General features: G+C 37.7%; 230 protein-coding genes, 6 tRNA genes, 3 rRNA genes, 2 pseudogenes, 1 riboswitch and 3 other annotated features (2 of these 245 running past the window's edge). Of the genes and pseudogenes, 202 read left to right on the top strand and 39 right to left on the bottom strand.

Annotated features, from left to right (window positions below; all coding sequences use genetic code 11):
• The 62 genes and pseudogenes from rplA to MHH88_RS21335 all read left to right on the top strand — a co-directional run.
• A protein-coding gene (gene rplA, locus MHH88_RS21640; protein WP_024364384.1) for a 50S ribosomal protein L1 crosses the window boundary here: on the top strand, window positions 1-135 show its 3' portion. Its footprint begins 564 nt before the window's first position; the window shows 135 of its 699 coding nt (coding positions 565-699); the start codon falls outside the window, past its left edge; the stop codon is at window positions 133-135.
• Between the two features lie 57 nt (window positions 136-192).
• Window positions 193-339: a sequence feature (ribosomal protein L10 leader region), on the top strand.
• 32 nt (window positions 340-371) lie between these two features.
• Entirely contained in the window at window positions 372-872 is a 501-nt protein-coding gene (gene rplJ / locus MHH88_RS21635) for a 50S ribosomal protein L10 (RefSeq protein ID WP_024364383.1), read from the top strand.
• Between the two features lie 73 nt (window positions 873-945).
• Window positions 946-1,305 carry a 50S ribosomal protein L7/L12 gene (gene rplL / locus MHH88_RS21630; RefSeq protein WP_010860618.1) on the top strand — a complete coding sequence of 120 codons (360 nt, stop codon included), beginning with the start codon at window positions 946-948 and terminating at the stop codon, window positions 1,303-1,305.
• Window positions 1,306-1,379: 74 nt separating this feature from the next.
• Window positions 1,380-1,982, top strand: coding sequence for a class I SAM-dependent methyltransferase (locus tag MHH88_RS21625; protein WP_069514314.1), 603 nt, complete (start codon window positions 1,380-1,382; stop codon window positions 1,980-1,982).
• 241 nt (window positions 1,983-2,223) lie between these two features.
• On the top strand, window positions 2,224-5,799 hold the full coding sequence (gene rpoB / locus MHH88_RS21620) for a DNA-directed RNA polymerase subunit beta (protein ID WP_176723245.1): 3,576 nt from the start codon (window positions 2,224-2,226) through the stop codon (window positions 5,797-5,799).
• Window positions 5,800-5,998: 199 nt separating this feature from the next.
• Complete coding sequence (gene rpoC, locus MHH88_RS21615) at window positions 5,999-9,685, top strand: DNA-directed RNA polymerase subunit beta' (protein ID WP_069514322.1); 3,687 nt, start codon at window positions 5,999-6,001, stop codon at window positions 9,683-9,685.
• 135 nt (window positions 9,686-9,820) lie between these two features.
• Window positions 9,821-10,069, top strand: coding sequence for a ribosomal L7Ae/L30e/S12e/Gadd45 family protein (locus MHH88_RS21610; RefSeq protein ID WP_024364379.1), 249 nt, complete (start codon window positions 9,821-9,823; stop codon window positions 10,067-10,069).
• Between the two features lie 98 nt (window positions 10,070-10,167).
• Window positions 10,168-10,587 carry a 30S ribosomal protein S12 gene (rpsL, locus tag MHH88_RS21605; RefSeq protein WP_010860613.1) on the top strand — a complete coding sequence of 140 codons (420 nt, stop codon included), beginning with the start codon at window positions 10,168-10,170 and terminating at the stop codon, window positions 10,585-10,587.
• A gap of 149 nt (window positions 10,588-10,736) precedes the next feature.
• Window positions 10,737-11,207, top strand: a complete 471-nt coding sequence (gene rpsG, locus MHH88_RS21600) for a 30S ribosomal protein S7 (protein ID WP_024364378.1) — start codon at window positions 10,737-10,739, stop codon at window positions 11,205-11,207.
• 42 nt (window positions 11,208-11,249) lie between these two features.
• The gene (fusA, locus tag MHH88_RS21595) at window positions 11,250-13,328 is read left to right on the top strand and encodes an elongation factor G (protein ID WP_025220845.1); all 2,079 of its coding nucleotides are present in this window, start codon (window positions 11,250-11,252) and stop codon (window positions 13,326-13,328) included.
• Between the two features lie 135 nt (window positions 13,329-13,463).
• A complete protein-coding gene (tuf, locus tag MHH88_RS21590; RefSeq protein WP_024364376.1) occupies window positions 13,464-14,651 on the top strand; it encodes an elongation factor Tu in 1,188 nt (395 codons plus the stop codon).
• Window positions 14,652-14,751: 100 nt separating this feature from the next.
• Window positions 14,752-15,435, top strand: coding sequence for a response regulator transcription factor (locus MHH88_RS21585; RefSeq protein WP_339263153.1), 684 nt, complete (start codon window positions 14,752-14,754; stop codon window positions 15,433-15,435).
• 6 nt (window positions 15,436-15,441) lie between these two features.
• The gene (locus tag MHH88_RS21580) at window positions 15,442-16,458 is read left to right on the top strand and encodes a sensor histidine kinase (RefSeq protein WP_339260605.1); all 1,017 of its coding nucleotides are present in this window, start codon (window positions 15,442-15,444) and stop codon (window positions 16,456-16,458) included.
• Between the two features lie 96 nt (window positions 16,459-16,554).
• Entirely contained in the window at window positions 16,555-17,316 is a 762-nt protein-coding gene (locus tag MHH88_RS21575) for an ABC transporter ATP-binding protein (protein WP_024364373.1), read from the top strand.
• A complete protein-coding gene (locus tag MHH88_RS21570; protein ID WP_339260603.1) occupies window positions 17,306-19,285 on the top strand; it encodes an ABC transporter permease in 1,980 nt (659 codons plus the stop codon). Before MHH88_RS21575 ends, MHH88_RS21570 begins: the two co-directional genes overlap by 11 nt.
• Window positions 19,286-19,451: 166 nt before the next feature.
• On the top strand, window positions 19,452-20,768 hold the full coding sequence (locus MHH88_RS21565; RefSeq protein WP_339260601.1) for a Na+/H+ antiporter NhaC family protein: 1,317 nt from the start codon (window positions 19,452-19,454) through the stop codon (window positions 20,766-20,768).
• 351 nt (window positions 20,769-21,119) lie between these two features.
• Window positions 21,120-21,428 carry a 30S ribosomal protein S10 gene (gene rpsJ / locus MHH88_RS21560; protein ID WP_004233624.1) on the top strand — a complete coding sequence of 103 codons (309 nt, stop codon included), beginning with the start codon at window positions 21,120-21,122 and terminating at the stop codon, window positions 21,426-21,428.
• Between the two features lie 46 nt (window positions 21,429-21,474).
• On the top strand, window positions 21,475-22,104 hold the full coding sequence (rplC, locus tag MHH88_RS21555; RefSeq protein ID WP_069514330.1) for a 50S ribosomal protein L3: 630 nt from the start codon (window positions 21,475-21,477) through the stop codon (window positions 22,102-22,104).
• A 26-nt stretch (window positions 22,105-22,130) separates the two neighbouring features.
• Window positions 22,131-22,754 (top strand): 50S ribosomal protein L4, encoded by a 624-nt coding sequence (rplD, locus tag MHH88_RS21550; RefSeq protein WP_010860604.1) that lies wholly within the window; start codon window positions 22,131-22,133, stop codon window positions 22,752-22,754.
• On the top strand, window positions 22,754-23,038 hold the full coding sequence (rplW, locus tag MHH88_RS21545) for a 50S ribosomal protein L23 (protein ID WP_036205532.1): 285 nt from the start codon (window positions 22,754-22,756) through the stop codon (window positions 23,036-23,038). Before rplD ends, rplW begins: the two co-directional genes overlap by 1 nt.
• Before the next feature lie 47 nt (window positions 23,039-23,085).
• The gene (gene rplB, locus MHH88_RS21540) at window positions 23,086-23,916 is read left to right on the top strand and encodes a 50S ribosomal protein L2 (protein ID WP_024364368.1); all 831 of its coding nucleotides are present in this window, start codon (window positions 23,086-23,088) and stop codon (window positions 23,914-23,916) included.
• 60 nt (window positions 23,917-23,976) lie between these two features.
• Window positions 23,977-24,255, top strand: a complete 279-nt coding sequence (rpsS, locus tag MHH88_RS21535; protein WP_004233637.1) for a 30S ribosomal protein S19 — start codon at window positions 23,977-23,979, stop codon at window positions 24,253-24,255.
• A 22-nt stretch (window positions 24,256-24,277) separates the two neighbouring features.
• Complete coding sequence (gene rplV, locus MHH88_RS21530; RefSeq protein ID WP_004233639.1) at window positions 24,278-24,622, top strand: 50S ribosomal protein L22; 345 nt, start codon at window positions 24,278-24,280, stop codon at window positions 24,620-24,622.
• Between the two features lie 3 nt (window positions 24,623-24,625).
• Window positions 24,626-25,279 (top strand): 30S ribosomal protein S3, encoded by a 654-nt coding sequence (gene rpsC, locus MHH88_RS21525; protein ID WP_069514333.1) that lies wholly within the window; start codon window positions 24,626-24,628, stop codon window positions 25,277-25,279.
• A 1-nt stretch (window position 25,280) separates the two neighbouring features.
• Window positions 25,281-25,715, top strand: coding sequence for a 50S ribosomal protein L16 (gene rplP / locus MHH88_RS21520; protein WP_010860599.1), 435 nt, complete (start codon window positions 25,281-25,283; stop codon window positions 25,713-25,715).
• Window positions 25,705-25,905 carry a 50S ribosomal protein L29 gene (gene rpmC, locus MHH88_RS21515; RefSeq protein WP_004233646.1) on the top strand — a complete coding sequence of 67 codons (201 nt, stop codon included), beginning with the start codon at window positions 25,705-25,707 and terminating at the stop codon, window positions 25,903-25,905. The genes rplP and rpmC overlap by 11 nt, the downstream gene beginning before the upstream one ends.
• A gap of 18 nt (window positions 25,906-25,923) precedes the next feature.
• Window positions 25,924-26,187 carry a 30S ribosomal protein S17 gene (gene rpsQ / locus MHH88_RS21510; protein WP_024364366.1) on the top strand — a complete coding sequence of 88 codons (264 nt, stop codon included), beginning with the start codon at window positions 25,924-25,926 and terminating at the stop codon, window positions 26,185-26,187.
• A gap of 43 nt (window positions 26,188-26,230) precedes the next feature.
• Window positions 26,231-26,599, top strand: coding sequence for a 50S ribosomal protein L14 (gene rplN, locus MHH88_RS21505; protein ID WP_004233650.1), 369 nt, complete (start codon window positions 26,231-26,233; stop codon window positions 26,597-26,599).
• A 35-nt stretch (window positions 26,600-26,634) separates the two neighbouring features.
• On the top strand, window positions 26,635-26,943 hold the full coding sequence (gene rplX, locus MHH88_RS21500; protein ID WP_004233652.1) for a 50S ribosomal protein L24: 309 nt from the start codon (window positions 26,635-26,637) through the stop codon (window positions 26,941-26,943).
• A 29-nt stretch (window positions 26,944-26,972) separates the two neighbouring features.
• The gene (gene rplE, locus MHH88_RS21495) at window positions 26,973-27,512 is read left to right on the top strand and encodes a 50S ribosomal protein L5 (RefSeq protein ID WP_024364365.1); all 540 of its coding nucleotides are present in this window, start codon (window positions 26,973-26,975) and stop codon (window positions 27,510-27,512) included.
• A gap of 21 nt (window positions 27,513-27,533) precedes the next feature.
• Entirely contained in the window at window positions 27,534-27,719 is a 186-nt protein-coding gene (locus tag MHH88_RS21490; RefSeq protein ID WP_004233656.1) for a type Z 30S ribosomal protein S14, read from the top strand.
• Between the two features lie 29 nt (window positions 27,720-27,748).
• Entirely contained in the window at window positions 27,749-28,147 is a 399-nt protein-coding gene (rpsH, locus tag MHH88_RS21485) for a 30S ribosomal protein S8 (protein WP_008181717.1), read from the top strand.
• 30 nt (window positions 28,148-28,177) lie between these two features.
• The gene (rplF, locus tag MHH88_RS21480; protein WP_024364364.1) at window positions 28,178-28,717 is read left to right on the top strand and encodes a 50S ribosomal protein L6; all 540 of its coding nucleotides are present in this window, start codon (window positions 28,178-28,180) and stop codon (window positions 28,715-28,717) included.
• A gap of 32 nt (window positions 28,718-28,749) precedes the next feature.
• The gene (gene rplR / locus MHH88_RS21475; protein WP_069514336.1) at window positions 28,750-29,109 is read left to right on the top strand and encodes a 50S ribosomal protein L18; all 360 of its coding nucleotides are present in this window, start codon (window positions 28,750-28,752) and stop codon (window positions 29,107-29,109) included.
• Between the two features lie 21 nt (window positions 29,110-29,130).
• Window positions 29,131-29,634 (top strand): 30S ribosomal protein S5, encoded by a 504-nt coding sequence (gene rpsE / locus MHH88_RS21470; RefSeq protein WP_024364362.1) that lies wholly within the window; start codon window positions 29,131-29,133, stop codon window positions 29,632-29,634.
• 13 nt (window positions 29,635-29,647) lie between these two features.
• Window positions 29,648-29,830, top strand: coding sequence for a 50S ribosomal protein L30 (gene rpmD, locus MHH88_RS21465; protein WP_024364361.1), 183 nt, complete (start codon window positions 29,648-29,650; stop codon window positions 29,828-29,830).
• 34 nt (window positions 29,831-29,864) lie between these two features.
• Window positions 29,865-30,305, top strand: a complete 441-nt coding sequence (rplO, locus tag MHH88_RS21460; RefSeq protein ID WP_054771430.1) for a 50S ribosomal protein L15 — start codon at window positions 29,865-29,867, stop codon at window positions 30,303-30,305.
• Window positions 30,305-31,600, top strand: a complete 1,296-nt coding sequence (gene secY / locus MHH88_RS21455; RefSeq protein WP_069514339.1) for a preprotein translocase subunit SecY — start codon at window positions 30,305-30,307, stop codon at window positions 31,598-31,600. The genes rplO and secY overlap by 1 nt, the downstream gene beginning before the upstream one ends.
• A 68-nt stretch (window positions 31,601-31,668) precedes the next feature.
• Window positions 31,669-32,322, top strand: coding sequence for an adenylate kinase (locus MHH88_RS21450; RefSeq protein ID WP_339260589.1), 654 nt, complete (start codon window positions 31,669-31,671; stop codon window positions 32,320-32,322).
• Between the two features lie 249 nt (window positions 32,323-32,571).
• A pseudogene (locus MHH88_RS21445) lies at window positions 32,572-32,649 on the top strand (type I methionyl aminopeptidase); the annotation flags it as partial.
• 88 nt (window positions 32,650-32,737) lie between these two features.
• A complete protein-coding gene (gene infA / locus MHH88_RS21440; RefSeq protein ID WP_004233690.1) occupies window positions 32,738-32,956 on the top strand; it encodes a translation initiation factor IF-1 in 219 nt (72 codons plus the stop codon).
• A gap of 37 nt (window positions 32,957-32,993) precedes the next feature.
• Window positions 32,994-33,107 carry a 50S ribosomal protein L36 gene (gene rpmJ / locus MHH88_RS21435; protein WP_000868344.1) on the top strand — a complete coding sequence of 38 codons (114 nt, stop codon included), beginning with the start codon at window positions 32,994-32,996 and terminating at the stop codon, window positions 33,105-33,107.
• A gap of 24 nt (window positions 33,108-33,131) precedes the next feature.
• Window positions 33,132-33,497 (top strand): 30S ribosomal protein S13, encoded by a 366-nt coding sequence (rpsM, locus tag MHH88_RS21430; protein ID WP_024364357.1) that lies wholly within the window; start codon window positions 33,132-33,134, stop codon window positions 33,495-33,497.
• A gap of 25 nt (window positions 33,498-33,522) precedes the next feature.
• Complete coding sequence (rpsK, locus tag MHH88_RS21425; protein ID WP_004233731.1) at window positions 33,523-33,912, top strand: 30S ribosomal protein S11; 390 nt, start codon at window positions 33,523-33,525, stop codon at window positions 33,910-33,912.
• A gap of 139 nt (window positions 33,913-34,051) precedes the next feature.
• Window positions 34,052-34,996, top strand: a complete 945-nt coding sequence (locus MHH88_RS21420) for a DNA-directed RNA polymerase subunit alpha (RefSeq protein ID WP_004233733.1) — start codon at window positions 34,052-34,054, stop codon at window positions 34,994-34,996.
• A gap of 56 nt (window positions 34,997-35,052) precedes the next feature.
• On the top strand, window positions 35,053-35,433 hold the full coding sequence (rplQ, locus tag MHH88_RS21415) for a 50S ribosomal protein L17 (protein WP_010860588.1): 381 nt from the start codon (window positions 35,053-35,055) through the stop codon (window positions 35,431-35,433).
• 401 nt (window positions 35,434-35,834) lie between these two features.
• The gene (locus tag MHH88_RS21410; RefSeq protein WP_339260584.1) at window positions 35,835-36,680 is read left to right on the top strand and encodes an energy-coupling factor ABC transporter ATP-binding protein; all 846 of its coding nucleotides are present in this window, start codon (window positions 35,835-35,837) and stop codon (window positions 36,678-36,680) included.
• Complete coding sequence (locus tag MHH88_RS21405; RefSeq protein WP_024364355.1) at window positions 36,656-37,528, top strand: energy-coupling factor ABC transporter ATP-binding protein; 873 nt, start codon at window positions 36,656-36,658, stop codon at window positions 37,526-37,528. Before MHH88_RS21410 ends, MHH88_RS21405 begins: the two co-directional genes overlap by 25 nt.
• Entirely contained in the window at window positions 37,525-38,322 is a 798-nt protein-coding gene (locus MHH88_RS21400; RefSeq protein ID WP_069514351.1) for an energy-coupling factor transporter transmembrane protein EcfT, read from the top strand. Before MHH88_RS21405 ends, MHH88_RS21400 begins: the two co-directional genes overlap by 4 nt.
• A gap of 12 nt (window positions 38,323-38,334) precedes the next feature.
• Window positions 38,335-39,075, top strand: a complete 741-nt coding sequence (truA, locus tag MHH88_RS21395) for a tRNA pseudouridine(38-40) synthase TruA (RefSeq protein WP_069514354.1) — start codon at window positions 38,335-38,337, stop codon at window positions 39,073-39,075.
• Between the two features lie 268 nt (window positions 39,076-39,343).
• Window positions 39,344-39,781, top strand: coding sequence for a 50S ribosomal protein L13 (rplM, locus tag MHH88_RS21390; RefSeq protein WP_024364352.1), 438 nt, complete (start codon window positions 39,344-39,346; stop codon window positions 39,779-39,781).
• A gap of 25 nt (window positions 39,782-39,806) precedes the next feature.
• Complete coding sequence (gene rpsI / locus MHH88_RS21385) at window positions 39,807-40,199, top strand: 30S ribosomal protein S9 (RefSeq protein WP_004233744.1); 393 nt, start codon at window positions 39,807-39,809, stop codon at window positions 40,197-40,199.
• 927 nt (window positions 40,200-41,126) lie between these two features.
• Complete coding sequence (locus tag MHH88_RS21380) at window positions 41,127-41,381, top strand: MurR/RpiR family transcriptional regulator (protein WP_024364349.1); 255 nt, start codon at window positions 41,127-41,129, stop codon at window positions 41,379-41,381.
• A 140-nt stretch (window positions 41,382-41,521) separates the two neighbouring features.
• Window positions 41,522-42,877 (top strand): sugar ABC transporter substrate-binding protein, encoded by a 1,356-nt coding sequence (locus tag MHH88_RS21375; protein WP_339260579.1) that lies wholly within the window; start codon window positions 41,522-41,524, stop codon window positions 42,875-42,877.
• 216 nt (window positions 42,878-43,093) lie between these two features.
• Window positions 43,094-43,978 (top strand): sugar ABC transporter permease, encoded by an 885-nt coding sequence (locus MHH88_RS21370; protein WP_069514360.1) that lies wholly within the window; start codon window positions 43,094-43,096, stop codon window positions 43,976-43,978.
• Between the two features lies 1 nt (window position 43,979).
• Window positions 43,980-44,816: a carbohydrate ABC transporter permease gene (locus MHH88_RS21365; RefSeq protein WP_339260576.1), complete on the top strand. Its 837-nt coding sequence runs from the start codon at window positions 43,980-43,982 to the stop codon at window positions 44,814-44,816.
• A gap of 21 nt (window positions 44,817-44,837) precedes the next feature.
• On the top strand, window positions 44,838-46,919 hold the full coding sequence (locus MHH88_RS21360; RefSeq protein WP_339260574.1) for an exo-alpha-sialidase: 2,082 nt from the start codon (window positions 44,838-44,840) through the stop codon (window positions 46,917-46,919).
• A 19-nt stretch (window positions 46,920-46,938) separates the two neighbouring features.
• The gene (locus tag MHH88_RS21355) at window positions 46,939-48,042 is read left to right on the top strand and encodes a Gfo/Idh/MocA family oxidoreductase (RefSeq protein WP_339260572.1); all 1,104 of its coding nucleotides are present in this window, start codon (window positions 46,939-46,941) and stop codon (window positions 48,040-48,042) included.
• Window positions 48,043-48,231: 189 nt separating this feature from the next.
• Window positions 48,232-48,678 carry a hypothetical protein gene (locus MHH88_RS21350; protein WP_339260570.1) on the top strand — a complete coding sequence of 149 codons (447 nt, stop codon included), beginning with the start codon at window positions 48,232-48,234 and terminating at the stop codon, window positions 48,676-48,678.
• A gap of 33 nt (window positions 48,679-48,711) precedes the next feature.
• Entirely contained in the window at window positions 48,712-49,188 is a 477-nt protein-coding gene (locus MHH88_RS21345) for a hypothetical protein (protein WP_339260568.1), read from the top strand.
• A gap of 177 nt (window positions 49,189-49,365) precedes the next feature.
• Entirely contained in the window at window positions 49,366-50,079 is a 714-nt protein-coding gene (locus MHH88_RS21340) for an N-acetylmuramoyl-L-alanine amidase (RefSeq protein ID WP_024364341.1), read from the top strand.
• 72 nt (window positions 50,080-50,151) lie between these two features.
• Complete coding sequence (locus MHH88_RS21335) at window positions 50,152-51,207, top strand: P-loop NTPase (protein WP_024364340.1); 1,056 nt, start codon at window positions 50,152-50,154, stop codon at window positions 51,205-51,207.
• Window positions 51,208-51,257: 50 nt separating this feature from the next.
• Here MHH88_RS21335 and gerD read toward each other — a convergent pair whose 3' ends face one another.
• A complete protein-coding gene (gene gerD / locus MHH88_RS21330; protein WP_024364339.1) occupies window positions 51,258-51,869 on the bottom strand; it encodes a spore germination lipoprotein GerD in 612 nt (203 codons plus the stop codon).
• 151 nt (window positions 51,870-52,020) lie between these two features.
• On the opposite strand from gerD, the gene MHH88_RS21325 reads away from it, so the two are divergent.
• Window positions 52,021-52,695, top strand: coding sequence for a KinB-signaling pathway activation protein (locus MHH88_RS21325; protein WP_069514376.1), 675 nt, complete (start codon window positions 52,021-52,023; stop codon window positions 52,693-52,695).
• Window positions 52,696-52,740: 45 nt separating this feature from the next.
• Here MHH88_RS21325 and MHH88_RS21320 read toward each other — a convergent pair whose 3' ends face one another.
• Window positions 52,741-53,397 carry a hypothetical protein gene (locus tag MHH88_RS21320; RefSeq protein WP_339260564.1) on the bottom strand — a complete coding sequence of 219 codons (657 nt, stop codon included), beginning with the start codon at window positions 53,395-53,397 and terminating at the stop codon, window positions 52,741-52,743.
• Between the two features lie 271 nt (window positions 53,398-53,668).
• Between MHH88_RS21320 and MHH88_RS21315 the strand changes: the two genes are divergently transcribed.
• The 3 genes from MHH88_RS21315 (at window position 53,669) to rrf (ending at window position 58,691) form a co-directional block, all read left to right on the top strand.
• Window positions 53,669-55,220 (top strand): 16S ribosomal RNA (locus tag MHH88_RS21315).
• A 242-nt stretch (window positions 55,221-55,462) separates the two neighbouring features.
• A 23S ribosomal RNA gene (locus MHH88_RS21310) occupies window positions 55,463-58,390 on the top strand.
• 185 nt (window positions 58,391-58,575) lie between these two features.
• Window positions 58,576-58,691: ribosomal RNA gene (rrf, locus tag MHH88_RS21305) — 5S ribosomal RNA — on the top strand.
• Together the 16S, 23S and 5S rRNA genes form the textbook arrangement of a ribosomal RNA operon.
• A 126-nt stretch (window positions 58,692-58,817) precedes the next feature.
• On the opposite strand, the gene MHH88_RS21300 is transcribed toward rrf, so the two are convergent.
• Entirely contained in the window at window positions 58,818-60,395 is a 1,578-nt protein-coding gene (locus tag MHH88_RS21300) for an AMP-binding protein (RefSeq protein WP_339260562.1), read from the bottom strand.
• A 269-nt stretch (window positions 60,396-60,664) separates the two neighbouring features.
• Between MHH88_RS21300 and MHH88_RS21295 the strand changes: the two genes are divergently transcribed.
• The 15 genes from MHH88_RS21295 to MHH88_RS21225 all read left to right on the top strand — a co-directional run bounded on the left by MHH88_RS21295 (window position 60,665) and on the right by MHH88_RS21225 (window position 76,139).
• Window positions 60,665-60,741 (top strand) — tRNA-Asn (locus tag MHH88_RS21295).
• A gap of 116 nt (window positions 60,742-60,857) precedes the next feature.
• Window positions 60,858-60,932: transfer RNA gene (locus MHH88_RS21290), tRNA-Glu, on the top strand.
• Between the two features lie 73 nt (window positions 60,933-61,005).
• Window positions 61,006-61,081, top strand: a tRNA-Val gene (locus tag MHH88_RS21285).
• Window positions 61,082-61,097: 16 nt separating this feature from the next.
• A tRNA-Tyr gene (locus tag MHH88_RS21280) sits at window positions 61,098-61,181 on the top strand.
• A gap of 20 nt (window positions 61,182-61,201) precedes the next feature.
• Window positions 61,202-61,276, top strand: a tRNA-Gln gene (locus MHH88_RS21275).
• Between the two features lie 12 nt (window positions 61,277-61,288).
• Window positions 61,289-61,361: transfer RNA gene (locus MHH88_RS21270), tRNA-Lys, on the top strand.
• A 179-nt stretch (window positions 61,362-61,540) separates the two neighbouring features.
• Entirely contained in the window at window positions 61,541-62,446 is a 906-nt protein-coding gene (gene rocF, locus MHH88_RS21265; RefSeq protein WP_339260560.1) for an arginase, read from the top strand.
• A gap of 133 nt (window positions 62,447-62,579) precedes the next feature.
• The gene (gene sigW, locus MHH88_RS21260; RefSeq protein WP_004225410.1) at window positions 62,580-63,143 is read left to right on the top strand and encodes an RNA polymerase sigma factor SigW; all 564 of its coding nucleotides are present in this window, start codon (window positions 62,580-62,582) and stop codon (window positions 63,141-63,143) included.
• A 13-nt stretch (window positions 63,144-63,156) separates the two neighbouring features.
• On the top strand, window positions 63,157-63,780 hold the full coding sequence (locus tag MHH88_RS21255) for an anti-sigma factor (RefSeq protein WP_339260557.1): 624 nt from the start codon (window positions 63,157-63,159) through the stop codon (window positions 63,778-63,780).
• Between the two features lie 149 nt (window positions 63,781-63,929).
• On the top strand, window positions 63,930-64,766 hold the full coding sequence (gene cdaA, locus MHH88_RS21250) for a diadenylate cyclase CdaA (RefSeq protein WP_103977773.1): 837 nt from the start codon (window positions 63,930-63,932) through the stop codon (window positions 64,764-64,766).
• Window positions 64,759-65,802: a CdaR family protein gene (locus tag MHH88_RS21245; protein WP_069508277.1), complete on the top strand. Its 1,044-nt coding sequence runs from the start codon at window positions 64,759-64,761 to the stop codon at window positions 65,800-65,802. Before cdaA ends, MHH88_RS21245 begins: the two co-directional genes overlap by 8 nt.
• A 328-nt stretch (window positions 65,803-66,130) precedes the next feature.
• The gene (gene glmM / locus MHH88_RS21240) at window positions 66,131-67,483 is read left to right on the top strand and encodes a phosphoglucosamine mutase (protein ID WP_339260553.1); all 1,353 of its coding nucleotides are present in this window, start codon (window positions 66,131-66,133) and stop codon (window positions 67,481-67,483) included.
• A 108-nt stretch (window positions 67,484-67,591) separates the two neighbouring features.
• The gene (locus MHH88_RS21235; RefSeq protein ID WP_069508276.1) at window positions 67,592-68,113 is read left to right on the top strand and encodes a type 1 glutamine amidotransferase domain-containing protein; all 522 of its coding nucleotides are present in this window, start codon (window positions 67,592-67,594) and stop codon (window positions 68,111-68,113) included.
• 871 nt (window positions 68,114-68,984) lie between these two features.
• Window positions 68,985-70,787, top strand: a complete 1,803-nt coding sequence (gene glmS / locus MHH88_RS21230; protein ID WP_069508274.1) for a glutamine--fructose-6-phosphate transaminase (isomerizing) — start codon at window positions 68,985-68,987, stop codon at window positions 70,785-70,787.
• 540 nt (window positions 70,788-71,327) lie between these two features.
• Window positions 71,328-76,139, top strand: a complete 4,812-nt coding sequence (locus MHH88_RS21225) for an Ig-like domain-containing protein (protein ID WP_339260550.1) — start codon at window positions 71,328-71,330, stop codon at window positions 76,137-76,139.
• A gap of 107 nt (window positions 76,140-76,246) precedes the next feature.
• Here MHH88_RS21225 and MHH88_RS21220 read toward each other — a convergent pair whose 3' ends face one another.
• On the bottom strand, window positions 76,247-79,321 hold the full coding sequence (locus MHH88_RS21220) for an ATP-binding protein (RefSeq protein WP_339260548.1): 3,075 nt from the start codon (window positions 79,319-79,321) through the stop codon (window positions 76,247-76,249).
• 114 nt (window positions 79,322-79,435) lie between these two features.
• Here MHH88_RS21220 and MHH88_RS21215 point away from each other — a divergent pair, with 114 nt between their 5' ends.
• The 13 genes and pseudogenes from MHH88_RS21215 (at window position 79,436) to MHH88_RS21155 (ending at window position 90,417) form a co-directional block, all read left to right on the top strand.
• Window positions 79,436-80,596, top strand: coding sequence for a response regulator (locus tag MHH88_RS21215; protein WP_339260546.1), 1,161 nt, complete (start codon window positions 79,436-79,438; stop codon window positions 80,594-80,596).
• Window positions 80,597-80,973: 377 nt separating this feature from the next.
• Window positions 80,974-81,273 (top strand): annotated as a pseudogene (locus tag MHH88_RS21210) (TnsA endonuclease N-terminal domain-containing protein); the annotation flags it as partial.
• 48 nt (window positions 81,274-81,321) lie between these two features.
• Window positions 81,322-81,609, top strand: coding sequence for a winged helix-turn-helix transcriptional regulator (locus MHH88_RS21205; RefSeq protein ID WP_339263151.1), 288 nt, complete (start codon window positions 81,322-81,324; stop codon window positions 81,607-81,609).
• A gap of 127 nt (window positions 81,610-81,736) precedes the next feature.
• Window positions 81,737-81,958, top strand: coding sequence for a hypothetical protein (locus MHH88_RS21200; RefSeq protein ID WP_339260544.1), 222 nt, complete (start codon window positions 81,737-81,739; stop codon window positions 81,956-81,958).
• A gap of 414 nt (window positions 81,959-82,372) precedes the next feature.
• Entirely contained in the window at window positions 82,373-82,852 is a 480-nt protein-coding gene (locus MHH88_RS21195) for a hypothetical protein (RefSeq protein WP_339260542.1), read from the top strand.
• Window positions 82,836-84,590 (top strand): ABC transporter ATP-binding protein, encoded by a 1,755-nt coding sequence (locus tag MHH88_RS21190; protein ID WP_339260540.1) that lies wholly within the window; start codon window positions 82,836-82,838, stop codon window positions 84,588-84,590. The genes MHH88_RS21195 and MHH88_RS21190 overlap by 17 nt, the downstream gene beginning before the upstream one ends.
• Window positions 84,577-85,038, top strand: a complete 462-nt coding sequence (locus tag MHH88_RS21185; RefSeq protein ID WP_339260538.1) for a hypothetical protein — start codon at window positions 84,577-84,579, stop codon at window positions 85,036-85,038. Before MHH88_RS21190 ends, MHH88_RS21185 begins: the two co-directional genes overlap by 14 nt.
• Window positions 85,031-85,828: a MauE/DoxX family redox-associated membrane protein gene (locus MHH88_RS21180; RefSeq protein WP_339260536.1), complete on the top strand. Its 798-nt coding sequence runs from the start codon at window positions 85,031-85,033 to the stop codon at window positions 85,826-85,828. The genes MHH88_RS21185 and MHH88_RS21180 overlap by 8 nt, the downstream gene beginning before the upstream one ends.
• A gap of 19 nt (window positions 85,829-85,847) precedes the next feature.
• On the top strand, window positions 85,848-86,258 hold the full coding sequence (locus MHH88_RS21175) for a hypothetical protein (RefSeq protein ID WP_024364049.1): 411 nt from the start codon (window positions 85,848-85,850) through the stop codon (window positions 86,256-86,258).
• 864 nt (window positions 86,259-87,122) lie between these two features.
• Window positions 87,123-87,830 (top strand): LytTR family DNA-binding domain-containing protein, encoded by a 708-nt coding sequence (locus MHH88_RS21170; protein ID WP_339260533.1) that lies wholly within the window; start codon window positions 87,123-87,125, stop codon window positions 87,828-87,830.
• Window positions 87,827-89,179, top strand: a complete 1,353-nt coding sequence (locus MHH88_RS21165; protein ID WP_339260531.1) for a GHKL domain-containing protein — start codon at window positions 87,827-87,829, stop codon at window positions 89,177-89,179. Before MHH88_RS21170 ends, MHH88_RS21165 begins: the two co-directional genes overlap by 4 nt.
• A 410-nt stretch (window positions 89,180-89,589) precedes the next feature.
• Window positions 89,590-90,021, top strand: a complete 432-nt coding sequence (locus MHH88_RS21160; RefSeq protein ID WP_069508238.1) for a hypothetical protein — start codon at window positions 89,590-89,592, stop codon at window positions 90,019-90,021.
• A gap of 126 nt (window positions 90,022-90,147) precedes the next feature.
• On the top strand, window positions 90,148-90,417 hold the full coding sequence (locus MHH88_RS21155; RefSeq protein WP_339260529.1) for a hypothetical protein: 270 nt from the start codon (window positions 90,148-90,150) through the stop codon (window positions 90,415-90,417).
• A 74-nt stretch (window positions 90,418-90,491) separates the two neighbouring features.
• On the opposite strand, the gene MHH88_RS21150 is transcribed toward MHH88_RS21155, so the two are convergent.
• Window positions 90,492-91,934: an MDR family MFS transporter gene (locus MHH88_RS21150; RefSeq protein ID WP_339260527.1), complete on the bottom strand. Its 1,443-nt coding sequence runs from the start codon at window positions 91,932-91,934 to the stop codon at window positions 90,492-90,494.
• A 109-nt stretch (window positions 91,935-92,043) separates the two neighbouring features.
• The gene (locus tag MHH88_RS21145; protein ID WP_339260525.1) at window positions 92,044-92,751 is read right to left on the bottom strand and encodes a DUF421 domain-containing protein; all 708 of its coding nucleotides are present in this window, start codon (window positions 92,749-92,751) and stop codon (window positions 92,044-92,046) included.
• Between the two features lie 198 nt (window positions 92,752-92,949).
• Between MHH88_RS21145 and MHH88_RS21140 the strand changes: the two genes are divergently transcribed.
• The 3 genes from MHH88_RS21140 (at window position 92,950) to MHH88_RS21130 (ending at window position 95,879) form a co-directional block, all read left to right on the top strand.
• A complete protein-coding gene (locus MHH88_RS21140; RefSeq protein WP_339260523.1) occupies window positions 92,950-93,471 on the top strand; it encodes a GNAT family N-acetyltransferase in 522 nt (173 codons plus the stop codon).
• Window positions 93,472-94,076: 605 nt separating this feature from the next.
• On the top strand, window positions 94,077-95,342 hold the full coding sequence (locus tag MHH88_RS21135; protein ID WP_339263150.1) for a histidine--tRNA ligase: 1,266 nt from the start codon (window positions 94,077-94,079) through the stop codon (window positions 95,340-95,342).
• 33 nt (window positions 95,343-95,375) lie between these two features.
• Entirely contained in the window at window positions 95,376-95,879 is a 504-nt protein-coding gene (locus tag MHH88_RS21130; protein ID WP_339260520.1) for an N-acetyltransferase, read from the top strand.
• Window positions 95,880-95,971: 92 nt separating this feature from the next.
• Here the strand turns inward: MHH88_RS21130 and abc-f (MHH88_RS21125) are convergent, their stop codons facing one another.
• From abc-f (MHH88_RS21125) to MHH88_RS21115, 3 genes are all read right to left on the bottom strand, one after another.
• Entirely contained in the window at window positions 95,972-97,447 is a 1,476-nt protein-coding gene (gene abc-f / locus MHH88_RS21125; RefSeq protein WP_339260518.1) for an ABC-F type ribosomal protection protein, read from the bottom strand.
• Between the two features lie 126 nt (window positions 97,448-97,573).
• Window positions 97,574-100,543, bottom strand: coding sequence for a thiopeptide-type bacteriocin biosynthesis protein (locus MHH88_RS21120; protein ID WP_339260516.1), 2,970 nt, complete (start codon window positions 100,541-100,543; stop codon window positions 97,574-97,576).
• A 46-nt stretch (window positions 100,544-100,589) separates the two neighbouring features.
• Window positions 100,590-101,462, bottom strand: coding sequence for a hypothetical protein (locus MHH88_RS21115; protein ID WP_339260514.1), 873 nt, complete (start codon window positions 101,460-101,462; stop codon window positions 100,590-100,592).
• 212 nt (window positions 101,463-101,674) lie between these two features.
• Between MHH88_RS21115 and MHH88_RS21110 the strand changes: the two genes are divergently transcribed.
• From MHH88_RS21110 to MHH88_RS20985, 26 genes are all read left to right on the top strand, one after another.
• Window positions 101,675-103,267 carry an ABC transporter ATP-binding protein gene (locus tag MHH88_RS21110; protein ID WP_339260512.1) on the top strand — a complete coding sequence of 531 codons (1,593 nt, stop codon included), beginning with the start codon at window positions 101,675-101,677 and terminating at the stop codon, window positions 103,265-103,267.
• Window positions 103,260-104,003, top strand: coding sequence for a S41 family peptidase (locus tag MHH88_RS21105; RefSeq protein WP_339260511.1), 744 nt, complete (start codon window positions 103,260-103,262; stop codon window positions 104,001-104,003). Before MHH88_RS21110 ends, MHH88_RS21105 begins: the two co-directional genes overlap by 8 nt.
• A 35-nt stretch (window positions 104,004-104,038) precedes the next feature.
• Complete coding sequence (locus MHH88_RS21100; RefSeq protein WP_255702602.1) at window positions 104,039-104,164, top strand: hypothetical protein; 126 nt, start codon at window positions 104,039-104,041, stop codon at window positions 104,162-104,164.
• A gap of 32 nt (window positions 104,165-104,196) precedes the next feature.
• Window positions 104,197-104,322, top strand: coding sequence for a hypothetical protein (locus MHH88_RS21095; protein WP_255702602.1), 126 nt, complete (start codon window positions 104,197-104,199; stop codon window positions 104,320-104,322).
• A 32-nt stretch (window positions 104,323-104,354) separates the two neighbouring features.
• Entirely contained in the window at window positions 104,355-104,480 is a 126-nt protein-coding gene (locus MHH88_RS21090) for a hypothetical protein (RefSeq protein ID WP_255702602.1), read from the top strand.
• Window positions 104,481-104,512: 32 nt separating this feature from the next.
• A complete protein-coding gene (locus MHH88_RS21085) occupies window positions 104,513-104,638 on the top strand; it encodes a hypothetical protein (protein WP_255702602.1) in 126 nt (41 codons plus the stop codon).
• Window positions 104,639-104,670: 32 nt separating this feature from the next.
• On the top strand, window positions 104,671-104,796 hold the full coding sequence (locus MHH88_RS21080; protein ID WP_255702602.1) for a hypothetical protein: 126 nt from the start codon (window positions 104,671-104,673) through the stop codon (window positions 104,794-104,796).
• A gap of 35 nt (window positions 104,797-104,831) precedes the next feature.
• Window positions 104,832-104,963 (top strand): hypothetical protein, encoded by a 132-nt coding sequence (locus MHH88_RS21075; protein ID WP_339260508.1) that lies wholly within the window; start codon window positions 104,832-104,834, stop codon window positions 104,961-104,963.
• Between the two features lie 120 nt (window positions 104,964-105,083).
• On the top strand, window positions 105,084-105,332 hold the full coding sequence (locus MHH88_RS21070; protein ID WP_069508213.1) for a hypothetical protein: 249 nt from the start codon (window positions 105,084-105,086) through the stop codon (window positions 105,330-105,332).
• Window positions 105,329-106,222, top strand: a complete 894-nt coding sequence (locus tag MHH88_RS21065) for a hypothetical protein (RefSeq protein ID WP_339260505.1) — start codon at window positions 105,329-105,331, stop codon at window positions 106,220-106,222. Before MHH88_RS21070 ends, MHH88_RS21065 begins: the two co-directional genes overlap by 4 nt.
• A gap of 605 nt (window positions 106,223-106,827) precedes the next feature.
• Window positions 106,828-107,817, top strand: coding sequence for an iron-siderophore ABC transporter substrate-binding protein (locus tag MHH88_RS21060; RefSeq protein ID WP_339263148.1), 990 nt, complete (start codon window positions 106,828-106,830; stop codon window positions 107,815-107,817).
• 173 nt (window positions 107,818-107,990) lie between these two features.
• Window positions 107,991-109,007 (top strand): iron ABC transporter permease, encoded by a 1,017-nt coding sequence (locus tag MHH88_RS21055; protein ID WP_103977789.1) that lies wholly within the window; start codon window positions 107,991-107,993, stop codon window positions 109,005-109,007.
• A complete protein-coding gene (locus tag MHH88_RS21050; RefSeq protein ID WP_339260503.1) occupies window positions 109,000-110,040 on the top strand; it encodes an iron ABC transporter permease in 1,041 nt (346 codons plus the stop codon). Before MHH88_RS21055 ends, MHH88_RS21050 begins: the two co-directional genes overlap by 8 nt.
• Before the next feature lie 93 nt (window positions 110,041-110,133).
• Window positions 110,134-110,940, top strand: coding sequence for an ABC transporter ATP-binding protein (locus MHH88_RS21045; RefSeq protein ID WP_069508202.1), 807 nt, complete (start codon window positions 110,134-110,136; stop codon window positions 110,938-110,940).
• Window positions 110,941-110,955: 15 nt separating this feature from the next.
• Window positions 110,956-111,732: an IucA/IucC family C-terminal-domain containing protein gene (locus MHH88_RS21040; protein ID WP_339260501.1), complete on the top strand. Its 777-nt coding sequence runs from the start codon at window positions 110,956-110,958 to the stop codon at window positions 111,730-111,732.
• 298 nt (window positions 111,733-112,030) lie between these two features.
• The gene (locus MHH88_RS21035) at window positions 112,031-113,035 is read left to right on the top strand and encodes a hypothetical protein (RefSeq protein WP_339260499.1); all 1,005 of its coding nucleotides are present in this window, start codon (window positions 112,031-112,033) and stop codon (window positions 113,033-113,035) included.
• A 4-nt stretch (window positions 113,036-113,039) separates the two neighbouring features.
• Window positions 113,040-114,395 carry a diaminobutyrate--2-oxoglutarate transaminase gene (locus MHH88_RS21030; RefSeq protein WP_339260497.1) on the top strand — a complete coding sequence of 452 codons (1,356 nt, stop codon included), beginning with the start codon at window positions 113,040-113,042 and terminating at the stop codon, window positions 114,393-114,395.
• Between the two features lie 11 nt (window positions 114,396-114,406).
• Entirely contained in the window at window positions 114,407-115,801 is a 1,395-nt protein-coding gene (locus tag MHH88_RS21025; RefSeq protein ID WP_339260495.1) for an MFS transporter, read from the top strand.
• Window positions 115,791-117,485 carry an IucA/IucC family protein gene (locus tag MHH88_RS21020; protein WP_339263146.1) on the top strand — a complete coding sequence of 565 codons (1,695 nt, stop codon included), beginning with the start codon at window positions 115,791-115,793 and terminating at the stop codon, window positions 117,483-117,485. Before MHH88_RS21025 ends, MHH88_RS21020 begins: the two co-directional genes overlap by 11 nt.
• Window positions 117,451-119,244, top strand: a complete 1,794-nt coding sequence (locus MHH88_RS21015) for an IucA/IucC family protein (protein ID WP_339260493.1) — start codon at window positions 117,451-117,453, stop codon at window positions 119,242-119,244. The genes MHH88_RS21020 and MHH88_RS21015 overlap by 35 nt, the downstream gene beginning before the upstream one ends.
• On the top strand, window positions 119,231-120,013 hold the full coding sequence (locus MHH88_RS21010) for an aldolase/citrate lyase family protein (protein WP_339260491.1): 783 nt from the start codon (window positions 119,231-119,233) through the stop codon (window positions 120,011-120,013). The genes MHH88_RS21015 and MHH88_RS21010 overlap by 14 nt, the downstream gene beginning before the upstream one ends.
• Window positions 120,006-121,223, top strand: coding sequence for a type III PLP-dependent enzyme (locus MHH88_RS21005; protein WP_339260489.1), 1,218 nt, complete (start codon window positions 120,006-120,008; stop codon window positions 121,221-121,223). Before MHH88_RS21010 ends, MHH88_RS21005 begins: the two co-directional genes overlap by 8 nt.
• A complete protein-coding gene (locus MHH88_RS21000; protein ID WP_339260488.1) occupies window positions 121,220-123,043 on the top strand; it encodes an IucA/IucC family protein in 1,824 nt (607 codons plus the stop codon). The genes MHH88_RS21005 and MHH88_RS21000 overlap by 4 nt, the downstream gene beginning before the upstream one ends.
• Before the next feature lie 114 nt (window positions 123,044-123,157).
• On the top strand, window positions 123,158-123,721 hold the full coding sequence (locus MHH88_RS20995) for a cupin domain-containing protein (RefSeq protein ID WP_025220797.1): 564 nt from the start codon (window positions 123,158-123,160) through the stop codon (window positions 123,719-123,721).
• Window positions 123,722-123,983: 262 nt separating this feature from the next.
• Entirely contained in the window at window positions 123,984-124,925 is a 942-nt protein-coding gene (locus MHH88_RS20990; RefSeq protein WP_069508183.1) for a ring-cleaving dioxygenase, read from the top strand.
• A gap of 18 nt (window positions 124,926-124,943) precedes the next feature.
• The gene (locus tag MHH88_RS20985; RefSeq protein ID WP_339260485.1) at window positions 124,944-125,552 is read left to right on the top strand and encodes a flavin reductase family protein; all 609 of its coding nucleotides are present in this window, start codon (window positions 124,944-124,946) and stop codon (window positions 125,550-125,552) included.
• Between the two features lie 116 nt (window positions 125,553-125,668).
• On the opposite strand, the gene MHH88_RS20980 is transcribed toward MHH88_RS20985, so the two are convergent.
• Window positions 125,669-126,061: a RidA family protein gene (locus MHH88_RS20980; RefSeq protein WP_339260483.1), complete on the bottom strand. Its 393-nt coding sequence runs from the start codon at window positions 126,059-126,061 to the stop codon at window positions 125,669-125,671.
• 446 nt (window positions 126,062-126,507) lie between these two features.
• Here MHH88_RS20980 and MHH88_RS20975 point away from each other — a divergent pair, with 446 nt between their 5' ends.
• Window positions 126,508-127,551, top strand: a complete 1,044-nt coding sequence (locus tag MHH88_RS20975) for an AI-2E family transporter (protein ID WP_069508176.1) — start codon at window positions 126,508-126,510, stop codon at window positions 127,549-127,551.
• Between the two features lie 69 nt (window positions 127,552-127,620).
• On the opposite strand, the gene MHH88_RS20970 is transcribed toward MHH88_RS20975, so the two are convergent.
• Entirely contained in the window at window positions 127,621-128,955 is a 1,335-nt protein-coding gene (locus MHH88_RS20970; protein WP_339260481.1) for an MATE family efflux transporter, read from the bottom strand.
• Window positions 128,942-129,409 (bottom strand): GNAT family N-acetyltransferase, encoded by a 468-nt coding sequence (locus tag MHH88_RS20965; RefSeq protein ID WP_103977801.1) that lies wholly within the window; start codon window positions 129,407-129,409, stop codon window positions 128,942-128,944. Before MHH88_RS20965 ends, MHH88_RS20970 begins: the two co-directional genes overlap by 14 nt.
• 84 nt (window positions 129,410-129,493) lie before the next feature.
• Between MHH88_RS20965 and MHH88_RS20960 the strand changes: the two genes are divergently transcribed.
• Complete coding sequence (locus MHH88_RS20960; protein WP_339260479.1) at window positions 129,494-130,327, top strand: MerR family transcriptional regulator; 834 nt, start codon at window positions 129,494-129,496, stop codon at window positions 130,325-130,327.
• 106 nt (window positions 130,328-130,433) lie between these two features.
• Here the strand turns inward: MHH88_RS20960 and MHH88_RS20955 are convergent, their stop codons facing one another.
• Both MHH88_RS20955 and MHH88_RS20950 read right to left on the bottom strand, forming a co-directional pair.
• Window positions 130,434-130,787: a hypothetical protein gene (locus tag MHH88_RS20955; RefSeq protein WP_024364010.1), complete on the bottom strand. Its 354-nt coding sequence runs from the start codon at window positions 130,785-130,787 to the stop codon at window positions 130,434-130,436.
• A gap of 22 nt (window positions 130,788-130,809) precedes the next feature.
• Window positions 130,810-131,505: a DUF2225 domain-containing protein gene (locus MHH88_RS20950; RefSeq protein ID WP_103977803.1), complete on the bottom strand. Its 696-nt coding sequence runs from the start codon at window positions 131,503-131,505 to the stop codon at window positions 130,810-130,812.
• 473 nt (window positions 131,506-131,978) lie between these two features.
• On the opposite strand from MHH88_RS20950, the gene MHH88_RS20945 reads away from it, so the two are divergent.
• Window positions 131,979-132,752, top strand: coding sequence for a Cof-type HAD-IIB family hydrolase (locus tag MHH88_RS20945; RefSeq protein WP_069508166.1), 774 nt, complete (start codon window positions 131,979-131,981; stop codon window positions 132,750-132,752).
• A 403-nt stretch (window positions 132,753-133,155) separates the two neighbouring features.
• Complete coding sequence (locus MHH88_RS20940; RefSeq protein WP_069508162.1) at window positions 133,156-133,314, top strand: DUF1540 domain-containing protein; 159 nt, start codon at window positions 133,156-133,158, stop codon at window positions 133,312-133,314.
• A 266-nt stretch (window positions 133,315-133,580) separates the two neighbouring features.
• On the opposite strand, the gene MHH88_RS20935 is transcribed toward MHH88_RS20940, so the two are convergent.
• On the bottom strand, window positions 133,581-133,997 hold the full coding sequence (locus tag MHH88_RS20935; protein ID WP_339260475.1) for a hypothetical protein: 417 nt from the start codon (window positions 133,995-133,997) through the stop codon (window positions 133,581-133,583).
• Window positions 133,998-134,160: 163 nt separating this feature from the next.
• Between MHH88_RS20935 and MHH88_RS20930 the strand changes: the two genes are divergently transcribed.
• From MHH88_RS20930 to MHH88_RS20920, 3 genes are all read left to right on the top strand, one after another.
• A complete protein-coding gene (locus MHH88_RS20930) occupies window positions 134,161-134,601 on the top strand; it encodes a VOC family protein (RefSeq protein ID WP_339260473.1) in 441 nt (146 codons plus the stop codon).
• A 45-nt stretch (window positions 134,602-134,646) separates the two neighbouring features.
• A complete protein-coding gene (locus tag MHH88_RS20925; RefSeq protein ID WP_339260471.1) occupies window positions 134,647-135,261 on the top strand; it encodes a methyltransferase domain-containing protein in 615 nt (204 codons plus the stop codon).
• 104 nt (window positions 135,262-135,365) lie between these two features.
• Complete coding sequence (locus MHH88_RS20920; protein WP_069508156.1) at window positions 135,366-135,524, top strand: DUF1540 domain-containing protein; 159 nt, start codon at window positions 135,366-135,368, stop codon at window positions 135,522-135,524.
• Between the two features lie 370 nt (window positions 135,525-135,894).
• Here MHH88_RS20920 and MHH88_RS20915 read toward each other — a convergent pair whose 3' ends face one another.
• The 4 genes from MHH88_RS20915 to MHH88_RS20900 form a co-directional block, all read right to left on the bottom strand.
• Window positions 135,895-136,149: a group-specific protein gene (locus MHH88_RS20915; RefSeq protein ID WP_069508152.1), complete on the bottom strand. Its 255-nt coding sequence runs from the start codon at window positions 136,147-136,149 to the stop codon at window positions 135,895-135,897.
• A gap of 150 nt (window positions 136,150-136,299) precedes the next feature.
• Window positions 136,300-136,950 carry an SIMPL domain-containing protein gene (locus tag MHH88_RS20910; protein WP_339260468.1) on the bottom strand — a complete coding sequence of 217 codons (651 nt, stop codon included), beginning with the start codon at window positions 136,948-136,950 and terminating at the stop codon, window positions 136,300-136,302.
• 35 nt (window positions 136,951-136,985) lie between these two features.
• Window positions 136,986-137,288 carry a DUF1805 domain-containing protein gene (locus MHH88_RS20905; RefSeq protein ID WP_024364002.1) on the bottom strand — a complete coding sequence of 101 codons (303 nt, stop codon included), beginning with the start codon at window positions 137,286-137,288 and terminating at the stop codon, window positions 136,986-136,988.
• 231 nt (window positions 137,289-137,519) lie between these two features.
• Window positions 137,520-137,642 (bottom strand): hypothetical protein, encoded by a 123-nt coding sequence (locus MHH88_RS20900; RefSeq protein ID WP_255313814.1) that lies wholly within the window; start codon window positions 137,640-137,642, stop codon window positions 137,520-137,522.
• Between the two features lie 411 nt (window positions 137,643-138,053).
• Between MHH88_RS20900 and MHH88_RS20895 the strand changes: the two genes are divergently transcribed.
• The gene (locus MHH88_RS20895; protein ID WP_339263144.1) at window positions 138,054-138,746 is read left to right on the top strand and encodes a polysaccharide deacetylase family protein; all 693 of its coding nucleotides are present in this window, start codon (window positions 138,054-138,056) and stop codon (window positions 138,744-138,746) included.
• Between the two features lie 74 nt (window positions 138,747-138,820).
• Here MHH88_RS20895 and MHH88_RS20890 read toward each other — a convergent pair whose 3' ends face one another.
• Entirely contained in the window at window positions 138,821-139,087 is a 267-nt protein-coding gene (locus MHH88_RS20890) for a hypothetical protein (protein WP_339260464.1), read from the bottom strand.
• Window positions 139,088-139,195: 108 nt separating this feature from the next.
• Here MHH88_RS20890 and MHH88_RS20885 point away from each other — a divergent pair, with 108 nt between their 5' ends.
• A complete protein-coding gene (locus MHH88_RS20885) occupies window positions 139,196-139,987 on the top strand; it encodes a DUF2268 domain-containing putative Zn-dependent protease (protein ID WP_339260462.1) in 792 nt (263 codons plus the stop codon).
• A gap of 48 nt (window positions 139,988-140,035) precedes the next feature.
• Here MHH88_RS20885 and MHH88_RS20880 read toward each other — a convergent pair whose 3' ends face one another.
• The 3 genes from MHH88_RS20880 to MHH88_RS20870 all read right to left on the bottom strand — a co-directional run bounded on the left by MHH88_RS20880 (window position 140,036) and on the right by MHH88_RS20870 (window position 143,723).
• Complete coding sequence (locus MHH88_RS20880; RefSeq protein WP_339260460.1) at window positions 140,036-141,358, bottom strand: citrate:proton symporter; 1,323 nt, start codon at window positions 141,356-141,358, stop codon at window positions 140,036-140,038.
• A gap of 98 nt (window positions 141,359-141,456) precedes the next feature.
• On the bottom strand, window positions 141,457-142,167 hold the full coding sequence (locus MHH88_RS20875; RefSeq protein ID WP_339260458.1) for a response regulator: 711 nt from the start codon (window positions 142,165-142,167) through the stop codon (window positions 141,457-141,459).
• Complete coding sequence (locus MHH88_RS20870; protein ID WP_339260456.1) at window positions 142,164-143,723, bottom strand: sensor histidine kinase; 1,560 nt, start codon at window positions 143,721-143,723, stop codon at window positions 142,164-142,166. Before MHH88_RS20870 ends, MHH88_RS20875 begins: the two co-directional genes overlap by 4 nt.
• A 194-nt stretch (window positions 143,724-143,917) precedes the next feature.
• On the opposite strand from MHH88_RS20870, the gene MHH88_RS20865 reads away from it, so the two are divergent.
• The 4 genes from MHH88_RS20865 (at window position 143,918) to MHH88_RS20850 (ending at window position 147,952) form a co-directional block, all read left to right on the top strand.
• A complete protein-coding gene (locus tag MHH88_RS20865) occupies window positions 143,918-144,427 on the top strand; it encodes a DNA-deoxyinosine glycosylase (RefSeq protein WP_339260454.1) in 510 nt (169 codons plus the stop codon).
• A gap of 83 nt (window positions 144,428-144,510) precedes the next feature.
• Window positions 144,511-144,891: a hypothetical protein gene (locus MHH88_RS20860; protein ID WP_339260452.1), complete on the top strand. Its 381-nt coding sequence runs from the start codon at window positions 144,511-144,513 to the stop codon at window positions 144,889-144,891.
• A 482-nt stretch (window positions 144,892-145,373) separates the two neighbouring features.
• Complete coding sequence (gene abc-f / locus MHH88_RS20855; protein WP_339260450.1) at window positions 145,374-147,005, top strand: ABC-F type ribosomal protection protein; 1,632 nt, start codon at window positions 145,374-145,376, stop codon at window positions 147,003-147,005.
• A gap of 161 nt (window positions 147,006-147,166) precedes the next feature.
• Window positions 147,167-147,952, top strand: a complete 786-nt coding sequence (locus MHH88_RS20850; RefSeq protein ID WP_069508132.1) for a hypothetical protein — start codon at window positions 147,167-147,169, stop codon at window positions 147,950-147,952.
• Between the two features lie 132 nt (window positions 147,953-148,084).
• On the opposite strand, the gene MHH88_RS20845 is transcribed toward MHH88_RS20850, so the two are convergent.
• Window positions 148,085-149,476: a PLP-dependent aminotransferase family protein gene (locus tag MHH88_RS20845; protein WP_339260447.1), complete on the bottom strand. Its 1,392-nt coding sequence runs from the start codon at window positions 149,474-149,476 to the stop codon at window positions 148,085-148,087.
• Between the two features lie 114 nt (window positions 149,477-149,590).
• Between MHH88_RS20845 and MHH88_RS20840 the strand changes: the two genes are divergently transcribed.
• Window positions 149,591-150,550 (top strand): proline dehydrogenase family protein, encoded by a 960-nt coding sequence (locus MHH88_RS20840; RefSeq protein WP_339260445.1) that lies wholly within the window; start codon window positions 149,591-149,593, stop codon window positions 150,548-150,550.
• Window positions 150,551-150,735: 185 nt separating this feature from the next.
• Here MHH88_RS20840 and MHH88_RS20835 read toward each other — a convergent pair whose 3' ends face one another.
• The gene (locus MHH88_RS20835) at window positions 150,736-151,119 is read right to left on the bottom strand and encodes a DUF805 domain-containing protein (RefSeq protein WP_024360822.1); all 384 of its coding nucleotides are present in this window, start codon (window positions 151,117-151,119) and stop codon (window positions 150,736-150,738) included.
• A 574-nt stretch (window positions 151,120-151,693) separates the two neighbouring features.
• On the opposite strand from MHH88_RS20835, the gene MHH88_RS20830 reads away from it, so the two are divergent.
• The gene (locus tag MHH88_RS20830) at window positions 151,694-152,053 is read left to right on the top strand and encodes a nuclear transport factor 2 family protein (protein WP_339260442.1); all 360 of its coding nucleotides are present in this window, start codon (window positions 151,694-151,696) and stop codon (window positions 152,051-152,053) included.
• Window positions 152,054-152,107: 54 nt separating this feature from the next.
• On the opposite strand, the gene MHH88_RS20825 is transcribed toward MHH88_RS20830, so the two are convergent.
• A complete protein-coding gene (locus MHH88_RS20825; protein WP_339260440.1) occupies window positions 152,108-152,563 on the bottom strand; it encodes a GNAT family N-acetyltransferase in 456 nt (151 codons plus the stop codon).
• A 94-nt stretch (window positions 152,564-152,657) separates the two neighbouring features.
• Here MHH88_RS20825 and MHH88_RS20820 point away from each other — a divergent pair, with 94 nt between their 5' ends.
• The 12 genes from MHH88_RS20820 (at window position 152,658) to MHH88_RS20765 (ending at window position 162,234) form a co-directional block, all read left to right on the top strand.
• Window positions 152,658-153,476 carry an alpha/beta fold hydrolase gene (locus MHH88_RS20820; RefSeq protein ID WP_339260438.1) on the top strand — a complete coding sequence of 273 codons (819 nt, stop codon included), beginning with the start codon at window positions 152,658-152,660 and terminating at the stop codon, window positions 153,474-153,476.
• A 43-nt stretch (window positions 153,477-153,519) separates the two neighbouring features.
• Window positions 153,520-154,089, top strand: coding sequence for a nucleotidyltransferase family protein (locus MHH88_RS20815; RefSeq protein ID WP_337982948.1), 570 nt, complete (start codon window positions 153,520-153,522; stop codon window positions 154,087-154,089).
• A gap of 20 nt (window positions 154,090-154,109) precedes the next feature.
• On the top strand, window positions 154,110-154,592 hold the full coding sequence (locus MHH88_RS20810) for a DinB family protein (protein ID WP_339260434.1): 483 nt from the start codon (window positions 154,110-154,112) through the stop codon (window positions 154,590-154,592).
• Entirely contained in the window at window positions 154,583-155,416 is an 834-nt protein-coding gene (locus tag MHH88_RS20805; protein ID WP_339260432.1) for an AraC family transcriptional regulator, read from the top strand. Before MHH88_RS20810 ends, MHH88_RS20805 begins: the two co-directional genes overlap by 10 nt.
• Before the next feature lie 306 nt (window positions 155,417-155,722).
• Window positions 155,723-156,703, top strand: a complete 981-nt coding sequence (locus tag MHH88_RS20800) for an ABC transporter substrate-binding protein (protein WP_339260431.1) — start codon at window positions 155,723-155,725, stop codon at window positions 156,701-156,703.
• Window positions 156,704-156,793: 90 nt separating this feature from the next.
• Window positions 156,794-157,801, top strand: coding sequence for an iron ABC transporter permease (locus MHH88_RS20795; RefSeq protein ID WP_339260429.1), 1,008 nt, complete (start codon window positions 156,794-156,796; stop codon window positions 157,799-157,801).
• A complete protein-coding gene (locus MHH88_RS20790) occupies window positions 157,794-158,825 on the top strand; it encodes an iron ABC transporter permease (protein ID WP_339260427.1) in 1,032 nt (343 codons plus the stop codon). Before MHH88_RS20795 ends, MHH88_RS20790 begins: the two co-directional genes overlap by 8 nt.
• Before the next feature lie 29 nt (window positions 158,826-158,854).
• Window positions 158,855-159,637 carry an ABC transporter ATP-binding protein gene (locus MHH88_RS20785; protein ID WP_069508287.1) on the top strand — a complete coding sequence of 261 codons (783 nt, stop codon included), beginning with the start codon at window positions 158,855-158,857 and terminating at the stop codon, window positions 159,635-159,637.
• Window positions 159,634-160,413 carry an alpha/beta hydrolase-fold protein gene (locus MHH88_RS20780; protein ID WP_339260425.1) on the top strand — a complete coding sequence of 260 codons (780 nt, stop codon included), beginning with the start codon at window positions 159,634-159,636 and terminating at the stop codon, window positions 160,411-160,413. Before MHH88_RS20785 ends, MHH88_RS20780 begins: the two co-directional genes overlap by 4 nt.
• Before the next feature lie 89 nt (window positions 160,414-160,502).
• Window positions 160,503-160,970 carry a GNAT family N-acetyltransferase gene (locus MHH88_RS20775; protein WP_339260423.1) on the top strand — a complete coding sequence of 156 codons (468 nt, stop codon included), beginning with the start codon at window positions 160,503-160,505 and terminating at the stop codon, window positions 160,968-160,970.
• Window positions 160,971-160,976: 6 nt separating this feature from the next.
• Complete coding sequence (locus MHH88_RS20770) at window positions 160,977-161,651, top strand: hypothetical protein (protein WP_339260421.1); 675 nt, start codon at window positions 160,977-160,979, stop codon at window positions 161,649-161,651.
• Between the two features lie 70 nt (window positions 161,652-161,721).
• Complete coding sequence (locus tag MHH88_RS20765) at window positions 161,722-162,234, top strand: YfiT family bacillithiol transferase (RefSeq protein ID WP_069508109.1); 513 nt, start codon at window positions 161,722-161,724, stop codon at window positions 162,232-162,234.
• 86 nt (window positions 162,235-162,320) lie between these two features.
• Here MHH88_RS20765 and MHH88_RS20760 read toward each other — a convergent pair whose 3' ends face one another.
• Complete coding sequence (locus MHH88_RS20760; protein WP_339260419.1) at window positions 162,321-162,950, bottom strand: exosporium glycoprotein BclB-related protein; 630 nt, start codon at window positions 162,948-162,950, stop codon at window positions 162,321-162,323.
• Window positions 162,951-163,256: 306 nt separating this feature from the next.
• Window positions 163,257-164,273, bottom strand: a complete 1,017-nt coding sequence (locus MHH88_RS20755; protein WP_339260418.1) for a hypothetical protein — start codon at window positions 164,271-164,273, stop codon at window positions 163,257-163,259.
• A 222-nt stretch (window positions 164,274-164,495) separates the two neighbouring features.
• Between MHH88_RS20755 and MHH88_RS20750 the strand changes: the two genes are divergently transcribed.
• The 4 genes from MHH88_RS20750 to MHH88_RS20735 all read left to right on the top strand — a co-directional run bounded on the left by MHH88_RS20750 (window position 164,496) and on the right by MHH88_RS20735 (window position 166,902).
• Complete coding sequence (locus MHH88_RS20750; protein ID WP_339260416.1) at window positions 164,496-165,134, top strand: hypothetical protein; 639 nt, start codon at window positions 164,496-164,498, stop codon at window positions 165,132-165,134.
• Window positions 165,135-165,231: 97 nt separating this feature from the next.
• Window positions 165,232-165,807, top strand: coding sequence for a hypothetical protein (locus tag MHH88_RS20745; protein ID WP_339260414.1), 576 nt, complete (start codon window positions 165,232-165,234; stop codon window positions 165,805-165,807).
• Window positions 165,800-166,102, top strand: a complete 303-nt coding sequence (locus tag MHH88_RS20740; protein ID WP_339260412.1) for a hypothetical protein — start codon at window positions 165,800-165,802, stop codon at window positions 166,100-166,102. Before MHH88_RS20745 ends, MHH88_RS20740 begins: the two co-directional genes overlap by 8 nt.
• A 14-nt stretch (window positions 166,103-166,116) precedes the next feature.
• Window positions 166,117-166,902, top strand: coding sequence for a hypothetical protein (locus MHH88_RS20735; protein WP_339260410.1), 786 nt, complete (start codon window positions 166,117-166,119; stop codon window positions 166,900-166,902).
• Window positions 166,903-167,163: 261 nt separating this feature from the next.
• Here MHH88_RS20735 and rpmG read toward each other — a convergent pair whose 3' ends face one another.
• Complete coding sequence (rpmG, locus tag MHH88_RS20730) at window positions 167,164-167,313, bottom strand: 50S ribosomal protein L33 (protein WP_004231780.1); 150 nt, start codon at window positions 167,311-167,313, stop codon at window positions 167,164-167,166.
• Between the two features lie 174 nt (window positions 167,314-167,487).
• Between rpmG and MHH88_RS20725 the strand changes: the two genes are divergently transcribed.
• On the top strand, window positions 167,488-168,681 hold the full coding sequence (locus MHH88_RS20725) for a GTP-binding protein (protein ID WP_069508093.1): 1,194 nt from the start codon (window positions 167,488-167,490) through the stop codon (window positions 168,679-168,681).
• Window positions 168,682-168,947: 266 nt separating this feature from the next.
• Here MHH88_RS20725 and MHH88_RS20720 read toward each other — a convergent pair whose 3' ends face one another.
• Both MHH88_RS20720 and MHH88_RS20715 read right to left on the bottom strand, forming a co-directional pair.
• Window positions 168,948-169,490 (bottom strand): isoprenylcysteine carboxylmethyltransferase family protein, encoded by a 543-nt coding sequence (locus tag MHH88_RS20720; RefSeq protein WP_339260407.1) that lies wholly within the window; start codon window positions 169,488-169,490, stop codon window positions 168,948-168,950.
• A gap of 1 nt (window position 169,491) precedes the next feature.
• Window positions 169,492-170,574 carry a 3-oxoacyl-[acyl-carrier-protein] synthase III C-terminal domain-containing protein gene (locus MHH88_RS20715; RefSeq protein WP_339260405.1) on the bottom strand — a complete coding sequence of 361 codons (1,083 nt, stop codon included), beginning with the start codon at window positions 170,572-170,574 and terminating at the stop codon, window positions 169,492-169,494.
• 383 nt (window positions 170,575-170,957) lie between these two features.
• Here MHH88_RS20715 and rsgA point away from each other — a divergent pair, with 383 nt between their 5' ends.
• The 4 genes from rsgA (at window position 170,958) to metG (ending at window position 175,342) form a co-directional block, all read left to right on the top strand.
• The gene (gene rsgA, locus MHH88_RS20710; RefSeq protein WP_339260404.1) at window positions 170,958-172,028 is read left to right on the top strand and encodes a ribosome small subunit-dependent GTPase A; all 1,071 of its coding nucleotides are present in this window, start codon (window positions 170,958-170,960) and stop codon (window positions 172,026-172,028) included.
• Between the two features lie 70 nt (window positions 172,029-172,098).
• A complete protein-coding gene (gene fosB / locus MHH88_RS20705; RefSeq protein ID WP_339260402.1) occupies window positions 172,099-172,524 on the top strand; it encodes a metallothiol transferase FosB in 426 nt (141 codons plus the stop codon).
• Window positions 172,525-172,539: 15 nt separating this feature from the next.
• The gene (locus MHH88_RS20700; RefSeq protein WP_339260400.1) at window positions 172,540-173,193 is read left to right on the top strand and encodes an HAD hydrolase-like protein; all 654 of its coding nucleotides are present in this window, start codon (window positions 172,540-172,542) and stop codon (window positions 173,191-173,193) included.
• A 94-nt stretch (window positions 173,194-173,287) separates the two neighbouring features.
• Window positions 173,288-173,548: a binding site (T-box leader), on the top strand.
• Between the two features lie 159 nt (window positions 173,549-173,707).
• Entirely contained in the window at window positions 173,708-175,342 is a 1,635-nt protein-coding gene (gene metG, locus MHH88_RS20695; protein WP_339260398.1) for a methionine--tRNA ligase, read from the top strand.
• A 191-nt stretch (window positions 175,343-175,533) separates the two neighbouring features.
• On the opposite strand, the gene MHH88_RS20690 is transcribed toward metG, so the two are convergent.
• Window positions 175,534-177,105 (bottom strand): 2-isopropylmalate synthase, encoded by a 1,572-nt coding sequence (locus MHH88_RS20690; RefSeq protein ID WP_339260396.1) that lies wholly within the window; start codon window positions 177,103-177,105, stop codon window positions 175,534-175,536.
• Window positions 177,106-177,168: 63 nt separating this feature from the next.
• Window positions 177,169-177,451, bottom strand: a binding site (T-box leader).
• A gap of 197 nt (window positions 177,452-177,648) precedes the next feature.
• On the opposite strand from MHH88_RS20690, the gene MHH88_RS20685 reads away from it, so the two are divergent.
• A complete protein-coding gene (locus MHH88_RS20685; RefSeq protein WP_339260394.1) occupies window positions 177,649-178,404 on the top strand; it encodes an HAD family hydrolase in 756 nt (251 codons plus the stop codon).
• Between the two features lie 85 nt (window positions 178,405-178,489).
• On the opposite strand, the gene MHH88_RS20680 is transcribed toward MHH88_RS20685, so the two are convergent.
• Entirely contained in the window at window positions 178,490-180,184 is a 1,695-nt protein-coding gene (locus tag MHH88_RS20680; protein WP_339260392.1) for a methyl-accepting chemotaxis protein, read from the bottom strand.
• Between the two features lie 321 nt (window positions 180,185-180,505).
• On the opposite strand from MHH88_RS20680, the gene MHH88_RS20675 reads away from it, so the two are divergent.
• The 6 genes from MHH88_RS20675 (at window position 180,506) to MHH88_RS20650 (ending at window position 184,350) form a co-directional block, all read left to right on the top strand.
• Complete coding sequence (locus tag MHH88_RS20675) at window positions 180,506-181,000, top strand: DUF1648 domain-containing protein (RefSeq protein ID WP_339260391.1); 495 nt, start codon at window positions 180,506-180,508, stop codon at window positions 180,998-181,000.
• Between the two features lie 102 nt (window positions 181,001-181,102).
• Window positions 181,103-181,507 carry a GNAT family N-acetyltransferase gene (locus MHH88_RS20670; protein WP_069508070.1) on the top strand — a complete coding sequence of 135 codons (405 nt, stop codon included), beginning with the start codon at window positions 181,103-181,105 and terminating at the stop codon, window positions 181,505-181,507.
• Between the two features lie 560 nt (window positions 181,508-182,067).
• On the top strand, window positions 182,068-182,502 hold the full coding sequence (locus MHH88_RS20665) for a DUF1801 domain-containing protein (RefSeq protein WP_339260389.1): 435 nt from the start codon (window positions 182,068-182,070) through the stop codon (window positions 182,500-182,502).
• Window positions 182,499-182,876, top strand: coding sequence for a VOC family protein (locus MHH88_RS20660; RefSeq protein ID WP_103977822.1), 378 nt, complete (start codon window positions 182,499-182,501; stop codon window positions 182,874-182,876). The genes MHH88_RS20665 and MHH88_RS20660 overlap by 4 nt, the downstream gene beginning before the upstream one ends.
• An 18-nt stretch (window positions 182,877-182,894) precedes the next feature.
• Window positions 182,895-183,347, top strand: coding sequence for a nucleoside deaminase (locus MHH88_RS20655; protein ID WP_103977823.1), 453 nt, complete (start codon window positions 182,895-182,897; stop codon window positions 183,345-183,347).
• A 22-nt stretch (window positions 183,348-183,369) separates the two neighbouring features.
• Window positions 183,370-184,350, top strand: a complete 981-nt coding sequence (locus tag MHH88_RS20650; protein WP_339260386.1) for a GNAT family N-acetyltransferase — start codon at window positions 183,370-183,372, stop codon at window positions 184,348-184,350.
• Window positions 184,351-184,416: 66 nt separating this feature from the next.
• Here the strand turns inward: MHH88_RS20650 and MHH88_RS20645 are convergent, their stop codons facing one another.
• On the bottom strand, window positions 184,417-184,854 hold the full coding sequence (locus tag MHH88_RS20645; protein ID WP_103977824.1) for an Rrf2 family transcriptional regulator: 438 nt from the start codon (window positions 184,852-184,854) through the stop codon (window positions 184,417-184,419).
• Between the two features lie 193 nt (window positions 184,855-185,047).
• Between MHH88_RS20645 and hmpA the strand changes: the two genes are divergently transcribed.
• The 14 genes from hmpA to MHH88_RS20575 all read left to right on the top strand — a co-directional run bounded on the left by hmpA (window position 185,048) and on the right by MHH88_RS20575 (window position 201,533).
• The gene (gene hmpA, locus MHH88_RS20640) at window positions 185,048-186,214 is read left to right on the top strand and encodes an NO-inducible flavohemoprotein (RefSeq protein ID WP_339260384.1); all 1,167 of its coding nucleotides are present in this window, start codon (window positions 185,048-185,050) and stop codon (window positions 186,212-186,214) included.
• 198 nt (window positions 186,215-186,412) lie between these two features.
• Window positions 186,413-186,673: a metal-sensitive transcriptional regulator gene (locus MHH88_RS20635; protein ID WP_024364589.1), complete on the top strand. Its 261-nt coding sequence runs from the start codon at window positions 186,413-186,415 to the stop codon at window positions 186,671-186,673.
• Between the two features lie 44 nt (window positions 186,674-186,717).
• Window positions 186,718-187,059 (top strand): rhodanese-like domain-containing protein, encoded by a 342-nt coding sequence (locus MHH88_RS20630; protein ID WP_024364588.1) that lies wholly within the window; start codon window positions 186,718-186,720, stop codon window positions 187,057-187,059.
• A gap of 12 nt (window positions 187,060-187,071) precedes the next feature.
• Window positions 187,072-187,368, top strand: a complete 297-nt coding sequence (locus MHH88_RS20625; RefSeq protein WP_339260381.1) for a rhodanese-like domain-containing protein — start codon at window positions 187,072-187,074, stop codon at window positions 187,366-187,368.
• Window positions 187,369-187,445: 77 nt separating this feature from the next.
• On the top strand, window positions 187,446-188,000 hold the full coding sequence (locus MHH88_RS20620; RefSeq protein ID WP_339260379.1) for a sulfurtransferase TusA family protein: 555 nt from the start codon (window positions 187,446-187,448) through the stop codon (window positions 187,998-188,000).
• Window positions 188,001-188,016: 16 nt separating this feature from the next.
• A complete protein-coding gene (locus MHH88_RS20615; RefSeq protein WP_069508050.1) occupies window positions 188,017-188,412 on the top strand; it encodes a DsrE/DsrF/DrsH-like family protein in 396 nt (131 codons plus the stop codon).
• A gap of 160 nt (window positions 188,413-188,572) precedes the next feature.
• Window positions 188,573-189,700, top strand: coding sequence for an MBL fold metallo-hydrolase (locus MHH88_RS20610; RefSeq protein ID WP_339260377.1), 1,128 nt, complete (start codon window positions 188,573-188,575; stop codon window positions 189,698-189,700).
• A 47-nt stretch (window positions 189,701-189,747) separates the two neighbouring features.
• Complete coding sequence (locus MHH88_RS20605) at window positions 189,748-189,975, top strand: sulfurtransferase TusA family protein (RefSeq protein WP_069508046.1); 228 nt, start codon at window positions 189,748-189,750, stop codon at window positions 189,973-189,975.
• A 143-nt stretch (window positions 189,976-190,118) separates the two neighbouring features.
• Complete coding sequence (locus MHH88_RS20600; RefSeq protein ID WP_069508044.1) at window positions 190,119-190,895, top strand: sulfite exporter TauE/SafE family protein; 777 nt, start codon at window positions 190,119-190,121, stop codon at window positions 190,893-190,895.
• A gap of 10 nt (window positions 190,896-190,905) precedes the next feature.
• Window positions 190,906-191,613: a DsbA family oxidoreductase gene (locus MHH88_RS20595; protein WP_339260374.1), complete on the top strand. Its 708-nt coding sequence runs from the start codon at window positions 190,906-190,908 to the stop codon at window positions 191,611-191,613.
• 747 nt (window positions 191,614-192,360) lie between these two features.
• Window positions 192,361-193,311: a c-type cytochrome gene (locus MHH88_RS20590; protein WP_339260372.1), complete on the top strand. Its 951-nt coding sequence runs from the start codon at window positions 192,361-192,363 to the stop codon at window positions 193,309-193,311.
• 281 nt (window positions 193,312-193,592) lie between these two features.
• A complete protein-coding gene (locus MHH88_RS20585) occupies window positions 193,593-195,578 on the top strand; it encodes an AarF/UbiB family protein (RefSeq protein ID WP_339260371.1) in 1,986 nt (661 codons plus the stop codon).
• 323 nt (window positions 195,579-195,901) lie between these two features.
• Entirely contained in the window at window positions 195,902-197,029 is a 1,128-nt protein-coding gene (locus tag MHH88_RS20580) for an NlpC/P60 family protein (RefSeq protein ID WP_069508036.1), read from the top strand.
• Between the two features lie 286 nt (window positions 197,030-197,315).
• A complete protein-coding gene (locus MHH88_RS20575; protein WP_339260368.1) occupies window positions 197,316-201,533 on the top strand; it encodes an S-layer homology domain-containing protein in 4,218 nt (1,405 codons plus the stop codon).
• A gap of 173 nt (window positions 201,534-201,706) precedes the next feature.
• On the opposite strand, the gene ytvI is transcribed toward MHH88_RS20575, so the two are convergent.
• The gene (ytvI, locus tag MHH88_RS20570; RefSeq protein WP_339260366.1) at window positions 201,707-202,741 is read right to left on the bottom strand and encodes a sporulation integral membrane protein YtvI; all 1,035 of its coding nucleotides are present in this window, start codon (window positions 202,739-202,741) and stop codon (window positions 201,707-201,709) included.
• 118 nt (window positions 202,742-202,859) lie between these two features.
• Here ytvI and MHH88_RS20565 point away from each other — a divergent pair, with 118 nt between their 5' ends.
• The 20 genes from MHH88_RS20565 to MHH88_RS20470 all read left to right on the top strand — a co-directional run bounded on the left by MHH88_RS20565 (window position 202,860) and on the right by MHH88_RS20470 (window position 223,719).
• Window positions 202,860-203,408 (top strand): hypothetical protein, encoded by a 549-nt coding sequence (locus MHH88_RS20565; RefSeq protein ID WP_069508032.1) that lies wholly within the window; start codon window positions 202,860-202,862, stop codon window positions 203,406-203,408.
• A gap of 268 nt (window positions 203,409-203,676) precedes the next feature.
• Window positions 203,677-204,222, top strand: a complete 546-nt coding sequence (locus tag MHH88_RS20560; protein ID WP_069508030.1) for a glutathione peroxidase — start codon at window positions 203,677-203,679, stop codon at window positions 204,220-204,222.
• 154 nt (window positions 204,223-204,376) lie between these two features.
• Window positions 204,377-204,580: riboswitch (cobalamin riboswitch) on the top strand.
• Between the two features lie 153 nt (window positions 204,581-204,733).
• Window positions 204,734-205,276 (top strand): hypothetical protein, encoded by a 543-nt coding sequence (locus MHH88_RS20555; protein WP_339260362.1) that lies wholly within the window; start codon window positions 204,734-204,736, stop codon window positions 205,274-205,276.
• Between the two features lies 1 nt (window position 205,277).
• The gene (locus MHH88_RS20550) at window positions 205,278-206,237 is read left to right on the top strand and encodes a cobalamin-binding protein (protein WP_081327827.1); all 960 of its coding nucleotides are present in this window, start codon (window positions 205,278-205,280) and stop codon (window positions 206,235-206,237) included.
• Between the two features lie 568 nt (window positions 206,238-206,805).
• Window positions 206,806-207,573: a tyrosine-protein phosphatase gene (locus MHH88_RS20545; RefSeq protein ID WP_339260359.1), complete on the top strand. Its 768-nt coding sequence runs from the start codon at window positions 206,806-206,808 to the stop codon at window positions 207,571-207,573.
• Between the two features lie 156 nt (window positions 207,574-207,729).
• The gene (locus MHH88_RS20540) at window positions 207,730-209,097 is read left to right on the top strand and encodes an MATE family efflux transporter (RefSeq protein ID WP_339260357.1); all 1,368 of its coding nucleotides are present in this window, start codon (window positions 207,730-207,732) and stop codon (window positions 209,095-209,097) included.
• On the top strand, window positions 209,098-209,928 hold the full coding sequence (locus MHH88_RS20535; protein WP_339260355.1) for a putative RNA methyltransferase: 831 nt from the start codon (window positions 209,098-209,100) through the stop codon (window positions 209,926-209,928). It abuts the gene before it with no gap.
• A gap of 88 nt (window positions 209,929-210,016) precedes the next feature.
• Window positions 210,017-210,625, top strand: a complete 609-nt coding sequence (locus MHH88_RS20530; protein ID WP_069508020.1) for a 1-acyl-sn-glycerol-3-phosphate acyltransferase — start codon at window positions 210,017-210,019, stop codon at window positions 210,623-210,625.
• Window positions 210,626-210,684: 59 nt separating this feature from the next.
• Complete coding sequence (locus tag MHH88_RS20525; RefSeq protein WP_069508018.1) at window positions 210,685-211,149, top strand: low molecular weight protein-tyrosine-phosphatase; 465 nt, start codon at window positions 210,685-210,687, stop codon at window positions 211,147-211,149.
• A gap of 220 nt (window positions 211,150-211,369) precedes the next feature.
• Complete coding sequence (locus MHH88_RS20520) at window positions 211,370-212,089, top strand: YebC/PmpR family DNA-binding transcriptional regulator (RefSeq protein ID WP_069508016.1); 720 nt, start codon at window positions 211,370-211,372, stop codon at window positions 212,087-212,089.
• Window positions 212,090-212,292: 203 nt separating this feature from the next.
• Window positions 212,293-213,591 carry an arsenic transporter gene (locus MHH88_RS20515; protein ID WP_339263142.1) on the top strand — a complete coding sequence of 433 codons (1,299 nt, stop codon included), beginning with the start codon at window positions 212,293-212,295 and terminating at the stop codon, window positions 213,589-213,591.
• Window positions 213,592-213,681: 90 nt separating this feature from the next.
• On the top strand, window positions 213,682-215,430 hold the full coding sequence (locus tag MHH88_RS20510; protein ID WP_339260351.1) for a methyl-accepting chemotaxis protein: 1,749 nt from the start codon (window positions 213,682-213,684) through the stop codon (window positions 215,428-215,430).
• Window positions 215,431-215,645: 215 nt separating this feature from the next.
• The gene (locus MHH88_RS20505) at window positions 215,646-217,388 is read left to right on the top strand and encodes a methyl-accepting chemotaxis protein (RefSeq protein ID WP_339260349.1); all 1,743 of its coding nucleotides are present in this window, start codon (window positions 215,646-215,648) and stop codon (window positions 217,386-217,388) included.
• Between the two features lie 375 nt (window positions 217,389-217,763).
• Window positions 217,764-218,339, top strand: a complete 576-nt coding sequence (locus tag MHH88_RS20500; RefSeq protein WP_339260347.1) for a YdcF family protein — start codon at window positions 217,764-217,766, stop codon at window positions 218,337-218,339.
• 81 nt (window positions 218,340-218,420) lie between these two features.
• Window positions 218,421-220,118, top strand: coding sequence for a M3 family oligoendopeptidase (locus MHH88_RS20495; protein WP_069508005.1), 1,698 nt, complete (start codon window positions 218,421-218,423; stop codon window positions 220,116-220,118).
• A gap of 385 nt (window positions 220,119-220,503) precedes the next feature.
• Window positions 220,504-221,592, top strand: coding sequence for an AI-2E family transporter (locus MHH88_RS20490; RefSeq protein WP_069508003.1), 1,089 nt, complete (start codon window positions 220,504-220,506; stop codon window positions 221,590-221,592).
• Window positions 221,593-221,606: 14 nt separating this feature from the next.
• Window positions 221,607-222,224, top strand: coding sequence for an NUDIX domain-containing protein (locus tag MHH88_RS20485; protein ID WP_339260344.1), 618 nt, complete (start codon window positions 221,607-221,609; stop codon window positions 222,222-222,224).
• A 195-nt stretch (window positions 222,225-222,419) separates the two neighbouring features.
• Complete coding sequence (locus tag MHH88_RS20480; protein ID WP_339260343.1) at window positions 222,420-222,884, top strand: hypothetical protein; 465 nt, start codon at window positions 222,420-222,422, stop codon at window positions 222,882-222,884.
• Between the two features lie 19 nt (window positions 222,885-222,903).
• Entirely contained in the window at window positions 222,904-223,095 is a 192-nt protein-coding gene (locus MHH88_RS20475; RefSeq protein WP_024361385.1) for a hypothetical protein, read from the top strand.
• 18 nt (window positions 223,096-223,113) lie between these two features.
• Complete coding sequence (locus MHH88_RS20470; protein ID WP_069507997.1) at window positions 223,114-223,719, top strand: alpha/beta hydrolase; 606 nt, start codon at window positions 223,114-223,116, stop codon at window positions 223,717-223,719.
• A 55-nt stretch (window positions 223,720-223,774) separates the two neighbouring features.
• Here MHH88_RS20470 and MHH88_RS20465 read toward each other — a convergent pair whose 3' ends face one another.
• The 3 genes from MHH88_RS20465 to MHH88_RS20455 all read right to left on the bottom strand — a co-directional run bounded on the left by MHH88_RS20465 (window position 223,775) and on the right by MHH88_RS20455 (window position 228,204).
• Complete coding sequence (locus MHH88_RS20465) at window positions 223,775-225,883, bottom strand: MMPL family transporter (RefSeq protein WP_339260339.1); 2,109 nt, start codon at window positions 225,881-225,883, stop codon at window positions 223,775-223,777.
• 663 nt (window positions 225,884-226,546) lie between these two features.
• Complete coding sequence (locus tag MHH88_RS20460) at window positions 226,547-227,563, bottom strand: inorganic phosphate transporter (protein WP_024361382.1); 1,017 nt, start codon at window positions 227,561-227,563, stop codon at window positions 226,547-226,549.
• 20 nt (window positions 227,564-227,583) lie between these two features.
• Window positions 227,584-228,204: a DUF47 domain-containing protein gene (locus MHH88_RS20455; protein ID WP_024361381.1), complete on the bottom strand. Its 621-nt coding sequence runs from the start codon at window positions 228,202-228,204 to the stop codon at window positions 227,584-227,586.
• 427 nt (window positions 228,205-228,631) lie between these two features.
• Here MHH88_RS20455 and MHH88_RS20450 point away from each other — a divergent pair, with 427 nt between their 5' ends.
• On the top strand, window positions 228,632-229,318 hold the full coding sequence (locus MHH88_RS20450) for an ABC transporter ATP-binding protein (protein ID WP_339260335.1): 687 nt from the start codon (window positions 228,632-228,634) through the stop codon (window positions 229,316-229,318).
• Window position 229,319: 1 nt separating this feature from the next.
• On the top strand, window positions 229,320-230,639 hold the full coding sequence (locus MHH88_RS20445) for an FtsX-like permease family protein (RefSeq protein ID WP_339260333.1): 1,320 nt from the start codon (window positions 229,320-229,322) through the stop codon (window positions 230,637-230,639).
• Window positions 230,640-230,680: 41 nt separating this feature from the next.
• Here MHH88_RS20445 and MHH88_RS20440 read toward each other — a convergent pair whose 3' ends face one another.
• Window positions 230,681-230,686: the 3' end of an SAM-dependent methyltransferase gene (locus MHH88_RS20440; RefSeq protein WP_339260331.1), read on the bottom strand. 1,155 nt of this gene lie beyond the right edge of the window; only the last 6 of its 1,161 coding nucleotides appear in the window; the start codon falls outside the window, past its right edge; its stop codon occupies window positions 230,681-230,683.

The following is a 230,686-nucleotide window of genomic DNA, read 5'->3' as shown; positions in this document are numbered from 1 at the left end:
TTCTTAACTGTATTTGACGTTGTTCAAAAAGCAAAACCTGCTGCAGCTAAAGGTACTTACATGAAATCTGTAAATGTTACAACTACAATGGGCCCAGCTGTTAAAATTGACGCTGCTAACGTAGTAGTAAAATAATTTATTTATATAAATCGGTTGACAGCTATCCGCATCTTTGGTATGATGGATGCTGTTGTGAATCATCCATTTGTACCGTAGACAGTAGGAGTGACTTGTCACTTAATGTTCCTACCGAGGACATCGGAATTCGGATTCTTATTTTAAAGATGATGACTTTCAGCCTCTGTGTCTATATGACTCAGAGGCTTTTCTTTTGTCGGTATAAATGACCCATTCTAATAGGAGGTGTCATCATGAGCAAAGCAATCGAAAACAAACAATCTCAAGTGCAAGAAATCACTGAAAAATTCCAAAGCGCTGCTTCTGTAGTAGTAGTGGATTACCGTGGTCTTAATGTTGCACAAGTGACTGAACTTCGTAAACAACTTCGTGAAGCTGGTGTTGAGTTTAAAGTTTACAAAAACACTTTAACTCGTCGTGCTGCTGAAGCTGCTGGTGTTGAAGGAATCAATGAAGTATTAACTGGTCCTAACGCAATCGCGTTCTCAACTGAAGATGTTGTAGCTCCTGCTAAAATCATCAACGAGTTCGCTAAGAAAAACGAAGCTTTAGAAATTAAAGCAGGTATTATTGAAGGTGCAATCTCTTCTGTTGAAGATGTTAAAGCACTTGCAGAACTTCCATCACGCGAAGGTCTTCTTTCAATGCTTTTATCTGTACTTCAAGCTCCAGTGCGCAACTTCGCACTTGCAACAAAAGCTGTTGCAGAACAAAAAGAAGAACAAGGCGCGTAATTTCTTACGTAGCATAACTTCCGCGGCTTGACCGCAAAAAAACTAAAACATATCCAATTAGGAGGAAATTATAATGAACAAAGAGCAAATCTTAGAAGCTATCAAAGCTATGACAGTTCTTGAATTAAACGATTTAGTAAAAGCTATCGAAGAAGAATTCGGTGTAACAGCTGCTGCTCCAGTAGCAGTAGTTGCTGGCGGTGCTGCTGCAGCTGAAGAAAAAACAGAATTCGACGTAGTATTAGCATCTGCTGGTGCTGAAAAAATTAAAGTAATCAAAGTGGTTCGCGAAATCACTGGTTTAGGTCTTAAAGAAGCTAAAGAAGTTGTAGATAACGCTCCTAAAGCTCTTAAAGAAGGCGTTTCTAAAGATGAAGCTGAACAAATCAAAGCTAAACTTGAAGAAGTTGGCGCATCTGTAGAAGTTAAGTAATCTCGTATTACTTTTATACAAAAGGAAGCTCGTCATTATGGCGAGCTTTTTCTTCATTCTGAGGAGGCGTAAAAATGTCAGATCACTATTATACAAGTAAGCCTCAAACTGAAAGTAAACCTCGTCACTGGACGTTCAAGTTACTTGGGCATACGTTTTCCTTTGAAACGGATGCAGGTGTATTTAGTAAAAGCGAAGTAGATTTTGGATCCCGTGTATTAATAGATGCGTTTCAAATGCCAGATGTGGATGGTGCTATTTTCGATGTAGGTTGTGGGTATGGACCAATCGGGTTGTCTATTGCCAAAACAAATCCTGAGCGAATAGTATTCATGATGGATATTAATGAGCGGGCAGTTGCGCTTTCACAAAAAAATGCGCAAGTAAACGGTGTTCAAAATGTACGAATATTTGTAAGTGACGGACTATCGAATGTTGATGATGAGGCGAAAGCTGCAGCTATTTTAACCAATCCTCCAATTCGCGCAGGAAAGGAAACGGTTTTCCGCTTTTACGACGGTGCGTATGATAAGTTAGTGACTTCTGGAGAGCTATGGGTAGTGATTCAGAAGAAGCAAGGTGCACCATCAACGGTTAGCTATTTAGAGGAAAAATTTTCTGAAGTCGATATTGTGGAAAAGAAAAAAGGCTACTGGATAGTGCGTGCAAAAAAATAAATGAAATATGTATAAAATATTGACTTGACAAAACGGCTATGATAATATGATACAATGCAAAAATATTATTTTGAGGTCGTGTGCCCTTTTGGTATATGAATGATTTAATATGGGTATACTTGCCAAGATAAGTTTAGTTAACCGAAAATGAGATCTTTTGAAGACTCGTTTTCTTTTTGTCTTTCGAAATCATACACTATTTGGATGATTTTGCAAAGACCTAATATCGCTTTATTGAGGGGTGAATGAGTTGACAGGTCAACTAGTTCAGTACGGACAACACCGCCAGCGTAGAAGCTTTGCGCGTATTAAAGAGGTGCTTGAGCTTCCAAATCTGATTGAGATTCAAACGGCGTCTTACGAGTGGTTCCTTGAAGAAGGTTTACGTGAAATGTTCCGTGACATTTCGCCGATCGAGGACTTTACAGGTAATCTTTCATTAGAATTCATCGATTATTCATTAGGTGATCCTAAGTACGATGTCGATGAGTGTAAAGAGCGAGATGTTACTTACGCAGCTCCATTACGTGTGAAAGTACGTCTTTACAACAAAGAAACAGACGAAGTGAAAGAGCAAGATGTATTTATGGGTGACTTCCCATTAATGACAGAAACAGGTACGTTCATTATCAATGGTGCTGAACGTGTTATTGTTTCGCAATTAGTTCGATCACCAAGTGTGTATTTCCATGATAAAACTGATAAAAACGGTAAAAAAGGCTTCGGTGCAACAGTAATTCCAAACCGTGGTGCTTGGTTAGAATATGAAACTGACGCGAAAGATGTAGTATATGTACGTATTGATCGTACTCGTAAGCTACCAGTAACAGTGTTACTTCGCGCACTAGGCTTCGGTTCAGATCAAGAAATTATCGATATTATCGGTGATAACGAGTATTTACGTAATACGCTAGAAAAAGATAACTCTGAAAGTACAGAAAAAGCACTTTTAGAAATCTACGAGCGTTTACGTCCAGGTGAGCCACCAACAGTAGAAAGTGCGAAAAGTTTATTATACTCTCGTTTCTTCGATGCTAAACGCTATGATTTAGCGAATGTTGGTCGTTACAAAATGAACAAAAAGCTTCACATCAAAAATCGTTTATTCAACCAAACGATTGCTGAAACGCTTGTTGATCCAGAAACAGGCGAAATTTTAGTAGAGAAGGGCACTGTGCTAGATCGTCGTACTTTAGATAAGATTTTACCTTACCTAGAGGATTCTTCTAAAGGCATTGGCTACCGCACTTTATCACAAGTTGGCGGAGTACTTGAAGATGACGTAACAATCCAATCTATTAAAATTTATGCTCCAAAAGATGAAGCTCAAAAAGAAATCAATGTAATTGGCAATGCCTACATTGACGAAGAAGTGAAGAACATTACACCTGCTGACGTGCTATCTTCAGTAAGTTATTTCTTCAACTTACTTTACCAAGTAGGGGCAACAGATGATATTGACCATTTAGGTAACCGTCGTCTACGCTCTGTTGGTGAATTATTACAAAATCAATTCCGTATCGGTTTATCTCGTATGGAACGTGTAGTGCGCGAGCGTATGTCTATCAATGATACAGCCGCTATCGTACCGCAACAATTAATCAATATTCGTCCAGTAATTGCATCTATTAAAGAATTCTTTGGTAGCTCTCAATTATCTCAATTCATGGACCAAACAAACCCACTGGCAGAGTTAACGCACAAACGTCGTCTATCTGCATTAGGACCTGGTGGTTTAACACGTGAACGCGCTGGTTTCGAAGTGCGTGACGTTCACTATTCTCACTATGGTCGTATGTGTCCGATTGAGACACCTGAGGGTCCAAACATTGGTTTAATTAACTCATTATCTTCTTTCGCTAAAGTAAATAAATTTGGTTTCATCGAAACGCCATATCGTCGTATTGACCACGAAACTGGCCAAGTAACAGATCAAATTGATTACTTAACAGCTGACGAAGAAGATAACTACTACGTAGCGCAAGCGAACTCACTATTAAATCCTGATGGTACATTCGTAAACGATGAAGTTGTAGGTCGTTTCCGTGGGGATAATACTGTTTTCAACAAGTCACAAATGGACTATATGGACGTATCGCCTAAACAAGTAGTTTCTGCAGCGACTGCATGTATTCCATTCTTAGAAAACGATGACTCTAACCGTGCGCTTATGGGTGCCAACATGCAACGTCAAGCGGTTCCTCTTTTAAATCCAGAAGCTCCGTTCGTCGGAACTGGTATGGAACACGTAGATGCGCGTGACTCAGGTGCGGCTGTAGTAGCAAAATACGATGGTATTGTTGAGCATGTAGAAGCTCGTTCAATCCACGTACGCCGCATTGAAACAATCGACGGTAAAGAAGTTAAAGGCGATTTAACAAAATATAAATTACAAAAATTCATTCGTTCAAACCAAGGTACTTCATACAACCAACGTCCACTTGTAAAAGTTGGCGAACGTGTGAAACCTCGTGATATCTTAGCAGACGGTCCATCAATGGAAAAAGGTGAACTTGCATTAGGTCGTAACGTACTTGTTGCATTCATGACTTGGAACGGGTTCAACTATGAGGATGCTGTTATCATGAGTGAACGCCTTGTAAAAGACGATGTATATACTTCAGTTCATATTGAAGAATATGAATCAGAATCTCGTGATACAAAATTAGGACCTGAAGAAATTACACGTGACATTCCAAACGTTGGGGAAGATGCACTTCGTAACTTAGACGAACGTGGTATTATCCGTATCGGTGCGGAAGTACGCGATGGTGATATTCTTGTAGGTAAAGTAACGCCTAAAGGGGTTACTGAGTTAACGGCTGAAGAGCGCTTATTACACGCAATCTTTGGTGAAAAGGCACGTGAAGTTCGTGATACTTCATTACGCGTACCACATGGTGCGGGCGGTATCATCCTTGACGTGAAAGTATTTAACCGTGAAGACGGCGACGAGTTACCACCAGGTGTTAACCAATTAGTTCGTGCTTACATTGTTCAAAAACGTAAAATCCGCGTTGGGGACAAAATGGCCGGACGTCATGGTAACAAAGGGGTTATCTCTCGTATCTTACCGGAAGAGGATATGCCATTTATGCCAGATGGAACTCCTGTCGATATCATGTTAAACCCGCTAGGCGTACCTTCTCGTATGAATATCGGACAAGTTTTAGAACTACACTTAGGTATGGCTTCTCGTTACTTGGGTGTTCATATGGCAACGCCAGTATTTGATGGTGCCAACGAAGAAGATGTGTGGGAAACAATGGAAGAAGCAGGGATGAACCGTGACGGTAAAACAATCCTGTATGATGGACGTTCAGGTGAACCATTCGATAACCGTGTATCTGTAGGGATTATGTACATGATCAAACTTGCACACATGGTTGATGATAAACTTCACGCACGTTCAACTGGTCCTTACTCACTTGTTACACAACAACCACTTGGTGGTAAAGCGCAGTTCGGTGGACAACGCTTTGGTGAGATGGAGGTATGGGCACTTGAAGCATATGGTGCTGCATACACACTTCAAGAAATTTTAACTGTTAAATCTGATGACGTTGTTGGTCGTGTGAAAACATACGAAGCTATCGTTAAAGGTGAAAGCGTTCCAGAGCCAGGCGTTCCAGAATCATTTAAAGTATTGATTAAAGAACTTCAGTCTCTTGGTATGGATGTTAAGATGTTAACAATCAATGATGAAGAAGTAGAGCTTCGCGATCTAGACGAAGAAGAAGATCTTCAACCTGCTGACGCACTTAACATTGCGCCACAGCCAGAAACAGAAGAAGAGCCAGTAGAGTCTTTTGAATAATGGATAAGTTCACATTCGTGTGAATATGGTCAAACTTATTTTTCAAATTAGTCGGGCAGGATTTAACGCCCTGCCCGACTTTCTTTACGAATGAAAACAATCTATTTTTAATCTTTTGTCAAAAGTATTTTGGCAAACGATTGTCGAGCTGCGTAAAAGAGTCTTTATAAAGACCTATAACTAGAGGGAGGTAGGCTCCTTGATAGACGTTAATGAATTTGAATATATGAAAATTGGTTTAGCTTCCCCTGACAAGATTCGTTCTTGGTCATATGGTGAAGTAAAAAAACCAGAAACAATTAACTATCGTACATTAAAACCAGAAAAAGATGGTTTATTCTGTGAACGTATTTTCGGTCCTACGAAAGACTGGGAATGTCACTGTGGTAAATACAAACGCGTTCGTTATAAAGGCGTAGTTTGTGACCGTTGTGGTGTTGAAGTAACACGTGCAAAAGTTCGACGTGAACGTATGGGTCATATCGAATTAGCAGCCCCAGTTTCTCATATTTGGTACTTCAAAGGTATTCCAAGCCGTATGGGTCTTATCTTAGATATGTCTCCACGTGCTTTAGAAGAAGTAATTTACTTCGCATCTTACGTTGTTATCGAACCAGGTGCTACAAACTTAGAAAGTAAACAATTACTTTCTGAAAAAGAGTATCGTGCATACCGTGAAAAATTCGGTAACACATTCGAAGCTGCAATGGGTGCAGAAGCAATTAAAAAGCTTCTTGGTAAAATCGATCTTGAAGATGAAACGCATTCTTTAAAAGAAGAGTTAAAATCTGCACAAGGTCAACGCCGTACACGTGCGATTAAACGTCTTGAAGTGGTAGAGTCATTCCGTAACTCAGGTAACTCTCCAGAGTGGATGATTTTAGATGTACTGCCTGTTATTCCACCGGAGCTTCGTCCAATGGTTCAACTAGATGGTGGTCGTTTTGCAACTTCTGACTTAAACGATTTATATCGTCGTGTAATTAACCGTAATAACCGTTTAAAACGTTTATTAGATCTTGGTGCACCAAGCATTATCGTGCAAAACGAAAAACGTATGTTACAAGAAGCAGTTGATGCATTAATCGATAACGGTCGTCGTGGTCGTCCTGTAACTGGACCAGGTAACCGTCCGTTAAAATCACTTTCGCATATGCTGAAAGGGAAACAAGGTCGTTTCCGTCAAAACTTACTTGGTAAACGTGTTGACTACTCTGGTCGTTCCGTTATCGTAGTAGGTCCAAACTTAAAAATGTACCAATGTGGTCTACCGAAGGAAATGGCGATTGAGCTATTTAAACCTTTCGTTATGAAAGAATTAGTAGAACGTGGTCTTGCACATAATATTAAATCTGCTAAACGTAAAATCGAACGTTTAAATAACGACGTATGGGACGTTTTAGAAGATGTTATCCGTGAGCATCCGGTACTATTAAACCGTGCACCGACACTTCACCGTCTTGGTATCCAAGCATTTGAACCAACACTAGTTGAAGGTCGTGCAATTCGTCTTCACCCGTTAGTATGTACAGCTTACAACGCTGACTTCGATGGTGACCAAATGGCGGTTCACGTACCATTATCAGCAGAGGCACAAGCTGAAGCTCGCCTTCTAATGCTTGCTGCACAAAACATCCTAAACCCGAAAGATGGTAAACCAGTTGTTACACCATCTCAAGACATGGTATTAGGTAACTATTATTTAACACTTGAGCGCGAAAATGCTCGTGGTGAAGGTTCAATTTTCTATGGACCAAACGAAGTGCTAATCGCATATGATACTGGCCATGTTCACTTGCATACTCGTATCGCGATCAAAGCAAGTTCACTGCACAATCCAACGTTTACAGAAGAACAAAATAATATGTTCTTACTAACAACGGTTGGTAAAGTAATCTTTAACGAAATCTTGCCTGAATCATTCCCGTTCATTAATGAACCGACTGATTTCAACTTAGAGCAAGTAACACCAGATAAATACTTCGTAAACTTAACAATTGACGAAGAAACTCTAGCAGAGCTTGAAGCAGATGCTGCTTACAATCAATTAGATGAAAAAGGTAAAGTTGACGCACAACGTTCAGCGGTACTTCGCAAATACTTTGCATCTGTACCTGTTGTAAACCCATTCCGCAAGAAATTCTTAGGAAATATCATTGCAGAAGTGTTTAAACGTTTCCACATTACTGAAACATCTAAAATGCTTGACCGTATGAAAAACTTAGGTTTCAAATATTCAACTCGCGCTGGTATCACTGTTGGTGTATCTGACATCGTGGTATTACCAGATAAAGGTGAGATCTTAGCTGAAGCACAAGAGAAAGTAGATAAAGTTCAAGCGCAATTCCGCCGTGGTTTCATCACAGAAGAAGAGCGTTATGACCGTGTTATCTCTAGCTGGAGTGCAGCGAAAGATGAAATTCAATCAAAACTGATGAAGTCGCTTGAGAAAACAAACCCAATCTTCATGATGTCTGACTCAGGTGCCCGTGGTAACGCATCTAACTTTACACAGTTAGCGGGTATGCGTGGTCTGATGGCCAACCCGGCTGGTCGTATTATCGAACTTCCAATCAAGTCTTCATTCCGTGAAGGTTTAACAGTATTGGAATACTTCATCTCAACACATGGTGCGCGTAAAGGTCTTGCCGATACAGCCCTAAAAACTGCCGATTCAGGTTACTTAACACGTCGTCTTGTAGACGTTGCACAAGATGTCATTGTGCGTGAAGATGACTGTGGAACAGACCGTGGCTTAACAATCGGAGCGTTAATGGAAGGTACAGAACTAATCGAAGCGTTAGACGAACGTATTGTTGGTCGTCATACGAAGAAAACGATTTTCCATCCAGAAACAGGCGATGTTATTTTAGAAAAAGACGGCTTAATCGACCAAGATATCGCTCGTATTATTACGGAAGCTGGTATCGAAGAAGTAACAATCCGTTCTGCATTTACATGTAATACAAAACATGGTGTATGTAAAAAATGTTACGGCATGAACTTAGCAACTGGTGAAAAAGTAGAAGTTGGGGAAGCAGTTGGTATTATTGCGGCTCAATCAATCGGTGAACCAGGTACTCAGTTAACAATGCGTACATTCCATACAGGTGGGGTAGCTGGAGACGATATTACACAAGGTCTTCCACGTATCCAAGAGATTTTCGAAGCACGTAATCCAAAAGGTCAATCTGTTATTTCAGAGATTGCTGGTACGGTGTCAGATATCACTGAAATCCGTGAAGGTCTAAAAGAAATTACCGTTCAAGGTGATGTAGAAACTCGTAAATACCAAGCGCCTTATAATGCACGTCTAAAAGTCATCGAAGGTGACGCAATCGAACGTGGTCAAGTATTAACAGAGGGTTCTATCGATCCAAAACAATTATTAAAAGTAAAAGACGTTTCAACAGTTCAAGAATATTTACTAAAAGAAGTACAAAAAGTTTACCGTATGCAAGGGGTAGAAATTGGAGACAAACACATCGAAGTAATGGTACGCCAAATGCTTCGTAAAGTGCGCGTAATTGAAGCTGGTGATACAGAATTATTACCAGGCTCATTATTAGATATCCACCAATTCTCAGAGGCAAATGCAGATGCTGTGCTAAACGGCAAAAATCCTGCAACATGTCGCCCTGTAATTCTAGGTATTACAAAAGCTTCATTAGAAACAGAATCATTCTTATCTGCTGCATCATTCCAAGAAACAACTCGTGTGTTAACGGATGCTGCAATTAAAGGTAAACGTGATGAACTTCTAGGATTAAAAGAGAACGTAATTATCGGTAAACTTGTTCCTGCAGGTACTGGTATGCAACGTTACCGTCAAATCCGCATTGAAAAAGATGAGCTTGACGCAGAAGATCTAGTTTCTGCTGAATAACTAAAAGAAAGCTCCGAAGAGATGACAAAGCGCATCTCTTCGGACTTTTTAAAGATATTAGTTGACAGTAGAAATTGATAATGATAATATATTGAAGGTTGATAGTTAACTGTCTGTACTTCGGAGGATATGAAAATGTCTTATGATAAAGTAAGGGCTAGTCAAACAATCATTGGTACAAAGCAAGCAGTAAAAGCAATGCAAGCTGGTTTAGTGAAAGAGCTTTTTGTGGCACTTGATGCAGACAATTGGGTAACCGATTCGGCCATATCTTTCGCGAGAGAAATCGGTATACCAGTTATTCTTGTCGAGTCCAAAAAGGAACTGGGCAAAGCCTGTGGAATCCATGTTGGAGCTGCGGTAGTTGCTATTGCTGTAGATTAGTTTTTGTGTATAAAACACAAAGACTTTGTTTTTACCCAAAAAATGAACCACCTGGATGTGTGGTATTAATAGTGAATGAATGAAGGGAGGAAAAACCGATGCCTACAATTAACCAATTAGTACGTAAGCCTCGTCAATCTAAAATCACGAAATCAAAATCACCAGCGTTAAACAAAGGATATAACTCATTTAAAAAATCTTTAACTGATGTTAAGTCTCCTCAAAAACGTGGTGTTTGTACTCGTGTAGGTACAATGACACCTCGTAAACCAAACTCAGCGTTACGTAAATACGCTCGTGTGCGTTTAACTAACCAAATTGAGGTTACAGCTTATATCCCAGGTGAAGGCCACAACTTACAAGAGCACAGTGTTGTTCTTATCCGTGGCGGACGCGTAAAAGACTTAGCGGGTGTTCGTTACCATATCGTACGTGGTGCTCTTGATACAGCTGGTGTAAACGGTCGTTTACAATCACGTTCTAAATACGGAACAAAACGCCCTAAAGAAAAAAAATAATTTAACACGCTAAGTGTTAATGAATAACGAGCCTGATGTTGGTATCACCGATTTTCAATCATGCTAGCTGATGTGGAAATGTAGTGATAACGACATTTTAGGCGAAGTTTATAAAAAAAATCGATAATTATTCGAAAGGAGGAAAACACATGCCTCGTAAAGGTCCTGTTTCCAAACGTGACGTGTTACCAGATCCAATTTATAATTCAAAACTAGTAACTCGTTTAATCAATAAAATGATGGTTGATGGTAAAAGAGGTACTTCTCAAAAGATTTTATACGGTGCGTTCGAACTAGTTAAAGAACGTTCTGGTGAAAATCCAATTGAAGTATTCGAAGCTGCTCTAAACAACGTAATGCCAGTTCTTGAAGTACGCGCTCGCCGTGTTGGTGGTTCTAACTACCAAGTGCCAGTTGAAGTACGTCCAGAACGTCGTACAACTTTAGGTCTTCGTTACCTAGTTAACTATTCTCGTCTTCGTGGTGAAAAAACTATGGAAGAGCGTTTAGCTAACGAAATTCTAGATGCTTCTAACAACACTGGTGCATCAGTTAAGAAACGTGAAGATATGCACAAAATGGCAGAAGCGAACAAAGCATTCGCTCACTACCGTTGGTAATCTAAACATAGCATAAGCCCAATATGGAAGGAGAAATACCTAATGAAACGCGAATTCTCTCTAGAGAATACTCGTAATATTGGGATCATGGCTCACATTGATGCTGGTAAAACAACAACAACTGAGCGTATCCTTTATTACACAGGTAAGATTCACAAAATCGGTGAAACTCATGAAGGCGCTTCTCAAATGGACTGGATGGAGCAAGAGCAAGAACGTGGTATTACAATCACTTCTGCTGCAACAACAGCTCAATGGGCAGGCCACCGTGTAAACATCATCGATACTCCTGGACACGTAGACTTCACTGTAGAAGTAGAGCGTTCTTTACGCGTACTTGATGGTGCTGTAACAGTGCTAGATGCTCAATCTGGTGTTGAGCCTCAAACAGAAACTGTATGGCGTCAAGCTACAACTTACGGTGTTCCACGTATCGTATTCATTAACAAAATGGATAAAACAGGTGCAGACTTCTTGTATTCAGTAGGTACTCTACACGAACGTTTACAAGCAAACGCTCACCCAATCCAATTACCTATCGGAGCTGAAGATCAGTTCTCTGCTATCATTGACTTAGTTGAAATGAAAGCAACTTTCTACGGCGATGAAAAAGGTACTGCAGTAACTGAAGGTGAAATTCCTGAAGAGCACCGCGAAATCGCTGAAGAATACCGTGAAAAATTAATCGACGCTGTTGCAAGTGTTGATGAAGAAATCATGGAAAAATATTTAGAAGGCGAAGAAATCACTGTTGCTGAGCTTAAAGCGGCTATCCGTCGTGCTACAATCGCAGTAGAATTCTACCCAGTAATCTGTGGTACAGCATTCAAACATAAAGGCGTACGCCCAATGTTAAATGCAGTTATCGATTACTTACCATCTCCAGTTGATGTACCAGCAATCAAAGGTACTTCAGTTGATGGTGACGAAGAGTTAGAACGTAAATCTTCTGATGAAGAGCCATTCTCAGCTCTTGCATTCAAAGTTATGACTGACCCATTCGTAGGTAAATTAACTTTCTTCCGTGTGTACTCTGGAACATTAGATGCAGGTTCATACGTACAAAACTCTTCTAAAGGTAAACGTGAACGTGTAGGTCGTATCCTACAAATGCACGCTAACTCTCGTGAAGAGATTTCTAAAGTGTTCGCTGGGGACATCGCAGCAGCAGTAGGTCTTAAAGATACTACTACTGGTGACACTCTATGTGACGAGAAAAACCTAGTTATTCTTGAATCAATGGAATTCCCTGAACCAGTAATTTCTCTTTCTGTAGAACCAAAATCAAAAGCTGACCAAGACAAAATGGGTCAAGCTTTACAAAAACTTCAAGAAGAGGATCCAACTTTCCGTGCTCACACTGACACAGAAACTGGCCAAACAATCATCTCAGGTATGGGTGAGCTTCACCTTGATATCTTAGTTGACCGTATGCGCCGTGAATTTAAAGTAGAAGCTAACGTAGGTGCTCCAATGGTATCTTACCGTGAAACATTCCGTAGCTCTGCAAAAGTTCAAGGTAAATTCACTCGCCAATCTGGTGGTCGTGGACAATATGGTGACGTAACGATTGAGTTCTCTCCAAATGAAGAAGGTAAAGGCTTCGAATTCGAAAACGCTATCGTTGGTGGTGTAGTTCCTCGTGAATACATCCCTGCAGTTGAAGCAGGTCTTCGTGACTCTCTTGACCGCGGTGTAGTAGCTGGTTACCCACTAATCGACATCAAAGCGAAATTAGTATTCGGTTCTTACCATGACGTTGACTCGAATGAGATGGCGTTTAAAATCGCAGCTTCTATGGCTCTTAAAGAAGCAGCTAAACAATGTGATGCTGTAATTTTAGAACCAATGATGAAAGTAGAAGTTGTAATTCCAGAAGAGTACCTTGGTGATATCATGGGTAACATCACTTCTCGTCGCGGACGCGTTGAGGGTATGGACGCTCGCGGTAACTCTCAAGTTGTTCGTGCAATGGTTCCACTTTCGGAAATGTTTGGTTACGCAACAACTCTTCGTTCAGCAACTCAAGGTCGCGGTGTATTCTCAATGACATTTGATCATTATGAAGAAGTACCAAAATCAATTGCTGCTGACATCATCAAAAAAAATAAAGGTGAATAATTGAATTTTCATCTTGCATAAAGTATAACTAATTTGTAAGCTATGATTGCAGGATAGAGGATGGGCCCGTTCTCTATCAGCATTCATTCTATAAATTTTCAAATAAAACATACAATTTCGAGGAGGCAATCTCTAATGGCTAAAGAAAAATTTGACCGTTCAAAAACGCATGCTAACATTGGTACAATCGGACACGTTGACCATGGTAAAACAACTTTAACTGCTGCAATCGCTACAGTTCTTTCTAAAAAAATGGGTGGTACAGCTAAATCATACGCTGATATCGATAACGCACCAGAAGAAAAAGAACGTGGTATCACAATCAATACTTCTCACGTAGAATACGAAACAGAATCTCGTCACTATGCACACGTTGACTGCCCAGGACACGCTGACTATGTTAAAAACATGATCACTGGTGCTGCACAAATGGACGGCGGTATCTTAGTAGTATCTGCTGCTGATGGCCCAATGCCACAAACTCGTGAACACATCCTTTTATCTCGTCAAGTAGGTGTTCCATACTTAGTAGTATTCATGAACAAATGTGATATGGTAGACGACGAAGAATTATTAGAATTAGTAGAAATGGAAATCCGTGACCTACTTTCTGAATATGACTTCCCAGGCGACGACATCCCAGTAATCAAAGGTTCTGCTCTTAAAGCTCTTGAAGGTGAACCAGAATGGGAAGAAAAAATCGTTGAATTAATGGACGCTGTAGATTCTTACATCCCAACTCCAGAACGTCAAACTGACAAACCATTCATGATGCCAGTAGAGGACGTATTCTCTATCACTGGTCGTGGTACAGTTGCAACTGGCCGTGTTGAACGTGGTCAAGTTAAAGTTGGTGACGTAGTTGAAATCGTAGGTATCGCTGAAGAAGCTAAATCTACAACTGTAACTGGCGTTGAAATGTTCCGTAAATTATTAGACTACGCTGAAGCTGGTGACAACATCGGTGCTTTACTTCGTGGTGTAGCTCGTGAAGAAATCCAACGTGGTCAAGTATTAGCTAAACCAGGCTCAATCACTCCACACACAAACTTCAAAGCTGAAGTTTACGTTTTATCAAAAGAAGAGGGTGGCCGTCATACTCCATTCTTCTCTAACTACCGTCCTCAGTTCTACTTCCGTACAACTGACGTAACAGGTATCTGTAACTTACCAGAAGGCGTTGAAATGGTAATGCCTGGCGATAACATCGAAATGACAGTAGAACTTATCGCTCCAATCGCTCTTGAAGAAGGTACTAAATTCTCTATCCGTGAGGGTGGCCGTACTGTAGGCGCTGGCGTAGTTGCTTCTATCCAAAAATAATATTTAGCTTAGGCTAATTTCAAAACCAATCTGTAGGGACGCTTACAGATTGGTTTTTTATGTTAAAATATATAAGTGAAAGGAGCGTCAGCGTATGGAAATGAAGGTTTTATTGATAGAAGATGATCCATCAATTTTTGCAATGATCGAAGAGCGCTTTATGCAATGGTCATTACGTGTTGTAGGTCCAACTGATTTTCAAAAGGTGATGGATGATTTTATCGAAGAGAAGCCACAGCTAGTTTTAATAGATATTCAACTACCGGCATATGATGGCTTTCATTGGTGCCGTGAAATACGACATATTTCAAAGGTGCCGATTCTCTTTCTATCTTCACGAGATCATCCAATGGATATGGTAATGGCGATGCAGATGGGTGCCGATGATTTTATACAAAAACCCTTCCATATGGAGGTGTTACTTGCAAAGGTTCAAGCTATTTTACGCCGTACTTATGACTATGTTGAAGAAACAATGGATGTGACGCGTTTCAATGGGGCTGTTTTGGATTACGCGCGTAGTGAGATTATGTTTAATGGGCAGCTTGTTTCCTTAACTAAAAATGAACTGTTTATTTTACGAGTTTTATTGGAAAAGGCTAATCATATCGTTTCTAGAGAGGACTTAATGAGAAAACTATGGGATGATGAGCGCTTTGTGAATGATAATACATTGTCAGTTAATGTTAATCGATTACGTGCTAAGCTAGAGGATATCGGCTTACAGGATGTTATTGTGACAAAAAAGGGGCTCGGCTATATAGCAGTGACGCAGGTGACGTGAGTGAGAATGCTATTTTTATTTATAAGAGAACGGCTAGCATGGATTGGCTTTTTTGTTTTTCTTCTTGTCGTGCTTAACCTATTATTTTCTTTGGACGTTGGTTTAGTTGGCATCTCTATTTGGTATGTCAATATGATTATGGTTGTGGCGTTTTTTATTTTTTTATTATGGCGCTATACAAAGGAAATTGGTCAATTGAAAGATTTCCTGGTAAATGTAGATAGCCGGCTGGATGATGCTCATGCTAGAAGTTTAGCTCTATCACCTTTTCAGGAGGCATACTACCGAAAAATTGAAGACGTCTTCTATGATAAGGATGCAGAGCTGAATCATGCGAAGGTGCAGCTACAGGAGTATTCAGATGAGCTGCTAGCATGGGTACATGAAGTGAAGGCTCCTTTAACAACTATAAATTTAATGTTAGATCGTATTGAGGACTCGACTTTGCGGAGGAAACTAGAGACCGAATGGTTAAGGTTGCATTTGCTTGTCGATCAGCAATTACACCAAACACGTCTTGCAACGATTGAAAAGGATAATTTTTTAAGTGAAATAGAACTGCGGGCGGTTGTTTACAAAGAAATCCGCGCGATGCAAGCATGGTGCTTAGAAAAGGATATCGGCTTTGATGTCGGTGAATTAACAGAAGTGGTTTTAACCGATAGTAAATGGATAGCGTTCATTGTAAGGCAAATTCTATCAAATGCTATTAAATATAGCCCTATCAATACAGAAATCTTTATTTTTACTGAAGTTGAATCATCTGGTGCAACATTGTTACATATTAAGGATAATGGCATTGGGATTAGACCAGATGATATGCCACGGATTTTCCAAAAATCGTATACAGGAACGGCAGGCAGAGAATCTGCACAGTCTACGGGTATGGGCTTGTATTTAGCACATAACATTGCTCAAAAAATTGGCGTTCGTATTAGTGTACAATCAGTAGTAGGGGAAGGGTCAATCTTTACGCTACGATTCCCATTACAAAATGAATATGCCAAACTAACAGGTAGATGACGAAATTGTCACCTACCTTTTTATATTGTCATGTAAAACGCACGAATTGAACGTGTAGACAGGGTACACTTGTAGTATAGAAAGGGGCGTTAACCTGTGGCAGTTTTAATTGGACGTAAAGTAAAAAAAGTATATGGTAAAAAATCGACGGCACAAGAGGTGTTGAAGGGTATAGATTTAGAAGTGAATGAAGGAGAGTTTGTTGGCATTATGGGTCCGTCAGGCTCAGGGAAGACGACATTATTAAATGTGTTGTGTTCGATTGATTTTGCAACGGAAGGTGTCATTGAAATTAATGGTCAAAGCTTACGAGGGATGAAAGAAAAAGCTTTAGCTAATTTCCGTCGCGAACAGCTAGGGTTCATATTCCAAGATTATAATTTATTGGACACTTTGACAGTGAAGGAAAACATCTTGTTGCCATTAGCGATTAGTAAGTTACCGAAAGCTGTAGCAGAAAGTCGTGTCAAAGAGCTTACTTATTTACTCGGTATTGGAGATATATTAAATAAATACCCAAATGAAATATCTGGCGGTCAAAAGCAACGTACATCGGCTGCGCGTGCATTAATTACAAATCCATCAATGGTCTTTGCAGATGAACCTACAGGTGCACTGGATTCGAAATCAGCAACAGCTCTGTTGAAAAATTTGCAAAGTATTAATGAAACCAAGAAAGCGACAATTATGATGGTAACGCATGATGCAGTGGCAGCGAGTTTCTGTACACGTGTTTTGTTTTTAAAAGATGGGCTGATTTACAGTGAACTATACAAAGGTGATAAAACAAGACAGGCGTTTTTCCAAGAAATCATGCATACGCAAAGTGTGCTAGGCGGTGACGGTTATGAGTCTTAGTAAGCTTGTATTCCGAAGTATGAAGAAAAATATGAAACATTATTATTTATACTTCTTTGCACTTATTTTTAGTGTGACACTCTATTTTTCTTTTGTGACATTACAGCATAATGGTGAAGTTTTTAATACCGTTCAAAAGAGTGGCACAGCATCAGCAGGATTTGGAGCTGCAACTTATATTTTGTATTTTATTATTTTATTTTTCGTGTTGTATGCGAACCATCTATTTATGAAACGTCGCAGTAAAGAAATTGGCTTATATCAGCTAATAGGAATGACAAAGGGATTAATTGTGCGCTTATTGGCTTTAGAAAGCATTCTATTATTTGTAGGAGCTGTCGCTGTAGGGATAATTGTTGGTTTCTTTAGCTCCCGCCTAATCGCCATGATTTTATTGCGTATCCTTGAAAAAGAGACGCTTGTCAAAATGACCTTTAGTACTCAAGCATTGCAGCAATCTATTGTTGTTTTCGCTATCTTATTAGTGATCGTTTTGTTGCAAATGACGTGGATGATTCACCGTGTATCGCTTTTATCCTTATTTAGCGCGGCTAAACAAGCAGATGAGCGTGTAAAACGATTTAGCCCATTACAAATGGTTATTGGCTTTTTAGGGCTTGTACTCATTGCATATGGCTACTATGCATCAACGAGATTATTTGATATTAATAATGCAGGCAATCTATTTAATAATATGATTATTATTTTGGCTACAACAATTGGGGGAACATTCCTAGTTTTCCGTTTCTCTGTAGCATTTATAATGAATACTGTTCGTTTAAAGAAAAATGGACATTTGACTGTCCATGATGTTTTAGCGTTAACACCCATTATGCATCGCATGAAAAGTAATGCTAAATCATTGACCCTGATTACGGTTTTAACGGGTGTATCACTTGGGATTACCACATTATCATATATTTCGTATTATTCTTCAGAAGCGGATGCCTATAGCCAAATCCCTGGCGATTACATTTTACATGAAGATCAAGGACAGGATTTTTTAAAGAAACTAGAGGAAAATAATATCGCTTATGATAAGGTTGAATATCGTTTACAAGGGGTTACAGCTACCATCGCTCAGTTAATGGCTAAAGAACAAAAAGATAGTCCATTTTATAACATGGAAGGCACGATTTATACCATTCCACTTTCTGATTATCAACGTAGAAACCCAAATACAACAATTGCGGGTAATGATGTTATTTTAACTAACTATGGTGGCTATATGGCGGAGATGTTCCCATTAGAAAAGGATCGTAATCTAGTCGTATCAGCAGGTAAACTTAAAGAAACACTGCATGTCAAAGCTATTCATGATGAAAGTATTATTGGTGGAACAGTAACGTCTGGTGGCGGAGGTCCAATTTTTGTAGTGTCTGATGCATTGTTTGAAAAATTGTCAACGCAAGCAAAACTATTCCCTTGGCATAAACAAACTTCGATTACATTACAGTCAAAGAAAGACCTTGCACTAGCTGAAAAATTGTATGAAGAATCAGGCGCAGATGCCATTACTATTTTTGATAATGATGGCAATACTCAAAACTTTAAAATCAAGTCATTTGAAGCTGAACGTAAAGGAAATATTGAATCACTTGGGTTAATAATTTTTACGACAGCATTTTTAGGCTTAGCATTTTTAATGACGACTGGTAGCATTCTGTACTTTAAACAAATGTCTGAAGCAGAAGAAGAACGAGGAGCTTATACAATTTTAAGAAAGATTGGCTTCTCAGAACGAGATATCATGAAGGGAATCTTTATGAAACAGGCGTTCAATTTTGGTGTTCCTTTACTGATTGGTCTACTTCATAGTTATTTTGCAGTGAAATCAGGATGGTTTTTATTTGGTTCAGAATTAACAACACCGTTATGGATTGCTATGAGCTGTTACGTCGCTTTATATGCAATTTTTGCAGTCCTTTCGGTTGGTTATTATAAAAAAGTAATAAGAGAATCATTATAACTATTAAATAGGAAGAAACTCCGAAAAACAGTATGATCTAATACAGGTCATACTGTTTTTTGAATTTTACATTTAATGAAATATTTCATAACAGCTTGACTTTCGTTTGTCAGAATATTAAAGTTTAACATATTAATAATCTAGTGTACGAAAGTGAAGTGTCTTTATGAATGCGGTAATTGTGGCAGTAGCTGTCATGTTAATATTAAGTTTGCTTCGAATCAATGTTGTCCTTTCACTTGTTTTAGGAGCCTTTGCAGGGGGCTTAACAAGTGGTATGGGTATTCAAGCAACTGTCGAGTCGTTTACAGAGGGGTTAGGGGCAGGTGCTACTATTGCACTTAGTTATGGTCTACTTGGTGGATTTGCTATAGCTATCTCGAAGACAGGTATACCTGACTTATTGATTGCGGGTATGTTAAACGTGTTAAATAAAAATGGTTCAAGTAATAGGAAGGGCTTAGTAAAAGTATTAATTTTTCTCCTTATTTTTATCATGGCGATTTTTTCTCAAAACTTAATTCCAATTCATATTGCCTTTATCCCTTTACTAATACCACCGATTTTAAAAGTTTTAAATATGCTAGAAGTGGATCGTAGAATAATAGCCACGCTAATTGCGGTTGGCTTAATTGGTACCTATAGTTTTGTACCAGCAGGCTTCGGAGCAATCTTCCAAGAAATTGTGTCAACGCAAGTAACGAATGCTGGAATGGTTGCACAAGCAAGTGATGTGCCTGTAGCAATGGCTATTCCTATCCTAGGTATGTTAGTAGGACTAGGGATTGCATTCTATGTATATCGCAAACCACGTAAATACAAAAATACAGATGTAGAAACAGCGGCTTTAAATGTGAATGTTAGTAAAACAGTTATTATTTCTACGGCACTAGCATTAATTGTTTCACTTATCGCGCAAATCGCAACAGATTCCATGATTGTTGGCGCCTTTGCAGGGATCATGATTATGTATTTTACGGGTGCTCTAAAATGGAGAGAGGCCGATGAAATTCTATCAGAAGGTATGAAGATGATGGCATTCATTGGCTTTGTAATGATTGCCGCCAATGGGTTCGCTTCCGTTATCAATGCAACGGGTGATGTAGATAGTTTAATTACAAGCTCTCTGGCATACCTTGAAGGCAATAGAAGTTTGGCGGTATTTATTATGCTAGTGATTGGATTAGTTGTCACAATGGGCATAGGCTCTTCTTTTGCGACAGTACCGATTATTGCGACTTTATTTGTTCCGTTAGCACAAGGATTAGGAATGAGCCCTTTAGCGATATTGTGCTTAATTGGCACTGCAGGCGCATTAGGTGACGCAGGTTCACCAGCATCAGATTCAACATTAGGACCAACTGCTGGCTTAAATGTTGATGGACAACATAATCATATTTGGGATACATGTGTACCGACGTTTATCTTTATTAATATTCCACTTGTCCTATTTGGATGGATTGCCTGTGTATTCTTTCTATAATGTTGGGAAGCAGTTTCTAAATTTTAGAGACTGCTTTTTTTGTTAATTGTTCGAAATGTTCGAAAACGTAGATAGCACAGGTTAAGTGTTGCAAAATCAATGAAAATTATATATACTAGTAAACGGCTTAAATAAGCGAGAAATATTAGTAGTAAAGAATATCTACAACATTTAAAAGAATTTAGCGAAAAGACTTGCTTATTCTTTTTTTATTGTATATAATGTTGAATGTTGGTCTTTGACTGCGATGAAACGAGAGGTTGCCGACACACCCGGCCGCTTTGCCATGGCGGTGCGTTGGAGAATTTTCGTGGAGAATGTCTAGAAAATAGGCGAGAAGGAGGGAAAATAATGGCAAAACAAAAGATTCGTATTCGTTTAAAAGCGTATGATCACCGTATTTTAGATCAGTCTGCTGAGAAAATTGTGGAGACTGCAAAACGTTCAGGTGCAAGTGTATCAGGTCCGATTCCACTTCCAACTGAGAAGTCTGTGTACACAATTCTACGTGCTGTTCACAAGTACAAAGACTCTCGTGAACAATTCGAGATGCGTACGCATAAACGTCTGATCGATATCGTTAACCCAACACCACAAACTGTTGATGCGTTAATGAAACTTGATTTACCATCTGGCGTTGATATCGAAATCAAACTTTAATGGTAAAAACAATATAACTTTTTAAAACTTACAGGAGGTGTGACAAATGGCTAAAGGAATCTTAGGTAGAAAAATTGGTATGACACAAGTTTTCGCTGAAAACGGCGATTTAATCCCGGTAACAGTTATCGAAGCTACTCCAAACGTAGTTCTTCAAAAGAAAACTGTTGAAACTGACGGCTACGAAGCTATCCAAGTTGGTTTCGAAGATAAGCGCGTTAAGCTTTCTAACAAACCAGAACAAGGTCACGTAGCAAAAGCGAATACTGCTCCTAAGCGCTTCATTCGTGAATTCCGCAACGTGAACGTTGAAGAATACGAAGTTGGTCAAGAAGTCAAAGTAGAAATTTTCGCAGAAGGCGATGTAATTGATGTAACAGGAGTTACTAAAGGTAAAGGTTTCCAAGGTGTTATCAAACGCCACGGACAATCTCGTGGTCCTATGGCCCACGGTTCTCGTTACCACCGTCGTCCTGGTTCAATGGGTCCAGTTGCTCCGAACCGCGTATTTAAACAAAAGAAATTACCTGGTCAAATGGGTGGCACAGTAGTTACAATCCAAAACTTAGAAATCGTAAAAGTTGATGCAGAACGTAACTTACTACTTGTTAAAGGTAATGTTCCTGGTTCTAAAAAAGCTCTAGTTACAGTTAAAACTGCAATTAAAGCTAACTAATCACTTCAAGAAAGGAGGAAACAGGAATGACAAAAGTATCTGTACTTAGTCAAACAGGTGCTTCAGTTGGTGAAATCGAGTTAAACGAAGCGATCTTCGGAATCGAGCCAAATGAAGCAGTATTATTCGACGCAGTAGTTGCACAACGCGCTTCTCTTCGTCAAGGTAATCATAAGGTTAAAAACCGTTCTGAAGTTGCTGGTGGTGGTCGTAAACCATGGCGTCAAAAAGGAACTGGTCGTGCTCGTCAAGGTTCTATCCGTTCTCCACAATGGCGCGGCGGTGGTATCGTATTCGGTCCAACTCCACGTAGCTATTCTTATAAATTACCTAAAAAAGTTCGTCGTTTAGCTCTTAAATCTGCTTTATCAGCTAAAGTAGTAGAACAAAACTTCTTAGTTCTTGATGCTCTTACACTAGCAGCACCAAAAACAAAAGAATTTACTAAAATCCTTAAAGATCTTTCTTTAGAGAAAAAATCTTTATTCGTAACTGCTGACCTAGATGAAAACGTAGCATTATCTGCTCGTAACATCCCTGGTGTAACAGTTTTAACTGCAAACGGAATCAACGTTCTTGATCTTTTAGGTCATGAAAAAGTTGTATTCACTAAAGCTGCAGTAGAAAAAGTTGAGGAGGTGCTTGGATAATGGAAGCACGTGATATTTTAAAACGTCCGGTCATTACTGAGCGTTCTTCAGAACTTATGGCAGAGAAAAAGTATACTTTCGAAGTAGACACTCGCGCTAACAAAACTCAAGTAAAAGACGCTGTAGAAGAAATCTTTGGCGTAAACGTTGAGAAAGTAAACGTTCTTAACTACAAAGGTAAATTCAAACGCGTTGGCCGTTACGGTGGTTACACAAACAAACGTCGTAAAGCGATTGTTAAACTAACTGCGGACAGCAAAGACATCGAATTATTCGAAATGTAATCCTTTAAGGATTTATGATTTGAACAATCAAGAAGGAGGGAAACACAATGGCGATTAAAAAGTATAAACCTACCTCTAATGGTCGTCGTAATATGACGTCTTTAGACTTTGCGGAAATTACAACTAACAAGCCTGAGAAATCATTGCTTGAACCAACTAAACGCAAAGCTGGTCGTAACAACCAAGGTAAAATCACTGTTCGTCATCATGGTGGTGGTCATAAGAAGCAATATCGTGTTATCGATTTCAAACGTGTTAAAGATGGCATTCCAGCGAAAGTTGCTACTATTGAATATGATCCAAACCGTTCTGCGAATATCGCATTAATTAACTACGCTGATGGAGCAAAAGCTTACATCTTAGCACCAAAAGGTCTAGAGGTTGGTCAAACAATCGTATCTGGTCCAGATGCTGATATTAAAGTAGGTAACACATTACCATTAGCAAACATTCCAATGGGTACAACAATCCATAACATCGAGTTAAAACCTGGTAAAGGTGGACAATTAGTACGTTCTGCTGGTACTTCTGCGCAAGTACTTGGTCGTGAAGACAAATACGTAATCGTTCGTCTACAATCTGGTGAAGTACGTTTAGTTCTTGCTACTTGCCGCGCTACAATCGGTCAAGTTGGTAACGAACAACATGAACTTGTGCACATCGGTAAAGCAGGTCGTAGCCGTTGGTTAGGTAAACGCCCAACTGTTCGTGGTTCTGTAATGAACCCTAACGATCACCCACACGGTGGTGGTGAAGGACGTTCTCCAATCGGACGTAAATCACCGATGACACCTTGGGGTAAACCAGCACTTGGTTACAAAACTCGTAATAAGAAAAACAAATCGGATAAATTCATCATCCGTAGTCGTAAAAAATAAAGTGGTTAAACTACGGTTCTATGTGAGAGCCGTGGTGGAATCACGGAGGGAGGTTCCTACATGGGTCGCAGTTTGAAAAAAGGACCTTTTGTTGATGACCACTTAATGAAAAAAGTGGAAGCACAAGAGGCTTCTGAGAAGAAACAAGTTATTAAAACTTGGTCTCGCCGTTCTACAATCTTCCCGAACTTCATCGGACTAACAATTGCTGTATATGATGGACGTAAACATGTTCCTGTATACGTAACAGAAGATATGGTAGGCCACAAACTTGGTGAATTCGCACCGACTCGTACTTACAAAGGTCACGGTGCAGACGACAAGAAAACAAGACGCTAATTTTGAGAGGAGGTAAATCCTAATGACACAAGCTAAAGCTATCGCTCGCACAGTACGTATCGCTCCTCGTAAAGTTCGTCTAGTTGTAGACTTAATCCGAGGTAAGCAAGTAGGTGAGGCAGTTGCAATTTTACGTCATACTCCAAAAGCGGCGTCTCCAGTCGTTGAGAAAGTATTAAAATCTGCAGTTGCTAATGCTGAGCACAACTACGATCTAGATATCAACTCTTTAGTAGTTTCTGAAGTATTCGTTGATGAAGGTCCAACATTAAAACGTTTCCGTCCACGTGCACAAGGACGTGCAAGCGCAATTAACAAACGCACAAGCCACATCACTTTAGTGGTATCTGAGAAGAAGGAGGGTTAATCCGTGGGTCAAAAAGTACATCCAATAGGACTGCGCGTTGGTATTATTCGTGACTGGGAGTCAAAATGGTACGCTGAAAAAGACTATGCAACTCTACTTCACGAAGACATCAAAGTGCGTAAATATATTGAAACGGCTCTTAAAGACGCTTCTGTTTCTAAAGTTGAAATCGAACGTGCTGCAAACCGTGTAAACATTACAATTCACACTGCTAAACCAGGGATGGTAATCGGTAAAGGTGGTACTGAAGTTGAAAACCTTCGTAAATACCTTGGCGAATTAACTGGTAAACGTGTACACATCAACATTATCGAAATTAAACGTGCTGATCTTGACGCTCGTCTAGTAGCTGAAAACATCGCTCGTCAATTAGAAAACCGTGTTTCATTCCGTCGTGCGCAAAAGCAAGCGATCCAACGCACAATGCGTGCTGGTGCAAAAGGAATTAAAACACAAGTATCTGGTCGTTTAGGTGGCGCTGATATCGCGCGTGCTGAACACTATAGTGAAGGAACTGTTCCACTTCATACTCTACGTGCTGACATCGACTATGCACACGCAGAAGCTGACACTACTTACGGTAAATTAGGCGTTAAAGTATGGATCTACCGTGGTGAAGTTCTTCCTACGAAGAAATCTGTGGAAGGAGGCAAATAATATGTTATTGCCTAAACGCGTAAAATACCGTCGTGAACACCGCGGAAACATGCGTGGCGAAGCGAAAGGCGGTAAAGAAGTATCTTTCGGCGAATGGGGCCTACAAGCTCAAACTGCTAGCTGGATTACTAACCGTCAAATCGAATCTGCACGTATCGCGATGACTCGTTACATGAAACGTGGCGGTAAAGTTTGGATTAAAATCTTCCCGCACAAACCTTACACGAAAAAACCTCTAGAAGTCCGCATGGGTTCTGGTAAAGGTTCTCCTGAAGGTTGGGTAGCAGTTGTTAAACCAGGAAAAGTAATGTTCGAAATTGCTGGTGTATCTGAAGAGATCGCACGTGAAGCACTTCGTTTAGCATCACATAAGCTTCCTGTTAAATGTAAGATCGTAAAACGTCAAGAAACTGGTGGTGAATCTAATGAAAGCTAATGAAATCCGTGACCTTGCCACTTCTGAAATTGAATTAAAAGTGAAATCACTGAAAGAAGAGCTTTTCAACCTTCGCTTCCAATTGGCGACTGGTCAATTAGAAAACACAGCTCGTATTCGTGAAGTGCGTAAAGCAATCGCGCGTATGAAAACTGTTATTCGTGAAAGAGAAATCAGTGCAAATAACTGATAAAGGAGGTTTTCAAGTATGACTGAGCGTAATCAACGCAAAGTTTACACGGGCCGTGTCGTTTCAGATAAAATGGACAAAACAATTTCTGTTTTAGTTGAAACTCACAAAAAGCACAAGCTTTATGGTAAACGTGTAAAGTACTCTAAAAAGTTTAAAGCTCATGATGAGCAAAACCAAGCGAAAATCGGTGATATCGTACGTATCATGGAGACTCGCCCGCTATCAGCTACTAAACGTTTCCGTCTAGTTGAAGTTGTAGAAAAAGCGGTTATTATTTAATAACTATTTCGGAACAACCAATTTCCGAAGGGAGGTAACCTAAGTGATCCAACAAGAAAGTCGTATGAAAGTTGCTGACAACTCAGGTGCACGTGAAGTTCTTACAATTAAAGTGCTTGGTGGCTCTGGCCGTAAAACTGCTAACATCGGTGATATCGTTGTTTGTACAGTTAAGAAAGCAACACCAGGTGGCGTTGTCAAGAAGGGTGACGTTGTTAAAGCTGTTATCGTTCGTACTAAATCAGGCGTACGTCGTAAAGACGGTACTTACATCAAATTTGATGAAAATGCTTGTGTAATTATTCGTGATGATAAATCACCACGCGGAACTCGTATTTTCGGACCTGTTGCACGTGAATTACGTGACAGCAACTTCATGAAAATCGTTTCTCTAGCTCCAGAAGTTCTTTAATTTCATGACAGTGCCAATCAAGGAGGTGCGACAGCATGCATGTAAAAAAAGGTGACAAGGTTAAGGTTATCACTGGTAAGGACAAAGGCAAAGAAGGAGTAATCCTAGCTGCTTTCCCTAAACAAGACCGCGTTCTTGTTGAAGGTGTAAACATCGTGAAAAAACACGTTAAACCTAACCAATTGAATCCACAAGGTGGGATTGTAAGCCAAGAGGCTGCAATTCACGTTTCGAACGTAATGCTAATCGATCCTAAATCTGGCGAGCCGACTCGTGTAGGTTATAAAATCGAAAACGGTAAAAAAGTTCGTGTTGCAAAAAAATCAGGTGCAGTAATCGACTAATTAGTAAATAAAAGAAGGGAGGTACACACATGAGCCGCCTAAAAGAAAAATATTTAAATGAAGTTTCTCCTGCTCTAATGAGCAAATTTGGATATAAATCAGTTATGCAACTTCCAAAAGTTGATAAAATCGTTATCAACATGGGTGTTGGCGATGCAGTTCAAAACTCTAAAGCGCTAGATGCAGCTGTAGAAGAATTGACAATTATCACTGGTCAAAAACCAGTAGTAACTAAAGCGAAAAAATCGATCGCAGGTTTCCGTCTACGTGAAGGTATGCCTATCGGTGCTAAAGTTACATTACGCGGTGAGCGTATGTATGAATTCTTGGATAAATTAATCGCAATCGCATTACCTCGTGTACGTGACTTCCGTGGTGTTTCTAAAAAAGCATTCGATGGTCGCGGTAACTACACTCTTGGTGTTAAAGAGCAATTAATTTTCCCAGAAATCGATTACGATAAAGTTTCAAAAGTACGCGGTATGGACATCGTGATCGTAACGACAGCGAACTCTGACGAAGAAGCTCGCGAGTTATTGACACAATTCGGTATGCCGTTCCAAAAGTAATTAAACAAGGAGGGCGAAAACGTGGCTAAAAAATCTATGATCGTTAAACAACAACGTAAGCAAAAGTTTAAAGTGCAAGAATATACACGTTGTGAACGCTGTGGTCGTCCACACTCAGTATATCGCAAATTCAAACTTTGCCGTATTTGTTTCCGAGAACTTGCATATAAGGGACAAATTCCTGGCGTTAAAAAAGCCAGCTGGTAATCCCCTAATTTGGGAAGGAGGTAAATGTAATGACAATGACTGATCCGATTGCAGATATGCTTACTCGCATTCGTAATGCGAACATGGTTCGTCACGAGAAGTTAGAAGTACCAGCTTCCAACGTGAAAAAAGAAATCGCTGAAATTTTAAAGCGTGAAGGTTTCGTACGTGACGTAGAATACGTGGAAGACAACAAACAAGGTATCATCCGTATCTTCTTAAAGTACGGTAAAGATAACGAGCGCGTTATCACTGGCCTAAAACGTATTTCTAAACCTGGTCTACGTGTATATGCTAAAACAAATGAAGTTCCTAAAGTACTGAACGGTCTTGGTATCGCTTTAGTGTCAACTTCACAAGGTTTATTAACAGATAAAGAAGCTCGCGCTAAACAAGTTGGCGGCGAAGTTCTAGCATACGTTTGGTAATTAGCAATAAATGAATGGAGGTGCAACTAAATGTCTCGTGTAGGTAAAAAAATTATCGAGGTACCAGCTAACGTAACTGTTACTGTCGCAGCTGACAACACTGTTACTGTTAAAGGTCCTAAAGGCGAACTTGTTCGTTCTTTCCACCAAGATATGAAAATTGAGCAAGAAGGTAATGTGATCTCTGTATCTCGTCCTTCTGATTCAAAAGAACACCGCACAAACCACGGTACAACTCGTGCGCTTTTAGCGAACATGGTTACTGGTGTTTCTGCAGGTTTCGAAAAATCATTAGAACTTATCGGTGTCGGTTACCGTGCGCAATTACAAGGTAAAAAGCTTGTACTTAACGTAGGTTACTCTCACCCAGTTGAGTTCACACCAGAAGATGGTCTTGAAGTAGAAGTTCCGACTAATACAAAAATCATCGTTAAAGGTATCAGCAAAGAACGCGTTGGCGCTCTTGCATCTAATATCCGTGACGTTCGTCCACCAGAGCCTTATAAAGGTAAAGGTATCCGTTACGAAGGCGAATACGTTCGTCGTAAAGAAGGTAAAACAGGTAAATAATGCTGCTTAAGCATTAGAAAGGAGTGACCCTTGTGATTACGAAACAGGATAAAAATCAAGTTCGTAAAAAACGTCATGCGCGAGTTCGTTCTAAAATCGCGGGTACTGCTGAGCGTCCACGCTTAAACGTATTCCGTTCTAACAAGAACATCTACGCTCAACTTATCGATGACGTAGCAGGCGTAACACTTGTTAGCGCATCATCTCAAGAAAAAGGTTTTGAAGGTGCTGGTAACAACGTAGAAGCTGCATCAAAAATCGGTGAAACAATCGCGAAACGCGCTGCGGAAAAAAACATTACTGCAATTGTATTTGACCGTGGTGGTTACTTATATCATGGACGTGTAAAAGCTTTAGCTGAAGCTGCACGTGAGAACGGTTTAGAATTTTAATAAGAAGGAGGGACACATTTCATGAGTCGAATTGACGCAAACAAACTTGGAGAACTTGAAGAACGCGTAGTTACTATTAACCGTGTTGCTAAAGTTGTTAAAGGTGGACGTCGCTTCCGCTTCACAGCATTAGTTGTAGTTGGCGATAGAAACGGACATGTTGGTTTCGGTACTGGTAAAGCTCAAGAGGTGCCAGATGCTATCCGTAAAGCTGTTGAAGATGCGAAGAAAAACTTAATCGAAGTGCCACGTGTAGGTGGAACAACTCCACACTTAGTGCTTGGTCGCTTCGGTGCAGGAGAAATCCTAATCAAACCTGCTGCTCCTGGTACAGGGGTTATCGCTGGTGGTCCAGTACGTGCCGTACTAGAACTTGCTGGTATTACTGATATTCTTTCAAAATCACTTGGATCTAACACACCAATCAATATGGTGCGTGCTACTGTTCAAGGTTTAACTGAATTAAAACGCGTAGAGGACGTTGCAAAATTACGTGGCAAATCAGTGGAAGAAATATTAGGATAAGGGGGGAATAATAATGGCTAACAAATTAGAAATCACCCTTACAAAATCTGTGATCGGTTCTAAACCGGCACAACGTAAAACTATTGAAGCTCTAGGATTACGTAAATTAAATCAAACTGTTGAGAAAGCTGATAACGCAGCTACTCGCGGTATGCTTGATAAAGTAGCTCACTTAGTTACTGTAAAAGAAAATTAATTTTTAATTAATGAACAAGGAGGTGCCACCCACTATGAAACTGCATGAGTTAAAACCAGCAGAAGGTTCTCGTAAACAACGCAATCGCGTTGGTCGTGGTATCGGTTCTGGTAACGGTAAAACAGCAGGTAAAGGTCATAAAGGTCAAAACGCTCGTTCTGGTGGCGGTGTTCGCCCAGGCTTTGAGGGCGGTCAAAACCCGTTATTCCGTCGTTTACCTAAACGTGGATTTACGAACATTAACCGTAAAGAATACGCTATCGTTAACCTTGACACATTAAACCGTTTCGAAGACGGTGCAGAAGTAACAACTGCATTATTACTTGAAACTGGTCTTGTGAGCAATGAAAAAGCTGGAATTAAAGTTCTTGGTAATGGAACACTTAACAAAAAGCTTACAGTAAAAGCTCATAAATTCTCAGCTTCAGCAAAAGAAGCAATCGAGAATGCCGGCGGAACTACTGAGGTGATTTAATGTTTCAGACAATCTCTAACTTTATGCGTGTTCGAGATATAAGAAATAAAATCATCTTCACTCTTTTAATGTTAATTATTTTCCGTATTGGTACATTCATACCAGTACCGAATGTTGACGCAACTGTATTAAAGGCAACTGATGAGTTTAACCTCGTTGGTTTCCTCAATACTTTTGGCGGTGGTGCGTTGCAAAACTTCTCTATCTTCGCGATGGGAATTATGCCATACATCACAGCCTCAATCATTGTTCAGTTATTGCAAATGGACGTAGTACCGAAATTTGCTGAATGGGCAAAGCAAGGTGAAGTCGGAAGACGTAAACTTGCACAATTTACTCGCTACTTTACAATTATTCTTGCTTTTATCCAATCATTCGCCATGTCATTTGGCTTCAACAAAATGTACGGTGGATCTTTGATTAAAGAAGAGGGAATTCTAACTTATATTACAATTTCAATTGTATTGACAGCAGGTACAGCATTCCTAGTATGGCTTGCTGAACAAATTACCGCACATGGTGTTGGTAATGGTATTTCTGTTGTAATCTTTGCTGGTATCGTGGCAGCATTACCTACAGGAATAAACCAAATCTATGCACAACAAATTGAGGGTGCAGGCGATAAACTGTTTATTAACATTATCATCCTTGCATTACTTGCTTTGATTTTACTTGCAATTGTCGTTGGGGTTATTTACGTGCAACAAGCACTTCGTAAAATTCCAATTCAATATGCAAAACGAGTTACTGGACGCAACCAACAAACTGGTGGTCAGCAAACGCACTTACCGTTAAAAGTAAATGCTGCAGGGGTTATTCCGGTAATCTTCTCAGTAGCGTTCCTTGTCACACCTCGTACGTTAGCAGCGTTCTTTGGTCAAAACGATATCACAGCATTCATTGAAAACACGTTCGATTATCAGAAACCTGTTGGAATGTTGATTTATGTTGCATTGATCGTCGCATTCACATATTTCTATGCATTCGTACAAGTGAATCCAGAAAATGTGGCAGACAACTTGAAAAAACAAGGTGCTTACATTCCAGGTATTCGCCCGGGTGAAAACACTCAAACGTATTTAACAAGCGTGTTATATCGACTAACATTTGTTGGTGCGATATTCTTAACTGTAATTGCAGTAATGCCGATTATATTCATCAACCTTATGAATCTACCTGCCTCAGTGCAAATCGGTGGTACTAGTATTATTATCGTAGTCGGCGTAGCGCTAGAAACGATGAAACAGCTAGAATCACAACTTGTTAAACGTCACTACAAAGGCTTTATGAAATAATGTTGATTTTTAGGGAACGTTCTTCGTTTCCTGAAATCAGCAAACCTTTTGTGGGAGGACTATTTCCGATGAATATCGTTTTAATGGGTCTGCCAGGTGCTGGTAAAGGTACACAGGCAGATAAAATTGTTGAGAAGTACGCAATTCCTCATATTTCTACAGGAGACATGTTCCGTGCCGCTATTAAAGATGGTACAGAGCTAGGCTTACAGGCTAAATCGTTCATGGATCAAGGTGCTCTAGTACCTGATGAAGTAACGATTGGTATTGTTCGTGAGCGACTTGCTAAAGCTGATTGTGATAAAGGTTTCCTATTAGATGGATTCCCACGTACAGTTCCTCAAGCGGAAGCGTTAGACAGCATTTTAGCTGATCTTGGTAAAGCTATTGAACATACGTTAAACATTCAAGTTGAAAAAGATGAGCTAATTGCTCGTTTATCTGGTCGTCGTATTTGTAAAACTTGCGGTACATCTTATCATTTAATTTTCAATCCACCAGCTGTGGAAGGTAAATGTGATAAAGATGGTTGCGAATTATACACACGTGCGGATGATAATCCTGAAACGGTTGCAAACCGTCTTGAAGTAAATATGAATCAAGCACAACCTTTATTGGACTTCTATGAAGCAAAAGGTGTGTTAACAAATATTGATGGACAGCAAGATATTAATAAAGTGTTTGCTGATCTTGATGCTCTTTTACAGGGCAGCCGCAGCTGATACCCGGCTCCGGGCGCAGAATACTGCTTCCGCGGGAGGCATGCGGGAGCAACACCGAAACATAATTTTTTTGAGAGTTGCAAAAGCATATTGTGCCCGGTATATATTTCTTTTAAAAAGTGCAACATGACTTTTGAGAGAGTATAATGGGTTTCGTGGAAGCATCTGTGTAACGGGTATGAATATCTCATCAAAGACATTCCGGTATTCGTGTAAACATGGGAGATTCAGTGCCCATACTGGTCCTGTATATTCCGTGGATTGTGTGAAGCGAAACCAGACGAGCGTCTTTCAAACATCTCTCATACAATCCAAACATATGTTGAAACGAGGTTGCTTCTATAGTTGCAGCAGATATCCGTTTGATGTAACGATGAGAACTTTAATTTGCATATAGAGAGGAGAGACAGAGTAGATGGCGAAAGATGATGTAATTGAAGTCGAAGGGACAGTTGTTGAGACTTTGCCAAACGCGATGTTTAAGGTAGAATTAGAAAATGGACATGTGATTTTAGCACACGTTTCTGGTAAGATTCGTATGCACTTTATCCGTATTCTACCTGGAGATAAGGTTACTATCGAGTTATCTCCTTATGATTTAACTCGCGGTCGTATCACATACCGTTTTAAATAATCTTTTGCGCTCCGGACTACTAAGGAGGTTAGGTTAGATGAAAGTGAGACCATCTGTGAAACCGATCTGCGAAAAATGTAAAGTAATTCGCCGACGCGGTAAAGTAATGGTAATCTGTGAAAATCCTAAACACAAACAAAAACAAGGTTGATTCTAAAGGAGGTGCACAACGTACATGGCACGTATTGCTGGTGTTGACATTCCTCGCGACAAACGCGTGGTAATTTCATTAACTTACATTTACGGTATTGGTAAAACTACAGCTCAGAAAGTATTAGCTGGCGCAGGTATTTCAGAAGATACACGCGTACGCGACTTAACTGAAGATCAGTTAAACTTAATCCGTGAACAATTAGATTCTTACAAACTTGAAGGTGACTTACGTCGCGAAACTTCATTAAACATTAAACGTCTGATGGAAATCGGTTCATTCCGTGGTATCCGTCACCGTCGTGGTTTACCTGTTCGTGGTCAAAATACGAAGAACAATGCGCGTACGCGTAAAGGTCCTCGTAAAACAGTTGCGAACAAGAAAAAATAATACGTAAAGGAGGTTCCTTCTTAACATGGCTCGTAAACAACAAACTCGTAAACGTCGTGTGAAAAAGAATATCGAATCTGGTATTGCACACATTCGTTCTACATTTAACAATACAATTGTAACGATTACAGATATGCAAGGTAACGCTGTATCTTGGTCAAGTGCTGGTGCTCTTGGTTTCCGTGGTTCACGTAAATCTACACCATTCGCTGCTCAAATGGCTGCAGAAACTGCTGCTAAAACATCCCTTGAACATGGTCTGAAAACGTTGGAAGTAACTGTTAAAGGTCCTGGTGCTGGTCGTGAAGCTGCAATTCGTGCACTTCAAGCTGCTGGTTTAGAAGTAACTGCTATTAAAGACGTTACTCCAGTTCCTCACAATGGTTGCCGTCCGCCAAAACGTCGTCGCGTGTAATGGGTGCTTCTCATAGTGTATGAGAACATCATTTTTTGTACAGACTGTCTTGTGCAGATAATAAACGATACGTCAATGACGATCGAATCTATGATGGAAAGAACCTATACATTCGATGTTTTGAAGGAGGGTAAATGAAATGATCGAAATTGAAAAACCAAAGATTGAAACGGTGGAGATCAGCGAAGATTCCAAATATGGAAAGTTTGTTGTAGAACCGCTTGAACGCGGATATGGAAACACTTTGGGTAATTCTTTACGTCGTATCCTTCTGTCTTCATTACCAGGAGCTGCTGTCACTTCAATCCAAATTGATGGCGTTCTTCACGAATTCTCAACTGTAGAAGGCGTTGTGGAAGATGTAGCTTCAATTATTTTGAACGTGAAAAAGCTTGCTCTTAAAATCTACTCTGACGAAGAAAAAGTTATTGAGATTGATGTAAAGGGCGATGGAACAGTTACGGCTGCTGACATTACACATGACAGTGACGTAGAAATTTTAAACCCAGATCTATATATTGCAACAATCGCTAAAAACGGTCATTTACGTATGCGTATGTACGCTCAACGCGGCCGTGGTTACACTCCTGCTGATCAAAACAAACGTGAGGATCTTCCTATCGGCGTGATCCCGATCGACTCTATTTACACTCCAGTATCACGCGTCAATTTCCAAGTGGAAAATACTCGTGTAGGTCAGTCTTCTGACTACGACAAACTTTCTCTTGATGTGTGGACAGATGGTAGCATCGGTCCGAAAGAGGCGATTTCGCTCGGAGCAAAAATTTTAACCGAGCATCTAAACATCTTCGTTGGCATGACAGATGAGGCTCAAACTGCTGAAATCATGGTCGAAAAAGAAGAAGATCAAAAAGAAAAAGTTTTAGAGATGACTATCGAAGAACTTGATCTTTCTGTTCGTTCTTACAACTGCTTAAAACGCGCTGGTATTAATACAGTACTAGAACTTGCGAATAAGTCAGAAGACGACATGATGAAAGTTCGTAACCTTGGACGTAAGTCATTAGAAGAGGTAAAAGCGAAGTTAGAAGAGCTTGGTTTAGGGTTACGCAAAGAAGACTAAGCGATTTAAACAAAACTTATAAGATCAGATATTTTTTATAAAGGAGGGAAACATCCATGGGTTACAGAAAACTTGGTCGTACAAGTTCTCAACGTAAAGCGATGTTACGTGACTTAGCTACTGATTTAATCATCAACGAGCGTATCGAAACTACTGAGGCTCGCGCTAAAGAAGTACGTAAAGCTGTTGAAAAAATGATTACTTTAGGTAAACGCGGAGATTTACACGCACGCCGTCAAGCTGCTGCATTCATCCGTCGTGAACTAGTAACAACTACTGACGAAGAAGGTAACGAAACAACTTCATTTGCGCTACAAAAGCTATTTGATGATGTTGCACCACGTTACGCAGAGCGTCAAGGTGGTTACACTCGTATTCTTAAAGTAGGTCCTCGTCGTGGTGACGGTGCACCTGTTGTTGTGATTGAATTAGTTTAATCATAAGAGAAAACAAGTGGTGAAGAGGGTGGAACCACCACCCTCTTTCTTTATAAACGATTTATACGACAAATAATTAAGCTGAGCGTTATGATGAGCGGACACTGTTGTGTGGCGTCTCGTTTAGCTCTCCGCACCTCATTCAAAAGAGGCAAGGGCTTGAGCACCCGTGTTTCTTGTAAATGTAACGACTAGCGCATTTCTATCGAATGAGGTGCGCGCTTTTTTATTATTATTTTAATGAACAACGAAACAGCGCCAATTGATGGTGCTTTTTTTAATATAAAAGAATAAGCGCGTAGGCACTTTTCTTATACCGACATATTGATTGTAGTAGAATTCATACATAAAAAAGTGTAAGTTAGTTAGTATAGCTGAGCATGTAGAGAGGAGTTCTAGAAATGCCCGAAATTTTATCGTTAAATAATGTGACGTTTTCATATACACCTGAAAATCAAGAGCTGCGAAACGCTGTTGAAAATGTAAGCTTTGCCGTCCAAGAAGGTGAGTGGATTGCCATCGTTGGTCATAATGGTTCAGGGAAATCTACGATCGCCAAATTAATGAATGGTTTATTATTCCCGCAGCAGGGAGATGTTCGTATACTACGTGAAGTCTTAAATGAAGATAACCTATGGGAATGCCGCTCACAAATGGGCATGGTGTTTCAAAATCCAGACAATCAATTTGTAGGGGCAACCGTGCAAGATGATGTTGCCTTTGCACTTGAAAATAACGGCATACCGTTTGAAGAAATGGTAAAACGTGTACATGCCGCGTTGGAACAAGTGAAGATGAGTAACTTTTTAGATCATGAGCCACATCATTTATCGGGTGGACAGAAGCAACGTGTTGCGATTGCAGGGGCATTAGCATTGAAGCCAAAGTTGCTTATATTAGATGAAGCCACATCTATGTTAGACCCACAAGGCCGTGCCGAAGTATTACAAACTGTCCAAACATTACGCGCAGAAACAGGGCTAACGGTGTTATCCATTACCCATGATTTAGAAGAGGCCATGTTGGCTGATCGTATACTATTTATGAACGATGGTAAGAAGTTTGCGGAAGGATCACCTGCTGAAATTTTTTCACTGGGGGACAAATTAACGGAGCTAGGGCTTGATTTACCATTTGCCATGAAGTTATCAAAGTTATTGCAAAAGGAAGGTGTTCCGTTAATGGGACAACATATGACAGAAGAAGAGTTGGTGAATGATCTATGGACATCAAACTTCAACAAGTAAGCTATGCCTATTCTCAAGGTACACCTTTTGAAAAACGGGCATTATTCGATGTGAATTTTGAGATTCCATCCCATACGTACCAAGCAATTATTGGTCATACGGGTTCTGGTAAATCGACCATTCTACAACATTTTAATGCGCTGTTAAAGCCAACAACGGGCATTGTGCAATTAGGCGATCGCACAGTGGAGGCAGGTAAAAAGGCTAAGGATTTAAAAGCAGTTCGCCAACGTGTGGGTATTGTATTTCAATTTCCAGAGCATCAGCTGTTTGAAGAAACGGTATTAAAAGATATTATGTTCGGGCCAATGAACTTTGGTGTATCTGCAACAGAGGCTGAGGCGCGTGCAAGAGAGCTTGTCCGTTTAGTTGGCTTGCCTGAAAACGTACTGGAAAAGTCACCATTTGATTTATCTGGCGGACAAATGCGACGTGTGGCCATAGCGGGTGTTTTAGCAATGGAGCCAGAAGTTATTGTTTTAGATGAACCAACGGCTGGGCTAGATCCCCGTGGTCAAAAGGAAATTATGGATATGTTTTATACATTACATCAAGAGCGTAATTTAACGACAATTCTTGTGACACACAGTATGGAAGATGCAGCACGTTATGCGGACAATCTTATCATTATGCATGAGGGCAAAAATGTATTGAGTGGAACACCGCGTGAGATTTTTAAAGATATTGAGACATTGAAACAATTCCGTTTAGAGCCGCCTCGGATTGTGCGCTTTCAGCAAAAAGTTGAAAAGATGATTAATACATCTTTGGCAAAGGTATGTTTAACTGAAGAGGAGCTAGCGATTGAAATGGCTCGATTATTAAGAGAGGAGCGTGCAGAGTCATGATGGAGAAAATGATATTCGGGCGCTTCTTGCCAGGAGATTCTCCTGTTCATAAGCTTGACCCACGCTCTAAACTCGTTTTCGTATTTGCATTTATCATTATCGTATTTTTAGCGAATAATACGATAACATATGCAATGCTCTTAGCTTTTACGTTACTCATTGTTCTAGTATCTCGTATACGTTTGTATTTTTTAATAAATGGTCTAAAGCCCGTGCTGTTTTTAATGGCGTTTACATTCTTGCTGCATATTTTTATGACCAAGGAAGGCGACCTACTATTTCATTGGAAGTTTATCTCCATCTATGAGGGCGGTGTTCGCCAAGGGATTTATATTTCTACACGTTTCCTTGTATTAGTGTTTATGACATCCATTTTAACGCTGACAACATCACCAATTTCCATTACAGATGGGATTGAAGTATTGCTTAATCCATTGAAAAAAATCAAGGTTCCTGTCCACGAGCTAGCATTAATGATGTCCATTTCACTGCGTTTTATTCCAACGTTGATGGATGAGACAGATAAAATTATGAAGGCGCAAATGGCGCGTGGTTCAGATTTATCTTCTGGCCCAATAAAAGACCGTATTAAAGCCGTTGTTCCATTGTTAGTACCGCTCTTTGTAAGTGCCTTTAAACGTGCAGAGGACTTAGCGACCGCGATGGAGGTGCGAGGATATCGAGGCGGCGAAGGTCGTACGCGTTATCGTCAACTCAAGTGGGATATGGGCGATACATTTGCGCTTGCCTTACTCGCGGCAATGGCTGTTTTATTATTTTTCTATAGAAGTTAAAGGAGTAGCTTGATGCGACGATTAAAAGCAATTATTAGTTATGATGGAACGCAATTTTCTGGTTATCAAGTGCAACCAGGAGAGCGTACAGTACAAGCTGAAGTAGAGCGTGTACTTGCCGTTATGCATAAAGGTAACAAGGTCAAAGTAACGGCAAGTGGTCGCACGGATGCAAGAGTACATGCAACTGGACAAACACTACATTTTGATACGCCGCTTGCAATACCGGTAGAAAAATACATGAAAGCGTTGAATGTACAGCTTCCTAGAGATATTCGTGTCTTATCCATTGAGGAAGTGGCAGCTGACTTTCATGCGCGTTATAGTGTAACAGGAAAACGCTATCGCTATATATGGTCGTGTGAGCCTGTACAAAGCCCGTTTCGTCGATATTACACAGTAGAGACCAATGGGGTTAAACCAGACGTTACAGCGATGCAGGAGGCGGCTAAGGCGATTATTGGGACACATGATTTCTCATGCTTCTGTGCAGCCAATACAAGTGTCCAAGATAAAGTGCGAACTGTTCATAAGCTCGATTTTGAATGGCATGGTGAAGAGCTACATATGGTCATTGAAGGTAGTGGCTTCTTATACAATATGGTACGCATTATTGCCGGAACTTTATGGGAAGTGGGCATAGGACGTCGAGAAGTGCAAAATGTCGAGCTAGTCGTTGCTTCAATGAATCGCGATAAGGCTGGCAAAACGGCGCCACCACAAGGTTTATACCTTGAAAAAGTGTTTTATTAAGGTCGATTGTTTAATAGAATACGGTATGTTTTATAGAAGCGGCAATTCGCTTTAAAGAGAAAAAATATTAGGTGAAAAGGGACAATGCAAATGCCAAACGTTACCCTGTACAACTTCACCAGGTGTTTAATGAAATTACTTGACTTTAAAAGTCATTCATTATATGATAACAGATGGTATTTTCATTACCACCACAAATAAGCCCCGAAACTTATAGTGTAGACTAATGAAAAATAACGGTAATCGAATCGATTAGGAGGATATATACATGCGTACAACATTCATGGCTAAAGGTCACGAAGTAGACCGTAAATGGTTAGTAGTTGATGCAGAAGGCCAAACTCTTGGACGTTTAGCTTCTGAAGTAGCTGCAATCTTACGTGGTAAACATAAACCAACATTCACACCAAACGTTGACACAGGTGATCACGTAATCATCATCAACGCTGACAAAATCCATTTAACTGGTAACAAATTAGAGGGTAAACTTTACCGTCACCACACTCAATTTGCGGGTGGTTTAAAAACTCGTACTGCTGGCGAAATGTTAGAAAAGTACCCAACACGTATGATCGAATTAGCTGTAAAAGGGATGCTTCCTAAAAACTCTTTAGGTCGTAAAATGTTCGGTAAACTTAACGTTTACACTGGAACTGAGCACCCACATGCTGCACAAAAACCAGAAGCGTATGAGCTTCGCGGATAATATAAATTAAGAGGAGGATATTACTTTGGCACAAGTTCAATACATCGGCACTGGTCGCCGTAAAAGCTCTGTAGCTCGCGTACGTTTAGTACCAGGTACAGGTAAAATTGTTATCAACAAACGTGAAATCGAAGAATACGTACCATTCGCTGCATTACGTGAAGTAATTAAACAACCATTAGTAGCTACTGAAACTACAGGAAGCTATGATATCCACGTAAACGTTAACGGTGGTGGATACACTGGTCAAGCTGGAGCTGTACGTCATGGTATCGCTCGTGCTCTACTTCAAGTAGACCCAGATTTCCGTGCTGCACTTAAATCAGCTGGATTACTTACTCGTGATTCACGCATGAAAGAACGTAAAAAACCAGGTCTACGCGGCGCTCGTCGTGCACCTCAGTTCTCAAAACGTTAATCAACCGATTCTATACGTTTTCAAAACCCTTTCCCACTTTTTTGGGGGAGGGTTTTTTGTGTTTAGAAAATTGTATACAAAATTGAATTATTAAAAATATTGAAAAATATTAGCCGCCTTTAGTAAAATCTAAAAAAAGAAGAGTAGATGCTAAGAATTTAGGAATTTAAAAATTACATAGACAAAGGATGTGAAAATGTTCTTATGAATATGGAAAAGAAGCGAGACATTGCTTTTAAGTTTATTCTCGCCTACTTTATCGTTTTCATTATCTTAAAAGAAATATTTACTTTTTCAAGGCTGGTTAATTATTCCGTACCCATCATTGGAGTCCTCATCGCAGCATTTTTACGTTATAAATTGAAAGATAAAAAATCGGAATAACTTATTTAAAATTTAGAACACATCGTTAAAATCTACGTGTTGACCCTCTGTTTGGATTACGTTTATTTCTGCACTTACATTTTTCATGAATAAACAAATAGACAAGGATGTGGAAACATTCTTATGAATATGGAAAAGAAGCGAGACGTTGCTGCAAAGTGTTTACTAGTATGCTTTGTTATTTTTAATTTCTTAACTACTGAAATTTTTGCTACATCAAAACAGTTTAGATATACAGGCTACTTCATTTGTTTCCTCATTGCTTTATTTTTACGTAATAAATTTAAAGATAAAAAATCGGACTAACTTATATAAAAGTACAAAAACCATCTTTCAAAACGTTTCTAGTGTTTAAGGGTGGTTTTTGGTGTTTACATTACTTGTAATAGCGTTCTGACAACTATTATCTGAAATACATTCGAAAATGTATTAATGAAAATTTTTTTCATACAATTCTAATTATTGAAAATTATTTCTTTTTATATTATTTTAATTTTGAAAGCACTTTTATGTAATGAATGTTTAGATAGGGGGTGTATACATATGAATCTTTTGGATAGAATGCGAGATCAATTTCATTCCTTTACGGAAAAAGAACAAGTTATCGCGAGTTACATCATTCAGAGAACAAGCATACAGAATGAAAATATAACTGTATTGGCAAAAGAATTGAATACTTCACCTGCAACTATAACTCGCTTTTGTAAAAAGGTAGGCTGTAAAAGTTTTATTGAGATGAAGATGGAGTTAGAAAGAGGAGCTGCTATACACAAAAGTTTAAACAATCAACGAACATAAAAATGTATCTTAATTTGTATGGAACTTTGGCTTGGGCATTTGTCATCCGCAAATTTATGGGCATATGGTTTGAAAACAATTGTTGATGAAAGCGTTTTAATCGTCTTAAACAATCATACGAAAAAGTGAGGTTAAGCAAAATGAAAAAAATATTATTCTGCTCAATACTACTTATTTCAATTATTATAGCAGCGGGCTGTAAATCTAAAAGTGAAAGTGAAGCGACAGAATCCTCTGAAGAAGCATCAGTAGAATCCTCCGAAGAATTATCAGGAGATATTGTGATGTGGCATTCATTTACACAAGGACCTAGACTAGAAAGCATTCAAAAAACAGCAGATCAATTTATGAAGGATCATCCAAAAGTAAACATAAAAATTGAAACATTTTCATGGAATGATTTTTATACAAAATGGACAACAGGTTTAAACTCAGGAAATGTACCGGACATAAGCACAGCGCTCCCTAATCAAGTTATAGAGATGGTAAATTCAGATGCATTAATCCCGCTCAACGATACGATTGACAAAATAGGTAAAGAAAAATTCAGTAGCAATGCATTAGATGAAGCAAAAGTGCAAGACAACTACTTTTCAATACCACTGTACTCACATGCACAAGTAATGTGGGTTAGAACTGACTTATTGGAAAAATATAATTTAGAAGTGCCCAAAACTTGGGATCAATTATATGAAGCAAGTAAGAAAATGAAGGAAGACGGAGTTTATGGAGTATCTGTTCCGATGGGGACGAATGATTTTATGGCGACAAGATTCCTTAACTTTTATGTAAGAAGTGCTGGCGGAAGCTTACTAACGAAAGATTATAAAGCTGATTTAACAAGTAAGATTGCACAGGACGGTATTAAATACTGGATTAAAATGTATGAAGAAATATCCCCGAAAGACTCCTTAAACTTCAATGTTTTACAACAAGCTACGTTATTTTACCAAGGAAAAACAGCATTTGATTTCAACTCAGGTTTCCATATTGGTGGCGTTCAAGCTAATAGCCCACAATTGTTAAATTCTATTGATGCGTACCCTATTCCAAAAGTAAATGAATCTGATCCTGATTACGGGATTGAAACATCCAACGTACCTTTGGTTATTTGGAAAAACTCAAAGCACGCTGATGTCGCGAAGGCATTTTTAGAAAAGCTATTTGAAGAGGGCAACTATCTTGAGTTTTTAGATGCAACACCTGTCGGCATGTTACCAACGATTGATAATATTACAGATAATCCTGCTTATAAGGAAAATGAAATAAGAAAGCAATTTGAACATGCTGAAGAAGTAATTACTAAAGCTGTAAAAGAAGGAACAGCTATTGGCTATGAGAATGGTCCAAGTATTCAAGCGGGTATTATGACCAACCGACATATTATTGAAGAAATGTTCCAAGATATTATTTCAAATGGCACAGATCCGATGGAAGCAGCAAAAAAAGCGGAAATGAAGCTCAATGATATATTCGAAACAGTAGCTGTAAATTAGAGGGAAGTATAAGAAGGCGACGACTCAAGTGGGACAAGCAAGGAAAGAAAATCTACGGCTAAGTTAGCGAGAAAGCGGCTCTGCTTGCCCACAATCGTCTGCCGATTTCCAATAGACATGTTGGAAAGAAGTATGGAGTTGAATGTTCGTTGGACATAGTAGTCACGCAAAAGTAAAAAGTAGTTTCACTTTTTGCTTTGAAAGAAAGGAGTCAACATGCTAATAAAGAAATTTGATTACGCCCGCTGGCTATTTGTAATGCCAGCAATAATAGTTGTCGGTTTACTATTTGTCTACCCATTTTTATCTAGTATTTATTTCAGCTTTACAACGAAAAATTTATTATCATCGAACTATCAATTTGTCGGTCTTGAGAATTATAGAAAAGTATTAGCTGACCCAGATTTTTGGAACTCATTTTTTAATTCATTAAAATGGACTTTCTTTTCTTTAGTCGGTCAAGTTTTAGTTGGCTTTATTTTAGCTCTAGCTATACATAGAATAAAGCGATTTAAATGGTTATATCGAACACTGCTTATTATACCTTGGGCATTTCCAACGATAGTTATCGCCTTTTCATGGCAATGGATATTAAACGGAGTGTACGGTTATTTGCCAAATCTAATCGTCAAATTAGGATTGATGAATAATCCACCTGCATTTTTTACTGATAGTACGTGGGCGTTTGTTTGTTTAGTAGGAATCAATATTTGGTTTGGTGCACCTTTAATCATGGTGAATGTATTATCGGCATTACAAACCGTTCCGCAAGAACAATTTGAAGCGGCTAGAATTGATGGTGCTTCCTCTTGGCAAGTATTTAGGTTTATCACGTTACCCCATATTCGGGTAGTCATTGGCTTATTAGTCGTATTAAGAACAATATGGATTTTTAACAACTTCGATATTGTGTACTTACTAACAGGAGGGGGACCTTCAAATGCCACAACGACACTCCCTATCTTTGCCTATAACCTTGGTTGGGGAACACAGCTATTAGGACGTTCCTCTGCAGTAACGGTATTGCTATTTTTATTCCTTTTAACAATTTGTTTACTTTATTTCTATATTATAAGGAAATGGGAAAAGGAGTCGAAATAAAATGGTTAAAAATAAAAAAACAATTGTAAGTTCGTTTCTGTCTCATGCTTTGCTTATAATAGCTACTATTCTTGCCGTATTCCCTTTAGTATGGATTTTCCTCTCCTCGGTTAAAGGCAAAGGTGAGTTAACGCAATTCCCAACAAGATTTTTTCCAAAGGACTTTACATTAGAGTATTTTATCCACGTAATTAGAGATTTACATTTTATAGAGAATATCAAAAATAGTGTGTTAATCTCCTTAAGTACAACGGTCATTGCTATTATTATTTCCTCAACTGCAGCGTATGGAATAGTGAGATTTTTTCCGAAATTGGGTTCGATTATGTCGAAATTATTAATCACTACCTATATATTCCCACCTATATTATTAGCCATTCCATACTCTTTAGTAATGGCAACCATTGGTCTAAGTAATAGTCTAATTGGTTTAATTATCGTTTATCTATCATTTAGTGTCCCGTATGCGGTATGGCTATTAGTTGGGTTTTTTCAAACAGTACCCATTGGCATAGAAGAGTCTGCCCAGATTGATGGAGCAAATAAATTTACTATATTTTTTAGAGTTGTGTTACCTATCGTAGCTCCTGGGATTGTCGCTACGGCCATTTATACGTTTATCAATGCATGGAATGAATTTTTGTATGCCTTAATCTTAATTAATGATACTAGCAAAATGACCGTTGCAGTTGCTTTAAGATCATTAAACGGTTCGGAAATTTTGGATTGGGGAGATATGATGGCAGCTTCTGTCATCGTTGTGTTGCCATCGATTATCTTTTTCATTTTTATTCAAAATAAAATTGCAAGTGGGCTTTCGGAAGGTGCCGTTAAATAATTAGATGGAGGTGTTATATTAATGTTTAAAGTCGGAACATTTAAAATAATGATTATCGTATTATTTTTCGTTTTTAGTACTTTAGGAAGTGCTCCAGTATATGCGAAAGATAGTTCAAATCCTGCTAAATTAGTTTATCAGACAGATAATTTGGAATTGAAGAACCAAGGGAAAGATATTACGAATAATGTGAAAGACGTATTGGATAGTGAATCTACGACCATTATCATTAAGTTTAAAACCGATAATCAAAATGCATTACAAGCTTTGTTTAGCTCGTCTAATAATAATCCTTATTTTAGAAATAACTATTTTGATATTTTTATGAGAAATAACGGAGAGTTAGGAATCGAGGTAAGGGATGCGACGGAACATATTAATTATTTATTTGCTAGACCAGCATCACTATGGGGGAAGAGTAAAAATAAAACAGCATTAAATGCGATAGCATTCGTGGCAAATGCAGAAGAGAAATCGTATAAGTTATTTGCAAATGGAGATAAAATTTTAGAGGAAAACGTTTCGAACTATAAATCGTTAACGGACATTTATGGAGTAAATACGTTCTTGATTGGTGGCGTGAATCGTGAAGGGAAATTAGAGTTTGGCTTTGATGGAGAGATTTACACGTTGGCAATATACAACGGTGTACTGACTGACGATGTATTATTACATGAAACAAGCAATGCGTTAAATAAAATGATATTTACATCAGGTGATGCATCCAAGGCAAATTATTTTAGAATTCCTGCTTTGTATACATTAAATTCAGGGAGAGTCTTAGCAAGTGCAGATGCAAGATATGGGGGGACACATGATTCGAGAAGTAAAATTAATATCGTTACGTCATATAGTGATGATAATGGTAGAACGTGGACTTCCCCGAAGTTTGCATTAAAATTTGATGATTATGAAGAACAGACAATCGAATGGCCAAGAGATAATGTTCGTAAAAACATACAGATTAGCGGTAGTGCTTCATTTATAGATTCTGCATTAGTGCAAGATAAGCAGACGAATAAGGTTATTTTAATGGCCGATTTTATGCCTGCGGGGATAGGGAACCATAATGCATTAAAAAATGACTCTGGTTATAAAGAAATAAATGGGACGTATTATTTGAAGTTAAGGAAATCGAATGAATCTACTTATCATTACTCAATTAGAGAAAATGGAGTCATTTTTAATGATACGGTCAATCAGCCTACAGAATATAAAGTTGATGCCTATTACAATTTAATGAAAAATGATGATTATTTATATGTACCACAATATTCAGTGAGGTTTGATAACGATAGGCTAATCGAATATCAAAATGGAAAAAATGTCAAAATGAATATTTTTTATAAGGATTCACTCTTCAAAATCACCCCGACCAATTATCTAGGTTTTACTATAAGCGATGATTTGGGAGAAACTTGGGGCGCTCCTAAATTACTACCACCATTTAATGGTCTAAACAAAAATGCCACATATTTGAGTCCTGGACAAGGTATTGTGCTTAGCAATATGAACCGAATAATTTTTGCCACTTATACAAATAGACAGATGGTGTATTTAATTAGTGATGATCATGGTAACTCGTGGTCGCATCGCACGGCATCATTACCTTTTACTAATGCTACAGCAGAGGCGCAAATGGTAGAGCTAAGCCCAGGGGTTATTCAAACATATTTAAGAACTTCAACAGGGAAAATCGGCTATATGACAAGTACCGATTATGGTGATACATGGAGCGCAGTGCAATATCTTGAGCATGTTCAAAATCCTTTTTATGGTACGCAACTATCGATTATAAAATACTCTCAAAAGGTAAACGGCCACGATATTTTATTGATGAGTACCCCAAATTCAAAAAATGGTAGAAGAAGCGGTCAAATTTGGGTGGGTACTGTAAATGAAACAAATCATTCTGTCAATTGGCAAAAGAAATACGATGTTGATTTTAGCAACTATGGATATTCGTATTCCGCAATAACGGAATTACCGAATCAAGAAATTGGGCTTCTATATGAGAAATATGATTCATGGTCGCGCAATGAGCTGCATTTAAAGAACGTTTTAAAGTTTGAAATATTAACATTGGAAGATATATATCAATAACGATTAGGAGGGAATACTCGTGGTGAATTATGCAATAGTGGGTACTGGATACTTTGGTGCGGAATTAGGAAGGTCTATTCTAAAAAACAAGGATGCTAACATTGTTGCCATTTATGATCCAGAGAATGCTAAAGAGGTAAGTGTAGAATTAAAGGCAGAGGTTTCACCCTCTTTGGATGACTTAGTAACAAGAGAAGATGTGGATTGTGTTGTTGTAGCTTCGCCAAATTATTTGCATAAGGAGCCGGTTATGAAGGCTGCTCAAAATGGCAAACATGTATTTTGTGAAAAACCTATCGCTTTATGCTATGAAGATTGTAAAGACATGGTGGAAGCTTGTAAAAAGAATAATGTGATATTTTTTGCTGGTCATATTATGAATTTCTTCAATGGTGTGCAGTATGCAAAGAAACTAATCAATGATGGTGAAATCGGGGATATTTTGTTTTGTCATGCGGCAAGAAATGGTTGGGAAGAAAAGCAGCCTGAAGTGTCTTGGAAAAAAATAAGAGAGAAATCAGGCGGGCATTTATATCACCATATTCACGAATTAGATTGTATCCAATTTATTATGGGTGGGCACCCTCAAAAAGCAACAATGATTGGCGGAAACGTTGCTCATAAAGGTGAGTTTTTTGGAAATGAAGATGATATGATTTTTGTCAATTTAGAATTTGAGAATAAAAAGTTTGCGCTACTAGAGTGGGGTTCAGCATTTCGATATGGTGAACATTATGTTTTAATCCAAGGAACAAAGGGATACATAAAATTGGATATGTACAATGTAAAAGGAACGTTAAAGGTGGATGGCAAAGAGAAGCATTTTCTTATCCATGAAACGCAAGAAGAAGATGACGATCGGACAAGAATTTATAATAGTTCTGAAATGGACGGTGCTATCCAATATGGGAAACCAGGGAAAAGAACGCCTTTATGGCTTTCTTCTGTAATAGACAAAGAAATGAAGTACTTACATCAAGTGCTACAAGGAGCGGAAGTAAGCGAGGAATTTCAAAAACTTTTAAACGGACAAGCCGCTTTAGAAGCCATTGCAACAGCGGATGCTTGTACACTTTCAATGTTGGAAGATCGAAAAGTAGGGCTTTCGGAAATTGTAAAGTAAACAGATAGCCTCTGTGATGTCCAGCACAGGCTTTTAGTGAAATACTTGGCAGGTGTTTCTTGAAATAGATTTAACAAGGGAAAGGATGTGGAAGTTTCCTATGACTATGAAGAAGAGAAAAATTGCTACAAAGTATTTGCTCGCATGCTTCATTATTTTTTAGAAAAAGGATTATAAAGTAGAGATACTATGACAAGAGAAAAAATATTTAAAGAAATAGAGTCACTTTTATTTACAGAAGCTGAGTTTGGAGCACTTTTTGATATTCAAATCGATTATTTAAAGGAAACCGTAAGATTAGATGTGCTTAGTACAAGCAGAAAACGTATTAAAAAGACAATACTATTATTTGAGCAAGTACTTTCTTTGTACATGTGTAAGTCTGAGGATGCAGAGGGATTTCGGTTAAACGAGCTGAATGATACAGACGAAGCATTATTATCAGAAATCAGCTACCACCCATATGGCTTTGGGAAAATAAATGTGGAAACCATAAATGCCAAATTAAAAGGTATTAAAGAAATTACTTCAAATACTAATTTTTATTTTCAAGTAAACAATAAAGATTATTTCTTTATTGAAGCGAATCGTTTAGTCATCAATAATAAAGTGTTTAATAATTTGTTAGTTCCTTAAAAAACGTGAATTCTTTTAAATGAAGGAGATATTATGGAACAAGAAAAAATAATGGAGGAAACTCAAACACTACTATCGGAAGAAACAGCGTTCGGTGTGGTGACGAAAGTCGATATCGGTTATTTTGGAGAAACCGTTAAATTAGTTGTCGCTAAAAAATACAAACAAGAAGTGTTGAAAAAGGTTGTTTTCTTTGAACAAGTACTTTCCCTATACATGTGTCAGCTTGAAGATATAGAGGGATTCCGTTTAAATGACTACGATTATGGAGATGAGTTATTGCTAACAGGAATCAGTTATCATCCAGATGGCTTTGACAAAATTACAATCGAAAGTTTAGATTCTGAATTAAAAGGCATTGAAGAAATTTCATCTACTACAAATTTTAGCTTCCACATCAACAATAAAGATTATTTCTTTATAGAAGCGAATCGTTTAGTTTTTGAGGGCAAGGTTTTTAAAGATTTAATTGCTCCAGAAAATAAGCTGAGATGGGAAGATGAAAGTTAATTGTCTATAGGAAAATGCAATTGTACGCTGTAATGTAAGAAGCGCATTAGAGGCCTTCATTAATTAAATAAAAAATTTTCAAACTCTCAAGCCAATTGCTTGGGAGTTTTTTGTTTACTTTCTAGCATAGTTCCAACACGAACTTCGTACACTATAACTAAAGGGTGGTGGATATGGGTGAAGCGCTGGCTTGCACTAGGAGTAATTATGCTAATGAGTATAGTGGTCGTGGCATATGAAACGAATGCTTCGGACCGCAACTTCTTCTTACCTGACCCACTTGGTGGCACGAAAATTGTCATTGATGCGGGACATGGTGGTCAGGATGGAGGTGCTTCAAAGGGCGAAGTAATTGAAAAGGACATTACACTTGCAATTGCTCAGCACGTGGAGAAGCAATTAAAGAAGAAGGGCGCAACAGTCGTGATGACGCGTACACAGGATGGAGATGTTATTGATGAACACGCGCCATCAGAAAAATTTGGCACACTAAGGGAACGCAAAAAGCAAGATATCTTTTTAAGGAAGGATATTGTTGCAAAAGAACAGCCGAATATTTTTATTACGATTCATGCCAATGCAATTCCAGAGACAAAATGGCGTGGAGCACAGGTGTTTTATCATAAAGACGGACATGCTGATGGGGAATTGCTCGCCAATAGCATTCAGCAATCGATTCGTACGAAATTACAAAATACAGATCGTGAAGCGTTGGCAATTAAACAAATCTACTTGCTGAAAAAAGCGGAAGTACCTGCCGCATTAGTTGAGACTGGATTTATCAGTAATGATGAGGAACGTGCGCTATTAGTCGATAAAAAATATCAAGAAAAAATGGCAGATGCTATCGTTGAAGGTATTGAAGACTACTTACTTGGGAAAATTGAATAGAGCAACAGTTACTATGTAAATCAAAGCATTATGATATACTAACATTGACAGAAAATAAGGGGAGTGTTCGTCGTGATAACAGAACAACAAGTGCGAGAAATACTGGGACAACTACAAGATCCATTTTTACATAAATCATTAGCAGAAACTGACGGTATTACAAATGTGGCAATTAAAGAAGAAAAAAACCATGTCAGTGTAAAAATTGCGATTGCTAAAACTAATACGCCTGAGCAAATGCAACTTCAAATGAAGATTGTAGATGTATTAAAAGAAGCGGGTGCTAACACGGTTGGTATTCGCTTTGAAGAATTATCGGCAGAAAAATTACAAAGTTTCCGTGGTACAGCAACAGAAGCAGAAGCGCAAGATATTTTATCACCACTAAGCACAGTACAAGTGATTTCAATTGCTTCCGGGAAAGGTGGCGTAGGGAAATCTACAGTATCTGTTAACTTAGCGGTAGCGCTAGCTCGTCTAGGTAAAAAAGTAGGTTTAATTGATGCGGATATTTATGGATTCAGTGTACCGGACATGATGGGTGTTACAGATATGCCGAAGGTAGTAGACAATCGTATTTTCCCAGTTGACCGTTTTGGTGTAAAAGTAATCTCCATGGGATTCTTCGTTGAAAATAACGCACCAATCGTTTGGCGTGGACCAATGTTAGGTAAAGTATTAGATCAATTCTTCCGCGATGTAGAATGGGGCGAGTTGGACTATCTTCTATTAGACTTACCACCAGGAACAGGTGATGTAGCTTTAGACATTCATCAAATGTTACCTTCTTCAAAAGAAATTGTTGTAACTACGCCTCACCCAACAGCAGCATTTGTTGCCGCTCGTGCAGGGGCAATGGCTCTACAAACTGATCATGAAATTCTAGGTGTTATTGAAAATATGGCATGGTTTGAGTCGAAATCAGGGGAACGTGAATTTGTATTTGGTCAAGGTGGCGGTGCAAAGTTAACAGAAGAGCTACGCACAGAGCTACTTGGACAAATTCCACTTGGTCAGCCAGATTGGACAGATGAGGAATTTGCGCCTTCCGTGTATGCAGAAAAGCATCCAACAGGACAAACGTATATTAATATTGCGACGAAAATCATTCAAAAATTAAATAAATAAACAAAAAGATTTCCTCAATTTGCTGAGGAAATCTTTTTTGTTTTGTGAAGCTATTGGCCGCTCTGCTTTTTTTCTTTATCTGAGCTGCCGCCACCGTCAGCGCTAGCCTCTTTTTTGTTGCCGCTCTCAGATGAAGTACTCTCACCACTTTTTTTGATAAGCTCCAGCCATTTCGCCTGCATTAGTGGACTTTCAATCGTTTCCTTGACGACTTCCTCCATTTGCTTGCGAAGAGTAGAGGATTTTAAAATCGTCTCCATTTGCTTTTGCATATCAGGCTGACCAAAGAATGATTCCAAATCCTTTTGGTAAGTAGGATCTTTCATGAGTTCCTTCATAATATCCTGTTGCTGCTTTTGCATACTTTTAGCTACAGTTTCTTTAAATTTTGGATCTTCAAAAGTCTTTTTCCAAAAATCCTCAGCTTCTTTAGAAAGCAATGTTTCCTCTGTCGCCTTTTTTACTTCGTCATGTTCTAATATCAATAATTCACGAAAACTCGGCTCCTCTAAAAGCTGTCGCAACGCCTTTTTACCATCCTCTGTTTGTAGAGAGTCAATCATAATTTTTTTTATCTCATCATAAGACATGGTAGAGGTTTTATCTTGTGAACAGGCAGCAAGAAAAAGCGTTAAAATCAGTAATAAAGTCAATTTTCGCATGTAACATCAGCCCTTTCTATAGATAGACTCTTTCAATTATTGTTCACATTTATGATGACTTTATGTATTGCTTGCGAAGAGAAATAGCTTTTTTAACAATGCATTGTTAAAATGATTACAGATATATGAAGAAATTGGGGGACTTTGAGTTGTGACGATACGAAATTGGGCAAAGTTTTTCTTCTTTGCAATGCTCGTTGGTGGCGTAGTCAACGGAATTTTTAGTTTATTTATTCGATGGAGCTTCTTTCAACCATATGTAGCAAATGGTCAATGGGGTGAATTTTTCGCAGGGCTTTTATGGATGGTATTCCTAGGGTTTACAATGAGTGTTATTGCACAAGCAGGGTTTTTCGCCTATCTAACACTGCATCAAGTAGGTGTTAACATTTTTAGAACGCTAACGTTATGGAATTGGGTACAGCTATTATTGATCGCTGTTACCATCTTTGATATTGTGTTCTTCCGTTTTGTACCGGGTGTTAAAGATGGACAAAGCTGGGTATTCTATATGGGACTTTTAGTCGTTTTAATATTTGCATCAGTAGCAACGGCCATGCAAAAAGTGAAAATGACAGGAAAAAAACATGTTTTAGTGTCTGCATTATTTTTTATGATTGTTATTACAACATTAGAGTGGACAATCGCATTAATGGGACGTGATGAAAATATTAACGAATATGTTGCCTTATTATTATTCCCATTACTAGCTGTAAATGCATATCAATTATTAGTATTACCAAAATACAATGCAAAATCTGACGAAGATCGCCGAAAATTAGAAGAGCGTCGAAAAGCGCGCCTTAATCAAGCCAAAAATGCATAATGAATGAAAAATTGAGTAGCCTCAAAGAAAGTTGAGGCTACTTTTTTATGGGGTTTTTTTAGATTGAACAGAGTAACCGAATATATTTTCTTCTATAGACATAAATTTATTTTGTTGCAATAAAGTATTTAATGCTTTAAAAGAAACATTACTGTCTTGATGCAATGAAGTAAATAAGAAATCTCCTTTCTGTAATTGAGGCGTTTTTTCACCTTGCCAAATGAGGGACGGCGACAGAATGTTTACTTGTTTTTGAAATAAACTCTTTTGCAATTCCTGAGAATATTGATGATTTCTTGTGGCAAACCAAAGCGGAGTTGCCTTTAAATATTTTTCATAAGTATCAACGTCTTTTTGTATTAACGCAATATCTATTGGTTTTTCTACTGAATCTTCAGGACCTAATAATCCTGTAGGTAGTTTTCTCTCTTGTATCACTTTAATATGCTCCGGTGAGCGCTCAATCCATGCAGCATCTAAAAGTAGAAGCGGATAAGGTGCTTTTACGTTTTTTAACCAATCTAACAACGCGTCATCAGAAAAAGAAATTTCGACAATAAGAGAAGTACCATAATGCCCTTTTGTTACAACAGTTGGTGCATTAGCGATATTAAATACAGAAATCATCGTAGAATTTAGCGGTTTGATAAAGACAAATAATATTACTATTAAACCCAGTGATATCAACGTTTTACGAATCATAATAAAGACCCCATTTCTATATTTTTAAAACGACAAAATAACCTCTTTAAAAAAACTTATGATTTTATGTTGACTTTCATGATTAATCGATGTTATTATGTATAAGTCGCCAAGAGATGACGCGACAAACGAAACAAAATGAACCTTGAAAACTGAACAAGCAAAACGTAATCAATATAGTTTTTATTAGCTATCTTATGTTAGTGAACGAAACAAAATTTTGGACATCAAAATTGATGCCAGCAAAACAATTTGAGCTAATCAAATTTCTTTTATGGAGAGTTTGATCCTGGCTCAGGACGAACGCTGGCGGCGTGCCTAATACATGCAAGTCGAGCGAACAGAGAAGGAGCTTGCTCCTTTGACGTTAGCGGCGGACGGGTGAGTAACACGTGGGCAACCTACCCTATAGTTTGGGATAACTCCGGGAAACCGGGGCTAATACCGAATAATCTGTTGTCCCTCATGGGACAATACTGAAAGACGGTTTCGGCTGTCGCTATAGGATGGGCCCGCGGCGCATTAGCTAGTTGGTGAGGTAACGGCTCACCAAGGCGACGATGCGTAGCCGACCTGAGAGGGTGATCGGCCACACTGGGACTGAGACACGGCCCAGACTCCTACGGGAGGCAGCAGTAGGGAATCTTCCACAATGGGCGAAAGCCTGATGGAGCAACGCCGCGTGAGTGAAGAAGGATTTCGGTTCGTAAAACTCTGTTGTAAGGGAAGAACAAGTACAGTAGTAACTGGCTGTACCTTGACGGTACCTTATTAGAAAGCCACGGCTAACTACGTGCCAGCAGCCGCGGTAATACGTAGGTGGCAAGCGTTGTCCGGAATTATTGGGCGTAAAGCGCGCGCAGGTGGTTTCTTAAGTCTGATGTGAAAGCCCACGGCTCAACCGTGGAGGGTCATTGGAAACTGGGAGACTTGAGTGCAGAAGAGGATAGTGGAATTCCAAGTGTAGCGGTGAAATGCGTAGAGATTTGGAGGAACACCAGTGGCGAAGGCGACTATCTGGTCTGTAACTGACACTGAGGCGCGAAAGCGTGGGGAGCAAACAGGATTAGATACCCTGGTAGTCCACGCCGTAAACGATGAGTGCTAAGTGTTAGGGGGTTTCCGCCCCTTAGTGCTGCAGCTAACGCATTAAGCACTCCGCCTGGGGAGTACGGTCGCAAGACTGAAACTCAAAGGAATTGACGGGGGCCCGCACAAGCGGTGGAGCATGTGGTTTAATTCGAAGCAACGCGAAGAACCTTACCAGGTCTTGACATCCCGTTGACCACTGTAGAGATATGGTTTTCCCTTCGGGGACAACGGTGACAGGTGGTGCATGGTTGTCGTCAGCTCGTGTCGTGAGATGTTGGGTTAAGTCCCGCAACGAGCGCAACCCTTGATCTTAGTTGCCATCATTTAGTTGGGCACTCTAAGGTGACTGCCGGTGACAAACCGGAGGAAGGTGGGGATGACGTCAAATCATCATGCCCCTTATGACCTGGGCTACACACGTGCTACAATGGACGATACAAACGGTTGCCAACTCGCGAGAGGGAGCTAATCCGATAAAGTCGTTCTCAGTTCGGATTGTAGGCTGCAACTCGCCTACATGAAGCCGGAATCGCTAGTAATCGCGGATCAGCATGCCGCGGTGAATACGTTCCCGGGCCTTGTACACACCGCCCGTCACACCACGAGAGTTTGTAACACCCGAAGTCGGTGAGGTAACCTTTTGGAGCCAGCCGCCGAAGGTGGGATAGATGATTGGGGTGAAGTCGTAACAAGGTAGCCGTATCGGAAGGTGCGGCTGGATCACCTCCTTTCTAAGGATATTTTCGGAATACAAACCTTGGGTTTGTAAGATTACGTTTTGCGTTCAGTTTTGAAGGTTCATCATTACGATGAAATACTTCAAAACTGTGCTCCTGTCGCTACGCTTTCGTCGCAAATTTGCGAAGAAGTAGAAACAGGTAGTGAATTTGTTCTTTGAAAACTGGATAAAACGACATTGAAATTGTAACAAACACATTTATTTTTTTAAGTTTTTTTATAGGCTTAATAACTAGGTTAAGTTATTAAGGGCGCACGGCGAATGCCTTGGCACTAGGAGCCGAAGAAGGACGGCACTAACACCGATATGCTTCGGGGAGCTGTAAGTGAGCTTTGATCCGGAGATTTCCGAATGGGGGAACCCACTACGTTTAATCGCGTAGTATCTTGACGTGAATACATAGCGTCTTGAAGGCAGACCCAGGGAACTGAAACATCTAAGTACCTGGAGGAAGAGAAAGAAAAATCGATTCCCTGAGTAGCGGCGAGCGAAACGGGAAGAGCCCAAACCAAGAGGCTTGCCTCTTGGGGTTGTAGGACACTCTATACGGAGTTACAAAGGAATGAGTTAGATGAAGCGACTTGGAAAGGTCCGCCAGAGCAGGTAAAAGCCCTGTAGTCGAAAGTTTATTCCCTCCAGAGTGGATCCTGAGTACGGCGGAACACGTGAAATTCCGTCGGAATCCGGGAGGACCATCTCCCAAGGCTAAATACTACCTAGTGACCGATAGTGAACCAGTACCGTGAGGGAAAGGTGAAAAGCACCCCGGGAGGGGAGTGAAAGAGATCCTGAAACCGTGTGCCTACAAGTAGTTAGAGCCCGTTAATGGGTGATAGCGTGCCTTTTGTAGAATGAACCGGCGAGTTACGATTACGTGCGAGGTTAAGCTTTAGAAGGCGGAGCCGCAGCGAAAGCGAGTCTGAATAGGGCGAATTAGTACGTGGTCGTAGACCCGAAACCAGGTGATCTACCCATGTCCAGGGTGAAGGTGAGGTAACACTTACTGGAGGCCCGAACCCACGCACGTTGAAAAGTGCGGGGATGAGGTGTGGGTAGCGGAGAAATTCCAATCGAACTTGGAGATAGCTGGTTCTCTCCGAAATAGCTTTAGGGCTAGCCTCGTGATGAGAATACTGGAGGTAGAGCACTGTTTGGACTAGGGGGCCATCCCGGTTTACCGAATTCAGACAAACTCCGAATGCCAGATATTTATACACGGGAGTCAGACTGCGAGTGATAAGATCCGTAGTCAAAAGGGAAACAGCCCAGACCACCAGCTAAGGTCCCAAAGTAATCGTTAAGTGGAAAAGGATGTGGCGTTGCACAGACAACCAGGATGTTGGCTTAGAAGCAGCCATCATTTAAAGAGTGCGTAATAGCTCACTGGTCGAGTGACGCTGCGCCGAAAATGTATCGGGGCTAAACGATTCACCGAAGCTGTGGATTGACATCTACGATGTCAGTGGTAGGAGAGCGTTCTAAGTGCGTTGAAGTCAGACCGGAAGGACTGGTGGAGCGCTTAGAAGTGAGAATGCCGGTATGAGTAGCGAAAGACGGGTGAGAATCCCGTCCACCGTATGACTAAGGTTTCCTGAGGAAGGCTCGTCCGCTCAGGGTTAGTCGGGACCTAAGCCGAGGCCGATAGGCGTAGGCGATGGACAACAGGTTGATATTCCTGTACCACCTCCTCACCGTTTGAGAAATGGGGGGACGCAGTAGGATAGGGTAAGCGCGCCGTTGGTTGTGCGCGTCCAAGCAGTAAGGCGTGTGTGTAGGCAAATCCGCACACTGTAACGTTGAGCTGTGATGGCGAGTCCGTATGGACGAAGTTCCTGATTTCACACTGCCAAGAAAAGCCTCTATCGAGGTGAGAGGTGCCCGTACCGCAAACCGACACAGGTAGTCGAGGAGAGAATCCTAAGGTGTGCGAGAGAACTCTCGTTAAGGAACTCGGCAAAATGACCCCGTAACTTCGGGAGAAGGGGTGCTCTTGAGCGTGCAAGCGCATGAGAGCCGCAGTGAATAGGCCCAGGCGACTGTTTAGCAAAAACACAGGTCTCTGCAAAACCGTAAGGTGACGTATAGGGGCTGACGCCTGCCCGGTGCTGGAAGGTTAAGAGGAGTGGTTAGCGCAAGCGAAGCTGCGAATTGAAGCCCCAGTAAACGGCGGCCGTAACTATAACGGTCCTAAGGTAGCGAAATTCCTTGTCGGGTAAGTTCCGACCCGCACGAAAGGCGTAACGATCTGGGCACTGTCTCAACGAGAGACTCGGTGAAATTATAGTACCTGTGAAGATGCAGGTTACCCGCGACAGGACGGAAAGACCCCGTGGAGCTTTACTGTAGCCTGATATTGAATTTTGGTACAACTTGTACAGGATAGGTAGGAGCCAGAGATCTCGGAGCGCCAGCTTCGAAGGAGGCGTCGGTGGGATACTACCCTGGTTGTATTGAAATTCTAACCCATGCCCCTTAGCGGGGCAGGAGACAGTGTCAGGCGGACAGTTTGACTGGGGCGGTCGCCTCCTAAAAGGTAACGGAGGCGCCCAAAGGTTCCCTCAGAATGGTTGGAAATCATTCGTAGAGTGTAAAGGCACAAGGGAGCTTGACTGCGAGACCTACAAGTCGAGCAGGGTCGAAAGACGGGCTTAGTGATCCGGTGGTTCCGCATGGAAGGGCCATCGCTCAACGGATAAAAGCTACCCCGGGGATAACAGGCTTATCTCCCCCAAGAGTCCACATCGACGGGGAGGTTTGGCACCTCGATGTCGGCTCATCGCATCCTGGGGCTGTAGTCGGTCCCAAGGGTTGGGCTGTTCGCCCATTAAAGCGGTACGCGAGCTGGGTTCAGAACGTCGTGAGACAGTTCGGTCCCTATCCGTCGTGGGCGTAGGAAATTTGAGAGGAGCTGTCCTTAGTACGAGAGGACCGGGATGGACACACCGCTGGTGTACCAGTTGTCTTGCCAAAGGCATCGCTGGGTAGCTATGTGTGGACGGGATAAGTGCTGAAAGCATCTAAGCATGAAGCCCCCCTCAAGATGAGATTTCCCATTACGCAAGTAAGTAAGATCCCTCAAAGACGATGAGGTAGATAGGTTCGAGGTGGAAGTGTGGTGACACATGGAGCTGACGAATACTAATCGATCGAGGACTTAACCAAAAAGTTTGAAACATTCAATGAACCGTTTATCCAGTTTTGAAAGAACAACCTTTCATAAAAGGGTTTCAAGATACGAGTAGTTCGCGGAAGCGATTGAGAGAAGGAAGGAGCGTACGTCTGTACGTGACTGACTGAACGAATGAAGCTGACAAAGAAATACGATGTATATTGAAAGCCGTAAATAGTCTAGTGATGATGGCAAAGAGGTCACACCCGTTCCCATACCGAACACGGAAGTTAAGCTCTTTAGCGCCGATGGTAGTTGGGGGCTTCCCCCTGTGAGAGTAGGACGTCGCTAGGCGCAAAAAGTCGCTGCTGATACACTCAGTAGTGGCTTTTTTTATTTCTTTAAAATATAAAACTGACTATAGAAAAAGAATTGGAGACATTTCACCATAATGCGTGAAATGTCTCCAAAATTGTTTTTTTAAACAGTAGTCGCACGTAATTCAATACGACGAATTTTGCCCGATGTTGTCTTTGGAAGCTCATCTAAAAAGACAATACTACGAGGGTATTTATAAGGTGCTGTTAGTGCTTTAACGTGCTCCTGAAGCTCTTTTATTAATTCGTCCTCATCACGCCCTCTAAAGCCCTCACGTAAGATTACAAACGCTTTTACAATATGGCCTCTAATTTCATCCGGTGCTGCAACAACTGCACATTCTTGTACAGCCTCGTGTTTATTTAAAGCATCTTCCACTTCGAATGGTCCAATTGTATAGCCTGATGAGATAATAATGTCATCTCCACGTCCTTCAAACCAGAAGTATCCATCCTCATCGCATTTTGCTTGGTCACCTGTAATATACCACTCACCTCTAAAGGCAGCTTGCGTGCGTTCAGGCTCACGGTAATACTCCTTGAATAAGGCAGGTGATGATTTATGAACAGCGATGTCTCCAACTTCTCCTACAGGTGCTTCATTCCCTTCATGGTCTATAATACGTACAATATTTCCAGGTGTAGGAACACCCATCGAACCAGGTCGTAACTCTGTGTTTTCAAGTGTACCTATTAATAATGTATTTTCCGTTTGTCCATAACCATCTCGTACTTTCAGACCGAAATTGTTCATAAATGTTTCGATAACTGGACGATTTAGTGGCTCACCTGCAGAAACAGCACTTCTTAATGCAGCTAAGTTGTAATCTTTAAGATTATCAATCTTTGCCATAATACGATATTCTGTCGGCGTGCAACAAAGCACATTGACTTTTTCGTCCTGCAGGAGCTGAAGATAAGTATGAGGTTCAAAACTACCATGATAGACAAAAGCAGTTGCTCCCAACATTATTGTCGATAAAAACGGACTCCAAATCCATTTTTGCCAGCCAGGTGCTGCTGTAGCCCATACTAAGTCCCCTTCACGTACACAAAGCCATTTGGAAGCAGCTGTTCGAATATGTGCATAGCCCCAGCCATGAGAGTGAACCACCCCTTTAGGTTTACCCGTTGTGCCTGAAGTATAAGAAAGAAATGCCATATCATCCCGTTTTGTCGCAACGGCTGTAAAGCTCGTTGGTTGCTTTTCAGCTAATGCATCTAAAGACACCCAATTGTGCGTAGCGTTGCCAATTATTAATTTATTATCTAAGGCTGCTACGGAAGAAGTAATTTTATCTACTTCACTAGTAAATGCTTCGTAGGCAATAACAGCGGTTGCAGAAGCGTGTTCCATACGATATTCTAAATCACTTGCGCGTAACATCTCTGAACAAGAGATTGGAACGATCCCTGCTTTTAAACAGCCAAGGAAAACAAAATAAGCTTCTGGTAGGCGTGGAATAATGACTAAAACACGATCCCCTTTTTGTAATCCTCTCTCTGTAAAAGCATTCGCGTATTGATTCATTTTTTGAATGAGATCGGCATAAGAAATTGTGCGTCGGTTTTGTTGTGCATCCAACCATCTTATAGCTTGGCGATCACTATCTTGGGAGAATTTCTCTAATTCCTCCGTGATGTTGTAAAGTTCTGGTGCAATTAAATCCTTTGTTACCATATGAACATTCCTCCCCAAAACAAATTTAATAGAAAATTCGTAAAACTATTTATATTTTATCAATTACAATAATATACAGCAAGAATATTTGGTACATTAAATAGAAATATTAGATTTAATAGAGAACTATCGGGGTTAGATTGACGTGAATTCGAAAATTATGCAATAAATTAAAAAATTTTGTTGAAAAAGTATTGCATAATTTAGAATGCTTGCTATAATAATAAATGTACTTAAGAGGTTGTTAAAACCAAATTAAATAGTATTGTTCCGAAGTAGCTCAGTTGGTAGTAGCACCTGACTGTTAATCAGGTTGTCGCAGGTTCGAGTCCTGCCTTCGGAGCCATTTTTTTGCACTTTTTTAACTAATTTATAATTTTGAAAAGAAATTTTTAAAAAATACTTGCATCAAAATGAAAATGATGTTAATATAAATCTTGTCTTGTTTGAGACATAATAAACGGCCCCTTGGTCAAGCGGTTAAGACACCGCCCTTTCACGGCGGTAACACGGGTTCGAATCCCGTAGGGGTCACCATTTTTACAGCATCGTAGTAATGCATAGGCTTAAAAAGATAAATAAACTGTGAAGAAATAACACCTGTTTCTATGGAGGATTAGCTCAGCTGGGAGAGCATCTGCCTTACAAGCAGAGGGTCGGCGGTTCGAGCCCGTCATCCTCCACCATATAGTGTTTTTTTTCGGAGGGGTAGCGAAGTGGCTAAACGCGGCGGACTGTAAATCCGCTCCTTAGGGTTCGGCGGTTCGAATCCGTCCCCCTCCACCAGTTTTATTTATTCAAATGAATGGGGTATAGCCAAGCGGTAAGGCAACGGATTTTGATTCCGTCATGCCTAGGTTCGAATCCTAGTACCCCAGCCATTTTTCTTTTATGAGCCATTAGCTCAGTTGGTAGAGCATCTGACTTTTAATCAGAGGGTCGAAGGTTCGAGTCCTTCATGGCTCACTTTTCTATATATTAAATTCAAAAGTGTAACATTAACTACAGATACTAATCTCTTGCTGAAAACAGCAGGAGATTTTTTTATTTATATTAAATGAATAAATATACGGTTTTTTGTTGGGTTGAGCCAAGTGTATTGTAGGCTTTACAATAGTCTTATCACCAAAAGGGGGTATAAAAACATGAATAAACAACAAGTATCAATTATTGGAGTACCAACCGATTACGGTCAAACACGAAGAGGGGTTGACATGGGACCAAGTGCAATTCGATATGCGGGCGTTGTAGAACGATTAGAGGCAATCGGACACGAAGTACATGATCAGGGAGATATACTTGTTAGTCAAAAGCATGATAGTAAAGAAATTGATAAACAGCTATTAAATTTAGAGGAAGTTATAGATATCAGTACCACATTAGCTAACCAAGTACATGAAGTGTTAGAGCAAAAAAAATTCCCGCTTGTATTTGGTGGCGATCATAGTATTGCAATCGGTACGCTGGCAGGACTGGCTGAGCACTTCCCAAACCTAGGTGTTATTTGGTTTGATGCACATGCTGATTTGAATACACCTGAAACAACACCATCTGGTAATATTCACGGCATGCCACTTGCGGTTAGTATTGGGCTGGGTCATGAACGTCTTGTGAAAATTCGTAATTATGCCCCAAAGGTTAAGCCTGAAAATGTCATTATTATCGGGGCACGTTCAGTAGATCCGGGGGAGCGTGAGTTAATTCGCCAACAAGGTATTAAAGTCTATACAATGCATGAAATTGATCGACTTGGTATGACGCGTGTGATGGAAGATGCAATCGCTTACTTACAAGAACGGAAAGTAGACGGCTTACATTTATCATTAGATTTAGATGGTCTAGACCCGCTTTATACACCAGGAGTGGGAACGCCGGTGCCTGGTGGTATATCGTATCGTGAAAGTCATTTAGCAATGGAAATGCTACAAGAATCAGGGATGCTAACATCTGCTGAATTTGTTGAGGTGAATCCTATACTAGACGAGAAAAATAAAACGGCAGATGTAGCAGTGGCATTAATAGGTTCTTTGTTTGGTGAGACACTAGTTTAATGTAAATTGTGAAAAAATTGTTTATCGTCACATCGTTTAAAAAACTTTTGTTATAATTGAATATAAATTGAAACTTTTCTTATAGTCGGGTCGTATAGTATAAGACAGTTGTAAAGGTGGAGAAGTAAACACAATGGATGCGTTAGTAAATAAGAGAATAAAACAAGTGCTTAAAGGCGATCAAAACGCATTTGCCGATATTGTGAGTCTCTATCAGCACAAACTGTACCAAGTATGCTACCGAATGTTAGGAAACAAGCAAGAATCTGAGGATATTGCACAAGAAGCATTTGTTCGAGCTTATATGAACTTGCATACTTTTGATCAAAAAAGAAAATTTTCGACGTGGCTTTATCGCATTGCGACGAACCTCTGCATAGACCGTATTAGAAAGAAAAAGCCGGATTATTATTTAGATGCGGAGGTAGCTGGTACAGAAGGACTCGATATGTACTCACAGATTGCAGCAGATGACCAACTACCAGAGGAACAGTTAGAGCAGATGGAGCTACAAGATCGTATTCAATATGAGATTGGACGATTGCCGGATAAATATCGTTCAGTTATAGTATTGAAATATATCGAAGAATTATCATTACAGGAAATCAGTGAAATTTTGGATATGCCTCTTGGGACAGTGAAAACGAGAATTCACCGCGGACGCGAAGCATTACGAAAGCAATTAAACAATCTGTAGGAGGGGGAGCGTCATGAATATTTGTCCAGAGCATATTATTGACTATATGCATGATTATTTAGACGGTGACATTAGTCGTGAGCATGAGCAAGAGTTAAAACAACATTTGCAATCATGCGGTGATTGCAAACAATTGATGCAAGAATTGAGTGAAACGATCGCCTTTGTGAAGAGTGCTTCCCATATTACAGCACCTCCGGATTTCGAAGCTGCGGTGATGGCGCGTTTACCGAAACCCAAAAGTCGTGTAGGTATGCAAAAATGGATTCGTCGTCATCCGTTCTTTGTGGCAGCAGCAGTTTTCTGTTTATTTATGAGTGCTACTTTATTAGGTAGTTTCATGGATGATCAAAACTTCTCGGTCTCTAAACAACCAAATCTCGTTGTAGAAGGACAAACGGTTATTGTTCCAGAAGGAGAGGTCGTAAAAGGCGATATCGTCGTCAAAAATGGCGACTTACTTGTTGAGGGTGAAGTAGATGGCAATGTAACGATTATTAACGGTCAGTATATGGCATCTTCAGCAGTCGTTTCAGGCAATATCGAGGAAATTGACGAAGCATTTGAATGGTTATGGTATACCATCAAAAATTCAGTTAAGACTGCAATGACATTTGAGGAAAAAGAAACTAAATAGAACTCTATACGTCCTACATGGTAGTGCACGGTAGAGAATGAAAAGTCTACTCATATGGGTAGACTTTTCATTTGAAAAAAGTTACATTTGAAAAGAATATGCTATACTTAAATGTGTATGGATTCGCAATGAAAAGTGGGGGATGCCACGTGCAAATTATCGAACAATTCACGGATTTAACACCAGTGAATATTGCTATTAACTTCATAGATGTACTGCTCGTTTGGTACGTTGTTTATAAAATTTTAACCCTCATTAAAGGGACGAAAGCTGTCCAACTATTAAAAGGCATTTTCGTCATAATTATTGCACGTATCGCAACAGACTTTTTAGGGTTAGAAACTTTGGGGTGGATGCTAAAGCAAGTAATCGAGTTTGGTTTCTTGGCAATCATTATCATCTTCCAACCAGAAATACGACGAGGTCTAGAACAAATTGGACGAGGAAAGCTTTTCCAACGTTCGACAAGTCAAGAAGAAGAAGAGCAAACAAGACTAATTGAAGCCATGAAGAAGTCGGTTAGCTATATGGCAAAACGCCGGATTGGCGCATTAATTTCTATAGAAAAAGACACAGGCTTGAATGAATATATTGAAACGGGAATAGGTCTAAATGCAGAAGTTTCTTCTGAATTGCTTATTAACATTTTTATACCGAATACACCATTGCATGATGGTGCAGTCATTATGCAGAAAGACAAGGTTACAGCCGCAGCTTGCTATTTACCGCTTTCTGAAAGTCCGTTTATTTCAAAGGAACTTGGTACACGACATCGTGCAGCTCTTGGGCTTAGTGAAGTAACGGATGCGATTACGATTGTCGTATCAGAGGAAACGGGAGCTATAAGTATTACGTTAAATGGAAATCTACATCGCAATCTTTCTCTAGAGGAATTCGAAACACTGTTACGCAAAATGTGGTTCGGATCAGCACAAGAATCGAATGCAGCCTCTAAGTTGACTTGGAGGGGGAAAAAGAATGGATAAAATGATGGATAGCCCATGGGTATTGCGAATCATTGCGCTTTTTCTAGCTTGCTTACTATTTTTCTCTGTTCGGACTGAGTTATCCTCTTCAAATAAATCGACAACGAATGTACAAATGGAAGTGATTCGAGATGTACCCGTTGATGTTTATTATGATGATGATAGTCTGATTGTAACGGGTATACCGAAAACTGTTAATGTCACGATTAAAGGACCAATGCAAATCGTTTTACGGACAAAAGCGGTGAAAGATTTCTCTGTATTTGTAAATTTAAATGATTTATTAATTGGTGAGCATAACGTAGAACTACAATACGAAAATATTTCTGATAAGTTGCAAGTGACGCTAGACCCAGCAAAAGTGAATGTAAATATAGAGGAAAAAGTCACGCAGGAATTCCGTGTAGATCCGGAAATGAATAATCGTTTAATAGATGAAGGATATTACTTAAAAGGAATGTCTGCTAACCCAGCAACAGTGTTTGTAACGGGAGCAAAAAGTGCTATTGAGAGCATTAGCTATGTGAAAGCGACTGTAACAGGTGAACAAGGCTTGAAACAGCCTTTCTCTCAAGAAGCAGCTGTTAAAGTATTAGATCGCGATTTAAATAAATTAGATGTGATAATAGAACCAGAACAGGTTAAGGTACGGGTAGATATTGCTGAATATAGCAAAGAACTTCCTGTTACGATAAAGGAAACGGGCAAACCAGCAGAAGGGGTTACCATTAATCAATTAACCCTTGATACTACTAGCTTAAGGCTATTTGGCAAGAAATCCATAATTGATGTTTTAACCGAAGTACCTGTTGAAGTGGATTTATCAAAAATTACGGAATCCAAAACGTATGAATTTGATGTGAAATTACCGGAGGGTGCGACTAAAGTATCTCAACAGAAAGTTAAAATTAAAGCGAATGTTACAAAGGCAGAGAAAGCAGAAAAGGTAGATCAAGTAGATCAGGTAGAAAAGGAAACTATCGCCAATCCTGAAGAGACAAATCCTGAACCTGTAACAGAAGATATTGATTCTTAAACAATAACTGACTATAATTTTAACTTGATTCATATATGAGATTTCCTGTCTCTACAAATTGTGTGATCCAGCAAAGCGAAATTGCTGACGAACATAAGAGCTCAAGTTAACATTGTTAGCGCTTGTATATTTCAGTTATAGTGAATGTACGACACTTGAGTAGCAACATCTTTTTGCCTTAGAGCCTCTGAAAGTGATTTAAAGAGGCCTAAATACTAGTAGATGAATGAAAATAGACTTTTCCAAAAGTAAGCAGACGAGCCGTCCGATTGTCCGCAGGAAATAAGCATGATGCGGTCGTCTTGCATTGAAGGAGAGAACAATTAGAATGGGTAAATATTTTGGAACAGATGGCGTCCGTGGCGTCGCGAATAGTGAATTAACACCGGAGTTTGCATTTAAACTTGGCCGTGTAGGTGGCTATGTTTTAACAAAGGATGCAACAGGGCGTCCAAAGGTATTAATTGGTCGTGACACACGTATTTCAGGCGAAATGCTTGAAGGTGCACTAGTAGCTGGGCTTTTATCAATCGGCGTAGAGGTAATGCGTCTTGGTGTAATTTCTACACCAGGTGTTGCTTATCTTTCCCGAATTATGAGTGCAGATGCAGGCGTCATGATTTCAGCTTCACATAACCCAGTAGCCGACAATGGCATTAAATTTTTTGGTCCCGATGGTTTCAAGTTAACTGATGCACAAGAAGCAGAAATTGAAGCAATTCTTGATGCACAAGAAGATACATTACCACGTCCAATCGGTGCAGACCTAGGCATTGTAAGTGACTACTTCGAAGGTGGACAAAAGTATATTCAGTACTTAAAGCAAACGGTAGATGAAGAATTTGATGGTATTCATGTAGCGCTAGATTGCGCACATGGTGCAACATCATCATTAGCAACTCATTTATTTGCCGACTTAGAAGCAGACATTTCAACTATGGGTGCTTCCCCAACAGGTCTGAACATTAATGACGGTGTTGGTTCAACACATCCAGAAGGTCTTGCTGCATTTGTAACTGAAAAGGGTGCAGATGTTGGTTTAGCATTCGATGGAGATGGCGATCGCCTTATTGCAGTAGACGAAAAAGGTAAAATTGTTGACGGTGACCAAATTATGTTTATCATTGGTAAACATTTAAATGCGGTTGGTCGTTTGAAAAAGCAAACGATTGTCTCAACAGTGATGAGTAATATGGGCTTCTACAAGGCTGTTGAAGAAAACGGTATGCACAGCGTACAAACGGCTGTAGGCGATCGTTACGTTGTAGAAGAAATGCGTGCCAATGAATACAATCTTGGCGGAGAGCAATCTGGTCATATTGTGTTCTTAGACTTTAATACAACAGGTGATGGCTTGCTAACAGGTATTCAACTTGTTAGTATTATGAAAGCTACTGGCAAAAAGTTATCAGAGCTTGCAGCAGAAATGACTATCTTCCCGCAACGATTAGTCAATGTACGTGTAACAGACAAGCATGCAGTGACGGAAAATGCTAAGGTTGCAGCTGTAATAGCAGAAGTTGAATCAGATATGGCTGGAAACGGTCGTATTTTAGTACGTCCTTCTGGCACTGAGCCGCTTGTGCGTGTAATGGTGGAAGCTGCTACAGAAACGGACTGCGAAATTTATGTAGAACGTATTGCCAATGTAGTACGTACGGAAATGGGTTTAAAAGAATAATTATAAATTACGCGATCTCTCATCATTGGGAGATCGTTTTTTTATGTTTGAAATAGTGGAGGGAGGGAAGTATAAAACATCACAATAAACAAGGGGTGTTTAATTTATATGGCTAAAATTGCAACAGTAATAACAGATATGTTTGAAGACGTGGAGTATACAAGTCCAAAGGCAGCATTAGAAGCTGCTGGGCATCAGGTCATTACAATTGACATTGAAGCAGGAAAAGAAGTTGAAGGTAAACATGGTGAAAAAGTAAAAATTGATAAGGGAATCGAGGAAGTTCATGCTTCAGAGTTTGATGCACTGTTTATTCCAGGTGGCTTTTCACCGGATATTTTACGTGCAGATGATCGCATTGTAGCCTTCGTCAAAACGTTTATGGATGACATGAAGCCAACCTTTGCAATTTGTCACGGGCCACAACTACTGATTACAGCTAAAACATTAAATGGACGTGATGCAACAGGCTATAAATCCATACAAGTAGACTTGGAAAACGCAGGTGCTATTTTCCATGACGAAGAAGTATTTGTTTGCCAAAAGCAATTAGTAACAAGTCGTACGCCAAAAGATTTACCAGCTTTTAACCGAGAAATTGTGAAATTACTTGCAAGCAAAGAGAGCTAGTCGCCGTTCTTTTTTAGAGGCTGGGACATAACCTTAAAATCTTAAATAGTGGTACATTGGTGTTGATAAATTATCGCTAATAAATAAAAAAGAAAAACTAGTTGTTGGTAGCAAAGGCGGTGACTCCTGCTCAGAACGCACACAGCGTAAGACGCGGGCATTCTACAAGTTAGCGATGGTTGTGGCTTACTGTGCTAAGCGGAAAGCACCGCCGAAGCGGATAACAACTGCAGGGCAAAAAGTGTTAGATTGATGGTGGTCAATCTAACACTTTTTCTCTTTTGTCCCAGCCATTTTGCTATTGTTATACAATCATGCTGGCATTTTTCATCTTACACTTTGGTAGTTTGTCACAAAAAGAGTAGCTAAGGGTTATTTTTAATAACGAAAATTTGACGAATAGCATATGATTGAGTATTATGGAGAAGCTGACGGCTTGGGTAACCTTGTCCGCTAAGCAAGTGCTAAAGGAGGAAAGGGAGCACAAAAATCGGAAAACAATTATAGCGCCTGAGCTGAAGAAATTGAACGAAGACATCTTCAGCAGACGAGGTGGAGGTTTATCGAAAATTCGGCGGATGCCTCCCGATCGACATACCCGATTGTCATTTTTCATTTTGAAAGCATTTGAGTGATTGAATGTACAGAAAATGGAGAAGGTATAAGTAGAGCAATAGATAAATAGGAAAACTTCACGTATCGAGCAAAGCACTATTTTAGATAGCTGAAATAGTCTGAGGACGTGCGCGCATAAGTATGTTTATTTTCGATTTGAAAATAAGCGGTACTGTTTACGCCCACCGAAAAAATTCGATAGGCTGAGGTCTAGTTTGTCATTGCGTTAATATGACAATATCGGAGGAAATATAATATGTGTGGAATTGTAGGATATATTGGGGAATCAGATGCTAAGGAAATTTTATTAAAAGGTTTAGAGAAGCTAGAGTACCGTGGCTATGACTCAGCAGGTATTGCTGTACGCAACGAAGAAGGCGTAACAATCTTCAAGGAAAAAGGTCGTATCGCTGATTTACGTGGAGCAGTAGACGAAGATGTAGCGGCTAAGGTTGGAATCGGTCATACACGTTGGGCAACGCACGGAGTACCTAACCGTTTAAACGCGCACCCTCATCAAAGTGCATCAGGTCGTTTTACGATTGTGCATAATGGTGTGATTGAAAACTATCATTTATTACAAAAAACATACTTAAAAGGCATCCCAATGAAATCTGATACGGATACAGAAGTAATCGTGCAATTAGTGGAGCTATTTGTGAAAGATGGACTGCAAACAGCAGAGGCATTCCGCAAAACATTATCTCTACTACACGGCTCTTATGCACTAGCATTATTAGATGCTGAAGCAGCTGATACAATTTTTGTGGCGAAAAACAAATCACCACTTCTTGTAGGTGTAGGCGATGGTTTCAATGTAGTTGCATCGGATGCGATGGCAATGCTACAAGTAACTGATCAATTTGTGGAATTACACGATAAAGAAGTCGTTATCGTGCACAAAGGTAGTGTGCAAATTACAAAATTAGATGGCACAGTAGTAGAGCGTGCACCTTACACAGCAGAGCTTGATATGAGCGATATTGAAAAAGGTACGTACCCTCACTATATGTTAAAAGAGATGGATGAACAGCCAACCGTTATCCGTAAAATTATTCAAGCATACGAAGGCGAAAATGGCGATTTAACAATTGATGCAGCTATTTTACAAGCATTGCAAGCTGCCGATCGATTATACATTATTGCTGCCGGCACAAGTTACCATGCAGGTTTAATCGGTAAACAATATTTCGAGAAAATGGCTGGTATTCCAGTAGAAGTGCATATTTCAAGTGAGTTTGGTTATAATATGCCACTACTTTCAGAAAAACCGCTATTTATCTTTATTACCCAATCAGGTGAAACAGCGGATAGCCGCCAAGTACTTGTGAAAATTAAAGAGCTTGGGTATCCAACATTAACGATTACAAACGTACCAGGTTCAACGCTATCACGTGAAGCAGATTATACACTATTATTACATGCAGGTCCTGAAATCGCAGTAGCTTCAACAAAAGCATATGTAGCACAGGTGGCAGTACTTGCACTAGCAGCATATGTGACAGCAAAAGCAAGCGGTAAAGGCTTAGAATTTGATTTAAAACAAGAGCTTGCAATTGCGGCCAACGGTATTCAAACAATTATTGATGCAAAAGATGTATTAGAAGACATCGCTGAGGACTACTTAAAAATTGCACGCAATGCTTTCTTCATTGGTCGTAATATCGACTTCTGTGTAAGCCTTGAAGGTGCTTTAAAACTAAAAGAAATCTCATATATTCAAGCGGAAGGTTTTGCAGGTGGCGAACTAAAACACGGTACAATTGCTTTAATTGAAGAAGGCACACCCGTTTTCGCCCTTGTTACACAAGAAGCGGTAGCCTTAAATATTCGCGGCAATGTCAAAGAGGTAGCTGCACGTGGAGCATACCCATGCATTATCGCTATGGCTGGCGTAGACGAAGACGGCGACCGTCTAGTTATTCCGCATGTTAACGAATACTTAACACCACTTGTTTCAGTTGTGCCATTACAGTTAATTAGCTACTATGCGGCACTACACCGTCGTTGTGACGTTGATAAACCTCGTAACTTAGCGAAATCAGTGACGGTGGAGTAGGGCTTAGAGCTAAGGTTCTGTGAGTTAAACCAATACTGTCACAATTTAAAAATATAGTTTTCTTAAATATCTAAAATGTTGTGACATCAAAAATAAACCTTGGTACAGTGTAGTCGTTGCTGTATCAAGGTTTTTACTTTTATAAAACCAATTATTGGAAAGAAGAAATTAAATACTGTTGAAGTTTTGAGCTATACATAAATAGCATTAACCTCCAATTAAGTTCTCAGCGCAACTTTGAAAAAGAGAATTTAAAATACAACATGTTTTAAATGCTACTTTACCCCTTTGGAAATTTTTTTGACCAAAGGGGTATTTTTCGTACCTTTCTACAGGGCTTTTTGTTGTGAATCCGATATCTAAGAGTACATTGTGAGAAATTACTGATGTAAATGTTTTGTAGATGTCGATGTTCTATATTTAAATGTGAGGAAATGTCGAAAACCTCAGATTTCTTGGGAAAAATCTAGTCCCAAAAGGAGGATGAGTAGTAATTTACGAAAAAACTATGACACCTTTTCAAAGATTGGAGGAACAAACATGCAAACTAAAAAGCAACAAAAATGGTGGAAACGCTCGCTCAACACATTTCTTGCCACAGCACTAGTCGCAAGTAGTATCTCATTTGTTGGTTTTCCGCAAGAGGTAAAAGCAGCAACCAATGATACACCAATATCTTCCCCAGCAGGTGTAGATGGTGCAGTATTATGGCTTCGTCCCGATAAAGGAATTAGTATTGAAAGTGGACAAACAGTATCTGAATGGCAAGATCAAAGTAATACAGGCAATCATGCTACACAGAATACAACTACTCTGCAACCAATGTACCGTAATGATGCACAGTATAATGTGAATTTTAACCCGATGTTAGAGTTTAATAATAAGTATTTTAATCTTGACGTCAATAAACTTCCTACGGGTAACTCCTCAAGAACAATTGTAGCTGTAGCAGCATCAGAGAACAATACAGGTGATAATCGTTATATCATTTCATGGGGAACTGCTTCTCTGGGTAGTATGATAGGTATGCTCCAACTTAGTGGAACTACAAAAGGTGCTATGTCTATTTTTGGAGGTTCCTTCTCAAGTGAGGAGGGTTTCTGGCAAAAAAATGTGCCAAATGAACTTGTGCCAACATATGATGGTACGAATGGTGCATTATATAGCAAAACTACACAAATAGGTAAAGCAAAACAGAGTTGGAACACCGCTAATACACAGGCACGGGTAGGACGTATTATTGGAGGTGGTCGCGCAGAAGAATGGATAGGGACAATTGGCGACATTATTGTGTATGACCGTGCTCTAGATGAATCAGAGCGCAAACAAATAAGTTCCTATCTTGCTATTAAATACGGCTATACACTTGATGTTGAAGGACTTCCTACGAATAGTAAGAAGGCAGACTATTTAGCTTCTGACACAAGCGTTCTTTGGGACGCAACTGCAAATGCAGCTTATTACCACAGCATCGCTGGTATCGCACGCGATGATAATGGTGGATTACTGCAGAAGCAAAGTAATAGCACTAACCCTGGGAATCAAGTGGTTATTGGTTTAAATGAAATTAATGATAAAAATTCTAGCAATCCAGCACAATTTTCAACTGATATGCAATATTTAATGTGGGGAGATAATAATCTACCATTTGCTTATACACAACCAACAAATGACGGTAGAGCACATACTGAACGTATTTGGAAAGTGCAAAATAGAGGGAATGTTGGACAAGTAGAGTTTGCCATTCCGAAAGATGCATTACCTGAGAAAGGGGCATTACTTGTTGGAAATGAGGATTTTAGCTCAAACACAGAGTATCCGTTAACGTGGAAAACAATCAATGGGAAAGAATACTATACAACAAAATTAACATTCACAGATGGTCAATATTTTACTTTGGTAACAACAAAGCCAGAGTTAGAAAAGGCAACACTGACGCAAACAGTCACAGATAATAATGAAGTGACACTAATTTTTGATCAAAGTGTGACATTAACGGATTTAAATGGCTTTACAATTACAAAGGATGGAATCGAAATCCCTATAGGAAATGTTACATACAAAATAGATGGGAATACAATTGTTTTAACATTACCTACGAATGAAAATGTGACGGGTGAATCAGTTATCAATGTAGAATATAAAAAAGCTACTGGTAACTTAATAGGTAAGACAAATAGTCTTCCAGTAGGAGATTTTAAAATACAGGCAATAAATTCATTTGCAGCCTCTTTAACTATTGAAACACCAACCTCGACAATTGTGACAACACCTCAACCAGAGATTAAAGGTAAAGTAGAAGTTGGTTCAGATGTTGAGGTAGTGATAAAAGATAAACAGGGGAATGTAATACCCAATGTAGGTAGCAAGGCTAGTGTTGATGCCAACGGTAATTGGACATTCACACCGGGTATTGACTTAGTAGACGGTGACTACACAATTGAAGTTAAAGCAACAAAAGATGGCAAGACAGCCAAAGAAACAAAAGATATTACAGTAAACACATCTTTACCTACGATCCAAATCACAGAGCCAGCAGGCACAGTGAGTACGACAAAGCCAGACATCAAAGGTACAGTCGATCCAGACGCAACGGTGAAAGTTGTGATTAAAGATAAAAACGGTAACGTAGTGCCAAATGCAGGTGGTGAAGCAACAGTGGATGTCAACGGTAATTGGACCTTCACACCAGGTATTGACTTAGTAGACGGTGACTACACAATTGAAGTCGAAGCAACAAAAGATGGCAAGACAGCCAAAGAAACAAAAGATATTACAGTAAACACATCTTTACCTACGATCCAAATCACAGAGCCAGCAGGCACAGTGAGTACGACAAAGCCAGACATCAAAGGTACAGTCGATCCAGACGCAACGGTGAAAGTTGTGATTAAAGATAAAAACGGTAACGTAGTGCCAAATGCAGGTGGTGAAGCAACAGTGGATGTCAACGGTAATTGGACCTTCACACCAGGTATTGACTTAGTAGACGGTGACTACACAATTGAAGTCGAAGCAACAAAAGATGGCAAGACAGCCAAAGAAACAAAAGATATTACAGTAAACACATCTTTACCTACGATCCAAATCACAGAGCCAGCAGGCACAGTGAGTACGACAAAGCCAGACATCAAAGGTACAGTCGATCCAGACGCAACGGTGAAAGTTGTGATTAAAGATAAAAACGGTAACGTAGTGCCAAATGCAGGTGGTGAAGCAACAGTGGATGTCAACGGTAATTGGACCTTCACACCAGGTATTGACTTAGTAGACGGTGACTACACAATTGAAGTCGAAGCAATAAAAGATGGCAAGACAGCCAAAGAAACAAAAGGTATTACAGTAAACACAGTAACACCGTCTGCACCGATAGTAGTTATAACTGAGCCAATCGAAGGTAAAGTTGAAACATCAAAACCAGAGTTCAAAGGAATGGGAACACCAGGTTCAACAGTAACCGTAGAAATTAAAGATAAAGCTGGAAATGTAATTGATACACCATTAGTAACGGTGAACCCAGATGGCACATGGAGCTTTGTGCCAACAAACAATTTACTAGATGGCGATTACACAGTTGAAGTAACAGCTAAAAAAGACGGTGAAACAACTTCGATTAACAAGACTATTACAATCAATACAAAAACGCTACCTATATTCACACCGAGTCTAAGCTCGTTAATACCATCCCAAGGCGTATTAAATCCAAGCTTTTCATCAGAAGTGACAAATTATTCAATAAACGTTGATTATCTAACATCACAATTATCGTTCTTAGCAATACCAAGTAACCTAGGTGTTTCAGTGACGACAACTATTAATGGACAGCTAGGTACTCTTGGACAAATTCCACTACAAGTAGGGGAAAATATTATTATCATTACAGTGACAGATACAAATGGCAATGTGAGACACTATACAATTAAAGTATATCGTGAAGCATATACAGGCGGTGGTACATGGACGCCAGATCCAACACCAAATCCAACAACACCAACAACGACTGAACCTAGTACAACAACAACGAAAATCCAAGTGGCATTAGAGATTGATGGTGACAATCCACTGGAAAAAACAACAGTGGAGATTGAGCGCACGAAACATGCCAATGGTGAAACCACAGACTTCGTGGCATTAACAGAAACGAATGCGAAGGAAGCCGTAGAAAAAGCAAAACAAATTGGCAATAACGTCGCACGTATCGTCATTCCGGATGTCAATGATGAAGTAGATAAAGTAACGGTGGAGATACCGAAGCAATCTCTACAATTATTACGTGACAATGGTTTATCATTAGAAATTGCCACAGAGAATGGGCTGATTGCGATTCCACTCAGCTCGATGAACGGCGTAGATGATAACTTTTACTTCCGCTTAGTACCTGTGAAAAAGGAAAGTGAGCGCAAAGCGATTGAAGAACGAGCTAGAGCGGAGAAAGTTGTCCGTGAGACACTGCAAAGTAATGATGTAAATGTCATGGCTCGTCCAATGACGATTGAAACAAATATGCCAAGCCGTCTAGTACAAGTGACACTACCACTAAGAGGCGTGAAGGTACCAACAGTGGCAGCAGAGCGTCAAGTATTCTTAGACCAACTAGCGGTGTTTATTGAACATTCGGATGGCGAGAAAAAAGTCGTATTCCCCGAAGTGGTGACAATGGTGAAGGGAGAACTGGGTTTACGTTTTACAGTGGACAAGTTCAGCACATTTACAGTTATTCAATTCACGAAACCAACAGTAGGTAAGCATGAGGTTTATATTAAAGGATTCCCGAAAGGTTCGTTTGGTCCTGAGGAAAACGTGACTCGTGCGCAAGTAGCGACGATGATTGCACGTCTCTTAGGCTACACAGATGACCAAACAATAGATTATGCACCATTCAAGGATATCCCAAGTAATCATTATGCAGCAGGAGCTATTGCCTTTGTGAAAGATCGAGGCATTATGAACGGGGATATGAATGGTAATTTCCGTGCAAGTGAGAACATTACACGTGCACAAATGGCGACAGTAGTTGCGAACTATAAGCACCTACAAATAGAAGAAGGTGTAGAGATTACCTTCAACGATACAAAAGGTCATTGGGCACAATGGATTATTGAAGCAAACCGTACTGCCGGCATTATTAATGGTCGTCAAGATGGAAGCTTCGCACCAAACGAGCACCTAACACGTGCGCAAGCAGTTGTCATGATGAACCGTATGTTTGAACGCGGTCCTCTAAACGGCGTGACAACACCAAGCTTCCAAGATGTGAAAGCAACACACTGGGCATTTAAAGAAATTGAGGAAGCTGCAAAATCACATTCTTACGTAATCGACGAAGATGATAAAGAACAGCTTTCAAAATAAGACATAGAAGGCAGGCTAGGGTTTACCCCTAGCCTGCTTTTTAATCGAGAAGGATAGAACTTTCAAAGCGACAGATTGATTTTGAATAAGGCCGAGAACGCCTTCCTCTATTTAGGAATTGAGAATGAGATGGTCGTACCTTGCCCAACTACACTTTCTACCGTTAATTTAACGCCGAATAATTGCTTTAGGCGTTGTTCGGTGTTAACTAGACCAACACTTATTTGCTTTTTAGGGCCAGTGTTAACAAAGCCAACACCATTATCGGAGATAGATATTGAAAAGTGCTTTTCGTCTTCTGTAATGCGAATTGTGACAGTTCCTCCTTGTATGCGTGGTAAAATGCCATGTTGGATGGCGTTTTCGACCAGTGTTTGAATCGACAGTGGTGGGACTGACAGCTCTATATTTTCAGGTATATCCCATATTACTTGAACTCTATTACCGAAGCGTATTTGCTCGATGGTTATATAGGAGCGAACAAGCTTTAATTCATAGCTGATAGGCACAGTTAAGTTGGCATTTTGGAAATCAAAGCTCGTCTGTAGATAATCACTGAAGGCTAGCAGTAACTCTTCCATTTGCTCATCATCTACTCCGTGTAAGGATATAATCGAGTTAAGTGTATTAAAGAAAAAGTGAGGCTGAATCTGTGCTTGTAGCCAAGCTGCCTCAATCCTTAGACGTTCTTCACTAGATTGCTTGACACGAACGAGTGCATTGACCCTAGATTTAAGCTCTACATATTCCATTGGTTTCTTAACATAGTCATTTGCACCACTTAAAAATGCAAGCTGGATATCTTCTCTTTGCTGACGAGCTGTTAAGAAAAGTATTGGCAGTTCGGAAATAGAGAATCGCTCGCGAATTCGTTTCGCCAACTCATAGCCGGACATATGCGGCATCATAATATCAGAAATGACTAAATCAAAGCTACCCCCCTGCAATTTTTCTAAAGCCTCAGCACCACTTAATGCAGTTTCAATTTCATAAGGTTCTGTAGACAGCACATTGACAAGCACCTGCAAGTTTAGAGCGTCATCATCAACAATTAAAACGCGTGAATGACTTGTCACAAGAGACCCTTTTTCAGTAGCTGCAGCAATTTCACCTTCAAATTTGGAAAGATTGTTTAGTAATGAAACGTACTTTGAAAGAGAAGCATCGTTTTCAGCGTTTAAGCCGTCTTCGTCTACTGTGAAATCTTCAGCTATCGGTAACGAAAAAGTAAATGTAGACCCTTTACCAACAGTCGATGACAGCGATATCGTGCCTCCGTGTAGGATAACGAGCTCTTTGCAGATACTTAAACCTAGCCCAAGTCCACCACCTATAGATGTCATACTCGAATCAACCTGCTCATATGGCTCAAATATTCTTTCTAGCATATCCTTTTCAATACCAATCCCCGTATCTGTAATAGAAATATATATTTTTTTACCAAGCACTTCAGCATCAAATGTAATAGAACCCTTTTCTGTAAATTTAATAGCGTTATGAATTAAGTTCGTAAAAATTTGAATAAGACGAGTCTCGTCTGCTAATACAGGAGGTAAATCTTTAGGGATGTTTATTATTAGCTCTACTGGTTTTCCTTTTAACATAAAAAGAAAAATATTGCTTACACTGCTTGCTAAATTATAGACATTGATTAACTTTGGCTGAAGGCGAATAGTTTTTTCCTTTAGATTTACTAAATCAAGTAAATCATCTAGCATATGGGACATATGATTACCAATTGTCAGTAAAAGCTTTAAATCATCATTACTTTTTTCAGCGAACTGATGATCCTGCTTAACTAACAGTGTTTGTGCAATACTCATCATGCCATGCAGTGGGTTGCGAAGCTCATGAGAGGTATTCGCAAGAAAATCATCCTTCTTGTTAATCTCTTTTTGCAGCTTTACTGAAAGCTTTTCAGTTTTCAGTGTTGTTTGGAAATATTGCGTAAACCAAAATGCTGATAGGGCAGTTATAGCTATTAATAAATCGAATGGGTAATGACTATAAGGTAATTTCATTTTCTGACCTAATGAGAAAAATAACGAATTACTTGCAACCGCAGCACTTGTTAATAATAAAAATACTACTCCATTTTCTCCTTTAATTACTACAATAAGCATAAAAATAGTTATAATAATAGGTGAAACAATAAAGAGTATAGTAAAAATAATTTTAGTACTAATAAAATAATCGATAGGAGCTATGATAATAAATAGTAAGTATGCAGCCATTAGTATCTGCATAACATTCAATATTTGGGGCTTAGAATATTCCTTGACCAGATCGCGCAAAAATAAAAAGAAAAATAGCATGTTATTAATATAAAAGAAATAATATATCTTATTCGCCCAAATCCAGTTAATGGGCATGTAAATATATAGGATTCTATTGCTCGAAACAAGCACGGTTATACAAGTAGAAATAATAATCATTGTGAAATAAATAAGCAATTTACTTCGAATTCCTATCGCATAAAGTAAAACCGTGAAAAGTAAATAAAATAAAAACACTAGACAAACTGCGATTTGCGTTCCGATTGAAAAAAACTTTGAGCGTTCCATGGAGTGTAAATCGCCAAAAATAATATCTTTAGTAAAACCACCCTGTGTATTGAGATTTGTTTGTATACCTTGTATGATGATCTCACTTTTACTGGAATCTAGCTTAAAATAGTGTGTGATAGGCCTACCGATAGGGGCAGTTTTTTCATTATCTTTTGTGATGTCTCCTAGACCGCCGATAAACTGTCCATCAACATAAAGCTCATATGGTGACAATCCTTCAGGTATGGTAATGCCATACAATTGAGTCTTTTTGTGATCCTTTAAAATAGTTAAGCGATAAGAACCATAGTGAATATCTTTTTCATTGTTAAAGTATTTATCCCATGATTCAGGTAATACGGAATAAATATGATGTCCATTCTGTTTATTTTGTTTTTGGTTTTCTGAAACGAGTAGGGTATTCGGGTAAAACTCCCATTCACCCTGTAGCCTTCTCTGAAAATCTTTACTTGTTTCAATACCACTTAAATCGATAATACCTTGTTTCGCAACGATTCCTTCTTGGACATTAATGAAATCCATCCAGGTAAATCGAAGTAATGCAAGTAAGATAATGAATGCACTAGCAATTAGAAAAATCTTTAAATTTTTGGGAATAATTTTTGTTTTATTCATAAAGGATTGTTTTCGACAAATTTCTCAAAACTCCTTCAAAAGTAATGTTTTTTATCAAATGTTTAAATAATAGAACGATATTAAGGATATAAGTGGTTTTTAAGGGAGGATATTATGAGAATTGTGATAGTTGATGATGAACATTTGCCATTAACAAGACTAAAAACCTTACTTGAAAAAAGTAGTATTCCGGAAATTGAGATAGTTGGAGAATATACAAATTCTTTAGAAGGGATTGCTCAAATACAAAGTTTACAACCCGATGTTGTATTTTTAGATATTGTAATGCCTCGTATGGACGGTCTTATGCTCGGCGAAAAAATTCAAGAAATGTCGCCGAATGTGGAAATTGTTTTTACCACAGGCTTTGACCAATACGCTATAGATGCTTTCAATTTGCATGCTATAGATTATCTTTTAAAGCCAGTGCAAAAGCCACGTTTGCATAAAGCATTGGAACGACTCCAACGGATTATTAAAAAAAATCCGCCAATCACAACTAAGCAAAAATCGATTCGACTATTAGGGGGCCTGAAGGTGGTTGCGCCTGATGGTAATGTACAATCAATGAAATGGCGTACATCAAAAGCAAAAGAATTGTTTGCTTATATGCTCAGCCATCACAATGAGATGATCTATCGAGACACTATTTTGGAGTTATTTTGGCCAGAATCTGATTTGGATAGGGCCTCTAAGCAGCTTTATACAGCTATTTATACAATCCGACAAACTTTAAAAAAATATGGGTTGGACGGTGTCAAAATCTCTAGTCCCTTACTGAATTCAGGTTATAAATTATCGATAGAAGATGTGGTAATTGATGTAGAGCACTGGCTAGCTCAATTAAAATCTTTGTCTCTACTTGAACAAGGGACAATAGAGGAGCATGAGCGTGTATTCCAAGCTTATACAGGCGATTATTTAGGTGATAGTGGCTATATATGGTCAGAAGGTGAAAAAGAGCGATTAAGACGTTTGTGGTTGCACCAAGCTCAGCAATTAAGTGAATTTTATATAAAAAATGAAAACTACCAAGCTGCAGTGAGGGTACAAGAGAAGGTTCAATTATTTTCACCTAATGAGGAAGATAGTTATTTCACTTTAATGAAGCTTTATCATGTACTGAAGAATGCATCTGCAGTGAGGGAACAATATTGGCTGTTAAAGAAAATGCTGCAGGAGCAATTAGCAGAGGAGCCTAATAAAGAAATTGTGAAATGGTATGATAACTGGGAAAGAGAATATAAACAGACTCAAATAGATGTTTTGGGCTAAAACGCCTCTATAATAAGAATGAAAGAGACTATCTCGATAAATCGTATGCCTCTTCCCATACGTAGTGACAGTTTAGACAAGGCAATCAACATTTGTAAGGAAGCCTAACGTGATGGTAGTAAAAAGACATAGTTAATCTAACCTAAAGCAATTAACTTTCTACTTAGAATAATTTTATAATGACGGGAACACCCTGCTTCTTTTATAGACTTAACCAATAGTTATTTATTTGGTTAATGTGGTCATATTTGAAGAGGGGTTTTTTGTTGTGAAAAAATGGAGGGGAATATAGGTGCAATTAATTTTAAATACAGAATTTAAGTTAAATCAAAGTCAAAAAAACACCCATGCACTCGTGATGAATATGAGCATCTTCGGAAATCGCAAGAACTATCAAGATGAAGGACGGGCTTTTAAAGGAGCAAGTTATTGAGAAATTTGAAATAGAACGGGTTTACTGGGAACGCCGACAAATTGATTGGGGCATTGTAACCGAGTTAGAGATTTATAAAGGAATGGCTCGGAATATTAGTTATATTCATGACTGTTTTGATATTCAACAATATGATGCTTTTCAAAATATAAGTTCTCAGCATATTGAAGATTTAGCAATGTCATTGTTACAAAGAATATTAAACGAAAGCCAAAGTATTAGAGAAATTACAAATGTATTTGATAAAAAAGAATCTTATGTGTATATCGTCAATATTGATGCCAATAAATCTATGCCTAAAAAAGAGCTCTATTCATCATTAGTAACGGATATAGAACAAAAAGAATGGCTTATTTTTTCAGATTCTTTTGCACGTGCAGTGGTGGAAGAAGAATTAACGGAGGTGCAAATTCAAAAAAGAAATGCAGATTGGGAAATCATTCAAACATATTGCCTAGAACATATGAATAATTTGCTTCAGAAGAATGGTAGGGAAATAAATATTAAAGAGATAGCTGAAGAAGTGAATTTTACACCAACGAAGGTCAAAAAATTACTTAGTCGCTTATATTCCGAATGATAACGGAATGGATTATGAAACGTGCATTTTATTAAGCCTAGCAAGCAATATAAATTGGACTTTTTAGAAGAAGTTGTTTTCCAGCATTAACCACGAAACGAATTAGAAGAAGGAACGCTCTAAGCAAGTGCAACTGACAATTAATCCAGATACGATGATGGATCAAATTATTAAAGCAGCAGAGCAAAAGAAAAAACAAGCCCTACATCAACCAATAAGTAAAAAAGAAAAACTAACTGCGATTCGAGATAATAAAACGAATGAAAAACAAGCTAATCGCGAGGAAGAAAAAATAATTGAAAATGCTACGAAAACAGCATATATTTGTATGCTGTTTTATTTATTATAAAAATTAACAATTATGGAAAAATAAAATTATTTAAAGTATAGAATTACTAAATTTCCTATAATATTAATATATTTATTTACAGTTTATCCCTTATATGTTATATTCATTATATACCTAAATTATGGGTTTAATTATACATATTAGGAGGTGAAAGCTATGTCATGTCCTCAAGGATGGAATAAAGTTGGTGAATGTTATGGTGATGCATTTTGCAACCATAATGATGGTTGTGGGTTCTTATGGTTAGAAAAGAGTTACCAGCAACATATTTATGCTAAATGTCAAAATGGTAGTAAAACTGATTGTTACTACTCATCAACTACAACGTTAAGATGCTGCTAATAATACTGGCAACTCATTTAAGCTACTTCTATTTGAAGTAGCTTAAATACTTTTGAACAAGGAGGAAAATACATGATTTCTTTTCCAAAGGAACACCACAAATTTTTAAAGCAAATTGTTGACCCTATAGAAAAGGGTGACTATTTAGTTAATGCTGAAGTTAAAAATGGATTGTTTCTAAGTGACTTGGTTTCAAATCATCTATTTATTGTTTTTTTAAGCACTAGCTGTTCCGCATGTGAAGCCGCTTTTGAGGCGATAGATAGTGTTTTACAAACCAATCCGAAATTAAATACTTGTTTCTTAATTGATACAGATCTACAAAACTTAAATGCAATTAAAGAAGCACTACCAAATCAAAATATGGTATTCTCGTTCCCGTATAATAAAATGAATGAAACATTTGGCTTTGCAAGGGCTCCCTGGGGTATAGCAGTTAATAAGGAATTACAAATTATTAGTTCTGGTCCATTTGGGAAAATTGAAACATTAGATAGAATGTTGAAACCATTTAAATATCAAATAGGTGAAATCATTGAGTCACAAAAATAAATTATTAGACAAAAATATTTATAAAAATTCAAAACTAAAATTTATTTCCGTTACTTTACTGATCATCATTACCGCTCTTTTAAATAGCCAACTGGTAACTTTCACTGAAAAATTTATAGATTCATTGGGTATGTCAAACTTTAAACATTCACTAATTTTACTTCTGTTACTCAGTGCATTCTCATTATCAACTAAGGTAGCGGAGCAGGTAATTACATATATTAAATCACTAATCCGATTAACAGTAGAATCCCAGTTAAACCACAAGTTTTTAAGTATACTTAACTTTAATACGATAACCGAACTTGAGACCCCCACTTATCAAAACGAAGTTAATTATTTTAGAGGGACATTGGGAACATTATCTGCTCTCCCCGATTATTATATTGATCTAGGGAAAAATTTAATTTTCGTTGTTGCATACTCATATCTTATTTTCCAATATAACTGGCTAGTTTTATTGATATTAATCCCATTAGCTGTGCCAAATGCTATATTTCAAAATTTTTACGCAAAAAAACTACGTTTTTATTATCGAGATACTGCCGAAATAGGTAGAGGTAAAGAAAGTTTTTTTCAGTTACTTTTAAACCCTCAAACTCAGAAGGAAAATATGGTCTTCTCGAATAAAAATTTCTTATTACAGAAATGGTCAGTCAATAATACTATTGGTATAGAAAAACAAAAAGCACTGATGAACACTGAATTTAAATGGCGATTCCTCATGCATTTACCTAATGTTATTTCAATAATGGCTGTTCAGTTAGTTATTGTGACAGGGATTATGCTTACAAATAAAAATTCAATAGGTGATTATTTTGCAATAATCACAGCAGCTGGTTTTCTGCAATCGGCTTTAATAGGCCTAGCAGAAATTTTAGGTAAGTTAAAAGAGACTAAGCTAGTAATAGAAGACGGAGAAAGTTTCTTTGAAAAGTTTAACGAGAATAAGTTGGATGATACAGCATTCGATATGAATAAAATAGAGAATGTTAGACTTGATAATCTCTCGTTTACTTATCCGAATATGGATAAAAAAGCACTAGAAGATATTAGTCTTTCTTTTAAAATAGGAGAAAATATAGCAATTGTAGGGGAAAATGGTTCTGGTAAATCTACTCTAGCTAAGATAATCTCTGCTCTTCATAATATAGAGGATGGTATGCTCTTTTTTAATGGAATAGACATTAATTTAATAAAAAGAAAAACTCTATTAGAGCAAATATCTATTGTTAGTCAGGATTTTGTTAAATACCCACTTACGGTTAAGGAAAATATTCTCTTTGAAAATGATGATACAAATATTGAGAGATTATCAAATTTAATCAAAAAATATCCTATGCTTATACCAGATAATTTGAAAAATAATTTAAATGCTATGTTAGGATATGAATTTTCAGGAGGGCAGCAGCTATCAGGAGGCCAATGGCAAAAAATTGCAATCGGCAGAGCGCTCGTCAAAGAGGCTGATGTGCTAATCCTAGATGAACCAACCTCGGCATTAGACCCTATGACAACAAATAATGTTATTAACTTAATTCTATTGGAAAGAAATTCATTAACTACAATACTTGTTACACATGATTTAGCATTAGCGAAAAGATTCGATAAGATATTATGTATAAATAGCGGCAAAATAGTGGGATTTGGAACACACTATGAATTGATTCGAGAAAATTCATTTTACAAAGAATTAAACAATGATAAAAAGGAGGAGAGATTAGATGTTACAGTCTAAATTCAAAAAAATATTTCAGTCCAAAACAGGACAGCCTGAAAATCAAAAGATTGTACAAGTACCGTATGAACCAGGTGATGTTATTGAAGGAGACCTTTTTAACAATTCAAGTACAACCATTTCTTTATTATGTTTCATTTCGCTTAGTTGTTTAGACTGTATAGATTTGTTACCCCAGCTACACGAGGTAACAGATCAATTTAATGGTAACTTTTCTCTTTTTGTAGAGGCTTCAAACGAGGAAATAGAAGAAATAAAAAGTCACTTCAAATTCGAATTCCCATTGTATAGCCTAAAACGTGAAGATTTACCTTTAAAATACCGGGTTTTCACAACACCGTATGCATATCTAATTGACTCTAGTAAATGTGTAATTAAGGGTCAAAATGTATATAATAGTAGCGATTTATTAGAATTAGGTCAAGCGAAGGCATTTTCTAATGATTAACTACTCAATAAATATAATTCTTGGATCATTATTCTTACTTGCTTTTTATGCGAAAGTAATAAGTGTTAAAGATTTTAATCTTGAAATTATAGATTATAAGGTAGTCCCCAGGCGCTTGGCTCCTATCGCGGCAGTATGTGTCTTATCATTAGAACTAGGACTATTTTTTTCCTTTACATTAAGTAAATATTATTTTTTAAGTAATTCAGTAGCAATATGTTTACTGACGATATTTACAATTTTTACTTATTTAAAAAACCAAAGTAAAAAAGAAAGTTCATTAAAAACCTGTACGTGTTTTGGGAATGTGAAATTTTTGAATAAATATCCTATACAAAGAAATTTGTTACTCATAACAGTAATTATTGTTAACTATTCTTTTTTTAGTACCGTCCAAATAAAAATTCAAACTAAATTAGTAGTAATGTTAAGCATTCTCTTTATTTTTTTAATTTTTATTTGTATCCACTTAGTTAACAAAAAAAGAACTACAAACATTGTGATAGATTTTTTGGCTAACCAAAAATTGAATAAAGGTTTAGCTATTTTTTTAGATTATAAGTCTGACTCTTTTTCTGAGATTGATTCCATTTTATCAATAAATAAACAAGACTCAATTGTAGTATTTTTAAGTGGTCCAGCATGGTTGGTAAAGGGAAAAGAAAAGAAATGGAACACTAGAGTAGTATTGGTCGATAGTGATTTTATTTCAGAAGATTTTATTAGTATCATAAAAGGAAAAAGCATACAAACATATAACAATGTATCACTATACCTTAAATACAACTAAATTAAGGAGAAAAGTTATCATGAATAAAAAGTTTTATGGGCAAATAATAGTATGTGAAGATATAAATTATGATGATAATGTTCTAAGTACATCATTACATAATATATTAAATGAAACCTCTGTAAATGTTTTACCCAGCATGATAAAGCTTAAAGTATTTATGAAGTTTTTATTTAAGGAAGTCGATTTTTTAGACCATTTATATATCAGTGTAATTAACGAAGAAAATGATATCTTTTATGAAGATAGTTTTGAAATGCGAAATTTCAGAAAAGAGGGAATGAATCCAGGGATGGATATTGGTTTGAACATCATGTTTCCAGTAGTCAAGCAGGGAAATCATAGAATAGTTTTAACTAATGCAGAAGACGAAATAGTTACAGAATACCCTCTTTTTATTAGTGTAAAAGAGAGTCTAGAATCCGTTTAAGAAAGGGCTATACAAAAGTCTTTAGTACAGGAGCATATTTTTTGAAACATTTAGCGAAAAAAGGTTGAGTTGCGCCCTTATGTCGAGACATGTTTAGTTTAAATTAGACTCTTTACCTAATTTAGATAAACCTATAAAAGAAATAACAAATTTAAACTTTTTTAACGACTACGATTACTTCAGAAATTTATAAAATGAACAGATTAAAAGTTTTGAATATATCTGTTAAAAAGCTCAGTAAAATGCCTACTGAAACAGAAACAGGGTTCTTTAGTGAAAGACAAAGTCGATTTCAATAGAGAATCGACTTTTTTATATACAGGAAAATTATAAAGTTTAACAGGGTGTCACAACCTAAAACAGTCCTTTTACAGCAATCGGGTGCAATTGTTGAACAACATTGTTGGAAAATGATCAAACTTTTTTATAAAAATCTCATACTTATCTAAAAAGAGTAACTCCATTTTGATCAAATTTTTTTCAAAATGGAGTTTTTGAAGTTGCTATTGGATAAGGATTGAGGGATATTTTTTAATCAATCCTTATTCCAAGGTTACATATAAGTAACACGCACGCAGTGAAAGTTCTCAATCATTCTTTGAACGTCGTGGTAGCTACAACAGAACGATTGGCAAATATTAAAAAAACTACACATAGACGGTTAGGGCACATGCCGCCGTGTCATGTGTAGTTTTTTATTGGCATTATCCTCTTCTTTGTAGATATATCTCCAAGACATCACACTTATATAAATTCAATTTTTTAGTAGGGGTTTTGTAAGTGGATACATCCTTTTGCTGTGCAATCTTCATTTGACTTTCTCTATTTTAATGATAGACTTTCGACACAAGAGAGGTGATGCTTTTGAATATTTGGATATGCGATGACGAGAAAGCTATAACGAACGCGATTGCATCTAAAATTAAAGTGCGTTACCCTAACGTACAAATTAAGCAATTTCAAAATGGATATGACTTACTAAAGCAAGACGGCTCTTTTGATGTATTATTTTTAGATATTGAAATGCCCGATATAAAAGGTATAGCCGTAGCTGAAAAATTAAGAGCACGCCAACATGTAAATCCGATTATTTTTGTAACAGCCTTCGAACAGTATGTTTTTCAGGCATTTGACGTGCAAGCATTTCATTATTTATTAAAACCTTTTGATACGAAAAAAATGTATGAGGTATTACATACAGCGCTTAAAAATCGTTCTAGTCAGTCGATTGACGCGCCTTATCTTGTTATTAAATCTGGCTTTGACCTGCACAAAGTTTTTTACCACGAAATTCATTACATTGAAGTTTTGGGTCGTAAACTAACAGTACATATAGAAAACGGCTCATACACATTTATAGGGCGACTTAAACAGTACGAAGAAAATCTCGGCAACAGCTTTTACCGAATCAATCGCTCTTATTTAGTCAACCTCAACTATATTGCCAGCTATACTAAGCAACAAATCATACTAGATAATGGAACGATATTAACACTTTCGCAAAAGAAATATACACAATTCCTTCAAGCTTATATGCATTACATCCAGCATAAAGGATACCTACATACATGAGTAATGATAGCTTTGACATAACGAACACAATTTTTAATTGGTTAATGCAAGTTTGTACAGCTTATTTTTTCTATCGTTTTTGTCGTATTTTTATTCAGCATTCGTATTTATCAATTATAGCAATGGGCTATTTTATTGCGGTTATAGTACTAGAATGGTTGATAGGTGATATATCAAATTTTGGTGTCTATTTATTTGCGTCATTAACAGCCTTTTTACTATTATTACCAATAAAAAATATTTCTAGCTATTTAAAGTTTTTTATAGTCATTACTTATTTTTCAATACGTTGGATGGCGCCAACAATTGTTATTATTTTATATCGGCCAATTAGTGACCTATCGTTTTATCTAGTAGAAAAATGGATTATTCCTCATCTGGTTGATGTAACAATCGGTTACCTCGGCTATTCTATTTGGTTGATGTTCTTGTTACTTGCTTTATATACAATTGGCTTATGGTGTGTCATCCATTTCTACGAAAAATATATACGCATGCATCCACGAACGTTTGCAAATCGGGAAATTTTACTACTAATTTTACCGCCCCTTATTGGGATGTCGAGCTATTTTATGATGAATCAATATCACCAAGTCATTGACGAACAGATTGGTCTAGGCGTTATAGATTTGTTTTTAAAATATTGGGGGATTCATAATTGCATCATCATCGCAGCAATGTTTGGCGTGCTTATTTTAGTGCAAAAACTTGATTTACAGCGTGTACAGCAGCAAAAGCAGCTAATGCTTGTCAATCAAACGCATCAGCTACAAGCGCATCTTCAAAGTATTGATAATCTATACAAAGACATGCAACGGTTAAAGCATGATGTGAAAAATCACTCTGCCACGGTTGAGAGGCTTATTGAAACGAAACAATTAACAGAAGCTAGCATGTATTTAAACAGCATGCAACAGCAAATGGATTCAAAAGTGACCTCTTCTATTACAGGACATGCGATTGTAGACATATTAATTCAAGAAAAAATAAAAAAAGCGCATGCACAAAGTGTTGTTATTGAGTCAACATTCTCCTATCCAAGCTATGTACATTGCGATGTATATGATTTTTGTATTATCCTGCATAATGCAATTGATAATGCGCTGACTGCTACCAAGAATCTACCTAATGCTTCGATAAGTATTCAATCGACACAGCATAAATGTGCGTATATCTTAATGATGACAAATCCCCTCGCAGCTTTTGTGAATGAACAAGGTTGCGGAACTGGACTTGGACTTCAAATCATACAAGACATTGCCAATAAATATAACGGGGCTATTCAAATCAACACAAATCATGAAGTGTTTGAATTACATATCTTGCTCCAATTTCAAGCGCAATCATAATCTTGTATGAGGCTGGGACATAACTAAAAAAATTTAAGGAACAGAGGAAAGGTGTTCGTAAATTTTTGCTATTATGGGAACTTGGCTATTTGCAAAAAAATAGAAGTGTTCACTAGTTGTTGGTAGCAAAGGCGGTGACTCCTGCTCAGAACGCACACACCGTAAGACGCTGGCATTCCGCGCGTTAGCGGGTTGCGGCTTACTGTACTGAGCGGAAAGCGCCGCCGAAGCGGACAACAACGGCACAGCAAAAAAGTGTTAGATTGATGGCAGTCAATCTAACACTTTTTCTCTTTTGTCCCAGCCCCATTTTTCGTTCATGACATAAAAAACGTTTTTCATGACATAATGAAACATTTCATATAAGTTGCGTCGAAATGAAAAGTAAGATTTTAATTCGAGGTGATTATATGTCCATCTATACTAATAGTTATTTACCTATACAAAGTTATTTAGCGAATGTCGTAAGCAATCCAAAATTAAATTTGTCTGCACAACAACAAAAGACCTTTCAAGAGGTTCTAAATGAGACAACACAACAATTTACAAAGGAAGCTGCTAAATCAAATACTCAAGCTATGCAAAATAATCAGATGTGGAAATTAATTGGTGCGGCGGGTATGAATAGTGTAGGCTTTAGCGATTTATTAATGTCAGGTATCTACACTAATTTAGGAACTTCCTCTAACCCTTTCGCAACTTTAACAAATGGGTTCAATGCTAGTGCATTTAATGCGTCAAATTTTCTTAGTAACTTTTATTACCCTAAAAGTATGTCTAGTAATAATGCTAATCTCTACAGTTTTTATAACAATTTAAATCAAATAAGAAACAAATTTTAAACTTACTACATCCGAAAGGAATGATTTTTTGTATATAATATCTAACAATCGTCAACTGCTGCTAATTATGCACAATCTGTATTATCAAATCCCAAAATCCAATTAACAGAACAACAAAAGTCTGATGTGGATGCAATCGCAAAAAAGCACAATGCGCAAAAATCAGAAACTTATACTAAAGCAGCCTCGCTTACTTCATTTACTGCTAATCCTTATAATCCATTTTATGGTGTGAAGGAGCCAGCAAATCCGTATAACTACTCAGCAGAAGAAATGCTTCAATCTAATCCTAGAAGCAACTTACGTTCAGTTAATTTCACAAAAATTAATGCGCAATTAGACAATAAACAAAATGTGGCGGTGCGAAAATTTCACTTTCTTCGTTCTCAATTATAGGAATGCTTATAGTAAATAAGCCCAGAAAACTTTACAATTCGTAAAATTTTCTGGGCTTGCTAGCTCTTCATAGTTTATTTATCGCTCACTAGTTGTGGGGCTGGTTTTAAAAAGAACCAAACAATTAATAACGTTATGAGTGCTAGTATAAAAGTACCCATATAAATAAAGTGTACACTGGAAGCCAATGCCTCTTGTGAATTGGTTACTGTGTTTGCAGTCGTTCCAGTATGACCGCCAGAAGATACAAGATCTAGGTTTTGAATACCTTGTGCATGGATCATCGTATTGAACAGCGCCCCGAAAACTGCAGCTCCTAACGTTTGGCTAAATGTATTGATAAATGTATTTAAACCAATGGCTGTTCCGCGCGTTTGATTTGAAACCGCTGTTTGAATCGTTACCATGTAAATCGGCGTCACAAGCCCCATTCCTAATCCAAATAATCCAACCCCAACATAAATAAGGAAAGCGGGTGACTCTGTCGATAATGTAAATAATGAGAAGGCGGCAAAGGATAGCACGCTAACCCCAAGTAGAATGATTTGTTTCGTATTGAAGCGACCTACTAGTTTACTAGAGAATAATGTACCAACTGTCCACATAACAGGTAGGGGCATTAAAATAAGCCCGGCATCTGTTGCGTTTTTCCCTAAGACTCCTTGGCTCCAAATAGGGAGATACATGGTAATGCTTATAAGCATAGCACCAGAGATAAGGGTTAATAGATTGATAGTTGATAATGTACGGTTAGAGAATAAGGCTAACGGAATTAATGGTTCCGGTGATTTTTTCTCTATCAATAAGAAAATAATAAATGAAACAACGGCAAAGATTAAGAGACTTATAATGGACATGTCTCCCCAGTTGTTTTGGCTACTCCCTGTTAATAATGCATAAAGTAGAGCGATTGCACTTAATGAGAACACCGTTGCACCAAGATAGTCGATATGATGTTTGGCAGGTCTAATAGATTCTTTGTAATAAATGACAATCATTAAGCAAGCGATAATGCCAAAAGGAACGTTTAAGAAAAAGATGTAGCGCCAAGAAAGAGAGTCAACTAAAAAACCGCCAACTAATGGTCCGATAACACCCGAGACACCCCAAACGGCACTAATCCATCCTTGCGCTTTTGCGCGGTCTTTCACTTCGCTATATAGGTCACCAATAATTGTCATTGTAATAGGCATAATAGCGCCAGCTCCTAGACCTTGAAGGGCACGAAAGACGATCAGCTGTTCCATTGAGGTCACAACACCACAAAGCGCCGAACCGATTAAAAAAATGGCAGCGCCAATAAGTAATACTTTTTTACGACCAAATAAATCTGCTAGTTTCCCGTAAATTGGGGTCGAAACAGCGGTGGCAAGCATATAAATGGCATATACCCAACTCACAAGTTCAACACCTGACAAATCACTTGTAATACGGGGGATGGCTGTACTAATAATGGTTCCTTCTACAGCAGAAAGGAATGTCATTAACATTAATGACACAATAACTTTTTTTCTCATAGTTTCCCTCTATACTTCCATACAGTTAAATTTATTCAATATATATTACCTTTAAATCTTCCAAATAACAAACCTAGTTTCCCTTTGATAAAAGCCATAGTCTACGATTTTAATTTCCTTTGCGGATACCATCTTTGTTGTTCGTATAGGTTTTGATAAAAAATCCATCTGTCTGTGACCATTCCGCATACAAAATATCCTGAATTGTAGGGAAGCCTTCCTTGCGCAGTTCATCATATAACCATTCTTTGGATTTACCAGTATACTTTAATATTTCTTCGTTAATTTCTCCTTCATCCACAAACAGGAAGTTCATCGTGTCATTTTTCGTTTTTACATTGAGCATAGCTGGTGTAACAGTATCAAATTCAGCATATTTTTTTAAGCTAACTGTACCACCAGGCTCTAAGTATAAATCACAAACTTCCCGAAGAGAGAAGACACCTTGCTGTCGTAGCATAATCCGTAATTGCTCCATTTCTAGGTGATTCGCTTCGAGTTCTTTTAGATTAAATTCACCATTTCTAATTAAAATTGATGTTTCGCCCTTTAGAAGAACTCTAAATTTATTGGAACGTTTCGATAGATTTTCGATGATGAACAGTAGCATTCCCCAAACGGCAACCGCGAACCATACATGAAGAGCTGAAATTTTGTTATCATAGATGCTTTCTTCCAATATACCGCCAAGAACAATGGAATATACAAAGTCAAAGGGGGTAAGCTGTGATATTTCTTTTTTGCCCAACAAACGTGTCACAAGTAATAAAGCAATTAACCCGAAAAATAACTTTAATCCAATATTCATATACGTCATGACATCTACTCCTCTGTTGATTTTCAATTTGTCCAATCTTTCCTCGCCGCTTGTAGTATCCTTTACCCGTTCTAAAAGAAATTTCATCCTCAATTTGGCTATCCTTTCACAACCCGTGGTAGGATGATCATTGTGACCCAATTTAGATTAATCTATAATGAAGTTTAATAATTAACTAACTAGCAAAGGAATGAAACGATGAAGATAGAAAAGGGAACGAATTGTCATATAGAAGAAATAGAGTCTTTATATAATGAGTTAAACGACTACCTTGATACCCATATTAATTATCCTGGATGGAAAAAAGGAATATATCCTATAAAAGAAACGGCAATTAAGGGCATACAGGAAGGTAATTTATATGTGATGAAAGATGGAAATCATATTGCAGGGACGGTTATTTTAAGACGTGAACAGGAAATGGCTTATTCGAAAGTGGATTGGAAAATACATTTAGATGCTGAAGACATCTTGGTTATACATACTTTTGCCGTACATCCGGCTTATCTAAAAAAGGGCATTGGCAAAAAAATAATGGATTTTATTATTGAGCATAGTAAAGCCATGAATATAAAGGCAATTCGCTTGGATGTATATGAAAAAAATCAACCTGCTATCAGCCTCTATAGAAAATATGATTTTGCGTATATTGATACAGTTGATTTAGGTTATAGTGAATATGGTTTAGAGAATTTTGAACTGTATCAAAAGCTACTATAAAGTTTTAACTAGGGGCTGGGACATAACTAAAAAAATTTAAGAAATAGACGAAAGGTGTTCATGATTTTTTGCTATATGGAGAACTTAGCTATTCTTGCTTTTGCAAAAAAAATTAGAAGTGTAATTCATCTTGCTATGCCGTTGTTGTCCGCGGCGGTGCTTTCCGCTCAGCACAGTAAGCCACAACCCTCGCTAACGCACGGATTGCCCGCGTCTTACATTGTGTGCTTTCTGAGCAGGAGTCACCGCCTTCGCTACCAACAACTAGTGAGTCAATCTAACACTTTTTCTCTTTTGTCTCAGCCACTTCTGGGGTGCTATCTCCATTAGGTATTCTTTTTGTTAGAAAATAATGAATTGACAAAATTATTCATTTAGTTTAAAGTTACGAATAATTGAATGGAGGAGATTATATGTCGGTTTTACAACGTCTAATTTCAGCAACTCAACATCATCATATCCACTAGTCTTGCTATCTTTATTAATTTTTTAATATTGAATAGGAAGACTATTTCTCATGAAATCGTATAACTAAGCCGAAGTTGGAGCTTATGTTAGTACGGTTTTTTTATTTTCTAAAAAAAGGAGCAATGAAGATGAAGAAAATGGATTATCAAAATGTTAGAGGAACCCAAGATTATTTACCAGAGCAAGAACGTATTCGTCGTAAAATCCGTCGTACGTTAGAAGATACTTTTATCACATATGGATGTAAACCACTTGAAACACCGATTTTAAACTATACAAGCTTAATGGCATCAAAATACGCAGGAGGTGCTGAAATTCTACAAGAGATGTATGTGCTATCGGATCGAGGAGAACGTGAACTAGCATTACGTTATGATTTAACGATTCCATTCGCAAAGGTCATTGCAATGAACCCTTCATTACCGATGCCATTTAAACGTTATGAAATTGGCAAAGTGTTTCGAGATGGCCCGATTAAAGCGGGGAGATTTCGCGAGTTTACACAATGTGATGTAGATATTGTTGGGGTTGATTCACAAGCAGCTGAGGCCGAATTGATGATGATGGCATTAGATGCTTTTGAAAAGCTAGAGCAAGATGTTGTCATTCAATATAACAATCGTAAGCTATTAGTTGGCTTACTTGGTGTTTTTGGTGTAGATGCTGATGTGCAAAGTCGGGTAATTTTAATACTCGATAAAATTGAAAAAGTAGGTCATGATGCAGTTTTAGCAGAGTTAACAGAGGTAGGTTTGCAACTTGCTGTTGTAAAGCGAATCGCATATTTTTTACAAGACGATAGAAAAAATACACTTGCTTATTTCGGCCAATATGATGAGCCTCTGATTCAAGAAGGTGTAGCCGAAATGGAAGAATTAGAACACTATTTAAATAAGCTTGGCATTACAGAAAATTGTCTATTTAATCCTTTGCTTGCGCGTGGGCTAGAAATTTATACGGGTACAATTTATGAAATGTTCGTACGGGATGGTCGCATAACATCCAGTATAGGAAGCGGGGGTCGTTATGATAATGCGATTGGCGGGCTATTAGGGGGAACAGAAAAGTTTGCTACGGTCGGTATTTCATTCGGGTTAGATGTTATTTATACAGCTATGATGTTAGATGAACAAAAAAAGCAGGAGACATTAATTGATATTTATATCATTCCTATTCATACAACAGTAGAGTCTCTTGTATTAGCAAAAGCATTGCGGAAAGACTATCGCGTTGAAGTAGAGCTTAGTGGTAAAAAATTAAGAAAAGCGATGGATAAAGCAAATCGTGAAAACATTCCTTTTGTTATTGTGTTGGGGCAAGAGGAAGTAACGCAAAATCACTATATGCTAAAAAATATGCAGACAGGGGAGACCGCTACTAAAACTTTTATTTTCAATGTATGAATGGAAAGATAACGAACGGTAAGGAGATAGATTATGGAGATTCGTATTTTAAGTAAATCAGATGCACAAGTATATCAAGAAGTGCGTTTAAGTGCATTAAAAAATAATCCGGAAGCATTTGGTTCCACATATGAGCGTGAAGTAAACCTTTCATTACAAACTGTTGCAGAGCGAATAGAAGCAACAACCGATAAGTTTGTGCTCGGTGCTTTTCATAATAACGGTTCGTTGGTTGGCATCGTAACTTTTGTGCGTGAAGACAGTCCGAAAACGAGTCATAAAGGGAATGTTTTTGGCATGTATGTTGCACCTGAAGGAAGAGGGCGTGGATTAGGGAAATTACTGATGAGCGAACTAATAAAGAGGGCGAAATGTTGTGAAGGTTTGGAGCAAATAAACTTAACAGTTGTTTCTGATAATAGTTCAGCCCAAAAGTTATATAAGTCATTAAGCTTTGAGGTTTACGGCTTAGAACGCAAAGCTCTTCAATTTAATGGGCACTATTATGACGAGGAATTGATGGTGTTATATTTCTAATTTAAAGAACTTATGATTTCACCTCCGTCTTTGACTCAAGCTTAAAACCACCCGTCTCATCGCGGGTGGTTTTAATGTATTAGATGCCCATTTTATTTTTCCTTGATAAGCTGTAACGTTTTATCTTTAATTTCCCAAATTTGGTCAGCTACTCTTTCCACAATAAGCTGATCATGAGTAGTAAAGAGCACTGTTCCTTTATAGCCTAGTAAAAATATTTCCAATGCTTCAATAGTAGCTAAGTCTATAAAATTTGTTGGTTCATCTAAAATAAGGACATTAGAAGGTTTGGCAAAAAGGGCTGCCAAAGAAATTCGAGTTGCTTCTCCACCACTTAACGCATGTAAAGGTTTTCTAATAGCGGCTTCTTCAAAGCCAAGGTTACTGAGAATCGCCCGAATAAAGCTTTCTTTATACTCACTCATCTTCATAAGATACTCTAATATACTTATGTCCCCACTCATTTTATAATCCATTTGCTTGTAAGTGCAAAATACAATTTTTGAGGAAAGCGTGATACCATCTTGATTATTCATTATATAGTGTAAGAAAGTTGATTTACCTACGCCATTGTCTCCTACTATAGCTATCTTCTTGCCAAGTGGGAATTGGAAATCCTGTTCTGCAAGAAGGATATTGTCTCCAGCAGTAACGGTGATATTATGTCCCATTATCGGAAAACGATTATTTATTTCAAGTTCTTTCACTATTGGAAAAGAAATTGGTTTAGGATCTTTTTCAATATGAACCTCCTCCAACATATCCATTCTTTTCTCTATTGATTTCACGGTTTTCAACATACTCTTTTGAACTGTGTCTTTTTGTTTGGTAGAAGCTAAGCGATTCGGTTTAATATTTCTTTGTTTGTTTTTTTCACTAACGATAGAAATTTTCTTTGCCTGACTCTTTTTCACTTCTACAGCTTCTTGTAATCGTCCTTTTTCTTTTGTGACCTTTTGATATTTTCTTTGTAACTCCAACTTCTCTTGTTGTTTCTGTTCCAGATATTGATCGTAATTGCCGTTAAATTCCTTGATTTTCCCATTATCTATTTCCCATATTTTTGTGGCAATTGCATTAATAAAATAGCGATCATGGCTGACAAATATTAAAGTACCGTAATAATAATTTAATTCTTCGATCATTATGTCGATCCCATTTTTATCTACGTGCGTTGTCGGTTCGTCTAACAGCAGACCCATTTTATATTGAGATAGTAACTGAACTAAACGAAATTTGGATTGTTCTCCACCACTAAGTGTTTCAACGCTGTTAGTAGGAACGTTCAAGCGGCTAAGTAATTGGGAATCTAGATAGTCAGCATTCGTTTCTTCCTTTAGCTCACCGATTTGTTGAAAATAATTGAAATCGACAAATCGTTCAATCTTTCCATTATCAGGTGTAATGGTACCTGCAATTATATTCAATAAAGTCGTTTTGCCTTGACCATTTTTCCCTACAATACCAATGCGATCATTTTGATAAACGGTTAATTCCTTAGTATCAAAAATTTCCTTGTCCCCAAAACTAATTTGAACATTGTTTAATTTTAAAGCAAGCTCTTCCATTTTTATCCCCCCCAGTCTCAAAAATGAAGATGGCATGTTTCTCTTCTTTGAATAAAACGTTTAGATCATGCAAACAAAAGAGAAAATTATTTCCATGGAAATATAAATTGTAGAATGATGCTTGTTTTAGTTTGAGTTTAAAATAAGGGTAGCGTTAGTGGCTTTCTTCTTTATAGCAATTTGTTGTTTTAAAACTCTCCAAACCATATTTCCAACTAATTCTTCCTCTTCTGATTTAATACCAAACAGTCTGATACATGTCATATGTATTAAACTTCGAATAATATTAAAATCAAAACGGTTTTCATTTATTAATTTTTTAAAATAGGTAGACAATTGTAGCTCCCAGTCGGTCAGTTGTTCTTTGTTGAAAGCAAAATGATGTGCAGTTAAATCAGTATTTGAAGATGCAGCAATATCACTAAATGCCAAATATTTATGTCTGTTTTCACGGAAATCTTTTGAAAAGTCCTTATTTGAATAACCATCATCCATAATACGGAACTGTTGATGTAGATCTTTGGTATGAAGAGATAGTAGTTTAAACACAAGATAGATAGCGTGATCCACTTTATCTATTTTTTCGTTACCTAAACAGGAAGCTAATAAACTAAGAATAAGAGAACTATCAGCACAGAAAAAATCCTCTGCCTCCGACATGGTAGTCAATCCTCCATATCTTTCGTATTCTGGGTCATACTTTCCTATACTATAATCAATGATATCCCCAGCTATAACGCCTTTTGCTAGATATTCATCTATTCCATTAAATTGAGAAGTAGGAGAAATTCTTAATCTTATATGATGTCTATCATCAAAATAACGAATGTAAAAAGACTTAGTAATTGCACCGTTGGATTTTAGCTCTTTAATAAGCTCATTTAAATAAGTGCCTAAAAAGTCGTCTTGGAGTTCGTGCGGTAAATAAATATTAAAATGTTGCCAGTTAACTTTTCTTTCTAAATTTAATTCTTCCTTTGTTTGAAACAAAGGTAGTTGGACAAGTTTCTTCGGCTTAATCTTTTGTGCTACAAAGTTAAAAACAAACTCAGACATATAATGGTTGCCTTCTGAGTCAAGCGTAATAAAGTTAGCTAAGTTCAATGAATTTTCTTCAAGGTAAATAGTAAAAGAATTATCCGTTTTATAAATATCCCATAAAATATCTAAATCCTCTTTACGATTAGTATCGATTAATATTCTTAGGTCATTACATCTAACAAAAAGTGAATCCGGTATTTCATAAATCGTTTTCATTTCGGTAAACTTGTTGAAAAATTGATTTTGTGAGCGTATATCTCCCATATAATTTTTAATTAGCCAAGATTGAGGGATTAATTCAATGTCTTTAAAAAGAACCTTTGGAAAATGAATAAAGTCTTTTCGTATTTTTTGAATATCGAATAGAAGCGACATAATATTTGCATAGTAATTGCTACTCCAAAATAGTAAGTCATTTAAAATATGTGGGGTAAAATGTTCAATATTAGATACATTATATTGTTCAAACTTTACAATTTTTTCAGTACCATCATCTAATAATGCAGAAAGTGTTAATTTATTATCTTGTATGCTAATAAAGAGTTGCTCTAATGGAACGGATTGTTGATTTTCAGCAGTTCCATATTGAAGATTTAAATTGCCTTCATAGCAATCATTCATAATATTATAGTAGTGTTGATTTTTAGGCATATATTTAACGGTAATGACCTCTGTATTAGCTTCTGTAATTTTTCTTCTTTCAATATTTTTCATTGTTGTAAAATATGCTGGATTTATATATGAAAATCGTCCTTCTAAACGTCCAAGTCCCGCATTTCCAGCATACGGGGTTAGTGAAAAGTTGAGTTGTCCATTTTTACTCTCTAAGTAAAAACAACTTTGTATTGCTGGAGAAATTTCGCTTTCTATTTTTAGGTCTTCAAAATGCAAATTTGCTATGTCGATTTCTTTTAAATGTCTGTTTGCTGCCGTAGATGTTAGTGCTAATAATTGCATTTTTATTTTTTTCTCTAAATCTGACGTTTTGCGTTCTAGCGAACAATTTTTCTCTCGAATCAATTGATAGTTTTTGTAAAAATCTAAAAACTTTACTTTTGAATTTCCGTACTTTTCTTTGAAAAAATGGATATCAGCTTGATATCTATCACTTACAGGTACCCGTATTGCATAAGTCGATAGGAAATTAACGAAAGGTAAGAGTGTTTTTTCTATAAGACCTTTATCTAAATCAAGATTAATAACGTTAGTTTCACTATCAAAGCGAAGGTAATGTTCACAATTATGAATTGAAGCTAATAGTTTTTCCAACTTGTTTACAGTATCTATATTGAACTTGCTTATAGAATTATTTTGATTTTTTATCAAAGTTCTTATTTGCTTGATTGCATCTTTTGGGAAAGAATAATTTTTCTCTTCAACATAGCGAATTAGAAGTTCGAAGTCTTGAATAAATGTTAAATTGTCTAAATCCGTAATCAAATAGCCACCGTGGACCAATTGTTTCACTACATTTAATACAATTTTAAATGGTAAAAGAACACCATTTTGTTCTTCTAGTTTTTTTGCTAACTCTTCAATAGTAACAGCTTTTTTTGCATGGACTTGAATGGCTTCTAATAGAGTATTTAATTGAATTTTATTTGTATTAAACTTCTTTTTATCATCTAATGTCCAGTTATTGTATAAAAAATTCGAATTTTGGTAGACCACATTCGAATTCCACGTAACCTGTAAGCTTGCTAAATTTTCATTTTTTAAGGTTGAAATAAATTTACTTATCCATTCCGAATCAATACTTGTATATACTTTAAAGTCATGATGAATAATCATTTGATTTGTTGAATGATTTACTTCATCTATAGTATTGAAGTAGACAGATGAAAATAAGCCGAAGGGTGTTGCTCTATATCTAGATCTATTTAAATATTTTCTTTTAGCTAGTGTGGCTTTGTTAAAATTCTCGTTCCTTTGCAATTGATGATATAAGCTACGGGAACTAGTAAAAAGTTTTTTATCAAACCAACGATCTTGATTTTCCTCATTAGTTGAGTGATTTGCTGTTCTTACATTGATATAGGGCATCATTTCATACATGTGATTCACCTCAAAATTATTTAATTAAGAGAGGTAATCAATTGAGTTATGTTTTTGAAGAATGGACTTTCTGTAATCCGCTATGCTCAAGTATGAAATCCAGCATTCGATTAAACATAACTTCATGTTCGCGGGCTTCTATATGCCCAACAAACTCAATTGTTTTTATTACTTCTGAAATGGAATTTTGATCTTTGTGTATTGTGATGTTATAAAACCCTTTAAATATTTTGAACAGTGCTTTTTCAAAGAAATCACTATCATTTAGTTGTATGGTGTTTAATAAATCAATCCATTTAGTAGTGTAAAATGAATCTTTTTGTTCAAAGGCTAAAATTAATGCATTGACTACAAGTCGAAAGCCTTCATTTCCATAAGGTCGAGTCTGACTGAATTTATTAAACCTTTGAATACAACGTATAAGAATAGCATCGATTAATTCTAATGAAAAAACATACATACTATTTGTAAATAGTACTAGTTCATAATGAGTCCAAAATTCAGTGCTGATTAAATACTTAAATAAACTGCTTTTTTTGCCATCAATATCTTGCCCCAACAACCTACAAATCCTGAAATTCAGAAGATCGGTCATATGTTCATATTTTAAACCAGTAAAATCCGCCTCTAGTTTCTTCCTTAAAGAGCGCAATTCTTGAATATCCTGCACCCTATATGCTCTAGATAATTCTTTTAAAAAGCAAACTACTTTATCACTCGCATAGTTGCTATGAATTAAGAAAAACTCATTAGGGGAAATATGCAATCTATCCATAAATAAGGATAGATTATGGATACTAGTATCCGTTTGACCGCTGGCAAAACGATGATAAGCAGCTCGGGTCACTATGCCATCACAAAGATCCTTTATTTTAATCTTTTTACCTTCTCTTATCATTTCAATTGTAGGACCAAACATAGTAAAACCTCCTAAAATGTATATATTTGTATACATTTTACCATTCAATCAATTTATTTCTCTATTATCAGACATATAAACAACAGCGTTTATTCGATTTGAGAATACAATTTGGGTTGAAAGGAGGTTTTGTAAAATGGGTGGATGGATTGATATTTTCTACGTAATTACTCTATTTATTTTTTAATGAGTAGGCTAGGAGGGACTTGGGGTTGAAAAAATCTATTATTTTTGGAATAAAAAATAGAAATACTTTCCTTTTGATTTCTATTTTAATTGTTTCAACATTAATGGGGACAATTATCCAATTTATTAAAGGAGATTTATTTCAAGGCGCACTTGATCAAAATTTAGATAAAGTCTCTACGTATATTTTGATTTTCGGGGTTTTAATTTTAATAGAGGTGCTATTTTACTTTTTAGAATGGAAGTACGAAAATCATTTAATTAGAAATACTTTTGCAAAACTTAAAAATTCAATTATTAACAACGTATTAAAGACAAGAGACTTTTCAAATATAAAGGTGAAAAATGAAAATAACTTAAATGCGTTAACGAACGTTGTGGATAGTTTAGAGTATCAATATTATAGAAGTTCTTTTGATGCTATTTACTTAACGCTAAGGATCGTTTTCGTTACAACGTCTTTACTTATTATTAATATCTATATTGGCTTGGTTGTAATTGCTTTTATGTTTCTGCCTTTATTGGTAACTAAATTATTCAAAGATAAACTGGCGAATCTTGAAAAAAGCTTTTTAAACCAAAAAGGGGATAACCTCAGCTTTTTTAAAAATCTATTAGATAATCTAAAGTACGTAAGAATTTTAAATGCTGATGCCCTTTTTCGAAATAGGTCTAGAAATGAAATTAATAAAGAAAGAGATGCGGGGTTAAAAACGGAGAATTATAGAATTACATTAAATACGATGTATTCCTTGCTATCATATTCTTCTCATTTCTTAATTCTAGCGATATCGGTTTTATTAATTATTAAAGGTCATATTACTCCTGGTGTTACGATTACCCTTTTAGGTTTAGTAGAGCAATTAAGTATGCCGATTTTATCGCTATCAAGGAGTATAAATAATATAAACAGCACGAAAAAACTAAGAGAAGATATTAACTCCATTATCTGTGTAGAAACAGATAATCTTGAAACAGCGATTAGCTATAATAACGCAATTACTACTAAAAAATTATCCTTTAAATTTGATAATACGGTTTTCAACTATAATGATGTAACTTTCCAAAAAAACAACACACATATTATTACAGGGCAAAGTGGTTTAGGCAAATCTATATTTTTAGAATCCATACTGGGATTATTAAAGAGCAACCATACTGGGGAAATTTGTTATGACAACAATAGTCTTAAGCTTGATAGTAATCCATTTAAAGATATTATGTACGTCATGACGGACAACAATCTTTTTGATGGTTCACCTATATTTAATATTTTATTGAGAGATGAGTATAGTGAAGAAGAACTTAATTATATGAAGAAGTTCTTGTCAGAAGAGAAACTTTTAAGTGAAGACGTGGCAAAACTCTCTAGTGGTGAAAAGAGAAGATTGCTTATTTTAAGAGGATTAATGTCAGATAAATCGACTTTAATTTTTGATGAACCTACTTCTAATCTTGATAGTTTTAATAGTCAAATATTTTGGGATGAGCTGTTAAATATAAAAGATAAAACAATCATTGTTGTTTCGCACAACACACCCGAGGATATCTACGACAAATTTGATATAAAATACGATTTTACAAGTTATGTCGATAAGGAGTCTGTGGCATATGTCTAAAGTAATCACGATAGAGGAAGAAACTTTGGAAAAAATTTTCGAAAAATTCGGAATTATAATCCAAAAAAGTGATTCTAAAATATCCATAATAGATATTTATCCGCCATTACCGAAAGAGATCCAATCCAATACGATTGTGAAAGCTAACGGTAAAGCATCTGATGTTAGTAGTAATTGGGCAATTGGGGAAAACATAGTGGAGTTTGATAATGGTAGTCAGTGGATTTTAACTTTAGAAGACTTCGATTGGAGCCAGATTGTGTACGAAAATTTTACTAGTAATAATCACTTGTTTTTACAATGTATTAGTTTTGATGTCATTCCAAAATTAGATGAACAAATCTTTAAGAAAAATATAGTGGTCGATTTAAGAGTTAATTTCGGCGGGGAATTGCAGAAGATGATTAATTACTATAATTGGTTTGTTGATACATGTAAGAAATATTCAATTGCTCATATCTATATACTCGTCTCAAATTCAACGTGTAGCTCTGCAGAGTTATTTGCGGATAAATTCAAGGATGACAAAAATACCACAATTATTGGTAGTAAGACTTATGGAAAAGAGTATATCTATAAACAAATTACCGCGCCCAATAAAAAAGTTCTTATACCTATATCGAAAATAGAAACTGATTTTAATATCGATATTCCTTTTGATTTCAATTATTACTATGCCATTAAAAGCATGGCTAACACCCGTAGCTACAAGCCCCCTGAAATAATGATGCTTTAGTTATCAATGAGAACAATTAAAGGAGGTGAACATAGATGAAAAAATGGATTAGCCCAAAAATGGACGCACTACAAATCACAAAATTTGATAATAAAATTTTATCAATCGAATCAGCATTATATGCAAGCAGTGGACACCGTGGGGAGCTTACACGTAACTAATAGCCAGCAAAAATATAAGGAGGTGAAGACAGATGAAAAAATGGATTAGCCCAAAAATGGACGCATTACAAATCACAAAGTTTGATAATAAAATTTTATCAATCGAATCAGCATTATACGCAAGCAGTGGACACCGTGGAGAACTGACACGTAACTAATAGCTCGCAAAATGATAAGGAGGTGAACATAGATGAAAAAATGGATTAGCCCAAAAATGGACGCATTACAAATCACAAAGTTTGATAATAAAATTTTATCAATCGAATCAGCATTATACGCAAGCAGTGGACACCGTGGAGAGCTTACACGTAACTAATAGCCAGCAAAAATATAAGGAGGTGAAGACAGATGAAAAAATGGATTAGCCCAAAAATGGACGCATTACAAATCACAAAATTCGATAATAAAATTTTATCAATCGAATCAGCACTATATGCAAGCAGTGGACATCGTGGGGAGCTGACACGTAACTAATAGTTCGCAAAAATATAAGGAGGTGGAGACAGATGAAAAAATGGATTAGCCCAAAAATGGACGCATTACAAATCACAAAGTTTGATAATAAAATTTTATCAATCGAATCAGCATTATACGCAAGCAGTGGGCACCGTGGGGAGCTTACACGTAACTAATTTTTATAATTTTGTTGATTTGAAGAGGTGATCAGATGAAGAAATGGATTTGTCCTAAAATAAAAGCTTTATCAGTCAAAAAGTTTGATAATAGGATGTCGTCAATTGAATCTTCTCTATATGCAAGCAATAGTAGTGGTCACCATGGGGAGCTTACAAGAAATTAATGTTATTAAGAAGTGGCTGTGTTAAAGGTTATTGATGATTTTAGTCTGGAGAATAAGTATTCAACCAACCTAAATACATACGTTTAACACAGCCTAATATCAAAAAAGTGAGGGATTAAGATGAAAAACTATGAGTATATTGAAACTGGCAATACAGCGGTAGTAGATATTGATGGGAAAGATCCAGTATTTTTAAATGAAACGGCATCATCAATTATTAAAATGCATATTAACGGAACATCACTTGCAGACATAAAAAATAAGCTAATGAAAGAATACTCTATTCCTGAAGGCGATTTAAGTGAGTTTGAACAGCAAGTTGAGGTAACAATTAAGGACTTTGAAAATATGTTAGAAAGTGATGCGTGAGTCGATTGATGTTGGAGCGTTTAAAGATTAATTTTAACTTTTTCGGTGATGTAATAAATATAGAGAGTAATGATTCGTATTTATTGAAACAATTAGCATATATTTATAGAGAGTACGTAGATAATGATACGACAACATCAATTGCTTATTATATTAAAATTGAGAATCGTTCCTCTTATAACATTATGGTCAGTGATATGTTATCAAATGATAAACTAGTCATTCTTCACGGACCAGATGAAAATTCACTTGAAAAGTGGGTTGAAGAGGCTACATTTCTCCCGCCTATTACAGTACCCTTCTTTAGAAATAAGTATTCATTTTTTCATGGTTGTGCAATTAGGGTTAATAATAAAACAATTGCCATTTTTGGTCCTAGTCGCTCTGGTAAGACGACATTAATAATGGAATTATTGGAATATGGTCACAGTTTAATTAGTGATGATTTATTAGTTATTGATAATGAAACAGGAGAGATTCTGCCTTTTAAAAAACCGATAGGCCTTAGAAATACAACAAAAGAGTATTATGAAGATAAGTTTAAACAGATAGTTGAAAAAATTCCTAGTGAAATGCCAACGTTTCATATCGAGGAAACAGGTTTAACGACAGAGTTAATTCATATTAGCGATGTTCCTGGTTGGAAGTATTATGAGAATGTCAGTAAAATTGATTCAATATTTTTTGTAGACACGCATACGGAATTAATAGATAAGCCATATGATTTTTTTGAGTTAATTAGTAATCAGGCTTGTTTAGCTGATAACCCTTTTAAAACAGTATTAAAGATCTTTAAGAACTTAAATACTACCTCTATGAGATTGAATATTCGCGACCTTAATGTGAGCGCTCAAATTTTACGAAGCATTGAGGATAAATGCTTAAGTTAATAGGTTAAATATATAAAGCATTGGATAATAAAAATCCCAATGCTCTTTTTTTATCTAAAATTATAGATGATTCTTTTTTTAGCTATGTAGTCATTAAATAAAATAGAGAGCCTTTTGTAAAACGAAGGGAGAGGAAGAGATGCATCTCTTTATAGAGAATATAAAAGATATCACTTTTTTAATAATCTTACTTTCTAGTTTTATTTACCGACGACAACTTAAATTAACGAAGTGGAAACGAAAGCTTACTAAAGGTGAAATGGTGATGTATTTTCTTTTATCTATCGCACTTCCTATTTATGGGGTTATCTATTGTGTGCAGCTTTTTGCAACATAGCAATGATGTATAGGAAAAGGACAATAAAAGTAGCTGGAGAGAAACATGTCTGTTTTTCTTCGGCTACTTATTTTTATGCCTTTTATTCATTACGGTTTTTCAATAATACATACTAAAGGAAAAAATAAACATCCTAAATATTCTAAAAAATATATTGAAATTCATGCTTTACAAATTTATAATGATAATGATTATCATTATCGGTCATTTAATTATTTGATTGGAGGAAATTATAGTGAACTCTATTAAATTTATAAGCTTTAGAAAGATGGTCATGTTTTTAGTGTTGTTATTTGCATTGGTGTTAGTCGGATGTGGAAATAAGGAATCTGAAGATGCTTCGAATGCAGATGACAATAATACAACGCAAGAAAGTAGTACTGACAATAATAGTACTGAAAATAGCAGTCGAGAAGTGACACATTCCTTAGGTACAACAACAATCGAAGGGACACCTACGAAAATCGTTACGCTTTATCAAGGTGCTACGGATGTTGCTGTAGCGATGGGCATCAAACCTGTAGGAGTTGTAGAATCTTGGGCAGATACACCATATTATGAGTATTTACAAAAGGACTTAGAAGGTATTCCTCTTTTAGGGGAAGAAACACAGCCTAACTTAGAGGAAATTGCAAAACTTCAGCCGGATTTAATTATTGCTTCGAAAAATCGTCATGAGGAAATTTATGAACAATTATCACAAATCGCACCGACAGTTGTGCACCAAGATGTATTTGATTTTAAAGGGACAATCAATTTAATCGGAGAGTCGACTGGTAAAGAAGATAAAGCAAAAGAACTACTTGGAGCATGGGAAAGTCGTGTAGCTGATTTCCAAACAAAAATTAAAGATAAGCTAGGGGATAAATGGCCAATTAGTGCTTCGGTTGTCAATTTTAGAGCTGACCACGCACGTGTTTATCCAGCCGGTTATGCAGGTGAAATTTTAACAGAGCTTGGCTTTAAAGGACCAAAAAATATAACGGAAGATCCGCTACCTATCGTTTTAAGGTTTACAGATAAAGAAAGCATTCCACAAATGGATGCGGATGTCATTTATATGTTTTATATCGAGGATGAAGCAACGAAAAAAACATTAGAAGAATGGACAAGCCATCCATTATGGAAAGAGCTTGAAGCGGTTAAAAATGACCAAGTATATCGTGTGGAAGAGGTGTACTGGAATTTTGCAGGTGGTATTTTAAGTGCAAATATTATGTTGGATGATATTTATAACAGATTTGAGCTAGAAAAGTAAGAAAGTAGATATAGTCGATTAAGGTATTGCAAGGATTTCAATTCTTTGTATCAAAGGGGGCTCTAAAGTGATGAGCCCCTTCATTTCTAAACAATGCTTCATCTATTGTATATGGGAAGATGCAAGAGGTGGCTAGAAGAAGACATAAATAAGGTTAAGAAAGTAGGAGTTCAATGCAAAATTTGCTTACCAGTGCCTCAATGAAAAAAAGTGTTTTTATTATTTGTTGTGTGTTGCTGATAATGGCATTTATGTTAAGTGTAGCTCTTGGTCAAACATCAATACCATTTCGATTAGTGTATGATGCTTTTTTCAACTATGATGCATCAAATGCGGAGCATGTAATCATTCGAACATCTCGTTTCACTAGAGCTGTTGTTGCTACTGTAGTTGGAGCAAGTCTTGCAATAGCAGGGGCTTTAATGCGTGCTTTGACGAGAAATCCTTTAGCCGCACCAGATATTTTAGGTGTTAACGCAGGCGCATTATTTTTTATTGTTTGTGCAATTACATTTTTTTCTATGGACTCGTTAATCCATTATATGTGGGTTGCTTTTTTAGGAGCTGGTGTTGCGGGTGTTCTTGTTTTTTTCTTAGGGTCTTTAGGAAGAGACGGCTTAACGCCAATCAAAATTGTGCTAGCAGGTGCTGCTATTTCGGCATTGTTTGTCTCGTTTACACAGGGATTGTTGGTGATTGATGAGCAGGGTATACAAAGTGTGCTTTTTTGGCTTGCGGGTTCTGTTTCAGGGAGAGATTTGAATATGTTACTACCTGTATTACCATTCATTGTAATAGGTAGTAGTGTGGCCTTTTTAATGGGGCGTTCCATCAATATTTTGCAGTCAGGAGATGATATTGCGAAAGGCTTAGGGCAACGCACGATTTTAACAAAGGTTGTTATGGGTATTATTGTTATCCTGCTTGCTGGGGGATCAGTCGCAGTTGCTGGCTCCATTGGCTTTATCGGCTTAATCGTGCCTCATATGGCGATGGGCTTAGTAGGTACAGATTATCGCTGGATAATTCCGTTTAGTGCAGTTATTGGTTCAACATTGCTACTGTTGGCAGATATTGCAGCTCGCTTTGTGATTATGCCGTTAGAAATGCCCATTGGTGTTATGACAGCATTTATTGGTGCACCCTTCTTCATTTATATAGCACGAAGGGGGTTAGCTAAAAATGCATAATTATATAACGGTAAGAACGAAATCAAATAAAATATCTTTTCAACTATCAAAAAAAGTAGCAATGGTTACTATCATTCTTTGTATATTGCTTTGTGGCATGATCTTGCTTGCGCTTTCGGTAGGGAGTGATTTTATACATCCAGTGACTGTACTAAAGGAATTGTTTGGCTACGGTACAGGTGAATATTTATTTACACTCCAAACGTTACGACTTCCTAGAGTATTGCTTGCCGTGCTAGTTGGTATGGCGCTTGCTGTATCAGGGTTAATATTACAGGGCATTATTCGAAATCCTTTAGCTGCACCGGATATTATTGGTGTAACAAGTGGTGCATCAGTAGGTGCAATGTTATTTCTTACATATGCAACGGTGAGCATACACTACTTACCATTAGCGGCCATTATAGGAGCGGGAGTAGTATCGGCTATTATCTATCTGTTGTCTTGGAATAAGGGTGTCACGCCTATACGAATGGTGTTAATCGGTATTGGGATTTCGGCACTTACGAAAGGGATAGTGACAATGCTGATTGTCATGGGTGAAGAAGTACGCACAACAAGAGCTTATATATGGCTTACAGGTAGTTTGTATGGGGCAAATATGCAGGATGTTTACTTATTACTACCGTGGGTGATTGTTTTAAGTATCTTCACTTTTGTCATGGCAAGAGTCATCAGTGTAAAAGAATTAGGTGATGATGTTGCAGTAGGTGTAGGGGTACAGGTACAAGTTTACCGATTATTGTTCTTGTTGATTAGTGTTATGTTAGCTGGCACTGCCGTTGCCTTTGTAGGAGGAATAGCATTCGTCGGATTAGTAGCACCTCATATTAGTAGAATGCTGGTGGGCCGTTCATTTGCCGCACTTATTCCGATTTCTGCAATGGTCGGAGCCATTATCGTAATTTTTGCAGACATTGTTGGTCGTACACTATTTTTGCCAAAAGATTTACCAGCAGGTGTATTTACTGCTGCAATTGGTGCGCCATTTTTTATTTATTTACTGTTCCGTACAAGAAATCAACATTCATAACACGTTTAGAAATGAACGATACATGATACATAAGGAACATTTTTATATAGATTCTTATGTAGCAGTACAATATGAGAAAGAGGTGTAACGATTTTGAATAATGTACTAGAGGCGAATGCATTAACAGTTACCTATGGGAATGCCAATATACTTGAGGATTTACATTTACAAGTACCAGAGGGGAAAATTACGGTTTTAGTTGGTGCAAATGGCTGTGGCAAGTCGACATTATTACGGACATTTGCACGCCTTATAAAACCGAAAGATGGACATGTATTATTAGACGGTGAAAAAATACGAGATTTATCGACAAAAGCAGTTGCAAAACGATTAGCGATATTGCCACAAGGACCAATAGCGCCTGAAGGTTTAACGGTTTTACAGTTGATTAAACAAGGTAGGTACCCGCATCAAAGCTGGATTAAGCAATGGTCGAAAGAAGATGAGCAGATTGTCAATCAAGCATTGGAAGCAACGCAGATGACACCATTTGCCAATAGCCCTGTTAATGCATTATCTGGAGGTCAACGCCAGCGGGCATGGATTGCGATGACATTGGCACAAAAGACAGACTTGATTTTATTGGATGAGCCAACAACTTATTTAGATATGGCACACCAAGTAGAAATTTTAGATTTATTGTTCGATTTAAATAGCAAAGAAAATCGTACAGTTGTTATGGTTTTGCATGACTTAAATTTAGCCTGTCGTTATGCGCATCATATCGTGGCTGTGCGCGATAAAAAAATTTATGCACAAGGAAGACCAGATGAGATTATAACAATTGATTTAGTAAAGGATGTATTTGGCATGGGTTGCACAATTATGAACGATCCTCTTTTTGGCACACCGTTATGTGTACCGCATGGAAAGGGCATCAAGTGCTGTCTTAGAGCTTAAGCAGGAGGAACTTTTATGTTACATGTACCGAATGATAACCGACTAACGCCGACAGATATTGCTATTCTGACAGAGAACTATCGTTTCACGGAGACAAATTTGCCCGCTTCGTCCTATTCAATCTCATCCAAGGATTTGCTGTGTGGAGAGCAGTGCCGTCAATATCTACAAACCATTTCGCCTATTTTTAATTCTACTTCTTTAATAACAACAGCTTCTTTATTTGGAAAGCGCTATAGCGTATTAGCAATGGCGACACCTCTATTTGCCATGTCAATGCTCCAAAAGGGGATAAATATGTCGATTGACAATGTTCGTGTGGAGTCAAGCTATCAGGAAGATTTATGGCTCCCGAAAATAGCGCTGGTAGATGCACAAGTAATTCTACCAATAAGCAGAGCGGAATGGAGAGACCAAATCCTCCAATCGTTATTTGCTGATAATATGACAAAGGTATGGAAGGCGCTGTCGACTACTGCTAAAGTTTCAAAGGCGGTTTTATGGGAGCATGCGGCTATGTATGTGCACTGGTTTTATGAAACGCAATTTCGCCAAGGGGCAAGTGAAAGGGAAATCGCCTTTTTAGAAGAAGACTATCAGTACATTATGACGGAAGCTCCAGGTGAAATTTTTGGCGAACGTAAAAATCCGTTTACGCGATATAATACGCCAAAAGTTATGACTAGAGGCACCGACAAGCCTATTAGACTACGTAAAACTTGTTGTTATTATTATTTAACCTCTGAAGAAGAACATGATTATTGTATATCATGCCCCAAAATGCCAACGTAAAATAAATGGTTTTCATCTCTATTGTAGAGTGAATGAAACTTTCCTTTCTTTAAAAGCTGATAATTGATGCTAAGGCACAAGAAAATGCCACCTTGTGCCCGTGCATTAATTATAGGAAGTAAGCATTGAAATCCCCACATTACTTGAATTTAAACCACGCATTAGTAGTAAGCGTTTCTTTTTTCTCCTAAATTGTGGATTATTTTTTTAACATTAACTTGTAAATTGAAGCGTACATTGTTATTATATAATTGATAATGATAATCGTTCTCAATTATTTTTCGTGGGAGGAGTAGGTTTGACACAACAGCAAATAAGCAATTTACAAAATCAAATCATTATAAAGAAAGCACAGGAAATGGGCATAGTTTGTACACCATTACTTGCAGATTGTGAGGATTTTTTAGAACTATCTTATAAAGACAAAACAGTTATTATCAATAAATCAAGGTCTCATCAATTGTTGTTGATAAGTGGATTGTTAGCACAAAATAAGGAAGCGACAAACAAATTATTAGCAAGGAATAAACTACCTATTACCGATACGCTTATTGTAGAGGAAGTTGGAGACCCAGCTATTCAATTTTTAACAAAGAATAAAACGGTTGTAGTGAAACCTATTAATGCTAAATGTAGTTTAGGTGTAACCATTGGCATTAAGACGCTAGAGCAATTAGAGCAAGCAGTGATAGTTGCTAAACAATATAGTCAAAAGATTATGCTTCAAAGATATGTAGTTGGACATGATTATCGCGTGTTAGTAATAGATGGTGAGATGATTGGTGTTTTAGAATACCGATCAGCTTTTATAGAAGGTGACGGCTATTCGACTATTCGCCAATTGCTAGAGGATTTAAATGATAAGCAATTGAAAAAAAACACGCTTGAGCCTGAAAATGATCAAGCAATCGAAGCAGAATCGATAGACTTGCAAAATATGTTACATCGGAAGGGGCTTACGCTTGATGATGTTTTAGTAAAGGGTCAACAAGTAGAGTTATTTGTGGATGACAATATGTTAGTAACGGACTTTTATGATGTTATAACAGATCGCACAGCAGATATTTGTCCTGAAAATATTGAGATGGCGATTCGTGCAGCCAAAGCATTGCAAATTGACGTGGCAGGCATCGACATTCGATGTTTACATATTGATAAACCGTTAGATCAAACAAATGGCGTCATTTTAGAAGTAAATGCCTTGCCAGATTTGGTGGACCCCTCGAATTATTTTACAAAAAGCACGAAAAATGCAGCTGAATCATATTTAACCTATCTATTAGATATAGAAAAGGAGCAGTGACAACATGGCAACAGAGAATGTTCAAGAAGAATATTTGATGTTTCAAAAGGAGCGTGAATCCAATGCAAGAGCCTATTCACGACATTTCCCATTTATTTTACAAAAAGCGCAAGGTGTGGTTGTGACAGATGTAGAAGGCAAACAGTATTATGATTGTTTAGCTGGAGCGGGTACATTGGCCTTAGGGCATAATCATGATGTCATCATAGCAGCTATCAGGGAAGTATTGGATCAACAAATACCACTTCATACATTGGATTTAGCAACACCGTTAAAAATAGAATTTATGAAAGAAATCTTCTCTGTATTGCCAGAGGAAATGAAGCATACCGCAAAAATACAATTTTGTGGCCCGACTGGAGCAGATGCGGTCGAAGCAGCTATTAAATTAGTGAAACATGCTACAAAAGGCAAATCTATTTTAGCTTTTCAAGGGGGATATCATGGCTCCACACAAGCAACGATGTCCATGAGCGGTAATTTATCTAAAAAACAGCATTTGCAAAGCTTACTGCCAGATGTACATTTTCTACCATTCCCCTATGAATTTAGATGCCCATTTGGTGTGGGAAATGGTATGACTGCAACGATTAGTGCACAATATATCGAGCATTTATTGGACGATTGTGAAAGTGGTGTAGCTAATCCATGCTGTGTAATTGTAGAAACGGTACAAGGAGAGGGAGGTGTTGTTCCAGCGGATGTAATATGGCTACAGCAATTGCGAAAAATAACTGCAGAACGAAATATCCCGTTAATTATTGACGAAGTACAAGCAGGGATAGGGAGGACTGGAAAGATGTTTTCATTTGAGCATGCAGGCATTATTCCAGATGTAATTATATGCTCAAAAGCGATTGGTGGTAGCTTACCAATGTCTGTCGTCATTTATCAGGAAGCTTTAGATCAATGGCAGGCAGGTGCGCATACAGGCACGTTCCGAGGAAATCAATTAGCAATGGCAACAGGATTAGCAACATTAAAATATGTGCGCGAACAGCGTGTATTGCAAAATGTTGAAGAAAGAGGTGCCCAATTTTTTGAAGGGTTGCATCAATTGCGACGACTATACAGTGAGATTGGTGATGTTCGTGGCAGAGGATTAATGATAGGTGTAGAAATTGTTAATCCTAATAAGCCGTTCGATCGTCTTGGACACTATCCTCCAGATGGCGAATTAGCCGCTATGATTCAAAAAAAATGCTTTGAAAATGGATTAATTATTGAAGTAGGTGGACGTAAGGGGGCAGTACTAAGATTTTTACCACCTCTTATCATCAATAAAACTGAAACAGAAAAAGTATTAGATATTTTTGCTGAATCTGTACAACAAGCGGTTGAGCTGTATGCATTATGTTAAACATTCAAGCTATGAAGAGACATTCAGCCTTACTTGCCGTTTTTATTGCTGCCTTTTCACTCGTACTTACAAATAGTTCCTTTAATATTTTATTACCGAGCTTTATGCAGCTATATGGCATTAGTGCTAGTTCGGCTGGTTGGGTCATTTTAGCATATCTATTATCAATGACTATTACGATGCCTCTAACACCATTTGTCGTAGACCGCTTAGGCAGAAAAAGGGCGTATATTGCTGGTGTTGCAATATACGGACTTTCTTCTATTATAGGTGGACTATTCGATCAATATGTTCAAGTGGTGTTGATTGTCCGCAGTCTTCATGGCATTGCAGGTGGCATCATGATTCCACTATCCCTCAGTTTATTGTTTGATGTTTACGAGAAAGAAGTACATGGACGAGTGGCGGGGATTTGGGGAATACAGCTAACAGTTGCGTCCATTATTGGTCCAACTGTTGGAGGGCTTATTATTCAATTTGGTCAATTACAATATCTATTTTGGCTGAATGTTCCTTTTGCAATTGTATCGTTGTGTTTATGTGCTACTCAAATTGATTCATATCAAGCTATGCGCAAAAAAGAGATGGATTTGTTCGGCATTATTTACATGGTACTAAGTATTTTACTGCTAAGTGTCAGCATTCAACTGCTTCTAAAGCAGGTTCTTCCTACTTGGCTATTAGTCATAATGCTAGTGGGTGGTTTGCTTTTATTGATGCGATTTATTCAGTTAGAAAATAAGAAAATCGAGCCGCTATTAAATTATAAGTTATTACAACGCAAAACAATCTTCGCCATCACGGTGCTAATTGCTGCAATACAAGATGTCGTGATGCTTGGGGCAGTTTTTGTATTACCACTACTATTTCAGGAAGTATATCAACTCCCATCTTCAGCAGTAGGTGCGATGTTCATTCCTACGGCCATTTTTACAAGTTTGTTTATGTGGTTGGGAGGACATTGGATGGATAAAGGGAAATCCAAAAATTTTATAGTAGTCGGCATCGTGATTGTCGCCATATCTATTATCTCCTTTTCCCTTTTACCAAAGTCTGTATCCATATTCGTATTGATTTTGTTGATGATTGGCAGGGGGATAGGCGGAGGTCTTTCGAATATGACTGTCACAACAATTGGTCTTCATACACTTTCGCAAGAGGAGTTACACGAAGGCTCAGCTTTAGCGAGTACGATTGAACGGTTTTCTTCGTCGTTTGCAGTCATGCTATTAACGATTTATTATGACTTCAGATGGAGCATGTTAATAAATGCAGGTCTTTCCGTAGCAGACGCAAAATGGATGGCAATTAAAGAGGAATGTGTGATTTTAGGGAGCATCATGTTGGTTACTGTTCCTTTTGTATTATATATAACAAGAAAGAGAGTTGACATTGGTGTTCATTAAAGAAAGTGCTTTGCAAAGTCATCATGAAAAGCAAGCCGCTATTTATAGTTGTAAAGTGTTGTTAAATTGTTATTTGCGAGAATGCTGTGAGAATCAAAGAAAGCTACTGAAGGTTAATAGACAGGATCATACATTTTCTCTACATTTTCAAGCAAGTCATGAAACGATTATTGGCAAGTTTACTTTTTATTCGCCAAATGGTGAGCATGAATATGCGTATTTTTCCTTGCAAAATGGCCAAGCTTTAAGCTTTACCTTCCTAGCTTCATTAATTGTTCAGGAATACTTGCAACACAATAAAGCCATCACACATGACCATGTACAAGATTTTATAGTTAGAGTGGAAAATAGTTATCGCAACATGGCTGTATTTTTGAAACATGCAACAAGCAACTTTATAAATGACTACTTATCTTCCGAACAATCACTTATATATGGTCATCCTTTCCATCCATATCCCAAAAATACTGTTGGCTTTACATCACGGGAAGTAGCAACCTATTGCCCTGAATTACGTACTTCCTTTCCGCTTTGTTATATTGCTGTTCGATATGACATCTTTCAAGAAACGTGGGTCACTGAAAGTGCAGCGCATGAATTTTTGCAAAAGTTTGAATACGATGTTCGCCAGCAATTAGAATTTGATGATGATAATTATCGCATATTGCCGATGCATCCTTGGCAATATGCTTATGTGCAAACGCTAGAGGCAGTGCAAGAATATGAAAGACAACAAAAAATTAGATTTTTAGGAAGTAGTGGTCCTATTTGTTATCCTACATCATCTGTTCGAACAGTCTATATTCCGCAATTTAAATGTAATTTGAAGCTGTCTCTGTCAATTCAAATTACTAATATGATTAGGATTAATAGCCAAGAGCAAATGACAAGAACATTAGATGCGGCGCATTATTTGTTAGCACATGATTGTTTTATAGAAGAGCAATCTACAAAGGTTCTTTATGAGACAGGTGTCTGCACGTGCCGTTTTGAAGAGGAAGCCTTAACAGCTTTATTTACGATGGCGTATCGACCAATGGTGCTAGATGAAAAATCCACTTATGTTGTTGCTAGTTTAGTAGAAGCGCCCATTCAAGGGAAGCCTTGTCGACTTTATGAATGGTTGAAAGGGCAGAATGTGGAGCAATGGTTTCGACAATATATAACGATTTCTTTATTGCCCATTGTTAGACTCGCTGATAAAAAGGGCATTCACTTTGAAGCCCATTTACAAAATACGCTTATAACGCTTCGGGAAGGGAAACCACATATTTTTTGGATACGGGATTTAGAAGGCGTAAGTATCGAACAAGAAAAAGTAGCTACACAGAGCCAAGCACAAGGACCTTTGTTTTATGAAAAAAAACAGGCGTGGTCAAGGACAAAGTATTATTTCATGGTAAATCATCTAGGGTCATTTATACATGCGCTTGCTAGAGATTTTCAGTTAAGTGAAGCCCATTTTTGGCAAATTGTACGAGAAATGCTACTTGAAGAATGGGAACAAACACAGAATGAGCTAGTAGCCCATCTGTTAACGACATCTGTATTTTATGCTAAGAAAAATTTGTATAGCTGTTTAATTGGCAAAAGTGAAACACCAGAATATGTTGCAGTTAAAAATGCTATGTATAAGGGGAATGAAATGTATGAAATTGATGACAGCTTTCATGCCAGTAAGTGAAGCATCCTATAAGGCAGTACAGGAGCGATTGAAGTGCCAAACGTTAGAGGCATTGCTTTTTGAGGAAATTATTCCAGTAACGAAAAATGGAAAAGAGTATACCTTCCAAGGACTAAACGTTCAAGGAGAGACGATCCTTTATACATGTGAAGTAGTGGAAAAATGGTCATTCGGTCGAGTGAAAGTAAAACCATATTCCATTAAAAGAGACGGAGATGCCAGTGTCAATATTTATACTTTTCTGGAAGAAGTCGTTCAGCAGACATTGGACGGTCAGCATACGAAGACATTTGTTCAGGAGTTATTGGAGACCTTTGTGAAGGATAGTCAGGCAAAGAGCAATCAGCCACCGTCAATACCAGTGGAAGATTTGCACTATGAGGCATTGGAAAGCCACATGATTGATGGTCATCCGTATCATCCAAGCTATAAATCCCGAGTTGGTTTTACTTTGGCAGATAATCATTTGTATGGTCCTGAATTTAATCAGGATATCGCGTTGACTTGGCTTGCTGTTCGTCGGCATTTTGTAGATATTGCCGTATTAGAACCAACTGCAATCAATGAGATGTATCAGCATCATTTACAGCCAGAGGAGTTAGCGCATTTTAAACAACAATTACGAGCGCAAATAGAGGAAGATGAACAAGCTTATGTTTTTCTCCCCGTTCATCCGTGGCAATTCGAACATATTATAGCGACAGTATTTTACCCACAAATAGCTGATAAGACGATTATTATATTAGGGAAATCGGATAGCTCATATCGAGCACAGCAATCCATTCGCTCGTTATCCAATCGCCATAGTGCACAAGCGAGTTATTTAAAATTACCTCTTAGCATTACAAATACATCTACTAGCCGTATTTTAGCGCATCATACGACACAAAATGCGCCTATTATTAGTGCTTGGCTAGATCGAGTCATTAAAAGTGATGAATACTTGAAAAATTGCCAGTTTGAAATTTTAAAAGAGACCATCGGGGTTTCTTTCCGCTATCAAAAATTATCTGTTATGCAATATGCAGTGGCTTATGGAACTTTAGGTGTAATCCATCGAGAAAATATTGCGCAATACTTGCAAGAAGATGAACAAGCTTGGCCTTTAAATGCATTGATGCATAAGCAAAAAAACGGCGAGGCGTTTATTCAGCAGGCGATTGCATTATATGGGGTAGAAAAATGGAGCCGAGCCTTAATCGAAACGGTTGTAACGCCAATTGTTCATTTACTCTATGTCCACGGAATTGCGTTAGAGTCTCATGCGCAAAATATTATTCTTGTTTTAAAAAATAATTTTCCGCATCGAATTATTGTTAAGGATTTACATGATGGCGTGAGGTTTTGTTCTTCAGAGCTCCTTCATCCGGAATGGGAGCCAAAGTTAAATCCAGAGCCTGCCACACATCGGCAATTTAATCGTTATTCGTTTTTAAAAACGGCTAAAGCTTCGGAGGTAAGAGATTATACTTTTGATGCTTTCTTCTTTATCTGTATGACTGAACTTTGTTTTACGCTTGAGGAGTTTGGATTGCGGGAAGAGGATTTCTGGCGCATATGTACGGAAGTTATTTTAACTTATCAACAACAACACCCTCAATATAAAGAACGTTTTCAAACGTTTGATTTATTTGCTGCTGATGCTTTAATCGAGGAAATGACAAAAAGACGTATTTATGGTGATCAAACATTGTATTTTAGAAAGGCTCAAAATCCTTTATTACAGGCATTGGAGTTTTTGAAAAATGAAGAAAAATAAATTGAAGGATAAAATAACACGTCAACAAACGGTGTATGGTTTATTTGTTTCGATTCCTCATCCAAGTGTAATCGAATTAATTGGTCACGCTGAATTTGATTTTGTCATTATTGATTTAGAGCATACGACGATTGATTTAGAAATATTGGAAAATATGATTCGTGCAGCAGAGCTACTCGATATAACCCCACTTGTAAGAATTGCAGAAATTGAACGCACGTCGCTATTAAAAGTATTGGATTGTGGGGCACAGGGTATTGTCATTCCACATGTAAGTTGCAAAGAGCAAGTCGAACAGGTTATTGAGTATAGTTATTATCATCCCATTGGGCACCGGAGTTTAAATAGTGGCCGCCCTGCTGCTTTTGCCAAAGAACCTTTAACTGAGTATATTGCTGTCGCCAATGAAGAAATTATGATTATTCCAATGATTGAAAGTATAGAAGGCATTCGTAATTGTAAGGATATTTTATCACTACCACATGTCGGATTTGTTTTGGAAGGAGCGGCGGATTTATCGCAATCGTTAGCCGTACCTTGGCAAATTGAACATCCCAAAGTGCAGAATGCTATTGAAGCGTTATATGACATTGTAAAAGCGTGTCATATACCGTATGCGACTGTTTCGAGAGAGAAGGATCAGCATCGACGGTGGGCTGACAAAGGTGTCCGCATCTTTGTGCTAGGGGATGACCGAAATACAGCGTTTCGAGCATATCGACAAAAGAAGATGGACTATCAAAATATAACAGGAGGTCTATATGAGTGATTCGTTACTAGCTGTTATTCAATCATTAAATACTAATAAAACAGCGCCTGTTTGTGCTTATATTTACGACCTAGATGGTATTCAAGCACATGTAAAACAACTGCTTCAAACTTTGCCAAAGCAAACATTTTTGTTTTATGCGATTAAAGCAAATCCAGATCAACGAATCATCAAAGCCCTTTTACCATATGTTCGTGGCTTTGAAGTCGCCTCCATCGGAGAATTAGAAAATGTTCGTGCAGTGTCCGAAGATGTACCAATCTTATTTGGCGGACCTGGAAAAAAGGATGCTGAATTGGAGATGGCTATACGTCAAAAGGTCACATATCTTCATGTCGAAAGTTTATTAGAATTGCGACGTATTCAAATGCTCGCACAAAAATTAAATAAAAAAGTCGATATTTTATTGCGCATAAATTTACGTACAAATGCACTTCCTGAAACAAAAATTACGATGGGAGGTACTGCCAGTCCATTTGGCTTGGACGAATCGGATATTCAACAAGCGGTCGCACTTGTACGACAAGACCCATTACAGCTTGTACAAATTAAAGGTTTCCATTTTCACTCATTATCCAATAATGTGCATGCGGCATTACATGTAGAAATGGTACGACTTTATGTGCAAAAAGCACTTGAATGGCAACGTTTGTATCAATTAGATGTGCAAGTACTGAATGCTGGGGGTGGATTTGGTGTTTCCTATAATGAAAATGAAGGACCATCTTTTGACTGGCAACAATTTACGTCCTTATTACAAGCTAGTAATATTTTGCAAGATTTAAATGGCATCCAACTCTTTTTTGAGCCTGGGAGATTTCTCGTTGCTGATTATGGCTTTTATGCTACAGAAATACTAGATATTAAACAGTCCCATCAACAGTTTTTTGCCGTTGTAAGAGGTGGCACACATCATAATAGATTGCCAGCCTCATGGGGACATAATCAACCATTTCGGCTTTATGCTAGTGAGACGTGGACGTATCCATTCCAACGACCTAGCTTGCACAATAAGAAGGTCCATCTTGTTGGGGAATTATGCACGCCAAAGGATCGATTGCATACAGATGCTTTTATGTCTTGCATTCGTGTAGGGGATATTGTCATCTTTGAAAAATCAGGTGCATATTGTTGGACAATTTCACATCATGATTTTCTTGGTCATCCTCATCCAGCATTTTATTATATCGAAGGAGGACATATCCAATGATTGTACAGCAAAGTGTATCAGCAAGTGACAGAGCTACACAAATTATTATGAAGGACTTAATGGATGCATTTTTAGTCGAACAGTTCTTTAACGGGGATACGTATTCAAAGCAATCCCTACAAGATGTAACGAAAGAAATAGGCGCTTTATTTGCACATTATCAATCACATGAGGTAGAGGTCTATATAGGAAACTTTTGTTTTCTTGTTGAAAAAAGCTTTAAGCAGGGTGAGCAATGGGTGCTTCATTCTCCTATTTATCGACAAGTGGCTGGACAGTGGCAGTTAATCGTTTCAATTGAAGAGCTTGCCACATCCATTTTGCAGACTAGTCTCTCTGCCAAAGCCTACCAGCATCCAGCGGTGGCAGATTTCTTAAAGGGGCTACTAGTAGCTGTTGAGCAATTAACATTAAGTATAGAACAAATGAATAATTATGATGCTTCTGCTCCTCAAACAGCCTACCAATGGCATGTCAAAGGAGAGCTGATTGCTTCGTTTCGAGATCGTCCATTTCATCCACTTGCAAAGGCTAAGATAGGATTTTCAGCGCAAGATTATCAACAATATATGGCGGAATTTGATCAACCCATTTCGCTTCGTTGGGTCGCTATTCGTCATGATGTGATCGTAAAAGGTAATGAACAAACACCTATCCAATGTTTTGATTTACTTGAGGACAAGCAAAAGTATGAAATAACGCAAGAATTTGAACGACGAGGTTTACGGCAAAGTGAATACACGATGATGCCTGTGCATCCATGGCAGTTACAAAACATTATTTTAAAAGATTTTCAGCAGGAGCTAGCTGATGGAACGATGGTTATATTAACAGCAAAAGCAGGCGATTTGTGTGCCACTTCATCCTTCCGTTCTTTAGCTTTTAATCAACCGTCAAGCAGGATGCTAAAACTACCAGTAAGTGTACTTTCTTTAGGTGCATCGAGATATTTGCCTGTTGTTAAGTTGTTAAATGGTCTAGCAGGTGAAAAGTTGCTGCGACAAGCCATTTCTTGCGACCCTATATTAACGGAAAAGGTCATTTTATGCGAAGAACAAAATTGGTGGGGGTATATGCCTGAAACAATGGGGCTTTTTGATGACCATCCCCGTCATCTAGCGGCGCAAATACGTATTTATCCAAAGCAGCTTTTAGATGCGAACTATAAAATCATTCCGATGTCATCTTTAGCCGTAAATTTAAAAGGTCATCATTATTTAGATGAACTCTTCGGCCAGCCTTTAACAAAACAGCAAGTAATTGATTTTTATACAGAAATGGTAACGATGTTTTATGAAATTGCCATGCGATTATTCAAAGTAGGGGTTTTGCCTGAAATACATGGTCAAAATTGCTGTCTGGTATTAAAGAATAATCAAATCCATCGTTTATTGTTCAGAGACCATGACTCCGTACGTCTTCATATGCCTTATTTAGAACGCCATCATATTCAAGATCCACAGTATTATATTCGACCAGGTTATTCCAACAGCTTATATAACGAAAGTGTGGAGAAGCTGATTTTCTATATTCAATCATTAGGGACACAAGTAAATTTAGCTTCCATTATGGAGGCACTTGCACAAGTATATTCTATTTCTGAGCGAACTTTATGGTATACGACGAAGCAGGCGTTAATGAAGGCTGTAACAGTTGTTGATATTCCAGCAGCAGATAAAGTAAGGTTATGGAAAGTTTTATTTGAGCAACAACAATGGCCAGTAAAACTGATTATTCGTCCGCTGTTAGAGGCGGATGGTGTGCCAGGGGCGATGCCTTCTGGAAAAGGGCAAGGGTATAATCCATTTTGGAATTTATAATGTGAATTATATTGCTCAAAATTGGTTGGGATTTTGCATATGCTCCTACGATTGGGTACATTCTGACAATAAGTTGCATAGAATAATTTTAGAATCTGTGAGAGGATTGAGAAAATGTACTATGCTCCTTATTATGCCAATATACCAATGTATAGCTATGGAAATCAGTCTGTTCACTGGCCTGTTCCGTATGAAGTAGTACTACCGAATAGTGCCTATCCATATCAAGCTGTCAACGGAAATAACAGTCAAATGAGTACCGATTATGGGCAACAGCCTTTTGTTGTAAATATGGAGGAGGCAACGAAGCGGAACAATACGTACCGTACTGCTCTATGGACAGGAAGCCATTTGCAAATTACGTTAATGAGCCTCAATATTGGTGAGGATGTAGGTTTAGAAATGCATCCACATGTCGATCAGTTTGTCTATATTGAACAAGGGCATGGGACTGTGCAAATGGGGTCGAGTAAAGAAAATTTAAGCTTTACACAAAATGTCCATGATGATTACGCGATCGTAATACCTGCTGGAACTTGGCATAATTTAACCAATATAGGGAATGTGCCATTAAAGCTGTTTTCAATCTATGCTCCTCCTAACCATCCATTCGGAACTGTCCATGCTACAAAGGCGGATGCAATGGCTTCGCATGGAGGCTATGGTCAACACAATTAATCACGAAATAATTTTTCATAGTAGAAGCAGAGTTGTTGATGTATAGTAGCTCTGCTTTTACTATGCCAAGCTTAAAATCAATTATTTGATGATCTATTGACGAAATTAAAATTTACGTGTTATAATTATCTCGAATTCAAGATATATTAATTCGAGATAAAAATCGAATATGCAAATTATTCTTTTATTAGAAGTTTGAAGTAGCATGTAGTTAGAAAACATATACAAAGAGAATATTTATTTATGAAGGGAAGTTGTTACTATGAGCAAACATACAGAAGGAATTCACCATATCACAGCCATTGTAGGGCATCCACAAGAGAATATTGATTTTTATGCGGGGGTTTTAGGTTTAAGGTTAGTAAAACAAACAGTCAACTTTGATGACCCAGGCACGTATCATCTTTATTTTGGTAACAATGCTGGGAAGCCAGGAACAATTATTACGTTCTTTCCTTGGCCAAATGCTTATCAAGGGCGTATCGGCGACGGTCAAGTTGGTGTAACAACATACGTTGTACCAGAAGGAGCACTACCTTTCTGGATTCATCGTCTTGCAAAATTTTCTGTTCCATTTAAAAAAGCCGAACGCTTTGGAGAGCAAGTTGTTCAATTCGATGATCCACATGGGCTTCATATTGAATTAGTCGCACGTGCAGAAGGTGAACGAAATAATTGGACATTTGGTGAAGTTACACCAGAAGTTGCTATTAAAGGTTTTGGTGGTGCAACGCTTTATTCAAGCCATCCACAAGAAACAGAAAAGGTATTACGAGATGTGATGGGGCTTGAAAAAATTGCAACAGAAGGCGATTATGCTCGATTCAAAGCAAGCGCTGATATCGGAAATATTATAGACTTAAAAACGGTATCAGGCGTACGTGGTCACATGGGGGTCGGTACAGTCCATCATATTGCTTGGAGAGCAAAGGATAATGCAGATCATTTAGCGTGGCAAGAGTATGTGATGAATCATGGGCAACATGTGACAGAAATAAAGGATCGTAACTATTTTAACGCTATTTATTTCCGTGAAGCAGGTGAAATTTTATTTGAAATTGCGACAGATCCACCAGGATTCGCGCATGATGAAACATTGGAGACAATGGGTAGTCAATTAATGTTACCGTTGCAATATGAACAACATCGAGAACAGTTAGAAAGCGCGTTAATCCCGATTCAAGTACGTTCATTAGATGAATAAAAGGGGAGGGCAAGTTGTTTGATTTCAATTGATCCGAAGAAAAATACAGAACGTGAAAACTATAAATTATTAGTTGGCAGCATTATTCCTAGACCTGTTGCTTTTGTAACGACTTTGTCCGAGCAGGGCATTATAAATGGCGCACCGTTTAGTTACTTTAATATCGTGTCATCGAATCCACCGATGATTTCCCTAGCAATTCAAAGAGCAACAGGGCGCTTAAAGGATACCGCTCGTCATATTTTGTATCAAGAACAATTTGTAGTGCATATTGTAGATGAGGATAATGTTAACCAGGTAAATGAAACAGCTGCTTCTTTGCCGGTAACAGAGAGTGAAATTGAAAGAGCTAACTTTACAGTAATCGACAGTCAACGTATTAATGTGCCGGGTGTTAAAGAGGCGAAAGTCCGAATGGAATGTCGCTTAGTACAAAGTATTCCTTTAATTAATAAAGAAGAGCAGACGGGCGATTTATTTATTGGCGAAATTGTACAATTCCATTTAGATGATGTGATTTATCAGGAAGGACGAATAGATGCTAGCGCGTTAAAGGCGGTGAGCCGATTAGCTGGAGCGAGTTACGCAAAAATCGGCGATATTTTTGACATAGAACGTCCTCAATAAAGTGAATAAGGAAATTTTTCGGGAAGATATATAGCTCGTGAATGGCTTACTACAGAAAATAGTCGAACCATTCACGAGCATTTCCTGTTTCTTAAATGGATAAATCCTCTTTCATTTTATATCATTTCCTGACATGCCCAAGCATCAATTTCTACTTTTAACACTGGCGAAGCAAGTGCTACTACATATAGCATTGTCATACAAGGACAATGATCTCCAAAAAAGTCACGCATCACGTGCTTTCTTTGAGCTGTGTCAAATTCTCCAACTAAATAAAATACGACCTTAGTTAAATCAGCAACAGTCATGCCAGCACACTCAAGATTTTTTTTAATATTGTTAAGCGCTAGTTGCAATTGAATGATTGGATCTTCGGGCACAGTTCCGTCAAACGCCATTCCGATTTGACCTGAAAATGTGAGCCATCTGTTTGGACCAGTTATTTCAATTTGGTGTACATATGGAGCTACAGGCGGGTGAATTTCTTTTGGATCTCTTGAGATTTTCATCGAATCATTCCTTACCTATTCTAATTTGGAGATACTTCTGAAATTTCGTACTGAAATTAACATAAAACAAAAGAAGTTGCTTTGGATATGATAGTTTATAAGGGTATAATAGAATTATTAAAATTTTGGCTATAACGCTGATGTAGCTTTCAATACACATTAATCGTATTGTCTTTCATTCTAATTCGAAAAGTGTAAAAAATCTATGTACAATGGATTGAACTTCTAGAAATAGGGTTGTTGATGAAGAGAACACCAAACTGGTTTTATTCAATAGAGTAATGGAAACACGCTTCTAAACAGAGGTTTTTATCCCCCTAAACTCAAAGGACCATGAAAATGATACATATTGATAACTAATAATTTTTTCTACTTGCTTAATATATTTCGCGTTCTGTAAGTTGGCAGTAGAGGCAGCGAAGCCGTTTTGTAGAAGGAGTGAATGCATGAGTAATTTTTTTCGAAGTAATGGATTTAAACGTTTTGTTATTCTAGCTGGGATCGCTGTTGCACTTTATTTAATGCGGAGTATGATTAACCTTATTCTTCTGACATTCATTATAACCTACTTAATGAATGAGCTTTCTACTAAGGCGACAAAAGAGTTTAAACGAATCGCACCCATTAATGAAAAAGCGATGATTGTCTCCCTTTACCTCTTACTTGTGGCAGCGATTATTGCAGTTATCTATAAGTATTTGCCGGTTGTGACCCAACAAATTACACAGCTTTTTGATTTGATTGCAGCTTTTAATCTCAATCCGAACGATAATGAGGTTGCGAGATATTTGGCTCCGACATTTGAGAAAATTGAACTGGGAAAATATTTAGAACAAGGTGTTGACCTTACGTTAAAAAATTTAACGAACATTGGGAAAGTCATTTTGCATGTGTTCATCGCACTTATTTTAAGTTTGTTCATCCTTTTGGAGAAGAAACGAATTATTGAATTTACTGCAAAATTTAAAGATAGTAAAATTGGTCCGCTTTACGACGAGTTAACATATTTCTCTAAAATATTTATTCGTTCTTTTGGAAAAGTAATTGAAGCGCAATTTATCATTGCTGCAGTAAACTGTGTTTTATCCGTAATTGCTCTTTCTATCATGGGCTTCCCACACTTAATTGCACTAGGAATAATGCTTTTTATTCTTGGTTTAATTCCTGTAGCAGGGGTAATTATTTCATTAGTCCCGCTTAGCATTATTGCTTATAGCATAGGTGGACCGATGTACATTGCTTACATTCTGATTATTGTCGTGGTGTTGCATGCGATTGAGGCTTATTTCTTAAATCCAAAGCTCATGTCTGCCAAAACAAATCTTCCTATTTTTTATACATTTATCGTCATCCTATTCTCTGAGCAATTCCTCGGGGTATGGGGATTAATTATCGGTATTCCATTGTTTATGTTCCTGCTCGATATTTTAGGTGTAACGTCTTTAGAGGAGGAAACCAAACAATCTATAGCTATCAATGAACATAAGTAAACTAAAAGGAAGCATCGCTTTATGCGCATGCTTCCTTTTTAGGTACCAGGCACGCCAACAATTTACCCACTAGTTTGAATAAACCGCGCGTGGCTTTCTTTTAATAAATAAGAGAATGAGCAATGCTGTAATGCCTTCAGCAACCGGGAAAGTCCACCAAATTGCTTGCGCGCCGAATAATTTAGGTAGCAAGAGGAGTGCTGGAATAAATAGAATAATACTGCGTAGTAACATAATCGTTGTTGCAAGACGAATTTTTTCAATGGATTGGAAAAATTCTGCAAGCACCATATTCATACCTAAGAAAACGTAGCCAATTGCAAAATGGACAAAGCCTTGTGTTGCCATTGTGCGAATTTCAATTTTACTATCCCCAAACAGTTCCATTAATTGAGAAGGAAATAGCATCGCAATAATGGCAATGCTTAAACCGAGTATGAGGGCGGTAGCTAAGCCAATCTTCAAAAGCTCGAGTAAGCGTTTTTTTAATCTGGCGCCGTGATGGTAACTGACTAGAGGTTGGAGTGCCATACCAATGCCTAAGAACACAGTTAATAATACCGTATGAATATAGTTAACCATTGCATAGGCTGTCACACCGTTTGCTCCTAAATAGTGCAGAAACGATACATTATATAAAATCACGATTAACGCCATGGAAGCTTCTACAATAAAGCTAGGTAAACCGATGGCGAATATTTTTTTCAAATCGGATATGTTGAAAAAAGTAGAGACAAATTTTAATTCAGACTGCTTTCGGAAGAAATGGAGACATAGTACCGACATACCGATGATAGTAGAGATTGCTGTTGCTAACGCGCAACCCTTTACACCATAATGGAGTACGAAAATAAATACGTAGTTTAAAAGGATATTTAAAATAGATGTTGTGATTAAACCCATCATGGCAAGCTTTGGGTTTCCATCGTTTCGAATGAAAATGCTTAATAAATTTTCGATTGTGTAAAAGACACCGAATAACAAAATGACATGCAAGTATTCTTGGACATAAGGATAAGTCACATCACTTGCCCCAAAAATATAGGAAATTTCCTTTAAATTTAATAAAAGTAGTAGCACTAAAGTTAAAACTACCGCCAGCATCGTTGTAAACGAAAGTGTAAAAAGTTGATGTGCGCGTTTTTTATTACCTTCTCCAAGTGAAATGGAGTACAATGTTGCACCGCCCATACCAATCCACAGAGATATGGATAATAAGATGGAGAAAATCGGAACGGCAATATTGACGCCTGCTAGAGCAGTTGGGCCAACGCCATGACTGACAAAAATACCATCGACTAAAATATTTACTGACATCAGTAGCATACCAATCATCGCTGGGAACAAATAAGAAAGAAATAATGGTCTTAAGGGTCTTGTTTCAATGGGATTAATGGTCGTCATGAGTACGTACCTCTCTTACCATTACTTTTTCGCCCTTTTCATCGAGTTCCCCATTAAAGACGAACCCAAATAGTTGATAGAGATGAATGGCTACTTTATTGTTGTCATAAACACTTAAAAATATTTTTTCGCAATTGTATGTTGCCTGTAAAAAATCGATTAGCTGTTGCAAAAAGTATTTTCCGAGCCCTTTATGCTGATAACGTTCATCGATTAAAAAACGGTCAAGCCATACTCGTTGTGACCCATCCTCATGAGGAAACAAGCCATACATTGCGAAGCCGACTACGGTATCCTCCCTATATAATCCAACGGGTATAAAGCGTCGGTCAGATGCTGCCTCGTCTAGGCATTGCTGTGTCGTTTCAATAAAGTCCTGCTGATTAGCAGCAATGTGTAATGCTAATACATTTTCTTTGTTTAAAGCTGTGATGTCACGTATTTCCGTGAACATAATGTCAAAACCTTTCTAAATTTATTGTGATAGCTACAATCTAAAGTATATAGTAACTATATAGTCAAGGAAGGAAACTTAAAAATGCTTAATAAAAATGTAAAATATTTTACAACTGGTGAATTTGCCAAACTGTGTAAGGTTAATAAACAAACACTGATTTACTATGATCAAATCGGTCTTTTATCACCGATTATGAAAGACCATAAAGATTATCGTTATTATACAATTGCCCAGTATGATTTTTTTAGCGTAATTGAATTATTAAAGACAGTCGGTATGTCGTTAAAAGATATCCAAAAGTATATGGCAGATAAATCGCCTGAAAATTTTTTAGAGTTAATGCATCAGCAAAAAGCGCTTGTAGCAAAGAAACGCCAAGAGCTCGAAATGATAGAGAGTATTATAGAAGTGAAAATTGAAACAACAGAGGAAGCCTTGCAGACAGATTTTGATAGTATTACCATTGGTCATTTTCCAGAGGAAACATTGTATTTAAGTAAAAATATCGAAGATGCCACTGAAGAACAGTTTGTTAAGGCGGTCTCGGATTTTATTGATGAATTGGATCGCTCGCAGCTTGATACAGGTTATCCGATTGGTGGCATTACTAGAAGAGAGCAAGTTTTAGCAGGTAACTATGATAATTATTGTTACTTGTATATGGAGCAACCACAACCGCAGGAAGGGCATCCTTATTTTAAGGCGATTGAAGGGGACTTTATTATTGGCTATCATCTCGGGCTATCAACAGAACTTGGACAAACGTACGAACGATTATTTAAGGTTATGGATGAAAGAGGCTATGAGCTGGGGCAATACGTATATGAGGAATATATTTATGATGCGGTGATTAAAAATCGAGAAGAAGAGTATGTAACAAAAATTATGATGGAAATAACAAAAAAAGCGAACTAGCATAATGGATGCTTACCTAAAAAGAATCTACGACACTGCGGCCGCTGACCCGCAAAGTGAGTAGATTCTTTTTATTTGTAAAAGCGCTTAGCAGTTGCATGCAAGTTTATTTGTAATGGTAAGCGTTAGCTCTTGGATTGTTGCGTTGAATTTTATTAAACCATGCTTCGTCTTTTTCTTCTTGTTTTAAAGTATTAACGATAGTTGAGGCACAGTTAACACAAATTTTAGCTTGTGTTATTTTACCGCAGCGTTCACATGGTGCACCGAGATTAGGGAAGATAGATGTTTTTAATTTTCCTGTCTTTACCCATTTATAAAGTAAGTCAGATGAAATACCTGTTAATGCAACAATTTCATCATTTGTTAATTGACGATTATTTTTCCGTAGTAAAAAATGATGTAATTCCGAGAAAATATCCTCTTCTCGAGCGTCTATTTTTTTTTCGAAAAGTAGCATTTTATTCCTCTCCCTTATCTAGTTATTTAATGATTTCTTCTTTATTTTCAACGTCATTGTTAGGGTGTTCGTCATATTTGTAGTTTTCCCAACGATTGCGTGCTAATTTTCGATATTTATTTGAAACACTGCGATCCGCAATCAAGCGAGAGAATCCTTTTTTCGCTTCCCCTATATCACCGAGGCGAAGGCTTAATTCTGCATGTAAATATTGAATTCGCTCGCTGCCTTCTTGATTGGATGCAAAAGATTTACTGTAAAAATCTCTTGCAGCATATAAATAGTGAATTTCAGATTCGTTTTCATTTTTTAGACGGTAAAGCCAGGCTATTTTCAGTGCGATATTAGCCATTAATAGTGCCTCTTCCATAGAAGCCTTGGCAACGAGGTAGGCTAATTTATAGCTTATGATAGCATCATCTATAGTCCGTTCTTGACAGATGTTCATAGGCTTTTGTAGTTCTTTAATATACAGTTCATCGATAAGTAGCATGAAAGGTCCGTAAGTTCTCGTCATAGATTTATGGTAGGCATATCCACAATGTGGGCATACGGCAACTTCATACAGCAATGGATTTAAGCCTTCGTAAACGGGCATAAAATCCGTTTGTTCTTCGACTACTTTATAACGATTCGGACGTACTTTATATGTTGTATATTGCTTTTTGCAAAATTTGCAGTCCACATTACTTTCGTAGTAGTAAATATTAAAACCCATATGAATCAACTCCTCTGTGTCGAGTTTTTAACATTTCTTTAGTTCTACTTAAATGGAGGTAACACTCGTTCAATATATTTAATGAATTTTCGACTATTTTAGCAATCCTATGTTTATTGATATAATCCTTTAGCATTATTAAAGTAGTGTCAAATAAATTGTTTTAATTTTATGTAAAATGAATGTTAGTTTAAATACACTAGCAATAGTATTTATCGGTGGTATATGTGTAAAAGTTAAATAGTTACGCCTACATTGTTAAAATTACGTCAGACATACCTAGTGTGCATTTTTTTATTCATCTTTTAGTAGGTTTATTATAATACATATAGGATAATTTTACTATTCAATATTATGCTTAATATAAAGTAACTTTGTGGACATAAAAAAGAATGCGTACGTTACGGTTATCCTATTTTGGCGTAAAATAATGGGAATCATTAATAGTTAATTTAAAAGGAGCGCATACATGTATGGACTGTAAAATCGTATTTTTTGATGTAGATGGTACTTTGATCAATTATGAGGATGGTTGTATTGAAAGTAGTACAAAGAATGCTTTACATATACTAAAAAACAAAGGGATTCGGTTAGTTGCTGCAACCGGTAGACCACTGTCTATGTGTCAGGATTTATATAAATTAGGGATTGATACATTTATTACGGCGAATGGTGCTTATGTTCGGCACGGAGACCAAATAATCTATGCCAGCCCCATCGCTCAAAACATTGTACAAAGTGTTAAGGCTTTTGCAGACGACCATCATAATAGCCTGTCATTTTTCACTGATCAATTATCGATGAATAATGTACAGCACCGTGAAACACTAAAGGCAATGAATGAGACATTGTCTTTAAGACAATATCCGCCCGTCAATGAAAATATTTTAAATGAGCAAGTTTACTTAATGTGTTTATATGTAAATGAACAGGTAGAGAAAAAGTATAGAACACAATTTCCAAATTTGAAGTTTGAAAGATGGCATCCTATGATTACGAATGTTTTACAAGAGGATGTATCAAAAGCAATTGCTGTTGAAGCTGTACTTAGCTATTTTAACTTGCATCCAAAAGAGGCGATTGCTTTTGGGGATGGAGAGAATGATATGGAAATGCTAAAGCAAGTTGGATATGGTATTGCAATGGGCAATGGAAGTGTAGCCTTAAAAAATATTGCGGATGAGGTCACGATGGCATCGAATAAAGGCGGCATTGATTACACCTTGCGCAAACTACAGTTGATTTAAAAAAGAAATGTCATCTTTGCTATTGGTCATGGCGACTCTAGCGGGATGAACATGGAGAGAAAAAAGCCCCGCGGCAAGCACCGCCGAAGCGGACAATAACAGCGTAGCAAAAAAGTGTTAGATTGACTGCCATCAATCTAACGCTTTTTCGCTTTTGTCCCAGCCTCTTTATGCCTTGTGATAAAAAATAATGCATGCTTTAATAGTCAGTTAATATCAAATAATTTGAAATGTCAGCAAATTAATATAAATTTTATATAATAATTAATAATTCAGTAAATATATTTATTTTGAATTATTTTGAAAATTGTAGTTAAATAACCCTGATTTTTAGCTTGATTATTGAAATGTTACCTGTGATTATTTAGAATAATTTTAACTAGATTTGAGGGGGTGTGATACGATGGCACAACAGATTCTATGTGAAGTCAATAACTGCACGTATTGGGGTTCAGGAAACAAATGTACTGCAGAGGCTATTTACGTTGTTAGTCAAAAAGGTCAGCGGGCATCCAATAGTGAAGAAACAGGATGCAAAACATTTACACCTGAAGAGCATTAAGGCTGGTAGAAGCCGGAGCGCAAGAGAAAAAGTGTTAGATTGACGACAATCAATCTAACACTTTTTTGCTTTGCGTTAATGTATGCTACGGAGGATGTTTTCAAATGTCGTAATTGGTCATATCTATTTTGTCTTTCTTGAACAATAGGGTATGTGTATTTTTTACCTTTTTCCATATATTATCCAATGAGGGATACCAACTACTCTAGTATAGTTTACGGGTTCTATAAGAATATATAGATATGAAAATAGCAAGCCTTTCTTCGTCACCAATATAGCACTAACGCTAAACTACAACACCCACCTTCTTTCAAAACGATGCGGATATTATCTGGTGTATATTTCGCTTCAAACTTCGTTGTAATTCCAGCAGAAGAAATAAGTTTTTGGACTTCATCTTGATTGGAAAGCTGTGCAGCGTTTTTAAGATCATGTGCAAATTGATCAGAACCCTCAATTTTCTCTGTCAGTAATTGCACTTGTTGCATAATTGTTTGCATCCCTTTTGCTGATGTCTTTAATTTTATGGTATTAATAGGCGGATAAGGGCTTGTTGTCGGGGTAGGCATGGCAAGTTGTCTAGAGACATGATGGGGTGTAGGTAGGATAGACATTCCCCAATTTGGATAATGGTTATAAACATAATACGGATAAGGATTGTAATACAGCGGATTTCCTCCCATCCATTTGCTAATATCTTATGTATCTTATGTAGTTACATACCGTTTTGTGTGAGGCTGTTCTTCTTTCAAGCCGGAGCATAAGGTATAGATAATGATTTGCATAAAAGGGAATTGAAAGAAAAAATAGAATAAGTAATAGATATTGAGAAAAGGGGGTTATTGCTTGAATCGTTTAAATTTAATTACACTGGGTGTAAAAAGTATGGTTGAGTCGCTTGCATTTTATCGTGATGGGCTTGGTTTTGAGGTGGTTGTCTATGGAGATGAAACAAATCCTGATGTGATTTTTTTCAATAATGGAGGAACAAAAATTTCTCTATTTCCTATAGAACGATTAGCAAAGGATATAAATGAAGAAAACCCACCAAAAATAGGCACCGACTTTACGGGCTTTACGCTTGCCTATAATGGAAAATCTAAAGAAGAAGTCGATGATATCTTTTCACTAGCAAAAAAAGCTGGAGCAAACATTGTGAAAGAGCCTGAAACGGTGTTTTGGGGAGGGTATAGTGGTTATTTCCAAGATCCCAACGGCTATTATTGGGAAGTGGCGTATGGCGATATGTGGGAATTTGATGAAACAGATATGTTAATTATTAAATAATAAATAGCGTGCGTAAAAATTTACCTAGTTTACAGAGGAGTTGATATGGTGCAGCAACCATTTTGGGAAAACGAGTACTTAGCAGATACGCATTTTGCCTTTGGTAATCCTAGTGAGGAAGTAGTTGAATGGGCAAAAAAATTACCCGCGGATGCACGCATTTTAGATATAGGATGTGGCGATGGTAGACATGCCGTCTATTTAGCACAGCTGGGGTTTAAGGTAGAAGCCATTGATATTTCAGAGGCGGGTATTGCTAAAATAAATAGATACAAAGCGTTGCACCAATTACATAATTTGCGGGCAGACGTTCAAGATATTACTACATATCAGTTTAGCGATACTTATGATTGCATCATTTCACATGGCCTATTTCATTTTTTAGCGCGCGAAGATTGGCATCGTATTATTCAGTTAATGCAAGAGTATACAAAAATAGAGGGCATCAATATTATTACTGTATTTACAGACGAAGTTGACATTCCAGAAGATTTAGCACCGTTTGTTAAAGGCATATGTCAAGAGGGGGAGATTAGAGAATTATACGAGCAATGGTCCATTGCATTTTATCGCTCCTATCAATTTGAAGATCAGCACGAAAATAATATAAGACATTGTCACGCAGCCAATAAACTAGTCGCTATAAAAAGAGCATTGTAAATACAGTGATAGTTTTACTTTAGGTTAATTTTGGGTTTATTTCTTAGCTGAAGTATTGAATACACCAATTTTGTTAAGGATAACAAAAGAGGAGGTGTGATACGATGGCACAACAGATTTTATGTGAAGTCAATAACTGCACGTATTGGGGCTCTGGAAACAAATGTACGGCAGAAGCTATTTACGTTGTAAGTCAAAAGGGTCAGCAGGCATCCAATAGTGAAGAAACAGATTGCAAAACATTTACACCTGAAGAGCATTAAGGACGGTAGAAGCCGGGGCACAAGAGAAAAAGAGGCTGGGACATAACTAAAAAAATTTAAAGAACAGAGGAAAGGTGTTCATAAATTTTTGCTATATGGAGAACTTATCTTTTCTTGCTTTTGCAATAAATAAAAAATTAGAAGTGTTCACTAGTTGTTGGTAGCGGAAGCGGTGACTCCTGCTCAGAACAGCGCACAATGTAAGACGTAACAGACCGCGCGTTAGCGAGGGTTGCGGCTTACTGTGCTGAGCGGAAAGCACCGCCGTAGCGGACAACAACGGCGTAGCAAAAAAGTGTTAGATTGACTGCCATCAATCTAACACCTTTTCTCTTTTGTCCCAACCTCTTTTTGCGATGGCGGAAGTTTTCTAATGTCGTAATTGGTACATATCTATTTTGTCTCTCTTGAACAATAGGGTATGTGCATTTTTTACTTTTTCCTCTACATAATCCAATGAATAATTGCCAAATGCATCCGTTAAGTCACCAATGGCGCGCGATAAATTATCAATCACAGGAATTAATGTATCAAGCTCCATCGGTTCTCTCCTAGTGTTCATCTCATCCATAATTTCGTGAGCAAGATGTTGAATTATTCGTAGGCGTTTGTTTTCAGCTTGCATCATATCCTCCTTTAAACATCAACTTTTTATCCTCAATAAATATATGAAGGACGTTTACAGTTCATGAATGATTACTTTCGCTCGAAGCTCCCATAACGAGACAAGTAAAAAGCCAGACTTCATCAAAGTGAATGGAGTCTGGTTTATTTTTTAGTATTGAAATGTAACGCGAACAGCTGCACTAATCGTTAGTTGACCTTGCTCAATGGGCGTTGTCATGGATGAATCAGCCATTGCCATTGATTTATAAAGCACAGGGGCATGATCGTTTTCTTCGACGATTTCAATCGGTTGTGGCTGTACAGATAAGTGCATCGTTTGCGCGATTGTTTTCGCCTTCATTTGTGCATTATGAAGTGCTAAGCTGAGAGCTTGCTGATAGTATTCATCCGCATGGTCTATTTTAAATTGGATGGAGGAAATCCGATTTGCTCCATTTTCGACAGCTGTATCAATAACAGCTCCTACTAGATTAGTATCAGGTATTTTTACCGTGATAGCATTTACTACTTCATAGCCTTTAAACATTTGTTTACCTTCTACATAATCATAAATAGGTGTAATCGTATAGGCGGCGGTCTGAATGTTTTCTCTCGGGATAGATAACGCCAAGAGAGCATGAATAACACGATTCATAGAGCTAGTATTTTGTTGTTGCGCTTGTTGTACACTTTCATCTTGTGTTGTTACCTCTATTTTAAGCTGGACATAACTAGCGTTAGCGACTACTTTTCCATTTCCGGTAACGGTCATTATTCGCGATGTATGGGGTACTTGTAGTTGGGCATGTGTGTAATACATTTGAATTCCACCTCCCGACTCGTTCCTAGCGTGTGTTAAATCATTTTTAATAATGCTTCTACACCAGTCATTCCTGCAAATATACCTAGTTGCTCCGCTTCAAATGTAACAGATTCAAGAGGGGCGGTTAAGAGCTCATCTATCGTTTTCACACCAACCGCTCGACCTGCCACAATTTTTCGATCTAATAAGCGACTATTTAAAAGACCGACATCTAATGCACCACACATGATGTAGCCTGTATCATTAGAAATAGTTAATAATGTTGTTTTTGGTAAATGCACAATCACAGCAGTGAAAAAATGACCTTTAATCATAATAGGTTCAATTGTCACCATGAACATCACTCCTTTTCTCTCTATACATATGGCAATAGATAAAAAGGTGTTCAATATTTCTACTAAAATTCTAAAGCGAAAAAAATCCACTGTGCTTCTGCGTGCACGAAAAAAGCCACAGCCTTCACTATCGCGAGGCTTGTTGCGTTTTACGTATCGTGCATTTTTTGCAGAAAGGCTACGTGGATTTTAATTTCTCTATATATAAATTGTGTCAGTGCCAGGCACTGATTATTTTGTATATGAAAGCATAGCTGTTTGTTTTATATTTTTTAACGCTAATTTAGCCTCATCTTGCGTAGTGTACTCGAACATACGGAATGTATCTTGCTCAAAAACAGTAATAACCCACATTGTAAAATCCCCTTTGTTGTCAATTTGTAGTATAACAGTTTTGTTATTTTGAATAATTGTTATATATCAGTTATGCCCTTTATTCTACACTGATTTTCAAAAAAATAAAGGGCTATATGAAAGGTTTCACATTTCGTTCATAATTTGACGTTGCGTAAATGAAAAGTATTTAAAAATAAAGATGATCGAAATAAATTTAAGTAAAAAACTGTGAATAATGAAGATACTGTTTGCTAATTGGTTTTTTAACATATCTTTTTAAAGGGTTTAAGTAAAAACAGGTAGCACCTCAAAAGTATAATTTAGCGGCTTTCGTAAATAGTAAGATGAGCTGAAATATGCGAATGAAACATGGGAGGTGATACTGTGATACGTAAAAATGTATTGTTTTTGACGGTTTGCTTATTAATCATGTCGTTATGTTTGACAGACATGCGTACCTCTGCAGAAAAAGGGCGTAGTGAATATGAGAAGACTGGTGAAGTTGTTTGGGATATAAATACAAAGGATAAAATCGTTGCCTTAACTTTTGACGACGGTCCACATCCAAAATACACCGCAAAAATTCTAGATACTTTAGCAAAGTATGAAGCAAAGGCTACATTTTTTATTATTGGTCAAAATGCAGAAAAGTATCCAGAGCTTGTTTCACGAACTTATAAAGAGGGGCATGAATTAGCCAATCATACGTACTCTCACCCGTATAAAGTTTCAATTCCTGATTTACAGGAAGAACTAAGGCAGACAAACCAGATGATTTATAGTATTACTGGCTTTTCTCCTGTTTTATTCCGTCCTGTAGGTGGCAATTACACTGAAAAGATGATCAATACTGCGGTAAACAACGGTTACAAGGTAGTCATGTGGTCTTGGCATCAAGATACACAGGATTGGAAAGAACCAGGGACAAATAAAATCGTCCAAAAGGTGTTAGGTGGAACAAAACCGGGAGATGTGATTTTGTTTCATGATGGAGGCGGCAACCGCACACAAACGATTAAAGCTCTAGAAGAAATCATACCAACTTTAAAAAAACAGGGCTATACATTTGTAACTGTATCCGAATTAATTGAAAAAAAGCAGCAACAAGAGAAATTTCAATAAAAAATAAGCCATTTCAAAATAATGAAATGGCTTATTTTTCTCTATAAGAAGCGGATATTCTAGGTATTTATAGATTAGAAAAATAATATAGGTGCCAACGCAATACCGGCAATTGCTCCAAATGCAAAACCAATGCCAAGTCCAGCGCCAAATCCTGGTCTAAAGCCCCAACCCCAGAAACCTAAACCATATCCTCTATATTGTCTATCAGGTAGAATCCATACCTGTTTTCTATCCACTTTCGTTATTTCTCCAACATGAACATTGCCAGATGTATCAGTAATTCTTACACGTTTACCGTGATATTTACAGCAAAGATTATAACAATCAGCTGGATTCACAAAAATCTCCTCCTTTCTACGTCTTTACAAGTTAATATATGCCGTTGCATACATTTATCACTAGCCGATTGTCTATTGGAACATAAGCTATCGCAAGGGGGTGCGTGAATGTCGGTGATATCAACAGATGATTGGCTACATGAGTTCAAAACTAGTCAAAAATTGACGCATAGTAGAGAGTTTGAAGATTTACAATGTACGATTCTTTGTAGCCGATTACTAGACCATTTTAAAGGTGGAACGCCACAACAAATCCAATTTGAATTACAGCAACAAGGGCTGTTTCGAGCACATGAAAATATCGATATGAAAAAACTACAAGACCAAAATGCATGGCAAATTGTACGAGAAGAATTGTTCTATTTAAAGAAGAAATGGGACGGACCTGATATACCTATCTATATTTTTCCTCTCACACAGGAGCAAAGCGTCACAAATAAAAATGGAGTGGCCTATCCAGATGCGCTATTTTTATTTATAGGAGAATTGGAAAAGCAAGAGTTACAGGCGTTATTTGCACATGAGTATAATCATGTTTGTCGACTGCGGTACTTAAACAAATCACTAGAGGAAGTAACGCTATTAGATTCATTAATTATAGAGGGCTTAGCGGAATGTGCCGTGGAGGAATTATACGGTGCCAAATGGTTAGCGCCTTGGTTGAAAGATTATTCTACGGACAAAATGTTAGCTATATGGAAGACATATTTTTTGCCTAACATGAATGTTAAGGGCTTAGATCATCATATTGAGTTTTTATATGGTGGGAAGCTTCCTTCACACATAGGTTACTGTATTGGTTATGAAATGGTCCGAACATATATACAAAAGCATGCATCAAATAAATTACATGAAAAACATTCTGAAGCAATACTTATGGGTTCTATTTTTTCGTTATAACTAAAAACCAGTTGTCGATACACGAGTCGACAACTGGTCACTGCTAATTTATATGGTAATAATCCCTATCGCTATTGCAATGCCTAGTAAAACTATGCTTAACCCCCACATCCAAAAGAAAGAGTATTTTAGGTGTTTTCCCATCTCTAAACCAGATAAGCCTAAAGCTAACCAGACAGCAGGGGCAAGTGGTGAAACAAACGTACCGACAATATTACCAATAATCATCGCATAAGCAGTGGAGAGAGAGTCAATACCAAAAGATAAACCAATCTGTTCAACTACAGGAAGCAAGGCGAAATAATAGGCATCCGTACTTAATAATAAATCAAAGGGTACACCTAATATACCGATAATAATATGCAAATAAGATGATAGTGCTGACGGTAAAATATTGACGGCATTATTGGCAATAGCATTTAACATGCCTGTGCCATTTAGTATGCCTAAAAATAAGCCTGCTGCAATAATAATCGACGCCATCGTTAACGCATTCGGAGCGTGTGTCCGCACGCGTTCCATTTGTTCTTTAGGTGTACGATAATTAATTGGCAGAGCAATGGCTACCCCGATTAAAAAGGCTAATGCTGCCGGTACAATACCCGCGACTAAAACCCCGATTACCATGACAGCAATTACTGCATTCACCCACAATAGTTTTGGTCGCCGTAAAGATAGGTCTACTTCGGATGACACAACACCTTGTGTAATATGTTGGTCGTCATGCGTAAAATCAAGTGTGCCGTATTGCTTCAGAATACGGTGCTTTTCTCTAAAGCCAAGGTATAAGGCTAAAGCTAACATTAATAGAACACCAATGATTTGAATGGGTATTAACGGATACCATAGTTCAGTGATATCCACCTCTAACACGGAAGCCACCCGCCCTAATGGACCTCCCCAAGGAACCATGTTCACCACTGCTGCAGCTCCAGCAATTAATAAAAGTAATAAGTATGGATTCATGCGCAAGCGTAAATATAAAGGCAATAGTGCTGGAATCGTAATTAAAAATGTAGAAGCACCAGAACCGTCTAGTTGAGCCACAACAGCAATTAGTACAGTTACAATAGCAACGACAACAATACGCCCTTTTGTAAGCGCAATCATTTTGTTGATCAATGGCTCAAATAATCCAACGTCCTGCATAATACCAAAGAAGATAATAGCAAAGATAAACATTACCGCTACGTTCATCACAGAGCTTAGTCCGGAACTAAAGAATTCCCCTAATTCCTCGAAACGAAAGCCAGCGATAAAGGTAGCGATTATCGGTGGAATAACCATGGCAACAAGCGGCGAGACACGCCCACTTATTAATAAGGCAATAATAACGATAATGGTGATGAAACCAAGGATACTTAAGCTCAAAAAAACCCCTCCCTTTAATTGATTATTCTGACTACTAAAAGGTAGCATGCTGTAAATAGGGAGGGAATAATATGGTCATAAGTTAGATAAGATACATACTATTTATTTTGTTCATAAGTTCCATAGTATATATATTTTCTTTCAGGTCTACCGATTGTTCCGTATATCGGTTTGATGTACAAAAACTGTTCACCAACTAAGTATTCTAAATAGCGGCGGGCAGTTGAACGACTAGAACCGATTATTTCACTCAGTTGGGAGGCTGTAAGTTCCTTGCTTGTTAATTTTTCGAAGACCTCTTTAACCGCCTGTAATGTGTGTAAATCAATGCCTTTTACAAAGGTATCTTCTGTAGCAGTTGATTCACAATAAAATATGGAATCAAGGTCAACTTGCGTGAAGTTTGACGTGTGTTGAAATAAATGAAATGCATGCAAATATTTTGTAAATGCTTGATGAAGTCGTTGTTGTTCAAAAGGTTTAATTAAGTAATCTAATATGCCTAAATCTATGATCTCTTTTATTAAATCTCTTTCTGTTGCAGCAGAAATAACGATTATTTTGATGGCAGGATAATGATGCCGTATATGGTGTACTAAAGAGCTCCCTTCAACATCTGGAATATACAAATCGGTTAAAATAATCGCTGGCAAGTTGGTGGATTGTTTGAGCTTTTCAATCGTTTCGTGCCCAGTCCGTAAATTTTCAGTAACGATAAAACCACCTATTGAATGAACATAATCTGCATGAATGTTTGCAACTCTAAAGTCATCTTCTATAATCCATACACTTGTGCAGGCTGCAGTCATAAGCGCTTACCTCCTTTAGGAACGATAATTAAAAAACACGCTCCTGATAAATCTCCAGCATCTAATAAAATATCTCCATTTATTTTTTCAAGAGCTTTTTTGCTGATTGTTAAGCCATGTCCTCGATCTAAGCCTTCCTTTGTTGAAAAACCTTTTGCAAAAATTTTATCGTACAACTTGTGGTCAATACCGGGGCCGTTATCTTGAATCTCCAATAAATAATGATTTTTATAATCGTTAATAGATAATTGAATTATTTTATCGGAGGACACCAAGTTTTTTAAAGATTCAATAGCGTTTTGAAGAACATTGCCAAGTGCTGTAAGAATAGCATCTTCCTGAAGTTTAGATAATTTCATAGATGGGGGAATTTCCTTCAGCTCGAGTTTAATGCCCAGTTCCGTTGCTTCTGCCATTTTTCCTTGAATTAATGCTAAGAGTAGAGGGGATGTTCCATTACTTTTTAGAAAAGCCTGCTGTTTAAGATGAATATTTCGTTGTTCTTTAATGTACTCAATTGCCTGATTATAATGTTTAGAAAATAGCAAACCTAGAATAATATGAAGCTTATTCGCAAATTCATGTGTATAGGCGCGTTGCATATTGGCATACTGTTTTACTTGTTTCAGTTCATCAATAATTTTTTGGATGTCTACTTTTTTTCTAAAGGTATATAAAGAACCTATTTTCCTTTTCTTTTCCACTAAAGGCGCTTTATTTAAGATGATAATATGTTCATTTAGTGTTAGCTCTAAGTTATGAATATGTTGTTCTGCAACGATTTTAGGTGTGAAAATCTGCTCGATTTTAGTTCCCATCCACGCTGAAATTGCTTGATTGTGAGTAGAATCTAGCATTGCGTATGCACTTTTATTAATAGTGGTAATTTGATTTAAATGATCAACAGCAATAATCCCTTCTTCCGTCGTTTCTAAAATCACTTTGTTTTGTTGGTATAATTTAGCGATTTGGATTGGTTCCATATTAAATAATAATTTTTTAATATAAAGAGAGATGGCAATTGCCCCAAGTATACCTATGAAGAGAATAATAATTGTGTAGTTCAGCCACTTCATAAGATGGTCTTTGATGATTGTATCAATATGCACGGTTAAAAACCCGACAGAAACAACACCAATAATGTTGTCTTCTATTATAATAGGGGCTTTACCTCGAATAGATTCGCCTAATGAACCAACCGTTTTAGAAATATAGGCTTGTTTATCTAGTAATACGGCATCATTGTCCCCGCCGACCATGTAATGTCCTATTCGATCTTTTTCTGGATGGGAATAACGAACACCTTGTGCATTGCCAACTACGATAAATGCTGCATTTATCTCCTCTCTTAAAGGCTCAACGATAGGCTGGATCATGTCACTTGGATTTTCCTGCTCGAATGCTGTAATAATCTCCTCCATGGAAGCGATTGTTTTGGCAATATTTAATGCTTCCACGCCTATTTGCTTTTCTGTTGTATCTCGTATATGTTCTTGTAATAGATACATAAAGAGCCCGCATATCATTAAAATTAAAATCGACATTAAAAAAATCATTTTAACTGTTAGAGACTGGAATAAACTTCTCATATTTCACCTCTAGATAGTTTTTGTTTGCCATATTGTAAAAAGAGCGTATTTGGGAATAGAATAGCATAAAGTTCCACCAAATAAAGAGTTCGAGTTATTTTATAGTGGCTAAGTTTCCTTGTAACAACTTAGTGTAACAATAAAAGCAAGGAGTGATGGCTATGTCAAATGAAATAAAAAATGTACTGCCACCTGTTGTTGATACTTCAACAAAGGTGCTTATTGTTGGCTCAATGCCAGGAAAGCTATCATTAGAGAAACAGCAATATTATGGCAATCCGCGCAATCACTTTTGGGCTATTATTGGGCAGATAGTAAAGAGAACAATACCGGAAGATTATAAAATGCGAATAGAGTTGTTAAAGGAAAATGGGATTGGTCTTTGGGATACTATCGAATCGTGTGAACGCAAGGGTAGCTTAGATGCCGCCATTCGCAATGAAAAACCAAATGATTTTAAAAAGCTTTTTAAACAGTATCCCAATATAGAACTTGTGCTCTTTAATGGTGGGAAAGCTTTTGAAGTGTTTAAAAAGCATATTGGTGTTGAGGTTTTAGATGAACGAGCCTATCAAAAGATGCCATCGACTAGCCCAATCCCTGGGAAAAATATAAAATCCTTCGACGAAAAGTTAGCGGATTGGCGCGTGATGCAATCGTATTTAACGTAAACATCGTTATATGGTAGGCTAATTGCTCAAGCGACTTTCGCCCCCTTACATATAGTGAAGTATGTAAAAGGGGGGAGTTTGTATTGAATTTATATCCAAATAATAATTATGGGGAAAATTTCAGAGGTCCAAGTTGGAATGTTCCAGGTATTCCACCAATTGGACCACCACCAAATATGGGCCAACCACCAAACTTTGGACCACCGTCTTCTGGGCAAATGCCAATGAGTGCTCCACCAAACTTTGCGCCACCTATGCCCGCGTGGCATGGTGGCTCAAATGGCATTCAATCGTGTTTATTTAGAAACACGTATTTATGGATGAACAACGGAAGAAGTTTTTGGTTTTTCCCTACGGTCATAGGTAGAGAATTTATTGCAGGATTCCGCTGGAGTAATAGATATGGATGGCGTTTCCGTACATTAACGAGAGATCATATTCTTTCGTTTGAATGTTTTAGATAATGGATTTCAATCGTAAGGGATTCGGGTGGAGCATGTAGAAAACTGCCGAAATTTAAGTGGGTATTGTTCCTTAGCAAATTTCTAAAAGACGCGAGATGAAAATACGAAGCGAATGTATTCTGTTTTTAAGTAATTGATGTTACAATAATTGTAACTAAACATGAAGGGACGATGGGTGGCTAATGATTAACTAATCTTATTTTTTGCACATGAAATGTATATTTCAATGAATCAAAAATAGGATTAGTCTGCCCATTTTCCATAATGTACACGATTGTAGGCTCAAACGTCTGCTATTGTTGAACGTATACTAAAAATGCAAATTACCGTACGACTGCGCTTGGTGTGGCATTTTTAGTATTGGAGCATCTCATAATAAGGCTCAAACATTGAGCTTTTTTGTGTTTGATATTTCGCGACTAATCCTTCCAAAATAATTGGAGGGATTTTTTTGTCCCTCTATATAGAGAGGAACGGATAAAATGAAAGAACTTTTAAAAATACAGAGTGTACAGTATGAGGCAGGAGACATACAAATTTTTGAACAGGTGACGGCTACAGTAAAACAAGGCGAAGTCATTGGGATTATAGGAAAAAATGGAGCTGGCAAATCGACATTATTACAGCTTATTCAAGGCATACTAACTCCTACGGCAGGGCAGTTAGTGCCGTTACAGCATGTTAAAATGGCCTATGTGGAACAAGAGCAAGCAACTATAGACAGTTGGGAAGTAAGCGCAGAAGAAGCAGATTTACTTGCTAAATGGCATGTGCCAAACATCGAGTTTGCAGCATTAAGCGGTGGAGAAAAGCTAAAAAGGCGACTAGCAAGAGGTTTTTCACAACATGCGCAATTATTATTGTTGGATGAACCGACAAATCATTTAGATGAAGCAAGTACAGCGATGCTTATCGCTCAAGTAAAAAAATATGATGGTACAATTATTGTTGTTTCTCATGATCGTTATTTTTTAGACGAAGTCGCTACTAAAATATGGTCTTTGGAAGATGGTAAACTGCTCGAACATAATGGGCATTATACAAGTTATATAGCGGCTAGAGAGCAACAAAGGTTAGCGCAACAACGTGCCTATGATAAGCAGCAAAAGAATATTGAACGGATTGAAGCGCAGATGAATGAGCTATCCTCTTGGTCGCAAAAGGCACATGCACAATCGACCAAGCAGGAGAGCTTTAAAGAGTTTTACCGAGTAAAAGCAAAACGAATGGATGCACAAGTAAAATCAAAGAAAAAGCGCTTGGAAAAGGAGTTAGCAAAGAGCAAAGTTGAGCCGCCTAAGCAAGAAGAGGAAGTGCGGTTTTCAGTAGAGACAAACCAGCGAGTAGGCAAACGATTTTTAGAATGTAAGCATGTAACAAAATCGTTTGGTCAGCGTCTTATATTTCAAGATCTAACTATGACAATACAATTTGGTGAAAAAATTGCCATAACAGGGCCAAATGGTAGCGGCAAAACGACTTTATTGAAGGTGCTGACAGGACAAGAAAAAGCAAATGGCGATTTGTGGATATCACCTGCAGCTACTATCGGCTATTTAACGCAGGATGTATTTGATTTGCCACTACATCTTACACCAGAGCAATATTTTTACAAGGAGACGTTCGAGGAAAGAGGGAAAGTCCGCAATGTCATGAAACATTTAGGATTTACTGCAAGTCATTGGACAGCACCTATTGGCAATATGAGTATGGGCGAGCGTGTAAAGTGTAAGCTGATGGCGTATATTTTAGAAGAAAAGAATGTGCTAATTTTAGATGAGCCAACGAATCATCTCGATTTGCCTTCAAGAGAGCAATTAGAGAAAACTTTGGAGCTCTATACAGGTACATTGCTCGTTGTATCGCATGACCGCTATTTTATTGAGAAAACAACAAATATTGTGTGGCAGCTTGAAAATAAAGGAATTGTGAAAAAATGGAGAGAGAGCATACCACAGCAACAAGATGATACAAGTGCACAACGGCTAAAGTTAGAAAATGAAAGGCAAGAAATACTTGGTAAACTCAGCTTTCTAACCGCCAAAGATAAGGAATATGCTGTGCTTGATCGGAAATTTAATGAGTTGACGAAGCAAATTAATGAACTCCGTTAGTTTGACGTTTAAGACAGCAAAAAGTGGGGAACATTAACGTAATTTCAGTAATCAATTGCTCGACTTTTAAAGTGGGGAGACTCTTATTGATGTTATAGATCTTCGGGCACACTCGAAAAATTAGGACGTAATAGATAAAAAGCAAATATTGAGGTGTCTAGATGAAAAAATTATTTTTTATAACCATACTAACGATTAGTATGATTAGCGCATGTACTGAAAGAGATACGAATAGTAAACAAGATTCACAACAAGACCATCAATGGAACGAAAATAAACTTTGTATTTCTGAAACAACATCTAAAGACACAGTCTCTTCTCTCACGCAGGCAGAAGCATTGAAAACGATAAAGGAGCAGCTTGGAACAGAACTAGCCATTGTTTTGCCAACGAATCTTCCACTAACGGAAGGAGCTTTTTTAACCGCAACAACTAAAAGTGAAGAACAACAAGCCGAAGTTCTATTTCTAGAAAGTAAAGAGTATCTTCCGGTTAATGATGTAAAGCTAAAAAATGCGACAGCGGCAACTGCGATTGCCAAGCTTACTGTAAAGCTCTATGACAGTATAGATGAGGCAAGCGAACAGATTGCTTATGAAGAATTTAGTAAAAATGGGGGACAACAAGTTCCGCTTGGGTTCAATATGACTGGTTATCAGGATGCAGGCGCGGGCTCGTTATGGACTGGTTGGAATGAGGGAAGATGGGCATTAGCAACTCATACCCGAACAGATAATCCAGAAGCTGGAGTAGAGCTGGCAAAACAAGCAGTACAATATTTAGAATCCCATACACTTCCAATCCCACATGAACACGGTATGTTACATTTAGATGTTTATAAAACAGGAAACTTAATCGTATGGCAGGATGGAAAGCTTATCTATACGCTGGATTCCATCAAGGACCCAATGAAGGCACTTGCAATTGCAACAGCTTTTAAGCAATAATAAGTAACCCCTGAGCACAAGTATGCTCAGGGGTTTTTAATGACTTTTCAGCTTTTGTAATAGCCATGTCAATTATGCATATTCAGATGGGAAAAGTTATGCGAACTTGGTGTTAAGAGTAGCCATTTCTTTTTACTTATGAAAGATTGCACGGAATAAACGCGTTATACCTTCTTGTATTTCATCTTTCTTTAAATGTCCGAATCCTAATATAATTTGATCGTTATGTCTCCCTTTACTAATGGAATGATCTTCTACGGGATATACTTTCACACCAAATTGCTCGATTTTTTCAAGTAATGCACTTGAGAAATGGATGTTTTGCATTTCTACAACGAGGTGCAATCCAGTGGAATAGCCTAAAATCTTTATTTTATTTGAAAAAGTTGTATGTAAACATTGGATAAGAAAATCTCTATTATTCTTATAATACTTTTTCATTTTTGCAATATGTCGTTCTAAGTAACCCTCTTTAATAAAACGAGCAAGAATAAGCTGATCTATCGAAGGCGTGTGTAAATCTGAAAACCATTTAAGCTGACGGCATTTTTCAACAAGGTCTAGTGGGAGAACCAAATAACCAATTCTTAATGCGGGTGAAAGAATTTTACTAAAAGATCCAATGTAAAGCACACGATGGGGGTCTAATCCTTGCAATGAGCTTACAGGAGGACCTTCATACCTAAATTCACTATCATAATCGTCCTCTACCAAATAACATTTTTTGTGCCTTGCATAGTTTATTAATTGAATTCTGCGTTGGATTGGTAAAGTACCCCCTAATGGAAACTGATGAGAAGGGGTAATAAAGACGAATTTTGGCTGTCTATCTTGCGGTAGTAAGGTTGTTCGCATACCGCATTGATCGACAGGAATGGCATAAATAGAAGCTCCAGAAGATTTAAATATCGTTTGAATATCATTTGTAATAGGGTCTTCCATAATCGCTTCATCATTTGCTGACAAAAATAATCTAGCGATAACAGTCAATGCTTGTGTAGCGCCAGAGGTGATAACAATTTGATCTGGATGACAGTCAACACCCCTTGTTCGCAGTAAGTAGTTAGCTAATACTTCTCTTAATTCATATCGACCTTCGGGTTGATCGTAACCAAAAATGGTAGGGTTCGTATCGTTCCATATAGTATGAGATAATTTTGCCCATGTTTTCCGGGGAAATAAGTCTAACGCAGGTATGCCCGAACGAAAATCAATTTTTGATGCTGCTGTTTTATCTTCTATCTTTTTTTGGAAAGTTTCTTTGCTAGGTTGAGCTAAGCAGGCACCATCGGCAACAAATGTACCAGAGCCTCTATAGGAAACTAAAAATCCTTCTGCCACGAGTTGCTCATAGGCTTCTAATATGACATTTCTGGAAACATTTAATTCAGAACAAAGTTTACGTGTTGAAGCCAATCTCTCGCCGCCTTGTAATGTTCCATTTAAAATTTTTTCACGAATTTGTTGATAGACCTGTTTATTTAATGGTATATCTAACGCTCTATTTATAGGTATCCATAGCATATTTGTTTTACTCCTTTATAAAATTGGTACCGTCAAAAAGTATAATAAGTGGCTCTATTTTTACCAATATTACCATGATAGAGTAATTTTAAATAATAAACAGGAGATGAATAGATGAAAAAACCACAAGAGTTAGTTATTGAAGCATTGAAGTCGGCTGCAAGAAATAATCAAATGAAAGATGCATTCCAACAATCGAAAGAGCTGTATCCATTATTGTTAAAAGCTGCAAGAAGGTATGTGGCAGGGGAAGTTAGAGCAGACGCCATTGCTGTAGCAGAAAATTTATTAGCGAAAGATTATCAAGTTTCATTGGAGTTTATAGGCGAAAATACTGTGAATCTTGAGGAATGTCAAAAGGCTATGAAGGAATTTATGTCGCTAATTGACGGAATGGGTGCGCTGTCTTTGAAGCAAACCGTATCGTTTGATTTATCGCATATAGGACTATCTATAGACAAGGAAATTGCTTATAATCACTTGCTTCAACTTGTTCAGCATGCTAATACGCATGGCATAATTTTAATGGTTAGTATGGAGGAATCTTCAAAAACGGATGCTATTCTCGACATTTATAAAAAGATAGCAGCGCAATACGACAATATCGGAATTACAGTACAAGCTCATTTATACCGCACTGAAATGGATTTACAAGAGCTTGTTCAATATCCTGGAAAGATAAGATTGGTCAAAGGGGCATTCCAAGAGCCAAGTACTATTGCAATGGAGAGGTCAGAAGCATTGAATCATCGTTATCTACAATTTATAGATCAGTTAATCAAGTGGAATCATCCTCTTTCAATAGCAACCCATGATGATGTGCTTATACAAGAGATGGAACAACGTCACTATTTTCAACAATCAAATGTAGAAATCGAGATGCTTTATGGCATTCGTCCAGACTTAATTCAAAGTTTACAACGAAAGGGATATAACTGTAAGGTATATCTGCCATATGGGCAAGAGTGGTATTTATACTTGTGTCATCGTCTTGCTGAAAACCCAGAAAACTTATATTCTGCAGTAACAGATATGTTAAGTACATCGTTACTAGATAGCAGTGAAGGCTATTGATGAAACAAATCATTCCTAAGGATGTTTTGAAAGTTGAAACATAGGGGAGAAGTGCATTGAATGGATGGAATTTTACAATGACGTTATAGAATAATATGTATCGTTAAACGCCCGTGCAACCGCAAGGACGCTCATATGTTCATAGAATATTATGTTTTGCAAGTATGTTTAGACTATGTAGATACTCACACACTATATGAAGAATCCGACTGTAAAGGTTTTTGGCTTGGTCCCCAACGATTTGTTTGTGGCTGACTATCAAGCACTGTAAATACAAATAGTACGATTGCTCCAAAGGGGATGAAAATGATTAAAATCCATGCTCCACTGCGCCCTATATCATGAAGACGGCGAACCGTCACAGACAAACTAGGAATCATAAAGATTATTCCAAACAACGTGCTGAGTATTCCCACCTCTGGTGAAAATTTGAGATTTAGCATCTCTTCAATCATTACTATTACAAATGAAATAATAATTCCGAAAAGGTAGTACATCCAATATTCTTGTCGTCGAGCGCGACCACTAAAATTGAATGTGTTCTTCAAGGCATGTACAAACCACTTCATCAAAATGTCTCCTTACTAGAAATCTAAAATAGTTTATATTTAAGAGAGAAGGATGTATAGAGAATTTAATTGTTTCATCTAACATAGACTTTTCACTTAAGAAAGGGTTGTTGTTCTCAAAGGTTGTTAATCATTATTTTTAATGGTTGAAATTCAATAAATCAACTTCTTTCTTAATCTTAATAATGCTTGTTATGAAATATAATGCATTTTTTCCCTAATATGTATTATATGGTATACTAAATATAATATAAGTCAATTAGAATAATGTTGAAGAACTACTAGAATACCATGTATCTATTACAGTAGATACATGGTTAGAAAACCGTTTCTAGTGCTCATGTTTTTTTTGCCATATAGTAAAATGGTTATTTAGAAGTAGATGGTGATAGTAAAATTGAGCTTAAACTAGTATAAGGCGAAGAGGTACATGAAAACAGAGAACGAAGAATAAAAATGAGTTTTAGTATCAACAGTAAAAAATTGGTGAATGAATAATTCTTGAACAAGTAACTACTTTGTCAGAAAACAACTCAATTATACCCTATACAACTTTGCAGAAGGAGGTATAAAAATGGGCTATCAACAAGCTTTATCACGTTATATTGATGCAACAAATACACATAATTTTAACAATGTCAAAGCATTATTACATCCAAAGGCGGTTTATTGGTTTACGGATCAAACATGCACGTCGCTAGAAGAAATAGAAGCTTATTTCAAGCACGCATGGCATGTTATACAAGATGAGGTTTATCGTGCAACCAATGTACAATGGCTTACTGCTGATGCTAATGCCGCTACATGTATCTATACATACCATTATGAAGGCTACCATAATGGTACATTTGTATCAGGTAGCGGGAGAGCAACGAATGTTTTTACTATTATGAATAATGAATGGAAGCTTATTCACGAACATTTAAGTAGCTAAGGCGACCTTTACAATCATTTGAATTCGTAGCAATGGCAATTGCTAGCAACCTTTTTAATCTAGATTTGCTGCATAAATGCGAGAGCTTTCTCCCCAAGGATGGTAGCCAGTACCGATATAGGAAAAGCCATAGCGCTCATATAGACCGATATGATCCGTACAAAGATAGAGCTGTGGAAAACCATGTTGCTTAGCATCCTTTTTAGCTTGCTCTAATAGTAATGCACCATAGGCATGACCACGATGGCTTTCCTCAATATACACTGCACAAACCCAAGGATATAAATCCATCCGACTTATAAAGTCATTGGTAATTAAACCAGCACAGCCGATGATTTCATCATTGCTCATTAATACATACCACTGTGGGAGCGGTGCTTGTGCATCGATGCAATGGGCAATACAATCCTCATAGAGCATCATACTTTCCTCACTTGCCCACTTGCTCTGAATATATCGGATCGCCATTTCAGCATAGCTTGGCTCCTTGCGTATGGAAATAATCTTCATTTTCGCCACCCCTTTGAAAAGTTAATAGATACGGTTATTATTGTAATTAATGGAAACATCAATAAGCAATAATAAACTTGGGGAGGCTATAAACTTGCAGCAAGAAATATATCAATGGGGACACGCCCAACATCCAACTTTGGTTTTTTTTCACGGTCTTGGTAGTACGGGTCTAGCATTTGGGGAACTAGCAAATTATTTACCAGCATATCATATCGTATCATTTGATTTACCTGGACATGGGTATGCATCAGCCTTGACAGAAGAAGAGGCTTATCTCCCATCAAATGTCACAATATCAATCGACAAGATGCTAACCCAAAAGTTAGGTAATAAAAAATTTTATCTTATGGGACATTCTTTAGGTGCAGATTTAGCTTTACATTACGCAGCTACTTTTCCAAAGCAAATAGCTGGCCTTATTTTATTAGATGGTGGCTATTTAAGTTCACAAGATATGGGGATGACAGTAGAAATGGAATTGCAGAACATTGAAAGTTTCTGTAACGATGTTAGATTCTCCTCTTGGGATGAATTTTTTCAATCGGAAAAAGAGGAGCTTTCACGCTGGTCTGCTGAATTGGAAGCTGCTTCGCGTGCACAAGTAAAAGAATTGGATGGCGAAATAAGACTAGCTCTTTCTACGTTTACAGCACAATCGCTAATTAAAGGGCTTGATGCTGAACCCATTTGTCACATACTTCAGCATGTCAAGTGTGCAACTTTATTGGTAAGTGCTACAAAACCTGCTGAACTGGAACAAGTAAGAAATAAAAGTATAGCGGATTTCCAAGCAAAAGTAAGCAATGTTCAGGTAGAGCCTGTTCCGAATGCAGGGCATGATATTTTCCGCGATGCACCTGAGCAGGTAGCAGAAAAAATTACAGCATGGCTTGCTAAAAACAATGGCTAAAGAATCATCGTAGCTGTACATTTAAAATAGGGGTTTAAAATAAATGAAAAAGTTACAAACAGAACGAGATTTAATAACGTTGATTGAATCTGATACGTGGATGATGAAAATTTTGCGCTGTGTAGAACAACAACAGTTACCCGACAGTTGGGTTTGTGCTGGCTTTATTCGTTCCAAGGTGTGGGATTATTTGCATGATTATCAAGATAGAACGCCTTTAGCTGATATTGATGTTATTTATTTTGATAAGCAACTAATTTCAGAAGAACAAGAGAAGCACTATGAACAGCATTTATTGGAACTCTTACCAAAAGAACCGTGGTCTGTGAAAAATCAGGCGAGAATGCATATCGTAAACGCTAGTGAACCCTATCAATCGTCTATTGATGGCATGGCACATTTTCCAGAAATCCCAACAGCTATTGGTGTAAGGCTTACAAAAGGTGTACTGGAATTGGCTGCACCTTATGGCATACAGCATTTACTGTCGGGTATTGTAGCACCGACCCCGTTCTTTTATAAACATACACAACTGCATGAGATTTATCAAAAGAGGATTAATAATAAACAGTGGCAATCTAACTGGCCAAAACTATTTATAACGACTCGATAGGCTAAAGGGGCGAAAAGAGATTGCATCAAGAAAAAAAGCAAATACTTATGCATTATGAAAAATCTATATTGTGGTTAGAGCACCTGTTAGATGTTACGGAGCAACAGTGGCGCATGCCAATCCAGCAAGGGAAGTGGACAGTAGCGGAGGTTATTGGGCATCTCATTCCGTGGGATCAATTTATATTAAAGGAACGTTTGCCCTTTTTATTTTCAAAAAATCAGCTACCAAAAGGACCAAATGTAGAACAGATGAATGCTCAAGCAGCAAGTAGTAGCCGTTTACAAAGCAAAGCGCAAATAGTGCAGACATTACTGAAGTGTCGGCGTTTACTGTTACAAGCGCTTCACGATTTACCGGATCAACAGTGGCAACAAAGTTTTAAGATTGGTTGCTCTGAACTTACACTTTACAGTTATTTTACTGGATTGGTAGAACATGATCAGCATCATTTTTTACAAGTACAAAGTGTGCTAAACATAGGTGAAAAGCAATGGACATAAATATAAATCAAATCATTGATTATTATGCACAAGCAACTGTTAATTTTGTTGATATTTTTACAAATACAATGGAGCCAGGACGAAAGGATACAGGACGTACTACTGCGCCTGGGAAATGTGGTTTAGTATTCCCGTTGGCAGGAAGTGCGTCTTTTAGTTTTAATGGGACCCCTTATGCGATGGTGCCTGGAATGGTTGTCCATGCAGGACCACAAATGCCCATTGAAATTCAAGCGACTGGCGATAAGATATGGGAATACGCAGTGGTTCATTATATACCATCAAAAGACATGGTGCCTTTCTCATTAGCCAATCAGCATTTCGCCATTCATACTGGAGATTATTCAAATATTATTAAGCTTGTACAACAGTTAAAAGAAAGCTATGCCATGCCAGGTAGTATGGCGATTTTGAAATCCAAGGCAATATTTCTGAACTTAGTGGAAGCTATCTTAATTTCAGCAAAGATGAAGATTCTTGATTCGGCAAATGAAATGATGGAGCAAGTCGTTCAATACATACACGAGTACTATGCGAGACCACTATCGGTATCGAATATTGCGCAAGCATTTGGTGTCGAGCGTCGAAGATTAGCTTATCTATTTGAACAACATACGGGCATGAATCCAAGTAGCTATTTAACAGAATACCGTATACGACGGGCAAAAGACTTGCTAAGATATTGCAATTTTACAGTGGCTGAAATTGCTGAATGTGTAGGCTATGTTGATAGCTTTTATTTTAGCCGGGTATTTAAAAAAACCACGGGCATGTCTCCAACAGCCTTTCGAAAATTAATGATGGAAGAAGCCAAATATGTATAAAGCAGACGGGGAAAATCGCCAATAAAAGCCCGTGAATCGCCAGTACACCCGCGGACAACAGAAGTGTTAGATTGATTGCAGTCAATCTAACACTTTTTCTCTTTTAGTGCAGGCTTTTTGATATATATTTTCGGCAAAAGTCCATATAGAAAATGAAATTGTCCATTCACAACTATTTTTCTCTTTGGTAGGATAGAACACGTAAATGATAATGACTATCAATTAATTGGAGGATAGCTATTGACTTATTAATGAAAATGATTATCATTATCATTGTTAGATGACCATGATGAGGAGAGATTTAATGTGAATAAATATATCAAAATGTGTGCACCTGCACTTTTAGTACTGTCCCTTGCTGCCTGTAATACCGATAAATCAGCAGAGTCTACAGCAGTAAAAAATGAAGCGGCTACAAATTCCATAGAAACACAAACAAAACAAGCAACCACACAAAACATTACATATTTAGGCGAAACATATGAACTACCAGCAAAGGTAAAAAACATTGTAGCGGCAAGTTTAGAATCTATGGAAGATGCTGTAATGCTCGGTATTAAACCAGTGGGTGTACTCGAGATTGGTGGCAAAATTCCATCTTATCTTACAAAAGAATTAGAAGGAGCCCAACTAGTAGGCAATAAAATGGAGCCAAATGCGGAGGCAATTTTAGCGCTGGATCCCGACGTAATTATCGGAACGTCCAAATTCCCTGAAGAAACGGCTGAAAAGCTCAATAAAATTCAAACAATGATTCCTTACTCGCATATTTCAACAAATTGGAAGGAAAACTTAACATTGCTCGCACAGCTTACTGGGAAAGAAGAGGATTCTAAAAAAATCATTGCAGACTATGAAGGGAAGGTTGCCGATGCTCAAGTGAAATCTAAAGAGCAACTGGCAGACAAACAGGTGTTAATTGTTCGTTTGCGTGGTGGCGTTATGTATATCTATCCTGCGGGCGTTTACTTAAATCCTGTGCTTTATGAAGACTTAGGGGCACCAGTTCCAAATATTTTATCAACGACGAAGGCACAAGCGGAACTGTCACTTGAAACGTTAGCGGACATCAACCCAGATGCAATTTTCCTGCAATTTGAGGAATCTGAAAATACAGACGCTCCAAAAGCATTAGAAGAGTTGCAAAAAAACCCAATCTTTGCAAGCTTAAAGGCAACTAAAAATGAACAAATTTTTGTTAATGCGATCGAGCCTCTAGCTCAAGGTGGTACTGCTTGGTCTAAAGTGAAATTCCTAGATGCTGCAATGGAGAAATTACTTAAATAGATGAAATAGGCTGGTAGTAGAATTGGTGGAATCACCGTGCTATTACCAGCCTTTTATAAGATAAAGAATAAATAGAAAAAGGTGTAGCAGTTGAAAAAAACAAACATAGTATCGTTCTCTATATTGGTAGCTTCACCTTTCCTCATTGCGATTGTGGCTTTAATTGCTGTTATGTACGGGACTAAAGATATTAATGTCTTAACTGTGTGGCAAGCCATCACAGTATTTGATCCTGCAAATATTGACCACCAAATTATAAGGACTAGCCGTATTCCTAGAATTTGTGCCGTATTGCTAGTAGGTGCATTTTTAGCAGTAGCGGGTGCAGTTATGCAAGGTATCACTCGAAACTATTTAGCATCGCCATCCTTAATGGGTGTTAATGATGGTTCAGCCTTTGTCATTACATTAGCTATTGTATTCTTTCCTGGACTCCCAAACTATCAAATGATATTGCTATCTATGCTCGGCTCAGCATTAGGTGCTGGCATCGTTTTCGGCTTCGGTTCCCTTATTCGAAATGGGCTGTCGCCCGTTCGATTAGCTATTATAGGGACGGTTATTGGGACATTTTTAAGTAGTATCGCGACAGCCGTTGCGATGTATTTCCAAGTATCACAAACGGTTAGCGCTTGGTATAACACAAAAGTACATACAGTCGACAATAGTATGCTCATACTATCCATTCCTTTTGGCTTAATTGGTCTAATGTTGGCGTTATTTTCCGCAAGGGCCATTACAATTACCGCATTAGGTGATGATATTGCTATAGGTCTCGGACAAAAAACAAAAGCAGTAAAAATGGTCAGTATGCTTGCCGTCGTATGTTTAACAGGAACTGCGGTTGCCCTTGTAGGAAAAATCGCTTTCGTAGGGCTAGTTATCCCACATATTACACGCTTTCTTGTTGGCGTGGATTACCGTTTTATTATTCCGTGTGCAGCGGTAATAGGGGCATTTTTCTTAGCACTTTGCGATGTGCTTAGTCGTTATGTCAATTACCCATTTGAAACGCCCATTGGTGTATTAACTGCACTGGTCGGTGTCCCATTCTTCTTATATTTAGTTCGTAAGCACGGAGGTGAAAAGCATGCATAATAGAGCTTCCCGTGTAGTAATTACGGTCGTCACTATACTTCTTTTAGTAATGTTAGGGGCAAGCTATCTCCATATAACAAATGGTGTTTTTGATATGTCTGTAATGGATGTTCTAAAAACACTCTTGCGAATTGAACCCAACCCGAAATTTGATCTTGTTATTTTTGAATTTCGTCTTCCACGAATAGTCATTGCGGCACTTGTTGGGGTAGGGCTAGGAATGGCGGGAGTCGTGTTACAGGGTATTACACGTAATGGCTTAGCAGACCCTGGAATTTTAGGCATTAATGCTGGCGCAGGTGCAGCAGTTGTTATTTTTATGTTTTTCTTTCAGTTCCGTGTGGTCACAGCAGATATCAGTAGTTGGTTATCCATTTTAATGATGCCGATTTTCGGTTTTGTTGGTGGTACGATGGCCGCGGCTTTAATTTTCTCCTTTGCGATGAAAAATGGTCATTTAGATATGCAGCGATTGATTTTAACAGGGATTGCTATGAATAGTGGTTTTGGCGCGTTATCGCTGTTTCTTTCTTTGAAAATGAATGCACAAGATTATGAGTCGGCTGCCGTTTGGATGGCCGGTTCTATCTACAATGCCAATTGGATTTTTGTCATCTCTATGTTGCCTTGGCTCCTATTGCTAGGTTTTTATGTCTATCGGAAATCGTATTTACTCGATTATTTTCAATTGGAAGAAGACAGTATTACGAGCTTAGGCATAGCGTTGGAAAAGGAAAAAATGAAGTTATTATTGGCGAGTGTCGGCTTAGTGAGTGCCTGTGTATCCGTTTCGGGGAGTATTGGCTTTATTGGGCTAATGGCGCCACATATTGCCAAACAGCTTGTCGGTATTCAACATCGTTATGTTATGCCGGTAAGTGCTCTTATAGGGGCTTGTTTATTAGTGATAGCAGACTTTATTGGTAAAACGGTGTTTGCACCTTCAGAGTTGGCTGTAGGTATTGTTGTATCCATTATTGGCATACCTTACTTTTTGTATTTGTTAGTAAAGTCAAAAGCTTAGGGGGAAATCGTGTGCAAATTGCATTCAGAATGGAAAATTTATCTTCTGGTTATGAGCATGTTCGTGTATTCGAAGGGTTGAATTTAACGATAGAAGAGGGCAAAGTGACAACGATTATAGGACCAAATGGTTGTGGCAAATCAACTTTATTGAAAACAATTGGACGCATTTTAAAAAAGCAACAGGGAACCGTTTATTTGCAGGAGCAAAATATGCAAAATTTATCGACCAAAGAAATTGCGAAAAAGTTAGCGATATTATCCCAGACACCGATTGCACCAGGACAGTTAAAGGTAGAGGAGCTAATTGCATACGGTCGTTATCCACATCGTCATAATGTCAATCGTTTAACGAAGAAGGATGAAAAAATGATTGAGTGGGCCTTAACAGTTACAAATACATTGGAGTATCGCAGTCGGGAATTAGCACAACTTTCAGGAGGGCAGCGACAGCGTGTTTGGTTAGCAATGGCATTGGCGCAAGAAACGAGTATTTTGTTGCTAGACGAACCCACGACTTATTTGGATATGGCACATCAGCTAGAAGTGCTTGATATCGTAAAAGATTTAAATGAACAACATGGCTGTACGATTGTGATGGTTTTACATGATATTAACCATGCAGCGCGCTATTCAGACCATTTAATCGCCATGCGTCAAGGTGCTGTAGTGGAAACGGGTACTCCACAGGAAATTTTATGCGCGGATGTGATGCGCAAAGTGTTTAATATTTCCGCGAGAATTATGGAAGATCCTGCAACAAACACCCCTGTATGCTATGGCTATGATGTGTTAAAGGAGGGAGACAAATGATTGTTGGACAAGTAGGCAATGTATCTGACTTTTTTTGCTATGAAATGACTTCGATGTTTGCAGACTATACGTACTCGATAAATGTTTATGTACCTCAAGGGGAAGCTCCGAAAGAAGGATTTCCTGTTATATATGTATTAGATGGCTCGTCATATTTCCAGTACGTAAAGGAAGCCGTACGCCTACAAAGTCGTAATGCGCTCAAAACAGGGGTATTACCTGCCATTGTTGTCGGTATTGGCCATCGTGCTGATATGCATGAACGCCGTTTCTACGACTTTACAGCACCCGCCGAAACGTATAGTTATCCTGCGAGATTTAAAGGCAAAGGCTATCATCAGCATGGAGGGGCAGAAAACTTTAGCCGCTTTTTACAGGAGGAATTAAAGCCGCAACTGTATGCACAATTCCATGTAAATAAACAGCAACAAACCTTATTTGGACATTCGTTAGCAGGTTATTTTGCACTATGGCAATTATTAAATGATAAAGATCGTTTCCAACATTATATCGCTATTAGCCCTTCAATCTGGTGGAATGAACATGAATTGTTTGGTAGAGTAAAGGCTTTTATCGAAGCACACCAACATGTGAAGGAAACAATATTTATCGGTGTGGGAGAACTAGAAACGTTTATGGTAGAAGACGCGCGACAAATGGCTGAACAGCTGGAGCAAGTAATGGACATAGTTTTTTATGAGGCATTGAGCGAAAATCATGCGTCTGTGGTCCCTACTGTCATGAGTAGAGCAATACGTTATGTGTATAAAAATTAATTTTACAACCGCATTATCTTAGATAATGCGGTTTACTTTTGGATAAAAATGCAATAATATGTATTTAAAATCAAAAAGGTGTGATTTAAGTGGGTGTTATTTTAGCAGATAGTCAACATGCACACATAGTGCATAAGGTCATGATGCAAGCTTTTAAAGAATATGAACATGCAACACCGCCATCTAGTGCATTAAGTGAAACAGTTGATTCAATTGAACAGGCGCTAAATAATGGCGAGCAAGCATTTATTAGTTATATGGAAAATGAACCTGTCGCTATGGTTCGATTTACGTTGAATGATGAGGGTATTTATTTCTTCCGATTATCGGTGATTCCAGAAAAGCAAGGGCTAGGATTGGCCAAGACATTGATAGCTGAAGTAGAAAATTTTGCTCGTGCTCAAGGCAAAATTATAAGTGAATGTAAGGTGCGTATGAGTGTACCACGTAATATTGAATTATATCGTTCATTGGGATATGTTATTACGAAAGAAACGATGGCAGAAAATCTTAATGGTATTACGCTTCCTGTTGTAACAATGGAGAAGACACTATAGGGGGGCATGTATTTGAAAAAAAGAATAGGCTGTTTGCATGCACATCATTCAAATATAGACTACATAGAGCAAGCATTTAATGGTTTTCAAGAGATTGAGCTAGTGCATTTTGTTGATCCGGGACTAATCCAGCATGTGGAGAAGGGTACAGATCATTTGTCCTTAAAGGTAAAAGAACAATTGGAGTGGATAGCAAGCTGTAATGTCGATGTCATTTTGATTACATGTACAAATTACATTGCATTGTTAATGGAACAACAGCTGTCAATGTCTATACCGATTATAAAAATAGATGAACCTTTCTTTCAAACGATTTGTGAAGAGACGCAACCCCAAACAATTCTTTTTACAAACCCTGCAACGGTAGATGGAACGATGGAGAGACTTTACCAATATGCGAAGCTCCATAAGAAGACCATCAATGTACAGGTGAAGGTAATAGACAATACATTTGATCTGATTATGCAAGGGAATAAGGCTGCGTATAACAATGCAATTATCCAATATTTCCGGGGAATTATGAGTGATGAGTTGCAAATTGCTGTTGCCCAGCTTTCGATGGTGGAGGCTGCGCAACAATTTAAAGAGGAGTTCGGTGTAGCGATTACACACCCATTGCTATCGTTAGTGGAATTTGGGGGAATCGTTGATAAAAAAAGTGTAATCGCCGATAAAAATTAAAATGAAAATGAGATGAAACTTTTACATTGGTAGTATAATGAATTTAGAAATAGAAACGGGGGCGAGCTAAATGAACGATTTACGATATCCAATTGGACAATTTCGATTTCCGGAAGTAGTGACCGCACAGCATGTACAGAAATGGATTGATGATATCCGTTTATTGCCGAGGCAATTAGCGGAAGCATTAAGTGGAGCAAGTGAACAATCATTAGCAAAATCCTATCGAGAGAACGGTTGGACAGTCACACAATTAGTCCATCATCTAGCGGATAGTCATATGAATAGTTTTATTCGCTTTAAGTTAGCTTTAACTGAAGATACACCGACAATTAAGCCCTATAATGAAGAACATTGGGCAATGCTCCCTGATTCAGATATGCCAGTTGCGACTTCCTACAAGTTGCTAGAAAGTTTACACGAACGGTGGGTCTATTTGCTGACAAGTTTAACCGATGAACAATTACAAAGTGCATTTCACCATCCAGATAACGGGTTCATGACGCTTGAAAAAGCACTCGCTATGTACGCTTGGCATGGGAAGCATCATCTTGCTCATATACACAATGCACTTGCAAAATAGATAAAAATAGGCGACTTTTTCTCATGTTTGAGAGAAAGTCGCCTCTTAATTTATTTGTTAATGCATGCTACTAAACATGTGTCAAATTATACAATTGTAATACCTGCACTTGCAGTACCAGTAAGTACTTGAGCAACAGCTACACCAGTCGTAGTAATGGAGTACACCATTACTAGTTTGTCACCAGCAGAAACTGCTACCGGTGCAAAACTGCCTGAACCAAACGCTGTAGCACCTAGTGCTATTGCTCCTGTAAATGCTGGAGCTAAGTTAACTGTAGCATCTGTAGCAGTATAAGTCGTACTTCCAGCAGGTGCACGATAGATTGTCGCAGTAACTGTAGTAGAGCCCACTAGAGCAATGGCAACTGTAGCAGAGAATGATGCAGATAAACCTGTAATACTACCTGCACGTGGTACTGTAAATGCCTCTGTTACAACGCCTGATAAGTCAAGTGTATTACCTACAAGCGTTACACCAGGAACTGCAGTACCGAATCCGATAAGGGATGGTGTAGCGATTAGCCCAGTAACTAAAGAAGTTAACACAACAGGTGTAACCCCAGAAGAGAATGGAATAATGGAACCGCCTGTAGCTGGTTGTGATGGTGTGATACATGCAGCATCAACCGCTAAAAATGGACCTAATGCATGACATTCCATACCTCTAGATGAGCAACCACATCCGCTATTAGACATAGGATCATTTAAGAACATATTTACACCTCCTTTCTTCATTATTCTATTCATATAGGAATAGAGTAAAAGGGCTATTAACTACATACGTAAAGCTATTTTTATCTTCATTAAAAACTAAAGAAAGGTTTTAGGGCGTAACATAATAGTCTATCGTCTATTTGATAAATGTCACAGCTAATAATACGCTAAGATCAATGTAAATGAGGGAAATGTGGACATGAAAAAGTCCAATATGTATGGTTAATACTTATTGGACCGCTTCATATAGGAATTGTAATAGCTATTTTCTTTTTGATGAATGGTTGTTCCTCCGAGGCGTTCAAACTAATTACGTCTACGAAATAGATTGAAAAATAAAGAATTTTTTTCTTTTTTTTGCTCTACTTCTATGACTTCTTCTATTGATTCTTCTACCATTACCTTTTCAACGATTTCTAGTTGGTTGCTAGCTTCTTCATTCTTTGCTATAAGCGGCGTATGTTCTTCTATAACTAAATCATTGTTGTCGACTGTTTCAGCTTCCATAGCAGGAGGCACATTTGGAGTATCTAATGTTGCCTGAACTAATGAAGAAGATTCTGTTAGCACCAAGTCGTTAGCTATTGGCGCTGTTAAACTATTTGTTTCTAAGATGCTTACAGGGACCCCTTGTGTATCTGCTGCATTTTTAAAGTGAAAAGTAGATTCTGCAGTAGTGTTTCGATATAAACCGTTGTGAATATGACTTGGATGGGTATTAATTGATTGAAAATAATGCTGGTTGAAATGACGTTCTTCATGTTTTTTATCGGGATTAGGATTAGGTGGAAGATGCATGCCAGTGTTTATATTTGTTGCTTTGCCAGCCAAACTTTGAAGAAATTGATAAGTTGGTTCGGTTGTAGGTAATGATGGTTGTACAGCTGTTTGAGCAATTTCTTCTAAAAGCTTTTTTGTAGGGTTGGCAATATTTTTTAATGAGCTTTCATCAACATTCGTAAAATGATTATCTGTTGGCGTGGGTACTACATGGTTATCAACCGTTATTATTTTATTTAATACGGCTAAAATTTCCTGATTCATTTCTTCTATTGTTTGATTAAGGGATTGTATTTGAATTGAAAGCTGCTTTACTTGGTCCTCGTATTCTTTAATTTGTAAGCTTTGTTTATCATCAATTGTTTCAGTTAAGCCCTCTATATGGGCGATTTGCGTTTTCAGCTCCTCAAACTCATTCTTCACGAATAAATAATCTTCAATTGAAGTACCCGCTTTTAAAGTAGTTAACGTTTCTCTATAGGCATCAATTTTTTCTTTCAATTTTTCAATGTCTTGAGTGGAGTACAACTTCGAATCTTCCATTGCATTTCACCCCTTTCAGTCCATTAGTATTTTATTAAAAAACTCTACTTTCTGTTACAAAACCATTTAATCAGCCGTGAAGAAAGCAAAGTACTCTATCCACTACATGACAACACATCTCTTGAATAAATATCCTGTAAATTATTTGTTAGCCCATGCACTTAACGCTAAAAAACATATGATACAAACGAAAGATAAAAAACTTATGGAGGTGTCAAAAGGATGCAAGATAATATGCCATCCCAGGCGCGCGAACTAATTTGTATAAATGTCGATAAGGTATATGACTGGATTGTAAAGGAAATGTCATTTGATATTTCGCCAACAGGTGCCATTACTTTCCCTGGTTTAACACCAACGACAGTTTTAACAGGTGCAACTGTTACGTGTAGAGTAACTCCGGCTGCGACAAACCCAATCGTGATTCTAAATCGTGAGAATCGTCAATTCTCTATTGATGGATCAACAGTTTGTCTGCAACACTTAAATATTCAAAAGAACTTCATTCTTACAATTGTTGTTACTTTACCAACTGGTACAGTGTTTACAAGCAGTGAGATTCCGGTATCACGTTGTGAACAAGTTACATTATGTGCTCCTAAAGGAACAGATGTTGAAATTCTTTATACAGATTTAGATTGCTTCGTGTGCACAACAGGTACGCTTACTGCTGGTACTGGAACAATTACGTTTTCTGCGTTAACAATTACAGTAGCAGTATGTCAAAGTATTCAATCTACATTCCCAGTTACTGTAGAGTTTTTAGCAAACTACTGCGAACCAAGAGCAGATTTACCATTCTCATGCCCAACTGCGGTTCGTCCAAAGCAATGCTCCGTTATTTTCCCAACGATGGGGTAATGGTGCTAACACATAAGAAGTTGTCATAACATAAAGAGAGGATTATCCTCTCTTTTTTATTTTGGTTACTTATTATATAGGCGAGGGGGCCGTAATTATGAGTATTCATAAAGAGTCTGTGCAAGAAAAAATAAAGAAGCTGAAAGAACAAACAGCATTCTATGTCGATGAAATGAAAAGACTGGTGGAAGAGCTCGACCCAAGAAAGGAAGTAAGTATCGTTAGTTATTTTACAACGTCACTAAATATTTCATATGATGCTGACCAAGAAAGCCTATGTCTCGGCTCTTATCATATTCGCAATATCGGTAATCAACCACTAACAAACCCGTATATTTGTATAAAGCTACCTGAAGATTCCCCTTTTTCGTTTTCAGGAAGGTATGTTTATGAGCATTTTAATCAAAATTTAAAAACTTCTGGTAGTTGGGAACGAATACATGATACTTCTAACAAGACAGAGTTTTGGCTTAAACCATTAGGAAAAACAATAATTGAGCCAAATGAGACGATTTCATTTACTAATTTCCAAATTAAATGGTCCCATCATTTATCCTATGCTGGTACAATCACGGGATTTACATATTGTGATGAGCTACAAGAAGGTGTCTTCGTGCTAAATCCTATTAATCTTAATGGAATGAGCAGTGTAAAGGAGGGCCAAGATGGGTGAATTAGAGGAACAAAAACGAGAGATAGGTCTTGAGCAAATCGTGCGACAATATATGAAAGATCAGCTTATAAATGTCTCAGACTTTAAAAAGGAGGAAGATAATAGTTTTGCTTTTCTAGAAAAAAGCACGTTGCAACTATTGCTTGCCTCCTTGCTATCCGGAGACAAGAGAGTACCAGTAGAGAATGGCAATGGGCAGATTGAATTGAGTATGGCAAAGCAGTTAGATGAAATGATTGAGGAAACAAAAGTGCAGTTTGAGGAAATAATAGATCTTTTGAAAAAGCTATCGTGATAGGAGGTACTAACGTGGATAATCAAAGCGTTAAAAATAACGATCCTATACAGCTACAGCAAATGATTATTTTTTTAAGAGCAGAGCTTGCGAAATATAAAAACGAAATAAATCGACTTAGAGATAGCGATTATTATTCACTCGTACTAAGACTTGAGCGAGAAAATGTCCGACTGACAAGGCAAAATAAAGAACTTTCAATGGATCGTATGAAATTGAAGAGAACGTTTGAAAAGGAGTCAAAGGCCTATGAGGAAGATAGACAAAAAAGAGAGATTCAACGACAAAAACATATTGCCTCGATAGACCTACTATTAAAAGAAATAGAGCGCTTACGTACAGAAAATAAACAGTTACAGTATACAAGTAAGCAGGCCCATCAGGATATAGCAGTAGATGATAAGCGTGCTATAGAGAATCTTGAAATACAGTTAAGTACATTTACGAAAGAACTCAATGCAAAAGTGAATTCGATAATGGATACTTTACAGCGAGATGACACAAATAATGTCTATGATTATTTAGTTAAAGAACTAGCAGAAAGAAACGATGAAATCCATAGATTGTCCATAGAGTTAATGGAAATAAAAAATAGAAAAACAAATGCGGAAGCCGTATCGAATGAAAAGGCCACAGTAAGTACAATGCAACTATCCGAGTTAAACGCTAAGATTGAGAAAATAATAGCTCAATCAATTGATTTTGAAGAGCAGCTAGAAAAGAAAGTACGTATACTGGATGACTTAGAGCAACAATTAAACCAACTTGTTATAGAAATCAATGCCAATCAATCGATGTAAAATAGGTGCTGGCATCATTTAAGTGGTTTATATGTGGAATAAGGATGGATGGATCCTCCTATGTAAAATCAAAAAATATAGGGCTCACTAATAGTTGATTATGGAGGACATAGAAATGATGCTCAAAATGCTCAAATGGAAGCCGCAACTAACGTGAACCAGCGAGTTGCGGCTTATCGTGTGCCTGCGTACAAACATCATGGCACAGCCTTAAGCTATTTTTTTCTATAAATAAATGTTACGCAAAATTAAGCGCTGTTATTATTTTGTTTCTCGGTGTAATGTAACACGCTTCAAACGGGGTGAATATTTCTTTAACTCCAGTCTTTCAGGATTATTTCGTTTGTTTTTCGTTGTAATGTAATTTTTATCGCCTGTTTCAGTGCAGGCTAAAGTAACTTGAACACGCATCTTATCGACTCCTTTTAAATCGTAATTATTACGCTTTAGATAATATAATGTTTACATTCCATTGTCAATGTTTTGCGTTACAAAAAGTTATGCATTGCATTTTTATATTTTTTATGATTAAATTACAAACTATAAATAGTAATGATTACGATTTATATTGATGGAGGTTGTAAAATGACAAATAAAATTCCAGTGACTGTATTAAGTGGTTATTTAGGTTCGGGTAAAACGACGATAATGAATCATGTGTTACAAAATGAAAAAAACATGCGTGTAGCTGTTATTGTCAACGATATGAGTGAAATTAATATTGATGCAGAGTTGATTGCAAATGGGAGCGGTATTTCTCGAACAGAGGAAAAATTCGTAGAGCTTTCGAATGGCTGTATTTGTTGCACACTACGTGAAGATTTACTACAAGAAGTAGAGCGTCTCGCAAAGCTAGGGACTATTGATTATATTTTAATTGAGTCGACAGGTATTAGTGAACCAATACCAGTTGCACAAACCTTTAGTTATTTAGACGAGGAGCTTGGCATTGATTTAACGAAGTTCTGCAAACTCGATACAATGGTAACTGTAGTCGATGCTAATCGTTTTTGGCATGATTTTCAGTCAGGTGAAAGTCTATTGGAGCGTAAGGAAGCAGTTGGTGAATTAGATGAACGCGATGTAGCAGATTTATTAATTGACCAGATTGAATTTTGTGATGTTTTAGTGCTGAACAAGTGTGATCTCGTAACAGAAGAGGAGCTTGAAAGACTAGAACGTATTTTGCGAGCACTACAACCTGAGGCAAAGCTTATTCGTACTATTAATGGGGTAATAGAGCCAATTGAAATTTTAAATACAGGAAGATTCGATTTTGAGAGAGTATCAGAATCGGCAGGTTGGTTAAAAGAGTTAGAACTCGGTCATGAAAATCATACACCAGAGACAGAAGAGTACGGTATTACTTCATTCACTTATAAGCGTAAAATCCCTTTCCATCCAATGCGCTTTGTAGAGTGGTGTGATAATATGCCAGCATCAATTGTCCGTGCCAAGGGTATTATTTGGAGTGCGAGGCATCAAGATGTGGCATTATTGCTGTCACAAGCAGGTTCGTCTGCGAAAATTGAACCTGTTTCTTATTGGGTAGCAGCTTTACCTACAGCACAGCAACAGGATGTCTTTTTACAAAGCCCAGAGGTATTGGACGATTGGGATGAAGAGTTCGGTGACCGTATGACACAGTTAGTCATTATAGGGATAGACTTAGATCAAGAAGAAATTACAAAAGAGCTTGATGCATGCCTTTTGACAACGAATGAGTTTGCCGAGCCTTGGGAACAGCTAGAGGATCCTTTTAATTGGGAGTGGAGTTAAAGAGGCTAAATAGTAGGTTACCTGTTCAGCTTACTTTTAATGATAGGAGTTAACGAGCTATAACGTTTAATCAAAATGAAGGGGTTGCTCGACTCCTGCGGAAAAGCGTGAGGCTTAAGCCACGCCCGCAAAAAAGCGAGCAACCCGTAACGGCAATTAATGAGATTCGGCGTTTGCCTATGAAAAGCGCAGTGTTCGGGCTCGCTGGATTTAGTAATAAAGCATGGAATATAGATTACTGTAGGAAACAAGCTGGATCTACCACATTACTTTTGTGGTAGATCCTTTTTAAATACATGATTATAGTTCGTCGCATCTCGCAATGCTTTTTCCTCTATAGGAATTCGTACAGACAGCATTGTAATGTTTAAGAGCGTAAAACAAAATGCTGTAAAATAAGCTTGAAACATAATAGGCAGCAGCAGAATTTCTAAACTAACAACGGCATAATTAGGGTGGCGCATAAATGAATAGGGTCCCTTCCTGACAACTTCTGCACCTGGTAAAATCAAAATTTTCGTATTCCAAAAAGGTCCTAATGATCGGATACACCAAATACGTAAAGCTTGCACTAAGAGAAATAATAAGAAAAATAACGGAAATAAGGGCGATGGACCAATATTATTTGTAACAACTTCAATAATCAAAAATAGAAAAAAGCATACATGCATGGCAACCATATAGGAATAATGTGATTCACCTACTTCATAGGCACCTTTTGCAAGCATCCATTTTTCATGGCGTTTGGCTATGAAAACCTCTGTTAATCTTTGTAGAATAACAAGAATTAAAATAAAGTAAAATAGCATACTACTCCCTCCATTTAAGTAATACAACTTCCGCACAGAAGCCAGGACCAAGGGCGACAAGCAACCCCATATCATCTACCTGTCCTTCGTTTAACATAAATTGTTCGAGTACATATAATACGGTAGGCGAGGACATATTACCGTGCTTGCGTAATATTTCCCGAGAAATGTCGGTTTTTTGTTCAGAAAGATATAGCGCATCCTCATAGGCTTTTAACACTTTTTTACCTCCAGGATGTGCAATAAAATGATCGAGCTGTTCGCTGAAAAGATGTTGTTCAACTAAAAATTGTTCAATGAAAGGGCCTAGCCAACTCGTAATAATCGCTGGAATACTTTTCTGGAAAACAACATGAAGCCCGTTATTTTTTATATTCCAGCCCATCACATTTTCCGAATCAGGCATCCACTTCGAGCCAGTCGTAACAATCGAAGGCAAGGCTTTCTTCGTCTGTATTGCTGCATCGTCTCCGCAAACGAGTATGCAAGCTGCACCATCTGCGAATAAGGATGCACCGATTAAATTACTTTTTGAAAAATCGTTTTGTTGAAAGGTTAAGCTACAAAGTTCAACACATACAACAAGCACCTTTGCTTGAGGATGTGCTTTGCAATAATCATAGGCACGACTTATGCCAGCTGCTCCACCAGCACAACCTAACCCCCATAGAGGAACACGCTTTAACCGCTCCGAAAAAGGTAGTTGATTCATAATTCTGGCATCGATGCTTGGTGTAGAGATGCCCGTACTACTTACGAAAATAATGGCATCTATTTCGTTAGGAGAAATCGGTGCTTCTAAAAATGATTCATTTTGTAAACAAGCTTGAATGACCTCAACACTATATTGCGTTGCTAACGCTATATACAGATTGTTTCGCTCTTCAAAAGTATGCTCATTGCGGTGCCATTCGGCTGGTACACAGAAATGGCGAGTATGGATGCCACCACTATCGAATACTTTTAAATAACGCTCTAATTTGGGGATTTTTTCGTAAAATAGTTCCTTTGTTAACGCCTCTGCATTCGCTTGTTGCAATGTATAAGGTGGTTGATATGTACTGATCGAAATAATTTTTGACAATTCAACATCTCCTTCGTAAATTGGGGTCTTGTACATTATATGCAGATAGGAAGGGCATACATGCTTCGATAGAACGATTTGACAATTTTGAAAAAATTAGATATATTGGAAACATCTAAATTGGAAGTAGGTGATGTGACATGATGAATAGAGCCGTTTTTAACGAACTGCATTTCGGTTTGTTCAATTTCACACGCCTAAAATATACAATTTGACCTTGCTTTGTAGCGTGAAATACTACTATGTGGCAATGGCTATAATTGTATATTCCCTTAAACGTGCCTGTGAAACTTTGTAACTGCCGAAATGCAGTTGCAAAGTTTTTTTATGTTTGTAACGCATTAAGAGGCGTAATGGATAGACACATTTAGGAGGACTAACAATTGAAATTAACAACTTTAGGTTTTTCAACATATTTTCAAGAGCAATTCACTGCATTTAAAGAGGAAACAAAGTTAGCAAATTGCGTACCTGCAAGGGTTGCTTTGGAGCATAAACATTCATACCGTGTATTAGCTGAAGATGGGGAATGGTTAGCGACCATCGCTGGGCATTTTGCGTATACATCACTCGCTAGAGAAGACTATCCAGCAGTTGGGGATTGGGTACTAGTGGAGAAGATGGCAGGAGAAGAAAAGGCAATTATTCATAAATTATTTAATCGCAAGTCCGTTTTTTCTCGCAAGGTGGCAGGATTAGAAATAAAAGAACAAATAGTCGCGTCAAATGTTGATATCGTTCTTCTTGTCATGAGCTTAAATGCCGATTTTAATATTCGCCGTTTAGAACGCTATTTAGTAGCCGCTTGGGATTCAGGGGCTAAGCCGGTAGTTGTCCTAACAAAGGCCGATTTATGTGAGGATATACCGAGCATGGTACGTGAGGTTGAGCATGTCGCATTTGGAGTAGATATTTTTGTAACTAGTGCTCGTTCAGGTGAAGGGATAGAAGCTATTCAGATGCTCTTTACGGAAGGGGTGACGGGTGCACTGCTCGGTTCATCGGGTGCGGGGAAATCTACTTTAATGAATGCTTTAAATGGAGAAGAGCTGATGAAAGTTTCAGCTATACGAGAAGATGATGCGAAAGGTCGCCATACAACAACACATCGGGAATTAATTGTACTGCCGAGTGGCGGTTGCTTAATTGATACGCCAGGGATGCGTGAATTGCAATTATGGGATCAAAGTGAAAGTCTCTCTTCTAGTTTCCGTGATATTGAAGAATTTGCGACTACATGTCGTTACAGGGATTGTACCCACCATAAAGAGCCGCATTGCGCTGTACAGCAAGCCATTTTAGATGGAACGCTTGAACCATCACGCTTACAAAGCTATTTTAAATTGCAAAAAGAACTTGCTTTTATAGAGCGGAAAACGAATGTGCAAGCAAAACTGAATGAGCAACGCAAATGGAAGCAAATTGCGAAAGGGTTAAAGAAGGGAAAGAAATAGTCGAGAAACGTTAAGGAGCAACTTCGCAATGACTGCGGAGTTGCTATCTAATTGTTCGAGGAGATGTAGTATGACTATACAAACTATTAATCATTTTTTATTTTCTGTTTCAAATTTAGCGCAATCTATAGCGTTTTACCAAAATGTTTTTGATGCCAAGCTTTTAGTGAAAGGGAGAAGCACTGCCTATTTTGATGTAAATGGGCTTTGGTTTGCGTTAAATGAGGAAGCGAATATTCCACGTAACGACATTCACCAGTCCTATACACATATTGCTTTCTCTATTGATGCAAAAGATTTCGATACGATCTATGAAAAGCTTGTACATTATAAAGTCAATATTTTAGAGGGTAGGCTAAGAGATGAGCTAGATAAACAATCTATCTATTTCACCGATCCTGATGGTCATAAATTTGAATTCCATACAGGTACTTTGCAGGATCGCTTAGCGTACTATAAAAAAGAAAAACCGCATATGGAGTTTTTCAATAATTAAAAAAGGAGTGGTAGTATGAAAAAAGCAATTATTTTTGATATGGATGGCACATTATTTCAAACAAATCTTATTTTGGAGCCGGCTCTTTCTGCGACATTCGATGTGCTACGTACAAAGGGATTATGGCAGGGGGAAACACCCATTGCTCAATATCGTGAAATTATGGGGGTTACGTTGCCTGTTGTATGGGAAACATTATGCCCTATGCACACATTAGAGGTGCGTGAAGCTAGTAATGTTTTATTTCATGAAAAGCTTATCGAGCTAATACGAAACGGCAAAGGCGCATTGTATCCAAATGCAGAACAAACACTCGCTACTTTAGCAAACGACTATCATTTATACATAGCGAGCAACGGACAAAAAGAGTACTTGCAAGCAATCGTTGAAACATATAAGCTGAACCGTTTTATAGAAGGAACATACAGTATTCAGTCTATTCCAAGTGGTCATAAATCTGATTTAGTAAGAAGTGTAATCGAAGAAAATTCCATTCAAGCTGGCGCTGTTGTCGGGGATCGTTCATCAGATATCCAAGCAGCACGAGATAATCAGCTATTTTCAATCGCTGTACGCTTTGATTTTGCTCAAGAATCCGAATTACAAAAGGCGCATATTGTGATAGATAATCTACAGGAAATACCATCTGAACTTGCGACGATTTTATAAAAATGTATCATTGTTCTTCATCCATCTATTGCAAGCTCGTGAATGTTTACGTTGCATTTCATAAGGGGAAAGAGTAAAATAGTGCCAAACTATAATAAAAGCGTTGAGAAGGAAAAGTAAATTGGACAAGCATTTAATAGAGAGCCTCTGTTGGTGGAAATGAGGTAAATGAACCCTTTTGAAAATGACCTTTGAGCTTCGTACCGAAAGCTTTTTGCGAGTAGATTACGACGAGGTGGGCACTCGTTACAACAGCGGCAGTATCTCTTATTTAAATGCAAGACGTACTGAATAAGGCAAATAGTGTGAGCTATTTGTAAATATAGGTGGTAACACGGGTATACTCGTCCTAATCAGTCATGATTAGGGCGTTTTTTTTATCTTCAAAAAGCGTTAGCTATTAAAATTTAGGAGAAAAATTCTAATAAGCGCTGAATGAAGATAAGGTTGCAGATAGTTGTAACATGTTATCCGCATAACAAGAAATTTGGAAGATTGAGGGGAGTAACTTAAGATGACAATTGTAATTGGAGGAGCGTGGCCGTATGCGAATGGTTCATTGCATTTAGGGCATATCGCTGCATTATTACCAGGTGATATTTTGGCTAGATATTACCGACAAAAAGGTGAGCAAGTATTGTATGTTTCAGGAAGTGATTGTAATGGTACGCCAATTTCGATTCGAGCAGCACAGGAAAATACGACGACAGAAGCAATCGCAAACCAATACCATAATGAATTCACACAATGTTTCCATGACTTAGGATTTACGTATGATTTGTATACAAGAACGGATGCAAAGCACCATCATGATTCGGTACAGTCTATTTTTTTACAACTGCTAGCAAATAATTATTTATACAAAAAGAAGATTGAACAGGCTTATTGTGAAACGGATAAGCAGTTTTTACCTGATCGCTTTGTGGAAGGTATTTGTCCAAATTGTGGGGCAAAGGCACGTGGAGATCAATGTGATAATTGTTCACAAATTTTAGATCCACTCGAATTAATTGATAAGCGTTGCAAAATTTGTGGCAATGAGCCTGTTATCCGAGAAACAGAACATTTTTACTTTACTTTTAGTCAATTTCAAGGAAGACTTGAAACGTTTTTAGATGAAGCAAAAGCAGATAAACGCTGGCGAGACAATGCACTAGGCTTAACTGAACGTTATTTAGCGGAAGGCGTACCAGATCGTGCTGTTACCCGTGATTTACCGAACGGAGTTGACGTACCTGTTCCAGGCTTTGAAGGAAAGAAAATTTATGTATGGATTGAAGCGGTGGCAGGCTATTTAACAGCTAGTATGGAATGGGCAAAACAACATAATATCGCCATTGAAGATTTGTGGAATGAAGAAACTATTGCTTACTATGTGCATGGCAAAGATAATATTCCATTCCATACAGTTATTTGGCCAGCGATTTTGATGGGTATTGGGGCAAAAGCATTGCCAACACATATTGTCTCAAATGAATATTTAACATTAGAGAAACGAAAATTATCAACGAGTCAAAATTGGGCGGTGTGGGTGCCATATATTTTAAGTCGCTATGATGCAGATTCGATACGATATTTTTTAACAATGAATGCGCCGGAAAACCGAGATACTGATTTTTCTTGGCGAGAATTTATTTATAGTCATAATGGAGAATTGCTAGGCGCTTACGGTAACTTTGTCAATCGCACGTTGAAGTTTATCGAGAAGTCATTTGATGGTCAAGTGCCTCAGGTGGATGTCGATGGGACTGTAAGGAAACAAACGATTCAACTGTTTAGTGATGTCGGTGTGGCGATTGAAGCGGGACATTTTAAACAAGCGTTAGAGGGGGTTTTTGCATATATTCGCGCAGCCAACCGCTATTTTGACGAACAGCAACCATGGTTACAAGTAAAGGACAAGTTGGAAGATTGCCATCAAACGCTCGCAACATGCGTTTATATGATTGCAAATTTAGGTCAAGTGCTACAGCCATTTTTACCGTTCTCTACAGAGAAAATTCGGGATTTGTTAGGCATAACTGAATTGCTGTGGCATGAGCAAGTAGAGCTACCTACAAGCATTACCGACGTAACACCGTTATTTGAACGGCTTGATGTAGGGCTAATTGAAGAAGAATATCAAAAGTTAGTTAACGACAGTCAATAAAATTGTTTGGGTGACTGGCACTGTGCTTTCCGTGGGCACATGATAAGCCGCCATATCCTCGCTAATGCGCGGTAATGGCGGCTTATGTTCTGTGCGGATTCCGCTGAAGTCTCCATGGATATTCCCTTAAAACACATGTGAGTGTATAAGAATTGTATGCGAATTGTATGAGTGCCTGTCACCTAAAAAATTTAGTTTGTAACGGGTGTTAAGTTCGCTACAACAATGCTGTTGATAGCATTGATATAAGCCATTGCACTAGCTTTTAAAATATCTGTATCTGCCGCTTTTGCAATATATTTCGCGCCTTCGTGCTCAATTGTAATTTTTACTTTACCAAGCGCTTCTTTACCACGAGATACGCTGTTAATATTATATTCCACAAGTTTTACATCTATTTGTACAATATCTGCAATGGCAGAATACAAGGCGTCAATCGGTCCTGAACCGACTGCACTAGCTTTTAATATTTCGCCACCTTTGCGAATTTTTACACTAGCAGAAGGGAAGCTTGCATTGCTGACGACTTGTAAATCGACAATGTCAAAAAATTGCTCACTATAATGAGTTGCATTGGCGTGATTGGCGTCATGCTTTTCATAATAACTTTCTACAATGACATATAAGTCGTGGTCGTAAACTTCTTTTTTGGCATCAGCTAATTTTAAGAAGCCGTCAAAGATACCTTCAAATTCTTCATTCGATAGATTTGAAAAGCCTAACTTCTCCAGTGCATTTTTTACTGCATGGCGCCCTGAACGAGCAGTTAAAACAAGTTCCATATCATCCAGACCTACATCTTCAGGATGGACAATTTCATAGGCATCGCGAGATTTAAGCAGACCATCTTGATGAATACCTGAAGAGTGGGCAAATGCATTGTCTCCAGTAATGGCTTTGTTCACTTGTACATCTAAGCCCATAAAGCTAGAAACAAGGCGTGATGTGTTCATAATTTCCTTTGTGTTAATGCGTGTATTTGCATTGTAGATGGAGCTGCGTGTTTTCAATGCCATAACTACTTCTTCGAGTGCGGCATTTCCGGCACGTTCCCCGATACCATTGATTGTACATTCGACTTTGTCTGCCCCGTTTTTAATCGCAGCAAGTGTGTTAGCTGTTGCCATTCCAAGGTCATTGTGACAATGTACACTTAGTAAAACACTGTCATTTAGATTTTTCATGCGGTCATTCAGCTTGTAAATCATAGCGCCAAATTCCTCAGGTTCAGCAAATCCAACAGTGTCCGGCACGTTAATCATCGTTGCGCCAGCCTTCATCACTGCCTCAATTGTTTTCCATAGATATTCAAAATCTGAACGAGAAGCATCCTCTGTTGAATACTGCACTTGCGGTAAAAGTGTTTTTGCATATTTCACAGCATCTACGCCAATTTGTAATATTTGATCTTTCGATTTACTGAATTTCTTTTCAACATGGATATCTGAAGTGCCAAGTACCATATGAATCATTGGATTTTCAGCATATTTTACAGCGTTGTATACCGAATCAATATCAGCCTGTACTGCTCGTGCTAAAGCTGTAATCATAATGTCATTCGTATTGCCGACCTTTTGTGCGACAGCTTTTACAGCATCAAAGTCACCTTGTGATGAAGCAGGGAAACCAGCTTCGATAATATCGACGCCTAATTTTTTGAGTTGCTGTGCAATCTCTACTTTTTCGTATAAGTTTAGTTTTGCCCCTGGCACTTGCTCGCCATCACGTAAAGTTGTATCAAACACCCAAATTTTTCTTCCCATTTTCAAACACTCCTTTTGTTGTAATTAATGAAAAAAATAAAAAAACCCGCCTCTATATCAAAATATAGAGACGAGTTATTGCTCGCGGTACCACTCTAATTGACCTTTTCTTTCAAGAAAAAGTCCCCTTATCGACAGCTATCACTGTCTATCCCAATAACGGTGGAAACCGACATCCCTTACGTTGAAACCGGCATTTAACTTACTAAGCATCGTATGCCTTATTCGATGAAGTTCAGGGAGTAGCTCATGGATGAGTTCAAAATGTGTGTCTACCGATTTTCACCAACCACCGGCTCTCTACAAGTACACGAGCATTTCTACTACTTCCAATCTTTGCTTACAATGTGTTGTTAGTTATAATACGTGGATATTTTCAGTATGTCAACAATATTCTAAAAATTATTTGTTTTCTGTTTTAAAGATGAAATGTACTAATAGGTTTTGAATCAGCGGATCTTCACACGCTATTTTTAACAAATAAAGGTATATTTTATGAGATAATATGGGGGGATTTTATATACATCGAAAGTAGGTAAAACAATGAAATTTGTATTTGATTTAGATGGCACGATTTGTTTTAAAGGTCAGCCTTTGAGTGCTGGTATTATAGCGGCATTAGAGAGTTGTTTACAGAATGGACATGAAGTAATTTTTGCCTCTGCTCGTCCGATTCGAGATTTGTTACCAATATTGCCCGAGTCGATGCATCAATTTTCGATGGTTGGAGGTAATGGAGCATTTGTTGCAGTCAATGGGGCTATAAAAGAGATAGTAGCATTCGAGGGACATATTGTTGAAGACATTAAGCATATTATAAAGGCTTATCAATTAGCTTACTTGGTGGACGGTGATTGGGATTATGCCTTTACAGGTAGTGAGACACATCCAATCTATCAAAATTTAGATCCACTTAAGCTGGCAAAACAAGTGACATTACAGGAGCTAAAGGACATCGTAAAAATTGTATTGTTCCCTGGTGCACATCACTTAGAAATAGTAGCGCAGCTACAAAAGCTACCGATTTCGATATATGAACATGCATCGGAAAACATAATAGATATAAGCCCAAGCGGAATTAATAAGTGGACAGGCTTGGAGAAATTAGGCGTAGAACAAAATCAATTTATCGCCTTTGGCAATGACGCAAATGATGCCTCCATGTTTGTAAAAGCATTAGACAGTGTTTGTGTTGGAGCGCATGAGGTAGGCCAGCTTGCAACTTTACAAGTACCAAGTGAAGAAACAGCAGTAATTGAAATGATCCAAAGGTTAAATTGTTTGAGTGCCAGTCACTGAATAGGACACAAAAAAGCCGCAACAAACAGCGCGACAGCGACAGTTGCGGCTTATTGTGTGGGTGCCAGTCACCCACACAATTTGGCTATTGAACTTTAAATTTGGAAACTTGTGATTGTAATTCTTCCGCCATTGTCGATAAAGTAGCGGCAGAAGCTGCAACCTCTTCGATTGTCGCGAGTTGTTCTTCTGAAGCAGACGCAACATTTTGTAGGTTCGAAGATGACGTTTGGGCAATTGTCGCAATGTCATCAAAGGATGCGTAAATTTGTTCAGCACTTGAGGACATTTCCTCTGAAACAGTTGTTGCTTCTTGTATTTGTTTGGAAACTTGCTCAATAAGGTCAACGATTTTTGAAAAACCTTCCTCTGCCACTTTAACAACCTTCATACCAACTTGAACTTCTTGTGTACCAGTATCCATCACAGTGACAGCACGATTTGTTTCCTGTTGAATTTCAGAAATTAAACCGGCAATCTGTTCAGCAGAGTTCTTCGATTGCTCAGCTAATTTTTTTACTTCATCAGCAACAACTGCAAAGCCGCGACCATGATCGCCAGCTCGAGCTGCTTCGATAGCAGCATTCAACGCTAGTAAATTAGTTTGCTCAGCGATATCAGTAATAATGCTAATGATATTGCCAATCTCTACAGAATGATTTCCTAGTTTTTTGACAACAGTAGCAGACTCCAAGACAGCTGTATTAATTGTATCCATTTGTGAAATAACTCGTTGAAGCGAATCATTCCCTTTGTTTGCTTCAGTATTGGTTTCAATAGCCAATTCAGAAACAGCAGCAGTTGTCGATGCTAGTTGTTGAATGCCATTCGTCATGTTTTTCATAGCTTGCGAGCTTTCAGTTGCATTTTTTCCTTGGGCTTCAGAGCCACTTGCCACTTCTTGCATAGCAGAAGTAATTTGTTCAGTCGCTTGAATAGTTTGATCTGCGCTAGCTGTTAATTCAGCCGCAGAGGCACTTACTTGCACCGTATTTTGACTGACATTGGTAATCAAGTTTTTTAAATTTTGGGCCATTTGATTAAAGGCTAATGCTAAATCACCAACTTCATCGCGATTTCTAATACGAATTTGCTCAGCCGTTAAATCACCTTCAGCAATTTTTTGTGCTGCTTTTGCCATACCTTTAATAGGGCGAGAAATAATTGTTCCCATAATCATTGCAATTATCAGACTAATGAGCACGGCAAATATACCAAGCAAAATCATTTGCATCTTAATGGCATCAATCTCTTTTGAAGTAGCAGCTATTTTTGCTTCTACGGCTTCACTTTGATAATTGGCAAGGTTTTCAACACGCTCATCGAATTGTTTTAAAATAAGACGCCCTTGTGTGCTATCTAATTTTTCATATTGTTCTGTTTCACCAGCATCTTTTAATGAAAACATTCGATCGGCGAATTGCTGAACATTTTCCTCACTTTTATTGACGGCTTCTAACAGTTCAATTGATTTTTTTGACTCTAATGTAGCCATTAAACTTTCTGATTTTGTTTTGAATTCTTCACGAGCGGATTTATTACCTTCGCGATTTTGTTTATCGCCAAGTAAAAGATAGCCACGCATACTCACTATTTCTTGTTTTGCAATGACTCTTAGTTCTTGTATACTAATAGACTTTTTTGTTTGTTCTTCGAGTAAATCTTGATAAGTGCCATTTACTGAATTAAGTTGTTTAAAATTTAAGGCAATCGTGCCTATTAAAACTAATATAACTATAAAAAAACCGAGAATTAATTTTTTATAAATCGTAAATCGCATGTTTGAAAAGTCCTTTCCTAGTAATTTTAGTAGAAATGTTACAAAAAGGTGAAATATGTATATATACCATTTATATCAGATTATTTGGATTTTAAAAAGCAATATGAGTTTATTCATAGTGAAAAATATGAAATAAAGAGGGAATTAAGTTATAGATTATACTACTTAAAGCGGAGTTTTATGTATTATTTTGTGTGAATAGTGAATGAAAATACAGCAAATGGTATTAAGCGATAGTGTTTTTCATATAAATCTATATTGAAACTAAAAAGTTGAAACAACCGTATACATACCATAAACGTGAACCAAGGATGTGGGACAATGTATCGACCAATTTTAAAATTACCAAAAACCAAGTATGAAAAATCTTTGGACGTTATAGGTTGCGGGTTATTTACTGTATCCATCCTATTTATTATTTTTCAATGGGGTAATTTACCAGAAGAAATCCCAGCACATTTTAATGCTAAGGGCGAGGTTGACCGATGGGGTTCGAAAATAGAACTATTTATTTTACCAGGTATGGGAATTTTTATGTGGATATTTTTAGGGCTCCTTGAGAAAGCGCCACATATGCATAATTATCCAACACGATTAGATGAGCACAACGTTGAGGCATTTTATTTAAATAGTCGTAAATTATGTAATGAAGTAAAAAACTTTTGCTTAATTTTATTTGCAATCATCTCTTGTGAAATAGTACTTGTTGCATTAGGTAAAATCGAAGGACTAGGTTGGTGGTTCTTGCCATTTGTGCTAAATGGTACAGGTATCCCGATTATTAAAGGTATAATTGCTTCTTCGAAGATTAAATAACTAGTGCACGTTTTCATTATACATATTGGAGGTAATAGCTTGTTACTGTTCTATTGATTTCTTGCAGCTAACTAATAGTCCAAAATATTAGGAGTTGAGAAAATGATTTATCAGAATTCACTTGAAGGTATTTCTTCAAATATGTTAAATGGTTTTTTTGTAGGCTGGCCGAGTCCACCTAATCCACAAACCCATTTACGATTGTTGGAGAATAGCAGCAAAATAGTTTTGGCGATTGATGAGCGCACAAATGAAGTGATAGGGTTTATTACAGCGATAAGTGATGGTGTCTTATCTGCCTATGTTCCATTATTGGAAGTATTACCACAATACAAAAATAAAGGTATAGGCAAGGAATTAGTAAGTCGAATGCTAAAAGAACTGGATGAGATTTATATGATTGATTTATGCTGTGATGATGACCTTGTACCTTACTATGAAAAATTCGGAATGATGAAAACGAACGGTATGGTTTATAGGAATTATGCAATGCAAGCAGGAAGATAAGAAAAGAAAGAACAAAGCGCTTGGTGAATTGATCCAAGCGTTTTTTTGTACATATTTTGGACAATAGGAGTTAATTTTAATATTTTGTGATAAATTTAGGGTACATAATAGAAGGATGCTGACATTTTGCATAAGACGGAAGAGCAAAGAAAAAGACAGTAAGGATCCAATGTGTAAGAGACTATGAACGTATGGTCCCTTTGTTGCGCGCTATACTGATAGAAAATCCAAATGATGTAGCTTTTTATGACGCGCTAAGGCCAGGATATCAAAAAGATTGGGCACGATACATTTATAGTGCGATAAAGCAAGAGACACGGCTAGCTCGTTTAGCGGATTGCGTGAAATCACAAGGGCTGGTTTTAAGACGAAGGAACACTACCGAAAAGGCCAATGGTTGAGCAGAAGGTTTTCGGGGTAAAAGCTACATACCGTGAAACTTTTGTCGATTGTTGTAGCAATGACACTGTCACTATTGCCAACTAATAAGCTTCATACTACTATTAAGGAATATTTTTAATTCGTTCTAGAATCAAAATATTAAAAAGTGGGGGAATTTCATGCATGCATATATCGAACAAGTAGATGAAAAATGGCGAGATAGTTTTGCAAAGCTTGCGGACATAGTAGCAACGAATATTCCTGATGGCTTTGAACAAACGATGACTTACGACATGATTAGTTATGTAGTGCCGTTATCGTCATATCCTAAAGGTTATCATGTAACACCTAATACACCACTACCATTTATTAGCTTAGCAGCGCAAAAGCGACATATAGCAGTTTATCATATGGGTATTTATGCAGATAACGCTTTATTATCTTGGTTTCAAGAGGAGTATGCTAAGCGTGTACCAACTAAGCTAAATATGGGGAAAAGCTGTATTCGTTTTACGAGTACAAAAAATATTCCATATGATTTGATTGGAGAACTTGTTTCCAAAATGACCCCTGCACAATGGGTTACTAGATACGAGGGAGAGTTGATTAAATGAAAAGTGCTACTACATTTTTAATGTTCCAAGGACAGGCGCATGAGGCTATTTTGCAATATAAGCAATGGTTCCCAGAGTTAACAATTGAAAACTTAACGTATGTGGAGGACACACAACAGATTGCAATGGCTGAAATCGATTTAAAAGGTCTGAAAATTATGATGAATGACAGTTCAATTAAGCATGCCTTTTCCTTTACTCCATCAATATCCATCTTTTTGGCGTGTGACACGATAGAAGAAATCGAAAGTTTAGTCGCACAAATAGTGGATGGTGGACAAGCGTTAATGCCATTAAATAACTATGGGTTCTCGAAGCAGTTTGCCTGGATTCAAGATCGTTTCGGTGTATCGTGGCAACTTACGTATAATTAAATATCAGGGGGAGTATATATGAATCAATGGATGGAGCGAGCAGTGGAGCTTGCTCTTCAAAATATAGCACAAGGCGGACAGCCATTTGGAGCTGTCTTGGTAAAGGGCGAGGAAATCATTGGGGAAGGCGTCAATGAACTGCATTTGCGTCCGGATAGTACAGGTCATGCTGAGCTACTTGCCTTAAGACGTGCACAAGAAAAACTCGGTTCTATTGATTTACGAGGCACGGTTATGTATGCAAGTGGCGCACCTTGTCCGATGTGCTTCGGTGCGATGGCAATGGCGGGTGTCGACAAGGCTTATTATGCTAATTCACTAGCTGATGCTATGGCAGTTGGTTTAAGCCGCTCAAGCGAGGTTTATGCAGATTTGCAGAAAATTAATGAAGAGCGTGTGTTTCGCATGATTCATATGCCAGTAGAGGATATCGCAAAAAGTCCAATGCATGTTTGGCATAGCAAAACTTAAATACGTAAAGGGAGAAAAGAATATGGCAGTAACTTTAGTGAAGCATGACATAAAATATGCTGAAGCAATGCATGCATTGTCTTCAATGCCACAGGTTCGGGATGCGCTTGGGTTACCTGCTGGAAAAGTGGAAGATACCATTAATTTTATCAAACGTGAGTGTGTGGACGAGGAAGAGGGAAAGACTGTTCCTCGTGTTGTGTTAAATGAGGAAGGTCGACTCATTGGTGTAACAGCATTGATGTTTATAGACCATATAAATAAGTGTTGTCATATTGGGTCTTGGCTAGGATATGAGTTTTGGGGAAAAGGCTACAATGAGGAAGCGAAAAAGGCCATTTTAGAAATTGCTTTTTTTGATTTAGGGCTTGAACGCGTTTTCGCAGGCGCTAGAAAGATCAATATTCGCTCACAAAAGGCACAGGAAAAATTGCCCTTTATTCGTCTAGGCGTAGAAAAAGAGTTTCCGCAGGAACATTCTTGGTTAGAAGTGAAGGAAAAGCAACCGTGCGTATTAAACGTTTTTGAACGTGTGGATTTTGTACATTATTATACAACAATAGAAAAAGTGGAAGGTAGCCGTGAAAGCTACTTACCATATTTATTACTAGCGGATGAAAGTGAAATGACCGTTCGCCAATATATGAATGATGGTGAACTTTACACCATTAAATGCGGTGAAAAATTGGCAGGTACAGCATTGCTTATTCCACAGTCTGACGCAACAATTGAGTTGAAAAATATAGCGGTTGTGGAAGCATTTCAGGGCAAAGGCATTGGGAAGGAAGCTTTGAACAAAATTTTTGCCCTTTGTAAAGGACAAGGATATGAAAATATCTTAGTAGGTACAGCCAATTCTAGTATTGACAATATTGCGTTTTATCAAAAATCAGGCTTCCGGATGGACACCATCGAAAAGAATTTTTTCAGTAAGTATCCTGAACCCATTTATGAAAATGGCATACGAGCATTAGATATGATTGTCTTTTCAAAAGCATTATAAAAAGCAATGTCTGGAATAAGACTGTCATAAAGAAATACCCGACCAACAATTGTTGAGCGGGTATTTTTATTTACCAAATAACAAGGCCATTAACTTTTCTTTGGAGTGTAAAAAATCGTCAAGAGTATAGCGATCAAGAACAGCCATATAGGCTTGTAATGCCTCATAGAGGACACCTTTTAACTGGCATTCAGGTGCAATTTTACACAAGTTATTTTCTTTGTCGAAACACTCAACAAGATGAAAATCTTCTTCTGTATGGCGTACAATTTCACCAATCGTAATAGACTTTGGATCGATTGCTAAACGGATACCGCCACCTCGACCGCGAATCGTTTCGATGTAACCAAGCAGTCCTAATTGGTGTGTCACCTTCATTAAATGGTTTTTTGATATATTATAGGCATCTGAAATTTCTTGAATAGTTGATAGTTGACCGTCTTCCTTCGCACCTAGATATATGAGTGTTCGAAGGGAGTAATCTGTGTATAAAGTTAATCGCATTGGAACACCCTACTTTCTGTAATTCACTTCAATAATTATAGCATTTTTACCTTAAATTATTATAAATCAGTACTTTTTTAAAACATGTATTTCAAATACATCAAATTTGTCTATTTTGTTAAAGATGTATTTTATATATTGCTTTAATGAATTGTAAGCGTTATATTGTAATCACGAAAGGATGGTATGCGATATGTTAAAACAAGAAACAGTACAAATTATTAAAGCAACAGTGCCCGTATTAGAAGTTCATGGGGTAGAAATTACTAAGACGTTTTATAAAAATATGTTTCAAGCTCATCCAGAATTACTGAATATTTTTAACCACACAAACCAAGAAAAAGGCCGTCAACAAACTGCATTAGCAAATACCGTGTATGCAGCAGCAGTTCATATTGAAAATTTAGAAGCTATTTTACCAGCAGTTATGTTAATTGCTCATAAGCATCGTAGTTTAGGAATTTTGCCAGAGCATTACCCGATTGTAGGAGAACATTTACTAAAAGCAATAAAAGAAGTGCTTGGTGACGCAGCTACTGATGATATTATTAACGCATGGGCTGAAGCATATGGCGTTATTGCGGATGTTTTCATTCAAGTAGAAGAAGATCTATATCAAAAAGCTGAAAATAATGGTGGATGGCGTATGTTTAAACCATTGAAAGTAGCTAAAAAAGAAGTTGAAAGTGACCTTGTTACTTCTATTTACTTTGTGAATGAAGATGGATCGCCACTTCCGGCATATGAACCAGGGCAATATATTAGTATTCGTGTCAAAGTACCTGGGGAAGAATATTTATTAAACCGCCAATATACACTTTCACAAGCTAGTGCTGAGGATGGCTACCGTATTTCAGTAAAACGGGAAAGCGATCATACACCAAATGGCAAAGTATCTAACTTTATGCACGATGTGTTACAAGTTGGAGATTTAGTAGATGTAAGTGTGCCAGCAGGTTTATTTGTATTAGAAGAAACTGCAGCTCCAATTACATTTGTTAGTGGAGGAATCGGCGTAACACCATTAAACAGTATGCTACAATCTTTAAAGGATGATGCAGTGAATGAAGTGCATTTTATCCAATGTGCACGTAATGAAAAAGTAGTAGCATTTAGTGATGATATCCAAGCTAAAGTAAATGCGCTTCCGAATGCATCCTATACAGCGCTTTATTCGGATGAGGATAAGTTATTGACGAAAGAATTATTGGCTGCACAGATTCCAGATAATACGGACGTTTATATCTGTGGTCCTGTTGGTTTTATGGAGGCGGTAATTAAAAATCTCCACGAAATTGGTATTAAAGATGAAAAAATTCACTATGAATTCTTTGGACCTGCCATGCAATTAGCAAACTAAAATTATAATGAACTCTGTTATAAGCTGCATTTTACGCACTTATAACAGAGTTTTTTCATGTCATTGCGTTCTAAAATCTATATGCAAAGCGCTTTAAGAAAAAAATAGATCTTTCATGTTGACATTATACCTAATGGGGTATATTATAAAACACGTAAGCAAGATGAATCACTTAATTCGAAGGGAGGCGTACACATAATGGCGTACGATGCTAAAACAGCAAATCGTGTAAAACGAATGGAAGGCCAATTGCGTGGGATTTTACGCATGATGGAAGAAGAACAAAGTTGTAAAGATGTGATTACACAGCTATCCGCCGTGCGTTCTGCAGTTGATCGGACGATAGGTGTTATTGTCAGCGAGAACTTGCTGAATTGTGTTGCGACTGCTGATGGGGATTCAGAGAAAATGAATAGTGCCATCCAAGAAGCGATGGATTTGGTCGTAAAAAGTAGATAAATTTATTATACCCATTATAGTATATAGATAGGAGGTAGTGATACTTGGAAGCATGGATTATGATCGCTATTGTGATTGGGTTTTTAGTTTGGCGTATGAAGCCAGCAAAAGGAGTGCAGTCCATATCAACAGCTCAACTAAAAAATGTGCTGAATGATAAAGATAAAGTATTCATTGATGTGCGAACGCCAGCTGAATACAAAGGTCGCAACATCCCGCAATTCAAAAATATTCCGTTAGGCTCTAGCTTTGATAAAATACCGAAGGATAAGGAAGTTGTCGTAATTTGTCAAAGTGGTATGCGTAGTAGTCAGGCGTGTAAGCAATTGAAAAAACTAGGATATGAGCGCGTAACAAATGTCCGTGGTGGCATGAGCGCCTATTAGGAGGAAACGATTGTGAAGGAAATTTCAGCAAAAGAAGTACAACAAGCTTTAGCAAATGGACAGATGTTAAAAATAATCGACGTTCGTGAAGTGGACGAAGTGCAGTCTGGACATATTCCTGGAATGATGAATATGCCACTTGGCTTACTTGAGTTTCGCATGCACGAGTTAAATAAAAATGAATCATATATTATCGTTTGTAGATCAGGTGCTCGCAGTGGTCGTGCTACACAATTTTTAGAAAGCCAAGGCTTTGATGTAACAAATATGGTTGGTGGCATGCTTGCATGGGAAGGCGAAGTACAGTAATAGTCTATAGTGAGGGCATACCCTACTCTATATTTTTTTAGCAAAAATAATACCCTTATAGGTATAAGGAGGAAGTTATGAGTATTAAGGCAGATTTTCAACTAGATGCCAAAGGGCTATCCTGCCCGATGCCAATCGTTAAAACGAAAAAGGCAATGGCTGAATTAGCGGATGGTCAAATTTTAGAAGTTTCAGCTACAGATAAAGGTTCGAAAGCCGATATCGCAGCTTGGGCTGAGTCTGTAGGGCATCAGTATATCGGAACAGTGGAAGAAGATACTGTGCTTAAGCATTACATTCGTAAATGCGCGCAGGAGTCAGCGAATGAAAAAACGTTTGAGTCCACAATTGAGCTGGAACAAATCGTAGGAAAAGATGGGCTTATCCTCGATGTGCGTGAAGAAGCGGAGTTTGCATTCGGTCACATTGAAGGGGCGAAATCCATTCCAATGGGTGAGCTTGAAGAGCGCCTTTCTGAACTCGATAAAGATCGTGAAATTTATGTGATTTGTCGTACAGGTGCTCGCAGTGATTTAGCTGCACAAAAGCTAGTAGCAAATGGCTTTACAAAAGTATTTAACGTCTTACCAGGTATGACATCTTGGACGGGCGAATTAATTAAAACTATTTAAATTGGAGGAATTTATTATGTCAAACAAAGTAGCAATTATTGCAAGTAACGGTGGTCTTTTTGATGCGTATAAGGTGTTCAATATCGCAACAGCAGCGGCAGCTTCTGACAAGGAAGTAGCAATCTTTTTCACATTCGAAGGATTAAATTTAATTCATAAGCAAGGCATGAATGCTTTACCAATGCCAGCTGGTACGGAACATTTTGCAGAAGGTTTTGCGAAAGCGAATGTACCTGCTATTCCGCAATTAGTAGAAATGGCACAAGAATTAGGTGTTAAATTTATTGCGTGTCAAATGACGATGGATGTAATGGGCTTAACAGTAGAAGATTTTGTAGATGGTATTGAGGTTGGAGGAGCTGTAACATTCTTAGAATTCGCTAAAGATGCAGCACCATCATTAACGTTCTAATTAAGTTGCAACAGATGTAGATGTCTTATCATGAGTGATAACCGAATGCTGAATATATTCGGTAGTGCAATGCATTTTGACTAGAAGATACAAACAAGCGGAGAGGCATGTCCTTTCCGCTAAAAAAATCAACGAAATAATACCTTGGGGGGTAAACGGAGTGTCAGTATTAAAATGGAGCGCTGCAGAAGTAGCGAAAAAAGTAATCGAAAACAAAGAATTATTTATTTTAGATGTACGTAATACAGATGCATTTGAAGATTGGAAAATCGATGGACATAAATTTGAATACCTTAATATTCCGTATTTTGAGCTATTAGATGGTGTCGAAGAAATTTTACCTAAAATCCCTACGGACAAAGATGTATTAGTCGTTTGTGCAAAGGAAGGATCTTCAATGATGGTGGCAGAGATGCTATCTGATGCTGGACGTACTGTTGCCTATTTAGAGGGCGGTATGAAAACGTGGAGTGAATATTTAGAACCGATTAAAGTAGGCGATTTAACAGGTGGTGGTGAGCTTTACCAATTCGTTCGTTTAGGTAAAGGCTGTCTATCTTATATGGTTATTTCTGAAGGCGAAGCAGCAATAATTGACGCTGTACGCTTCACGGATGTATTTACAAACTTTGCAAAAGAGAAAAACGTTCAAATTAAGCACATTTTTGATACACATTTACATGCGGATCATATCTCAGGTGGACGCCATATTGCAGCACAAACAGGTGCAACATATTATTTACCACCGAAAGATGCAGAAGAGGTTGTATTTGATTATACGCCATTAGTAGATGGCAATGTGGTGCAAATTGGGGCTTCGAAAATTGATGTAGGTGCACTTTATTCACCAGGTCATACAATTGGCTCAACGTCGTTTGTTGTAGATAACAAATATTTATTAACAGGGGACATCTTATTTATTGATTCGATTGGTCGTCCTGATTTAGCAGGACTTGCAGAAGACTGGGTTGGTGATTTACGTGAAACACTTTATAAACGTTACCGTGAATTATCGGACGATTTAGTTGTTCTACCTGCTCATTTTATGATTATTGATGAGCTAAATGAAGATGGTACTGTGGCAAAACGTTTAGGAGAGTTATTTGCTGAAAATCATGGTTTAAATATTGAGGATGCTGAAACATTCCGCAGCATTGTGACAGATAACTTACCACCACAACCAAATGCATATCAAGAAATTCGTCAAGTGAATATGGGGAAAATAACGCCAGCTATAGAGGAACAAACTGAAATGGAGATTGGCCCGAACCGCTGTGCAGTAAGATAAGTGCCAGTCACCCAAACAATTTACAAACAATTTAAAAGGAGATTAACATGAACTCAAATTTACAATTAGATGCAACAGGTTTATCTTGTCCAATGCCGATCGTAAAAACAAAAAAGGCGATGGATACACTAGCTTCAGGTGAGATTTTGGAAGTACAAGTAACAGATAAAGGGGCTTTAGCGGATATCCCTGCATGGGCAAATGCAGGTGGTCACACGATTTTAGATAAATCGGAAGACGCGGGCGTCATTACATTCTTTATTCAAAAAGCGTAATGAGACGGGTGAGTGTTCAAGCAGGACACTCACCTTTCCACTTCATTCTATAATGCATTTTGCCGAATGCAGTAATAGCCTTGGTGAACTTAGCTTTTGCGTTAAGCAACAAGGTGTAAACGACTTGAAAGAAGGAAAAATAGATGGATATAACATGGATTATTACGATATTTTTAATCGGCTTTGTAGGATCTTATGTTTCAGGTATGCTTGGTATTGGAGGCTCGATTATTAAATATCCAATGCTATTATATATTCCACCTTTACTAGGATTTACTGCATTCACAGCACATGAAGTATCAGGTATTAGTGCTGTACAAGTGTTTTTCGCTTCGATTGCAGGGGTATGGGCATATCGTAAAGGTGGCTATCTAAACAAATCTCTGATTATTTATATGGGTGGGGCAATTTTAGCAGGTAGCTTTGTCGGTAGTTTTGGTTCCCAATATTTATCGGAGGCAGGCGTTAATATCGTTTATGGGATTTTGGCGCTTATAGCGGCAATTATGATGTTTATTCCTAAAAAGCAAATTGACGATAAGCCAATGAATGATGTTACTTTTAATAAGCCCGTAGCGGCAATTTTAGCATTCATCGTTGGTATTGGTTCTGGTATCGTAGGAGCAGCAGGTGGTTTCCTACTTGTACCGATCATGCTTGTTGTACTAAGAATACCAACGAGAATGACGATTGCTACAAGTTTAGCCATTACCTTTATCTCTTCCATTGGGGGAACAATAGGAAAGCTAATGACGGGGCAAGTGGATTATTATCCAGCAGCCATCATGATTGTGGCAAGTTTAATAGCAGCGCCATTAGGAGCAAAAGCAGGGAAAAGTTTGAATACGAAAGTATTACAAGGAATATTAGCTGTCTTGATTCTAGCAACGGCTATTAAAATTTGGATGGATATTTTATAGGAGGATAACAATGAAAATTGAAGTGTTTTCTGACTTCTCATGCCCATTTTGTTATATAGGGAAAAGAGAATTAGAACAAGCAATAAAAGAGGCTGGATATACTGATCAAGTAGAGATAGAGTACAAATCTTATCAAATTGATCCAGATGCACCGAAAGAGACGGGGCAAAGTTTTTATGAACATTTGATGGCTCAGCAAAACGTAACGCGTGAAGAAGCTGAACAAATGACAATTGGTATTACTGAACGAGCAAAGGAAGTTGGGCTCACATATCAATTTGCTGAGATGAAAAAAGTGCATACAGAAAAAGCCCACCGCTTGGCAAAATGGACGAAGCAATTTGGGAAAGAAGCCGCTTATATAGATGTGTTAATGGCTGCTTACTTAATGGAAGGTAAAGACTTAAATGATGATGCCATGTTGCTAGCGGTTATTAAAGAGTTAGGCTTAGATGTTGCCGAAGCACAACAAGTATTGAATACAAATGAAGCATTTAAGGAAGAGTTAGATAAAGATCGCTACGATGCGCAACAGATTGGGGTACAAAGCGTGCCATTCTTTGTTTTTGAAAATCGTTACGGTATTAAAGGTGCTGAGCCAAATGAAGTATTCGTACGTACATTGCATCAGGCTGCGGAAATTGCAGGTATTAAACCTACTTTAAATATGGTTGGTAATGGTGATGCTTCTTGTGCGGATGGTGCATGTAAATTATAAGTGCATCATCATACGCTGTTGCACAAACGTGAAAAAGAGGCTGGGACATAACTAAAAAAATTTAAGAAACAGACGAAAGGTGTTCATAATTTTTTGCTATATGGAGCTTAGCAAACTTAGCTATTCTTGCATTTGCATTAAATAAAAAATTAGAAGTGTTCACTAGTTGTTGGTAGCGGAGGCGGTGACTCCTGCGGGAACAGCACATAATGTAAGACGCAACAGACCGCGCGTTAGCGAGGGTTGCGGCTTACGTGTGTGCCCGCGGAAAGCACCGCCATAGCGGACAACAACGGTATAGCAAAAAAGTGTTAGATTGACTGCCATCAATCTAACACTTTTTCTCTTTTGTCCCAGCCTCTTTTTTTGCTATGTCGTTGTTGACTATTACGGCGGTGCTTTCCGCTCAGCACAGTAAGCCGCAACCCTCTGCTTGCGCGTGGAAAGCTTGCGACATATGTTTTAGGCGTTCAGAGTAGGAGTCGCTTCTGCGCTAGCATTATTCCTGCCGAACAATAGGCCACAAAGCAAGCCATTGGGTTTTTATCCAATGGTGTTAGCAGATAAAGGTGGAAACCACAAGGGGTATTAAGCATTGTTTCTGTTGTTATAGTACAAATATTAATGTATATTAATTCCATTTTTATCGGCTTTATGGTTCTAAAATTGCGAAGTGTGAGAAAAATCACATCCTGCCATATATTATCTTGCTAGAATAAAATTAACATACAAAGGGGGGTATTAGTGATGAAGAAAATGACAACTGGTATAGCAGGAACAATCTTAATAGCTGCTACTCTTTTTGTTGGAGCAGCCATTAGTGACAAAATATTAGGTGACGCCAATGGTGAGACGAACGAAGCGGCGGTTAAAACACAAATACCAACGACGGCAAATTCACAAAAAGTCGTCTACGCTCCACCAAGTATCGAAGAAGTGCCGGATGGACCGATGAAAGAAGCGATTTTATATGGTTATGAACTGGTAAATAATACGCATGTTGCGGCAGATGAATACGTAGGAAATCAGCTATCTTGCACAAGCTGTCATGCAGGTGCAGGGTATGATGAACAAGCATCTTCTCTAGTTGGTGTCACAGCTAACTATCCACAATATATTGCTCGTTCTGGAGGCATTGTAACGATTGAAGAGCGAATTAATGGTTGTATGGTGCGAAGTATGAACGGTAAAAAATTTGATATGAATAGTGACGAGCTTGAAGCGATGGTTGCCTACTTTGCTTATATTTCACAAGGCGTGCCGATTGGTGCAGAGCGTGAATGGGCTGGCACAAGTAATATGAAAAGCGTCCCTATTCCAGATGTAGCACATGGTGAAGAACTGTATGCGCAATCTTGTATTGCTTGTCACGCTGCTGATGGTTCTGGAACGGGTGCTACTACAGGTCCAGCATTATGGGGCGAAAATTCCTTTAATGATGGAGCGGGCATGGCACGTATGTCTAAAATGGCTGGCTACATTCAAAACAATATGCCAGTTGGAGCGGGTGGTACGTTATCTGATCAAGATGCTGCTGATTTAGCTGCTTACATTTTATCGCAAGATCGTCCAGAGTGGGCCAACCACGATAAAGACTGGCCTAAAGGTGGTCGTCCTAACGATTTAATGAACAAAGAGAAACGCGAACAAGTGAAAAATGGCACAATTGATTGGGAGCAAGTTCTCTCTATGAACTAATAAGTGCCAGTCACTCAAACAATTATGAAATTTAAAAATCCACGAAGATTTCTTTGGGAGGGCACAAGTTGTTGTGCCTTGCAATGTACCCATGGAAAGCGAAGTGGATTTTTTCGCTTTAGGAGAGAACTACTATATAAAAGATGCTAATGGAATGACTTCAACTAATTATGATAAGTTTCTGTAAAACCTCTTTTGTCGTTAGTGGCTAGTAAAGGAAAGTTCGTTCATGAATTTGTTATACTAGCAGTATTAGGAAAAACAGCGGGAGGTGGCACTTGTTGGTTTATTTGAAGTTACTAATTCAAATTATTTTTGTTGCAGGAATTATTTATTTTGTTAGCGGACGATTAATAGGTTCTAATATAAATTTTGTACGCAGAGTGCTCTCTGTTGTTATTAGTGTAACGCTTACGTCCTTTGTATATTGGTATTCCTACTTGCGCCATCGAGATTTTTTATCGGAAACGATGATGCAAACTGTTACGGAAGTAAGCACCCTTATTTGGATAGGTAGTATGCTCCTTATCTCCATGCTGCTCTACCTTGTTTTCGAACTATTTGATCCAATTGGCATTAAGGGAGGGGAGCGACGTCATGGGCAAAAATCCATTTTATTGAGATTGCGTAGCTACTGGCGTCAGCAGAAGCGATTACGTCAGGTGTTAAAAATTGCAGTGACAAATGGAATTGTCCAAACGATTAAATATGCGAGGCAACGAGAAAATGAAAAGGAGCTTGCCATTGCTTTAAGAACAACATTAGAGCAATGCGGCGGGATTTTCGTCAAATTCGGGCAAGTACTATCTACGCGTAAAGAATTATTTTCTCCAATTATCATTGATGAGCTAAAACATCTACAGCAAAGTGTAAAACCTCTGCCGCATGAGCAGGTTACAAAGATTTTAGAAACTTCCTTACCAGGGTCAGTAGACGATGTATTTATTAACTTTCAAACGGAGCCATTAGCAGCAGCCTCTATCGGGCAAGTACATAAGGCACGGCTGAAAAATTACGAAGAAGTTGTGGTGAAGCTACTGCGTCCTGAAGTAAAGGGGATTATGCGTGATGACCTTGATATTTTAGAGGAATTTGCAAATTGGTTTTCCAACAAATCTACTTGGGCAGAGTCGTTAGGCTTTCGAGAATTAGCTGGTGGATTTGCGGATGGTTTAAGGGAAGAAATTCATTTAGATATCGAAGTACGAAATACACTACAGGTAACAAATGCTCTTGCTAAAAGCGATTATAAAGTGCGCATCCCTAAAATATATACAGAGTTTTGTGATGAAGACATTATTGTTATGGAATACGTTCGTGGTAAAAGCGTGGCGGAAGGGGCATCTGAATTTCGACGACAAAACATTGATCGTAGCCAATTTGCAAGAACAATTTTGTATTCTTTTTTTGAGCAGATGTTATTTTCAGGGATATTTCATGCGGACCCACATCCAGGGAATGTTTACATTGATGAGACAGATGGAGTACCAATCCTGCTAGACTTCGGAGCGGTTGGACGCCTAGGTGCTACTCAGCAAGAAGGGTTAAAGCTATTTTTACTAGGTATCCAACAAAATGATTCAGGTATTTTATACGATGGCTTAATGCTACTCGTAGAAAATAAAGAACATGCGGAACGTGCTAGGGTGGAGCAGGCAATGGATCAAATATTGCTGAAAATATCCTATGTTGATCGTATCCCAACCGAAGAACTAATCCATTCGTTATTTACAGTGGTACGGGATTTTGGTCTTGCGTTTTATCCCTCTGTTGGTTTGGCGCTACGATCATTAGTAACACTAGATGGAACATTGCGTGTAATTGATTCACAATTTGATATTTTTACAGAAGCGAAGGATTTTTCGGCATCTTATATGCGAGCGGCATTTTTAAGACCGTTTAAAGAACCGTTAGAAACAAAAGAGCGTATACAGGAAGAACTGTCGATGTTAATCCCTACTTTACGAAAAATGCCAAGGCGTATCGATCAGCTAATTCAACGAGTAGAAAGTGGAAAAATTATATTGCATCATGATATTTTTTCAGATGACCACAATGCTCGTTTCATTACTCAGCTATTTTCCCGTTTTGTCTTATTACTTGTTGGTATTACATTTGGAATCATTTCTGTTGCGTTGTTAGCCATTTCTCAATTTATACATGAACCATATGCAGTGTATTTAAATACGGCTGCATATCTAGGGTTATTTCTGTGTGCCATCTTATTAGTACGGCTGTCCATTCAAGCTTTACGTTCAATGAAATAGTAGGTAGGGGATGATTCTCCTACCTTTTTTATATTACAAAAAGATTACAAAACACCAAGGTGAAATGGACTACTTGTAGATGAAAACATCATTTTCTAGCTGTATATAAAGGTTTTGTAGAAAAATGTTGCGTTTTATACAATGTTACAATTATATTTCGAGTTTTACTTTACGATTAAAACGGTGAGAAATAGTATAAAAGTTACGGCATTAATGCTAAACTTTAAAAGGCTAATAAAAACATAAGAACTTAATTGAATCGTTCAAGTATTTACATAAGGAAATAAAGAGCGAAATTGATAGATGAAGGGAAATGAAGATTCATGGGTAAGCGCAATAAATGGCGTAAGTCGATGGTGCTAACATTAGCACTTGCAGGCGGCTTATTATTTAATACAGTACAACCGATTGAAGCACACGCTGAAGAAACGTCTCAGCAAATGATCGAGAAAAAAGCAAAAATCGATGCGGAAGTAAAAAAATTAGAGACAGAATTACAACAACTACAACAAGAAATCGATGAAAAAGTGAAAGTATTTAACCAAGTACAAGCTGATATCAAAGAAGTAGATGCAGGTATTGTTGAAACGGAAAAACGCATTGAGCAACGTTCAGCTATTTTAAGTGAACGTATGGCTGCTTATCAAGCACAAGATAACACAGTAGGTGTCTATTTAAGCGTTGTGCTAGAAGCAAAGAGTTTTGCAGATTTAATGGACCGTGTCGTAGCGGTTAAAACATTAATGGATGCTGACCAAGAGCTAGTAAATCAACAAGAAGCAGATAAAGCGAAATTAGAACAACAAAAAGCAACATTAGATGAAAAACAAAAAGAGCTTCAAAAACAATTCCAAGAGCTTCAACAAAAGGAAAGCGAAATGGAAGTGAAAAAAGCTGAAAACCAAGCAAAATCACTGGCATTAAAGGCTCAAATTGCAACGAAACAAGAAGAAGAGCGTTTAGAAGCTGAACGTAAAGCTGCTGAAGAAGAAGCGGCTCGTTTACGTGCACTTCAATCAGCTACACCTGTTGTACAAGTGAACAATAACGGTGGCAAACCACAGTCAATCGTCGTAGGATCTGGTGCTGGTACAGCATCTTCAGGTGGTGCTATTTCAACTGCCAAGCAATTCCTAGGTCGTGCGTATGTTTGGGGTGGTAGTAACCCTACAACAGGCTTTGACTGTTCTGGTCTTGTACAATGGTCTTACAAGCAAGCTGGGGTATCATTACCTCGTACAGCATCACAACAATACTTAGCAACACAACGTATTTCAGCAAGTGAAGCTCGCGTTGGTGATTTAGTATTCTTCAGCTATGGCTCAGGCGTAGCACATGTTGGGATTTACCTTGGTAATAACACAATGATTGATGCGCAAAATAAAGGCGTAGTGATCGAATCACTTGATTGGTGGAACCAATATTTAGTAGGCTTCGGTCGTATTCAATAAGCTTATAACAGTTAGACGAATGAAATAGCAAAAAAGTTAAATAAAAATAGACAATAGCATCTATTATCGAATTATCACGATAATAGATGCTATTTTTGTTTGGCTATTTAATTAAATGTAAGTCCTTTTTACGATTTTAAATAGAGATTGATAATGTAAAAAGTAATAATCATTTCCTATGAAATTAATACTAAAGTATCTTATTTGAGAGAAGTTTGAGAGTTTCAGTTGTTATGCTGATTACGGCATTCATTTTAGAAAAATAAACTAGGAGAGGAGAAATAGAATGCAGAATAAGAAATTGTTACATGTTGTTATTATTTTTATCATGCTACTTAGCTTGCTTCCGATTGCACCTCGAGAAGCAAAAGCAACATCGTTAAATCAAATATATTTAGGGGAACCACAGGAAATTATTTCTAGTAGTGCTATAAACCCCGGATACAAAGCAGTGGCTATCGGAAAAGATAATGATGGCACACTCCATATGGCAGGAAATGCAAGTCTATCATATCCATTTACATTAAGCGATCTAAAAGAAGAACCGATCTATAAAGCCCATACGGAAAATTCTGAGAGTAGTGAATTTTATGGTACAGCACTTACCGATTTAGATGGGGATGGTAAGGTCGATTTCATTTCTGCAGGACCCAATGGTTCTGAGCAAAGCCCAAATAATGTTTATATTTGGAATCATGGAAATCAATCATTAAATAAACGGTCTGCTTTTAATCTTTTTTCAAAAGCATTTTATGGAACTAGTGTGCAAACGGGAGATGTCAATAATGATGGTAAAAATGATGTCATTTGGTTTGCCAATGATAAAACGTATGTCGGGGTTAATAATAGTACGCCAAATAATCCTTCGTTCTTGTTAAAAGAAAATGAAGGTACTTATAACCAAATAGGAAATAATAGTTGCGCTATGGGAGAATTTAATGGCGATAATAAGTTGGACTATATTTGTTCGACACAGAACTATTTTGATGAAGACTTATTTAAATTGGGGATGGGTAATGGTGATGGTACATTTCAATTTGCAGAAGTACCTCAGAGAACCGATAGCGCAGTCGCATTATACGTTGCTTCAGGGGATTTAAATCTAGACGGAAAAGACGACTTTGTATTAGTAACAGGTAACTTTGAAACAAATTCACTTACCATTTATGTAGGGCTTCGTAATAGCATAAATACGGGCTTTGACCTGACACTTATGAGAAGAACTAATGTTATTTTTGGTTCATTAGCAATAGGTGATCTAAATAAAGATGGCAATAAAGATATAGCAGTTATAACAGCGAATAATGAAGGTGAAAACGTATTAGATATTCATCTTAATGATGGAACAGGTCAATTTAGCAGTGCTTCGGATGTTACGACAAGTGGGGAAAACATCGATCAACTATTTATAGAAGATATGGATAATGACGGTATAAATGATATTTTGACAGTTGGTTATAATGTAGTGAGCTATTATCCAGTAAATCTAGTTATTAATGCTACTAATTTAACGCTCGATCAAACGAATATAACGCTTAAACCAAATGCAACAAAACAGTTAACAGCTTTATTTACTCCTGCAAATGCAACATTTCAAGATGTAACGTGGGAATCTAGCGACTCCACGATTGCAGCAGTTGACCCAAATGGTTTGGTGACAGGGTTAGCAGAAGGTAGTGCTACCATTACGGTCACTTCAACAAAGGATGATACAAAATTTGCAACATGTAATGTTGTAGTGGGCAATCCACCAACACTGTCTAATTTAACGGTGAGTGAAGGAACGCTAAGCCCTACTTTTGCAGAAGACACAAATGACTATACAGTCCATGTAGATAATGCAGTCACTTCGCTAAAGGTAACACCGACAGTGATGGATACTGCCGCTACGATAAAAGTACTAGGAACAGATGTTGCTAGTGAAAGTCCATCTGATGAGCTTTCACTTCAAGTTGGAAAAAATAGTATACCTGTCGTTGTGAAGTCTAGCGATGGTATTGAAAATATGTATACTCTAACTGTAATCAGAAGTGCAAGTAGCCCATTGGTTACAAGTGCTTCGACTACGGAACATAGTCAAACGCAAAGTGGATTAGTTATTACATCAGAAGATGGAAATGCCGTTACACATCTGAAAATTAGTAATATTCAAGGTGGGGCATTATTTAAAAACGATGGTACAACAGTCATCCAAAATGGGGATTTTATTACCATTGCTGAAGGGAATAGCGGTTTAAAGTTCACGCCGACACAATATTTAAATTCGGTGGCAAATGATGTCTTTAGTTTTGATGTTGCTGCAGCACTTGATGCAACAGAAAGTGGCTTAAGTCATACAGCGCAAGGTACTATTTCTGTGAGTGAAGTGAATGATGAACCAATCGCGACAGATGATACACTAACAGTGAAAGAAAATGCTAAAGCTAAAATCATCACGTTTGCTGAGCTGCTTGGTAATGATAAAGCAGGTCCAGAAAACGAAAACAATCAAAAACTTAGCGTGAAATCTGTTGATAATGCAGCAGGCGGAACCGTAACGATTGAAAATGATGAAATTAAGTTTGCCTTAGAAAAGGATTTTAAAGGTCAAGCGGGCTTTCAATATACAATTGTAGATGATGGTACAACTTCTGGATTAATTGATCCGAAAGAAGCAACAGGAAATGTCGTTTTTTCTGTACAAGAAAACCAAATACCTACTGTCAATGAAGCGATTGCAAATCAACAAGGTATTGCAGGTGGTGATGCTATCTCAATCGACTTGTCGACTACGTTTAAGGATTTAGATAATGATTCTTTGACACTATCTGCAACTTCACATAAAGAAGCAATTGCAACAGTTTCAATCAAAGATAATAATCTAAAAATTAACCCATTATCAGCCGGACAAGCAACCATTACTGTTACTGCTGAAGACGACTTTGGAGGCAAAGTTACGACTGATTTTGAAATAACGGTTGTACCACAATTTACTGTTACCTTTGAAGTGAATGGTGGTAGTAAAGTGCAAGCGCAAAAAGTAAAAGAGGGCGCTGTCGCTACAAAACCAAGCGAAAATCCAACGAAGGCTGGTTACACTTTTGGTGGTTGGTATATGGATCGTGAACTGACAAAGTTGTTTGATTTTACAAAAGGAATTGTAGGCAATACAACGGTCTATGCGAAGTGGGAAGTGATGTCTAGTGGTGATGGTGGTTCTTCTTCTAGTACTCCGTCAACGTCGGAACCTACTCCAAAGCCGACTCCAACAGAAGAAGTAAAAGTACTTGTTAATGGTAAGGAAGAGGCCATTGGTAAAGCGACAAATACACAGGTAGGTTCTCAAAAAGTAATGACTGTCACGGTAGATTCTAAAAAGTTACAAGAAAAACTAGCAGCAGAAGGTAAAAAAGCTGTAGTGACTATTCCTGTAAACAATGATGCTGATATCATTATTGGAGAATTAAATGCTCAAATGGTAAAAAATATGCAGAATGAGCAAGCAATAGTAGTTATTCAAACACCAACAGCTTCTTACACATTGCCAGCTTCACAAATCAATATAGATGCTATTTCTACGCAAATAGGCAAGGGTATTGCACTTGAAGATATTAAAGTGCAAATTGAAATTGCGAAGCCTACAAACGATATGGTGAAGTTTGTAGAAAATGTGGCACAACAAGGTAACTTCTCTGTAATGGTTGCACCTATTGAATTTACTGTAAAAGCGGTAAGTGCTATGAAAACGGTTGATGTTACAAGCTTCAATGCTTATGTTCAACGAACTATAGTGGTACCAAAAGACGTAGAAGCAAGCAAAATTACAACAGGAATTGTCGTTAAACAAGACGGCACAACGCATCATGTACCGACAAAGGTAATACAAAAAGAAGGAAAGTACTATGCTGTGATTAATAGTTTAACGAATAGTACGTATGCTCTTGTTTGGAATCCTATTGAATTTAAGGATGTGGCCAATCATTGGTCAAAAGAGGCTGTAAATAATCTTGGCTCTCGAATGATTATTAATGGTGTACGTGAGGGCATATTTGCACCTAATCAAGATATAACACGTGCACAATTTGCTGCTATTATAGTCCGTGCGCTCGGTTTAAAAACAGATGATCGTACTAATCATTATGCAGATGTTACAACAGATGCATGGTATGCAAGCTATATCAATGCTGCAAGTGAATACAAGCTTATTCAAGGTTACAGCAATGGGAACTTTGGGCCAAATGATAAAATTACACGTCAGCAAGCAATGACTATTTTAGCGCGTGCTTTGTTGTTAACCGATATAGATACAACGATTTCAGAGCGAGAAGCGACAACTATTTTAGCTGCGTTTAAAGATGAAGGACAAATTGCTGAATATGCTAAATCTCCTATTGCAGTTGCAGTGAAAACAGGTTTAGTAACAGGCAAGGAAAATAAAACAATTGCGCCAACTGCCAACATATCACGTGCAGAAGTAGCGGTAATAATCGAACGCTTCTTAAAGAAAGCGGAGCTTATTAATTAAAGCAGTATAGAATAGACAATAATGTAGGGCACTTCTATTTATCATGAATAGAATGTGCCCTGTGTTTATTTTTATAATTGTCGTTGGTAGGACTTTAGCACAGCTGTAAATTCGAGAGCGACGTTTTGTTACTTCTTACAACTTGGCGCCCGCCCTCTTCCAAAACACATCTGCTAGATTTTAAAATTGATTTTAATAACCCCTGTTTCTTTTAAGGCAAACAATAAGATGATAACAAATGGCCCTACAAGTAAGCCGATGATACCGAATAGTTGTAGACCAACAAACATCGCTATTAATGTTGGTAGAGGCGATAAACCGATATGTGCGCCCATTACTTTAGGCTCGACAGTTCGACGAATAATTAATAAAATAGCTGCAAGAACAAAGAGCTTAATGGCAATCGATGTATTCCCCATCAACAGGTGGTAAGTTCCCCAAGGCGCTAAAATAATAATGGAGCCGAGGAACGGGATAACATCAATAATCCAAATAATAAAAGTCATTGTTAGCGCAAATTTTGGTTGAATAAGGAGTAACCCAACAAATGTAACTCCTGCAATAATAAAGCTAACAAGAACTTGTGCCTTCATAAAACCGAAAAATGCATCTTTTAACCGATTCGTAATAATTTTTAATTTCTTTTCTGTTGATGGCTTTAAATATTTATACGTTATCTGTTTTAATTTAGGTAAATCGAGCATAAATAAAAATAGAGCAATCATATAAACGAGAAGACTAATAAAGAGGCTTGGAATTTGTGAAAAGAAGGTCGTAACTTTGGTATAATTAAAGAAGTTTAAAAAAGATTCTTCAATTTTCTTAATAAAGTCGGTTGCCGTTTTTTGAAGTGAGGAACTCACTTCAGTCGGAAAGTCTTCTGTATATTTTGAAATATTCTCTTGCATATGCCCCCACATCTCAGATAGCTTAGAAATATAGTAAGGTGCTTGTTTGGAAATGGAAATTATTTGCGACATTAGTTGTGTAATAGTAAAGTAACAGATAATAGAAATAAAAATAACACTTACTATGTATATAAACGCAACAGCTATTTTCCGAGACATTTTCCATTTTCGTTTAAAAAACATGACAATGGGTTCCAATAAAAAAGCTGTAACACCTGCTAATAGTATGGGCACGGAGACTGGTATGATAAAATATGCAGCTACTAGGAGGCATATAATCGCTAGCGTTCGTATAATCAACTTTCGAGTTATAGATCTATTCATAAGCTCTCCTTTTTATCATTAATTTAAGTACAGTGTAACACATTAAAATTAAAATTTGAAAACGTTCTGAAAGTAATGAAGGTAGGGATAAATCATGGAAAAAGAGATTTTGGAGCTTTTTAGTAATTTAACAGAGCGTGACCGTGAAATTGAATACGAGTCTTATAGAAAATTGATGAAGATTGTGCAAGAGCCAGTCGATTGGACATATGCAGTTTGGGAACAACTTGTTAAAGCCCTTACATATAATAATGGACATGCGCGTGCGCGTGCTGCGCAGTTTTTATGTGCGTTAGCAGCAAAGAGTGATCCGGAAGAGCGTGTTCTTGATGATTTTCTAAAAATCTGGGCAGTGACGTATGATGAAAGAAAAGTAACCGCAAGACAGGCATTACAAGCAATCTGGCAAATAGGACTTGCAGGACAGGTTCAAAGAGATTTAATTGTTTCTTATTTAGCAAAAAGGTTCCAAACTTGTATGGATGAAAAACAACCAACACTTATTCGTTATGATATTATTGTCTCATTCAAGAAATTATTTGATGCTACTAATGATCATAAATTGTTGGATATTGCCATGAGATTAATTGAAGAAGAGCAAGATACAAAATGTAAAAAGAAATATAAAACAGCCATCCGTTAACATAGCGAGATGGCTATTTTTATGGTTGAGCGTGTTATTTTGAAGAAAGAAAAGTTATTGTTATAATAAAAAAAAACAGTATTTTTGATTCATGTGAATATAGGCCTTATTTACTTACGAGGGATTTAGTAGGCAATAGTTATTAGATTTCAAAAAAAACGACAAAACCATTTGTTGAGGAATAAGCAACATAATTGTTCACATAACGGTGAGGGGTTATAGTTGGTCATTCTATATAAAAAAATAGAAAGTAGAAAGGGTCGAGATAATGGGTATTTATAATTATTTAGTAAAGAAGCCAAACGGTGAAATTTTATCAATGGAAACGTATCGTGGAAAGACGATGCTAATTGTCAACACAGCCAACCAATGTGATTTTACATATCAATTCGAAGATTTACAGAAAATGTATGATAAATATGGCAAGGATAATTTTATTGTGTTAGGTTTCCCTTGTAATCAATTTGGAGAACAAAACCCAGAAGATGGAGCAAAGACGATTAAACTTTGTCAAATTAACTACGGGGTAACATTCCCAATCTTTGAAATAGTTCAAGTAAATGGCGAGGGGACACATCCATTATTCAATTATTTAAAGCACGAAGTAGATTTTCGTGAATTCGGCAAAGCCAATATGCAGGAAAAGATGTTAGCGGAATCAATTATCCAAATCGCTCCTAGCTTTTTAGATGGGCGTAATATTCGTTGGAACTTTACGAAATTTTTAGTAGATAATCAAGGTAATATAGTTGAACGCTTCGAACCAACCGATTCCCAACTAGATATTGAGCAAGCAATTGAAAAAATTTTATAGCTAGTTCTTTTAGTCAGAATTATTAGGAAAGAATAACGAATAGCTGGTCACTATGTAGAAATAGTGCTAAGTACGGTGTGGATATATTCGATTATACTTCAATCTCATAACTATTTTTTTAAATCCATATATGATAAACTGCTATTCAAGTGAATAATTCTTGCAGAATAATGGTGCTAATTTTAGCATAATCGGGAATTCGGTGTAAGACCGAAGCTGTTTCCGCAACTGTAAGTACAAAAATCATAATACATGCCACTGTCCAAAGACAACAGGATGGGAAGGCTTTATGAGCGCTACGAAATGAAGGTAGCTAACTGTACGAGCCAGGAGACCGACCGTTATTTAATGTATAAAAACTCTTCGGAAGCTAGGAGGATATACGGCAAATACATTAGCTGTCTTCGTCAGACAACACTATATATGCTATTTTCGTCGTTCCCTAGGGAGCGACGTTTTTTTATGCACCTTTTAAGCAAAATCTGTTCATGAAAGAAAGAAGGGATTACAGATGAAAAAAGATGCGCGTTATTCTTGTTACCCGTTCATGCGTGAAAAAATATCTACAGTTGATTTTGAAATCCGTACAGATAGTTTAACAACGCATATCGGTGTAGCATTGGCTGCTGTAAAAGCCGAAGAAGTTGAACTAGTCGGGGCAGATTTATTGACTATTTTGCCAATGGCATACCATGTCAACGGCTCGGTACGTGGCAAACTTGCGGTAACGGAAGAAGATTTGTCATGGCTCAGTGATCGTTATGATTTTTATGTAGGACATGTAAAGGAACAAATACAAAATTTTGTTTTGCCACAAGGCACGGGGGCTGCAACTGCGCTTCACTTATGTCGGAGTGAGGCAAAAAAATCGTACCGCGTGCTACATAAAGTGTCAGAGGAAAGGGAAGTACAGGCCATTCTTTTCGACTACTTAGGATTACTAGCTAATGTATTTTTTGTTATGGCTGTTTACATGAATCAACAGGCTGGAATCGCTGAAATCCCGTTTATTAGCAAATCATATCCAATGAAGAAAAAGAAGGAGAATGAATAAAGTGAAAAAACTATTAAAATTCCAATGGCTTACTGTGTTAATGCTTGCGCTTGTATTGACAGGATGCGGCACAGCAGATAAAGCGAAAAATGACGATACATCTAAATCGGACCAACAAGTTGAGCAAAGTGGCTATAAAGTTAAGGATGATCGCGATGTAGAAGTAGCATTTGATGCAGTACCGAAAACTGTTGTGTCATTACAACCAAGTAACACAGAAATTTTATTTGCACTAGGTGTTGGCGATAAAGTTGTCGGAGCTACAGAATATGATACGTACCCAGAAGAAGCAAAAAACATCGAACGTGTGTCAGATTCAGTGACATTTAATAGCGAACGAATTGTAGCCTTAAAGCCAGATGTTGTCATTGCGTACTCTACAGGAAATGAAGAGACACTAGATGCACTAAAAGGTCTTGAAGATGCAGGTGTGAAAGTATTTGTTATTCAATCAGCTGCATCATTTGAAGATGTTTATGGAGATATTCAACAACTTGCTGAAGTGATGGGTGTACAAGATAAAGGCGAGCAATTAAACAAAGAGATTAAAGCGAAAATTGCTGATGTTCAAGCAAAAGTAAAAAGTGTAGAAACACCAAAAAATGTTTACTTAGAAATTAGCCCAAAACCTGATATTTATACAACAGCAGCTGGTACTTTCCAACAGGAAATTTTAAATGCTGCAAATGTCAACAATGTATTTGGTGACCAAACAGGATGGGTAAAGGTTGCAGAGGAAGATGTTATTGCGAAAAACCCTCAAGTTATTTTAACAACGGTCAACTATGTAAAAGATCCAGTAGGGGAAATTCTAGGACGTGATGGATGGAATACGATTACAGCTATTCAAGATAAAGCAGTAAATGCTATTGATACAGATATTTCAAATCGTCCTGGACCTCGTATCGGGGAAGCTGTTGAGATGATTGCAAAAGCTGTATATCCTGAGTTATTTAAATAAGGATAAACGGTAAAAACCTTTCATATTAGCTTTAGGCAAAAGAGAAAAGAGGCTGGGACATAACCTTAAAATCTTAAATAGAGGTACATTGGTTTTGATAAATTTTTGCTAAGAAAATATATAGAACATATTTACTATTATTTCTTTTGCAATGAATAATAAATTAGAAGGGTTCCCTAGTTGTTGGTAGCGGAGGTGGTGACTCTAGCGGGAAAAGCACATTATGTTAGACGCAACAGACCGCGCGTAGCGAGGGTTGCGGCTTACGGTGTGCCCGCAGAAAGCACCGCCGAAGCGGACAATAACGGCGCAGCAAAAAAGTGTTAGATTGACTGCCATCAATCTAACACTTTTTCTCTTTTGTCCCATTATCTGTTTTTGCTATGCTGTTGTTGCCTGCTGGCATTTCTTCCTTTGTAGAGAGTATTCGCCTTAGCGGACAATAGCGTTATTCATCTTTTAAAATAAATATAGTTGAATAAATAAGGCATTGTATAATTGGTATTCTCTTTGTTTGTTCTATAAAATAGAAGTAGAAATGATTGCTAACATAAGGGAGGCGTAGTGGATGACACAGTTTGACATGAAAGTTATTCCGTTTGAGGCAGTCTTGAATTTCCGCGACATGGGTGGCTATAAGACGAGGGATGGTCGTATCGTAAAGAATGGCTTGCTATATCGTTCAGCTGCACTTGGTAAGATGACACCAGCGGATAAGGTGCGCTTTGAAACATTAGGGGTAAAAACAATTTTTGATTACCGAGATGAACACGAGGCACGAAATAACCCTAATCCAACATTCAAGGATGCAAAGTATATTCAAATTCCTGCAAAGGGAAATCATGCGTTTGAGATGCCAACAAATACTGGTGGTCACAATTTTTATAAAGTTGTAAGTCCTGAGATGTTCCGAGATTTTTATGCACAAATGCCATTTAACAATGTATCATTTAAAAAATTAATTGCAACCATCCAAAATCCAGATAATCTAGGTCTAGTTCATCATTGTGCAGTAGGCAAAGATCGAACAGGTATTGGAGGAGCTCTTATTTTGCTAGCATTAGATGTGCCAGAGGAAACCATTATGCAAGACTATTTAGAAACAAATATTTACTTACGCCCAATGGTAGAACGCATGGCACAGGCAATCCAAGATACTTTTAATGATCATGAATTACAGCAGTTTCACGCACTAATGTCAGCGCGCGAGGATTATTTGCAAGCCGCCTTTGATGCTATGGATAGTCGATACGGTTCAAAAAACGTATTTTTAGAGCAAGAATTTGGCTTAACAACAGAAAAACGACAGCAATTACAAGAAAATTGCTTATGTTAATAAGACACCCTTTCACAGCCATGCAGTGAGAGGGATTTTTTTGTAAGCTATGCAATTATTTTTGTATTACCTATCCTATACAACAAGCCAATCTGTGATAAGATACAATAGATTTTTATGTAATGGATAGAGAGAGTGAAGTAGTTGGGACATGCGATGAGAGAGAAACATTCGACCGACCAGTTTAGTTTATTTCATTTAACATGGCCGATCTTTTTGGAAGTTTTTTTATTTATGTTAATGGGATTAGCCGATACATTTATGTTAAGTGCTTTGTCGGATAATGCAGTTTCAGGTGTTGGTGCCGCCAATCAATATATTCATATTGCGATATTAATACTTGAAGTGGTGGGCAATGGTGCTGCAATTGTTGTATCGCAATATTTAGGTTCGAAACGCTATTTAGAGGCTACAAAAATTTCGGCATTAGCTGTTACGATGAACGTAATTGTTGGGCTTATTATGAGTGTGATTTTTTTCTTTGGCTCAAGCCATTTAATGACGATGATGAATCTAAAGGGCGATGTTTTGCAATATGCGCAAAGCTATTTAGTCATTATAGGTAGTTTTATTTTTTTACAGGCTATTATTAATGCGTTAGCAGCCATTATTCGTGTCCATGGTTGGACGAAACAGACCATGTACGTTTCGCTTGGAATGAATGTTATTCATGTTATCTTAAATTACGGATTAATTTTCGGGAATTTTGGACTGCCAGAATTGGGTGTTAAGGGCGCTGCGATTTCCTCCATTATTAGCCGTGGATTGGCGGTACTTGTTTTTTCGTGGCTGTTGTATCAGGTGATGGAGATACGTGTGAAAATAGAATACTATTTCAGCTATTCAAAAGAATATGTCCGAAAAATTTTAAATATCGGTTTACCATCTGCTTTTGAGCAAGTGCTCTACCAATTTTGCCAAATTGTCTTCCTTTATTACGCAACTTATATAGGTGCTGAGACGCTTGCAGCAAGACAATATGCCATGAATATTTCAATGTTTACATACTTATTTGCAGTTGCAATCGGTACAGGGACGGCGATTATTATAGGTCGATATGTGGGGGCAGGTAAAAAAGATGAGGCCTATCATCAATTATGGATAAGCGTGCGCTCAGCTTTTATTTTCACAATCCTTATGGTGAGTGTTGTCACAATTTTCCGTACGCAGTTCATGAGCTTATTTACAGATAATCCAGAGATTATCGCGATCGGCGGATCTGTCTTAGCATTAAGTATTTTGTTAGAAACAGGTCGTACAATGAATATCGTCGTTATTAATTCATTACGTGCTTCAGGTGATGCAAGGTTTCCTGTCAAAATCGGTTTTTTATCAATGGTATGTATGAGTTTGCCACTTGGCTACTTATTTGTATTTGTTTTAGATTGGGGATTAGTAGGGATTTGGTTAGCTATTTCAGCAGATGAATGGATGCGTGCTATTATCGTATACTTTAGGTGGAAAAGTAGAAAATGGGAGCGTTTTGCCATTGTTTCGCCAACAGCAAAAAAGGAGGGAAATTAAATGGGAGCCATTTCTAAACGAGCTGCAGGAGCGGCATTAATAAATGCAAATATTGAGCTATTTGCTTGTCCAATTTGTCAGGAGTCCATGCAAGTGTATGAGCAAGGGAGGTTGACATGTACAGCAAACCATTCTTTTGATATCGCCAAGCAAGGCTATGTCAATATGCTAACGCATGGAGCAACCTCTAAATATAGCAAGGATCTTTTTGAATCCCGCAAAAAGATAATTGATAGTGGGTTGTACGATCCTCTAGAGGAGAAAATAGCAGAATTAATAGGACAAGCAAAAACGGTGCTGGATACCGGCTGTGGAGAGGGTTCGCATTTAGCTCGCATACTGTCTGAAAGAGATGGTATCGGTGTAGGCATTGATATTGCAAAAGAGGGAATCCTTACTGCTGCTCGCCATTACCCAGAGCAAATTTGGTGTGTAGGAGATTTAGCGAAAAGTCCCTTTGCTAAGCATAGCTTCGATGTCATATTAAATATTTTGTCCCCAGCAAATTATGAAGAATTTAAACGACTACTTACAACTGGAGGATGCGTTATAAAAGTGGTTCCGCAAAGTGGTTATTTGCAACAATTACGAGCGCAACTCTACGCTGATTCGGCTCAAGAAACGTACTCCAATGAGCAAACGGTCGAACGCTTTCGTGAAAGTTTTACAAAGGTTACAGTAGAGCGCATTACTTATACGGTTCCACTTGCTTCAATGCTTGTACCAGCATTGCTAGAAATGACGCCGATGGGCTGGCATAAAGCACAGCAAGCAGAAGTGGATGTCAGGGAAATAACGATTGATGTGGATATCTTAATCGGTCAGGTATAAATCAGATAGATTTGACTTGGGCAATTGCGATATATAGCACTTTTCGATTACAATAGTAATAACTATTGAATAAGGTAGGAATAAAACAGTGTATAAATTTACGGCAAATCTTGTCAAATTAATATTAAAATTAACAGGTTCAAAGGCTCGTGTATATGATGCGCATAACTTACCGAAGGATGGTGGGTTTATTATTGCGTGTACACATACAGGATATGTGGATATATTAAATTTAGGTGTTGCGGTCATGCCTCGTGAAATTCACTTTATGGCGAAAAAGCAATTATTTGATATCAAAGGACTAGGATGGCTTATTAATCATTTAAATGCCTTTCCTGTTGATCGTGATAATCCCGGACCAAGTGTGATCAAAATTCCCTCACAGCTGCTGAAAGAGGGAAAGATTGTTGGGATTTTCCCTTCAGGTACGCGTAATTCAGAAGGAACAGATTTAAAGCAGGGTGCCATCACGATAGCACAACTGTCCAAAACTCAAATCGTTCCAGCCGCTTACGTTGGAGCGCGAAATGCGGGCGATGTCTTTAAAAGAGGAAAGGGTTATCTTATCTATGGAGAGCCGTTTTATGTAACAGGGAAGGGAAAAGAAGGTCGTGAGGAATTTACACACCATCTTGAACATGAGTTAGTAGCTTTAACAGAAGAATTAAATAAACGCATTGCAGCAGATAAAAAATAATACAGTAAGCACTCAGAATCTCGTTGATTTTGGGTGCTTTGTCGTAGGAGGTATTTTTGATGATACGTGTACTATTCGTTTGCCTAGGGAATATTTGTCGCTCACCAATGGCTGAGGCAGTCATGCGAGATTTAATAGAAAAAGCACAGTTGACCGACAAAATCGACGTAGATTCCGCTGCAACAAGCTCATGGCATATCGGGGAGCCACCCCACCGTGGCACACAAGACAAGTTACGAGAATATGGTATAGCGACAAAGGGAATGCAAGGAAGACAGCTACAAAAGCATGATTTTGATCAATTTGATTATATTGTAGGAATGGATGAAAATAATGTACGTAATATTTTTACGATGCTAGGTAATCCTGATTCACCGAAGATTTTTCGTTTTTTAGATTTAACGGACCATCAAATGGATGTACCTGATCCATACTATACAGGTGATTTTCAGGAAACTTATGAACTAGTATTAGAGGGCTGTCAGGCATTATTACAAAAAATTAAGTTTGACAACAAGTTATAGGCACTAACTTTACGCTTATTTTTGTATTAAAATGGAAAATATTATGTGATTTTTCCCTTGTGAAAATATTACCTTAAACATTGGTATATCTAGCTTTGGAAGCATCAATATGTTATTATTTGCAGAGTAAAGATACGAAAAGTATTTAAATACCATTTGCAGATGTGTAGATGTGCATCTATGATTTTATAAACTTTATTTTTGAAAGAGAGTGGAAACAATGGGTCGTAAGTGGAACAATATTAAAGAAAAGAAGGCGTCAAAAGACCAAAGCACAAGTCGTGTTAATGCAAAATTCGGTCGTGAAATTTATGTAGCAGCAAAATCAGGCGAACCAGATCCTGAATCAAATCGCGCTCTTAAAGTTGTTCTTGAACGTGCTAAAACTTACAGTGTTCCTAAACATATTATTGAAAAAGCTATCGAAAAAGCAAAAGGTGGCGGTGACGAAAGCTTCGATGAATTACGCTACGAAGGTTTTGGACCAGCTGGTACAATGCTAATCGTTGATGCTTTAACAAACAATGTGAACCGTACTGCATCTGATGTACGTGCGGCATTTGGTAAAAACAACGGTAACATGGGTGTAAGTGGTTCTGTTGCCTATATGTTCGATTCAACAGCAGTTATTGGTTTAGAAGGTAAGACTGCAGATGAAGTGCTTGAAATTTTAATGGAAGCAGATGTCGATGCACGTGATATTCTTGAAGAAGAAGAGACGGTTATCGTTTACGCTGAGCCCGATCAATTCTTTGCTGCGCAAGAAGCACTAAAAGCGGCAGGTGTTCAAGAATTTACCGTTGCAGAGCTTTCGATGCTTCCTCAAACAGAAGTTACATTAACAGGTGACGATGTAGCAAAATTTGAAAAATTAATTGATGCTTTAGAAGATTTAGATGATGTACAAAACGTTTACCATAACGCTGATTTAGGTGAATAGTTTTTATTATCAGTCAGGCCAGTAGCAAACCATTGCTACTGGTTTTTACATACTCCAGCAAAAAGCCCTCCAACTCTAAAAGAGTTTCGTCTCATAAAGATTAAAAACCAGTGGATACCATAGGTTAAAGAAGGTGCTTTTTGCGTATGCTCGGGTGATAATGGGCATTGATAAGCAAATGTGGAAATTTATTAAGGGGGAGAATTGTGCAAACCTTATTCGCAATCGTTATTTTTTTAGTGACGTTATTTTTAGTCATTGTGCAACCACGTAAATTATCTATTGGATGGTCTGCCTGTATCGGTGCAGCATTTGCCTTAATGTTGGGGGTTGTAACATGGCATGATGTCGTGGCGGTAACTGACATTGTGTGGAATGCTACATTATCATTTATAGGCATTATTATTATTTCTCTTATTTTGGATGAAATCGGATTTTTTGAATGGGCTGCATTACATATGGCACGACTTGCAAGAGGTAGTGGCATTCGCTTATTCATCTATATAGGTTGCTTAGGAGCGATTGTTTCAGCACTATTTGCGAACGATGGTGCAGCATTGATATTAACGCCAATCGTATTAGCGATGGTACGAAAGTTAAACTTAACAGAGCAAAAAGTTTTTCCGTTTATTATTGCAAGTGGATTTATAGCAGATACAACATCATTACCACTGGTGATTAGTAATTTAACAAATATTGTATCAGCGGATTTTTTTGATATTGGCTTTACAGAATATGCGGTGCATATGGTAGTGCCGAATATCGTTTCTTTAATAGCTAGTATACTCGTGCTATATGTTTTTTTCAGAAAGGCTATTCCGAAGCAGTACTCGATGGAGGCGGTGGTTCAACCAACTGTTGCCATTCGAGATAAAAAATTATTCCACATCTCGTGGTACGTTATAGCAATATTATTAATTGGGTTTTTATTTAGTGAATATTTTATTATTCCAGTGTCATTTATTTTATGTAGTGTTGCGCTAATTTTTTTATGGTTGGCACAGAGAAGTAAAAATATTGATACGCAGAGGGTTATGAAAGGTGCCCCGTGGAGTATAGTGTTCTTTTCAATAGGAATGTACGTAGTCGTTTATGGTTTGAAAAATGTAGGGCTTACGGGGTTGTTAGCCGATTTGTTAGAGTATGCCGTTCAGGAAGGCTTATTTGTAGCGACGCTAACGATGGGGTTTGTAGCAGCCATTTTATCAGCAGTTATGAATAATTTGCCGACGGTGATGATAGATGCTTTAGCTATTGCTGAAACAAGTGCAACAGGAACAATCAAAGCAGGACTTATTTATGCTAATGTTATAGGCACGAATCTAGGACCGAAAATAACGCCGATTGGTTCCTTAGCTACATTGTTATGGCTGCATATATTGGCACAAAAAGGTATTAAAATTAGTTGGGGGCAGTACTTTAAAATAGGTATTATCCTAACGATCCCGACACTGCTTGTTACACTACTCGCATTATGCGCTTGGCTAGTAATAATATTATAGTATTAAAGTCAAAATAGTTGAAAAAATAAATTTTTAGGTAATAATTAGTTATTATACTAGCAAAATGAAGAAGGAAAGTGTGCCAAAAATATGAGCAGAGCAAATAAGTTAAGTAATAAAATTATTTTAATTTCATTAATGACATTAGTCGCTTTATTAATTGGTTTTATCGTCACGACGATTTACACGGCGAAATCATCTGTAAATAAAACAATGGGCTCGCAGGCAGTAGCGGTAGCAGAAAACATTGCAAAACAGTTAAATGCGGACGATTATATTGAGCTTTCGAAAAAACCATCGGAGTCTAAACTTTACTGGGAGCTAAGAGAGCAATTAAACGATTTACGAGAAAAAAATGGCGTGCTTTATGCTTATACATTTGCGGTACCAAAGGAAGATCAGAAAGTAAGATTTTTAGTAGATGGTATGCCTAATGATGACCAAGAAAATGCAGGTGCTATTAATTCGGAATCATCTTCTACTTACTATAAGGATCTTGAAAAAGTAATGGCGACAGGTAGCTATTATTCCGCAATATTACATAGTGACTTTGGAGATTATTTATCGGGTACGGTGCCATTAAAAGATGAATCCGGTACGATTGTTGCCTTTGTTGGTGTAGATATTGAGGCGACACAAGTAAGTGGCGTAACGAATACTGTATTAACTTCAGTTTTACCAGCCCTTATTGCGATTATGTTAGTATTAACTCTGGTTGGAATGTACATCATGTATCGTTATATTAACCGTTCATTAAAACCACTTAGTTCTTTAGGTGAAGCTGCTGAATGCTTTGCACGCGGTGATATTGTTCAAGCAACCGAAGCAGTCGAGAAATTACAGTTTAAAGGTAAAAATGAAATTGCCGTTTTCGCCAATGCTTTTAAGGAATCGCTGATAAAATTAAAAGACACTTTCCAAACGATTCAGCTTCGCACGGTTGCTTTACGAGAAGTTGTAGGCAAAATAGATGCTACTTCACAGCAGGTTGAAGCATCAAACTCAAAAATTGCAGACCGTATTATTGAAATTGCGGCAGGTAGTGAACAGCACCAGCAAAACAATAATGAGGTTTTGTTAACAATGAATGAAATGTCCATTGGCATCCAACGTTTAGCTGATACAACTTCCGAAATCGCTGAGTCTTCCAGTGCAATGACGGGATTAGTAGAGTCCAATGTAAACCATTCTCAAGAGGTTATTTCGCAAATCCAAAATGTTGAATCTTCTGTGTTGCGTACAGCAGGACATGTTGAAGAGATGGGCAATAAATTCCGTTCAATTGAAGATATGGTGCTAGTCATTACCAATATTGCCGATCAAACAAACCTACTTGCATTAAATGCTGCTATTGAAGCGGCGAGAGCTGGGGAAGCTGGAAAAGGCTTTGCAGTAGTAGCAGATGAAGTACGTAAGTTGGCTGAAATGTCTAAGACTTCTGCTGATGATATTCAAAAACATTTAGTAAGCTTTAAAGATATTACGGACCGTGCTCTTTCTGAAATGGCACAAAGTACGGAAGATGTGCAAGCGGGGAATGCAGCGGTGCAACAAATTGGTACAAGCCTTTCACAAATTTTACAATCGGTTGCAATGGTTAACAATAAAATTCAAGATGACTCTGCAGTAATCGAAGAAATGTCAGCCGGTTCAGAAGAAATCTTAGCGACGATAGAGCAAATGCAAAATATTGCGCAGCAAAGTGCCTTAGGTACGAAAGAAGTTGCAACTGCTTCAGATTTACAGGTGGCAATGGTTTCAGAATTAAATGAAGTAGTAGAAATTTTGGAACGCACATCTAAGGAAGTAATTGAAGCGATTAATACATTTAAATTATAAAGAATATCAAAAAACTATTTTTCTACGCATTGTATCCCTGTAGAAAGATAGTTTTTTTTCTGTGCGAAAAAATGTGTATATTAGCATATTTAAACGAAAAGGTGAGTATTCTACACATTTATTGTGAAATACATATTGTGTAAACTATAAAACCATTCCATAATATAGATTAATATTAATGCTTTAAATGAACGAAGTAAAAAGGGGTGTAAAGCATGAAATTTTTACGTTCAATACAGGGGAAATTAATTATCGTTTCAATGGCATTACTAATAGTGCCGAGCTTAATCATTGGTATAGTCAGTTATGGGAAAGCAAAGGATGGTATGGAAGGTTTAGGCGAACAAGTTATTCAAAATAGTGTTGAGTCTACTTTACAATTAATCGAACTTGCAAATGAAAGTGTAGAAAAAGGTGACATCCCTTTGGAGGTTGCGCAGGAAAGAGTACGAGAAGCGCTGCTTGGTCCAAAGGATAGTGAGGGAAAACGACCAATTAATTATCCTGGTAATCTAGGAGAGTATGGTTATATCTATGTTTTAGACGACAAAGGAACGTTAACAACGCATCCTACTCGCGAAGGGGATAACTTGTGGGATGATCAAGATAGCAGTGGAAAGTACTTTATTCGTGATGTAACCAAGCGAGCAATAGAAGGCGGTGGCTTTACGGAATATGAGTTTACACTTCCAGGTCAGGACGTATTAGCAGATAAAATTATTTACTCTGCAAAAGATCCGCATTGGGGATGGATCGTAGCATCTGGTACATATATGCAAGATTTTAATAAGGAAGCCAATTCACTGTTATTGGTTATTGGTCTAACGTTATTGGGCGCCATTATTATTGGTACCGTTATTGTAATTTTTGTATCTAGACATCTGGCTTTACCGGTTAAAAAATTATCGAAGCGTGTTCATGAAGTGGCACAAGGTAATTTAACGGTAGAAATTGAAAACCTACAACGATCAGATGAGATTGGGCAATTAAACACAGGCTTTAATGAAATGGTAGATCAATTAAAGACATTAATTACAGATGTTGAAGAAGCCATTGTTGAAATTCAATCTACTTCATCCAATTTAACAGCCGTTGCGGAGGAGACTAATGCTTACGGTGATGAAATTGTGAAAGCGATTAATGAGGTATCAAGAGGAGCAGTGAAACAAGCATCAGATGCAGAAGATACGAATCGTACAGCGATTGCATTTGCACAGCAAATTGTAGAGCTACATGATAAAAATGAATTAATGTTGGATGCTTCTCAAAAAATGAAACAGTCCAATGAAGAAGGGCTTGTGAATTTAAACAGTTTAAAACACAAATCACAAGAATCGTCGGCGCTTATTAATAGTGTTCAAACAGTGTTCAATAGCTTAATTGTTAAAGTAAGAGAAATTGAAGGTATTGTGGGCACTATCAATGAAATTTCCGATCAAACAAATCTTCTTGCATTAAATGCATCGATTGAAGCGGCACGTGCTGGGGAGCATGGCAAAGGCTTTGCTGTAGTAGCCGAAGAAGTACGTAAGCTAGCAGATCAAACATCTGTTGCAACAGATTTAGTACGCACAACGTTACGAGGGATTGAAAGTGAAACGAACTTAGTAAACGATGAGATGCAAAAAACAAGTATCATTGTCCGTGAGCAAAATAATTCAGTTAGTATAATGGAATCTTCATTTAATGAAATAGAAGCGTCTGTCGGAGAGATTATGGTAAATATTGGAGAGATGACGGCGGGCGTAGAATATTTAAATGGCTCTAAAGAAGATATTATGCAATCGATTGAAAGCATCGCGCTAATTAGTGAGAAAAATGCGGCTTCCTCTGAAGAAGTCACGGCATCTGTTGACGAGCAACAGAGAGCTATTCAGCTTGTTAGCGAATCATCCAATGATTTAACAGACGAAATTTCAGCATTACAGGAATCTATTCAACGCTTTACAATAAGATAACCATTTAGATGCTCGGACATAACTAAAAAAATTTAAGGAACAGAGGAAAGCTGTTCATAAATTTTTGCTATATGGAGAACTAGCTAACTTAGCTATTCTTGCTTTTGCAATAAATAAAAAATTAGAAGTGTTCACTAGTTGTTGGTAGCGGAGGCGGTGACTCCTGCGGGACGCACGCAGCGTAAGACGCGGGCATTCCGCGCGATAGCGAGGGTTGCGGCTTACGTGTGTGCCCGCGGAAAGCACCGCCGAAGCGGACAATAACGGCGCAGCAAAAAAGTGTTAGATTGATGGCAGTCAATCTAACACCTTTTCTCTTTTGTACAAGCATCTTTTTTATAGGCAAGACGTTGTTAGTATAAGGGGGTGTTGCATGTGAAAAGGTGGCTAGTGGGAGGCATTATAATTGTTGTTTGTATAGGTAGTGCTCTTTATATATGGTTAGGACAAGAAATGAAACAAGGCACACAGCCAGTTGCAGATGGAACGGCACCATATGTTATCGTGCTTGGAGCAAAAGTAAAGCCAGGTGGTGTATTATCACTATCTTTAAAAAGTAGATTGGAAGAGGCTGTAACCTACCTCAATAAATACCCACATGTTAAGGTAATCGTCTCGGGTGGACAGGGAACAGATGAGGATAGAACAGAGGCATCTGCAATGTTTACCTACCTAGAAGAGAAGGGCATTGAAGCTGAACGAATTTTAATGGAAGAGCAATCCACATCCACCTATGAAAACTTATTATTTTCAAAAGAATTACTACCAGCAGGGACAAAGCAAATTACGATTGTCTCGAATGATTTCCATTTACAACGAGCGAAGTATTTAGCGAAGAAGCTTGATTTAGAGGCAGATGTCGTTGTTGCCAAAACCCCAAAATCTGTGGAAGCGAAGTTAAGACTACGTGAAAGAGCGGCATTATTTAAAACATATATCATTGGTCATTAATAATATATTTACTTTCTTTCCTTTATATATTTGGCATATAATAGAAATATAATGACTAAACGACAGAAAGAGGGTACTTCTATGACAACGTTTAAAGATTATGTATACAGTCGTCCGAACGTGGAGGCGATGAAAGAGCAACAGTTAGCTTTAATCGAGCAATTTAAAGAAGCACAAACGGTTGAGGCACAAAGCGAGCTAATCGAAAAATTAAATGAACTAAGTAATGAATATGCGACAATGGCTAACCTCGTCTACATTCGAGCATCGATTGATACCCACGATTCATTTTATCAAGAAGAACGTGACTATTTTGATGAAGTAGGCCCTGAGCTAGAAGAAATCACAACCGAATATTATAAAGCATTAATCGCTTCACCATTCCGCGAGCAGTTAGAGGAAAAATGGGGGCAACAGTTATTTGATTTAGCATCCTATCAAATTAAAGGATTTTCACCGAAAGTCATTGATTTAATGCAAAAGGAAAACAAACTAGTATCAGAATATAATAAACTAGTTGCTTCAGCACAAATCGACTTTAACGGCGAAACATTAACGCTAGCCCAATTAGGCCCTTATACAGAATCGACAGATCGAGCAATGCGTAAGGCTGCTACAGAAGCTCGTTTTGGCTTCTTTGCTGAGCATGAAGCGGAATTTGATCGCTTATATGATGAGCTAGTCAAAGTGCGTCATGAAATTGCTGTAAAATTAGGCTATCAAAATTATGTAGAGCTTGGCTATATCCGTATGAACCGAATTGATTATAATGCTGAAATGGTTAAGAAATTCCGTGACCAAGTGCGTGATTTAATCGTGCCAGTTGCAACAAAACTATTTGAGCGTCAAGCAAAGCGAATCGGGATTCCCGAACTAAAGTTTTATGATGAAGCGTTAAACTTCTTAACAGGTAATGCTACGCCAAAAGGTGACGCAAATTGGATTGTGGCAAACGGTAAAAAAATGTATGAAGAATTATCTCCTGAAACGGGTGAATTTTTCAACTTTATGATTGACCATGACTTAATGGACTTAGTAGCGAAGAAGGGGAAAGAAAGTGGTGGCTATTGTACGTTTATTGAAAATTATCATTCGCCATTTATTTTCTCGAACTTTAACGGGACATCAGGTGATATTGATGTGTTAACACATGAGGCTGGACATGCCTTCCAAGTATTCTCAAGCCGTGACATTGGCATCCCAGAATATTTATGGCCAACCTATGAATCATGCGAAATCCATTCGATGAGTATGGAGTTTTTCACATGGCCTTGGATGGAACTATTCTTCAAAGAAGACACGGAGAAATATAAATTTACACATTTAAGCAGTGGCTTATTATTTCTTCCTTACGGTGTTGCTGTTGATGAATTCCAACATGTTATTTATGAAAATCCAGAAATGACACCAGCTGAGCGTAAAGCTGCATGGAAAAAAATCGAGCAAACCTATTTACCACACCGTGACTATGATGGCAATAGCTACTTAGAGTCAGGTGGTATATGGCAACGTCAGGCACATATTTATGCAAGTCCATTCTATTATATTGACTACACATTAGCGCAAATCTGTGCGTTCCAATTCTGGAAACGCTCACGTGAAGAGTTTGACGCTGCTTGGAAGGATTATATCCATTTATGTGGCTTAGGCGGCTCTATGTCATTTACAAAGCTTGTGAAGGAAGCTGGCCTAATTTCACCGTTTGAGGATGGCTGTGTAGAATCAGTAATCGGTGTGATTGAGGATTACTTAAATTCAGTGGATGATACAAAGTTGTAGAACCTGTTTTATGACTTAGTAGAACAAGTTCCGCAAAGAACGCTAGTTGATGGTAGCAAAAGGCGGTGACTCCTGCTCAGAACGCACACAGCGTAAGACGCTGGCATTCAGCGCGTAAGCGAGGGTTGCGGCTTACGTGTGTGCCCGCGGAAAGTACCGCCGTAGCGGACATCAACGATAGAGAAAAAGTGTTAGATTGATGGCTGTCAATCTAACACTTTTTCTCTTTGTCCCAACGGAGCGACTTGAGAGTGTTTTCTATAAAAATTGTCCAAGATAAGTTGTTTTTTTGCTTGTTATCTTTGTAATAGATACTAGGATACTTGCGAAATGGTTAATATATAAGTAGTATTTTCAGTAACTGTGATAAAAGGAAGTGAAGAAAGTGACGAGGAAGGTATGGTTCCAAGTAGGTATAGGGATTTTACTAGTTTTACTAATACTTAAATATTTTATAGAGATTCATTGGATTTTCACACCGCTTGCTATGATTTTAAAAGCGATTTTTGTGCCGTTACTACTTGGGGGTGTGTTGTATTATGTGACAGAGCCAATTCAACGTTTTTTAGAAAAGCGTAGATGGCCAAGGTGGTCGAGTATTTTAACAATTGTCGTTGGACTGATTGCCATAGTAGTCGGCTTTGGTTGGATTATTGGTAATCCGATTGCTACACAGCTTAATAATCTGGCAAAAAATGCACCGCTGATTAGTTCAAGTATTCAAGAGGCAACTGATTATGTGTTTAGCTTGTTCAGCAATAAGGATAATTTACCTCCGCAAATAACCGATTTTATTGATAATCTAGCCAATTCTGTACAGAGTATTGCTGTCGTAGCAAGTAAATGGCTTGTATCATTTATCCAATCACTGGTGTCAGTTTCTTTACTAGCGATTTTAATTCCATTTTTCTTCATTTTTATGTTGAAGGACCATGAGAAATTTGCGCCTTCCATTTATAAATATTTTACTGGCGAGCGTCGTGAATGGATTAAAAAGACACTAAGTGAAATAGACGATGTATTGCGTAGCTATATTCAAGGGCAACTGCAAATCAGTTTTTTACTAGCACTTATCATGTATGTTGGGTATTTAATAATTGGCTTAGAGTATTCATTATTGCTCGTGATTTTTGCTTTCTTTATGAATATGATTCCGTTTATTGGACCGTGGATTGCCCTTGCACCAGCAGTCATTGTAGCAGTGATTCAAGATCCAATGCTTGTTGTGTGGGTATGCGTCGTTACACTTATTGCGCAGCAGATTGATAGTAACTTTATTACGCCTAATGTTATGGGGAAATCGCTTGATATCCATCCGTTAACAGTTATTACGATTATTTTAGCAGCAGGTAATATAGCAGGCTTTATTGGGATTATTATTGCGGTACCATTCTATGCGGTACTAAAAGTAATTGTTTCGAATATTTATGATGAACGAAATGCGATAAAGAAAAAGGCTACGAAGTCAGTATAGGGGTCGAATAAAAAGTGGAACAAGAAATTGTTAAAGTTTTTAATGAGCAGCATGAACAAATTGGAACGGCAACACGAGCAGAAGTACATGAGAAGGGCTTGTGGCATGAGACATTTCACTGCTGGCTTGTCAACGAGAACTATATTTATTTCCAAATCCGTAGTGCGCAAAAGAAGGATTATCCAGGGCTGCTAGATATTACAGCAGCAGGGCATTTACTAGCAGTTGAGACAGCGGAAGCAGGCATCCGCGAAGTAAAAGAAGAATTAGGGTTAACAATTAATATTCAAGACATTGTCAAAATGGGGATGACATCTTGTAGCATCGTATCTGAAAATATGATAGATAATGAATTTTGTCATGTCTATTTGTACCCGTTTGAAGATAATTGGGATGCATTTGAGCTGCAATATGAGGAAGTTTCGGGTGTTGTTCGAGCAAAGCTTGATGAAGCGGAAGCATTCTTTTTAGGGAAAACTGGCACGCTAAATATTGAGGGGTATGAATATTTCCCTGATGGGCAACGAGCTCGACTTGTGCGTCCTGTCAGTACGGCACAATTTGTTCCGTATCGTGAGCTGTATGTGGCGGATGTTATTCGCTTTGCCAAAAGTGCAATGTACAATCGATAGAAAAGTCACCAGCCCTGAATAATTAGAAAATGACCATTGGCATGTATGGCATATAGCAGTATGCATGCTTTACGCTCATAAAGATAACTTCGAAATGAATGGAAGTTATTTTTATGAGCATTTTATGTCTATATGTTAATTTATGTAGAAAATAAGCTATACTTGTATTTACAATGAAAGAAAAGGAGCATATATATGCTAACATTTGAACAAAAACAAGCGATAATTGAATCGTTTTCCGAATTAACGAAAAAAGAAATTTCGATGAAGCGAGTGAATTATCATTATATGGACAGTTTGTTTGAAAAGACGATTGTCGTAGAAAAATTGCATCCAAATGGCAATGGTTTTGTCTTTATAGGAGATTTATTGCGCTACGAAAATGAAGCAAATGATAAAGGACTAGTCAATATTCGCGATTATGATGAGCACCAGTTGCGTGCCATTATCGAAGATGCCATTACTTATTTAGGCGAGGAACAAGAAGTAGAAGAGCCGATTATTGAAACTTGGCGTAATCGTGAAGGTGATCAATTGGAGCTTGCGTTTGAGCAACGGTCTTGGAATGTCTATCATCGAGATAATTTAGAAGAAGCCTTTGGCACATATGATGCTGCAAAAGAATACTTACTAGAAGAAGGCTTTCGTAAAAAGAACTAAGTAATATGGGGGAAACGACATGAGTGGTAAAAAATTGGTAGGTATTGTAATTGTTGTTTTAGTCATTGCATGTTTATTTTCAGTTTTTACGATTCAAAATTTTTATAAAAATAATCAAGAACAGCCAAATAGTGAGAATCGTGAAATAAATAAGTCAAAAAGTTTGAATTTAATATTACCACAGGCTACAATTATCTCGAATTCAAGATAATTGAAAGGTGATGGGTTTATGCAACATTTATTTCATAAAGGTACAGATGAAACAAAGCCAACCTTATTGTTATTACATGGTACAGGTGGGGATGAGCATTCGTTAATCAGTCTTGCAAAGGAAATTGATGCAACAGCCAATATTTTAAGTGTACGAGGGAATGTATTAGAAAACGGTATGCCTCGTTTTTTCCGTCGCTTAGCTGAAGGTGTTTTTGATATAGAAGATTTAATCTTCCGTACACAAGAATTACAAAGCTTTTTGGCAACCGCAGCAGAGGAGTATGGTTTTGATCGTACGCGCATTGTAGCGATTGGTTATTCAAACGGAGCCAATATTGCTGCAAGCTTATTATTCCACTTTGAAGATGCATTAGCAGGGGCAATTTTACATCATCCGATGGTGCCAAGACGTGGCATCGAACTACCTGCGTTACCTAATATTCCGGTATTTATAGGTGCAGGAACCAATGATCCAATGTGTACTGCACAGGAATCAGAAGATTTGGAGTCGCTGTTATCGAAAGCGGGTGCTCATGTAACGACAGCATGGTTTAACTACGGACATCAGCTCACAATGCCAGAGGTAGAGGCGGCAAGAGCGTGGTATCGTCAATCTTTTTAAACGTAAAATCCGAGAACAATGTAACTACATGTTCTCGGATTTTTTGTGTGCATCATTACTTTTTCTTAGCAAATGGTAGCCACCAGTTCCAATCACCAAATAGCTTCATAAGGCTTGGCACTAGCATAAGCCGAATAATGGTCGCGTCAATCGCGATGGCAATCGCAATACCAACACCGATTTGCTTTACAGGCATGACATCAGTAAAGGCAAATGCCCCTGTAATAACAATCATAATCAGCGCAGCAGATGTAATGATACGGCTAGTAGATGTTAGCCCATCCACTGTTGCACGCGTATTATCTGCCCCTTTTTGATATTCTTCCTGTATGCGAGAGATTAAAAATACTTCATAGTCCATACTTAAACCAAATACAAGGCAAAATACGATAACTGGAATAATAAGGACAATTGTTCCAGCCTCTATTCCAAAATGCCCATATTGGAAAATATAAACTAGTATGCCAAACGCGGATGATAATCCGATTATATTCATAATGATTGCCTTGAGAGGAATTAAAATGGAACGGAAGGCAAGCATCAAAATAAAGAACGTCGACACGATAATGATGGAAACCGCAAATATTATTTTACTAGCAATTTCATCAAAAATTTCTTGATTAAATTTCCCTTGTCCACCTAGTTTGAAGTCAACATTTAAATCCTTGTCCATCCACGTTCTGGCGAATTGCTGTGCTGCTGAAGATGAACCAGCTACATTTAATGTAATAGGAATAAATAGCTGTGTATCCTTTGAAAAAGTATTAATAATTGGTTTTAATTGTTCTGCCATTTGTGGCATTTTTAAGGAAGCGTTTAATTCCTCTGGTGATTTTATTTGGGCTGCTGTATAAATCGTTGATACTTCATCAACGAGCGGGTCGTTAAGCAGTTTTTCTTGTATATCAAACAGTAGCTTTCTTCCTTGCTCGTCTTCCCAACCATCTTGGCGTTCTGCAAGTAAATATAAAACGGATATATCGCCAAGCCCAAACGTTTCATCTAATTTATCGTAAGCTGCTCGGGCATCGTATTTGGTTGGTAAAGAATCTACTTGCGGTATAGCAAGTTTAATATCCTTTAACGGAATCATCCCGATACCAAGTAATAATAAAGCGACAATAACAATAGACACAGGTCGCTTCATAACAAAGCCAGCAAAACTGTGCCAACGATTCGTGCCACCTGGCTTTACACGTAATATACGCCATTTATTTAGGCGATCTCCTAACACCATCATTGTCGCAGGTAATAAAGTGAGACCGGAAAGCACGGCAAACAATACGACAATTGTGCCACCTAGGGCAATATTGCGGAAGATTTCTACATCAATGACAATCATGGCACCAAGACCAATCATGACACAAACAGCAGAAAAAATAATAGAACGACCGGCTGTTTGGATGGCGATTTGTATAGCTTCGGCAATGCTTGAATGGTTACGCTCTTCCCGATAGCGATTAATAAATAGCAGAGCAAAATCAATACTAAGGGCAAGTCCAAGCATTGGTACAATATTTAACACAAAAATGGATAAATTAACGCTACCACTTAGTAGCGTCAACAGTCCGAATGCTGTGACAACGGTAACAACTCCGATTAAAATTGGTAAAATAGCAGCTACAACAGTACCAAAAGCAAGTAATAGCACAACAATAGCGATTGGTAAACCAATGGCTTCAGCGGATGCTAAGTCCTTTTGGCTAGCTTCATTAATATCCTCCGAAATCACAGGACCACCAGTTACACTGATCCCATCATCTTCAACTAAAGCACGAACCTCTTTGACGATAGCAGGCAAATTATCAATGTTATTTTTAAAATGTACCATGGCATAGGAAATGCCATTCTTTTGTAAAGTGGAATCATCCAGTGGTGACTGAATAGAATGAACTTCTTCAATGTCCTCTAGCTTTTGTAGGGTGTTTTCGATTTTTTGATTGCTTGCTTGATCAAAAACAACCATGATTGTTTCTGCAGGTAAGTCGAATGTTTTGGCTAGTTCATTTGTGACATAGGTATGATCAGCTTCAACAAAAAAGCCATCTCCATGCAGTTTGCTAGGAAGCTGTATAGCAAACACGGCCATTGCGATAAAAATAACAATCCAAATGGCAACGATAGCTTTTGCATGTGCAGTGATAAAAGCTGAAAAAGTTTTCATAACGATAAAGCATCCCCCTTTTAAACTAGTGTAAAGGATGTGTCACTTTTTGTCGTGTGACAAAGTTAAAACTTCTTTCTAAAAGACAACCCCCTAAAGCGTAAAAATCCACTGCGCTTTCCGGCGGGCACGACGTAAGTCGCAACCGTCGCTGCCGCGCCGCCTGTTGCGTCTTACGTTACGTGCGTTCCCGCAGGAGTCTCCGTGGATTTTTACTCGGGTATCCAAAAGTATCAAAGCGAGGGAGTTATTAATTATTTGAATGCCTGGGCCCATTACAATGACAAATTAAAACGTCTGCTCAAACGACAACCCCCTAAAGCATAAAAATCCACTGCGCTTTCCGGCGGGCACGACGTAAGTTGCAACCGTCGCTGCCGCGCCGCCTGTTGCGTCTTACGTTACGTGCGTTCCCGCAGGAGTCTCCGTGGATTTTTACTCGGGTATCCAAAAGTATCAAAGCGAGGGAGTTATTAATTATTTGAATGCCTGGGCCCATTACAATGACAAATTAAAACGTCTGCTCAAACGACAACCCCCTAAAGCATAAAAATCCACTGCGCTTTCCGGCGGGCACGACGTTGTAGCAAATTGTATGAGAATTGTGTGAGTGCCTGGCACCGAAAAAACGGCACTTTCTGTGAGCAGAGAGTGCCGTGAATTCTAAAAGAATAAAGATAATATAAAGTAAATAACGGATGCCATTACAGCTGATATTGGCATTGTAATAATCCAAGTGGTTACAATTTTTCGTGCCATTCCCCAGTTAACACCACGAACTCGTTGTGCTGAACCAACACCCATGATGGATGAAGAAATGACGTGTGTTGTGGATACTGGTAAGTGTACTAATGTTGCACCGAAAATAACAGTAGCAGAAGCTAAGTCCGCTGCAACGCCATTTACAGGACGGATTTTCATAATTTTACCGCCGACCGTTTTAATAATTTTATAACCACCAATAGAAGTACCAAGACCCATAGCAGTTGCTGCCGCTGCTCGAATCCAAAAAGGAATTTCATCCCCAGTATGCAAGCCTCCTGCAATTAACGCCATAGTCATAATACCCATTGCTTTTTGGGCGTCATTTGTACCGTGCGTAAACGATTGGATAGCCGCTGTGAAAATTTGCATTGTCCGGAAGCCTTTATTCGTACGATATAAATTTAAGTTTTTAAACCATAATTTAAACAGCGTCATCATAAGAAAGCCGGCACAAATTGCAATGAGTGGTGACAATACTAATGCCATAATGATTTTTGTAAAACCGCCATAATTAAGGACGCTAAAGCCTGCAGAAGCAACTGCTGCGCCGGCAATTGAACCGATTAATGTATGTGAGGAACTTGATGGAATACCAAAGTACCAAGTAAGTAGGTTCCAGATAATAGCTGAAATTAATGCGGCTAATATAACGACAGAACCAGTTGTATCTCCTTCAAAAGCATTTAAAGAGAATGGATCGACAATATCTTTTGTTAGAGCTTTTGCGACACCCACGAAAGTAATAGCACCGATAAAGTTCATCGTCGCTGCCATAATAATGGCAACACGTGGGGGCAATGCTCTTGTGGAAACCGAAGTTGCGATAGCATTTGCTGTATCATGGAAACCATTAATAAAGTCAAATGTTAGGGCAAAGATGACGACCAATACGGTTAGTATAATGATTGTATTCATTGTATTTGACCCACTCCTAGTTACGCGTTACGCATGATAATTGTTTCCATTGTGTTGGCAACGTTTTGACAATAATCAGCGATATCCTCAAGTTGTTCATAAATATCTTTAAACTTAATGATGCGGATTGGATCTTTTTCATTTAAAAATAATTGCTTAATAGAAGTTCTTTGTACTTCGTCACATTCACGCTCATAGTCTTTTATTAGAATGGCATGTGGGCGCATGCCAATAAGATTCTTTTTCTTTAACTCTTCAGTTGCTTTAACAATTTCGTCGGCACTTTTAGAAATATAGCCTAAGAAAATGCGCATTGATTCGTCAACTTCTGTTAAGGAGAACATTTCGAAGTGGGCGATACAATGCTCCGTACCATCTAACACATCGTCCATACGAATAGCGAATTCTAAAATATCTTCTCGTTCGATCGGTGTCATAAATGATTTGTTTAGCATTACGATTAGTTCATGAATGAGTTTATCGCCAGCTGTTTCGTAATTTTTCATTGTAATGCTAATCTCTTTTAAGTCAGCTACACTTGTTATACGAAAATCATTTGCGTAATGTACGGCCTCTCTCATATTTTCAGCAATTTTATGCAATGCTACAAAGAAAGGGTCTTGTTTTTTTGAGTTAAGCATGTAAATAGAATCCTCCTGGATATAGATAAAATAAACGACCTTTAAACTTTACTATCATAACAAAATCTTACGTTTATCTACATAAAATTTATCTTTCCTATATAAAACTTTACAATCCTGTAATATACATTTTGTTCACAAATATTAAGTGTTAGCGTGTGTTTATTTATATTAATACAGTATAAATGCCTACATAATAAAGGTTTCATTAAATTTAACTATTGTGTTTAGTACAGAGAGTGCTCTTTGAAAGACATAATTTTCACAAGCCATCGATTTTGAATTGTAAAGGAATTGTAAAGATAGATATCTTCACATTTCTTAGTGTTCCCTAATTTCTTAAGAATATCTTCATTTTTATCCTTCGTTAATATTAAGAATTGTTTTCTACAATAGAGAAGTAAGAGAAAGGGGCGTCAAGTCAAAAATGATTCAAGTCGAGAACTTACAACATACATTTTTAATCGGAAAAAAAGGTAAGGAAAAGCATGTACCTGTATTAAAGGGCGTAAATTTTGAAGTGAAAAAAGGAGAGATTGTCGCAATTGTGGGCAAGAGTGGCTCTGGAAAATCAACATTACTACAAATTTTAGCCGGGTTTATGAAAGCTGAACAAGGTTCTATTTGTGTGAATGGACAACAGACAGAGAAACTTACTGAAACAGAAAGTGCAGCTTTTCGATTGCGCCAGTTTGGATTTATCTTTCAAAACTTTCAACTTATGCCGGGTTTAACTGCATTTGAGAATATAGAGTTACCTTTGAAATTACAGGGTGCAAGCAAAGCTATTCGTAAAGAAAAAGTGAAAAAATTAATGGACAAAGTCGGATTATCAACAGTGGCCGACCATTATCCAAATGAATTATCAGGCGGTCAGCAACAACGTGTAAGTATTGCAAGAGCGCTCATTACCAATCCTCCTATTTTGCTTGCGGACGAGCCGACAGGGAGTCTAGATTCTGAAACAGAGCAGGATATTTTACTCCTTATTCAAAGTTTAAATCGTGAGCTTGGCTTAACCTTTGTCATTATTACGCACGATGAAGAAGTGGCAACAATCGCTCATCGTCGTTTCCGCATGTATGATGGCGAGCTTGTGAAGGAGGATGAATAACATGATATGGAAAGACCAATTGGATTTTGTTATCCAACATATTAAGAAAAATAAATTACGCGTATTTATGACTGTACTTGCTGCAACAATGGGTTGTGCATTTTTAATTGTTCTTGCATCCGTAGGGTTTGGGTTACAGGATTCGATTCGTAACGAGATACTATCAGATGAAAATATAACTAAAATTCAAGTATATGATGGCTCACAATTTACAGAGCAACAGAAAGATGAAATCAAGTCTATCGACCATGTAAAAACAGTGCTTGAAACGAGTGCAGTTAATGCAAGTGCGCACTCATATTTTGAAGATCGTGATACAAACTCAAGTCTAGTTATAACGAATATGACAGATTTTAAGAGTGTAACTGGGAAGCTTGCAAAAGGGGAATTTCCAACAAAGTCAAATGAGATTATTGTAGGATATCATTTTGCTCAAACATTATTAAATGATGCAGAACGAGATGTCATTAAAGAAAAAAGCAAAAAGGCTGAAATAGAAGGAACGTATTACGATGGTAGTGAAGAAGGATATAAAAAGTCTTTAATTGGTAAAGAAATTGAATTATCTTTAGCTTCCAATTCCAATGGAGCGTCTGAAACTGAAAAGGTGAAATATACAATAGTTGGTGTGACAAAAAAACCATCTTATGATTGGATGATTGACAATACCGTCTATATGGATTCAGCGCAAAAAGCAGCGATAGGAAGTACCCTTGCAGCATTAGATAAAGTAGCAGAAGATGAAGTGTTTAATACGGAATTCAATATTTATGCGGATAGTCTAGAAAATGTAAAGCCTATTTTGGAAAAGTTAAAAGACAAGGGCTATAGCGTGTTCTCTGTGACGGAGCAATTGGATCAGATGGATATATTTTTCCTTGTATTGAAAATTGGTTTAATTTTTGTTGGAACCATTGCAGTGTTAATCGCCTCTATTGGGATTTTCAATACGATGACAATGGCGGTTACAGAGCGTACACGTGAAATTGGGGTATTAAAGGCAATTGGCGCTAGTCCAAAGTTGATTCAACGACTCTTTTTAATGGAAAGCACATTTATTGGCATTTTAGGTACCGTTATTGCAGTTATTATTTCATATGTCATTAGCTTTACAGCAAATGCAGTTTTACCATTAATTTTAAAAGCCGCAACAGGTGAGGATGCTTTTAGTTCGTCAGATATTACATTTTCACTTATCCCATGGCAACTTGTTATCATTGCGTCTGCCATCAGTATTGGTGTGGCGATGATTTCAGGCTACCGACCAGCTCGTAAAGCAACGAAGATAGATGTTATTCAAGCATTACGACAAGAGCTATAAAAAGAACCCGAGGCACATAATGCGCCTCGGGTTTTCATAATTTACAA

Source organism: Lysinibacillus sp. FSL K6-3209 (assembly GCF_037976175.1).
Classification (GTDB): domain Bacteria; phylum Bacillota; class Bacilli; order Bacillales_A; family Planococcaceae; genus Lysinibacillus; species Lysinibacillus sphaericus_D.
This window is presented reverse-complemented; position numbering and strand designations above follow the sequence as displayed.

Excerpts from the sequence above, each read along its gene's own strand:
- MHH88_RS20460 (WP_024361382.1), bottom strand. The coding sequence starts at position 227,563 with ATGAATACAATCATTATACTAACCGTATTGGTCGTCATCTTTGCCCTA.
- MHH88_RS20760 (WP_339260419.1), bottom strand. The coding sequence starts at position 162,950 with ATGTTCTTAAATGATCCTATGTCTAATAGCGGATGTGGTTGCTCATCT.
- MHH88_RS21115 (WP_339260514.1), bottom strand. The coding sequence starts at position 101,462 with ATGTTTGGTCCTACAATTGAAATGATAAGAGAAGGTAAAAAGATTAAA.
- rplV (WP_004233639.1), top strand. The coding sequence starts at position 24,278 with ATGACACAAGCTAAAGCTATCGCTCGCACAGTACGTATCGCTCCTCGT.
- MHH88_RS21225 (WP_339260550.1), top strand. The coding sequence starts at position 71,328 with ATGCAAACTAAAAAGCAACAAAAATGGTGGAAACGCTCGCTCAACACA.
- rplD (WP_010860604.1), top strand. The coding sequence starts at position 22,131 with ATGACAAAAGTATCTGTACTTAGTCAAACAGGTGCTTCAGTTGGTGAA.
- MHH88_RS21140 (WP_339260523.1), top strand. The coding sequence starts at position 92,950 with ATGAAGATAGAAAAGGGAACGAATTGTCATATAGAAGAAATAGAGTCT.
- MHH88_RS20920 (WP_069508156.1), top strand. The coding sequence starts at position 135,366 with ATGGCACAACAGATTTTATGTGAAGTCAATAACTGCACGTATTGGGGC.
- MHH88_RS20635 (WP_024364589.1), top strand. The coding sequence starts at position 186,413 with ATGGCGTACGATGCTAAAACAGCAAATCGTGTAAAACGAATGGAAGGC.
- infA (WP_004233690.1), top strand. The coding sequence starts at position 32,738 with ATGGCGAAAGATGATGTAATTGAAGTCGAAGGGACAGTTGTTGAGACT.
- MHH88_RS20520 (WP_069508016.1), top strand. The coding sequence starts at position 211,370 with ATGGGTCGTAAGTGGAACAATATTAAAGAAAAGAAGGCGTCAAAAGAC.
- MHH88_RS20720 (WP_339260407.1), bottom strand. The coding sequence starts at position 169,490 with ATGCTATTTTACTTTATTTTAATTCTTGTTATTCTACAAAGATTAACA.
- MHH88_RS21060 (WP_339263148.1), top strand. The coding sequence starts at position 106,828 with ATGGTCATGTTTTTAGTGTTGTTATTTGCATTGGTGTTAGTCGGATGT.
- rocF (WP_339260560.1), top strand. The coding sequence starts at position 61,541 with ATGAATAAACAACAAGTATCAATTATTGGAGTACCAACCGATTACGGT.
- MHH88_RS20680 (WP_339260392.1), bottom strand. The coding sequence starts at position 180,184 with ATGCGATTTACGATTTATAAAAAATTAATTCTCGGTTTTTTTATAGTT.
- glmM (WP_339260553.1), top strand. The coding sequence starts at position 66,131 with ATGGGTAAATATTTTGGAACAGATGGCGTCCGTGGCGTCGCGAATAGT.
- rplB (WP_024364368.1), top strand. The coding sequence starts at position 23,086 with ATGGCGATTAAAAAGTATAAACCTACCTCTAATGGTCGTCGTAATATG.
- MHH88_RS20565 (WP_069508032.1), top strand. The coding sequence starts at position 202,860 with ATGGAAAAAGAGATTTTGGAGCTTTTTAGTAATTTAACAGAGCGTGAC.
- MHH88_RS20700 (WP_339260400.1), top strand. The coding sequence starts at position 172,540 with ATGAAAAAAGCAATTATTTTTGATATGGATGGCACATTATTTCAAACA.
- rplF (WP_024364364.1), top strand. The coding sequence starts at position 28,178 with ATGTCTCGTGTAGGTAAAAAAATTATCGAGGTACCAGCTAACGTAACT.
- rplJ (WP_024364383.1), top strand. The coding sequence starts at position 372 with ATGAGCAAAGCAATCGAAAACAAACAATCTCAAGTGCAAGAAATCACT.
- rpsM (WP_024364357.1), top strand. The coding sequence starts at position 33,132 with ATGGCACGTATTGCTGGTGTTGACATTCCTCGCGACAAACGCGTGGTA.
- rplO (WP_054771430.1), top strand. The coding sequence starts at position 29,865 with ATGAAACTGCATGAGTTAAAACCAGCAGAAGGTTCTCGTAAACAACGC.
- MHH88_RS20450 (WP_339260335.1), top strand. The coding sequence starts at position 228,632 with ATGATTCAAGTCGAGAACTTACAACATACATTTTTAATCGGAAAAAAA.
- metG (WP_339260398.1), top strand. The coding sequence starts at position 173,708 with ATGACAATTGTAATTGGAGGAGCGTGGCCGTATGCGAATGGTTCATTG.
- rplC (WP_069514330.1), top strand. The coding sequence starts at position 21,475 with ATGGCTAAAGGAATCTTAGGTAGAAAAATTGGTATGACACAAGTTTTC.
- MHH88_RS21205 (WP_339263151.1), top strand. The coding sequence starts at position 81,322 with ATGCCTAAAAAAGAGCTCTATTCATCATTAGTAACGGATATAGAACAA.
- MHH88_RS20545 (WP_339260359.1), top strand. The coding sequence starts at position 206,806 with ATGACACAGTTTGACATGAAAGTTATTCCGTTTGAGGCAGTCTTGAAT.
- rplE (WP_024364365.1), top strand. The coding sequence starts at position 26,973 with ATGAGCCGCCTAAAAGAAAAATATTTAAATGAAGTTTCTCCTGCTCTA.
- rpsK (WP_004233731.1), top strand. The coding sequence starts at position 33,523 with ATGGCTCGTAAACAACAAACTCGTAAACGTCGTGTGAAAAAGAATATC.
- MHH88_RS20900 (WP_255313814.1), bottom strand. The coding sequence starts at position 137,642 with ATGTGGGTTATTACTGTTTTTGAGCAAGATACATTCCGTATGTTCGAG.
- MHH88_RS21030 (WP_339260497.1), top strand. The coding sequence starts at position 113,040 with ATGGCAACAGAGAATGTTCAAGAAGAATATTTGATGTTTCAAAAGGAG.
- MHH88_RS21300 (WP_339260562.1), bottom strand. The coding sequence starts at position 60,395 with ATGGTAACAAAGGATTTAATTGCACCAGAACTTTACAACATCACGGAG.
- MHH88_RS20990 (WP_069508183.1), top strand. The coding sequence starts at position 123,984 with ATGAGCAAACATACAGAAGGAATTCACCATATCACAGCCATTGTAGGG.
- fusA (WP_025220845.1), top strand. The coding sequence starts at position 11,250 with ATGAAACGCGAATTCTCTCTAGAGAATACTCGTAATATTGGGATCATG.
- MHH88_RS21345 (WP_339260568.1), top strand. The coding sequence starts at position 48,712 with ATGGAACAAGAAAAAATAATGGAGGAAACTCAAACACTACTATCGGAA.
- rpsE (WP_024364362.1), top strand. The coding sequence starts at position 29,131 with ATGAGTCGAATTGACGCAAACAAACTTGGAGAACTTGAAGAACGCGTA.
- MHH88_RS20745 (WP_339260414.1), top strand. The coding sequence starts at position 165,232 with ATGAGTATTCATAAAGAGTCTGTGCAAGAAAAAATAAAGAAGCTGAAA.
- MHH88_RS20870 (WP_339260456.1), bottom strand. The coding sequence starts at position 143,723 with ATGATTTTTTTAATGTCGATTTTAATTTTAATGATATGCGGGCTCTTT.
- MHH88_RS20850 (WP_069508132.1), top strand. The coding sequence starts at position 147,167 with ATGAAAAAATTATTTTTTATAACCATACTAACGATTAGTATGATTAGC.
- MHH88_RS20645 (WP_103977824.1), bottom strand. The coding sequence starts at position 184,854 with ATGCGATTAACTTTATACACAGATTACTCCCTTCGAACACTCATATAT.
- MHH88_RS20575 (WP_339260368.1), top strand. The coding sequence starts at position 197,316 with ATGCAGAATAAGAAATTGTTACATGTTGTTATTATTTTTATCATGCTA.
- MHH88_RS20970 (WP_339260481.1), bottom strand. The coding sequence starts at position 128,955 with ATGACGACCATTAATCCCATTGAAACAAGACCCTTAAGACCATTATTT.
- MHH88_RS20560 (WP_069508030.1), top strand. The coding sequence starts at position 203,677 with ATGGGTATTTATAATTATTTAGTAAAGAAGCCAAACGGTGAAATTTTA.
- MHH88_RS21165 (WP_339260531.1), top strand. The coding sequence starts at position 87,827 with ATGAGTAATGATAGCTTTGACATAACGAACACAATTTTTAATTGGTTA.
- MHH88_RS20905 (WP_024364002.1), bottom strand. The coding sequence starts at position 137,288 with ATGGTGACAATTGAACCTATTATGATTAAAGGTCATTTTTTCACTGCT.
- rpsL (WP_010860613.1), top strand. The coding sequence starts at position 10,168 with ATGCCTACAATTAACCAATTAGTACGTAAGCCTCGTCAATCTAAAATC.
- MHH88_RS20465 (WP_339260339.1), bottom strand. The coding sequence starts at position 225,883 with ATGAAAACTTTTTCAGCTTTTATCACTGCACATGCAAAAGCTATCGTT.
- MHH88_RS21375 (WP_339260579.1), top strand. The coding sequence starts at position 41,522 with ATGAAAAAAATATTATTCTGCTCAATACTACTTATTTCAATTATTATA.
- rpmG (WP_004231780.1), bottom strand. The coding sequence starts at position 167,313 with ATGCGTGTTCAAGTTACTTTAGCCTGCACTGAAACAGGCGATAAAAAT.
- MHH88_RS20910 (WP_339260468.1), bottom strand. The coding sequence starts at position 136,950 with ATGTATTACACACATGCCCAACTACAAGTACCCCATACATCGCGAATA.
- tuf (WP_024364376.1), top strand. The coding sequence starts at position 13,464 with ATGGCTAAAGAAAAATTTGACCGTTCAAAAACGCATGCTAACATTGGT.
- MHH88_RS21405 (WP_024364355.1), top strand. The coding sequence starts at position 36,656 with ATGGACATCAAACTTCAACAAGTAAGCTATGCCTATTCTCAAGGTACA.
- MHH88_RS20505 (WP_339260349.1), top strand. The coding sequence starts at position 215,646 with ATGAAATTTTTACGTTCAATACAGGGGAAATTAATTATCGTTTCAATG.
- MHH88_RS20830 (WP_339260442.1), top strand. The coding sequence starts at position 151,694 with ATGGGCTATCAACAAGCTTTATCACGTTATATTGATGCAACAAATACA.
- MHH88_RS20770 (WP_339260421.1), top strand. The coding sequence starts at position 160,977 with ATGTATTTGAAAAAAAGAATAGGCTGTTTGCATGCACATCATTCAAAT.
- MHH88_RS21050 (WP_339260503.1), top strand. The coding sequence starts at position 109,000 with ATGCATAATTATATAACGGTAAGAACGAAATCAAATAAAATATCTTTT.
- MHH88_RS20750 (WP_339260416.1), top strand. The coding sequence starts at position 164,496 with ATGCAAGATAATATGCCATCCCAGGCGCGCGAACTAATTTGTATAAAT.
- MHH88_RS21320 (WP_339260564.1), bottom strand. The coding sequence starts at position 53,397 with ATGATTCGTAAAACGTTGATATCACTGGGTTTAATAGTAATATTATTT.
- MHH88_RS21175 (WP_024364049.1), top strand. The coding sequence starts at position 85,848 with ATGAATAAAAAGTTTTATGGGCAAATAATAGTATGTGAAGATATAAAT.
- MHH88_RS20580 (WP_069508036.1), top strand. The coding sequence starts at position 195,902 with ATGGGTAAGCGCAATAAATGGCGTAAGTCGATGGTGCTAACATTAGCA.
- MHH88_RS20865 (WP_339260454.1), top strand. The coding sequence starts at position 143,918 with ATGTCAAATGAAATAAAAAATGTACTGCCACCTGTTGTTGATACTTCA.
- rpsQ (WP_024364366.1), top strand. The coding sequence starts at position 25,924 with ATGACTGAGCGTAATCAACGCAAAGTTTACACGGGCCGTGTCGTTTCA.
- truA (WP_069514354.1), top strand. The coding sequence starts at position 38,335 with ATGCGACGATTAAAAGCAATTATTAGTTATGATGGAACGCAATTTTCT.
- MHH88_RS20980 (WP_339260483.1), bottom strand. The coding sequence starts at position 126,061 with ATGAAAATCTCAAGAGATCCAAAAGAAATTCACCCGCCTGTAGCTCCA.
- MHH88_RS20470 (WP_069507997.1), top strand. The coding sequence starts at position 223,114 with ATGCAACATTTATTTCATAAAGGTACAGATGAAACAAAGCCAACCTTA.
- MHH88_RS20535 (WP_339260355.1), top strand. The coding sequence starts at position 209,098 with ATGGGAGCCATTTCTAAACGAGCTGCAGGAGCGGCATTAATAAATGCA.
- MHH88_RS21400 (WP_069514351.1), top strand. The coding sequence starts at position 37,525 with ATGATGGAGAAAATGATATTCGGGCGCTTCTTGCCAGGAGATTCTCCT.
- MHH88_RS21000 (WP_339260488.1), top strand. The coding sequence starts at position 121,220 with ATGATTGTACAGCAAAGTGTATCAGCAAGTGACAGAGCTACACAAATT.
- MHH88_RS21580 (WP_339260605.1), top strand. The coding sequence starts at position 15,442 with ATGCTATTTTTATTTATAAGAGAACGGCTAGCATGGATTGGCTTTTTT.
- MHH88_RS20510 (WP_339260351.1), top strand. The coding sequence starts at position 213,682 with ATGAGCAGAGCAAATAAGTTAAGTAATAAAATTATTTTAATTTCATTA.
- MHH88_RS21160 (WP_069508238.1), top strand. The coding sequence starts at position 89,590 with ATGTCCATCTATACTAATAGTTATTTACCTATACAAAGTTATTTAGCG.
- MHH88_RS20540 (WP_339260357.1), top strand. The coding sequence starts at position 207,730 with ATGAGAGAGAAACATTCGACCGACCAGTTTAGTTTATTTCATTTAACA.
- MHH88_RS21040 (WP_339260501.1), top strand. The coding sequence starts at position 110,956 with ATGTTACATGTACCGAATGATAACCGACTAACGCCGACAGATATTGCT.
- MHH88_RS20935 (WP_339260475.1), bottom strand. The coding sequence starts at position 133,997 with ATGGGAGGAAATCCGCTGTATTACAATCCTTATCCGTATTATGTTTAT.
- MHH88_RS21090 (WP_255702602.1), top strand. The coding sequence starts at position 104,355 with ATGAAAAAATGGATTAGCCCAAAAATGGACGCATTACAAATCACAAAG.
- MHH88_RS20675 (WP_339260391.1), top strand. The coding sequence starts at position 180,506 with ATGTATCGACCAATTTTAAAATTACCAAAAACCAAGTATGAAAAATCT.
- MHH88_RS20480 (WP_339260343.1), top strand. The coding sequence starts at position 222,420 with ATGCTAACATTTGAACAAAAACAAGCGATAATTGAATCGTTTTCCGAA.
- rpmD (WP_024364361.1), top strand. The coding sequence starts at position 29,648 with ATGGCTAACAAATTAGAAATCACCCTTACAAAATCTGTGATCGGTTCT.
- MHH88_RS20925 (WP_339260471.1), top strand. The coding sequence starts at position 134,647 with ATGGTGCAGCAACCATTTTGGGAAAACGAGTACTTAGCAGATACGCAT.
- MHH88_RS20845 (WP_339260447.1), bottom strand. The coding sequence starts at position 149,476 with ATGCTATGGATACCTATAAATAGAGCGTTAGATATACCATTAAATAAA.
- fosB (WP_339260402.1), top strand. The coding sequence starts at position 172,099 with ATGACTATACAAACTATTAATCATTTTTTATTTTCTGTTTCAAATTTA.
- MHH88_RS20445 (WP_339260333.1), top strand. The coding sequence starts at position 229,320 with ATGATATGGAAAGACCAATTGGATTTTGTTATCCAACATATTAAGAAA.
- MHH88_RS20975 (WP_069508176.1), top strand. The coding sequence starts at position 126,508 with ATGAGTAATTTTTTTCGAAGTAATGGATTTAAACGTTTTGTTATTCTA.
- MHH88_RS20660 (WP_103977822.1), top strand. The coding sequence starts at position 182,499 with ATGAAAAGTGCTACTACATTTTTAATGTTCCAAGGACAGGCGCATGAG.
- MHH88_RS21130 (WP_339260520.1), top strand. The coding sequence starts at position 95,376 with ATGGAGATTCGTATTTTAAGTAAATCAGATGCACAAGTATATCAAGAA.
- MHH88_RS21215 (WP_339260546.1), top strand. The coding sequence starts at position 79,436 with ATGAGAATTGTGATAGTTGATGATGAACATTTGCCATTAACAAGACTA.
- MHH88_RS21410 (WP_339260584.1), top strand. The coding sequence starts at position 35,835 with ATGCCCGAAATTTTATCGTTAAATAATGTGACGTTTTCATATACACCT.
- MHH88_RS21370 (WP_069514360.1), top strand. The coding sequence starts at position 43,094 with ATGCTAATAAAGAAATTTGATTACGCCCGCTGGCTATTTGTAATGCCA.
- rplM (WP_024364352.1), top strand. The coding sequence starts at position 39,344 with ATGCGTACAACATTCATGGCTAAAGGTCACGAAGTAGACCGTAAATGG.
- MHH88_RS20455 (WP_024361381.1), bottom strand. The coding sequence starts at position 228,204 with ATGCTTAACTCAAAAAAACAAGACCCTTTCTTTGTAGCATTGCATAAA.
- MHH88_RS20590 (WP_339260372.1), top strand. The coding sequence starts at position 192,361 with ATGAAGAAAATGACAACTGGTATAGCAGGAACAATCTTAATAGCTGCT.
- MHH88_RS21220 (WP_339260548.1), bottom strand. The coding sequence starts at position 79,321 with ATGAATAAAACAAAAATTATTCCCAAAAATTTAAAGATTTTTCTAATT.
- MHH88_RS20495 (WP_069508005.1), top strand. The coding sequence starts at position 218,421 with ATGACAACGTTTAAAGATTATGTATACAGTCGTCCGAACGTGGAGGCG.
- MHH88_RS20740 (WP_339260412.1), top strand. The coding sequence starts at position 165,800 with ATGGGTGAATTAGAGGAACAAAAACGAGAGATAGGTCTTGAGCAAATC.
- MHH88_RS21085 (WP_255702602.1), top strand. The coding sequence starts at position 104,513 with ATGAAAAAATGGATTAGCCCAAAAATGGACGCATTACAAATCACAAAA.
- MHH88_RS20940 (WP_069508162.1), top strand. The coding sequence starts at position 133,156 with ATGGCACAACAGATTCTATGTGAAGTCAATAACTGCACGTATTGGGGT.
- rpmC (WP_004233646.1), top strand. The coding sequence starts at position 25,705 with ATGAAAGCTAATGAAATCCGTGACCTTGCCACTTCTGAAATTGAATTA.
- MHH88_RS21150 (WP_339260527.1), bottom strand. The coding sequence starts at position 91,934 with ATGAGAAAAAAAGTTATTGTGTCATTAATGTTAATGACATTCCTTTCT.
- MHH88_RS21350 (WP_339260570.1), top strand. The coding sequence starts at position 48,232 with ATGACAAGAGAAAAAATATTTAAAGAAATAGAGTCACTTTTATTTACA.
- rplQ (WP_010860588.1), top strand. The coding sequence starts at position 35,053 with ATGGGTTACAGAAAACTTGGTCGTACAAGTTCTCAACGTAAAGCGATG.
- MHH88_RS20615 (WP_069508050.1), top strand. The coding sequence starts at position 188,017 with ATGTCAAACAAAGTAGCAATTATTGCAAGTAACGGTGGTCTTTTTGAT.
- MHH88_RS21235 (WP_069508276.1), top strand. The coding sequence starts at position 67,592 with ATGGCTAAAATTGCAACAGTAATAACAGATATGTTTGAAGACGTGGAG.
- MHH88_RS20555 (WP_339260362.1), top strand. The coding sequence starts at position 204,734 with ATGAAAAAAGATGCGCGTTATTCTTGTTACCCGTTCATGCGTGAAAAA.
- MHH88_RS21450 (WP_339260589.1), top strand. The coding sequence starts at position 31,669 with ATGAATATCGTTTTAATGGGTCTGCCAGGTGCTGGTAAAGGTACACAG.
- MHH88_RS20835 (WP_024360822.1), bottom strand. The coding sequence starts at position 151,119 with ATGAAGTGGTTTGTACATGCCTTGAAGAACACATTCAATTTTAGTGGT.
- MHH88_RS20685 (WP_339260394.1), top strand. The coding sequence starts at position 177,649 with ATGAAATTTGTATTTGATTTAGATGGCACGATTTGTTTTAAAGGTCAG.
- MHH88_RS21565 (WP_339260601.1), top strand. The coding sequence starts at position 19,452 with ATGAATGCGGTAATTGTGGCAGTAGCTGTCATGTTAATATTAAGTTTG.
- MHH88_RS21255 (WP_339260557.1), top strand. The coding sequence starts at position 63,157 with ATGAATATTTGTCCAGAGCATATTATTGACTATATGCATGATTATTTA.
- sigW (WP_004225410.1), top strand. The coding sequence starts at position 62,580 with ATGGATGCGTTAGTAAATAAGAGAATAAAACAAGTGCTTAAAGGCGAT.
- MHH88_RS21625 (WP_069514314.1), top strand. The coding sequence starts at position 1,380 with ATGTCAGATCACTATTATACAAGTAAGCCTCAAACTGAAAGTAAACCT.
- MHH88_RS21365 (WP_339260576.1), top strand. The coding sequence starts at position 43,980 with ATGGTTAAAAATAAAAAAACAATTGTAAGTTCGTTTCTGTCTCATGCT.
- rplX (WP_004233652.1), top strand. The coding sequence starts at position 26,635 with ATGCATGTAAAAAAAGGTGACAAGGTTAAGGTTATCACTGGTAAGGAC.
- MHH88_RS20525 (WP_069508018.1), top strand. The coding sequence starts at position 210,685 with ATGATACGTGTACTATTCGTTTGCCTAGGGAATATTTGTCGCTCACCA.
- MHH88_RS21570 (WP_339260603.1), top strand. The coding sequence starts at position 17,306 with ATGAGTCTTAGTAAGCTTGTATTCCGAAGTATGAAGAAAAATATGAAA.
- MHH88_RS21005 (WP_339260489.1), top strand. The coding sequence starts at position 120,006 with ATGAGTGATTCGTTACTAGCTGTTATTCAATCATTAAATACTAATAAA.
- MHH88_RS21010 (WP_339260491.1), top strand. The coding sequence starts at position 119,231 with ATGAAGAAAAATAAATTGAAGGATAAAATAACACGTCAACAAACGGTG.
- MHH88_RS20945 (WP_069508166.1), top strand. The coding sequence starts at position 131,979 with ATGGACTGTAAAATCGTATTTTTTGATGTAGATGGTACTTTGATCAAT.
- MHH88_RS20915 (WP_069508152.1), bottom strand. The coding sequence starts at position 136,149 with ATGCAAGCTGAAAACAAACGCCTACGAATAATTCAACATCTTGCTCAC.
- MHH88_RS20885 (WP_339260462.1), top strand. The coding sequence starts at position 139,196 with ATGTCGGTGATATCAACAGATGATTGGCTACATGAGTTCAAAACTAGT.
- MHH88_RS20655 (WP_103977823.1), top strand. The coding sequence starts at position 182,895 with ATGAATCAATGGATGGAGCGAGCAGTGGAGCTTGCTCTTCAAAATATA.
- MHH88_RS20595 (WP_339260374.1), top strand. The coding sequence starts at position 190,906 with ATGAAAATTGAAGTGTTTTCTGACTTCTCATGCCCATTTTGTTATATA.
- MHH88_RS20725 (WP_069508093.1), top strand. The coding sequence starts at position 167,488 with ATGACAAATAAAATTCCAGTGACTGTATTAAGTGGTTATTTAGGTTCG.
- MHH88_RS20965 (WP_103977801.1), bottom strand. The coding sequence starts at position 129,409 with ATGTTCACGGAAATACGTGACATCACAGCTTTAAACAAAGAAAATGTA.
- MHH88_RS21025 (WP_339260495.1), top strand. The coding sequence starts at position 114,407 with ATGAAGAGACATTCAGCCTTACTTGCCGTTTTTATTGCTGCCTTTTCA.
- secY (WP_069514339.1), top strand. The coding sequence starts at position 30,305 with ATGTTTCAGACAATCTCTAACTTTATGCGTGTTCGAGATATAAGAAAT.
- MHH88_RS21135 (WP_339263150.1), top strand. The coding sequence starts at position 94,077 with ATGGATTATCAAAATGTTAGAGGAACCCAAGATTATTTACCAGAGCAA.
- rpsH (WP_008181717.1), top strand. The coding sequence starts at position 27,749 with ATGACAATGACTGATCCGATTGCAGATATGCTTACTCGCATTCGTAAT.
- MHH88_RS20475 (WP_024361385.1), top strand. The coding sequence starts at position 222,904 with ATGAGTGGTAAAAAATTGGTAGGTATTGTAATTGTTGTTTTAGTCATT.
- MHH88_RS20960 (WP_339260479.1), top strand. The coding sequence starts at position 129,494 with ATGCTTAATAAAAATGTAAAATATTTTACAACTGGTGAATTTGCCAAA.
- MHH88_RS20825 (WP_339260440.1), bottom strand. The coding sequence starts at position 152,563 with ATGAAGATTATTTCCATACGCAAGGAGCCAAGCTATGCTGAAATGGCG.
- MHH88_RS21070 (WP_069508213.1), top strand. The coding sequence starts at position 105,084 with ATGAAAAACTATGAGTATATTGAAACTGGCAATACAGCGGTAGTAGAT.
- MHH88_RS20785 (WP_069508287.1), top strand. The coding sequence starts at position 158,855 with ATGGAAAATTTATCTTCTGGTTATGAGCATGTTCGTGTATTCGAAGGG.
- MHH88_RS21420 (WP_004233733.1), top strand. The coding sequence starts at position 34,052 with ATGATCGAAATTGAAAAACCAAAGATTGAAACGGTGGAGATCAGCGAA.
- MHH88_RS21120 (WP_339260516.1), bottom strand. The coding sequence starts at position 100,543 with ATGTATGAAATGATGCCCTATATCAATGTAAGAACAGCAAATCACTCA.
- MHH88_RS20780 (WP_339260425.1), top strand. The coding sequence starts at position 159,634 with ATGATTGTTGGACAAGTAGGCAATGTATCTGACTTTTTTTGCTATGAA.
- MHH88_RS20790 (WP_339260427.1), top strand. The coding sequence starts at position 157,794 with ATGCATAATAGAGCTTCCCGTGTAGTAATTACGGTCGTCACTATACTT.
- MHH88_RS21245 (WP_069508277.1), top strand. The coding sequence starts at position 64,759 with ATGGATAAAATGATGGATAGCCCATGGGTATTGCGAATCATTGCGCTT.
- MHH88_RS21095 (WP_255702602.1), top strand. The coding sequence starts at position 104,197 with ATGAAAAAATGGATTAGCCCAAAAATGGACGCATTACAAATCACAAAG.
- rpsS (WP_004233637.1), top strand. The coding sequence starts at position 23,977 with ATGGGTCGCAGTTTGAAAAAAGGACCTTTTGTTGATGACCACTTAATG.
- MHH88_RS20690 (WP_339260396.1), bottom strand. The coding sequence starts at position 177,105 with ATGGGAAGAAAAATTTGGGTGTTTGATACAACTTTACGTGATGGCGAG.
- MHH88_RS21015 (WP_339260493.1), top strand. The coding sequence starts at position 117,451 with ATGAAATTGATGACAGCTTTCATGCCAGTAAGTGAAGCATCCTATAAG.
- rpmJ (WP_000868344.1), top strand. The coding sequence starts at position 32,994 with ATGAAAGTGAGACCATCTGTGAAACCGATCTGCGAAAAATGTAAAGTA.
- rplW (WP_036205532.1), top strand. The coding sequence starts at position 22,754 with ATGGAAGCACGTGATATTTTAAAACGTCCGGTCATTACTGAGCGTTCT.
- glmS (WP_069508274.1), top strand. The coding sequence starts at position 68,985 with ATGTGTGGAATTGTAGGATATATTGGGGAATCAGATGCTAAGGAAATT.
- MHH88_RS21585 (WP_339263153.1), top strand. The coding sequence starts at position 14,752 with ATGAAGGTTTTATTGATAGAAGATGATCCATCAATTTTTGCAATGATC.
- MHH88_RS21075 (WP_339260508.1), top strand. The coding sequence starts at position 104,832 with ATGAAGAAATGGATTTGTCCTAAAATAAAAGCTTTATCAGTCAAAAAG.
- MHH88_RS21145 (WP_339260525.1), bottom strand. The coding sequence starts at position 92,751 with ATGACGTATATGAATATTGGATTAAAGTTATTTTTCGGGTTAATTGCT.
- gerD (WP_024364339.1), bottom strand. The coding sequence starts at position 51,869 with ATGCGAAAATTGACTTTATTACTGATTTTAACGCTTTTTCTTGCTGCC.
- hmpA (WP_339260384.1), top strand. The coding sequence starts at position 185,048 with ATGTTAAAACAAGAAACAGTACAAATTATTAAAGCAACAGTGCCCGTA.
- MHH88_RS21080 (WP_255702602.1), top strand. The coding sequence starts at position 104,671 with ATGAAAAAATGGATTAGCCCAAAAATGGACGCATTACAAATCACAAAG.
- MHH88_RS20605 (WP_069508046.1), top strand. The coding sequence starts at position 189,748 with ATGAACTCAAATTTACAATTAGATGCAACAGGTTTATCTTGTCCAATG.
- MHH88_RS20950 (WP_103977803.1), bottom strand. The coding sequence starts at position 131,505 with ATGGGTTTTAATATTTACTACTACGAAAGTAATGTGGACTGCAAATTT.
- MHH88_RS21360 (WP_339260574.1), top strand. The coding sequence starts at position 44,838 with ATGTTTAAAGTCGGAACATTTAAAATAATGATTATCGTATTATTTTTC.
- MHH88_RS20755 (WP_339260418.1), bottom strand. The coding sequence starts at position 164,273 with ATGGAAGATTCGAAGTTGTACTCCACTCAAGACATTGAAAAATTGAAA.
- rplL (WP_010860618.1), top strand. The coding sequence starts at position 946 with ATGAACAAAGAGCAAATCTTAGAAGCTATCAAAGCTATGACAGTTCTT.
- MHH88_RS20670 (WP_069508070.1), top strand. The coding sequence starts at position 181,103 with ATGATTTATCAGAATTCACTTGAAGGTATTTCTTCAAATATGTTAAAT.
- MHH88_RS21180 (WP_339260536.1), top strand. The coding sequence starts at position 85,031 with ATGATTAACTACTCAATAAATATAATTCTTGGATCATTATTCTTACTT.
- MHH88_RS21105 (WP_339260511.1), top strand. The coding sequence starts at position 103,260 with ATGTCTAAAGTAATCACGATAGAGGAAGAAACTTTGGAAAAAATTTTC.
- MHH88_RS20650 (WP_339260386.1), top strand. The coding sequence starts at position 183,370 with ATGGCAGTAACTTTAGTGAAGCATGACATAAAATATGCTGAAGCAATG.
- MHH88_RS20815 (WP_337982948.1), top strand. The coding sequence starts at position 153,520 with ATGAAAAAGTTACAAACAGAACGAGATTTAATAACGTTGATTGAATCT.
- rpsJ (WP_004233624.1), top strand. The coding sequence starts at position 21,120 with ATGGCAAAACAAAAGATTCGTATTCGTTTAAAAGCGTATGATCACCGT.
- MHH88_RS20765 (WP_069508109.1), top strand. The coding sequence starts at position 161,722 with ATGAACGATTTACGATATCCAATTGGACAATTTCGATTTCCGGAAGTA.
- MHH88_RS20840 (WP_339260445.1), top strand. The coding sequence starts at position 149,591 with ATGAAAAAACCACAAGAGTTAGTTATTGAAGCATTGAAGTCGGCTGCA.
- MHH88_RS20955 (WP_024364010.1), bottom strand. The coding sequence starts at position 130,787 with ATGCTACTTTTCGAAAAAAAAATAGACGCTCGAGAAGAGGATATTTTC.
- MHH88_RS21185 (WP_339260538.1), top strand. The coding sequence starts at position 84,577 with ATGTTACAGTCTAAATTCAAAAAAATATTTCAGTCCAAAACAGGACAG.
- MHH88_RS21055 (WP_103977789.1), top strand. The coding sequence starts at position 107,991 with ATGCAAAATTTGCTTACCAGTGCCTCAATGAAAAAAAGTGTTTTTATT.
- abc-f (WP_339260518.1), bottom strand. The coding sequence starts at position 97,447 with ATGGAAGAGCTTGCTTTAAAATTAAACAATGTTCAAATTAGTTTTGGG.
- MHH88_RS21195 (WP_339260542.1), top strand. The coding sequence starts at position 82,373 with ATGATTTCTTTTCCAAAGGAACACCACAAATTTTTAAAGCAAATTGTT.
- abc-f (WP_339260450.1), top strand. The coding sequence starts at position 145,374 with ATGAAAGAACTTTTAAAAATACAGAGTGTACAGTATGAGGCAGGAGAC.
- rplP (WP_010860599.1), top strand. The coding sequence starts at position 25,281 with ATGTTATTGCCTAAACGCGTAAAATACCGTCGTGAACACCGCGGAAAC.
- MHH88_RS20600 (WP_069508044.1), top strand. The coding sequence starts at position 190,119 with ATGGATATAACATGGATTATTACGATATTTTTAATCGGCTTTGTAGGA.
- MHH88_RS21610 (WP_024364379.1), top strand. The coding sequence starts at position 9,821 with ATGTCTTATGATAAAGTAAGGGCTAGTCAAACAATCATTGGTACAAAG.
- MHH88_RS20665 (WP_339260389.1), top strand. The coding sequence starts at position 182,068 with ATGCATGCATATATCGAACAAGTAGATGAAAAATGGCGAGATAGTTTT.
- rpsG (WP_024364378.1), top strand. The coding sequence starts at position 10,737 with ATGCCTCGTAAAGGTCCTGTTTCCAAACGTGACGTGTTACCAGATCCA.
- MHH88_RS20875 (WP_339260458.1), bottom strand. The coding sequence starts at position 142,167 with ATGACTGCAGCCTGCACAAGTGTATGGATTATAGAAGATGACTTTAGA.
- MHH88_RS20620 (WP_339260379.1), top strand. The coding sequence starts at position 187,446 with ATGAGTATTAAGGCAGATTTTCAACTAGATGCCAAAGGGCTATCCTGC.
- MHH88_RS21380 (WP_024364349.1), top strand. The coding sequence starts at position 41,127 with ATGAATCTTTTGGATAGAATGCGAGATCAATTTCATTCCTTTACGGAA.
- MHH88_RS20805 (WP_339260432.1), top strand. The coding sequence starts at position 154,583 with ATGGACATAAATATAAATCAAATCATTGATTATTATGCACAAGCAACT.
- MHH88_RS20895 (WP_339263144.1), top strand. The coding sequence starts at position 138,054 with ATGTCGTTATGTTTGACAGACATGCGTACCTCTGCAGAAAAAGGGCGT.
- MHH88_RS20995 (WP_025220797.1), top strand. The coding sequence starts at position 123,158 with ATGTACTATGCTCCTTATTATGCCAATATACCAATGTATAGCTATGGA.
- MHH88_RS21100 (WP_255702602.1), top strand. The coding sequence starts at position 104,039 with ATGAAAAAATGGATTAGCCCAAAAATGGACGCACTACAAATCACAAAA.